Source organism: Bacillus sp. PSXD-155, assembly GCF_049310765.1.
GTDB lineage: Bacteria > Bacillota > Bacilli > Bacillales > Bacillaceae_G > Bacillus_A > Bacillus_A cereus.
In genome coordinates this window covers 57,672-288,357 of sequence record NZ_JBMOWC010000004.1, presented here as the reverse complement: position 1 = coordinate 288,357, position 230,686 = coordinate 57,672, and the positions used below count along the sequence as shown (strand labels likewise).

Sequence of the window (230,686 nt, the reverse complement as noted above, 5' to 3'; positions counted from 1 at the left end):
TATGGGTCAATCCACTGCAAGTCATAAGAGGCAGGAGGGGAGCTGGGCCATCTGATAGTGGATTGGCTACTTGAATATAGCATTGTGATAACGGTAATTGATATGAATCTTGTTCATCCCATACATGGAATATACCGGCTTCTTTAGAAGTTAATGAATCGAAAAATTGGAATACATCAGTTGAAGTATGTTGGTTAGACCGATGCTCAAGTTTTTCAGAAAGATTCTCTATCGTATCAATTGTAAAACTTTCATCAGTTGCAAGAGGGTGTTTTATAAAAGGATGCCACGTTCCTTCGAGTGTTTCATAGTTTAATAAAAAGAATTGTGATCCTTTTTCCCGATGTGAATCATCCGCGACATGCTTAAATAATTCAAAAACGATTACATTTGCTAACATTGCAGATGTAATGGGTGAGAAGGAATCAGATGAATTTTCATTTTGCAAAGTCGTTTCATGTAGACGATGCCATGCAGATTCCCAGCATTCATCACGATTTTCCGTTACGACAGGTCCAGCTATACCGAGTGTTGATAAACAAATAGCTGGTATGAAATTCTTTTTCGCTTCTCTACAAATAGTGTGAACTGTCTTTAAACCGTCAATGTCTCCATTTTGAGAAACATATAAAATCCAATCAAAAGGTTCGAATACTTCATGCAAAGGACGGTCAATTGTAGTATCGATTTCTTGAAGGAGTACAGTGTTATCAACTTCATATGCACGTTCTATTAGCTCATGTATTCTGTCATAGTTTGTTTCATCCCGATCTGTAACGAGGTAATGAAATGTAGGTAAACCAGATTCTAATAAAGAAGAAACTAAGGAAGTAAGCATATCCCCAGAACCAAGTACAAGGACATTTGCCCCACGGTACGTTTCGAATTTTAAAGCACCCGAATGAGAATCAGCTTCTAAAAATTCAATTTGTGAAGCATATCTGTCGAGTAATGTACTGTTTAATTCATGAGGTTCATCTTGATTTGTATCGCGAACGAAACCATTTTCATATAAAATCTCTCCAATTTCAAATACGCGATTTTGATAGGGGAGAGGGAGACCATCGGTTATTTCTGCTAAAGAATAATTCCCGTTAAACATTGGCATTAGTTTTTCAATCCAGTCATAAATTCCAGCACCGTCCATGCGAAATGAACTGGCGTTATTTCGAAAATAGACACCCCCGTTTGAGTCGGGGAGGAAGAAAGTATCCTTATTTACTTTAAGTTTTGCATGAATTGGAAGGTTATTCATTTTAATCCTCCTTACGTTTAGGCATACATTATTACTTTATGTCATGAAATTTGTCCCGTATGAACAAAATAAAAAAAGGCTGTAGAATGATTCATTCTACAGCCTTTAATAGGTTAAAAATCTATCAACCTTCTAATAATAATGATTTTGGATCTTCAAGCATATCTTTAACAGCAACAAGGAAGCTAACTGCTTCTTTACCATCAACAATACGGTGATCGTAAGATAGTGCAAGGTACATCATCGGACGGTTTTCCATACGTTCTGCATCAATTGCAACTGGGCGTACTTGAATTTTATGCATTCCTAAAATACCTACTTGTGGGCTATTTAGGATTGGTGTTGACATTAGAGAACCGAATACACCACCGTTTGTAATTGTAAATGTACCACCTTGTAGTTCTTTTAATGAAAGTTTGTTATCGCGTGCTTTCATACCTAAATTACGAATTTCACTTTCGATTTCAGCGAAGTTTAATTGGTTAGCATCGCGTACAACTGGAACAACTAATCCATCTGGAGCTGCTACTGCAATACCGATATCATAGAATTTTTTGATGATAAGCTCGTCACCTTGAATTTCAGCATTTAATAATGGGAATTGTTTTAATGCTGCAACAACTGCTTTTGTGAAGAATGACATGAAGCCAAGACGTACATCATGTTTTTTCTCGAAAGCATCTTTGCGTTCTTTACGTAATTCCATGATCGCACTCATATCAACTTCGTTAAATGTTGTTAACATTGCAGATGTTTGTTGAACTTCTACAAGACGTTTTGCAATTGTTTGACGGCGGCGGGACATTTTCACACGCTCAACTGGTTTTTCGAATTCAGTTTTTGCAACTGGAGCAGGAGCTGGACTCTTTGGAGCAGCTGGTGCTTCTTTTGGTGCTGCAGCATGAGCTTGTACATCATGTGGTCTCACGCGTCCAAGTGGATCTGTGCTACGTACGTCGTTTAAGTCGATTCCTAATTCACGAGCCATTTTTCTAGCAGCTGGTGATGCAATAGGACGGTTCGTATTTGGTAAGCCTTGTAGACCCGTAGTTTGTTCAGCATTTGGAGCTGCAGCTTTCGGTGCTTCAGCTGTTTCTTGTTTTGGTTGCTCAGCAGCTGGAGCAGGTGTACTTACTGCAACTGGTGCTCCATTAGCATCTAAAATTGCGATAGTTGCGCCAACTTCAACTGTATCCCCAGGTTCGCCTAGTAACTTCGATACAATACCTGAATCTTCTGCAATGATTTCTACATTGACTTTATCAGTTTCAAGCTCAACAACGCTGCCACCTTTCTCAACTTTGTCGCCTACGTTGATAAGCCATTGTGAAATAGTTCCTTCGGTAATAGATTCTGCAAGCTCAGGTACTTTAATTTCGATCATTTTAAATGTCCTCCCCTTATTTGCCTAACGGTGTGTTTTTTCTTCTTTTGTCTTCGGTAATCTCCATTTGTTAGCCTGACCCTGGGCAGAATATCTGCCCGGGATCAAGCTAGAAACCGTCATTGTTACTTTTTAATTGCTGAAAACTTCAATTTCTAGTTTATCTTGACGGAAGTTATACTTCACATCTAAAGCGTGTGCAACAATTAGTTCTTGCTCAGCTTTGTGAGCGAATGGATCGCCGCCAGATGGGCTAGAGCGATCTGGGCGTCCAATGTAACCCGTTTTCACTTTATCTCCAGCTAGTTCGAACAGAATTGGAGCCATGTAATGCCATGCGCCCATATTACGAGGTTCTTCTTGAACCCAAATAATTTCTTCTAAGTTTTTAAAGCGTTTAATAATAGATTGAACTTTCTCAGCAGGGAATGGGTACAACTGCTCAATGCGAACGACATGAACCTCATCTAAGTTGTACTCATGTTTACCAGACTCAATTTCTGCTGCTAAGTCAATCGCCATTTTACCTGTACTTAAAACAAGACGTTTTACTTTGTTTGGTTTTGTGCCAAGGTTTTCTTGTTCTAAAGCAGGTTGGAAACGTCCTTCGCTTAACTGACTAGCAGTTGAAAGCGTAAGTGGGTGACGTAATAAACTCTTTGGCGTCATCAGTACTAATGGTCGAACAGCTTCGGTTCCTAAGATAGATGCTTGACGACGTAAAATATGGAAGTATTGTGCCGCGCTCGTTAAGTTTGCAACTGTCCAGTTGTTCTCAGCAGCTAACTGTAAGAAACGTTCAGGACGTGCACTAGAGTGCTCTGGTCCTTGACCTTCATAACCGTGTGGTAATAGAAGAACTAAACCAGATTTTTGACCCCATTTTGCTCTTCCAGCTGAAACATATTGATCAAATAATGCTTGCGCAGTATTTGAGAAGTCACCATATTGCGCTTCCCACATAACAAGAGTTTCTGGAGCGAATACGTTATAACCATACTCGTAACCAACAACAGCAGCCTCTGATAACGGACTGTTATGAACAGAGAATGAAGCATTAATGTTTGGTAAACGGTGTAACGGTGAATATGTTTCATTTGTTTCTGTATCGTGCAGTACGATATGACGGTGTGCGAATGTACCACGCTGTGAATCTTGACCAGTTAAACGAATTGGCGTACCTTCTTGTAAAATAGAAGCGAATGCTAACGATTCAGCAAGTGCCCATTCAATTTTACCGTTCTCTTCAAGAGCATCTTTACGGCGCTCAAGAATTTTCTTCACTTTCGGATATACGTTAAAGCCTTCTGGCCAAGATAATAGACCTTCATTAATTGCACGAAGTGAGTCAAGCTCAACACCAGTATCAATTGGCTGAATACCTTTTGCAACAACATCTGGCACTTTAACGTGAATTGTTGCATCGCTCGTATCAGCTGGTGGTACTTGTGCATAGTCAGATTTTAATTGCTCTTGTGTAAACTGTGTAATTGTTTCAATTTCATCTGCATTTAGAACACCAGCAGCTTGTAATTGATCTGCATAAATTGCTCTTACAGTTGGGTGATTTTTAATCTTTTTGTACACTTGTGGTTGTGTAACTGCTGGGTCATCCATTTCGTTATGACCATAGCGACGGTAACCAATTAAATCGATTAAGAAATCTTTTTTGAACAATGTACGATATTGAATTGCAAGGTTTGCAGCAGCAAGACAAGCTTCTGGATCATCAGCGTTCACGTGAACAATCGGAATATCGAAACCTTTTGCAAGGTCACTTGAATATTTCGTAGAACGAGAATCATAGCTGTCAGTTGTAAAACCAACTGCATTGTTTGCGATAACATGAATCGTTCCGCCTGTTTGGTACGCATTCAATCTGCTTAAGTTCAACGTTTCAGATACAATACCTTGACCAGGGAATGCAGCATCACCATGAACTAAAATTACGAATGATTTTGAAGTATCTTGTTCTGGAAGACCAGATTTTTTACGATTCTCTTGAGCTGCACGTGCGAAACCTTCTACTACAGGATTCACGAACTCAAGATGACTCGGGTTATTTGCTAAAGTAACGCGAGTGCTAACTTCTTCATTACTAACGACTTGTTCTCTACCTAAGTGGTATTTCACGTCGCCAGTCCAGCCAGCATTGGCTACTGCGCCTTCTATTTTTGCATGTTTGAATTCAGCAAACATGTGAGTATATGGTTTTTCTAATACGTGAGCAAGTACGCTTAGGCGACCGCGGTGAGCCATACCAATCATGACATCCTCTACGCCGTTCTTAGCACCTTCTAGAACAATTTCATCTAAAACAGGTACAAGCATATCAACGCCCTCGATAGAGAAACGTTTTTGCCCAACGAATGTTTTATGCAAGAATTGCTCGAAACCTTCAACAGCTGTTAAACGTTTTAAAAGAGCAGTTCGTTTTTTATTTGATAGTGGTTGACGCAATGAATTTGATTCCACCATTTGATGCAACCACGCGCGTTCTTCACTATCTTGTATATGAGAAAATTCATAAGCTAAAGATTTTGTATAAACGTCTTTTAATCTATGAATTACATCAAGTGCAGTGTGAATACCTTCTGGTGCATCTTGCCATACTGTTTTCGCTGGAATCGCTTTCAAGTCAGCATCGCTCAGTCCACTCATTGCTTTCTCAAGAAGTGATTGTCCATTTGCAGCATCTTCCATCGGGTTAATGTGAGCCAACGTGTGCCCGAAAGAACGAATTTGCTCAACAAGTTGAACGACTTTAAGAATTTTTTCAATGTTACCTGTGTTTTGAGGAGAAAAATGTGTTGCTGTGTTGTCCCCTGTTACGACATCATCTTGAAACGAAGGAGCTCCAAAAATTTCAAAAAGCTCTTGTAATTCCGGATCAACAGAACCTGCTCCAGTTACGTAAAGATCATACTGCTCAATAACATAACCAAGGTTCGGACCGTGGAACTTGGCCCAAGGGTTTGTCGTTGTATTCTTCCTCGTCATTTGTTTAAACCTCCCAATGCATATAATCCTTTTCCATACAAAGGTGCATTTTGCTCTTTTTCAATAAGTAATGAATCAATAATCAATGTAAATGTTTTCTTTACTCTTATGTTATTACAATAATTTACATAATACCAAACACTATTACTTATCTGTTTTGTAAAAAAACATTCACAATAACTTATCACCCAAGTTAATCTTTCACTTTATAAAGTAATTTTACAGAAAAATGGGGTGGATATATTTGGTATGCCTATACTAATAGCTATAATTGTTGCATTTAAATATAGGTATAATAGTTAGAATGTTTTGATAAAATTTAGTTTGAATTATGTATATTGAAATAATAAGCGCTTTCATAGATATTATACAACAATATAACGGAATATAGTATAAAAAATAAAAAATTATGAATTTATCGTAAACTTTATTTCGATAGTGTTAAATATCGAAAGGAAAATGAAGGATTTCCACAAAAAAAGTGGCTAAACATAAAAATTGCTTCATAACCCGTTAGTTTCTATAAATATGCCAAAAAACACCGTAAAACCAATAACGCATTTCATCTAATAAAGAAGAGAATGAAATATTTTAAAAGGATAAAACAAATATGAAGATATTAAATTTTAAAAAAGGTGAGGAGGAAATATAGTAACGATTACATACAGTGTTCCAGGTTTTATTACAAAATAGACGTGTTGAAATCGAACAAGTTTCTTCTATATAAATAGAGTGAAAAATGATTAAAAGGAATGTAAAGGAACCTTGACGTAAAGTTTACTTTACATATATACTCGATATATGGGAGGAGGGAGAAATTTCCTTGGAAAATAAAATGGTCGAATACCGAAAAAAATTTGGACTATCTCAAGAAAAATTAGCTGAGAAACTTGGCGTTTCAAGACAAACCATTATCTCAATTGAAAAAGGAAAATACGATCCGTCACTTCCGTTAGCATTTGAAATAGCAAAAACATTTCAAACAACGATAGAACATGTATTTATTTATGAAGGAAAAGAAGAGGGGGAATAGGGATGAATTATTCACAAAAGTACTTTGTAATTATGGGTGTTATTTTTCTATTTATGAGTGGATTTATGATATTAACAGGTATAATGACGCATTCTGCACCACCAGCTATAACGTATCCATTGCTTGGGATGATGATTATGAGTTTCTGCCTAAGCTACTTGCATCCGCAATTTAAAGAAAAAGACGAGCGAATGAAACTTATTCGTTATAAAGGAATGTTTGTAACCTTTTTTGCATTAACAGCATATTATCTTCTTTTCTCTATCGGCTTAAACTTAAAAATACTTACACTATCTGCTACTGAATTATTGAATATACTTATGGCACTTACAATGAGTACCGTCTTTATCTCATTTGTTGTTTTGGCAAAAAGATATTAAGATGGAAGAGAGAAAGGAAGATTAATATATGCAAATGATGTATGCTTTTGGCATTGGGCTTGTATTATTTTTAGCTGTATTCTTATTTATTCGTAAAGACGTTCAAGGCGGGACGTTAACGAAACGAGGATTTTATAAAATGATCGGCTGTTTAGTTGTTATGTTTATTGCGATTATTGTAATGATTGTTTTAATAAGTCGGTCACTATAGAATGTAAAAAAGGAACCTTACTTCGGTAAGGTTTTTCTTTATTGTTCAACCTGAAAATTACCGCTAAATCCATTTATTATAAATAACTTATATTATATAATCCAATGAAATGATAGATAAGGAGTGTAGTATATGAATAAAAAACTATCTTCTATTTATTAACTTGTCTACTACTTGTAGCTAGTACTGCTTATTATAATATGTAACAAACGAGAACAAGTGCCACCTATATTAGTATGTGAGGATCAGGAGTACCACGTAACGAATGAACCTGCCAAAGTAGAAGAAGTTGGGCAAAAACTTGGTGAAGTAACAAAAAAAATTAAAACAAGTAAAAAACCTATTAAAAATAGAGAATCTAATACATTACAAGAGAAAACAGAAGTATTCACAATGATTGAGGAAGAAAAAGATCCTCAATCACCTTTAATCATAAAGGAAACTTATAGTGATGAATATAGGGTAGTGAGGCCGATGTTGAAGCAGGTATTGTGATGAAAAGGAGAATCTTTTGTAGACAGTAATTTCGTATCCGTGGGTGTTAAGAAAAACTTTTTTCCTTTGTTTTATTTTGTCCCCTATCGGTGCCGCTTGCATTTTGATGAATAGAGGAGCAATACAAAAGAGAGATTTCATTTTATATTTATTATTTGCTGCTATGAATATATCACTTTGGTTATTGCTTATGATTTTTGATTGGAGTATGTGGATGGTAGTAGGGCATTATTTGTTTGGAGCAGTTGTTATTGTTTTTTCGAATATGAATAAGAGCTAAGCCAGCAACCTTAAAGTTGCTGGTTTTTATTTTGCTATTTATAATGAAGAAACAAATAAATCAATATGTAAAGAAGGAATGGTATAGATAAAAGTAACGCCTGAACGGTTAGAACAGACTGCAAAGACAGTAAATAACATCAGGCACTTCTTAGAATACTTACATAATGACTTATACAATCAAATTAAGAATATCGCTATACAATGGAATGGAGCGAGTAGAGAACAATTTTAACAGAGATTTAACGAAGTAAAACCAAAAATGTTTAATGTTTTAATAGAAGTTAAAAACTACAATGTTTATTAATGAAATCTAGTGGTAGACTTTCATTAATAAACATTGTAGTAAAACAGTTGGAAGATAGATTGAAATATTTGCCCGAAGGTTCACATCAGACTGTCGTGATAGATGTGAGAGGACCAGATGGAACGAGAGAAACATTGAAGTAAATAAGAGAAGAAATAAATCAAAGAACATTTGGACAGGCAGAAATTATCATTAAAAAGATACAAAAAAGTAGGTTATATTACAGAGTTAGCACAAATGCATAAGTTATAATTTCAAGTGCCATAAGGATAACCCTGAGGAGAAAAAAGACTTCTGATTTTTAAGATTATATAAAATATTCATAGTTGCAAAAACTCTATTGTGGTAAAATATTCTATATAAATATTTAAAAGGGGAATGGCTATGGGGGATATAAAAGTTACTCCTGAACAGTTGCGAAAAGTGGCAGGGACTATTAGATCAACTATCACGAATGCAACTGCAACACAGGAGCGACTAAAACGAGATATTGATATGATTTCTAGTAATTGGTTGGGCTCAACCTATATGAAATTTAATACGGATTTCCGTGATTCATCCTTTAAGATGGCACAATTTATAATCATATTGGAGCCACTTGAGAAGTTTCTTCTTGATTCTGCTAATAAATTTGAACAAGTAGATAACATGGATGTTGCTATTGCGTTGGCTTCCAGTATTTTAACTGGGAAACCTTTTAAAGGGGATTACGAAACTTTAACAGGTGATTTTAAATTAGCAGAAGGAAATCGAGTGGGAATGAAAGCAGAAGGTTCATTGATAAAAGGTGAATATGAGATTTCGAAAGGAACAAAGCTTACTTTTAAAGGGGGAAATGGCTCCTTAGAGACCAGTGTTCCAATGGATGAAAAGACATTTATTAGTGATGTTGCAGGAGGGGGGTTAGTAGGCTTTAAAGTTGGTGCTTCTCTTTTTGAGGACTCAATAGAAAAAGAAATAAATAGCGGTTTTGCAGAAAAAGCAACAGTTACACAAAAGTTTGCAGATGCATCTGCTGTTGTTGGAATAGATGAGTATACTTTTCAGTTAGGAGCGGAAGTTACAGCACAGAAATATGAAGTTTTATTTGAAAAAATTGATATTCCAGACTTTATCCCATTTTTTAAGGATCATGATTTAACAGTTCGTTTAGAATATGGGTTTGGTACTGGAGGGGCTAAAATACACCTCGGTCAAGAGATGGGTGCATACTTTGGTAAAGCTCATGGCGGAGGTTTTTTTGCTAAATTTGAGAAGAATACAAAGGAGTAGTATGATGATAAAAATTGCGAGAATCGTAATGATGATAGCAATTGTAATTGTAATCATTGCAGGGCTAATAGCTCCATTTTCATTAAAAGAAAAGATGGTACATACATTCGGCATGCTTGTTTATGGTGCAATCGGGTTAGGTGGACTTACTTTAATAGACTACATTATTAAAAAGAAAAGAAAAGGAGAATAACTATGAAACTTTTACCAATCGGAACAGTAGTTAAGCTAGAAGATATAGAACAAATTGTAATGATTATTGGAAGAATGGTTGTATCAGCAGATAAACGTGATTTTGATTACGTAGGTGTTCCTTACCCAGTTGGCTATCTTGGGGATGAAAAAGTATTATGTTTTAATCACGATAAGATTGTAGAGGAAATGCATAGAGGGTATATGACTGAGAGTGAATTGATTCTACGTGAGAAATTAGTAGAATTATAGGTTAGTTGGAAAATACATATAGATTTTAAAAATACGATAGGGGAAACAAAATGGGAAAGATAATGAGAGCTATTGTAATCATTGGCATACTTGTTCCTCCAGTGCTGCTGTGGAGTGCACCTGATATTCCGCTAAATGATAAGTTGCTATTTACAAGCATACAACTAACTGTTGGATTCATCACAGTAGTAGCGTTAGAGATTATATTTAGAAATCGGAAAAAGAAGAGGGCGAAATAGATATAAATTGTATAGAATGGCAGATAAGAATATTGGTGGCTAATCTTCTCAATAAAAGCAATTAACAGAAGCAGGGAGAAATCCCTGCTTGATTTTTGTATAGAAGTACTAATTAGGGTATCATTAAATTAGGATGTTCGAGTCGGCCCGGCAGGTATTATCTATTAAACGTATCGTTGTTTACCTCCTCAGTTAATTCGTCTAGATTAAAACTAAGAGTTTCAGAGATTTTTCCAGCTCGTATGCTAACTACAATTGTACGAGGGGGACAGATTAGCGAACTCTTTTTCCTCCTTGAAATTCTTCATAGCAAACTTAAGTAGCATTTTCTTTTCAGTCCTTTCTCAGTTTTATGGAAACAAAAAGAGGACTACCCCTGAGTCAGCTGGTTTGCTGACTAGAAGTAGTCCTCTTTTAACTTGTGGTGTCTGATGGAGACCTCCACAGTTTTAGCTTTTGAGAATACTCTCTCAAGCCTTGATACTATTAGGTTTTATGACCCCGGAGAGGCTCGAACTCACGACCTCCACCCTGTCAAGGTGGCGCTCTCCCTGCTGAGCTACGGGATCCCAACTATAAATATTACGATCAGCAATGTGTTTTCATTTCATTCATGTAATCGAAGGATTTGTATAATTTATTGAATATTTTAACATTTAATGTATTCCTATAATAACAACAAACTTTAATGGTGTAAAGATGTAATTTTCTGAATATTATCATTCCAATTTTTATATAAAAAAATAAGCCCCGAAGAGCTTATTTTAATAATAATATCACCGCAATTATCAATGATATTATCAAAAATATAAGCATAAATAATGGAGTTTGTTTATGAACTATCTTCCTGTAACTGTCATTCCTGCTGTGTAAATTGTATCTACAGAACCGTCAGTACTTACAACTTCAACTTTATAGCGATATGTTCCATTGTCTGAAATGTTTTCGCCATATCCTGTGAAAGTAGAAATTTCATCATTACTTCCAGCTGGAACCCATTGATTTTGCCAATGGAAGAAAGTATCATATTCTCCCCAGTTATCGCCATATTTTTTCTCGATGCTGACATTGTAATGAATATCTTCAGCTCGTTCATTTGTAATTCTTGCAATTACGTTTTGACCAAAGCTATATTCTGTAGCGTGTACTTGAACTGTAACACCGTTCAACGTTTCGCTAGGACCACAAATATAACGACAGAACTCGCTTGCTCCGTCAGCATTTGCCTTTGGTGTATCAATGTTCATAGCTGTTAAACCGCCTAAAGCTAAAGCTCCTGTTAATAATACTTTACTAAATGCTTTCACTTAAAATTCCCCCTAAGTATATTCTCAATTCGTTCGATAGATATCACATCAAGTAGTTTTATAACATTAATCTAATCGACCGCTTTTTTCCTCGAGTGTATTCGCTATGAATCTTTCATCTTGTAGTAATCTAACCTCTACATAAAATTTCATAGTTTTGATTCCATATATGTATCATGATTTACATAGAACAAATCTGTTAATACGTTTTGGTTAATTGCTTATCCCACTATTTTTTATTACCTTTTATTGGTAAAACATTGATTTTATTATATACCATTATTATCTATTTACAAGAGAAAATAATACTGTATGCAAAAATGCATAATAAAAAACACTGCTTGTATTCTGAATTACAGAATACAAGCAGTGTTGAGTTTCAATTAATATTTGATTGGAACCTAATGCTTATTTTTTATGTTTAACAGTATACATATATCATCGTTTATTAAAGTCATAATTGATAAACCTTGTCCAGGGGACGCCCTTCCTGCTGAGCTACGGGATCTTCAAAAGGGAAAGTATAAGCGATTATGAGAGTAATGTATAAAGGGATAATGATGAGAAGCGAATTTAGTAGAAAGTAGTCTTTGGATGTAGAGGTTATATTATTTCCGATACCAATCCAAAGGACCTTCATCACTCAAATCAACAAGAAAAGGGAACAAGAAGTGTAAAGGTAAGCTTATAAGTTCTGGCATAGCATTCACTGTTTTCTTTGATAGATATTGCCTCCCAAAACAATACGGACAATCTTTTTCAAATGCCAAGAGTATCGACCATACGTCTTTTACTTTCCATTTCGTTTTACAATACGTACAACGCGCCATTGAGTTCCTCCTCAGTTTAAGGTTTTTTCTAATATATTCTACTTTATTGTACGAAAGTCATTTGAATTTGATGTGGTAAAATGCAAAACAAGCCTAACCCCATTCTACATTCAGGAAGGGGCTAGGCTTGTTTTAATTTCGATCAAAGTCCCTTTGTATCAGGCTGTTTATACATTGCCTAGATAACTTCGCGTTAAATTCGGGAGGATAATTTTTCTATTTTTACTGTGTTTTTCAAATAGCTCTGATAGGAGAAAAATAAAATTTTTATACTGTTCATCATTTTCTTTCGGAGCATAAGATGCTGATAAATTCCTTCCCAAAAACCCTTCATAATCAAAAAGTAAATCATTTTGATATTCTTTAAACTCATACTTTCCATCCTTAAAAAAGCTATTAAATATTTCTGGAGTTTCATCTATTCCACCGCTAAATCCTTTAAAGTTTGGACAGGTTTTCTGGCAAATTTCTGCGTTCTCTTTAATAAGTGGACTAGTTAAATCTCTACTATTCCAAACAAGAGCAACGTTTGCTTTTTGTTTTAAAATTCGTTGGCATTCGATTTTGAAAGCCTCTTTATCAAACCAATGAAATGCTTGAGCAACCGTTACTAAATCCACACTATTTTCTTTTAAAGTGGTATTTTCGGCAGTTGCTTTTATGGATTGAAAACGAGAATATAGTTTTAACGATTGCTCAGCGATCTTCCTCATATCATCATTTGGTTCAACTCCAACAACATGTAAACCACTTTCAAGCAGCTGGCGACTAAATATCCCCGTACCTGAACCAATATCAGCCACAATCCGATTCCCTTTCAGTTGGTTAGCTGAAAGCAAGTAATCAATATATTCATTAGGATAACTAGGGCGATATTTTGCATATATATCGGCCCTGTCAGTAAAATTTTCTGTTGTTTTCACAGTACTACCTTCTTTCTTACGATATGATGTACAGAAATAGAAATTAAATATGAATTCCGGCATCAGTCTCTAAGTCTACAATTTAAGAGTCCAGCTAGATAGAAAGCCTCAGTTTCTTTATTCAAATATCCTTTATCCGTTTAGTATACTATTTTAGATAATATCTTCCAAAAGACTAGAATGGCTTACTCAATTATGTTTTAAAGTGTATATTTTTATGGATTTATTTAATAATTTATGAGCGATTGTATGTCGTATTACGTTTACGTAGGTAAGAGATTTTCATTTTTGCTATTTAAATTGGCCAATATATCCTTTTTACAATTTACTGAAAATCATGTATAACAGAGATACATGATTATTTTATCTCGCTATTTGCGGGCAGTAAGATCCCTTACCTCGAAATTTAGCAAAAGTAAAGAAGTTAGGTTGGGGTCGGGATGGCCGTAAAAGTCCGATTGGTGAGGGTTGATTAAAGTTTCACTTTATAAATATTCAGAAGTAGAGGGAGAAAAGTTGTAATGGTAAGAAAAACGTTCAAGATGCGCGTGTCTAAAAATAGAACGATTTCGATTAATGGCTCGATTCTTGATGTGGATGTTACACATGATGAATTTTTACAAGAGTTTGTTGAGTGGGTCGATTCTAAAGGTTGGTCGTTTATGGGGATAACGGATGAGATTACGCCCGAGGAAGCTAGTCAAAAGTTAATAGATTCGTTGATTGATGAGAAGGATAAGAAAGAGTAATTCCTTCTTATTTTTATTGTATATTTATGTTCTTTATCGTAAAAATATGATATAGTAAAAAATAGTGAAAATTCTTCCAGTTTAATACAAATTACATATGATTGGTAGATTTATTATTTTGTTAGAGGAGTAAATGGAAAAGGGAGAGTCATATGGTAAATTTTAAGAAAATTTTGGTTTTTATTACAGTTATTTGTTTGTTTTTGTTGACACCTATGACATTGCGTGCTGAGACGAATATTGGAGTAAATCCAGAACAAGTTGCACCACCACCTGCAGAAGGACCGAATGTTTTTAGTCAGTTTGCAACGACAATTGATGCGAAAACAGGAGATGTTTTGTATGACAAAAATGCATATCACCGTGCATATCCTGCTAGTACGACGAAGGTGTTAACAGCGATTTTACTCATGGAGCATACAAAGCCAGAGGATCAATTTACATTTTCACAATTAGCATTAGATCAAGAGAAGAGTAATTATCAAATTGAGTTTCAACCTGGAGAGACAATTAATAGAAATACTGCGCTTATGATTTTAATGGTGCTGAGTGCGAATGATGTGTCGTATGCGATTGCGGAGCGGATTGGCGGGAGTGTTGAGAATTTCGCTAATATGATGAATGAGAAAGCGAAGCAATTAGGGGCGAAAGATAGCCACTTTGTAACACCGAATGGACTGCATGATCCGAACCATTATACGACGCCGTATGATATGGCTATGATTACGAAGGGTGTGCAAAAGTATCCTGAAATTTTACAAGCGATGAATACGAAAAGAACGACAGTTACGACGTCTAGGCAGACGGTGTCTATTTTTAATAAATCTAATTTTTTTGAAAATCCATATAGCATTGGCGGTAAGACAGGGTTTACGAATGAAGCGCGTAATACACTTGTTTTATTAAATGAGAAAGATGGAAATCGTATTATAAGTGTAGTAATGGCTTCTCAAAGACCTGAAATTTATGAAGATTTGAAGCAGATGGCGGACTATTCTTTCGGTCAATTTACGAAGCAAACAGTGCTCGATAAACATAATTGGCATCAAAAAACAACATATTTAAATAAAGATGTTAGTTCTGAGTTGGAAAAAAGTGCAGAACTGATGCTTAAGAAAGATGAAGGGAAAAATGTGAAAACTATTTTCCGGGCAGCTTCATTAGATAAAGAATCTTTGTATCATAAAGGAATACATCGTGGTGAGGTAGTTGGTGCAGTTGATATTACGAAAAATAATCAAACAATTGCGACGGTAAATGTTCTTTCAACAGAAGATGTCACTTTTGCGATGCCTAAGAAAGATACAGTTGCATCTGAGGAAAAAGAGTCAAATGTGAAAGTAATAAGTGTTGGGATAGGCGCAATTGTATTATTTGGAGCCATTTTATATGTAGTGTTACGCCGTAATACAAAAGGGATGAAAACAGAAGAAAAATAACGTAGTAGTAAAAAGACTGTGGAGAGATTTTGTCACAGTCTTTTTTATATGCTAAAAAGATATTTAACTAATAATTGTAAATTTTCTTATTGCAATAACTTAAAGTTCGTTATATCATTTACTTGTGTTCTTGTTAAAGAACGTAATGGATATTGCATACTTCAAATAATATAAAACAACGGAGAGGGAGAGAGACGATGAAATTAATTTGGAAGGTAATTAGCAACGCGATCTCATTTGTTTTATTTGCATTGATGGTTTTTTTAGCTTTTGTAGTTATTTCTTCAAAAGCGAGCGGTGGTGATCCGACAGTGATGGGATATCAATTTAAGAGCGTTCTTTCAGGATCAATGGAGCCGACGTTTTTAACAGGATCAATCATTGCAATAGAACCAAACAAAGATGGTTCTAAATATCAAAAAGGTGATGTTATTACCTTTAAAGAGAAAGATCAAAAAATTATCACTCACCGTATTATCGGTGTGAAAGATACAAATGGAAAAGTAATGTATGAAACAAAAGGGGATAACAACAACGGACCAGATTTAGAGCCAGTACTTGCAGAAAATGTAGTTGGAAAGTATGCAGATATTACAGTTCCGTACGTTGGTTATTTACTGAATTATGCGAATTCAAAAGCGGGAGCAGCATTACTTCTTATTATTCCAGGAGTCTTTTTACTTGGATATTCCGCGATTTCTATTTTTGGGGCTATTCGTAGCATTGACGGAGAAAAGAAAGATAAAAAAGTAGAACAATCCGTCTAGTTCGTTTGGTTATACTTTCCGTTTAGGAAGTTAACAAATATATATATTAAGGGGATATGGACATGACTTTAAAGAAAAAATTAGGAATGGGTATTACATCAGCAGTACTAGGAGCAGCGTTAGTTGGTGGAGGAACATTTGCATTTTTCAGTGATAAAGAAGTGTCAAACAATACATTTGCGGCTGGGACACTGGATTTAGCATTAAATCCATCAACAGTTGTTAACGTATCGAATTTAAAACCTGGGGATACAATTGAAAAAGAATTTAAACTAGAAAATAAAGGCTCTTTAGATATTAAAAAGGTTTTACTGAAAACAGATTATAATGTAGAAGATGTAAAGAAAGATAATAAAGATGATTTTGGTAAACATATTAAAGTAACATTCTTAAAAAATGTAGATAAGCATGAGACAATTGTGAAACAAACTACTTTAGATAAATTAAAAGGTGACACACTTACAGCTGTAGATAATGATTTATCGGCTTGGTTCTGGGATGAAAAAGGTATTTCAGCAGGTAAATCTGATAAATTCAAAGTGAAATTTGAGTTCGTTGATAATGGAAAAGATCAAAATCAATTCCAAGGCGATAAGTTACAATTAAATTGGACGTTTGATGCACAACAAACAGCAGGTGAAGAAAGATAATAACAAAAAGGGCTATCACATGGATAGCCCTTTTTCTATTTTTCTAGTATTTGTCTATCAATTTTAATAGTTCTTTACTATAATATAGATAATGTTCTGTATAAAGAACGTAATGTTCGATGGGAGAGATTAAGATGCTGAAAAGACCGCGTAATTTTAAAAAGATGCTTATATTGCCGTGTATGTGTTCTATTACGTTTTATTTAGGATCTCAAATTATGACTCATACAGAAGCGGCGTTCATTCATGAAACGAAAGTAGAAGCGACGCTTTCTACAGCAATTATATTTCCGAAAACAGTTAATACGTTAAAAGAGCAATCTGAGAAACATAAACAGTTTATTGAGCGTGAGTATGGAACGATGAAGGGAAAATCGAAAGCAACTTCTATTGAAGAAATAAAACAGGCGATTTCTGTATGGCAACAAGGGCGTGAGAAAATTGTTGCTGAGAAGGAAGCTCTGCAAAATGTATATACTGAAATAGAAGCTCCTTATAATCAAATACAAGAAGAATTAAAGGTAAATAAAGATGAGTCGATGCAGCAAGTGTCCGTATATGTAAATGAAGGCTTTCGCAGTATCAAAGAGAAACGTGACTATATTGAGAAAGAAATTAGCTTGAAAGCTATTGATGAGCAAATTCAGGCTCTTCAGCAACAATTAAACGTTGCAATTGAAGCGGAAGGACAAAAGAAAGTAGAAGAACAGAAGAAAGTAGAAGAACAGAAGAAAGCAGAAGAACAGAAGAAAGTAGAAGAACAGAAGAAAGCAGAAGAACAGAAGAAAGCAGAAGAACAAAAGAAAGTAGAAGAACAGAAGAAAGCAGAAGAACAGAAGAAAGCAGAAGAACAAAAGAAAGTAGAAGAGCAGAAGAAAGCGGAGTAACTGCTTTAGTGAAACAGCCGGAAAACAAGAATGTGGTGTAAGAGAGTGTGAACGAATAAGCAAGACTAGTAATATTTATACGAGTGTGAGGGAAAGTTAGCCCTCACCTCTTTGTTTTGCTTTTTCTTATAGTATTAAATGATTTGAGTGTGAAAAAAGATATAAATTATCATTCGTTTTTCTGAAAAGTCTAAATAATATTGAGAAATAAAAATAACTGAAAATATTAATAAATATGTGTTGTGTTTATATAGGTTTGTTCGTTATAATGAACATAAGGTTTTTAAAAAAGAACACATATTAGCTAAGCTAATATAGTTTTCTTTACATCTCTTATTGAAAAATAAGTGATAAAAATATAAAAAAAAGCTAGGGGGAATTGATTGTGAGTCTGAAAAAGAAATTAGGTATGGGAGTTGCATCAGCAGCATTGGGGTTAGCTTTAATTGGTGGAGGAACATTTGCATTCTTTAGCGATAAAGAAGTATCAAACAATACATTTGCAGCTGGGACGTTAGACCTTACATTAAACCCTAAGACGCTTGTAGATATTAAAGATTTAAAACCAGGGGATTCTGTTAAGAAAGAGTTCTTATTACAAAACAGCGGTTCGTTAACTATTAAAGACGTTAAATTAGCAACAAAGTATACTGTTAAAGATGCAAAAGGTGATAATGCTGGTGAAGACTTTGGTAAGCACGTTAAAGTAAAATTCCTTTGGAACTGGGATAAACAAAGTGAGCCTGTATACGAAACAACTTTAGCAGACTTACAAAATGTGGATCCAGATCTTTTAGCTAAAGACATCTTTGCTCCTGAGTGGGGAGAAAAGGGTGGATTAGCAGCTGGTACAGAGGATTATCTATGGGTGCAATTTGAATTTGTAGATGATGGAAAAGACCAAAATATCTTCCAAGGTGATACATTGAATTTAGAATGGACATTCAATGCTAACCAAGAAGCTGGGGAAGAAAAATAATAAAAAAGCGGGTATTCCCGCTTTTTTTTATAAAGAAAAAGAAGTGCTGGTTGTAAGCACTTCTTTCTATTATTATTTTTGATTTTGCTTCCACTTTGTAAATTCAAGAAATTCACGAAATTGTTCTTTGGAGACACCAGAGTTCATTGCATCTTTAACGAGTTGTGTCCATTCGGAGTCTAGGTTAGTTTCCTTTGTTGTTTCATCATGAAGTAAAGTATCAACTGGAATTTGTAGAACTGCTGCGATTTTTTCAAGAAACTGAATGGAAGGGTTTTTTTGTAAATTTCGTTCTATAGAACTAATGTAAGATTTAGCAACGCCAGCTTTTTCGGCAAGTTCAGTTAATGAAATCCCTTTTTGTAAACGAAGGCGTTTTATACGTTCTCCAATCATATTTGCGCACCTTTCTATCAATATGTAGTTGTCTTATGATGTCATTATTATAACATAAACTTCGTTAAAAAGAACAAACCTATTGAGCCTGACTGGATGGCTTCATACGTTGGAAAAATTGCTCAATGTCTTGCATGGCGATACCGGCATCTAGAGCTTCAAGTATTAAATCAATCCATTCTTGATCCAGTGCGTCTGTCTTATCTTTGTACAAATGTAATTCCTCCCTAATTATCGGTCATAATTGCTGCTACAGAATACATGATAATGCAATCGGATTTTGTGTTTTATATAGTGAATTATCAAATATTTTGTAGATGAAACAAAGATAAAATCCCCATTAAACTCCCTCTATGGAAATTATAAATTGTTCGATAAAAACTTTCAATATTTTCAGAAAACATTGTTGAATTGTGATATATTCGTATGCTAACTATGAAATTTTTACAAATATATTAAAAACATTACATAATATGACTAAATATTGAAAAAATATTGAATTTTTAATAAAATTCAATTTGTAATACATATTATTTATTAGGGGAGGAAATATGGGATGAACAAGAAACCGTTCAAAGTTTTGTCATCAATCGCTTTAACAGCTGTATTAGGCCTTTCATTCGGAGCTGGCACTCAATCTGCATATGCTGAAACACCTGTGAATAAGACAGCTACGAGCCCAGTCGATGATCATTTAATTCCAGAAGAACGTTTAGCAGATGCACTGAAAAAACGTGGGGTAATTGATTCTTCAGCTTCAGAGAAAGAAACAAAGAAAGCTGTTGAAAAGTATGTAGAGAACAAAAAGGGTGAAAATCCTGGGAAAGAAGCAACAAATGGGGATCAACTTACGAAAGAAGCATCTGACTTTTTAAAGAAAGTGAAAGATGCGAAAGCAGACACGAAAGAAAAACTAAATCAGCCAGCAACAGGGACACCTGCAGCGACAGGCCCAGTTAAGGGTGGTCTAAATGGTAAAGTACCAACTTCTCCAGCAAAGGGAAAAGAATATAACGGTGAAGTTCGTAAAGATAAAGTACTCGTTTTACTTGTAGAGTACGCTGACTTTAAACATAACAATATTGATAAAGAACCTGGTTATATGTATACTGACGATTTTAACAAAGAACATTATGAAAAAATGTTATTTGGTAATGAGCCATTCGCATTAGAGGATGGTAGCAAAATCGAAACGTTTAAACAATATTACGAAGAGCAATCCGGTGGTAGTTACACAGTGGATGGAACAGTTACAAAATGGTTAACAGTTCCTGGTAAAGCTGCTGATTACGGTGCAGATGCTGCTACAGGTCATGATAATAAAGGACCAAAAGGACCACGTGATCTAGTAAAAGATGCATTAAAGGCAGCTGTAGATAGCGGTCTTGATTTATCACAGTTTGATCAGTTCGATCAATACGATGTAAATGGTGATGGAAATCAAAATCAACCTGACGGTTTAATCGATCATTTAATGATTATTCATGCGGGTGTTGGACAAGAAGCTGGCGGTGGTAAATTAGGCGATGATGCAATTTGGTCACATCGCTGGACAGTTGGACCAAAACCATTCGCAATTGAAGGTACACAAGCGAAAGTTCCATATTGGGGCGGAAAGATGGCGGCATTCGACTACACAATTGAACCAGAAGATGGCGCAGTTGGTGTATTCGCGCATGAATATGGTCATGATTTAGGTCTTCCAGATGAGTATGATACAGACTATACGGGTCATGGTGAGCCAATTCAAGCTTGGTCTGTTATGAGTGGCGGCAGCTGGGCGGGTAAAATCGCTGGAACAACACCGACGAGTTTCTCACCACAAAATAAAGAGTTTTTCCAAAAAACAATCGGTGGTAACTGGGCAAATATCGTAGAAGTAGATTACGAGAAATTAAATAAAGGTATCGGTCTAGCAACATATTTAGACCAAAGTGTTACGAAATCTAACCGTCCAGGTATGATTCGTGTTAACTTACCAGATAAAGATGTAAAAACAATTGCACCAGCATTTGGTAAACAGTATTACTACAGTACAAAAGGTGACAATCTTCATACAACGTTAGAAACACCACTGTTCGATTTAACGAATGCAACGAATGCGAAATTTGATTTCAAATCGTTATATGAAATCGAAGCAGAGTATGATTTCCTTGAAGTACATGCTGTAACAGAAGATGGTCAAAAAACGTTAATTGAAAGACTTGGCGAGAAAGCAAATAATGGAAATGCAGATTCGACAAATGGAAAATGGATTGACAAATCATATGATTTAAGTCAATTCAAAGGTAAAAAAGTAAAATTAACGTTTGAGTACATTACGGATGGTGGTTTAGCATTAAATGGTTTCTTACTTGATAATGCTTCATTAACAGTGGATGGTAAAGTAGTATTCTCTGATGATGCAGAAGGTACACCACAATTAAAATTAGATGGTTTCGTTGTATCTAGCGGAACAGAGAAGAAAAAACATAATTACTACGTAGAGTGGAGAAACCATACTGGATCAGATAGCGCATTGAAATTTGCTCGCGGTCCAGAATATAACTCAGGTATGGTTGTATGGTATGCAGACTCAGCTTACGCAGATAACTGGGTTGGTTTACATCCAGGACATGGTTTCCTTGGTGTAGTTGATTCTCATCCAGAAGCAATTGTAGGAACTTTAAATGGTAAACCGACAATTGATAGTAGTACACGATTCCAAATCGCTGATGCGGCATTCTCATTCGATAAAACGCCAGCTTGGAAAGTTGTATCTCCAACGCGTGGAACGTATACGTATGATGGCTTAGCTGGTGTACCAAAATTTGATGATTCGAAAACGTATATTAATCAACAGATTCCAGATGCAGGACGTATTTTACCGAAGCTTGGTCTGAAGTTTGAAGTAGTAGGACAAGCTGATGATAATTCTGCAGGTGCTGTTCGTTTATATCGTTAATACAGTAAAACTACCGAGAGATTTTCTTTCGGTAGTTTTTTTTGTGAGCAATGAATTTTATATAGCTGAAAAAGTCATATATAATGTAACTTTAAGAATAGAAATTTGTTATATATGAAGTCTATATAAATAATGAAAGAATTGGATAAAAATAGTGGGAGAAGGTGAGTGAATGAGTATTTCCTCTATTGTAAGTAGGCAAAAGGAATATTTTTTAAAAGGGCATACGAGAAGCATCGAAATGAGAAAGAATAATTTGAAGAAGCTTTATGAAGGCATTCAGCGTTTTGAAGAAGAAATATTTCAGGCATTGAAATTAGATTTAAATAAGTCAGTTCACGAGTCGTTTACAACGGAAGTTGGATATGTATTAAAAGAAATTTCCTTTCAATTGAAACATATGTCATCGTGGAGTAAACCGAAGCGAGTTCGAACAGCACTCACTCATTTTGGATCAAAAGGAAAAGTAGTGCCAGAGCCGTATGGTGTGACGCTTATTATTGCACCGTGGAACTATCCTTTTCAATTAGCAATTGCACCACTTGTAGGAGCACTTGCAGCTGGAAATACAATCGTTTTAAAGCCGTCAGAGTTAACGCCAAGCGTTTCAAAAGTGCTTAAGAGAATGTTAGGTGAATTATTCCCAGAAGAGCTTGTAGCGGTAGTAGAAGGCGGCGTTGAAGAGAGTACATCTTTGCTGAGGGAACCAATTGATTATATTTTCTTTACTGGTAGTGTTGGCGTTGGAAAAGTTGTAATGGAAGCAGCAGCGAAACAGTTGACGCCGCTTACGTTAGAACTTGGCGGAAAAAGTCCTTGTATTGTACATAAAGATGCAAAGATAGAGATGACAGCAAGAAGAATTGTTTGGGGTAAGTTTTTAAATGCAGGGCAGACATGTGTAGCGCCTGATTATATGTACGTGCATTCTTCCGTGAAAGAACAGCTAGTTGAGGCACTGCGACATGAAATCACAGAGCAGTATAGTAAAGAACCTTTGCAAAATGAAAATTACGTGCGTATTGTAAGTGAGCGTCATTTTGAACGATTATGTGGATTTTTACAAGATGGTCAAGTCGTAATTGGTGGAAACTATAAGAAAGATACATTACATATTGAACCGACAGTGCTAACGGATATTACATGGCAAGATGCTGTTATGGAAGATGAAATTTTTGGTCCGATTTTACCAATCATAGAGTACGACAATATAGAAGATGTAATTGGCACAATCCAGCAACATCCGAAGCCGTTAGCGTTATATGTATTTTCGGAAGATAAAGAAGTACAAAAGAAAGTGACGAGTAATATTTCATATGGTGGAGGCTGTATTAATGATGTTGTCTACCATCTTGCCACGCCATATTTACCTTTTGGGGGTGTTGGAAGTAGTGGATTAGGGGGTTATCATGGGGAAGAAAGTTTTCGGACTTTTTCACATTATAAAAGCATTTTAGCCCAATCTACAGCATTCGACATGAAAATTCGTTACTCTTCTACAAAAAGTGCTTTAAAATTCATACGAAAGTTGTTAAAATGATGATGGTGTTTATCAGTAGGCGTAGCCGTATGATAATAGCCCCTTCGCAATGGAAGGGGTTTTTCTGTTCGACGTTATGTATCATGCGAAAATGAATCAAACATACTACATAAAGGATAGAAACGAACGCTTGCTAAATAACCATTTTTGTTTGGATCGAAACAAAAAATAGTCTATAGAACATAAATATTTATTCATGAATATAAAAATTTAAAATTTAAGGTAGATAGGACGGGAAAATGAAAAAGATTATTAAAGTTGAAGCAGTTGAAAAACATTTTGGAAATCAAGTGATTATCCCACCTCTTTCTTTAGATATTAAAGAGGGAGAGTTTTTAACAATTTTAGGGCCGAGTGGCTGCGGGAAAACGACTTTACTTCGTATGATCGCAGGATTTGAAACTCCAACTAAAGGGAATCTTTTATTAGATGATGAAAGAATTAACGATTTGCCGCCATATAAGCGTCATATGAACCTAGTGTTCCAACATTACGCACTATTCCCACATATGACAGTAGAGAAGAATATTTGTTTTGGTATGAAAATGCAGAAAGTATCAGCAGCAGAGCAGAAAGAGCGTGCTGAAGAGGCAATGCGTTTAACGCAGTTACTTGAGTTCCGTAATCGTAAACCTGCTAAGCTTTCTGGTGGACAACAGCAGCGTGTTGCAATTGCAAGAGCGATTGTAAATAATCCGCGTGTATTACTATTAGATGAGCCACTTGGAGCGCTTGACTTTAAGTTACGAAAAGACTTGCAACGTGAATTGAAAAACTTACAACGTAATTTAGGAATTACGTTTATATACGTAACGCACGATCAAGAAGAAGCAATGAGCATGAGCGATCGTATCGTCGTTATGAATAAAGGACATATCGAACAAATTGGAACGCCGAAAGAAATTTATAATAAGCCGAAAACATTGTTCGTTGCGACATTCATCGGTGAAAATAATATTGTGAAAAATGGGGAAGGCTATGTAGCAATTCGCCCTGAAAATGTGAAAGTACGTTCGGTTGAAGAACCAATTTTAAAAGAATACCATCTTGGACATATTGAAGATATCGAGTTTGTCGGAAATATGGAGAAGCTTTATGTACGTGATGAGAAAACATCAGAATTACTAATGGCATATCAAACTGCTGAAGAGGCAGTGCAGTGGAGCATTGGAGATAATGTATATGTAGGCTGGGAGCAAGAGGACGAGGTGACCTTAAATTGAAAAAAGGGAAATTACTCGCACTACCTACAGTCGCGTGGCTGTTAATTTTCTTCCTAATCCCGCTCGTATTCGTATTAGGATTCGCCTTCATGCAGCGCGGAGCTTACGGGACAGTAGAAATGCAATTTACGCTGGAGAATATATCCCGTGTGTTTGATCCATTGTACTTAGGAACGTTATGGGAAACTGTTAAGATTGCAGTTATTACTACAGTAATATGTTTATTAATTGGTTATCCATTTGCGTATACAATTACAATTGTTGACCGCAAATATCGTTCTATTCTTTTATTATTGGCAACGATCCCGTTTTGGATTAACTTTCTTGTTCGTTCATACGCATGGATTGTTATTTTACGTTCACAAGGTCTTGTGAATACGTTGTTATTAAAACTCGGCATTATTAGTGAACCGTTAAATTTATTATATAATACGCCTTCTGTAATACTCGGAATGGTCTATTCTTTATTACCATTTATGATTTTACCAGTGTATGCAGCAATTGAGCAGCTGGATAAGCGTAAGCTAGAAGCGGCTTATGATTTAGGAGCAACACCAATAAAGGCATTTTGGAATATAACAGTGCCGATGACAATGTCAGGAATTGCGACTGGTTCTATTTTAGTATTCGTTTCTTCTATCGGAATGTTTGTTGTATCAGACGTGATGGGCGGATCGAAAGTAGCATTAATCGGAAACGTTATTCAAAACCAATTCTTAGGTGCACGTGACTGGCCGTTTGGATCTGCGTTATCGATTATCGTTGTTCTATTCTCTGTTCTGTTAATTTGCTTATATTATCGTGCAACGAAAGTATATAAATATAATGAGAACGGAGGGGAATAGGCAAAGATGAAGAAGTTTTTAGTTTCTTATTCTTGGTTAATTTTGTTATTCTTGTATTTTCCAATGATGGTTTTAATGGTCTATTCTTTCAACGACTCTCGCATTAATGCGGAGTGGGAAGGTTTTACATTCCATTGGTATACAGATTTATTTCAAAAACAAGATGTTATTGATGCATTTGTAAATAGTATTACGATTGCAGTTATAACAACGATTGTGACAACGGTACTTGGTGTATTCTTTGCGATTGCTTTACATCGTTATAAATATCGTTTCGAAGGGGCTATTAATGGCCTTGTATATTTACCAATTTTAATTCCTGATATTTTAATGGGATTATCTTTACTAATTCTTTTCAGTCAGCTAGGAATGGAACTTGGACAAACAACGATTATTATTGCACATATTACATTTAGTATTTCGTTTGTTGTTGTTATTTTAGCTGCGCGTCTTTCAAGTATGGGACGTGACTTAGAAGAAGCTGCAAATGATTTAGGAGCAACGCCTTGGCAAACGTTTCGTTTTGTAACGTTCCCAGCAATTGCACCGGGAGTTATTTCAGCAGCATTATTAACATTCACATTATCAATTGATGATTTTGTAATTAGTTTCTTCGTATCAGGACCAGGATCAACAACATTGCCATTATACATTTACAGTATGGTTAAGCGCGGAGTATCACCAGAAATTAATGCTCTTTCTACAATTTTAATTGTTGCTATCGTAGGATTAATGGTTCTATCTGAAATCTTCCGTAACAAAGGTGCAGATGGTGAAGAAAACTCTGGAGGACACCTTCCTTTATAATACGAACGATATAGAAAGTACGAGGGGGTAATAAACCGATGAAATTAATGAAAAGAATAGCTGGCGCAGCAATTAGCTTTAGCCTTGTTGCTGGTGTGCTTGCTGGTTGTGGTGAAAAGAAAGAAGAATTAAATATTTATAGCTGGGCTGACAATTTTGATGAGCAAGTGCTAAGAGATTTTGAAAAGAAGTATAATGTGAAAATTAACTATGATAAGTACGCAAGTAACGAAGAAATGCTTGCGAAATTACAAGCTGGTGGCGCAAAGTATGATTTAATTCAACCATCTGATTACATGGTTAAAACAATGGCAAAAATGGATTTATTAGCGCCGTTAGATAAAAAGAATATCCCAAATATCGAAAACATGGTTTCTAATTTCAAAACACCTGCGTTTGATCCAGAGAATAAATATTCTTTAGTGTACACTTGGGGTGTAACAGGGATTGCATACAATAAAAAGTATGTGAAAGAAGCACCTACAAGCTGGGCTGACTTATGGAATGAGAAATATAAAGGACATGTAACGTTATTAAACGATTCTCGTGAAGTATTAGGAGTGGGTCTTAAGAAGCACGGGTTCTCAAACAGTACAAAAGAAGATGCAGAGTTAAAGACAGCAGCAGATGATTTAAAGAAGCTGCTTCCAAACTTATTAGCATTTGATACAGATAACATTAAACAAAAATTCATTACAGAAGATGCTTGGATCGGAACAGTTTGGTCTGGAGATGCAGCATTTATCGCAAAAGATAATAAAGATGTAGAATACGTTGTACCAAAAGAAGGCGGCACAATTTGGGCTGATACGTTAGCAATTCCAAAGGGTGCAAAACATAAAGAGCTTGCTGAGAAGTTTATGAACTACTTACTTGATGAAAAAGTAAGTGTGAAAAACTACGAGTCAATTGGTTACAGTAATCCAAATGAAAAAGCTCATCCTCTTCATAGTAAAGAATACCGTGATAATCACATGATTTTCTTAACGAAAGAAGAGTTAGATCGTACAGAATGGCTTGTTGATGTAGACGATAAGTTAAAAGACTATGATCGTTACTGGACAGAGCTAAAAACAAAAGGTAAATAAGTAAGAAAATGCGGTTTCTAAAGTAGAAATCGCATTTTTTCATAGTAGGAGGAAATCGTTTGAAGAAGAAGTTACATCAGTATGAGGTAATATGTATCGGTTTATTATTTGCTGTATTTAGTATTGTTGCTTGGCGCGTACATGCAGGTGGCGTTACAGTAATGGATACATATGTCCGCGGATTAGTAAAAGGGCTACAAACGGAAAGTTCCCTTACATTTTTCTCGTACTTTACAAAATTGGGGTCAGCAATTGGGATAGCTGCTACGCTCGTTATAAGTTTGCTTGTTTTTTGGAAGAAGCGTTATTATGCTGCGATGATTGTGTATCCAATGGGAATTTTAATAACACATCTTGTGAATAAAGGGATAAAAGAGATTGTAAAGAGAGAACGTCCGTCATTAAATGAAGCGTTAGATGCACTTGGATATAGTTTTCCTAGTGGACATGCAATGCTATCGATTATGACATTTGGATTTCTTGCTTATATCATTGCTGCTAATTTGAAAAGCATAGCTGGGAAATGTGTCATAACGATTTTGATGGGGACAGTAATCCTATCGATTGGATTAAGTAGAGTCATTTTAGATGTACATTACCCAACTGATATTTTAGCTGGTTACTGCGTAGGTGGTATTTTGTTAGTTATCGCTATTTACTATCATCGTTTACTTACTGAGAGATTGGGGCTTAATAAAGAGAGATAGAAAAAACGCCTGGAAAAACTATCATTATAGTGTTCCTAGGCGTTTTTTGTTTGTATAAAGATATGATACAGTATAAGTGACAATTGAATTATTTAAAGTAGGTGAAAATGTGTGAAGACAAATGTTCATAAAGTTGATAAGTGGGGGAAGTTAGGAGCTTTTTTGTATCAATTTCGTTATACAGTAATTGTAGCGTTACTGTTGCTTGCAATCGCACTTGGGATTTTTGCTCCAAAGCTACCGGGAGTATTAGGTGGTGACGGTTTCCAAACGGAAGGCGACTATCAAAAAACAAAAGAAATTTTAGATAAAGATTTTAAGAAGTCTCAAGATACGCTTCTGCTCGTTTTTGAGAAAAATAAAGATGCTTCGCATGAGGATTTTAAAAAGCGAATAGATGAAATTGTAAAGAATGTTCAAGAGAAAGAGAACTATGAATCTTTCCATCACCCAATCCAAAATAAAGAAATGCTACAAGATGACATCGGTTATGCGACAATTTTATTTTCCGGGAAAACAAATAAAGAAAGAATGGAAAAGACATTACAATTTGCTAATGAGATTGAGAAAGAAAGTAATGTAGCATTAAAAGTAACACCTACAGGATTTCCGAAAATTAATCAAGAGATTAATGAAAGAACGCAAAATGATTTAAAAGTAGCAGAAATGATTGGATTACCAATTGCGTTTCTTGTATTACTATTTTCGTTTGGTAGCCTTTTGGCATCAATTTTACCGATTTTGAATGGAGCGCTTAGTGTTATTAGCACGATGGGTATATTGTATTTCATCGGTGTGGATAAAGAACTATCTATTTTCGTGTTAAACGTTGCACCGATGATTGGACTTGCACTATCTATTGATTTTGCGCTATTATTTGTGAACCGTTTTCGAGAGGAAGTTGCTAAACGAACGGTAAAAGAAGCGATAGCAATTACATATCAGACGGCAGGACGTGCAATTGTATTTTCAGGATTATGCGTATTTGTTGGGTTATCCGGTTTGTTTTTCTTTAAGATAGATTATATTCAATCTGTCGCAATTAGCGGAATGATTGTTGTGATTATGAGCATTTTATTCTCACTCACACTTCTTCCAGCGTTATTATCGTTAATCGGTAAAAAAATATTAAAAAAGAATCAAGTAGCACATACGCCGGCAAAAGCATGGCGTAAATTTGCGCAATTTGTGATGAAACATCCAATTGCAATGATTGTTGTTGTTACAACATTTATTGTTATTTGTTTATTACCGTTACGTACAGCTAATTTGCAGTTCCCTAGTGTTGAAGCTTTACCTGAAAAGAGTGATACAAGGATTGCATATGAAAAGTATGAAGAAGCATTTAATAAAACTGTCAAAACACACGCTGATGTTACGTTAGTTGTAGAGACGAAAAAAGATATGAAAGAAAAAGAAAGTCTACAAAAGATAGAAGAAGTCGTTCAAACGTTAAAAGATGATAAAAAAGTACATGAAGTAAGAAGTTTATACGACGGGTTAACTGGAATGAAAGCAGATCAAGTTGCTAGAATATTGCAGTCGCCAGAAGCAGCAAAACTAACTCCTGTATTTGAAGCATACACAAAAGGGAATAAGACGACGATAGAAGTTTTTTTGAAAACAAAACCACGTACAGAGACTGCAAAACAGTGGGTGCGTGACTTTAAAAAGAACTATAAAGAAACGAATGTTACGTATTATCTAGGCGGAATGACGACGTTTCAACAAGAATTAGAAGATGAAATTAAAGATAAAGTTGTAATTGGTATGTCTGTTATATTTGGATCGACCTTTGTTATATTATTATTTGCATTCCGATCTATACTCATTCCAATTAAGGCAATTATTATGAATATACTTAGTTTGAGTGCAACCATTGGAATTGTTGTTTGGTTATTTGAAGGTGGTCATTTCGGTTTAGAAGCGAGTCCGGTTCTGTTTGTCTTACCAATCTTCATTTTTGGCCTCGTATTTGGGCTTAGTATGGATTATGAAGTATTTCTTATTTCACGTATTCACGAGCTCTATGAAGAAACAGGAGATAACGATCAAGCAACGTTAGAAGGGCTCGTTTCAACAAGTAGAATCATTACATCAGCTGCATTAATTATGATTGTTGTAACGGGTGCATTCGCATTTACTGATATTTTACCAGTAAAGCAGATGGGGCTTGGCGTGGCATTAGCAATATTTCTTGATGCAACAATTATTCGTCTTATGCTCGTTCCAAGCTTAATGAAGTTATTTGGAGACTGGAATTGGTGGTTACCATTTCGAAAAAAACGAGAAAAATCATCGTAAAAAAATGCTCATCATATTGATGAGCATTTTTTTATGAATAGCAAGACCTACATTTTGCAAATAGTATGTGATAAGAACATTACATACAAGTAGGTGAAGGCAATGTTTCGTTATTTTAAGTTTAAGTTAAATGATACAGTACAGTTTGCAGAAAACGATGGGCATATGTATCGCATTGTCGGTTATCGGTTAGAAAAGGGATTTTATCCAAAAGATGAATGGACTCATATCATTTATGAACTACTTAGAGAATTTGACGGGTATACGATGGATGCAGAGGAGGAAGAACTTGTAAAGGTCGTTCAAGTAGAGGATGAGTATTACAAAATACAAGAAGTATCAGGTTATCGTTATCCAGTAAAAATGAAACAAAAACAACAAGTGATGAAAATAGAAAGGATGGACGATTTATTAGATGCTTACAATGACTATAAAAGGTTGGCGGATTTCTTTAAAGATTTATCGTATGAACAAAAAGCTGAAGAAGTATTGTTAGAAATGAAAAGACTTAGAGCTTGAGGGGCAGTCTATTATAAGACTGTCCTCTATTTTTGACGGTGCACCAAAGTGTGTTTTCCGTTACAATGAGAGAATCAATAGAAATAAGGTGATAAACAGTATGGAAACAAAGAAAAAGGGCGAATGGTGTGAAATTACCGTTCCAGCTAAATGGAATGGTATAAGTATTGAATCGGTATTAAAAGTAGAATGGGAAATACCGAAAAAGCTATTACATCAGCTTCGTATGGAAAAAGGTGTTACGGTTAACGGAGAACAAAGAAGATGGAATGAGCTTTTAAAAGAGAACGATAAGTTACAAGTTCATATGTTTGCGGAGGAAGAGTACGGTGTGGATCCAGAATATGGTGAATTGCATGTAGTATACGAAGATGATCACGTACTCATCGTAAATAAACCAGAGAAAATGGACACACATCCTGCTGAAAAAGGTGGAACCGGGACGCTTGCAAATCTTGTTGCTTTTCATTTTCAAATGCAAGGTTTAGAGGCGAAGGTGCGTCATATTCATCGTTTAGATAAAGATACGACAGGTGGTGTCGTATTTGCTAAGCATAGAATTGCTGGTGCAATTATGGATCGTTTATTAATGGAACGAAAAATTAAAAGGACGTACGCAGCGCTCGTTGAAGGGAAAGTAAAGGGGAAACAAGGAACGATTGATGCTGCTATTGGAAGGGATCGCCATCATGCTACAAGGCGTCGTATTTCTCCAAAAGGTGACCAAGCTATCACATATTATAAAGTAGAAAAGTATTTTGAGAAGCAAAACACGACTTTCGTAACGTTACAATTAGAAACGGGTAGAACGCATCAAATTCGTGTTCATATGAGCCATAATGGTAATCCACTAGTTGGGGATGTATTATATGGTGGACAAACAAAATATATGTCCAGTCAAGCATTGCATGCGATGAAGATAAATTTCTTGCATCCAATTACGAAAGAAGCGATTGAAGTTGATGTGCCGTTTCCTACAAAGTTAGATAATAAAATAAGAGAATTTCAAAAAGAAAATGCGTAAAGTATAAGTTTTAATTTGAAAAAAGTAGATTTTTGCAGGGATTTCTCTAAAAGGAGCGAAGCCGTTAAGAGAAAAGAGAGGTGAGAATCACTTGATCAAATATAAGTATGTACTTGGAATATTTTTCGCTTGTCTTTTAGTTACTCTATGTCTCTATCCCTATTTACCAACTCGTATGGCAGTACATTGGAATGTAAATGGTGAGCCAAACGAGTTTATGAGTAAACAAGTTGTTGTAGCATTTATTCCTTGTTTTATTATTTTTTCATATGGATTTTTGTATATTATTTCACATAATATATTTAAGTTTAATGAAAGAGAGCATGGTATTATAGACGGATTTATAAAGAAAATTACGTTATTTATGTTGTTTATTCATATGCGTATCCTCTTTATTAATTTTGAGGATTTGATATCCTTTCAAACAGGATTAACGATTGGGATTAGTATGTTTCTTTTTATGCTGAGTAAAGAATTTAAGAAAATAAAAGGCAAAGAAAAAGACCCAATTAAATTACAAAAAATTCGTTTAGTAAGTAGACGGATTTTTCAAGTGATGGCATGTGGCATATTGTTTTCATTGTTTTTGAACTTAGAGTGGGGATTTTATGTATTGCTTAGTGTAATAAGCTGTGGATCTATGCTATTTATGTTATATATTTTCTATTCATACATAATAGAAAGTTATGAAACTTAAAAAAGAGTCTTCTCATTATGAGAAGACTCTTTTAATCTATTTACTTTGTAATAAATTGTTGTGTCCAGTAGTTGCCGCTTTCTACATAACCAACACCGATGTGAGTGAAGCCGTTATTTAAGATGTTTGCACGGTGTCCAGCGCTGTTCATCCAAGCTTGTACCACTTCTTCAGGTGTACGTTGGCCTTGAGCGATGTTTTCACCTGCAGATGTATAAGAAATACCAAATTTCTTCATCATGTCAAACGGAGACCCGTATGTAGGGCTGTTATGATCAAAGTAGTTGTTTTTTTGCATGTCTTCAGACTTAATACGTGCTACTTTGCTTAATTCAGTATCGATTTTTAGTGCTGGTAAACCTTGTTTTGCACGCTCAGCGTTTGTTAATTCAACAACACGTTGTTCGAACTCGCTTAAAGATTTTGCTTCTTCAGCAGGCTTTTGCTCAGCTGGTTTTTGTTCAGCAGGTTTTTGCGTATTGTTGTTTTCAGCAGGCTTTTGAGCTTCTGGTTTTTGAACTTCTTCAGCAGGCTTTTGCTCGGCAGGTTTTTGCTCAGCAGGCTTTTGAGTTTCTGGCTTAGCTGTTGGTTGCTCAGTTACAACATTTTCAGTAGGTTGTTGACCAGGAATGAAGCAGTTTGGTTGGAAGTTTCCTTGTTGCCATTGTGCTAATGATTCAACTCCCATAGATTGTAAGAATGCTTGTAGTTCTTGTTGGCTCATTTGCTTCATCATCACTTTTGAATGCTGAATATTTTGAACCTTTATGTTAGATGGTTGTACTGTTGCAGCTTGTGCATCTAGAGAAGATACTCCTAAAGTAAGAGCTGTTGCAGCAGCTACAGATAATAAAACACGCTTTTTCATGATGTGTGTCCCCCTATATAAAGTTTTAATTTGTTTTCACACGATTTGTTTTTGACAGCCTGTCTGACTGACAAATTCATCGTAGCATACAATTTGCGAGAAAAAAGATGGAAAAAAATTCATAGACTTTAAAATTACCTAATTTATCCTAAGAGAAGAAGGGAGCAAAAATAAGAGAAATATAGAGTATAAAAGGAATTTATAGTGTTTTTATACTTGGTTTTAAGAGGGGGTTTTTGGATAAAGTTACCTAAATAGAAAATGAAGAATCCTATTGTATCAATGGTTTGAGCGATTTTTTGAGGAATATAATGGATTGATTTTTACAAAACTGTAATGTTTCTGTTGTTCTTTTTTATAATAAAGTAACATATTTTTAATGTTGTAGCAGACAAAAAAGCGGCTATCTCTTTACATAGACGAAGGAGATAGCCGTTTTCCTATTATTACGTATGTTACGAGTTATTACGAGTTAGTTTCAATTGCTTCTAATAATAAATCCACAATGTGAATTCCTCTCATTTTATGAGAAAGCCCTTCTCGCTCAATGCCCAATTTCATTTGTAATAAACAACCTGGATTTGCAGTAACAATGGTTGCTGCGTCTGTTTCATGCACACGGTCCATTTTGTAATCTAGAAATTCCATTGATAACTCTGAATGAACAATATTGTAAATACCAGCAGAGCCACAGCAGCGGTCCGCATCTTTCATTTCTCGATATGTTGCACCTTGGATAGCCTCTAGTAACATACGAGGTTCAGAAGATGTGCGCATAACATTGCGTAAATGACAAGAGTCTTGATACGTAATAACCTGCGGCGTGAGTCGTAAGTCAGTTCGCTTATGGAAGTCTAGTTCTACTAGTATAGCAGTAATATCTTTAATCTTAGAAACAAACTGCTTAGCACGTTCAGCCCAATCCGGATCATCCTTTAAAAGATAATCATAGTCTACGAGGTAAGCTCCGCAACCTCCTGCATTCGTAATAATATAGTCGATGTTTAAATCTTCGAATGCTTTTATATTTCGCTTTGCTAATTCTTTTGCTCCACTCTTTTCACCAGCATGTCCATGCAATGCACCGCAACAACTTTGTGTTTTCGGAATAACAATATCACAACCAGCTAATTGAAGAAGTTTCATCGTTGCGTTATTTGTTTCTAAAAACATCGTATCCATTAAACAGCCTGCGAAGAATGCAACTTGTTTTTTCTTTGTACTTTCTGCAGGTAAAAATGAAGGACGATCTTTCATTGCTTTCATTTTAGGGACTTTTGGTAAAACGAGATCCATCGTTGCAAGTGTTTCAGGGAATAACTTTATAATACCTGTTTTATGTGTTAGCGTTTGTAAACCAGAACGTTGATAAAATCCGATTAGTCCGGTTAATGTTCGCATTCGATTTTGATGGGGGAATAATCCTTCAAAAACGACTTTTCGAACAGCTTTCACTGGCATTGAGAATTTTTTATTTTGATTAATAATATCTCGAGCCTCTTCTAATAAATGTCCATAATTTACACCAGATGGACAAACGGGCTCACAAGCACGGCAACCAAGACAAACGTTTAATGTATTTTCAACATCTTCATCTGGTTCGATTAAACCATCAACGACTGCTTTCATTAATGCGATACGTCCGCGTGGTGAATGTGACTCTTTATATCCGGATTGAATGTAGGTAGGACAAGTAGGTAAACAAAAACCGCATCGCATACAGTTTAGTAATTCATCTTCATTTAATCGTTCTTTAAATTCTTTTTGAATATTTTCTTTATTTAATGTGGTCATCGCTCAACCACCACTCTTTTTCGAGTGTCTTTCGCGAACATTTTTCCAGGATTCATAATGTTATTTGGATCGAAAGCTTGCTTTATTCCTTGCATAGCTGCAATACCTTCTTTACCTAATTTCATTTCTAAATATGGAGCTTTCATTGCACCAACACCATGTTCACCAGTAATTGTGCCACCAAGTTCAATTGCTTTCGCAAATATTTCAGCAAAAGCTTGTTCAGCTCGGTGCATTTCTTCTGCATTACGAGCATCTGTCATACAAGTTGGATGTAAGTTACCATCACCAGCGTGTCCAAACGTACAAATAGGAATATTATATTTTTTTGCAATGGCATTAATAGCTTCAACCATTGGAGCGATTTGTGAACGTGGTACAGTCGCATCTTCTAATATTGTAGTAGGTTTTAATCGTGCGAGCGCTGATAGAGCACTACGGCGAGCAGTACGAAGCGCATCTGCTTCTGTTTCATCTTTTGCAATGCGAACATCAACTGCATTCATAGAGCGGCAAACGTTAGCCATGTTTTCAATATCTCGATTGACTACTTCGGGCGGGCCGTCTTGTTCGATTAATAAAATTGCTTTTACGTCAGTTGGTAAACCGATTTGTGCAAACTCTTCTACAACTTCAATTGTCGGTTGGTCTAAAAACTCAAGGGTTGCTGGAATAATTTTATTTGCAATAATAGAAGAAACAGCACGTGCAGCTTCATTAATATCTTCATATAATGCAAGCATTGTTTTCTTTGTTTCAGGCATAGGAACAAGTTTTAATATAGCTTCTGTTACCACGCCAAGTGTTCCTTCAGAACCGATAAATAAACGAGTTAAATCGTAACCAGCTACATCTTTTGCTAATTTACCACCAGTGCGAATAATATCGCCATTTGGTAAGACAAGTTCAAGCCCCATTACATAATCACGTGTTACGCCGTATTTCAAACCGCGTAATCCACCTGAGTTTTCATTAATATTACCGCCGATTGTAGAAATTTTCATCGAGCTTGGATCTGGTGGATAAAATAAACCTTTTTCTTCTACCGCTTTAATAATATCAAGTGTAATGACACCAGCTTGTACAGTAATTGTTAAGTTTTCTTCATCAATTTCTAAAATATTGTTCATATGGCGGAAAATAAGGACGATACCGCCTTCAAGTGGACATGTTCCTGCGCAAAGATTTGTTCCAGACCCGCGCACATACACAGGAATTTTGTGAGTGTTACATACTTTTAACACTTCAGCTACTTCATTTGTATTACGAGGAGCAATGACTGCATCAGGCATTGCTTGGAAGTTTGGAGTGGCATCATAACTATAAGTTAAACGCCCCATATTGGATGTATCTACATTATCTTCGCCAACAATAGATACGAATGAATGAATAATTTGTTTTTCTAACATTGGAAATCCCCCTCAAACTGTTAACGTGTTTAGTTATAATAAACAACGTGGTAACAGTGCTTTCATTATAATGATAAAAAAGTCGAGGGATTCTTTCTATGTGTAATCATCTGAAGATTAATCTGTTTTATCGTTCTTTTTTGTATGATCATCTAATAGGAGGAGTGCGAAGTATAAAACGTTTAAGTCTTTGAATTGTTTTGGATCAAGTCCTGTATGTTCTTCAATCTTTTTTAGCCTGTAATGTAATGTGTTAATGTGTATATGTAATTGTTTAGCCGTCTGTTTATAAGATTGGTTATAATCGATAAATAAGCGCAAAGTATGCATAAGCTCAGGAAATGATAATAAGTTTTCGATGGTACGCTCTAGAAATTGTTCACGCGTTTCGGCAGAAATATCTTGTAAACACATTTCTAAACGTAAATCTTCATTAAATACAATTTTTTTCGTTTCCAATGATACAGAAAGAGCGCGTAATGCTTGTTCGTAACATATGTTCATATTGTTTGAGGTAACTGTTTGTCCAATCCCGATATATAAAGGAATAGAAAATAAAGTTTCGCAGTCTTGTTTTAACCGTTTTAAAAATTGATAAGTTTGCTCTTTGGAGCTCGTTGCTGTAAATAAAATAAAACGATCATTTCCCCAACGAACAAATAGATGCTCTTTTGTTAAAATATTACGTATGTGTTGCCATATTTTACGCTGGAGCATCGTGTCATTTTTGCCAATAGAAAACAAAATAAGTTGTTTTTTCTTATATAAATCAATGCCAAGTGTTTTGGCGCGATCAAGAAAACTCGGGGACCACTCTGTATTTTGAAGCCAATCAAAGACAAAAGCTTCATAAGAACGGTGCTCAAGTTCTAGTTGCTCTAAAAAGTAGTTTTCATGAATTAATAATTCGGTCATCTTACGCAATATTTCGCCGTAGCGTGAAATATTTTCAGGTTCTCCTGTAATTCCAATGACACCAATTACTTCATCATGAAATAATAAAGGAAGATTCATCCCAGCCTTTACACCTTGCAATCGCCTTTCATCTTCTTTTGTAATGATGACGGTTTTCTTTTGTTTGGCGCAGCGGAGTGCACCTTCATGAAATTGACCAATTCTTTCTGTATCTGTACTTGCGATAATAACGCCTTCTATATTAATGATAATAATATTTTCTGTAATTAGTCTGCGTACTTCTCGTACAATTTTATTCGCTAAATCAGGAAATAGCATAATTGACACACCTCAAATTCTATTTGTTGTACATTATATATGTAAATTGAGTAAGAAAGGAAAATTTCACACTTTCCACACATTTATTTGTTATTTTACAATTATAACGAAATCATCCGAAGATGGAGGGAATCTTTTGAGAAAGTATGTTTTTCTTCTCTGTTTTTTATTTCTATTAGTAGGGTGTCAAGGAAGTTCGTATACACCAATTGCTAAAGATAAAAATGTTATTATAACAACGAATATAAAAGAAGGCAGTATTAGTTTTATTGATAAAAAAGATAAAAAGTTAATCACGACATGGGAACTAAATGAGCCAATGGCCGGAATCACACTGCTTCCAAATGGTGAGGAAATACTTGTATACGGTAAGCAATTAGAATATATGTATGTATATTCACTAACGGAAGGAAGGCAAGTGGGAAAATATAAAACTGGAAAGGGCATTGTAAATGTGGTCGTATCAGAAGATAAAAAACAATTATTTGCTGCCGATCAAAATGTTCAAAAGGTAAGGTTCTTTACGATAAATGGGAAAGAGACAGGAAATGTTTCAACAGGCAAAGGACCTATAACGATGGTAGAGTATCATAATCGGTTATCTGTATTAAACTTTTATGATACGAAACTAACGACAATTGATACGAAGAAAAAAGAAGTTGTTCAATCCTTTATGATTCCACCAGCATCAACAGGAGCAACGATTAGTCCTGATGGGAAAGAAATATGGATTGGCGGACATGGTGATGGAAATCAAGTAAATGAGAAAGTGTTAGTATATTCTTTGCAGGATGGAGAAATGGTACGTTCTTTACATGCTCCATTTATGCCTGTGAATATAACGAAGGATAGTAAGTACGTATATGCATTAAGTCATGGGTCGAATACACTTAGAAAGTTTGATATTAGCACATATAAAGAAATAGCTTCTGTAGAAGTAGGATCAAATCCATTTGCATTTTTGGAGAGCGGAGCAGAAGGATATGTAGCCAGTTATGATAGTGATGAAGTGTGCGTTATGGATATGAAGAATTTGAAAATAAAACAAACAATTAAAGTCGGAAAAGGACCGTTTCAACTCATAGAGAGGGAAGGGAAGGACAATGAATAAATATAGAGTACTAGTTGTAGATGATGAAAGTGATATGAGGCAGCTTGTTGGAATGTATTTGGATAACTTTGGATATGAGTGGGGAGAAGCTGAGAATGGAAAAGAGGCTCTTAAAAAACTAGAAACGGATCATTATGATTTCGTTGTATTAGATATTATGATGCCAGAAATGGATGGACTTTCAGTTTGTAAAGAAATTAGAAAAACGTCAGATGTACCGATTATATTTTTAACCGCAAAAGGTGAAGAGTGGAATAGGGTGAACGGTTTACGTATGGGAGCAGATGACTATATTGTAAAACCGTTTAGTCCTGGTGAATTAGTTGCCCGTATGGAAGCTGTGTTAAGAAGATATACAAAACAAGAACAGCAAGAAGAGATTCAATTTGGACCAATTCTTATCAATGAAAAAAGTAGAAGAATCGAGGCGGATGGTGAGTCGATTTCTCTTACTGTAAAAGAGTTTGATTTACTATATTTTCTTTGCCAGCATACAGGACAAGTATTTAGCCGGGAGCAATTACTTGAAAAGGTATGGGGATATGATTATGCCGGAAGTACAAGAACAGTAGATACGCACGTGAAAACGATGCGCTTGAAGCTTGGAGAAAGTGGAAACTACATTCAAACTGTTTGGGGTGTAGGCTATAAATTCGAGGTGTAACGTATGTTTACAATGGTACAAAAACTTTGGCTTACAGTAGTATGTGCAGTATGTGTAACAGTGTCCTTTCTTTATTTCGTATCTTTATACTCGTATGAAAAACTATACGTTGATAATTTAAAAGGTTCATTAGTAATGGAAGGAAAAAATCTTGCTGCCCAATATGATAAGCACGAAGGAATATCAACTTTTGAAGAGAAAGTAAGATCGTTTGATCAAATATCTAGTTCAGACGTTATTTTCGTGTCTAATCCGCGTGATTTAAGTGCATGTTTGCCTTTTGATGTGCATCATCATTCCCTTATAAGTGAAGGAGATAGGCAAACGCTATTAGATGGGAAAACTGTGACAAAAATAGGATATGAAGAACATTTTGACCGTAATATTATGGGGGTTGTCATCCCTGTATTGGAAAATAAAAAATTAGTCGGAATTGTCTATTCGTATATTCCTTTAAAAAGTATAAAAGATTTAATCTATGATATGGGTCTTATTTTAGCACCGTTAGCAATTGCTATGATTTTAATTACTATATGGGTTGGAAGAAAAATTATAATTGCAATTACGAAGCCACTTTCGCAAATGGAACGGGTTGCAAATCATTTGGCTACGGGAGATTTCTCGGAGCGGATTACAGTTTCTTCAGAGGATGAGATTGGACGACTAGGAAAAGCATTTAATAAAATGGCCAATTCATTAGAAACAGAAGATGTAAAGCGTAAGGAATTTTTAGCAAATGTTTCGCATGAACTTAGAACACCACTTAGTTATATAAAAGGGTATAGCGAGGCTATTTTAGATGGCGTTGCCAAGGGACCGCAGCAGGAAAAAGTAACGCAGCTAATTCATAAAGAAGCAGGTCGTATGCAGCGTCTCGTTCATGACTTGTTAGACTTAGCACAATTAGAAGGTGAGCACTTTCCGTTAAAGAAGCAACCTATCGTTTTTTCACAGCTGATTGAAGACGTATTAGATACGTATGAGATTAAGTTTATAGAAAAGGAACTTCATATTTCAACCAATTTAAATCCAGAGATCATTGTCATGATTGATGAGGATCGTATGCAACAAGTGCTTCATAATGTGTTAGATAATGCGATACGGTATACAAATCAAAACGGAAATATCGTTATAACTTTAGAGCAAATCGATGATTACTGTGAATTGAAAATAAAAGATACAGGAATTGGCATTGATATAGAGCATTTGGAGAATCTTGGGGAACGCTTTTACCGAGTTGATAAAGCGAGAAGTCGTCAACACGGTGGAACAGGTTTAGGCCTTGCTATTGTGAAACAAATTGTTCATATACATGGTGGACATTGGAAAATTGAAAGTGAAAAAGATAAGGGAACAACGGTTATTATTAAACTGAATGTACAGGATGAGGGGGGCATGTTCTAATTTTTAGGACATGTTCTTTATATTGAAGAAAATATTTATCCCGCTATTTGCCGGACAGTAAGACCCTCACCTCAAAATTCAACGGAAGCAAAGAAGTTAGGTGGAGGCCCTGCTGTCCGTAAAAGCCCGATTGGTGAGGGCTAATAATCAGTGGGGGATGAACAAAACCCCTACTGATTAAAGTTTCACTTTATACGTAAAAATATAAATTAATATGTAATAAATATCGAAAATTTGACTATTTTATGAACAAAACATTTGTACTTCTTATCAATTCGGTCTAAAATAGTTATGATGCAAAGTTCTTATAAATCGTTTCAATTGTTGTTTGGAAGATACTGAGGTGATTTAACTGGAGTACAAATCTATTAAACCGAAAAAAATTTACGAAGAAGTATCTGAAGCTATTTTAACAATGATTAAAAATGGTACGTTAAAACCTGGTGACAAACTACTCCCTGTGCATCAATTAGCTGAGCAGTTTCAAGTTGGTAGATCTGCTGTTCGTGAAGCGCTAAGTGCGCTAAGAGCGATGGGCTTAATTGAGATGAAACAAGGAGAAGGTACATATGTGAAGAACTTCGATTCTTCTTCATTAACGAAATCATTAAACAATAGATTATTAATGAAGAAAGAAGATATTTTGAATTTATTAGAAGTACGAAAGGTGCTTGAAGTGGGGGCAGTTCGAGTAGCGGCGGCAAAACGTACGGAAGATAATTTACAAAATATGAAACATTGGTTAGATGAAATGGCAAAGAGCATTGGAGATGAAAAGGCTGGCGAAAAAGCCGATTTTCAATTCCATATGGGAATTGCAGAGTCTTCGCATAATAACATTTTGCTTGAACTCATGAATCATGTTTCAGAGATGATTGCTGAAACGATTGGTGAATCAAGACGCATTATTTTATATGGTGAACAAACGACATCAGAACGACTTATAGAAGAGCATCAAGTTATATATGATGCGGTGTTAAAACAAGATGTAGAATTAGCGCAGCAAGCAATGCTAGATCATTTAACAAATGTAGAACATATTGTCACAGGTAAAAACGATATAAATTCGTAATTTAATCTTTTAAAAATTTAATTTTCTGATAAAATAGAGAAAGATTAAGTAAGCGTTTTCTTTAGAAGAGGGAGAGGATAGGCCATGGTTGAGCCTATTTCTTCTCTACTCAGTCATCTGATGACCATATGTTTGTTGGCGAAGTTGTAAAAAGGGGGAGTAATAGTTATGAAAGTTACTTTATTTGTTACTTGTTTAGTCGATATGTTCGAAACAAATGTCGGCAAAGCAACAGTTGAAGTGTTGGAGCGTTTAGGTTGTGAAATTGAATTTCCAGAAGCACAAGTTTGTTGTGGCCAGCCTGCTTATAATAGTGGCCATGTAGAAGCAGCAAAAGAAGCGATGAAACATATGATTGAAACTTTCGAAGATGCAGAATATATCGTTACGCCATCTGGTTCGTGTGCGACAATGTTTCATGAGTATCCGCATGTTTTCAAAGATGATCCAAAGTGGGCTAAACGTGCACAAAAAGTTGCTGATAAAACCTATGAATTTACACAGTTTATTGTAGATGTTTTAAAAGTTACAGATGTTGGTGCAAGTTTACCAGGGATAGCTACTATTCATAAATCATGTCATATGACACGTATGCTCGGAATAAAAGAAGCACCAGGAATTTTATTATCAAATGTAAAAGGATTAACTGTGAGAGATTTACCAAACGTGCAAAATTGTTGCGGGTTTGGGGGAACGTTTTCAGTTAAGATGACTCCAATTTCTGAGCAAATGGTAGACGAAAAAGTAGATAGTGTAATGGAAACAGGTGCAGATTATTTAATCGGTGCAGATTGTGGGTGTTTGTTAAACATTGGCGGACGTATTGAGCGTTTAGGAAAAGAAGTAAAAGTAATGCATATTGCTGAGGTACTGAATAGTCGCTCATGAAGGGGGAACATAAGCTATGTCTATGAAAATCAGTGAGAAAAAATTTAATGATCGCGTTGGTGATGGAATTCAAGATTCGTTTATGCGCGGAGCAGTTTCTTCTGCACAAACGCGTTTATATACGAATCGCTTAAAAGCCGCAGATGAATTAGGAAACTGGGAAGAGTGGCGAGAACTAGGTGAACAAATTCGTCAACATACGTTAGAAAATCTTGATTATTATTTAATGCAGTTAAGTGAAAATGTATCAAAAAGAGGCGGACACGTGTACTTTGCGAAGACGAAAGAGGAAGCAGCAAAGTATATTCAAGACGTTGCCAAAAAGAAACAAGCGAAAAAAGTAGTAAAATCAAAGTCGATGGTAACAGAAGAAATCAGTATGAATCATGCGCTTGAAGAGATTGGCTGTGAAGTGTTAGAGAGTGACTTAGGAGAGTATATCTTGCAAGTAGATAACGATCCACCTTCACATATTATTGCACCTGCACTTCATAAAAATAGAACGCAAATTCGCGATGTATTTAAAGAAAAGCTAGGCTATGAAAATTCTGATGACCCGTATGAAATGACAAAGTTTGTTCGTAAACAACTTCGTGAGAAATTTATGGATGCAGAAATTGGTGTAACTGGTTGTAATTTTGCTGTTGCAAATACTGGCTCTCTTTGTTTAGTAACGAATGAAGGTAATGCAGATCTTGTTATGTCAATTCCGAAAACACAAATTGCGGTAATGGGTATGGAACGTATGGTTCCGACAATGGAAGAATTAGATGTTTTAGTTGGTTTACTATGTCGTAGTGCAGTAGGTCAAAAATTAACAAGTTATGTAACAGTAGCAGGACCAATTCAAGAAGAGGAAGTTGATGGACCTGAAGAATTCCATTTAGTTGTTGTTGATAATGGTCGCTCTCAAATTCTGGGATCTGAATTCCGTTCAGTATTACAATGTATTCGTTGCGCTGCTTGTGTTAATGTATGTCCTGTATATCGTCACGTTGGTGGACATTCATATGGATCGATTTACTCAGGACCAATCGGTGCGGTATTAACACCGCTTCTAGGTGGATATGATGATTACAAAGAGCTTCCTTATGCATCTAGTTTATGCGGAGCATGTACAGAAGCTTGTCCAGTAAAAATTCCATTGCATGATTTATTATTAAAACATCGTCAAGTTATTGTTGAGCAAGAAGGTCGTGCACCACTTGCAGAAAAACTAGCGATGAAAATGTTTAGTATGGGTGCTTCTTCAGCTGCTTTATATAAAATGGGATCAAAAATGGCACCAGCGGCAATGAGTCCATTTACATCTGGTAATCGTGTATCAAAAGGTGTTGGACCACTTAAAAACTGGACGGATATTCGGGAATTCCCAGCTCCAAGTAAAGAGCGATTCCGTGATTGGTATAAAGATCATAAGAAAGGCGGGGATAAATAATGACAGGATTAATTCAAAACCGTGATGCCTTTCTAGATAACATTGCAAAAGAACTTGGGCGCGCGCGTAAAACAGAAGGTGTAGAGCGACCAGTATGGAAAAGTAATGTGAATATAGAAACGTTAAAAGATTGTTCACAAGAAGAATTACTAGAAGTGTTTAAAAAGCAATGTACAAACATTCATACAACTGTAGTAGAAACGACAAATGACCGATTAGGTGAAGACCTTCAAAAAGTAATCATGGAAAACGGCGGTGGACCTATTTTATTATCAGCAGATGAGCGTTTTGATGCATATGGTTTAACATCTTTATTTAAAGAAGAACTTCCAAAGCGAGACGTTGAAGTAAACGTATGGGATCCAGAGAGAAAAGACGAAAATATGCGTTTAGCTGAAAAAGCGAATATTGGTATTGCATTTAGTGATTATACATTAGCTGAATCTGGTACAATTGTTGTACAAAGTCATAAAGGGCAAGGACGTTCTTTACACTTTTTACCGACTGTATATTTTGCTATTATTCCACGTGAAACACTTGTGCCTCGTATTACACAAGCAGTTCAGGATATGAACTTACGCGTAGAAAATGGGGAGACAGCTGCATCTTGTATTAACTTTATTACAGGGCCAAGTAACTCGGCTGACATTGAGATGAATCTTGTTGTCGGAGTACATGGACCATTAAAAGCAGTATATTTTATCGTATAAAAGAGGGGAAAGCAGGCCAGAAAATGGCCTGCTTTTTAGTAGAATAAAGGATAATATGAAGTAGAAGTTCTCTCCTTTTTTTGCTATGTTTTTTGGGAAAGGAGAGGAAGGGATGTTCACTTATTTATATGCACTGTTAGCAGGGATGGTGTTTGGTTCTTTTTTTATGCTAGTTGCGATGAGGGTTCCATTAGGTGCGTCTATTATTACCCCGCGTTCACATTGTTATTATTGCAAATATGTGCTAAGGCCAAAAGAACTAATCCCCATCATTTCATTTTATATACAAAGAGGCTGTTGTACGAATTGTAAGAGGAAAATTCCAATTATGTATGTAGCATTTGAATGTATAACAGGAAGTATATTTCTTCTTACCGTGTATATGATTGGAATAGAACGAGAGCTTATTATCATTTTATCCCTTTTTTCGCTACTTCTTATTATTTCAGTTACAGATTACTTATATATGTTAATTCCTGATTGTATTTTAATTTCGTTTGCCGTTTTACTCATTCTTGAAAGTGTTTTTGTACAATTAGTTACTTGGACAGATAGTATAGTTGGTAGTGGTGTTATATTCATTTTGTTATATTGCATGCAAAAGATATATCCAGAAGGGCTTGGCGGAGGTGATATAAAACTACTTTCGTTACTTGGGTTTATAGTAGGAGTGAAAGGCGTTTTTATCATTTTATTTTTAGCATCTTGTTTCAGTCTTTGTTTCTTTGGGGTGGGTATCGTATTAAAACGTATAGAAGTACGAAAACCAATTCCATTTGGTCCTTTTATTAGTCTTGGGGCAATATGTTATGTATTGGCCGCATATTCAAATTAGAGAGGGAATAGAAAATGAACGTATATATGGATGATCAAAGAAGTTGCCCGTTCGGGTATGTGCCCGCAACTACAGTAGAATGTGCTTTGCAAATGGTTCGGGATTATGATGTGAATATTCTTTCCCTTGATTTTAATATGGGGTGGGGAGCAAAAAATGGACTGGATTTTGTAGAAGCTTTTTGTACAGAGGGGTTATATGTAAATGAAATTCACCTTTATACGAATGATGTCATCGGTATGCACAAGATGAAACAGAGAATGGATAAGGGAAAGGAAGAAGAAGAAATTAATCCTCACCTTGTTGTTAAATACGTGGGAAGCTAAAAACTCCAAAGTAAAACTTTGGAGTTTTTAATGTTTCATATGTGCTTGTAAAGGAATAATCTCTTCTTGTTGAGCTGCTGCGATTTCAGTTTCTTCCTGTTGAACTTCAGGTGTTTTTTTTGTTAAGTAGTGGTATACCATACCGACAAATACTGATCCGCCAATAATGTTACCGATTGTAACAGGAATTAAGTTATGAATAGCACCTGAAAAAGAAATTGTCTCAGGATGTGGTGAAACTAAAGATAAAGCAAAGAGTGACAAGTTTGCAATACTATGTTCGTAACCAGATAAGAAGAATGTGAAAACAAGTAGCATCATGACCATTATTTTTGCCGTGTCGCCTTTAACCTGAGATGGTAAGAAGCAAGCAAGACATACGAGCCAGTTACATAAAATGGCTTTAAAGAATAACTGCATTGTAGGTGTGTTCATCTTTCCTTCAACGACTTTATTCATTAGGTGACCGTGATCAATTGCTTCAAAAATTCCAGTTGCGTAAAATAGTAAGGCAAAGAATAACGCGCCGGCTAAGTTACCTGCATAACAAGCAACCCAGTTACGAAGTGTATCAGAAATCGTTGTTTCTTTTCTTAAAGTTGCTACAGTAAAGTACATTGTGTTTCCAGTAAACAATTCAGCACCGCCATATATAATAAGTACGAGAGCAATCCCGAAAAACATAGAAGCAGCTAAATAAGTTGCTGGTGAATCTGCAATGTGAAAAAAGTTACCTAATTTAAAACATAGTACAATAATAAAACCGATATAAATACCCGCAAGTGCAGCACGAATGAAATATTGCATTGGGTTTGTATCTAGCATTTTCTTTTTGCTTTTAGCCAGTTTGACAACATAATCTAGTCCTTGTTCTAGCATGAGTAATACGCTCCTTTAGTAAATCTTCTATAAATACTCCTTATATGAATAAAGTACATGGAATTGTTCTCACTTTCAATAAGTTTGTGCAATGTTTCACAAAAAGGACATACATACGTTAAGAAAACGTTTACAAAAGGTAGTATAATGGAATTTTTTCTGGACATTGAGAGGAAGAAAGGAAAAAGAAAAAGCGCTGTAATTACAGCGCTTTTTCGTCTAAATTCTTTTCTACTTTTACTTCTACTTCTTTTGAGAAGAACCAACCACCAACTGCGATTCCGACTAATACAATCCAGAATGTAAGCTTCCACGGAGTGGATTCTGGGAATGAATGTGGAATTACATTTAATGCAGGGTGTGCTAATGTATAAACTGCTAGCTTCACACCAACCCAACCTACAATTAAGAATGCTGCAGTTTCAAGTCCTGGTTTACGTTTTAAGATTTGCACGAATGCAGTTGCTGCAAATCGCATAATGATTAATCCGATAAGTCCACCTACAAAGATAACAACGAATTGCCCAGTATCTAGACTACCAATTGTACCTAATCCTGTTTTTGGTAAAGTCATTGCTAGTGCAACCGCAGCTAAAATTGAATCAACTGCGAAGGCGATATCAGCAACTTCAACTTTAAATACAGTCCACCAGAAGTTCTCTTGTTTTTTCTTTGCTTCTTTTTCTTCTGTTTCTTCATCTGTATTCTTTTTAACATATGTTTTAAATAAGTGATTACCAGCGATAAACATAAGGTAGATGGCACCGATTGCTTGCACTTGCCATACATCGACTAAGAACGAAATCATAAATAACGATCCAAATCGGAAAACAAATGCCCCCGCTAATCCGTAAAATAGTGCTTTCTTTCGTTTTTCTTCTGGTAAATGTTTTACCATAATTGCAAGAACAAGAGCGTTATCAGCCGCTAAAATCCCTTCAAGTGCAATTAGGATGAGTAATACCCAACCATACTCCAATAATAATGATACATCCATGTACATTCTCCTCTCATCTCTATAAGTTCTAAATAAGTGAAGAATTTCCCCACTATTTAGTTTCCCCATACTCCTGTCTATTAACTTTGGAAGAATTTGGAAATGAATACAAAAAAGACCTCTGCCGTTAATAGGCAAAGGTCTTGCTAGACATATGTAATAAAAATGCCAACAAAGCCGGAAGAACTAAGTTCTACGTAATGACGACTTTGTTTCCAAGAAATATTCTTGGACGCTACTCCCCTTTGGAGATATGTTATTGTATTCTCATTATATGGATAATTGATACGGTTGTCAACCTGTTAAAATATCTTCATTAGGATATTTTATTTTCCGGTTCTTTTTACGAGCAAATGAAAAAGCCAATGTTAAAGGCCCCATTTTCCCAAAAAACATCATAAAGATAATAATAGCTTTTCCGATTATAGTTAAGTGGGGTGTTAAGTTCATACTGAGGCCAACAGTCCCGAATGCTGAAAATACTTCGAAAGCACTCATCAATAGAGGAACTCGCTCAGTAATACTCAAAATTAAAATAGCAAAAAAGATAAATGAAATGGAAATAATAGTAATGGTTAATGATTTGACAATGAGAGTATCTTTAATGGATTTTTTAAATACGACAATATCCTCTTGTTCTTGTAAAAATTTAAATACGCCAAAAAATATGATTAAAAATGTTGTTAACTTAATCCCACCACCCGTTGAAGCACTACCAGCACCAATAAACATAAGGAGCATCATTAATAGGAGGGAAGGTTTTGACAATGTAGAAATATCAACAGTATTAAACCCGGCAGTTCGTGTTGAAATTGCTTGAAAATAAGAGGCCATTCCTTCTTCAAATGGGGTAAAACCTCTCATAGAAAGGGAGTTATGGAACTCGAATATAAAAATAAAAAGGGTAGCAATAATGTTGACGATTAGAGTAGAAGTGAGCATAAGTTTTGAATGTAGTGTAAGGTTTTTAAAGTTTTTCTTTCTTTTTATGTCTACAATTACTGTAAAACCAATTCCACCTAAAATGATGAGAGAGGAAATGACGAAATTGACAAGAATGCTATGAGAATGGGACATTAAATTATCGCTCCACACAGAAAAACCAGCATTGTTAAAGGCTGAGATTGAATGGAAAAAACTATAATAGATCCCTTTGGCAACCCCATATTTGGGTACCCATTCAAAAGAAAGAATTAAAGTAGCGATACATTCGACTGTAAAAGAGAATAAAAATAATGCTTTGGCAAGACGGATAACGCCGCCGATATTCGTTTGATTTAATGCTTGTTGTAATAAAATACGGTTTTGAAGACCGATTTTTCTTCCGAGCATAATAGCAATTAAGACCGCAAAGCTCATAATGCCAAGCCCGCCAACTTGTATAAGCGTTAAAATGACACATTGTCCAAATAAAGTAAACACTTTTCCAGTATCCACAACACCAAGCCCAGTAACAGTACAAGCGGAAACGGTTGTAAATAAGGCATCGAGCCATGAAATGGACGTTGTCGTAGCAATTGGCAGTTTTAATAAGCATGTGCCGACGACTGATAATACAATAAAAGATAAAGTAAGAACGCGGGGAGGGCTCATGCTAATATTAATCCGTTTCATGTCACATATTGCTCCTTTCGTTTTGCTTTGATTAGTATGTGAAAAAGCACTATTATGTATGTTGAAAATAGAAAGAGGCAGATAATATCTGCCTCTAAGCCATATGTTATATAATTATCCACGTAATTGTTGTTGAGCTAAAGCAACAAGACGTTTTGTTACTTCACCGCCAACTGAACCGTTAGAACGAGATGCTGTATTAGAACCTAAGCTTACACCAAATTCTTGTGCAATTTCATATTTAAATTGTTCAAGCGCTTGTTCTGCACCTGGAACTAATAATTTGTTTGTTTTTACCATGTTGATACACATCCTTATGAGTAGTCCAGTTCAGCTAAGTTCTTATCTAAACTGGTAACGTTATTTTATGTGGAAATGACATACTCATACGCGGAAGTAATCGGTGCGATTAGAAGTTCTTGGATAGAAAAAAAGAGTAGCAACTTTGCTACTCTTTTTTTAGTATTGTCGCTGTTCCTTCCACGACAATATCATCTGATTGATTATATATGTTTGTTTGCAACGTAATGATTTTTTTATCGTCACGCTTCTTAATAACCTCTGCCACAACGCGAAGTGTATCACCGATTTTGACAGGGGCACGGAATGAAACATTTTGGGATAAATAAATCGTATTTTTGCCTGGGAGTTTCGTTCCAAGGATGGTAGAAATAAAACTCGAAACGAGCATACCGTGAGCAATACGTTCTTTAAACATTGTCGTTTTTGCAAAAGAATCTAAAATGTGAATAGGATTCACATCTCCAGTCAATTTTGCAAAATTGATAACATCTTCATCTGTAATTGTTTTTGTAAGGGATGCTTGATCACCGACTTGAATCTCATCATAACGAAGCTCCGGAACAGTTTGTGCTTCTTGAAATGGATTCATTTTGTCCTCCTTCTTTTCCATATCGAAAAATGTTAGCCATCTTGATGTAGTAGGAGGAAGAAAGAGTTTTGTTTGTGCTGCAGTTAGCTCCCACATTTTTCTTACTTGATGGAAGTAAATAGATTTTTTGAGTTTTCCTCGAACTTTTTTGCGAGTTCCAACTGTTTTGACTTGAACTCTTCCAAAAAACCCTCTAACTGTTTTTGAGCCTCTTCACGTTGTAATTGTTGTTGCTCAATAAATTGTTTTGTTGTTTCTTCAAATTGACCGCTTGTTTGTGTAAGAATTGACAAAGATGTTTTTGTAGGAGAAACAGTAAGCTGCTGCATATGAGCAGAAAGTTCTTTCCACTTGTCTTGCCACTCGTTAATTTGATCATTTAAGGAGTTACCAGTTAATTGTTTCACGTAATCTGTATATTGGTTATTGAACTGAGCAGTGATTTGTTGTAGTTCTTTTTCTAGTTCATCTACTCCTGATGTTAATTTATGCAAAGCGTCTTGTTGTTGTTTTAATGTTTCTAAAGTAAGTTGCTCTAATTGTTTCCCAGCTGAAGAAAAAAGGGAAAGTGATTGAGACCAGTTTTTCCAAAATGCATCGACTAATTCGTATGGTTTAGTTTCCATTGTTTGACCCCCAAATGTTTTTTTACATATTGTGAACGCAGATTACTCTGCTGTACCACCAGGTGAAGATGAAGAATCCTTTTCATCCTTTTCTGGAGAAGTAGAAAATGGAAAGAATGCATTGGTGTATAACGTGAAAAACGTCCGCAACATATTTTGATAATGTTCAAAAGAAGTCGCACATGTTGTTAAATATTGCTCTCCATATTCAGTTAAAGAATAAATTCTTTTTGCCGGCCCTCCATCGCTTGTATCCCAAGTAGAAGAAATAAGGTTTTCTTTTTCTAATTTGCGTAGTGTTCTATAAACATTACCTTGGTCAACAGAAGAAAAGCCGATATCCATTAGCATTTGAATAAGTTTGTAACCATGAAGACTCCAGTCTTTTAGACAGAGAAGTAAGAAGGGAACTAAGAAGTTTTTTGGCATGGAGTTTGGTTGTTTCGCTTGGTTGTTCTCCAAACTTTCGCGTTGTTCTGGTTCATTTTGTAGCATGATTGTGCATCACCTCATGAATCAGTTAGATGGAATTTTTTGCTTATAAGTGCAATTTACACCTATCTGTTTTTAAAGTCAACACATTTGTTAGAAAATAGAAAAAAATAAAATATAGACTTGAAGTTTTATTCAGAATATTAGAAAATAGTGAATAGGTTGAATTGTTTCAAAAAAGAAAAAGGGAGTGTAGGTAAAGTGATTGATCAAAAATTCGATCCACTACAAGCATGGAAAAATGCTTATGAACAAACCGAAACATTTTGGGGAAAAGCGCTCAATGAAACAATTAAAACAGAAGAATATTCTGCTTGGATGGGCAGCGTTCTAGATTTGAATTTGTTTTATCAAAAAGCATTAAATGATACGACAAAAAACTATTTAGAACAAGTAAATGTGCCGACGAAAGAGGATATCGCAAGAGTGGCTACGCTTGTTATTAACTTAGAAAATAAAGTAGATAACATTGAGGAGTTTCTAGAGGAGAAAGTAGATTCTTTAGGACAAGCTCCTACATTAAAGCGTGATGTGACAAAAGTGAAACAAGATATTCGTACGCTTGAAACAAAAGTAGATCAAATTTTAGAATTGCTAGAAAAGCAAAATGCAGTACTAGCTAAACTACAAGTACCTGTAAAAGAAGAGATAAAGCCTGCGAATAAGCCGGAAAATAAAAAATGATAAAAGCGCTTGTTTATAACAGGTAAAAGAGAGAGGGAGAATCTCTTTTCACATGTAAACAGCGAAACATAATTATATAGGGACTCTACAGTATGAGTACCAAAATGATTCATAACAATCGTTCACAAATTCATTTAAGGGGGAAAAGAAATGGTTCAATTAAATGGCAAAGTAGCAATCGTAACAGGTGGAGCAAAAGGGATTGGAAAAGCAATTACAGTAGCATTAGCACAAGAGGGAGCGAAAGTAGTTATTAACTATAATAGCAGTAAAGAAGCAGCTGAAAACTTAGTAAATGAACTAGGAAAAGACGGACATGACGTTTATGCGGTGCAAGCGGATGTTTCTAAAGTAGAAGATGCAAACCGACTTGTAGAAGAAGCTGTGAATCATTTTGGTAAAGTTGATATTCTTGTTAATAATGCTGGTATTACAAGAGATCGTACATTCAAAAAGTTAAATCGTGAAGATTGGGAGCGCGTAATTGACGTGAATTTAAGTAGCGTATTTAATACGACAAGTGCGGTTCTTCCATACATAACGGAAGCGGAAGAAGGAAGAATTATTAGCATTTCTTCTATTATTGGTCAAGCAGGTGGATTTGGCCAAACAAACTACTCAGCAGCAAAAGCGGGTATGTTAGGATTTACAAAATCATTAGCGTTAGAACTTGCAAAAACAAATGTCACTGTAAATGCAATTTGCCCAGGATTTATTGATACTGAAATGGTAGCAGAAGTGCCAGAAGAAGTACGTCAAAAAATCGTTGCAAAAATCCCGAAAAAACGTTTTGGTCAAGCTGATGAAATTGCAAAAGGTGTAGTATACCTATGCCGTGACGGTGCGTATATCACAGGTCAGCAATTAAACATTAACGGCGGATTATATATGTAATGAAGTAAGAAAAAAGTGCATATCCATAGCAGGAATGCACTTCTTTTTTTAAGAAGGAAATCGACCAAAAAGGAGATAAAAAAATGACTACATTCGCAACAGAATGGGAAAAGCAATTAGAGCTATACCCAGAAGAGTACCGAAAAGCATACCGCCGAGTGAAAAGGGCGAGTGAAATTTTATTACGTGAACCAGAGCCGCAAGTAGGATTAACGCCGAAAGAGGTTATTTGGACGAAGAATAAGACGAAGCTTTATCGCTACATTCCAAAACAAGAAAAAACACAAAGAGTTCCAATTCTGTTAATATATGCTCTTATTAATAAACCATATATTATGGATTTAACTCCTGGAAATAGTTTAGTGGAATATCTAGTGGATCGTGGTTTTGATGTGTATATGCTTGATTGGGGCACATTTGGTTTGGAAGATAGTCATTTGAAATTTGATGATTTCGTGTTTGATTATATTGCAAAAGCAGTAAAAAAAGTAATGCGAACTGCAAAATCGGACGAGATTTCTTTACTTGGTTATTGCATGGGTGGAACGCTAACTTCTATTTATGCAGCACTTCATCCGCACATGCCAATTCGTAATTTAATTTTCATGACAAGTCCTTTTGATTTCTCTGAAACAGGATTGTATGGTCCTTTGTTAGATGAGAAATACTTCAATTTAGATAAAGCGGTTGATACATTTGGAAATATTCCGCCAGAAATGATTGATTTCGGAAACAAAATGTTAAAACCAATTACGAACTTTGTCGGTCCATATGTTGCTTTAGTAGATCGTTCAGAGAATGAGCGCTTCGTCGAAAGCTGGAGATTGGTTCAAAAGTGGGTTGGTGATGGTATTCCGTTCCCAGGTGAATCATACAGACAGTGGATTCGTGATTTTTATCAAAATAATAAACTGGTTAAGGGTGAACTCGTTATTCGCGGACAAAAGGTAGACCTTGCAAATATTAAGGCGAATGTCTTAAATATTTCCGGGAAACGTGATCATATCGCTTTGCCATGTCAAGTAGAAGCATTACTAGACCATATTTCTAGCACAGATAAACAATATGTATGTTTACCGACAGGGCATATGTCTATCGTTTACGGTGGAACAGCTGTAAAACAAACATATCCGACGATTGGAAATTGGCTTGAAGAACGTTCTAATTAAAAATAAAAAATCCAACTAGCCTATGTTAGTTGGATTTTTTTATGGAAAATAACAAAACATAGAAAGGAGAAACTTATATTTTAGGAGTATAATTATGAAACTTATGAACGGTAAGTTGTTTTGGAATACAGGAGTTTCTGTACCTTGTTATCCACTGTTAGAAAATGATATGATATGTGATGTGCTCGTAGTCGGAAGCGGCGAAGCTGGTGCTCATATAGCGCATTCGTTAGCGAAAATTGGCATGAGTGTTACGCTTATTGAAAAAAGAGCAATTGGGTGTGGTAGCACAGCTGCTAATACAGGTTTACTACAATTCCTTCATGATAAATCGTTAACCTCCCTTATCCATACATTTGGTAAAGAAAAAGGGGTACGAGCATATAAGCTTTGTTATGAAGCGCTAAGAACAATGGAAGAGGTTATACCGACTCTTGATATTGATCCCCATTTTATTCCGCGAAATAGTTTATATTATGCAAGTAAAAGTGAGGATGTCTCATTTTTACAAGAGGAATATAATACGTTACAGAATTATGGATTTCCAGTTGAATATTTTACAGAAGCTGATATTAAGAAACGTTATTCTTTTGCAAAACAAGCAGCGTTATATACGCAAGGTGATGCTGAGGTGAATCCGTATTTATTAGCGCATAGTTTTTTGCATAAAGCAAACCAAATAGGAGCTAATATATATGAACATACAGAGGCAATACATATAAAAAAACGCCAAAATGATTTAATTTGTTACACGAAAACAGGAAATCAAATTGTAGCAAAGAATATTATTATGGCGACAGGTTATGAAGCGCTTTTTGGAAAGAAAGAAAAAAATACAACAGTAGAAACTTCTTATGCAATTGTAACAAATGAAATAGATCAGTTTGAAGGCTGGCATGAGCGATCGTTAATTTGGGAAACGGAACGGCCTTACTTATATTTTCGAACGTATCGAAACCGCATTATTGTAGGCGGATTAGATGAAGCGATGCAAATTCAAACAATCGGTGATACGAAATTATTGCATAAGCGTGATATCCTTATTAATATTGTAAAAGAGATGTTCCCGCAGTATAAAAATATACAGGCAGACTACTATTGGGCAGCCGCATTTGGTGGTACTCATGATGGTCTCCCCATTTTAAAAGAAGACGAAAAGATACATAATTTATTTTACGCATTGCCGTATGGAGGTAATGGAACTGTATATGGAATGGTCTTTGCCAAATTATTTGAACAGTTATTTACAAATAAAGAAAGGGAAGATTTTTCTTTATTTAATCGATAGAAAAAAGGTAGCGAAGTGATGGAATGAGAGATATAAAAAAGTTTTTACAAAAATTACGTCCAGTACAACTCATTGTTTTATTTTATTTATTAGCAGTAGTTGTATCGGTAATCTTGCTTAGTTTACCGTTTGTTACGAAACCTGGTGTGAAATGGACATTTATAGATGCCCTTTTTACATCGGTTAGTGCGGTAAGTGTTACGGGGCTGTCTGTTATTACGATTTCAGATACGTTTACTACAGCAGGAATTATTGTTTTAGCCCTTATTTTACAATTAGGCGGCTTAGGAATTATGGCGCTTGGTACATTTGTTTGGATCATTACGGGGAAAAAGATTGGTTTGCAAAGAAGAAGATTAATTATGGCAGACCATAATCAAGGAAATTTATCGGGTCTTGTAGAATTGATGCGTTCTATTTTAATTGTAATTATTTCGATAGAACTTATTGGAGCAATCCTATTAGGTACAAGATTTTTACTTTACTTTCCGACTTGGCAAGAAGCTTATTTTCACGGTTTCTTTGCAGCAGTTAGTGCGACTACGAACGGTGGATTTGATTTAACAGGACAATCGTTAATTCCGTATAAAAAAGATTATATTGTTCAAATGATTCATATGTTACTAATTATTTTAGGAGCGATTGGTTTCCCTGTGCTAATGGAAGTGAAACAATTCCTTAGTAAAAGAGGACAACAATTATTTCGTTTTTCATTATTTACAAAATTGACGACAACAACATTTTTTGCACTCGTTGTTGTTGGTACAATTATGATTTTTTTACTGGAGAGAAATCACTTTTTAGTAGGAAAGTCATGGCATGAAACGGTATTTTATACATTATTCCAATCTGTGACGACGCGAAGTGGTGGACTTGCTACGATGGATATACGTGAATTGTCACAACCGACGCTTTTATTTATGAGTATATTAATGTTTATAGGGGCATCTCCCAGTTCGGTTGGGGGCGGAATACGTACAACTACATTTGCTGTTAGTATATTGTCACTATACACCTTTGCAAGGGGCGGTAGAACAGTTAGAGTCTTCAAACGTCAGCTACATGAAGAGGATGTACTAAAAGCATCTGTCGTTATGACGATGGGGATTTTGTTATGTGCTACTGCGCTATTCATTTTATCTATTACGGAAAATGTACCGCTTATGAGCTTAATTGTTGAAGTTTGTTCTGCTTTCGGAACGACGGGACTATCAACAGGTGTTACGCCTGATTTAACAACTGTTGGGAAACTTGTACTCATTGTGCTTATGTTTATCGGACGCGTTGGTATTTTAACATTTATTTTAGCTAGTGGTGGAAGGGAACAACCACCTCGCTATAAATACCCGAAAGAGCGGATTATTATTGGATAGTATGAAACCATTCTACCTACGTTAGGTAGAATGGTTTTTTAGTCGTTAATGCCAAATTGTGGATGCATAAAAGCTTCATTTTTATTATCCACTTCGTTTTTTAGTAACTCTTGATTTTCTTCTGAAATCCACCCAATATCATTTGTCGGATGGATCCACTCATCGCCAGCCATAATGGCAGGATCTACTTCATCACTCCAATTGTTAAGCGGACTGTTCTCGGAATTATATTTACTGTCTCCAATTACAACATTATATTGATTCACAAAAGGTTGTTGCATCGTTTTTCCTGTTCCTTTAAAAGATGGAAAATTCATTTGATGCGGGAGCGTTTCGTCTAAAATTGGTGATTGAATCTTTTCTTTTTTCTTCAAAATTATCGCTCCTTTTTATAATGATTTCTTCATATGTAGTATTTCCATCTAACGCCCCTTATGTACTTGTTAACACTTGCCAGTAATAATTATTTTAAGTTGTTTCAAACTAGAGTAGAAAGTGATTTCTTGAGAGCAGGTGAATGTATTGGTAAAAAGAAAAGTGAAACAAAATGCGGCAATCAATAATAATAAAACTCCGAAAGAAAGCTTACCAGATGCAGAATTTGCATTAGAGTATGAAGGAGAAAATAGCGCAAAGTATGCTAATCGTAATTCAAAAAAAGGGAAACAAAAATGAGGCGTTTTTTACAAACGCCTCATTTTTTTGTGGGATTATAAAGGTTTTTTTAATTATTTGTAAATTTAGTGTTTTCTATTAGCAGAAAAATGCGAAAAAACATAGAAGTAGCAACGTATTACACAAAAACAAACAACAAACAAAAGATTAATGTTGGTTTAATACTGCTTTTACACTAGTTGTTTATATTTGAGTTGTACATAAGATTTGTAAAAGGAGAGAGAAACAGTGAAAAAAACAATCTTTAAAGCTGTAGCGACTGGAATGGTATTTTCGTTATTAATGGGGTGTGGTGCAAAGAAGGAAGAAAGTGCTGGAGCGAAAGTGAAAGATGACAAATTATCTGGATCATTAACTGTTTACACAGCAATTGAAGAAGAGCTTGTACCAATTTATCTTGATTCCTTTAAAAAGAAATATCCTGATGTGAAATTGAACATTGTACGTGATTCAACAGGAGTTATTACTGCGAAATTGCTAGCTGAAGGGAAAAATACACAAGCAGATGTTGTATGGGGAACTGCGGCATCAAGTCTATTAGCTTTAGATAAAAAAGATATGTTAAAAGGATACTCTCCAAAAGGAGCAGATCGTGTTCTTCCACAATTTAAAGATGATAAGCAACCTGAAAAATGGGTAGGAAATACTGCATTTATGACGGGGATTGCTGTAAATAAAGAAGAGTTAAAGAAGAAAAATTTACCGATGCCAGAATCATATGAAGATTTAACGAAACCAGAGTATAAAGGAACACTTGTTATGCCACATCCAGCATCATCTGGAACAGGATTTTTAACAGTTTCTGCATGGCTACAAATCATGGGTGAAGATAAAGGCTGGGATTACATGAAGAAACTTCATGATAATATGGCAAGTTATACGCATTCAGGATCAAAACCAGCGAAATTAGCAGGAGCAGGTGAATATCCAGTCGGTGTATCAATGGTTTATAGTGCTTTAAAAGAGAAACAAAAAGGTGCACCAGTTGAAGTTGTACTGCCGAAAGAAGGATTAGGGTGGGAAGTAGAAGCGAACGCACTTATTAAGAAAGATAATGCGAAAAATGATAAATTAGCACAAGCATTTTTAGATTGGGCAATTACTGATGATGTAATGAAGTTATACTTTGAGAAAAATGGATTTGCGACAATTAAAAATGATTATAAACTTCCAGAGGGATTCCCGAAAGATGTTACTGAAAAATTATATAAAAAGAATGACTTTAAATGGGCAGCAGAAAATCGTGACAAAATTTTAGAAAAATGGGAAAAAGAGTTTGGCCAAAAAGCAGAACCGAAAAAGTAAGTGAGTGGGAGAGAGAAAAATGAGCGAATATTTATCAATTCAACACATTCAAAAACAGTTTGATGCATTTACAGCGTTAAAAGATATTTCTTTTACTGTGAACAAAAATGAGTTTGTTTGTTTATTAGGCCCGAGTGGCTGTGGGAAAACGACGTTGCTTCGCATTTTAGCGGGACTAGAGGAACCAACGACTGGCAGTATAGCTGTGAATGGAAAAGATATTACAGCATTGCCTCCTGGGAAGAGAAACTTCGGAATGGTTTTCCAATCGTATGCTTTATTTCCGAATTTAACAGCACTTGAAAATATTGAATACGGCTTAAAGACAAAAAAATATGGGAAAGCAGAAGTGAAAGAGAAAGCGCTAGATGCGTTAAAACTTGTAGATTTGCTGAATGTAAAAGATAAATATCCTGCTCAAATGTCTGGTGGACAACAGCAGCGAGTAGCACTTGCACGTGCGCTCGCTCTGTCTCCAGATATTTTGTTACTCGATGAGCCGTTATCAGCTTTAGATGCAAAAGTGCGTGAAAAATTACGTAGGGAAATGCGTGATTTGCAAGAGAAAATAGGAATAACGACGATTATGGTAACGCATGATCAAGAAGAGGCATTAACGATGGCTGATAAAATTGTTGTAATGAATCATGCGGAAATTATGCAGATTGGAACACCAGAGGAGATTTATCAAAGACCAGCCAATCCGTTTGTGGCAGATTTTATTGGTTCTATTAATTTCTTTTCGAAAAATAACGAAGAACATGCAATTCGTCCTGAACATGTAACAATTGTACAAAAGGACGGTATTAAAACAGTTGTGGAAAGTATGGAATTTCGCGGATCTGTATATCGGACGGAAGTGCGAGTCGTAGAAGAAAACACACACCTTTATAATGAGAAAATTGTAGTGGATATATTAGCATCAGAAGTAGAAGCAACGGCTATTAGAAAAGGAAAGCCGATTCAAATCTCTTTCTCAGAAAATCATATGTTGTCATATGGAAAGAAGGTCATTGTATAGATGGAGATGTTAGAAAACTATAAGGTAGAAAGTACGAAAAAAAAGATTAAGAGAAGTATAGGGAAAGAGGAATGGATCCAAAGGCTCGTAATTATCGGTATGATTCTTTCCTTCCTTATCATACTTGTATTACCGCTATTACAACTATTTACACAAGCTTTTTATAATAAAGATGGAGTTTTCATTGGTTTAGCGAATTTCAGTAAATATTTCACAACACCAACTTTAGTGCAGTCTTTACAAAATACAGTATGGATTTCGGGCGCAACAACAATTATTTCAGTTGCAATCGCATTCGTTTACGCATATGCAATTGCCCGTACGAATGTTTTTGGAAAGCGCGTATTTCAGTATGTAGCGTTATTACCATTGTTTGCACCAACGATGATGCACGGTATAGCACTTACATATTTATTTGGTAATCAAGGGCTAGTAACGAAAGGAATGTTTGGTTTATTTGAAGGTATACAAATCCCTTTATATGGACCAGTAGGAATTGTAATAGCTGAAGTTATGTATACATTTCCGCAAGCCTTTCTCATATTGCTAATTGCCTTTCAAGGATCTGATTATCGTTTATATGAAGCTTCTAATATGTTAGGAGCCAGTAAAACAAAGCAATTTTTCACGGTTACTTTACCTAGTGTAAAGTACGGATTAATTAGTGCAATGTTTGTTGTGTTTACACTTAGTTTTACTGATTTTGGGGCACCAAAAATTGTTGGTGGGCAATATAATGTGCTTGCTACTGACGTATACAAACAAGTAATTGGACAGCAAAATATGCCGATGGGTGCAACTGTCGGAATGATTTTATTAATCCCAGCTATATTCGCATTTGTAGTTGATCGTATTACGCAAAGAAAGCAGGCGAATTTCTTATCTTCAAAAGCAGTACCATACAGAATAATAGCTAATAAGAAAAGAGATGTAATCTCATTCATATATTGTAGTGTGATTACCCTTATGATCATTCTATTATTTGTTGCAGTTGGTATTGCTGCAAGTGTGAAAGTATGGCCATATAATATGAGTTTTACATTTGAGCATTTTAATTTTTCAAGTTTAACAGGAGATGGACTTGAAGCATTTAAAAATAGCGTAATTGTTTCAGCAGTTACAGCAGTTATTGGGGCGATCTTAACATTTGTATTCGCATATGCAATTGAGAAAATAGACCAGCTACAATTTTTTAGAAAAACAGGTTACTTTTTCTCTATAGTGCCGTTAGCGATACCAGGTTTAGTACTCGGATTAGGATATGTCTTTTTCTTTAGTCAACCAACGATTCAAATTCTTGGACTATCAGTAACGAATCCGTTTCATTCTTTATACGGAACAATCGCTGTATTAGTACTAGTAAATATCATTCATTTTTATTCTGTAACATTTGTCACGGCAACGACTGCCTTAAAGAAATTAGACCGAGAGTTTGAGCTTGTTTCGCAGTCGATGGGTATTCCGTTTTATAAAACATTCTTCCGAGTAACAGTACCAATGTGTTTACCAGCAATTTTAGAAATGGTAATGTACTACTTCGTAAATTCAATGGTAACTGTATCGGCAGTTGTGTTCCTATATGCAGCTGATTTTAAACTAGCTGCCGTATCAATCGTAAATATGGATGATGCAGGAAATGTAGCGCCAGCAGCTGCAATGAGTGTACTTATTGTTGTTACAAATATTGTAGTGAGAGTTGTATATGAATGGGGAACGAAAGCACTTCGTAACCGAACTTCACAATGGCAAAAAAGATAAGTAAGAAGGGTGATGGACAGAATGAAAATTGAAGCAGTTATTTTTGATTGGGCAGGCACGACGGTTGATTACGGATGTTTTGCACCACTAGAAGTATTCATGAAGATTTTTCATAAACGCGGCGTTGAAATTACAGCAGAAGAAGCACGTAAGCCAATGGGATTATTAAAAATAGATCATGTAAGGGCACTAACAGAAATGCCTCGTATTGCGGATGAGTGGAAGCGTGTCTTTGGTCACTTACCAACAGAAGCAGACATTCATGAGATGTATGAAGAGTTTGAAGAAATTCTCTTTTCTATTTTGCCAAGTTATGCTAAGCCGATTGATGGGGTAAAAGAAGTAATCGCTTCTTTACGTGAGAGAGGCATTAAAATCGGTTCAACAACTGGTTATACGAGAGAAATGATGGATATTGTAGCAAAGGAAGCAGCGTTACAAGGATATAAACCTGATTTTCTTGTTACGCCAGATGATGTTCCAGCAGGCCGCCCATACCCATGGATGTGCTATAAAAATGCTATGGAACTTGGTGTGTATCCGATGAACCATATGATAAAAGTAGGGGACACAGTATCAGATATGAAAGAAGGTAGAAATGCTGGAATGTGGACAGTTGGTGTAATTCTTGGAAGTAGTGAGCTCGGTTTAACGGAAGAGGAAGTGGAGAGTATGGATTCGGTAGAGCTTCGTGAAAAAATAGAAATAGTTCGTAATCGGTTTGTTGAAAATGGGGCTCATTTTACGATTGAAACGATGCAGGAGCTCGAAAACGTAATGGAACATATCGAGAAACAAGAACTTATTATTTCATAAAAGGGGTACGGGATCATGAATGAAAATCACTACTTATTATTAACACCAGGACCATTAACGACAACAAAATCAGTAAAAGAAGTTATGCTATACGATTGGTGTACGTGGGATGTTGAATATAATACGATGGTGCAAGAAGTAAGAGCTAAACTTGTATCGTTAGCGACGAAGGAAGAAGAGAAATATACAACAGTGTTAATGCAAGGAAGCGGTACGTTTTCAGTTGAAGCAGTAATTGGCTCTGTTATTCCGGGAAATGGGAAGCTTCTCGTTTGTACAAATGGTGCGTACGGTAAGCGCATTGTACAAATGGCAGAGATGTTACAGATTGATGTAGTGGTCAGCCAAACAGAAGAGTGGGAACCTACTAATATTGTAGAAGTAGAAAAGTTATTGGAAGAAGATAAAGAGATTACGCATATTGCAGTTGTTCATTGTGAAACAACGACAGGCATTATAAATCCAATTGTAGATGTATGTAGATTAGGAAAGCAGTATGGAAAGGTTACAATTGTTGATGCGATGAGTAGTTTCGGCGGGATTGAAATAGACATTGCTGATTTACAAATTGATTTTTTAATTAGTAGTGCGAATAAGTGTATTCAAGGGGTTCCTGGATTCGGATTTGTAATCGCAAAACGTGATGAATTATTGAAGTGTAAAGGGCAAGGACGCTCTTTATCTCTTGATTTATATGATCAATGGGAAACGATGGAAAAACAAAATGGGAAATGGCGTTTTACTTCACCTACACATGTTGTACATGCTTTTTATCAAGCACTACTTGAACTAGAAAAAGAGGGTGGAGTAAGAGCGCGTTACAATCGATATTACAACAATCAAAAACTACTAGTGAATAGAATGGGAGAAATCGGATTTAAGCCACTAGTAGATGAGAAATATCAATCTCCTATTATTACATCTTTCATTTATCCAAAAGGGGAGTTCGAGTTTCAACAGTTATATAACGAATTAAAATGCTATGGATTTGTTATTTACCCTGGGAAAATTTCGAAAGTAGATACGTTCCGGATTGGAAATATAGGTGATGTACATGAAGAAGATATTAATCGCTTAGTTGATAGTATTGCTAAAGGAGCTGTTATTGGGTGAAAGTATTTTGTTTAGGGGGAGCAGGTAAAATTTGTCGTGAAGCTATTTTGGATTTAGTTCAATTTTCATCTTTTGAGACGATTACTGTAGCCGATTTTAACGAGGAAGAAGGCCGTAAAGTAGTAGAATGGCTCAACGATTCTCGTGTTGATTTTGTAAAAGTAGATGTAACGAATCACGAGGATACGGTTGCAAAAATGAAAGGTTATGACATTGTATTGGACGGTACGACGATAAAGCTAAACGGATTGTCGACTCGCTGTATTGCAGAAGCAGGCTGCCACGGTGTGAACTTAAATGGATTTGGTGAAGAAAATGAATCGCATGCTATATTTGTTCAAAATGAAAAAACATGTTTGCCTGGGTTTGGCATGACGCCAGGTGTAACGCAAATGATGGCAATGCATGCAGCAAATCAACTGGATACTGTAGAGTCTGTCCGCGTAAGTCACGGTTCGTATCGTCCGATTGCTTTTTCTGCTTCAATTACAGAGACAACGACATATGAATATGATCCACATTTACCATCGCGTACAGTGTATGAAGATGGTGAATTTAAACAAGTACTTCCGTTTGCGCGTCCGAGAGAAATAGAATTGCCAGCGCCTTATGGTAAGGAAACGCAGTATATCATTCCGCATTCTGAAACGATTACGTTAGCAAAGGCACTAGAAAATAAAGGTGTCAAACTGATAGAGACGAGAGGAACTTGGCCAAAGCAAAATATGCAACTTGTACGTGCTTTATATGATTACGGCATATTGCGTAATGATCAGATTGAAATAAACGGGAAAGAAATAGGCATTATGGATTGTATTTCGCAGTATTTATTGCAATCGAAAGAAGGACAAGAAACAGAGCTTTATGGTTATGCACTTCATGTAGAAGTAATAGGTATGAAAAATAATGAGAAGCAAAGACATGTGTTATATCATACACATCCGTTATCTGATGGTTCTGTTGTAGGATGGGAAAAATTAAGAGCGTATACGAGAAACGTCGGTATTCCATTTGGGATTGCCGCAGAGTTAATTGCAAATGGAAATGTAAATAGGGTGGGTGTTGTTACGCCTGAAGAAGCTTTTGAAAATCCACAATTAATTTTTGATGAGCTAGCAAAGCGCGGTATTCATATTCATGAAGAAGTTTCTACTTACAAAGAAAATTATAACTTTGTATAAGTAAGAAAGTTTATGAGGGAGATATAAATGAGGTGAAGCTATGTCTGTAGTAGGAGAAGAAAGAAAGCGAACCATTCTTGAAAAGGTAGAATTTAAAGGGAAAGTAAAGGTTTCAGAATTAGCGAGAGAATTTGCTGTATCAACAGAAACGATTCGTCGTTATTTAGAAGAATTAGATCGTGAAAAGAAGCTGAAAAAAGTGTATGGTGGAGCTGTTCAACTTCCAGGCGCTGGGGTAGAGGCACCGATGTTAGAAAGAGAAATGTTACATATAGAAGAGAAGAAAAGAATTGGTTATAAAGCAGCGACATTTGTAGAAGATGGTGATGTCATTGCAATTGATGATGGAAGTACACCGCTTCAAATGGTTCCATACCTTGTTCATCGTAAAAACTTAACGATTGTAACAAGTTCATTTCCAGTCGCAACACAATTAATTTCTTCTATTAATAAAAAGATGTTTCACGGTGAAGTTTTATTTATAGGTGGAAAAGTATCTCCAAAGCATTCGCGTGTATCAGGGTCTATTTCTCAGCAAGTAATACAGCAATTCCATTTTCATAAAGCGTTCGTTTCGATTGATGGGTTATTACCTAGTTTTGGAGTTTCCAGCTTTGAATTAGAGAAAGCGAAATTGTCAGAGGCGATGATGAAATTAGCTGAGAAGACATATATTTTATGTGATCATACGAAGGTAGGCGTGAAAGGGAATTATCGTATAGCAGCATTTTCACGTATTCAACATGTAATTTGTGATAAAAAAATGCCATATAGTTTTGAAGAAGAACTTATGAAGCATAATATTCAGTGGACAGTTTGTTAAATAAAGTGAAAGTACCTAAACTCCCGCCTAATTTTTAGGAGGGAGTTTTATTGTCTGCAAATCGTAAAATAAAAGATTTGCATTTATGCAAAAAGTGGACACATTTTCTCATCTCTTTCATATAATTTACCAATACAAAAAAAGTTGGTCGAAGGAAAGAAGGGAGAACATGTCAGAACGAATATATAATAAACTTGTATTGTACGCGAATATTTTGCAAAAAATTGGTGTCATCAATGAGAAGGAAAAAAGTGAAATTCTTCATACGATAGGTAAAAAAGCCCTTTGAATAAAGGGCTTTTTATTTTTTATCTTTAAAAATATAAATTTAATGTAATATTCTCATTGACAATGATAATGAGATTCATTATCATTTATTTGTGGATAATTGATAAGGGTTATCAATTATAAAAATTATATATGATAGGGGATATTATTTTGAAAAAAAATTATATGAAGGCGCTAGTAGTAGCGACAACATTAGTAATTCCATTTGCTACGTATTCTACTCCAGCATTAGCGGCATTAAAAGTTGAAGCAAATCAATCGGTAGCAGCAGCGAGTGATCGCACGTATGATACTGAAATTAAAATATATAAGGACCAAAAAGACGAGCCATCTATGGTTTCTCAATATATAAAAGATCCTAAAGTAACGATTGCAGCTGGCAAAAAAATTGTCACTGTAACAATGCAAGATAGCGATTATTTTCAATATCTTAGAATAGAAGATAGAAACCAGCCTGGTGTATTTCATGATGTGAAGGTTTTATCAGAAGATAAGAGGAAGAACGGAACGAAAGTAGTCCAATTTGAAATTGGCGAGTTTGAGAAGAAGCACAATATGCAAATGCATATACTTATTCCAGCTATTGGATATGATCACAAATATCAAGTTCAATTTGAAATTAAAGATCCAACTGTAGGTAACAAAGAAACAGAGAAACCAGATGATAACTCTAATTCAGGCAATACGGAAACGGATACTCCAGTTGATAATCAAAATATGATAACAGATAACAAATTAAGAGAACTTGTGAATAAAAAAGTATTTAATAGAAAAGATTTAAATACACCAATTACGAAAGAAGAGTTATTACAAGTAAAGGATTTATTTTTAAATACAAATGAGATACTTGATTATAGTGCATTAAAATATATGCCAAATTTAAAATCTTTAACAGTTGCGAATGCGAAGATAAAAGACCCGTCGTTCTTTGCGAACTTAAAGCAATTAAATCATTTAGCTTTGCGTGGTAATGAATTTGCAGATGTAACGCCACTTGTTAAGATGGATAATTTAGAATCTCTTGATTTAAGTAATAATAAAATTACAAACGTTGCACCACTAACTGAAATGAAAAATGTAAAAAGTTTATATCTATCAGGCAACCAAATAGAAGATGTAACAGCATTAGCGAAAATGGAACAACTAGATTACTTGAATTTAGCAAATAATAAAATTACGAACGTTGCTCCATTAAGCGCTTTGAAAAATGTAACATACTTAACTTTAGCAGGTAATCAAATTGAAGATATTAAAGCGTTATATTCATTACCTTTAACAGATTTAGTATTAACACGTAATAAAGTTAAAGATTTATCCGGCATTGAGCAAATGAAGCAATTAGAAGAATTGTGGATCGGGAAAAATGAAATAAAAGATGTTACTCCTCTAAGTAAGATGACACAGTTAAAACAATTACACTTACCTAACAATGAGTTAAAGGATATTACGCCATTATCAAGTCTAGTAAACTTACAAAAGCTTGATTTAGAAGCGAATTATATTTCAGACTTATCACCAGTGAGCAATTTGAAAAAATTAGTATTTCTAAGTTTTGTTGCAAATGAAATCCGTGATGTCCGACCAGTTATAGAACTAAGTAAGACGGCTTATATTAATGTCCAAAATCAAAAAGTATTTTTAGAGGAAACAGAAGTAAATAAAGAAGTAAAAGTACCTATATATGAAAAAGATGGTGAGGTTTCTACGAAAATCCGTCTGAAGAGCGATAACGGTACGTATAGTAATGGTGTAGTGAAATGGAGTACATCAGGTGAGAAAGTATATGAATTTGGTGTGAAAGATCCATTCGCGGATACAGGAATCTTCTTTACAGGATCTGTTATTCAAAATGTAGTAGAAAGTAAAGACGGTAATACATCTAAAGAAGATGAGAAAACAGAAGTGGTAGAATTTAAAGATGTACCAAAAGGACATTGGTCAGAAGAAGCAATTAATTACTTAGCGAAAGAAAAGTTATTTATAGGCTATGGAAATGGTGAATTTGGATTTGGGGATAACATTACTCGTGGACAAGTAGCACTTCTAATACAAAGGTACTTAAAATTAGAAAATAATCTAAAACCAAAAACGACATTTACAGATACGAAAGGAAATATGTATGAAACGGCTATTGATGCAGTAGTTCAAGCTGGGATTATGACAGGGTATGGAAATGATACATTCCGTCCAGATGGAGTATTAACTCGATATGAAATGTCAGTAGTACTACAAAGAGTATTTCAGTTAAAAGAAAATGAAAATAGTGCAGAGAACTTTAAAGATATACCAAATGGCCATTGGGCGAAAGGATATGTGAAAGCTTTAGTAGATAATAAAATATCAAAAGGTGACGGGGAAGGGAACTTTTTAGGAGATAATTTCGTAACACGTGAACAATACGCACAGTTTTTATATAATGCAATAAAGAAATAAAGTGAAACTTTAATCAGTGGGGGTCTTACTGCCCGGTAAATAGCGGGATAAAAAATGAGGAAAATACGCTATTCTTTAATTAAAGAATAGCGTATTTTTTTATGTGCAAAATGAAATAGGAAATAGATAGGAGTATAGACATATGAATAGCCTATTTTAAAGAAGAACCACGAAACTATATTGACAAAAAAGCGTTCTCATGTGATAATTCAATTAAATTTTTAGAATAATCAAAAAATATTCCTTTTACATAGAAAGGATTCGAAACTTATATGAATATTATGCCGGGGGTGACGAAATGTTATTTTTTCTGAAGAAATGGAATGAATTGAAAGATGTGAAATCTGAATTGGCACTTCGTGATTGGTTTTATGGTACCAAAATTAGTTTATCGCTATGTACGTCAAAAGAGCCGTTAACATTCTTAGTAAATGTTGAGGGAAGAGATAAAGGGCTATTTTCGGAAGAAGATTTTATTGTCGTAAATTGCATGTGCGAGTCAGTATTTGAAAATGAAGAAAAACCAGCTGCAGAGTCATTTATGCATGCAGATATTTATAAAAAAAGTAGTGCAGGATGTATTTTACAAGTGCAGACTGTAGATAGTCATTTAATATCAGAGTTATATGGAGAAGAAGGAGAAGTAACGTTCGATAAACGCAGTGTGGAGCGTGTTTTCGGAAAAGAAGGTATAACAGAAATGACAATTCCAATTGTAGAAGATGAAAAAAAATTCGCTGATTTATTAGAAAGTAATGTTCCGAATTTCATTGAAGGTGGAGGAGTAGTTCTTGTTCATAATTACGGCATGATTGTGTGGGGGAAAACGCCAGAAGAATCGAAAAAATGGCTAGAGGGTATAGAATATTTAATGAACTATCATGTAAAGTTATTAATGATTAAGGGCGCAAGGAGCTCTGTTATATAAAAATGTATGTGATATGGATACAAGTTAATAAATAAATGAAAGCGTTTTAAAAATAATTTCACTCATAAAATATAGGTCTCCTTATTATATATAGATTACATGTTGACATGTAAGGAGGAACATATTTTGCGAGTTAAATATCATTTTCTGCCAAAGCAGCAAGTAACATTTTGCAAAATAAATGATTCTGGTGAAGAGGCACTGCAAATGATGAACGAAACGGGATTTCGAGCCATCCCGGTATTAGCAGAAGATGAGAAGAAATTCACGGGGATTATTTATAAAGTAGATTTATTAGAAAAAAAATGCAATAGCGGATTAGATCATGTAAGTGCAGGAGATATGCTTGACAATTCCAATGCATTTATTTTTGAAAAGGATTCCTTCTTCAGAGCCTTTTATGTAATTCGTCGGCTTCCGTTTTTAGCCGTGCTAAATGATTATAATGAATTTGTCGGTATGTTAACGCATTCGAATATATTTGATGTTATTGAAGATTCATTTGGTATGCGAACAGGTGGTTATATATTAACAATTGCAACACAAGATTGTAAGGGGACGATTAAAGAGCTTGGGACATTGTTAAAAGCATATAATATCGGTGGTTTGTTTACACTCGATAACGGTGATCAATATATCCGTCGGGTTATTGTAAATATATCAGATGAGTTAGATGAAACAAGATTAAAGCAATTAATCGGAAAAATAGAGAAAAAAGGATTCAGAGTGAGTCATGTAGATTATATTTAAGTTAAAAAGAAAAGTACCTATCTGTTATATACAGATAGGTACTTTTTTGTCCCGTTATTTTTGGGCGGTAAGATCCCCACCTCAAAATTCAGTGAAAGCAATGGGGGGCTTCCCGTAAAAGCCCGATTGGTTAGGGCTGGTTATATGTGAGTAATGAACTTTATTTTGAAACAGGAGGCGGGGATAATGCTAGATCAGATAAAAAAATAAAGTCTGCATGCTCACGAATTTTAGGGATAGAAGTTTCAATAACGCGTGATGTAATTTCACCTGGGGGGCCCACATGCCCGATAGCTACCATAATAGGCTTTTCTTGAATTTTTTTGATGAGTAATTGGGCTTGTTTTGAAATATGTCCTGCTGTATACACATCATCAAAAAATAGTTGGTTTTCAATAATAGGAACTCCTAATTCTTTTCCGATTTTTGGGACGACACTCTTAGGATTCGTTTTACTATCTAAGTAAAATAAACCGTGTTTTTTACAAGCAGCAAGTATAAGGCGAACAATTCTTTCATCCGCTGTTACTTTTGACCCCATATGATTGTTCATTCCAATTGCATGCGGAACTTCTTGAATAGCTTGTTCAAGTCGGTTGTTTATTTCTTCATCGCTTAAATCGGTTGTAATGGCTTTCGGCCCAAGCCATTCTTTTTTACCTTTAATAGGTTCCATTGGCATATGTATAATAACTTCATGGCCTTTCTTATGGGCAGCTATTGCATCTTCTTTTGTGGAAGGAAGAAAAGGCATAACAGCAACAGTTAGTGGAATTGGAAGTGACAACATTTGATTAGTCCCCTTCATATTATTGCCGAAATCATCAATGACAATAGCAACTTTATTCGTATGAGCAGTTGCTTGAATAGGAAATAAGAAGGACGGTAAAAACAAAACAATGATGAATAATGCAATCGTATATTTTCGCATATAAATATTTCCTTTCTCTTGTTATCCCGCTATTTGTGGGTAGTAAGACTCCCACCTCAACATTGGGCTGGATAGGTGGGAGATTCACTGCCAATAAACGCCCGATTGGTGAATGCTAATAATCAGTGGGGCTGAACAAAAAACACTGATGAAAGTTTCACTTTATCAATCATCATTATGTTTTGCTTTTTTATATAAATTAAACAAAAAATGTCGAAGAAAAGTAGGTGGAAAATTAAGAATCCCCGGTTTACGTAGAATTTGTAAAAAAAGAAGATGAAAAAAATGTCTATTATTGCGAATGTATTTACAAAGATAGAATAATTTGTAATAATTCTCAAAGTGAGGGTAAAGATTTGTAAATTACAGGGAGAAAATGTTAAATTTTCTGATTCTTCAAATTTGCATATGATTAAGTAGTTAAAAAAGTCAATGGAGAAGTGAACTTGAGAGCATGGAAGTATAATAAGGGGGATATGGATGTTTACTGTAAAAAGGAAGTACACATTAGAAAAGCTTTCACGTGATATTCATATGAAACGTGAAGAAATGATTCAACTAGGATTAACAAGTGGGCTAAATAGTAAGGAGACAATTCAAGTTAGTCAAGAATTGGACAAGCTTATTTTACAATATCAGCGTTATAAAGAAAAACAAACACCGAAATGGTTTTCAATTATAAAAATACCTATTTTCCAAATCGGGTATGAAGGAAAATCAAATAATTTTTGGCGAATGCTTGTCGCTGGTTTTATGAAATAAGTATAATTACCCTTATAGGATAAGGATAATTATACTATGTGTAACGGAATTTCGATATGAACTGTCGTTCCTTCGTTTTCTGTACTGTCAATAAAAATATGCCCATTATACATCTCTACAATTCGTTTACATATGACAAGTCCAAGACCTGTTCCAGTATCTTTATTAGTAAAGAACGGATGAAAGAGGTGTTTTTGAATATGTTGTGGAATCCCTTTCCCAGTATCTATAATCTGTAATTGTGCATGTGTTTCATTGTTTTTTACTACAATGGTTAGTGTATCACTAGAAGTCATAGCCTCAATTGCATTTTTTGTAATGTTTAAAACCACTTGTTTCATATGGTCTTTCGAACAACGGATATGAACGGGATGGTCTGGCAAATGTAAATGGAATACAATGTTATGTAAATTCGCCTCAGATTGAATAATTAATGCTACCTCATTTAGAATTGTTCTTACATCATATGTTTGTTCGATGATGGCGGTTGGCTTTCCGAGAATAAGAAATTCACTTACAATTTCATTGATTCGCTCTATTTCTTGTTCAATTACGGAAAAGTAGAACTGATCTTGTTCATCTTTATATTTCTCTTTTAATAGAGCGACGAGTCCTTTAATTCCAGTAAGAGGATTACGGATTTCGTGTGCTGTACTTGCTGCAAAAGTTCCAACTAATTCAATTTTCTGTAGTTCGTTTTGTTGTCTTTCAAGTTTTGTTTGACGTTTTAACAACATATATTGAGCAAGTAAAAATAAAATAGACATTAAAAATAAAGTAGCGATACACTCTATTGCAACCCACTGGTATAAGGTTTTCTGATGAATAGGTAATGGAGAAACAGAGACCTTCCAATTTAATCTTTGGAGTGGGGTAGTAAGCATATTAGAATGCGTATCACTTGTGTCGTTATTATCATCGGTTAGAAAAACTACATCATGTTTATCAGTTACCTCAAAATGGTATTGTGGTTTAATGGCATTTAAAGAAGATGAAATGTAATCAAAGCGTAAACTAGCTAATAATAATCCTGAGAGCTCTTTCTGTTTATTGAATATGGGGGTAGCAATCATAATAGCTTTATGTCCAAGAACGCGATCAGTAATGACTGATGATACAGTGGTTTTTTTAGTTTGTAGCACGTCTTGAATATATTTACGGTCTGAAACATCAATAGGCTTTGATTCATCTTCAGATGCGATTGTAATGACCCCTTCTGGTGTAGCGTAATATAAACCAGAAAAGCGTGCATCGTTCCCATCTGTATCATGTACAATTTGTTTAATGCCGTTTATATTACCAGTCTCGGTGCCTACAACTTTTGCAAGCATGTCTAAAGCAGAAATTGCTTCACCAAGATGATGATCTAAATAATCTCTATATAAAAAGAGAACTGTATGAGCGGATAATTTGTTTTCCTGTTTCATTTTATATGTATGATACGAATAAAATGTAGCACCAATCCCTATTGTCGGTAGGATAACAAGCAATATATATATAATTATGCTTTGGAATTTGACTTTCAAATGTGGTACTCCTTCTTTTTTATTATCATTATATATAAACTATGTTAAAATTGTCATGTTTTTATTCAAGAATGATTCTTAATATATTAGGGGGAGAGGAAATGGATGAGTGAATGCTCATTCGGAATTCACATGAAGTATGAAGTGGCATTTTCTTTTTATTGGTGAGAATTTAAGTGAAGGGTTGAAAGTTGTATGACATCAAATAATGAACGAGAAGATATTTCTCAATCTTTAAAAGTATTTATTGCATTATCTCGTGTACATCGTTCTGTTATGGATACTACAAATAAATCTATACAAAGTAACGGATTAAATCCAACTGAATTTGCTGTATTAGAACTGCTATATCATAAAGGCGGTCAACCACTCCAGCAAATTGGTGAGCGCATTTTAATAGCCAGTGGCAGCATTACATATGTTGTAGATAAGCTGGAGAAAAAGGGATTAGTAAAGAGAATCCCATGTCCGAATGACAGACGTGTTATTTACGCGCAATTAACTGAGTCTGGCGAGAACTTTATTGCTTCTATTTTTCCGGGGCATGAGAAAGTTATACATCAGTCTTTTGAAATGTTAACGAAAGATGAAAAAGATGAATTACTTGATCTATTAAAAAAAATTGGGAAGTATGAAAAATAATAATATGTTCCAAAGGAGCTTTGGATAAATAAATCCAGGGCTTTTTTATTTGCAATGAACTCAGAGTAGTCACTGCCGAATTTTGTTGAAAATTAAGAGGGAATTCGAGAATACGTATTGAATTATAATAAAGGTATGTAATGGAGAGGAGGCTCGTTCATGTCATTTAAAGACTATGAATATAAACGCCCAAATATTGAAGAGTTAAAAGAGAAATTTACTGTTGCTTTAGAGAAGTTTGATAACGCAAAAACTGTAGAAGAACAAAAACAAGTCATTCATTCAATTAATGAAATTCGCAACGATTTTGGTACAATGGGAAACCTTTGTTACATTCGCCATTCTGTTGATACGACGGATACTTTTTATAAGGAGGAGCAGGATTTCTTTGATGAATTCTCTCCAGTTGTACAAGGATATGGTACAAAATATTATAAGGCACTTATTAATTCTCCATCTCGTGAAGAATTAGAGGCGTATTATGGAAAACAATTATTTGCTCTAGCAGAATGTGATTTAAAAACATATTCAGATGAAGTCGTGAAAGATTTACAATTAGAAAATAAATTATCGTCGCAATATACACAGTTATTAGCATCCGCAAAAATTGACTTTGCTGGAGAAGAAAGAACGTTATCGCAATTGATTCCGTTTATGCAAGGAAAAGAAAGAAGCGAACGTAAAGCAGCAAGTGAAGCATACTACGGATTTTTAGCTGGAAATGAGGAAGAACTAGATCGTATTTATGATGAGCTTGTTAAAGTGAGAACGAAAATCGCAAAATCTTTAGGTTTCAAAACCTTTGTTGAACTTGGATATGCAAGAATGTACCGTACAGATTATAATGCGGAGATGGTGGCTAATTACCGTCAGCAAGTGCTGGATTATATCGTTCCCGTTACAACGGAATTAAGAAAGCGACAACAAGCACGTATCGGTGTAGAGAAGTTAGCTTATTACGACGAAAACTTTGAGTTTGCTACAGGTAACCCAACTCCAAAAGGAGATGCGGATTGGATTGTTGATCATGGAAAGACCATGTATAAAGAGTTATCGGCTGAAACAGATGAATTTTTCAATTTCATGCTAGATAACGATTTATTAGATTTAGTTGCGAAAAAAGGAAAAGCTGGTGGCGGATATTGTACATATATTGAGAATTATAAAGCGCCGTTTATTTTCTCAAACTTTAATGGAACATCTGGTGACATTGATGTATTAACACATGAAGCAGGTCATGCTTTCCAAGTATATGAAAGTCGTAAATTTGAAATTCCAGAATATAATTGGCCAACATATGAGGCATGTGAAATCCACTCTATGAGTATGGAATTCTTTACATGGCCATGGATGAAGCTATTCTTTGAAGAAGATGCAGATAAATATTACTTCTCTCACTTAAGTTCAGCACTTCTGTTTTTACCTTATGGTGTATCTGTTGATGAATATCAACATTATGTATATGAAAATCCTGAAGCATCACCTGAAGAGCGTAAGACAGCATGGCGTAACATAGAGAAGAAATATTTACCGCATCGTGATTATGAGGATAATGATTATTTAGAGCGCGGTGGTTTTTGGCAACGTCAAGGGCATATTTATAGCTCACCTTTCTATTATATTGATTACACGCTTGCTCAAATTTGTGCGCTACAATTTTGGAAACGTGCAAGAGATAATAGACAAGAGGCATGGGAAGATTATGTGAATCTGTGCCAACAAGGTGGAAGTAAATCGTTCTTAGAATTAGTAGAAGTTGCAAATTTAACATCACCATTTGCTGAAGGCTGTGTGAAAAGTGTTATTACAGAAATTGAAGCATGGTTACATGCGATTGACGACACAAAATTGTAAAAAACATGCGCTTTTTTTCACATGTTTAACATCGACATAATGGGAAAATGATGAGATAATAAAAGAAAATTCAGAATACTAAAGAGGTGTTTCTAATAAGGAGCACCTCTTTTCACCAACAAAAAGGGGGGAAAGAAGTATGCTTCAATCTAATATGGATGTGAGTTTAGAAAGTTTAGTAAGCTCATTACAGTCTACTCGAAGCACGCTATTATCAGAAATTGAAATGTTAAATGATACAGAAGTGAATGTAAAGCCACGCCGTGATAAATGGAGTATTATTCAAATTTTACACCACTTGCATTTAGTTGAACAATCTGTCACGTCTGCCCTTGTATATGCTTTACAAAAAAATGAAAGAAACATGACTCCATTTAAAGACCTCCAACTTACGCTTGATCGCACACATAAACGAGAAGCTCCTCAGCAAATGCAACCAACAGAAACTTTAATGAAAAAACAGCAAGGAATTCAATTACTAGAACATTCACGACAAGAACTATTACATGCGCTTCATAGTGTTATAGATGAAAAAGATCTATTTGAAAATGGATTAAAGCATCCTGTTTTTAATGATCTGAATTTGTATCAATGGGTTCAATTTCTTGATTTGCATGAACAAAGACATCTTACGCAATTAAAAGAGGCGAAACATGCAATTTTGCAGCGCTAAAGTGGAAGAAGTGGGAAACCACTTCTTTTTTTGATACGTGCATAGTTTTCTTTCTTATTTTGGAATACTACATGGAGAAAGAAAAGAAGGAGTTGAAAAAATATGTCTAAGAAGAAGCGAGAAGAAGAGCGCGCCTGGAAAGCGCGTAAAGAAAATCAACAACCGCACGGAAAAGTGAAAGCTTTTGCTGAATTAGTTGAAGGAACAGAAAAAACGTGATGATTATTTCATCACGTTTTTTGTATGAGTGGAAAAGTTAATAAAAAGGTTGTACCGATTCCTTTTTCACTTATAATATCAATTTTTCCATTCATAGCTTGAACAACACTGAATACGACCATCATTCCAAGTCCAGTGCCTTTTTCTTTCGTTGAATAGAAAGGCGAGCCAAGACGTTTTACTTGTTCTGAATCCATACCGACTCCTGTATCTTTTATATATAACTGAATATGCTTATGATCAGGAACTAATGTGAAATAAAGATCACCGCCTTTTGGCATAGCCTCAATGCAATTTTTTAAAATATTTAATAAACATTGATTTAGTTTTTGCTTTTCTCCAGCGATAAAAAAAGAAGTGCTTTGCTTTATATAATGAGTACGTACATTTGTTAAATTAGCAAGCGGTGTAATTAACGACAATGCATGTAGTAATTCTTCTTCTAACTGTAATGTTTGTTCTTTTTCAATGCTTGGTTTAGCAAAGGTTAAATAATCTGTAAGAACATGATTTGCTTGTTCAATGCCGTTAATGGCAATGTCGATATATAATTTTCGTTCCTGCTCAGTGCATGTATCTGATTGTAACAGTTGTAAAAACCCTTTTGTTGAAGTTAATGGATTGCGAATTTCATGAGAGATAGACGCTGCCATTTCACCAATTAAATGAAATTTTTCAGCATTTATAAGTTCGTTTTGGAGACGAACTTGAGTTTGTAATATGTGTAGTAAATATAAAATTAGAATCGTACCAAGCATTGAACATAACTCATACACAATAATATGCGGTATATAATCAGTCTTATTTGTAACCTTTGAAAGGAAGAAGGGTATCCAACTAAATCCGTATGTGAGACTGTAGATAATAGCAAGTGTTATTTTTATACGATTAGAAGTTCGATTGAAAAATTTATATGTTAATAGTAGAACAATAAATAGAAGAACAGAACCGATAAGAGATGGGAAAACACCGATCCCACCTAATAATAAGCGATATATGTTTAATACAACTAAGATAGAACCACCAGCAATAGGCCCTCCCGTTAATGTACCGACAATTAATACAATATGGCGCATATCAAATTGAAAACCATTATTTGTTTTTGCTGCAAATGTAATACAGAGTACGGTAGCGAGGCAACAGAGTACAATGAATATAGCTGAATTTAATTTAGGAGAGCGTTTCCCTTTTTGATTCCAAAATAAATGATATACGAGCATTGTAATCAGGATGAATAATATATTTAAAAAGAGATAAATAATAAAGGATTTCAGTGGGATGCCTCCTCTCTTCTTATATTAAATTAATCATACTATAAAATGAAAGAAATGAAATGATAAATAGCGGAAAAATCAGAAATTTTTACGCTAGTATACAATATGTTACAATAAGCTGTGTCAATGAAAGAAGAAATTCCGTGCACCGCGCGGGAGAGGTTCGCGAACTCCCTCTATAAAAAACTATGGAAACAACAATATCCTTAGGTATTGTTTTGTTTTTTTATTGTGACAGTTCAAGAACGTTCTTTCTTCTTATTTATAGTAGAGAAGGAGAATGAGTGAAATGAAAAAAGAAAAAGCAGTTGTTGTTTTTAGTGGAGGACAAGATAGTACGACATGTTTATTTTGGGCAATAGAGCAGTTTGCAGAGGTAGAAGCTGTAACATTTAATTACAATCAACGTCATAAGCTAGAAATTGATTGTGCAGCGGAAATTGCAAAAGAGCTAGGAATAAAGCATACGGTACTAGATATGAGTCTATTAAATCAACTTGCTCCAAATGCGTTAACGAGAACGGATATGGAGATTACACATGAAGAAGGTGAATTGCCATCGACATTTGTAGATGGACGAAATTTACTCTTCCTATCATTTGCTGCTGTATTAGCAAAACAAGTTGGAGCACGTCATATTGTAACAGGTGTATGTGAAACTGATTTCAGTGGTTATCCAGACTGCCGTGACGTGTTTGTGAAATCGTTAAACGTTACTTTAAATTTATCTATGGATTACCCGTTTGTCATTCACACGCCACTTATGTGGATTGATAAAGCTGAAACATGGAAATTATCAGATGAACTTGGAGCATTTGAGTTTGTTCGGGAAAAAACATTAACATGTTATAACGGAATCATTGGTGATGGTTGCGGTGAATGTCCAGCATGTCAACTTCGTAAAGCAGGATTAGATACGTACCTACAGGAACGCGAAGGAGCGAACAACTAATGGATAACTTTTTTGGATTTCGCATCGTAGAGAATTTGCAAAAAATGGACAAGGATATTCAGCGTAAACAACTCAAATACCATAATAAAAGAGTAATGGTCAGCAAGGAATTTACATTTGATGCAGCACACCATTTACACTGTTATGAAGGGAAATGTAAAAACTTACATGGTCACACATATAAAGTTGTATTTGGAATTAGTGGATATGTAAATGAAATAGGTCTTGCAATTGACTTTGGAGATATAAAAGAAATTTGGAAGAATGAAATCGAAATTTATTTAGATCATCGTTATTTAAACGAAACGTTACCTGCAATGAATACGACTGCTGAAAATATGGTCGTTTGGATTTATGAAAAGATGGCAGAAGCACTAACAAAAGAGAATCGAGTGAACGAATATAAAGGAGCTCGCGTTGAATTTGTTCGTCTATTTGAGACGCCGACTAGTTATGCGGAAGTAAGACGGGAGTGGATGCTTGATGAGTAAAATCCCTGTCTTAGAAATATTCGGTCCGACTATTCAAGGTGAAGGAATGGTTGTAGGGCAAAAGACAATGTTTATCCGTACAGCTGGTTGTGATTATAGCTGTGCTTGGTGTGATTCTGCTTTTACGTGGGATGGATCAGCTAAAGATCAAATTAGACAGATGACACCAGAAGATATTTGGGATGAGCTTGTTGCAATTGGAGGAGAAAATTTTTCTCATGTTACGATTTCAGGTGGAAATCCGGCATTACTGAAAAATATTGAGTTTCTTCTTTCAATATTAAAAGAAAATGGAATGCGAACGGCAATTGAAACGCAAGGGAGTAAATGGCAAGATTGGTTACTTCAAATTGATGAGGTAACAATTTCTCCAAAACCACCAAGTTCGACGATGAAAACAGATTTTCAGAAGTTAGATGCTATTATTCAGAAACTAGCAGGAAAAGATATTAGTTTAAAAGTAGTAGTATTCGATGATCATGATTTTGAATATGCAGTTAAGATGCACGAACGTTATCCAGGTGTACCATTTTTCCTGCAAGTAGGAAACGATGATACAAAAACAGTGGATGATGCGATGCTTATTAAAAAATTATTAGATAAGTATGAGTGGCTGATTGATAAAGCTGTAAATTGTAAAGAGATGAATGATGCAAAAGTATTGCCTCAGCTTCATGCGTTAGTATGGGGAAATAAACGCGGCGTATAACGAGAAGGGATGTTTAAAATGACTGGAAGATTAGATGAAGATTTAAAAGATGTAACATTATTAGGAAATCAAAATACAAAATATTTATTTGAATATAGCCCAGAAATATTAGAGGTATTTGATAATAATCATCCAAACCGTGATTATTTTGTAAAATTCAATTGTCCTGAATTTACAAGTTTATGTCCGAAAACAGGACAACCAGATTTTGCAACAATTTATATTAGCTATATTCCAGAGCAAAAAATGGTAGAGAGTAAATCTTTAAAGTTGTATTTATTTAGTTTCCGCAATCATGGTGATTTCCACGAAGATTGCATGAACGTTATTATGAACGATTTAATTAAATTAATGGATCCACGTTACATTGAGGTATGGGGGAAATTCACACCACGTGGTGGCATTTCAATTGATCCATACTGCAACTACGGTCGCCCAGGGACGAAGTATGAACAAATGGCTGACTACCGCATGATGAACCACGATCTATATCCGGAAACAATTGATAATCGTTAATAGAAAGAAAGGGCCTGTATACTATACAGGCCCTTTCTTTCTATTATATTATGCATTTTGATTAATGACAGTATAGTTTTTATGACTTACAACTGTAAGAGGTTCCATATCTAGTTCTCTAAAATTCTTCATAATTGTTATATCAACAATAACAGAGTTTTGATTTACTTTTTGAACACGGCCTTGCATTCCACCTTTAAATTCGATGATATCTCCAGTTTCTGCGATCTGCATAAGCAACTCTCCTTGTTACAGTTTTCCCAAAAAAAGAATAAATTTGGGTTTTTTTATTTCCTCCTATTTTGAACCATATTTCCTACTTTGTAAATGTTTCCAAAGTAAAAATTCGAAAAATATTCACTTTTTGTAAGAAAATATGTAGAAAATCCATGTTATTTGAAAAAAATAGCAAAAATGCGGGAATCTTTATATCGAGGTATAATGAAAAAGTAGAATAACCTGCTGAAGTGGGAGAAATTAGAGGCGGTAAAATGATGTTTGAATTTGTGGGGAGTGTTATAGCTTTAATTTTATTTTTATTTTCTTATATGCATTTAAAAAAGATTCGTCAATATGATACGAGTACATATTTTGATGGGATGGATGGTATCCATGCTTCGATAACGCATGATAGTGGTGGGGAGATGTAAAGGTATATGACTTTCTTTTCTTGCGTGGTATGATGTTTAGAACTAGTGCATAATAGAGTTCGTAAGTGATGAATGGAGAGTGAAAAGAATGAAGATTTCTTTTATTCGTCATGGTTGTTTAGGTCGTATAAGAGAACCGATGACAATTAATTCATTTCACGAATGGATGAAACAGTATGATTCCGAGTCAATGATACAAAAAGCTAAAATGCCGATAGAAACAATAGAGGCAATTGAAGCAGCGAAATTTGTCTTAACAAGTGATCAAAGGCGTGCTGTACAATCAGCAGCTGAATTAACGGATTCTTTATCTTTTATGCAAAACTCTCTTTTTAGAGAAGCTGAAGTTCCTTCATACTTTTTTGCTCCGAAGTGGTTGAAATGCACAATTAAGGTATGGATGTTCATTGGGCGCACATTATGGATACTTGGCTACCATAAAGATGTTGAGTCTTATAAGGAAGTAAGAGAGAGGGCAAGGCAAGCGGCTTACCTGTTACATCGTTATGCTCTCGTACATGGAAGTATTGCTCTTGTAGGTCATAATTATTTTAATTCGATGATTGGAACGGAGCTGAGGGCAATGGGATGGTCTGGTTCTCCTATTTTGCATAGAAAGCCATGGGGATGTACAACATATACGTTTCACGAGGCGATGGATGGAAATATATTAAATACGAATTTAACATAAAAGCACACGATTTATATAAATCGTGTGCTTTCTTTTTAAGATATAGAAATTTTGACGTTTAATGGTTTTACGAGATGAGCATAAGGTTCGCCTACTAGCATAACAATTTCATCTTTTTTATAACCTAACTTTTCGTATAGTGAATAGGCGCGTGTGTTTTCTAAATTAACAAGTAAAGCGATTTTTTCATGCCCTTTTTCAGTTGCATAGATTTCGGCAGCTTCAATTAATTTAGAACCAATACCTTTTCCACCGTGTGCACTTGAAACTGATAATGTATCAATGTAATACTCATCAAGCTCAGCTTCTTTTTCTAACGTAATCGATTCATCTTTATGTAATTCTCTTAAGTGATGTACAATTGGTGCGTCAAGCTGTGTTGCTTCACTACCGTGATAAGCGACAATAATTCCAACTGCACTCTCGTCTTGTTCATAAATAAAACAGTTTTCGTAGCTCAGACGGTTATTTTCTTTTGAGAACCATGTCTCAAGTCCTAGTAATACTTCTGCTTCAACTGTGCTACCTGTGATTTTTTCAGCAATTTCATGCAGAGCATTATACAATAAAGGAGCTATTGCCATTGCATCTGTCTTTTTTGCTTTCCGAATCATAGTATCCCTCCTAGTTCTATTTGTATATTGTAGCATAGTGGTATGGAACTTTGCATAATTGAATGCCGAAATGTTTGATATAGAGAAGTAGCTATGTTAGTATATGATATTTAGTGGACATATAGTAAAACGATATTGTTTGCGAAATAACGAAAATAAAATCATGGCATAACAACAAGATAAAGTGAAATGTTAATCAGTAAGATTTTTTGTTCATTCCACGACTGATTAGTAGTCAACACCAATCGGACTACCCGCAAATAGCGGGATAATTTTACAGTTGTTGACCTATAGAATATACGATAGAATAAAATATTGCAGAGAGGTGAAATACATGGATAAAGAATTAGCAAATACAATTTTAGATCAGCTGAAAAATGGTGAAATAACGGAGTATGTTGTTACGAAAGATGTATTTTATACGTTCAGAGAAGTTGTTGTAAATAGAGAAGACTTTAAGCATTTCATTGGTAACGCACAGCGAGGCGGGCAAGTGATTTATACATATTCAGAAACGCCACGTTCATAAAGGGGAATTTTGATCAGCAGGGCATCCCTCACTGATTAGTAACCTTCACCAACTGGACGTTTAATGTGGGATAAATAAAAGATAAAGGAGAGGGGAATTATGGGCGATTTTAAACAAGGCATTTTACCACATTGGGATTATATGTGGAAAGATAGAGCCGGCAATAGATTTATGGGAATGGTTATGTATCCAGAGAAACGAAAATGTTCAGCAAAAATGCTTCAGAAAATAAAAAGAGCATATGAAGAAGCGATAGAAATTAAAGTAACTGTACAAGTTCAACATACATATCAGTATGTAGAAGGAATGATTGTATACTTTGATGAAGAGGCTCCTGTATGTACAATGCTTGATAAAGATGAAAATCCACATCACATATTTGTAAAAGATATTTTGCGTATTGAGCACTCTGAATAAACTTTTCATAAATAAATTGAAGTTCCATAATAATAATCTTTTTCTATAATAGTTATCTTTTAGTATGTAACGAGAGACGAAAGTATATGTATAATATATTTAATAAGGTAAATTTGATAAATGTAATCGTTTTTTAGAGCAGATTATCGTTTTATATCTGTTCTTTTTTGCGTGATGCTGGAGAAATATATTTCTTCAGCATCTACCGTTTTATGACAAAATATATTGTTAACTTTTTTAAAAATAAGGTTAAATTCGTTGACAACTTTTTTGAAAAGCACTTTATTGACATGAGTTTTAGAATGTTGTTTCATAGTCATTGTATTGAAAAAAAACGGCTATCATGTCGAAAAGTAAAAGTTAAAAAAAGAAAGAATTTATACATATATCTTGTGTCTTATTTTGAAACGTAATACAATATATAGAGAAATCAAGAACAACATATAGAGAATATAGATTTGAGAGGGAGGGTCGGAAATGTTAGTTGCATATGATTCTATGACAGGAAACGTGAAGCGTTTCATTCACAAATTAAATATGCCGGCCGTTCAAATTGATGAAGATCTAGTAATAGATGAAGACTTTATTCTTATTACGTATACAACAGGTTTTGGCAATGTACCAGAACGTGTTTTAGACTTTTTAGAGCGCAATAATGAAAAATTAAAAGGCGTATCTGCAAGCGGCAATCGTAACTGGGGAGACATGTTCGGTGCAAGTGCTGACAAGATTTCTACTAAATATGAAGTGCCTATTGTATCAAAATTTGAGTTATCTGGAACAAATAACGATGTAGAATATTTTAAGGAAAGGGTGCGGGAGATTGCGACACATTGAACTGAATAATGAAATCACGCAAATGCAGGACGGTTTTTATCAGCTTCATAAAGATAAAGAGGCATTAGAAGTCTTTATGGAAGAAGCTAGAGAGAATACCGTTCCTTTTAATAGCGTGGCAGAGCGAATGGAGTATATGAAAGAACATGATTACTATTACAACGTTCTGGACGAGTATAGCTTGGAGGAAGTAGAGGAAGTATATAACATCGCTTATGGTGAAAACTTCGAGTTCCAATCTTATATGGCAGCATCTAAGTTCTACAAAGATTATGCGTTAAAAACGAATGATCAAAAACAATACTTAGAAAGCTATGAAGATCGTGTAGCAATTGTTTCATTATACTTAGGACGCGGTGATGTTTCGAAGGCAAGACAATTCGCAAGCATGATTGTAAAACAAAACTACCAACCAGCGACACCAACCTTTTTAAATGCGGGAAGAAGCAGAAGAGGAGAAATGGTGTCTTGTTTCTTGTTAGAGATGGACGATAGCTTAAATTCAATCGGCTTTAACATTAATACTGCGATGCAATTATCGAAAATCGGCGGGGGAGTAGCTTTAAACTTATCTAAGCTACGCGCACGCGGTGAGCAAATTAAAGGTATTGACAACGCTGCAAGTGGCGTAGTACCTGTTATGAAGTTGCTTGAAGATTCGTTTTCATATGCGAATCAGCTTGGTCAACGAAAAGGTGCCGGTGCAGTATATTTAAACATTTTCCATTGGGATATTATTGAATTCCTTGATACAAAAAAAATAAATGCCGATGAGAAGAGCCGTATTCAGTCTCTATCAATCGGAATTATCGTTCCAAGTAAGTTCTTTGAGCTTGCTGAGAAAAACGAACCTTTCCATGTTTTCGCGCCTTATACGGTTTATAAAGAATATGGCAAGCATTTAGATGATATTGACATTGATGAAATGTACGATGAATTAATGAGCAATCCGAAAGTGAAGAAGAAGCCACTAGATATTAGTGCACGTGATATGCTTATTAAAATCGCTATGATTCAGCTTGAGTCTGGTTACCCATACTTAATGTTTAAATCAAATGCAAATAATCAACATCCATTGAAGGATATTGGAACTGTGAAGATGTCGAACTTATGTACAGAAATCTTCCAGCTTCAAGAAACTTCAGAAATAAATGATTACGGTACAGATGACATTATCCGTCGTGATATTAACTGTAACTTAGGATCGTTAAATATCGTAAACGTAATGGAAAATAAAGAAATTCGTGAAGCAGTTCATGCGGGAATGGAAGCTTTAACAGCTGTTTCTGATATGACGATTATTCCGAATGCACCAACTGTGAAAAAAGCAAATGACGAGCTTCATTCAGTTGGACTTGGAGCAATGAACTTACACGGATATTTAGCAAAAAATAAAATCGCTTATGAAAGTGCAGAAGCGAAAGAATTCGCTCGTACATTCTTTATGATGTTAAATTACTATTCTATTGAGAAAAGTATGGAAATCGCTACAGAAAAAGGCGAGACATTTAAAGACTTCGATAAATCTGATTATGCGAATGGCACATACTTCGAAAAGTATGAAACAACAGATTACAGCCCAGTAACTGAAAAAGTTCAGCAACTATTTGAAGGAATTCATATTCCAACAAAAGAAGATTGGACAAGTTTAAAAGAGCAAGTGCAGAAGAATGGTTTATACAACTCATATCGTCTTGCTATCGCTCCAACACAATCAATCAGTTACGTTCAAAATGCAACTTCAAGCGTAATGCCGATCGTAAGTCAAATCGAATCAAGAACATATGCGAACGCGACAACATATTATCCAATGCCGTATTTATCAAAAGATACGTTCTGGTACTATAAATCTTCTTACGATATAAATCAGTTTAAATTAATTGATTTAATCGCAGAAATTCAAGAACATATTGACCAAGGAATTAGTACAATTCTTTACGTTAATAGTGATATTTCAACACGTGAATTAGCACGTTACTACATCTATGCACATAAAAAAGGCTTAAAGAGTCTGTATTATACGAGAACACGTAAATTAAGCGTAGAAGAGTGTGTGGCTTGTACCGTTTAATATAAAAAGTGAGACATGATGAGCAGGGTTTTCTGAACCCTGCTCATGCTTAGTTATCATATTTAGAGAAGGGGCGATTTAATGCGTGCGGTAAACTGGAACAAAAAAGAAGATGATTTTAGTTTAATGTTTTGGAAGCAAAATATCGCTCAGTTTTGGACAGAAGAAGAAATCGCGGTATCTTCTGACAAAAATACTTGGGCACAATTATCAAAAGAAGAGCAGGTTGCTTATAAGCGTGTATTAGGTGGTTTAACACTGTTAGATACGAAACAAGGCGGCGAAGGGATGCCACTTGTACTTGTTCATCTTGAAAATTTACAAGCAAAAAGTGTATTAGCTTTCATGGGAGCTATGGAAGAAGTACATGCGAAGAGTTACAGTCATATCTTTACGACGTTAGCTACTGAAGAAGAAATTGATGATATTTTTGAATGGGTAGATACTCATCCATTACTTGAGAAAAAGGCTGGTATTATTACTGGTTACTATCGTCGTTTGTTAAAGCCTGAAGTAACGAAAAAAGAGTTATACATGGCAATGGTAGCAAGTGTGTTCTTAGAAAGTTATTTATTCTATAGTGGATTCTTCTATCCGCTTTACTTAGCTGGTCAAGGAAAACTAACAGCAAGTGGTGAGATTATTAACTTGATAATTCGTGATGAGTCAATTCACGGCGTATTCGTCGGTATTTTAGCACAACAAATCTTCGCAGAACTTTCTGCAGAAGAGCAACAAGAAGTGCAAAAAGAAACACAAGAGTTATTAATGGAACTATATGAAATTGAAATGGCCTATACAGAAGAAATTTACACTTCTATCGGTCTTGTAGAAGATGTAAATCGTTTCGTTCGTTACAATGCGAATAAAGGGCTTATGAACTTAGGACTTGAGCCGAAGTTTGAAGAAGAAGAAATTAACCCAATCGTTTTAAATGGTTTACGTACAGATACGAAAAACCATGATTTCTTCTCTGTAAAAGGAAATGGTTACGTAAAAGCAACGAACGTTGAAAAGTTAGCTGACGATGACTTCGTGTTTAACTTTTAATATAGGATTATAAAGAAAAGCTGTCTTATTCATTGATAAGACAGCTTTTCTTTATAATTTTGTTTACATAACACTATTATTTCTATATAGCGATTTATGTTTGGAAAGTTCTATTCGGTTAACGGATAGAATTTTTTGTAATTAAATGGGTATTTACAAACTTTTTGTATCAGTGTATTATTTAACTAGTACACCGATACAAAAGGAGGGAAGAAATGAAAATAGAGTTTTCTCCAAATATACCAATTTACATTCAGGTAATGGAATACATAAAAAAAGAGATCGTAACAGGACATTTATTGCCTGGTGATAAAATTCCCTCTGTCCGTGAATTAGCGAGTGAATTACAAGTGAATCCAAATACGATTCAGCGTACATTTCAAGAGCTAGAACGGGATGGAGTTGTTGTAACACGTAGAGGAATGGGACGGTATGTAACGAATGAAGGGGAGAAAATTATGGAGCTGCGAAAAGAGATGGCGAAAGAATTACTTCATTCTTTTATAGATGGAATGGACAATTTAGGTTTTTCAGAAGAAGAAATTCTTACAATTCTTCGTTCTTCATTACATGATAAGAGGGAGGAGAGCCAATGACAGAGCTATTAAAAATAGAAAACTTATGGAAGAGATACGGATTAAAAGCAGTGATCCGTGAATTAAACATAGAGATTACGGAAGGGAAAATCGTTGGGCTTGTTGGAGATAACGGGAGCGGGAAAACGACGTTATTGAAAATGATTGCAGGCTTGCAACACCCTTCTGAAGGTAGTATCACAATAGACGGTAAAAAGGTAGGATTACAGACGAAAGAAATCGTTTCATTCATGTCCGATAAGCCAGTCTTTGATGATTGGATGACTGTAAAAGACGCTTTATTTTTCTACCGGGATTTTTATAAAGACTTCGATATTCAAAAAGCGGTAGATACGATTGCAGAATTTAAAATACCGTTAGAAGAAAAAATTACAGCATTGTCAAAAGGTATGATAGAGAAGCTGCAAATCATTTTAACATTTTCTCGAAAAGCGAAGCTATACGTACTGGATGAGCCATTGGGCGGGATAGATCCTCTTTCTAGAGAACATGTATTGGATCTAATTCTACAGTTCTATAGAGAAGATTGTACGATATTAATTTCCACTCACTTAATAAATGAAATTGAAAATATTTTTGATGAAGTGATCTTTTTAAAAGATGGAGAAATGGTTCTATATGAAAATGTAGAAGAAATTCGTTTTCAGAGAGGAAAAGCAGTTCATGAATTGTTTAAGGAGGTGTTTAGTAAGTGAAGTCAGTACTTTCCTATTTATGGAATGTAAATAAGAAAAGATATATTGTTACTTTTTTATTCTTTGTGCTAATTGAAGCTGTGTTATTTTCACAAATAATTGTAAGAAAAAGTGATGCAGCTATCAGTAGACAAGAGGGTATATTTGGAATCATTATGATTATATTTTTCTTTTATATTGTTTATATGTTTATACAAACAATGAAATCATATTCACGCTTACTAACTAATCCAATGTTACGACTTACAGCAATATCTGGGAAACAATATGTAATTTCTATGCTTATTTTCTCATTTATCGCAATGGCTATATGGTATGGGATATGTGGAATTCTTTTCTACGTAAGTTATATATTAGCTTTTCCTACGACTTCTGTATATGTAGAGGCAAAAGAGATTATGCAAGTAGGCATAATTAATAATTTAATATATACGATAAGCGATTTATTTGAGTTTTTGTTTAGTGTGTTACAAATCATATTAGTAATTACTCTAGTTAAGTTACTTACGAAAAAGAAAAAGGCGCAAAATATACTAATCGTTATTATTTTTCTAGTAATAAATATAGCGATTACTTTAGCGACAACCTTGCTAGGAAAATTAGCTCCAGCTTTCCAAGTATTGCGAAGAGTAGAATATCATAGTGAAAGCAAGAGTCTGTTTATTAATATGTTTCAAGAAAATGGATTTAACATTTTTAATATAAGTTTCATGGTAATGGTTAGTGCTCTAATAATATATGTAATTGCTTATATTATCGATAAAAAACTAGAAGTCTAAAGGAGGAATCAGCATTGGGAAACGTAGTAGTAAAGTTAGAGAATGTTCGAAAAAGGATTGGTGGAACGGAAATTATTCGTGGTTTATCATTTGAGGTTCGTGAAGGAGAAGTATACGGATTCCTTGGGCCGAACGGTAGCGGTAAGACGACGACGATCCGTATGATGACAGGTCTTATTTCAATGACAGAGGGCGATATTACAATTTGTGGACATAGTATTCGCTCGGAGCGTGAAAAGGCACTAGAGCAAATTGGAGCGATTGTAGAAAATCCTGAACTATATGATTATATGACAGGAATGCAAAACTTAAAGCATTTTGCGAACATGGCCATTACTCCAATTAGTAAAGAGCGCATTGCTGAGATTGTAAAGCTTGTTGAATTAGAGCATGCGATTCATAAAAAGGTGAAAACATATTCACTTGGTATGAAACAACGTTTAGGAATTGCACAAGCATTACTTCATCAGCCGAAAATCTTAATTTTAGATGAGCCGACAAATGGATTAGATCCAGCTGGTATTCGCCAAATTCGTGATTATTTACAACGTTTAGCGAAAGAAGAGAATATTGCTGTAATCGTATCAAGTCACTTATTGAGTGAAATTGAATTAATGTGTAATCGCGTTGTTATTATTAAACAAGGTGAGTTTGTACAAGAGTACAACTTACATAAAAAAGTGAAACATGATGAGGCAGTCGTTGTAGCGTTTGAAGTAGATGAAGTTCAGAAAGCAAATGAAATCATTAAAGGTAAAGCAAAAGGGAATGTAATTGTAGCATCTGTAACAAAAGACAACATTCCGCAACTTGTAAAAAAACTTGTTCATGCTGATGTGCTTGTATACGGAGTTACTGTTCAAAATAAAACGTTAGAGGATGAGTTCTTAGCGATTACTGGGGGAGTGAAAGCGTAATGTTTAAATTAATTCAAAATGAATTTTTAAAGTTGCATGCGAAAAAAGGTATGTATATTTTAATTGGTGTCATTGCGGCACTCGAAATTTTAGGTACTTTAGCAATGTTGAAGTGGGGAAAAGGTGATGAGTTTAAGGGATCATATTTAGATTATGCAAACTCAGAGATTGGCTTAATTGTTTTATTTACAACGATTTTTGGGATTACACTTGCTGCCCGTACTCTTACTGATGAGTTCCAAAAAGGTACAATTAAACAATTGTTAATCCGTCCAAGAAAAAGACTTGCAGTTTTATTTTCTAAATATATTACAGTGTTATTAGCAATGTTATTTATCGTATTAGCTGGTATGCTAATTGCAATGATTATTGGCGGTATTGTAATGGATGGTAGTAAAACAGAATTAACGTTAGGAATCGTAATGAAGTCCACTTTATATCAACTACTTTCACCATTCTTTTTTGCAACACTTGCATTTTTCCTAGCAAATGTCTTTAGAAAGTCTGTATTACCATTAATTATTACGATGTTCCTATTCTTCTTACAAGGTGCAATTAACATGGTATTAATAATGTTTGCAAAAGGTGTAGCGAAGTTTGTAGTATTCAACCATTTGGATTTAAGAGCTTACGATAGTAATAAATTAATCAATGGTGGAATGGAACCAACATTTACAGAATTTACGTTTACAACTTCATTATTACTTGTAGCTGCATACTATGTTGTGTTACTTGTAGCATCAAGTGCATTATTCCAAAAACGTGACGTATTATAATAAAAGAAATCCCCGCTTGTAAAAACGGGGATTTTTATTACATAAATTTCACTTGGATTGCAACTTGAAGAACAGCGATATGGTATTTTAAGAGCTATGCTGTTTGAAATGATTTGAGAAAAATAGGAAGGATTTCAACTATATTCATATTATAATTTAGTTATCCTGCTATTTATAGGGAAAGGATTGCCTATAAAGTACTGATTAAAGTTTTATTTTATTTTTACTATCTTTGGGGGTGTTCTATATGCACTATGCATTTTCACGTATAAGGCTACGTAGCTTTTTTGGATGGATGATTATAGGGGTGTTCCTTATAATGATACCATTAGGTCTAGCAAATGTTTCTGAGAATACGATGGAGGTTATTTCACAAATAACTGTATTTTTTGTATTTCCGTTACTTTGGCTATACGTAAAAACAAATAAAAATAATATTGTATTTAACAGTTTTTTTGATAAGCCAGGGCGTTTATCTTGGGGATTAATTGTATTAGCAACGATAATGGGGATGATTTTTTCAGTTGGCATATCTCAGATTCAATTTTACATATTAGCACATACGTTACCGAATTTCTTAGTTACTATGCTAGAAGACGGAAATGTTATTAATACGAGTAACGTATATATGACGATATTTACTTTCATTTCAGCATGTGTGTTAGCACCTATTATGGAAGAGGTTATTTTTAGGGGATTTTTCTTACAGCGGATGGCTCATAAATGGGGAATTAAAAAAGCTGTAATTATATCTTCAATTATTTTTGGCCTAGGACATTTTGATGTTATTGGTGCGTTCATGTTTGGTGTCGTTATGTGTCTTTTATACATAAAGACAAAAAATATATGGACGAATATAGCTGTGCACGCTCTAAATAATTTGATTGCAACAAGTATGCAATTTTTCGGTGGAGAAGAAAGTGGTACAATCTCAATTACTGAATTACAAGCGCAAAGTAATTTATGGATTGGTATCGGTCTTACAGTTGTTGGATTACTATGGTTAATTCCGTATGTTTGGAAACAATGGCGTACAGTAAAAGAAGTTGGCGTGCCACCAGTACGTTTTATAAATGAGCAAAAAGTAGTGAATTCATCACAAGAAAATGAAGTGTATAGTCAAGTGATTGTAACCGATAGATTGATGGCCATAGAGTTACCAGATGAGGCTGTAAATAAGCTTCGGTTAGAAGAAAATGATTATGTAACAGTAGCTGTAGAAGAAGATAAAATCGTTATAAAGAAAGCACATAATAGATAATTAAAAAGTAGCTCTTAGGAGCTACTTTTTAATTTGTAATAATTTCTACACGAAAATTATTACCATTCTTTACATATTTAATATCTGTAACAGTGCGGACTGTCTTTAAAATCTCCACTTTTTCACCAATTCGCGGGATGGTCGGAACATTGTCCCAAATACCAAGCAAGTCATCTAATTGTGCCGTTTTTTCATAAAACCAGATTTTCAATGTAAAGCCCCTTTCTCGAATTTTATGTATTTTAATACATAATATATTATTTTTATTCTTATTGTAAGGGGTTTTTTTATAATTTATGAATAAAAATAAATTAATCTTCTGGGAAGATATGTTCTATATCAGGAGTAAGAGATACTTCTGATAATACGATATGAGAAACTGTCGTTGCATATGAAGAAACATCATTGATAAATTCTTCAAGTTCAACGAGTGAAGGAACAGAAATTTTTACAATGTAGCATAAGCTTCCTGTCACTCGGTAACAAAAACTTGCAGATGGATAAGACTGAATAAACTGTTGCATACGTGTTGTATCACCATTTTTTAAAGTGATTTCTAAAATACAATCTAAAACTAGTCCTGCTTTTTTATAGTCGATATCGATTGTATATTTTTGAATAACGCCTTCACTTTCAAGTTTACGAACACGTTCTGCAGTAGACGGAGCAGATAAGTTTACTCGTTTCGCCAATTCACGCATAGAAAGGCGACTATCATTATATAATTCATTTAAAATTTTTCGATCAACACGGTCTAGTTGCATTTGTAAATATACCTCCAGTAAAATAATGATTTTTGTAAAGGAAAAATATAAATTAAGATTCATATGAAATGTAAAGTGAACGTTATTTATTTTACAATAAAACAGAAGGAAATAGGAGGGAAAATGATGGAGAGAATTTCATTATCAAATGTAGGAGATACAAAGTTTCAAAAGTTATTAGGGCATAATTCGGATATATTACACTCGTGGAGTAAGTTAGAAGATACACTGTACAATAAAGGAACTCTTTCAGCAGAGTTGAAGGAGCAAGTGAGAAGAACATTAGCGTATGGGAATGAATGTCCGTACTGTATGGCAAAGGGAAGACCTGATGATGTGCAAAAGGCAGAGGAGATTGGTGTAGCCGTTACTTTTGCGCATACATTTGTTCATAACCGAAAAGCAATAGATGATACTATGTTTCACGTATTAAAACAATATTGGACAGAAAAAGAAATTGTAGAGCTTTGCGCCTATGTTTGCTTTATTACTGCGTCACAACAACTTGGTTTTCTATTTCAATTACAGCCAAATTAAGGGGGAAATGATGACAAATCAAATAGCACTTATCATAATCGATGTACAAAAGGCATTTCAATTACCAGATTGGGGCGAGAGAAATAATATTTTTGCTGAAGAAAACATGAGAATTTTGTTAGAAGAATGGAGAAAAAGGGAACGACCAGTTTTTCATATTCAACATGTAAATAAAGAAAATGCTCAGTCAATGTTTTATGAGAGAGCGGAAATGGTAAACTTTAAAGAAGAAGTGCAACCACTACTTGGTGAAGTGGTTATTCAGAAATTCGTTAACAGCGCGTTCATTGGGACAAATTTAGAAGAGCAATTAAGAAAGAACAAATGTAATGCAGTAGTGGTTGTAGGATTAACGACAAATCATTGCGTGGAAACTACGACACGAATGGCAGGGAATTTAGGATTTACAACATATTTAGTGAGTGATGCAACGGCTACTTTTAACCGTATAGGTTTAGATGGTAAAGAGTATAGTGCAGAAGATATTCACAATATGACACTTGTAAATTTACATGAAGAGTTTGCTACGATTGTGACGACAAAAGAAGTGTTAAAATTATTTTAAGAAAATAATTGCGAATTATGTAGAAAAAAATAAGAATATTTCGTATAATCTAAGTACAATCATTTTGAAAATAGGGGTGGCATCATATGGAGCAAATTTCAGTAAAGAAATTAGAAGAGGTACTTGTTGTAGCAGGGGATGATAAACAGAAGCAAAAGGAATTTTATGAATTGCTCTTATCTACTGAGTTTTATGTTGCTGGTTCACTAGAAGCAGAGGACGGGGCAACAGAAGGAATACTTCGTTTGCGTCATTTCCAAGGAGAAGGTAGATGGATCGTTCCGTTCTTTACACAAATGGAATTTGTAAAAGATGTGTTGCCAGAAGGAACGCCCCTTATTACGATACGTGGGAAAGAGTTATTTGGTAGCATTGAGAAAGATGCTACAGCTGTATTAAATGTTGGCACTGATATAGGTAAAACATTTATTCCAGAAGAAATTGCAGATATCGCATCTGGACGAATTTTTAATTATTATAAGTAAAAGTAAAAGGAAAAGCGTAATCGCTTTTCCTTTTACTTTTTAATTTGAATATGAAGTGGCTATACCAGAAGAAATAGAGACTGTTTTATTATTCGTGTTTATTGTCGCTGTAGCTCCAAGTGGAATACCGATGTTTGGACTTATATGTCCAATTGGTAAATCGAATAGGACAGGTATATGATATGGCGCGAAATATTCATATAATATTGTTTGCAATGATTGAGATGGCTTTGAAGGAGTGCAGTCGTGACAACTTGTGAAAATAACGCCCCTGCATTCATTAAACTTTCCAGATAAAAGTAGCTGATTTAACATACGGTCAATGCGGTACGGTTCTTCACCAATGTCTTCAAGTAATAAAAGTGTATTGTCCGTATTTATCTCGTAGGGCGAGCCAATTATACTTGCTAACACAGCTAAATTTCCTCCAACTAACGTACTTGTAACTGTACTGTGGGAGCTAGGTACGATACATTCTGATGCAGATAAAATGGTTGAATACGGATGGAATAGCTGATTAAAAGAGGATAAAGATAGGGAATCAATACCTTTTCCTAGTTCTTCAATCATCGGACCATGAAATGTTATAAGCTTTGCATAACGTGAAACAGCAGTATGTAAAGCTGTAATATCGCTATATCCCCAAAAGATTTTTGGATTCTGCCTAATAACTTCATATTGAATGTGAGGAAGAAGACGAGCACTTCCATAACCACCTCGTGCACAAAAAATTGCCTTCACTTCATTATTTGTAAATGCTTCATGTATATCGTCAAGCCGAACTTGATCACTTCCGGCTAAAAATCCATATTTCTCGTAAACACTCTTCCCGATTATTACGGATAACCCCATCTCTTGTAATACATTCACACCTTTTAATACATTTTCGATTGTAGGTGGACCAGATGGTGCAATAATCATTACTGTATCACCTTGTTTTAATACATTTGGATAAATCATTAAGCTCAGCCTCCTTCTCTTTCAATATATTCGCTTCATATGAAGTTCAACCCTTGCAAAAGCAGGGGAAAGCTTATCAAATAAAGAAGATATAAGGGAAATAGGAGGGAAAATGATGTTTACAAGTCGAGTAACAGACATATTAAAAATTGAGTATCCTGTTGTTCAAGCCGGTATGGCAGGCGCGATTACGACGCCAGAACTCGTTGCAGCAGTAAGTAATAGCGGAGGATTAGGGACGCTTGGGGCGGGCTATATGAGCCCAGAACAAATTGGTGAAGCGATTTATAGAATAAGAGAACTAACAGATAAGCCTTTCGGTGTTAATTTACTTGTAACGAAAGAGATACAAATAGAAGAAGAGAAGGTAAATGAGGCGAAAATATTACTAAGCGGAGTGAATAGAGAATTAGGTATAGAAGTAGAAGGAACGTTAAAGCTTCCAAAAAGCTATAAGGAACAATTACAAGTGTTATTAGAAGAAAAAGTACCGGTCGTTAGCTTTGCATTTCAAACGTTAGAAAAAGAAGAAATAGATGACTTAAAAAGAAGTGGAATAAAGGTTATCGGAACAGCTACCCATGTGACAGAAGCAAAAGTACTTGCAGAATTAGGGGTAGATATAATTGTCGGTCAAGGCAGCGAGGCAGGGGGGCATAGAGGAACATTTGTCGGGAAAGAACAAGATGCTATGATTGGTACTTTTGCGTTAATACCTCAGTTAGTAGGGGCTGTTCCGCATATCCCAATTGTCGCAGCAGGTGGTGTAATGAACGGACAAGGGCTTGTTGCGGCATTGGCACTAGGAGCAGAAGGTGTTCAAATGGGATCGGCCTTTTTAACAAGTGAAGAGAGTATTACGCACGATGTGTATAAAGAAGCGGTTTTACATAGTACAGATACGAGCACAACGGTAACTCGTGCGTTTTCCGGGAAATATGCACGGGGTATCCGGAATGAATTTATAGAGAGACATGAAGGAAAAGAAGAAGGGCTTCCGATGTATCCAGTGCAAAACGTATTAACTTCTAAAATACGCCAAGAGGCAGCGAAGCAAAATAAGGAAGAATATATGTCACTTTGGGCAGGACAGGCAGCATCGTTGGCACGAATCGAATCAGCTCAGCATGTAGTGGAGCGAGTTATGAAAGAAGCGGAGAATGCAATCGAGCAATTACAAAATATATACAAAAAGACCACTTGAGTAATTCAAGCGGTCTTTTCATTAGTTTGCTTTATAAAATTGTTGGATGGCTTCGTCGATGTAAACCCAGCCTTTCCAACCTAAGTGCATATGATCTTTTAAGAAGTATTTATCGTATTCATGATTTGAGAAGTCGGCAATTGGATAACCAGCTTTTTCGATTTGCTCATGAACTTTCTTATAGTATGCTTCGCGGCGTTCTTTCGGGAATCCAGCGTAGTCGTACCAAGGACCTTTGACAGGAACAGAAATGAAGAGTGGTTTTGCACCAGATTGTTTTAATAAATCAAGTACAATTTGTAAATCTTCATATTCTGGCGATTGGTCATAAGCATCATTTTTTAAGTAACCTTCACGTTGCTTTAATTTTTTCTTAATTTTGCTATTGAAATAATCATCTTCAATACCGTATTCATTAGATCCAGATTCTACTGCACCTGTTTGATCCGCATGTTTACGAGCCTCTTCCCAGTTCATTTGTTTTAATGAAGGATCAAGCTTTTCTTTGTGCGGTTTAATATTAAACATAGCTGTAAATAAATCTTTACGATCTAAAATGTTACGATAAATATAAGCGAAAGGTTTAGCAGCAAGTGCTTTTACTTTATACTTCGTATCATCATAAGCAATGCCTTCAAGCGAAATTTTTAATAAAGTTTCTTTTTTTACAATCTCAAAGTTTAATAAACGCTTTGCAATTTGTTTTTTCATTTCAGGTTTTAAATCATTGTTGAAAATGAAATGGTAACCTTGTTGCTTTGAAAAGTTAGGTGCAAAGTGCGTTTCATCAATACCTTGTGGTACAAACCATTGCGGAGAAAGAACGAATACCATTTTCTTATCTTTCAATTGATCCATTGTAGATGCGAAGTTTAACACATGTACAAGGTCTTGTGTTCCGCCGCGTCCAAGAAGGAATGGCGTAAATCCTTCAGGCTTTACTTTAAAATAATTAGATGGATGGAAAGCATCCATACGTGCGAATTCCGATGAACCGTACATCGGAAGATATTTTGGATCTGCTAACATCTTTTGCTGTAAAATCATACTTTGAATTTTTTCTTCTTTTAAAGAAGTAGCAGCTTGTTCTACTTTTTCATCACTTAAAAGTGGAAGTAGGAAGCGCGTTGGAATAAGTAAGAATACAGCAAAAAGGGCCAATGCTAAAAGCATCGGACCAAATTTTGCTTTGTTCATCGGATTTCTTCCAACTTTTTAATAACCATGTTTGGTGTAGCCCACTCGTCACGGTCAAAATCAGAAATAGAAACTTCAATATCTAAACGCTCTTGGAATTCAACTAATAAAGATACTACAGCGAAAGAATCAAGGATACCTTCTTCAAATAATTGAACATCTAAGTTTTCTTTCACAATATCGTTTTCACATACTTCTTCTAAAATATCTAATACTTGCTCTTTGAATTCTGCCATTTTTAAAATCTCCTTTATATCCGAAATATATTATATGTGCAACTTCTTAATGGAATAAGAAGGGTGCATTAAAAGTATCTGTTAAGGTGTCCAGAGAAAATTAGGAAACCGAAACATACAACGTGGAACGTAATTACAATCGCAAGGATGCGTGTAAATTTAGTGTTTGGCCAAAACTTATGCTTCTTGTTTTTTCGTTCGAAAATATCGAATAAAATAAACAGTGCGGCATGATATAGACCATAAATAATATACTGCGCAACAGCGCTTCCTTGGATATGCCAAATTCCCATAATGAAAAAGTTTAAAAATGCACCGATATACGAAATTGTGTAACGGTTCTTAATTAACTTTTTCTTCGTTGCAAAAAAGACGAAACGCATGTAAATAAAATCACGGAACCAGAATGATAAACTCATGTGCCAGCGGTTCCAGAAGTCTTTAATATTACGACTAAGGAATGGCTTATTAAAGTTTTCTGGCGTTTTAATTCCCATCATATAACTTACACCAATTACAAAAGAGCTATAACCAGCAAAATCAAAGAATAGATATAAGCTATAGCTATACATGTAAATCATATTTGAAAAGATTGTATCGTGTTGAGCGAATGCTGGATCCATACAATATTGCTTTATTAAGTAAGCAATAATAAATTTATACAAGAAACCTTGGAAAATACGATTTAGTCCTGTATATAGTAAATTTTGATATTCTTCAGCGCTAGGTGGCTTTTGAATATCTTTTTGGAATCTTCGGTAACGATCGATAGGTCCTGTTGAAATCGCAGGGAAGAATAAAACGAATTCCCAGAAGTTAAAGAAAGAAAGCTCTTTAATTAAACCATCGCGAACTTCAAATACCATTTGAACTGCTCTGAATGTTACGTAAGATATACCTAGAAAAACAACAAGTTTTAACTCAGGTAATAACGATGCAAATGGTGCGATTTTTGCCAAAATAAGAGGCAAAATCGATAAAATAACAGCTATGCAAAATGTGAATGTACTATTATTTTGTTTTCTTAAAATTAAATAGCCTTTAATAAGGACATATTGCCAAATAATAAATGCAGCTAACATAATCGCTTGCTTCGGTTTATCCGAGAAGATAATAGCAATCATGACTAATGTTAAAACGGCATTATATTTACGCAACATTTTACCTTTTAATCCAGCTATGATAGTAGGTATTAATAAAATGCCCACTATAGCGAAAAAATAAAATGATCCATATGCGGTCATGCTGTAACCTCACTCAATAATTTTTTGCGATCTACCTTTCCATTTGGTGTCATTGGAATAGAAGATTGATACATGAATTTACGTGGAATCATGTAGTTTGGTAATCGCTCATTGAGTTCTTTTTTGATTGCAGATGTTAATTTGAATTCTTTTTCAAACGAATGCTCCCCAGGAACAACAACCGCTAATAAATAATCGTATTTCTCACCTTTTTTAATTGGAACGATAACTGCTCCTTCTACGTAAGAACACGCACGAAGGTGATGCTCAATTTCTTCTAATTCCATTCGATAACCATGCAGCTTAATTTGGAAATCAAGACGACCATTATAGAATAGAAGACCATTTTCAACATAGCCAGCATCGCCTGTTTTATAGGCACGCTCACCGTCAATCATAGTAAATGCTTTTTCTGTTAATTCAGGGCTTCCTAAATATCCAACGCTTACGCTTGGACCGACAATTACGATTTCACCTTTTTCACCATCAGGTGCAATCGTGCCATCTTCTTTCATAATAAGAAGGCGACAGTCTGATTTACAATAGCCAACTGGAAGTGATTTGTATTGATCAAGCACTTCTTCTGTCACGTGAATACCTGTTACAGCGACAGTAGCTTCTGTTGGACCATACGTATTCATAATTGTTGCTTTCGGGAAACGCTCAATTAATTTTCTAGCTACTTCATTTGGTAACACTTCACCGCAGAATAAGAATGTTTTCATGTTCGGTAGCATATTCTCAGAGAAAGATGCTTCCATTAAACACATTTCAGCGAAAGAAGGTGTGGAAGTCCATACTTGAATATCCGATTGCTCTAAAGAAGCAAACAAGTCTTTTGGACGCGCAATCATATCTTTATCGATTGCCCAAAGTGTACCACCTGTTACTAATGATGGGTAAATATCCATTACAGATAAATCGAATGAGAAAGGTGCTTGGTTTAAGAATACTTGCCCTGTTTGTAAGTTGAAATCTTCTACAGCCCATTTTGTAAAGCTAACAAGGCAGTTATAAGTAATCTGAACCCCTTTCGGATTACCTGTGCTTCCTGATGTGTAAATAATGTAGAAGTTCTCATCACCTTTTACCGCATGTTCAGGATTTGGAGTGTTCCCTTTATGAGTAAAGAAAATATCTTTTAAGTTGTCTTCACTTACGATGCGAACTGGTAAATCAGTTACAGTTACTGCTGTTGCCGATAAAAGTAATTTCGCACCAGAATTTTCAGCAATACGTTGTACACGATCAGCTGGGATAGATAAATCTACAGGAATGTAAGCATGTCCAGCTTTTACACATCCTAAAAAGTTAATAATCATTTCAGGTTGCATATGGCCATACACCATAATTGGTGAACGATCGTCTGGATACTCAGAAGAAATCCAATGTGCTAACGCATCAGAATCTTCCTTTAATTGTTTGTACGTAATTTTCGCATCTCGCCAAACAAAAGCGGTTTGATCAGGCGTTTCTGCAGCCCACTTTTCAATTTGTTCTAATAACTTCATAACGTTCCCACCCTAGAATTCATTGTAAATAAATGTACTTGTGTTTGTATCATGGAATCCATACAACCAAAGTAATGCAAATAAAATTGCAAGATAATAAACCGTCTTTGCAACCCATTGTGTGAGTGGTCGAGACCATATCTCTTTTAATCTTTCCATGTCTTTCCCTCTCTTAATGAAATAATAGCTCTTTGTAGGTATCATGTCCTACATTATTGTGAAAAAAACAAAATCCCACATTTTAGGTAAAAATAAGTCAAAAGGCTCTTTTCTGATATTAGCACTAAATACTAAAAAAGAAAATCCCTAACTTAGCAATTATATTACATTCAGCATGAATTTGTAATGGGTTTGACATGTAAATAGAAAGTGGATTGTGTGAATACATAAAAGTGGACTATAAGAATACGTAAAAATGCAGTATTTGTTTTTATTAATCATTTAAGACGGAGTAAAATTTTAAATTTCTAGTTCTTTTGAAAAGGAGGAAATTATCATGAATAGAGTGTGGAAGAGTCTAATTTCGGAAGAAAATATCGTGAAATGGAGAAGGCATTTTCATAAGTATCCGGAATTATCATTTCATGAAAAAGAAACTTCGCAATTTATATATGATACATTATGCTCATTTTCTTCTTTTGAAGTAACGAGACCGACGAAGTATAGTGTACTAGCAATCAAAAGGGGTGTGAAGCAAGGGAAAGTAATTGCGATTCGAGCTGATATAGATGCTTTGCCAATTCAAGAGGAGACAAGTAAATCTTATACATCTGTGAATAAAGGAATGATGCATGCATGTGGGCACGATGCTCACGCAGCTATATTATTAAGTACTGCAGAGGTGCTTAATAATATGAAGGAAGAGTTTGTAGGAGAAATTCGTCTATTCTTTCAGCATGCAGAAGAAGTATACCCTGGTGGTGGACAAGAAATGGTCGAGGCGGGTGTTATGGACGGTGTTGATTATGTAATAGGTTTACATGTTATGTCTGGCTTGGAAAGTGGGAATGTAGGAATTGTATATGGACCGATGATGGCAGCACCAGACGTATTTACAGTTGAGATCCAAGGCAAAGGAGGGCATGCGGCGCGGCCAGAAGAAACGATTGATCCTATCGCTATCGGAGCGCAGATTATTACAAATCTACAACATATCGTATCTAGAAATACAAGTGCTTTCATGCAAAGAGTCGTTTCAGTTACGCAGTTTCATGGGGGAGTGGCTGACAATATTATTCCTAGTACAGCAACTTTAATGGGAACTGTTCGTTCATTTAATCAAGCATTGAGGGTGGAAGCAGAAGGGAAAATCGAAAAAATTGTGAAAGGAATTACAGAAGCACATGGAGGATCGTATACATATACGTATCGATATGGATATGATCCGGTTATTAATGATGAATATATTACGAAAATAGTAGAAGAAAGTGCACTACATTTGTTTGGGAATGAGCGTGTTGTGAAGCTTGAACCTTCTATGGGTGGGGAAGATTTTTCAGCATATTTAAGAAAAGCACCCGGTTGTTTCATTAAATTAGGAACAGGTAATGAAAATATATATACTTGTTATCCACATCACCATCCGAAATTTGACGTGGATGAATCAGCATTAATTTGTGGAGTGGAGCTATTTTTAGAGACGACTATAAGATTACTAAAATCATAGAAAAACAAAAAAAGGCAACTGCGCTCTATCGCAGTTGCTTTTATTTCTTTCCGTCAGAGAGGGCTGAGAAAGAACTATGCTCATTTATAGTATATGAATAGCTAACGGACAAGCTTGTACATTTTAATCATTTTTTTAAAAATAGTTGTTGACATTGATAATCAATGTCAATTAATCTAAATATAGTTGAAATTGATAATTATTATCAATAGGATGGATGCGACATGTTAATGAGAAAAAAATTTCACCTTCTACGGAGGGGATTAAAAGATAAAAATAAAGATGTTGATCAGCATATGGAATGGCAACGAAATGTAATTCGGTCTGAATATGTAGATGAGAAGAAGAGCATTCAAACAGAAAAAGAGATACAAAGTAAAGGGAGAGGTTCAGTTGAGTAAGTTAGTAATGATTTTTGCAAGTATGAGTGGAAATACAGAGGAAATGGCTGACCATATTGCCGGCGTAATTCGTGAAACAGAAAATGAAATTGAAGTTATTGATATTATGGATTCACCAGAAGCTTCTATATTGGAACAGTATGATGGAATTATTTTAGGTGCATACACATGGGGAGATGGTGATCTTCCTGATGATTTCTTAGATTTTTATGATGCAATGGATTCTATTGATTTAACTGGGAAAAAAGCGGCAGTATTCGGATCATGTGATTCGGCTTATCCGAAATACGGAGTGGCGGTTGACATTTTAATAGAAAAGCTACAAGAGCGCGGGGCAGCAGTTGTGTTAGAAGGACTAAAAGTAGAATTAACGCCAGAAGATGAAGATGTAGAAAAATGTTTACAGTTTGGAGCTGAATTTGTAAAACACCTTTCTTAATGGCAGAAGGGAGCTGAAGAACAAGTGCATGAGAAAATCTCAATCAAAACGATGACAGATTATCATTTGTATGATTTTATGCGGTGTCCGCATAAATTTTATTTTCGTCATATAAAAAGAAGAGAACCTTCTTCATTTGAATGGCAACAAATAGTGCAAATGATTGTGAATCAAATTATTAACGAGTATTACACGCTACCTGCGGGTCAACAAACGAAAATTGTACTTTTAATATTAATAGAAAAGTATTGGAAAAAAGTAAGGATTAATATGTTTGCTTCGAAGACGGAGTACTATATTGTATTAGCGAAGCTAACGGATCACTTATTACAGTTTGTTGAAAGGGATGATAGTCAGACACCACCATTGTTTTTATACGAGAAGTTTCAAACATATATGGAAGAGTTAGGTGTCCACATGTCATTGACATTTGAAGTTGGTGAGTGGAATGCTGAGTCGTTTGTAATTAAAAAGTATGTTGTCGATGCGGATGAGGAAATGCTTGCTCTTTGTCAGAAGCTAATGACAGTATTCAGTTATAAAGCTTTCGGCGTTCTTCCAGGAAAAATTGAAGTTATTAATTTAATAGAAGGAACTAAGTATGAGTACATTCCGAAACAGGAAGATATTATAACTGGAATGGCTGAGTTATCTAGAATGAAAGAAATGTTACAGCAACCTGAGCATTATACAGAGCGTCATTTTCGTTCTGAGTGTATAAGTTGTGCGTTTCGTAGTGAATGCCAAGGGGAAGAAGTAAAGAAAGAAGCGAAACAGAAGAAAAATATAGTTCATTAAAGGATGCAACTTTGCATCCTTTTTTGTTATTGACATGAAAAGCTTTTCATCATTTACGGTATATTTGTAGCAGATTTTAATAAAGTGAAACTTTAATCAGTGGGGGTCAATCGGGCTACCCGCAAATAGCGGGATAAAGGGAGGAATAATCAATGAAAGATGAAACGAAAGTATTTCAATGGTTAAAAGAACAAAATGCTCCTTTTGAAATTCAACTGCAAATTTTACAGGCATTTCAATTGTATAAAGTTATTGTTGAAATGGATAAAAAGTTAATGATGTATGAGGAGAGAGTATATAGGGAGAGAATGTAATCTCATCCCTGTAATATCGTTTTTAGTTGTTCTGTACTTGTAATGAATTCGAGTTCATTCTCTGATTCAAAGTTATAAATAATATTATGTAGTAAAGGACTATATTGATAAAAGGTAGTAATGCGGTGAATGAGTAATGGATCATGATGAGAAATAAGTGTACTGTACTGTTCATATACAGATGTAGTAAACTCATGTCCGAAATCATAATATAGTCCTGCAAAATCAAAAGCAAGATCGCCAATTTGCGCATCACCAAAATCGATAACACCTGAAATGCGTTTGTTCTGCTTGTTAAATAAAATGTGATGATGTGTAAAATCAGCGTGAATGATTGTATTTTGAAATTTAGATGTAGCTAGACAGGCAAAGAAATTCTCGAATAAACGATTTAAGGCTGATTTCTGGAACGAAGTAAGATTGTTAGTAACATACTGATTTAATTTAGTTTGTAGCTCTTTCCAGTAGGTAAGTGTTTTTTCAATAGGGAATCCTAACGCTGTAACACTTTTTAGAGGAATACTATGTAGAGCAGCAAGGAAAGTAGCTAATTGTGTAATAATTGCTTGCAGCTCTGTATCCTCCAGCGTGGCAACTATTTCTGTTTTTAATGGTTCACCATGAATGAGAGTATAGTAACTACAAAGAGGAACCTCATCAGATTCATTTTTATAAATTAGGTGATATTGTGGAACTTCGATTTCTTGTAGTGATTGAGTGAGAATTGTGCATAGTTCTTTTTCTAACGGAATTCGCATTGCAAATTCCTGTTTTCGCGGGAAACGAAACAGTAGCTCATCATTTACTATAATTGCTACATTATCCCAACCTTCTTCATTTTGTTTATATGAATGTATAGAAAGATTAGGCAAAGCTTCTTTTATATAATGTTTGTAAGAGTCCATAATTGTTCCTCGTTTCTGAGTTAAGTTATTCTACTTTATAATATCAGAATTTTCTTTCTATATGTTAAAATATAGCTATCATTATGAAGAAGGGCGGGAGTATTACGAAAAAAAGACTGTTAATCATTTCTCTATGTATCGCTTTTGTATTGTTTTGGTCATATAAAGAGGAGGTTTTTGCTACCTTTAAACCGATTGATCAGTACGGATTAAATAAGGAGTTAAAGAATAAAAGTATAGAAAATTTAACTCATAATGAAATGAAAAAGGTAGGAGAGCATTTTGTGACTGAACAACTATCAGTGTTTGAGTTTAATAATAAAGAAGATGTGAAACGAAAAGGTGAAGAAATATTTTTGAATAGAGGGTATGAACAATTAATGGGAAATTATTATCCAAATCGTTTTCAAGAGTTAGAGTATAAATTTACAAACGAGGAGATACGTGAAGAGAAAGATGAGAGTTTTCTCTATCAAGCTGTAGCGTACGTTGCGGGTACTGAAAATGGTAAGAGAAGCGAAATGAAATTGAATTATGAAGTGAAAATTGTAAAGGTTAATAATATATTTATGGTGCTAGAACAAAAGCAGCGCGTACAATAAAGGAAATTCATTGCTCAATAGATCATTTTGGGGTGTACTACTTAATGCGGAATAAAAAGGCCCTTAAGGAATCAAGGACCTTTAAAGATTTTCATTTTGTTGACCAAGTTCTTTTTGAGCAATATATAAATTTCCTTGCTCCACTTGTTTAAGTGTATGAACAGAATCGCCTGCATATCCTTTTTGTGTTTTAACAGTTCTTTTGGAACGATTGGAATTTTGTTTCTTCATATAATAGGCCACCTTTCATCAAAAATAAACGAAAATGATAAGTATGAGTAATACAGCAGCGAAAATGGTAATGCCCATTAAAAACGAAGTGTTTTTATATTTAGGTGGCTTATGTACATCTTGCCGATATCCAGGTGAAATTTCAGGGGCAAATTCTTCATCGAATGATTGCTTTTTTTCTTTGTCGTCCATATGTACCCACCTTTCTTTTTCATTATATTATACGTTACAAGAAAAAATATGCATAAAGAAAACAGCCGCTTTATTATTAGCGGCTGTTTTGTGTTGTATATTTTCGTTGTACTTGAAAGAGACGGATAAGGAGGAAGGCAGCGCCAAATGCTAGACCGATAATAAGACCGATCCAATAACCTTTTGCGGCCCATTCTGTATATGTTGCTAATATGTAACCTAGTGGTAGACCTATTATCCAATAAGCAATTAAAGTCATAATTAGAGCAACATTTACATCTTTATAACCACGCAGAGCTCCTTGTACAGGGGTTGCAATTGCATCTGAAATTTGAAATAAAATCGCAAAAATAAGAAATTCTTTTGCTAAATGATGAACTTTTGCATCTGTCGTATAAATAGAAGCAATTTGATTATCAAAGAAGTAGAGAAGAATTGAATATAATAAAGCAAAGGCAAGGGCTAATCCAATTCCAATCAGTCCGTATTGTTTTGCATTATCGTAACGTTTTGCTCCAACTTCGAATCCGACTGCAATAGTCATTGCCATTGCTAAACTGAGCGGAGTCATATATAACAAGGAAGCAAAGTTCATAGCTGCTTGGTGAGCTGCAATAGTTGTCGTACTAAAATTACTCATCATGAGCGTTACCGCAGCGAAAATACTCGTTTCAAAAAAGATAGCAAATCCGATAGGAACGCCAAGCTTTAAGAATGCTGTCCAACTAGAAAGAGAAGGGCGATATAATTGTTTGAAAATGTTGAAAGAGGCAAAAGGCTCTTTCGTCTGAATAATAATGACTGTAATAATTAAAATGCACCAATATGTTGCAGTGGAAGCAATTGCTGCTCCGACACCACCAAGCTTTGGGAAACCGAAGTTACCAAAAATTAATAGGTAATTTAATATTACGTTAATTGGTAATGATAGTAATGTAATAATCATCGTTGTTCGAGTTTTTCCTAATGCATCAATAAATCCACGTAAAACAGTGTAAGTGAATAAAGGTATAATTCCTATTGCGATAATACTTAAAAATTGAGCTGCAATTCGTTCCACAGGTTCTTCTAAGCGCATGCCGTTTAAAATAGGTGAAACGACGAAGAAACCGATGAGGATAACAACGAAGCTAGCACAAATTGCTAAATAAACTGCTTGTATGACAACGTGGGGAACGTCCTTTTTTTTCTTGGATCCGACGAGTTGTGCAACAATGGGAGTAGTAGCCATTAAAATTCCTGTTAATCCCGTACTAACTGGAAGCCATATACTTGTTCCAATTGCAACACCTGCTAAATCAGTTGGACTTGCATGTCCTGACATTGTTGTATCAAAAAAACTCATCGCAAATAATGACATTTGCGTTACGAAAATCGGAAAAAATAGTAATACAAATTGCTTTAACTTTTGTGAAAATGAAGTAGTTTCTTTCATAAAATCCCCTTTCCATATAAAAAAACAAACTCTTACTATCATACAATTTAATCAAAGATTAGAAAAGAAATACGCGCCTACAACATATGAAACCAATAAAAAAAGGATGCACTTTGAAAAGGGATAAGGTATTATGATAAGGTGTGAAAAAATTACATATTATTTGTTATTAAGGAGGCACTACTTGTGGCTGATTGGTTAATTGGTTTAATCATGGGTGCTGTTGAAGGGTTAACAGAGTTTCTACCAGTATCATCAACAGGACATATGATTTTAACAGGACATTTAATTGGATTTGACGATGAGAGAGCGAAAGTTTTTGAAGTTGTTATCCAATTGGGATCGATTTTAGCAGTTGTTGTTATATTTTGGAAGCGTCTATGGTCGTTAGTTGGAATAGGTAAAGTAACAGACGGACCATCGTTAAATTTATTACATATTATTATCGGGATGATTCCTGCCGGGATACTTGGCGTATTATTCCATAGCACTATTAAAGAGGTTTTATTTGGTCCAGGACCAGTTGTTATTAGCTTAGTAGCCGGTGGTATTTTAATGATTGTTGCTGAGAAGTTTTCAAAACCAAGTACAGCAAGAACGTTAGATGAAATCACATATAAACAGGCATTTACAATTGGAATGTTTCAATGTTTAGCTCTTTGGCCAGGATTTTCTCGTTCTGGTTCTACAATCAGTGGTGGTTTATTAGCTCGCGTGTCGCATACAGCGGCAGCTGAATATACGTTCATTTTAGCGGTACCGATGATGGTAGCTGCAAGTGGATTAGATTTAATTAAAAGCTGGGATGTATTAAGCTCAGCAGATATAACGCTATTTGTAACAGGATTTGTAACTGCATTCGTTGTTGCGATGCTTGCAATTGTTTCATTCTTGAAATTATTATCTCGTGTAAAACTAACACCGTTCGCTTATTATCGTTTCATTTTAGCTGCGGTATTCTATTTCTTCATTATGTAATAAAAAAACCTGCCGAGCTCGGCAGGTTTTTTATTTTACTATTTTTTCCACCATATTTTCCATTACATGCTCCCAAAGAGAAGTATCATCAGCTAATGTAGCACGGAAATTAGCATACATTTCTTTTTGTTTTTCTTCGAATGTTGGATCTTCTTTTTCAGGTAATGTAGCGCGCATTGAAGTTACTAATTCTTGTACTTTTGGAGCGCGTGGTCCAAAGACGGCTTGTTCATTTCCATCTTTATCAATGAAAATAAAGATTGGAATCGCACGTGCTGTTCCATTTGTTAAATATTGATCCATTAATTCTAAGTTTTCGTCGCGAATTAATAAACTCATTTCAATATTTGCAACTTCAGAAATTCGTTTCATAACAGGTACGCATAAAAGAGCATCGCCACACCAATCAGCAGTTAATACGATAACACGCCAGCCGTCATTTTGACGTTCTTCTAATACAGGAAGTAATTCATTTGGAATTAAAAAGTTATTGTAAATGTGTAGTAGCTCGTATTGGTTTACTTGCATTTCATTCACATATGTATCAAAGGACATACCTTTATCAGCCCATTGTTGTAAGTTCATAATTAACACCTCTTTAGTAAGATTTGCTTTCATTGTACCAATTTTTATATAGAAAAGCTTGTATTCTTACTCTTTCTCGTCACTTAATAATTTATTTAAGAGGAAAAAGAATAGTACGACACATAATTCAGCTATGTTGGACATTTGTACGCTTTCTATCCAATCATCAGCAGTATGAATGACGAACCAATCTAGTGTAATTTCAATGAATGAGAAAAGAGTAATAGAAATCCAATTTGGCATGTTTTGTGTCAGTGGATATAGCAGCGCTTTGAAGAAACTGAAGATGAAAAATGTAATACTGTCTAAGAAAGTGATTAATAAAAAAAAGAGAAGTAACGCAGTACGTGAACTATACTCGATACCTGTAATTTGAAAGATTCCTACATATACAAAAAATATAAATGCAAAAATTATAATGAGAAAAAGAGCAATAATACTAATGATAATCGTTTTATCTTTTAGGCTGAGATTTGAGAATTTCTCCTCCTCATGCATTAAAATACCCCCTTTTTCTGGAGGTTAACTTCATTTTATCATGAAATACATATTAAAAAACTACGAATTATGGGAAAATAAGGTGACAAAAAGTAAGATTTCATGTAAAATTATTAATAAGGTTTTTATTTAACTAAATGAAATAAAAGGAGCTGTCAAAGTTGTCTCAAAATCGAGAGCAATTAATGGAAGAACTATCGACAAATGTGTTTGCTATGTTTCGCACATTGCGTAATGATATCGGAAAAATATTCGGTGGTTACATACCGTGGAATGAATTCATCGTCCTGAGAATATTAAATCGTACGAATAAAGAAATGGTATCGCGTGTAGCAAATGAATTAAATGTGTCGAATAGTCATATTACAGCTGTTACAGAAAAATTAATTAATAAAGGTTTTGTAACTCGTTCACGTTCTACATCAGATCGCCGAGTTGTGTATTTAGAGATTACAGAACAAGGGAAAGATTTAGTTGCGAAAATGGAAGATGCGAAAAAACAATATTTACAAGAAAGATTCTCTACACTTTCAGAAGATGAAATGAATGTAATGATTTCGATTTCCAAAAAACTTATTTAAGTGATTATAAACAAGAAAACGCTTACGTGATGAAAGAGAAGATCTTCCTTATATATGGAAGGTCTTCTTTCATGTGTAATAGATGTTAAAAAATAAAATGTGTATGAAAAAAGATAGAGCGCCATACTACTAATACAAGGAAGGGAGGGAGAAATATGACGAATCGTAACGGTAGTAAAGGGAGCGGTAATCAAGGATCACCAAAGTCCGGCCAGTTTAATCAGGAATTTAGCACTGAATTTGAAACTGGTAATGATAATAAAGGGAAAGAATATCGTTCTAAAAAAGGGAGTAAATCAAAAAAGGAGTGAATATATTCACTCCTTTTTTGATTTACGATGCTGCCGATTGATCAGTATTATATTTTTCTTCTGATTTTGCGACAATCATTGCGCAAATTGCATCCCCAGAAATGTTTACAGCTGTTCTAGACATATCTAGAATACGGTCAATACCGATAATTAAAGCGATACCTTCTACTGGTAGATTTACTTGATTTAAAACCATTGTAAGCATTACAAGTCCAACACCTGGTACACCAGCAGTACCGATACTAGCTAGTACAGCGGTTAATACGACCATAGCTAATTGCGGTAATGTAAGTTCAACTCCGTATACTTGAGCGATAAATACAGTTGCTACTCCTTGCATAATGGCAGTACCATCCATATTAATAGTTGCCCCTAGTGGTTGTACAAATGAGCTTATCGCTTTTGGAACGCCAAGCTTATCTTGTGCTGTTTTCATTGCAAATGGAAGCGATGCATTAGAGCTAGATGTACTAAATCCAATTGCCATTACTGGTCCGAAATGTTTAAAGAAACGAACAATACTTTCTTTTGCTAATACCTTTAATAAGCCACCATATACAAAGACCCCGTGAATAATGAGTACTAACATAACGACAATCATATACTTGAACATCGCAGCGACGCCTGCAAGCCCCATTTTACCAACGGATGAAGCGAGCAAACCGAATGTTCCAATTGGGGCTAATTTCATAACGAGATTAACGAGATACATCATTAATTCGTTGCCCTGTTCAAGTAATGAATGGATACCTTGAACTCGTTTTCCTAAAATAGCTATACCGAGTCCAATCAATACGGCAAAGGCAATGATTTGTAACATGTTTCCGTCAGCCATCGCTTTTGCTGGGTTATCTGGTACGATATTTAGCAATGTGTCGACGAAAGATGTTTCAGTTTTTGCACCTTCATACTTAAGACCTTCTGTTTTAAAATTACCGCCAGCTCCTGGTTTTATAATAAGTGCAAATGTAACCGCTATAGAGATGGCAACCGCAGTTGTTACGAGAAAGAATGAAATTGATTTTAAACCGATTCTTCCAAGTTGTTTCGGATCTCCAAGGCCGGCAGCACCAAGTACGATAGAAATGAACACAACAGGAACAACTAGCATTTTAATAAGTCGAATAAACAATTGACCAATTGGGTTGAACACATATTGATTTAGTGGATCAAAGATAGATGGAGCGGCTAAATTTAGAGTGAGTCCAACAACTAGACCTAGAAATAATGCGATTAAGATTGCTTTTGTTTGTCTCAATAAAATCCCCCTTTTGTTTTTGCGAAATTCCTTCCTAAAGTAATTATACCGAAAAAATACCTAATTTGACAATATTTTCTGAATTTTTAGGTTTTTATTTAAGTACAGATAGATTGATTTTGTGTTTGGAAAATAAAATAGACCATCACATAGGATGGTCAAGGGAAGGGGACAATTTATGTCAATTTAATTAGGGATGGAAGTTGCTATAAGACACTGGGGAATGTCTTATAAATTAGGGAGGAACAACTTCGATACATATACTATAAAAGATAGGTGTGACTCTCATGTGAACATAGGGTGAAAGAGAGAGGGAGTTTTAAATAAAAGATAGAAAGACAAAAAAATAAGACCATCATTTATAAGATGGTCAAGGAAGGGGACAATTTATGTCAATTTAATTAGGGATGGAAGCTGTTCAAAGACACTGGGGAATGTCTTATAAATTAGGGAGGAACAACTTCGATACATATACTATAAAAGGTAGATGTGACCTCTGTGTGAACATAGAGTGAAAGAGAGAGGAAGTTTTAAATAAAAGATAGAAAGACAAAAAAATAAGACCATCACATAAGATGGTCAAGGGAAGGGGACAATTTATGTCAATTTAATTAGGGATGGAAGCTATTCAAAGACACTGGGGAATGTCTTATAAATTAGGGAGGAACAGCTTCGATATATATACTATAAAAGGTGGATGTGACCTCTGTGTGAACATAGAGTGAAAGAGAGAGGAAGTTTTAAATAAAAGATAGAAAGACAAAAAAATAAGACCATCACATATAAGATGGTCAAGGAAAGGGGACAATTTATGTCAATTTAATTAGGGATGGAAGCTATTCAAAGACACTGGGGAATGTCTTATAAATTAGGGAGGAACAGCTTCGATACATATACTATAAAAGGTGAATGTGACCTCTATGTGAACATAGAGTGAAAGATATGGGGATTTGAAAAATAGTACATATGAAATTGTTATTGCTAGCAATATTGAGTTAGGATATATAGTTTTCCAGCATAAAAGAAAAAAGAAGTCTGAATATAAATAAAAGTTGTAATCTATGAAAAAAAGGATTATGCTCAACTATATTATAAGAATATAAGGTTTGTCCCAATTCTTTAAGGGCTTTTAAAAAGCTTTTTATTTATGAGGGGAAAGCTTCACTTTAATAAGGGAGTTAGTGATATGGAAGTAACAAAAAAACAAGGGCTGTATAATCGTCTTATACGATTAAACCCACCACAAATATTAGCGTTAGGTTTTTTCTGCTTAATTGTGGTTGGCGGTTTGTTATTAAAGTTACCATTCGCAACGAAAGCACATATTAGTTGGGTAGATGCTTTCTTTACAGCAACGTCAGCAGCGACCGTAACTGGTTTGGGAGTAGTGGATACAGCAAGTACATTTACGATGTTTGGCGAAATTGTTATTATGTTTTTAATTCAAACAGGTGGTCTAGGTCTTATGACAATTGCCATTTTAATTGTTTGGGTATTAGGCAAAAAAATAGGATTACGCCATCGTTTATTAATTGGAGAAGCGTTTAATCAAACAAATATAGGTGGTCTTGTAAAATTAGTAAAGCGTGTCTTTATATTTTCGATTTGTATTGAGCTTATTGGGGTCATCTTTTTATCGTTTCGCTTTATTCCAGAGTTTGGTTTTGGAAAAGGTTTATACTATAGTATTTTTCATGTAATTGCATCTTATAATAATGCAGGCTTTGCTTTATGGCCAGATAATTTAACAAGATATGTAGGAGATCCCATTATTAATATTGGGATTTGCTCTTTAATTGTAATAGGTGGACTCGGTTTTACCGTATTAATTGATATATGGTATAGTCGCAGTTTTCGAAAATTATCACTTCACTCAAAAATAATGATTATTGGAACAGTAGTGCTAAATGTTATAGCAATGATTGTAATTTTTGTATTGGAATATAATAATGTGAAGACGTTAGGGAATTTATCTTTAAATGAAAAACTATGGGCTTCCTTCTTTCAAGGTATTACCCCGCGGACAGCTGGATTTAATACGGTTGACTATGGAGGTATGGAAGAATCATCTATATTATTTACGATGATTTTAATGTTTATTGGTGCAGGAAGTGTATCAACAGGTGGAGGAATTAAATTAACAACGTTTGTTATCTTAATTACATCTGTCCTTTCTTTCTTTAGAAAAAAGGAGGAAATTGTTTTATTTCAGCGTACAATTAAAATGTCGACAGTAACGAGGGCCTTAGCGATTGCTGTTGCCAGTCAAATACTTATTTTAGCGGCGGTATTCATATTAATGCTTACAGAAAACTTCAGCTTTATTCAATTATTATTTGAGACAATATCAGCGTTTGGTACAGTCGGATTAACGATGGGAATTACTGCAAAGCTATCGGCATTCGGAAAATGTATTATTATGTTTGTTATGTTCTGCGGATTAATTGGACCATTAACACTTGTGTTCTCTTTAGCGCGACCAGCAAAACAAAAAATAAAATATCCATCGGAAGATGTGTTTACAGGATAAGGTATCCCGCGTTAAGCGAGATACCTTTTTCTTTTTTAGAAAAGGGAGAACAATAAACCAATAAGTGCTACTCGGAATAAAATTGCGATAAGTGCAGCAATCCCACCGACAACTGCAGCGATACCGCCAGTTACAGTAGCTCCGCGATTATAAGCGTAAATACCGAGTAAAACAGAAACAAGACCAAATAGTGTTGGGAATGTAAATAGCGATAAGATAGATAGCGCAAGAGCGATAAAACCAGCAGTTGATCCAGCAGCGGACGATTTTACAACATCTTTATCGTCTTTATCATCGTAATCATAATCAATGCGTTGTGGTGCAACCTCAGCGGCATACTCTTCTTTATAGTCACTATAATCACTATCTATTCTATCTCTTCTTTTATAATCATCAAATTTCTCAGTCAAAGTCATGGCTCCTTTCATAACAAGGTTCAATAGTAGTATGTATCTCTTTTTCTTTTTTATCCCGCATTAACGGGCAGTAATATCTATTAAAAGGAGGAAAATGTTTTCTTGAAATAGGAAAAGTTAGTATGACTTCCTCTATTTTGGAAAGTATAAAAAGGAATAATGAGGAAAGGGTGCAATACATAATGGAACATCCAATTGAAAATTTAATGAAAACGGCAATGACAAATTTAAAAGAGATGGTAGATGTAAATACAATTGTTGGGAGCCCGGTTTCAACAGCTGACGGAAATGTTGTATTAACAGTATCTCAAGTGGCTTTTGGTTTTGGAGCTGGTGGAAGTGATTTTAAAGGGGGTTTCATTACTGAAAAACATAACGGTGGGCAAAATCAGCATAAAGAGAACAAGCAAGGGCATCCATTTGGAGGAGGAAGCGGGGCTGGGGTTTCTATTAGTCCAGTAGCTTTTTTAGTAGTTGGTTCTAATGGGGTGCAAGTATTACATCTCAACAGCAGTACACATTTAATTGAAAAGGCTTTAAATACTGTACCAAACACTGTAGATAAATTTGTGAATGGTCGTCAAAAGTGAACTTGCATTTTTTAGGAATTATGATATATTAGAAAAAGTGCGCTTTAGGATGATCGGAATAATTGAAATGTAAATATATATGATGTGTGGAATAAGGGAGAGGAATTTATGATTAATATCAAAAACTTAGTAGTTGGCTTATTTATGTTAGTAAGTGGCTTTGTTGTATATGTAATAAAAGAAAAAGCTCCATTCTAAAACAGACAAACCGTTAATGTCTGTTTTTAATTTGCGGAAAAATATTGACAAGCTATTGTATTGGTGTTATAATTTTAATTCGTGTCTCGGTTACAGCTAGTGTAAAGTAAATATCTCTTATGAATGCAATACGAAAAGTTTGCGAAAGATCGGGTAATTTTATCAACAACTTTTGTGAACAAACCCTATAAATTGTATTTGTAAGCTATATATGTATACTAGTGAATCAAGGAGCGGTCAGTGGAACCGTAATGATGAGAGAGAGGTAGGGCTTTCATCCAGTATATGTTACTTTCCCGTTAGGTGAATATAAAAAAGAGGACTCCTTTTAAAAGGAGTCCTCTTTCATTTTTTAAGTGCGACTTTCAACTTGTTGACAAATTTCATCCGTTGTTAAACCGTGAGCTGTAATGACTGATCCTTTAATTGATGCATCTGCAATGCCCGTCACATTAGAATCTTGCCCAGTTACAACGCAACAATCACACCCTTGTGCATCCTGTTCTGAGTTAAGTGTAACAACTTCATGACCTTGTTGCTGAAGAGCTTGTTGAACGTCTGTTAATGAGTTTTCAACGCCAATTATAGCCATAATTCTCACCTCCTACCATCTAATTGCTAGTATGCTCAAGTTCACTGTATTTATGAAAAGACGGTAGGAAGTAAATCTTTGTTTAGTCGTTATATACGCCAGTAAGCATTTGACTAACGAATTGATCGTTTAATGTATCTTGGGCAGAAGAAGTATTTGAATGGATGTCGATTGAAGCAATAAAATGATTATGTTCTTGCGTATTTGGTTCTACCTCTACGTAATTATCGAATTTACAAAAACCTTTCGTATCCATTAGATCAAATAATTGCAGCATTTCTACTACCTCTTGTCTCGTTCCTTTAATTTGTACACACGCCATATTTATTTCCTCCTTCATTTTGACAAATTGTTTTTTAAAAATAGGATTATGATTACGAAATGAAAAATATGAATGTTATTTTTAGACAGCGCTATTTTTGTTATTTCCCCCCTTTTTCAGCAAAAGTCGTTATATATTCCCGGATTTATAAAATCGGACGTCCGTTTATTGAATACAATAGATTCGTATCAATTGATGAAAATCCTTCTTTTAAACAAATATTTTTTTAGTGGAAATTGGCGAAAAAAATTTTTGACTTTTTGTAAACGTTAACAATGTTGTTAAATCAATATAAGTAAAGAAGTACGTACGATTAAAAATTATAAATTTTCTAAAAATTCACTTGATTTATTTAGAAAGGAGAGTAAACTAGGAAACAATAAAAAATTCATAGAACATAGGAGGCGCTTCTAGTGAATGAGCAATGGATTTTCTTAAATGGAGAATTTGTTCCAAAAGATGAGGCAAAAGTTTCAGTATATGATCATGGCTATTTATATGGCGATGGAGTGTTTGAAGGAATTAGAGTTTATAGCGGTAATGTTTTCCGTTTGAGAGAGCATCTTGTCCGGTTGTATGAATCAGCAAAATCAATCCTTTTAGAAATTCCATATTCATTAGATGAAGTAACAAATATTGTTGTTGAGACGATTCGACAAAATAAATTATCTAATGGATACATTCGCCTTGTTGTATCAAGAGGAGCAGGAAATCTTGGATTGGATCCCGATTCATGTAAGAAGCCGAATGTAGTAGTAATTGCAGAACAATTATCTTTATTCCCACAAGAATATTATGAGAAAGGGATTCCAGTTGTAACAGTTGCAACGCGTCGAAATCGTCCCGATGTTTTATCCCCTCAAGTAAAATCTTTAAATTACTTAAACAATATTTTAGTTCGTATTGAAGCGAAATTAGCTGGAGTACAAGAAGCACTTATGTTAAATGATCAAGGATATGTAGCTGAAGGCTCAGGAGATAACGTGTTTATTGTTAAAGGAAATAAATTAATTACACCACCAAGTTCTGCTGGAGCGTTAGAAGGTATTACACGAAACGCCATTTTAGAAATCGGCGAAAAACTTGGATATGACGTAAGAGAAGAGTTATTTACAAGACATGATGTATATGTAGCTGATGAAGTGTTTTTAACAGGAACAGCTGCTGAAGTTATTGCTGTTACGACAGTAGATGGTAGAACGATTGGCTTAGGGCAAACAGGTCCACATACGAACCGTTTATTAGAAGAGTTTCGTAAGTTAGTTGTAGAAGATGGAGAGAAAATTTACGAAGAAAATAAAGTTGGATAACAACTTTTTTAACATAAGAAAGCGTTGATAGGGAGGAGTAGTTGATTGTGAAGCCTCACAGAGAGTCGGTGGTTGCTGAAAACCGATGGTTCACGTCGACGAACATCGCCCTTGAGTGCTAAGCTAAAGCATTTGTCTAGGCTTAGACGGTAGCTCCGTTATTAGCTAGATCCATTTATGGATCACTGAGGCAAGAGTATTCTTGCAAAGAAGGGTGGTACCGCGAAATCTTTCGTCCCTTCAGCACATAGCTGGAGTGTGGACGTAGGATTTTTTTATTGTATAAAAGTTTGAAAAAGGGGGCTTATAAGAACAATGTCTTCAAAAACGGAAGAGAAACTGGCAACTGGTGCACAGCTATTGTTAGAAGCGCTAGAAAAGGAAGGCGTAAAAGTGATTTTCGGTTATCCGGGTGGTGCCGTTTTACCTCTCTATGATGCACTGTATGATTGTGAAATTCCGCATATTTTAACAAGGCATGAGCAAGGGGCAATTCACGCTGCTGAAGGGTATGCCAGAATTACAGGGAACCCAGGGGTTGTAATTGCAACGAGTGGACCAGGTGCTACAAATGTAATTACGGGTCTAGCGGATGCGATGATTGATTCATTGCCACTTGTTGTATTTACAGGCCAAGTAGCAACAACGTTAATTGGGAGCGATGCTTTTCAAGAGGCGGATATTATGGGACTTACGATGCCAGTGACAAAACATAACTATCAAGTGCGAAAGGCCTCAGATTTACCTCGAATTATTAAAGAAGCATTTCATATTGCTAAAACAGGAAGACCAGGACCAGTCGTTATTGACCTTCCGAAAGATATGGTAGTCGAGAAAGGTGAGCGATGTAGCAATGTACAAATGGATTTACCAGGATATAACCCTAATTATGAACCGAATCTACTTCAAATAAACAAATTACTACAAGCAATTGAAACCGCAAAAAAACCGTTAATTTTAGCTGGAGCAGGTATACTGCATGCGAAAGCTTCGAAAGAATTGACAAGTTTTGCCCGTAAATATGAAATCCCTGTTGTGCATACGTTACTTGGACTTGGTGGTTTTCCGCCAGATGATGGGCTATTTCTAGGGATGGGGGGAATGCACGGTTCTTACACAGCCAATATGGCGTTATATGAATGCGACTTACTCATTAATATAGGTGCGAGATTTGACGATCGTCTTACTGGGAATTTAGCTTTTTTTGCTAAAGGGGCGACTGTTGCACATATCGATATTGATCCAGCAGAAATCGGGAAAAATGTGCCAACAGAGATTCCTATTGTTGCAAGTGCTAAGCGGGCGTTAGAAGTATTGCTTCAATCAGAAGGAAAGAAAGAAAATCATCATGAATGGCTCTCTTTATTAAAGAGTAGAAAAGAAAAGTATCCATTCTCTTATAAACGAAATTCTGAAAGTATTAAACCTCAATACGCGATTGATATGCTATATGAAATCACGAAAGGAGAAGCGATTGTAACAACAGACGTTGGGCAACATCAAATGTGGGCAGCACAATACTATCCGTTGAAAAATCCAGATAAATGGGTAACTTCTGGCGGATTAGGAACGATGGGGTTCGGATTTCCAGCAGCAATCGGTGCGCAAATTGCAAAGCCTGAAGAATTAGTTATTGCAATTGTTGGTGATGCTGGGTTTCAAATGACTCTGCAAGAATTAAGTGTATTAAAAGAACACGCTTTACCCGTTAAAGTATTTATTTTAAATAATGAAGCTTTAGGAATGGTAAGACAATGGCAAGATGAATTTTACAATCAAAGATATTCACATTCTTTATTGCCATGCCAACCAGATTTCGTCGCTCTTGCGAATGCGTATGGTATAAAAGGTGTTCGTATTGACGATCCACTTCTTGCAAAGAAGCAAATCCAGCATGCGATCGAATTACAAGAGCCAGTCGTAATCGATTGTCGTGTACTTCAATCAGAGAAGGTTATGCCGATGGTTGCACCAGGAAAAGGTGTTCACCAAATGGAGGGAGTGGAAAAAGGGTGAAGAGAATTGTTACAGCGACAGTTCGAAATCAAAGTGGTGTGTTAAACAGAATTACAGGGGTTATGACACGAAGACATTTTAATATTGAAAGTATTTCAGTAGGTCATACAGAATCATCAGATATATCGCGAATGACGATTGTTGTACACGTTGAAAGTGAACAGCAAGTTGAGCAGTTAATTAAACAACTTCATAAGCAAATCGATGTTCTGAAAGTATCAGATATTACAGAAGAAGCAATGATTGCTAGAGAGCTTGCTCTTATTAAAGTAGCAACTTCTGTAGCGAGGGCAGAATTATATAGTTTAATTGAACCATTTCGAGCCGCTGTAATAGATGTTGGGAAGGATTCCATAGTTGTGCAAGTAACAGGTACGCAAGATAAAGTAGAAGCGTTAATTGAATTACTTCGTCCATACGGTTTAAAAGAAATTGCTAGAACAGGTGTAACAGCATTTACACGTAGTATGAAAAAACAAGATAAGCAAGTTATGTTAATTCAATAATCATTTAAATATAGGGGGAAATGAAAATGGCAAAAGTTTATTATGAGAAAGATGTAACAGTAAATGTATTAAAGGAAAAGAAAGTAGCAATCATCGGATATGGCTCGCAAGGTCATGCGCATGCGCAAAATTTACGTGATAACGGATTTGATGTAGTAGTAGGTTTAAGAAAAGGTAAGTCTTGGGATAAAGCGAATGAAGATGGGTTTTCTGTATATACAGTAGCAGAAGCAGCGGAAAAAGCTGATGTAGTAATGATTCTATTACCTGATGAATTACAACCAGAAGTATATGAAGCTGAAATTGCACCAAATTTACAGGCTGGAAACTCTCTCGTGTTCGCACATGGATTTAATGTTCACTTTGATCAAGTAAAACCACCAGCTAATGTAGATGTATTTCTAGTAGCGCCAAAAGGACCGGGGCATCTCGTACGCCGTACGTTCACCGAGGGAGGGGCTGTTCCTGCATTATTTGCAGTATATCAAGATGCAACAGGAGTTGCGACTGAAAAAGCACTTTCTTATGCTGACGGAATTGGAGCAACGAGAGCTGGTGTATTAGAAACGACGTTTAAAGAAGAAACAGAAACAGATTTATTTGGAGAGCAAGCTGTACTCTGCGGCGGAGTGACTGCACTTGTAAAAGCAGGATTTGAAACGTTAGTTGATGCGGGATACCAGCCTGAACTTGCATATTTTGAATGTTTACATGAACTGAAGCTAATCGTTGACCTTATGTATGAAGGTGGACTTGAAAATATGAGATATTCAGTTTCAGATACAGCGCAGTGGGGAGACTTCGTATCAGGACCACGCGTTGTTACTGAAGATACGAAGAAAGCGATGGGGGCAGTATTAGCAGAAATTCAAGATGGTACATTTGCAAGAGGCTGGATTGCAGAGCATAAAGCAGGAAGACCAAATTTCCACGCGACAAATGAGAAAGAGAATGAACATGAAATCGAAGTGGTAGGACGTAAATTACGTGAAATGATGCCTTTCGTACAGCCGCGAGTAAAGGTAGGGATTAAATAATATGAAGCAGATTTTGTTCATGGATACAACGCTTCGTGATGGCGAACAATCACCAGGAGTAAATTTAAATGAACAAGAGAAGTTACAAATTGCTAGGCAATTAGAGAGGCTTGGTATTCATGTAATGGAAGCTGGATTCGCGGCAGCTTCCGAAGGTGACTTCCAATCGGTAAAACGCATCGCGAATACAATTCAAAATGCTACGGTTATGAGTTTAGCTAGAGCGAAAGAAAGTGACATTCGAAGAGCATATGAAGCTGTGAAAGGTGCTGTATCTCCTCGTCTACACGTATTTCTAGCTACGAGTGATATTCATATGAAATATAAACTTTGTATGTCAAAAGAAGATGTGTTAAATAGTATTCATCGTTCGGTTACGCTTGGAAAATCATTATTTCCGACAGTACAATTTTCTGCAGAAGATGCGACAAGAACATCGAGAGCATTTTTAGCTGAAGCAGTAGAAACTGCGATTCGCGCAGGAGCGAATGTAATTAATATTCCGGATACAGTTGGATATACGAATCCGGAAGAATATTATTCTCTTTTTAGATACTTACAAGAATCCGTTCCATCATATGAAAAAGCGATTTTTTCTTGTCATTGTCACGACGATCTTGGTATGGCAGTAGCAAATTCGTTAGCTGCGGTTGAAGGCGGAGCAGTGCAAGTAGAAGGAACGATTAATGGCATTGGAGAAAGAGCAGGGAATGCAGCGTTAGAAGAAGTTGCGGTTGCTCTTCATATTAGAAAAGATTTTTATAAAGCAGAACCTTCGATGACTTTAAAAGAGATTAAGGCAACGAGTACATTAGTAAGCAGGTTAACGGGTATGGTTGTACCGAAAAATAAAGCAATCGTTGGAGCGAATGCATTTGCTCATGAATCAGGCATCCACCAAGATGGGGTTCTAAAAGAAGTAACAACTTATGAAATTATCGAACCAGCGCTTATAGGAGAATCTCAAAATCTCTTTGTACTTGGGAAACATTCTGGCCGTCATGCGTTTACGGAAAAAATGAAAGAGCTTGGTTATGAATTTACAAATGAAGAGCGAGATGCGGCATTCGAAGCATTTAAAAAATTGGCGGATCGTAAAAAGGAAATTACTGAGGAAGATTTACGCGCAATTATGCTTGGTGAAGCAGCATTTGCAGCCCAGCAATATAACATTACGCAATTACAAGTGCATTTCGTATCAAATAGTACACAATGCGCAACAGTTGTGCTGAAGGATGAGGAAGGAAATGTATATGAAGATGCAGCCACTGGTTCTGGTAGTATTGAAGCGATATACAATGCGATTCAAAGAATTTTAGGATTAGAATGTGAATTGGCAGATTATCGCATACAATCTATTACACAAGGTCAAGATGCACTTGCTCACGTTCATGTTGAATTAAAAGAAGGTAGTCACCAAATATCAGGTTTTGGAGTTGCGCAAGACGTATTGGAAGCGTCGGCGAGAGCTTATGTCCATGCAGCAGGGAAATTAAAATCTCTTATAGCGCTTGTGAAATAAATATTTGATAGGTGAGAGAAGCTTTCCTCATCTATCAAATCAAAGTTCTGAAAATTCAGTTAAAAGGAGTGTTAAAAATGGAAAAACGTATCGTTTGTTTAGCTGGTGATGGTGTTGGTCCAGAAGTTATGGAAAGTGCGAAGGAAGTATTGCATATGGTAGAAAGGCTATATGGACATCATTTTCATTTGCAAGATGAGTACTTTGGTGGTGTTGCTATCGATTTAACTGGGCAACCATTACCACAGCGAACACTTGCCGCCTGTTTAGCGAGTGATGCGGTTTTACTTGGAGCAGTAGGTGGACCAAGGTGGGATAGTGCGAAAGAAAGGCCTGAGAAAGGATTATTAGCATTAAGAAAAGGACTCGGTGTATTTGCGAATGTTCGCCCTGTAACGGTAGAAAGTGCAACTGCACATTTATCACCATTAAAAAATGCTGATGAAATTGATTTCGTTGTCGTTCGTGAATTAACAGGCGGAATTTATTTTTCTTATCCGAAAGAGCGAACGGAAGAAGTGGCGACAGATACACTTACGTATCATCGACATGAAATTGAACGTATCGTTTCGTATGCCTTTCAATTAGCAAATAAGCGGAAGAAAAAAGTAACATCTATTGATAAAGCGAATGTTTTAGAGTCTAGTAAACTATGGAGAAATGTGACAGAAGAAGTAGCACTTCGCTACCCAAATGTGGAAGTAGAACACATTTTAGTAGATGCAGCGGCTATGGAATTAATTCGGAATCCAGGAAGATTTGACGTTATTGTAACGGAAAATTTATTTGGTGATATTTTAAGTGATGAGGCTTCAGTATTAGCTGGATCATTAGGAATGCTTCCATCAGCAAGTCACGCTGAAAAGGGGCCTTCATTATACGAGCCTATTCACGGATCAGCACCGGATATTGCGGGGAAAAATAAGGCAAATCCAATTGCGATGATGCGTTCTGTTGCAATGATGCTTGGGCAATCGTTCGGATTAACGAGAGAAGGATATGCAATTGAAGAAGCAGTTTCTGCAGTCCTTAAATCTGGAAAATGTACAGCAGATATCGGGGGGACTGAAACGACAACTTCGTTTACAAAGGCAGTTATTCAAGAAATGGAAGAGCAAGCGTTAGTAGGGAGAGGAAGATAATGGGGAAAAGGTTACTAGATAAGCTTTGGGAAAGACATGTAGTTGCGACAAATGAAAATGGATTGGATTTATTATATATCGATCTACATCTTGTTCATGAAGTAACGTCACCGCAAGCCTTTGAAGGCTTGCGGCTTACAAATCGAACAGTCCGCAGACCAGATTTAACATTTGCAACGATGGATCATAATATTCCAACGAAAGATGTTTGGAATATTACCGATCGCATTGCGAAGCAGCAACTAGATACACTTCGGGAAAACTGTAAACAATTTCAGGTGCCATTAGCGGATATCGGAGATGAAGAGCAAGGGATCGTTCATGTTATAGGACCAGAACTTGGACTCACACAGCCAGGGAAAACGATTGTTTGTGGTGATAGTCATACAGCAACACACGGTGCTTTTGGCGCACTAGCGTTTGGTATTGGTACGAGTGAAGTGGAACATGTATTGGCAACGCAAACGTTATGGCAACGAAAGCCGAAAGCGATGGGCATTGAGTTAAAAGGAAAGTTACCGCAAGGTGTTTATGCGAAAGATATTATTTTACATCTCCTTTCAAAGTACGGAGTAGCAGTTGGAACAGGTTACGTAATGGAGTTTTACGGAGAGGCCATTCATGCTATGGATATGGAAGAGAGGATGACGCTTTGCAATATGGCAATTGAAGGGGGAGCGAAGGCTGGCATTATTGCACCAGATGAAAAAACGGTTGCTTACGTAAAAGGACGTAAATATGCACCGAAAGACTATGAATCTATTAAGGAAAAATGGTCGGAACTTTATACAGATTTAGATGCAGTTTATGATTTACATATTATAGTAGATGTTACGGATTTAGCGCCGTACGTTACGTGGGGAACAAATCCTAGTATGGGTGTTCGGATTGATGAGAAATTGCCAGAAAAGCATGATGCAAATGACGAAAGAGCGTTTTCTTATATGGGATTGAGTCCCGGACAAAGTACGTATGACATTCCAGTTCAACATGTTTTCATTGGATCTTGTACAAATTCTAGGCTTTCTGATTTAGAAATTGCTGCATCTGTCGTGAAAGGTAAAAAAGTAAAAGAAGGTGTGCGAGCACTTGTTGTACCTGGATCCCAAAGGGTAAGAGAAGCAGCGATGCATAAAGGATTACATCGCATATTTGAAGAAGCTGGATTTGAATGGAGAGAGCCCGGATGCTCAATGTGTCTAGGTATGAATCCAGATCAAGTGCCTGAAGGAGAACATTGTGCCTCTACGTCAAATCGCAATTTTGAAGGAAGACAAGGAAAGGGAGCACGAACGCATTTAGTTAGCCCGGCAATGGCGGCAGCGGCTGCGTTACATGGTCATTTTGTTGATATTAGAAAGGAGAGTTATGATGGAGCCATTTCGTATTCATAAAGGTACTGCCGCAGTACTGATGAATGATAACATTGATACAGATCAAATTATTCCGAAGCAATATTTAAAGAGAATTGAAAGAACTGGGTTTGGGAAGTTTTTATTTGATGAGTGGCGATATGATAATAATCGCCAAGAAAACCCTAATTTCCCGCTTAATGCGCAAGAAAGAAAAGGAGCCAGCATATTAATTACAGGTGATAATTTTGGATGTGGCTCGTCTAGAGAACATGCTCCATGGGCGCTTGCTGATTATGGTTTCCGCGTTATTATCGCTGGAGGATTTGCCGATATCTTTTATATGAATTGTATGAAGAATGGCATGTTACCGATTGTAATGGACAAAGATATGCGTGAACAACTTGCAAAAACAGATGCGAGGGAACAAATCACAGTTGATTTAGAAAATGAAATAATTATAACGAATATGCACAGATTCCATTTTACAATCGAGAAAATGTGGAAAGAGAAGTTATTGAATGGTTTAGATGAAATTAGTATTACAATGCAATATGAACAAGAAATAAAAGAGTATGAAAGAAAAGTGGCTTTACATTAAAAAAAGTGACGGAATATTAAAAATGTATTTACATTCAAAATTAACTGTTATATACTATGTGAAAATCAGAGGAGAAAGGGAGTAAGTATTATGAATACAATAAAATCTATTACAATGCTTACACAACTACATCATCATACATGAAACCCTTGAACCTAGCGTGAAAACGTGTAGGTACAAGGGTTATTCCCGTTGTACCTACACTCTACTGAAGAGCCTTGTAGGTATTTTGTCTACAAGGCTCTTTTTATTTTCGGCTTAGGTGAATGGAATAGGCATACATTAGAAGGGGAAAGGTGTGAAAATTTAGATGACAAAATGGAAACGGGCGAACCCGAATGGAACGAGAGATTATTTATTCGAAGAATGTACGTTAATTGAAGAAGTGGAGCAAAAATTAAGGCTTACTTTTTTAGAGAGAGGTTATGAGGAAATAAGAACACCTACAATTGAATTTTATGATGTTTTTGCATTTCAAAATAGACCGATAGATGAAGAGAAAATGTATAAATTTTTTGATGAAAAGGGAAGGATTATCGTTTTACGTCCAGATATGACAATTCCTTTAGCAAGAGTGATTGGAACACAGAGATGGGATACGCCACTTAAAGTGACGTATAGCGGGAATGTATTTCGAGCCAATGAATCCCATTCTGGAAAATATAATGAAATCGTACAAAGTGGTATTGAAGTTATCGGGATTGATAATGTAAGAGCTGAAATTGAATGTGTAATAAGTGTCATTCAAGCACTTCAAAAGTTGAAGGTGCAATCTTTTACAATTGAGATTGGGCAAGTACAGTTATATAAATGTATTGTAAAAAAGCTCTCCATCCATGATGAAGAAGAAAGGGTACTTAGAACGTATATAGAAAGTAAAAATTATGCTGCCCTCTCAAATTTTATCGGAGAAAAGAAATTAGATCGATGCGATGAGACAGTAAGATTACTTGAGAAATTACCAAGGCTATTTGGAAATTTAGAAGTTATTGAGGAGGCAGAAAAGCTTGCTTCAAGTAATGAAATGAAAATGGCAATTGCAAGAGTAAAAGAAATGTATGAAACAATTGAAACGTTAGGATATGGTTCTTACATATCAATTGATTTGGGCATGATTCAACACTTAGATTACTATACGGGTGTTATTTTCAAAGGATATATATATGAAATTGGAGAAGAAATCGTTAGTGGCGGAAGATACGATGAGCTAATTGGGAATTTTGGAGAAATGCTGCCAGCTGTTGGACTCGCGGTACAAGTAAATCAAATTGTGAAGGCGCTGCAAGAGCAGCAAGAACCATATGAACGAAATCAAATTGATATTGTGATTCATTATGAGTTAAATAGATTAGCGGAAGCAGAAAGGTTACGAAATTTACTTCGAAAGGATGGGAAAAATGCTTGGTTATCTCTATTCTCTAATTTAAGCGATACCTTTCAATTTGCAAGAAAAAATAAAATAGGAACGGTCGTTGAGGCAAAGAATGAATATTTAGTGGAATATGTATGGAATGAGAAATGGGTAGTCCAGAAAGAAGGAGAGGCTTCATGCGTAACATTCAAATTGCGTTAACGAAAGGAAGGTTAGAAAAACATGTCATTCCACTTTTTGAGCAGATTGGAATTGATTGTTCCGATCTCAAAAATAAAGGTCGGAAGCTTGTATTTCAAAGTAAAAATACAAATGTTTCATTTATTTTAGTAAAAGCGGTTGATGTTGCTACTTATGTAGAACATGGGGTAGCTGATATTGGGATCGTTGGAAAAGATATTTTAATGGAAAACGAGAAAGATATTTATGAAATGCTGGATTTAGGAGTGGGGATTTGTAAGTTTTGTGTTGCTTCTATTCCTACGTATAATCCGAAGAGTTACCGGAAGAAAAGAATTGCTACGAAATACCCGCATATTACTTCTACTTATTTTCATGATAAGGGAGAGGATGTAGAAATTATTAAAATAGAAGGTTCTGTAGAAATCGCTCCTCTTCTTGGATTGGCAGATGCGATTGTAGATATTGTTGAAACAGGAAAAACATTACAAGAGAATGGACTTATTGTATTTGAGGAAATGCACTCTATATCGGCTCGGATGATTGTAAATAAGGCAGCCTTAAAAACTAAAAAAGACGAAATATTCAGTATCGTAAATATGATGGAGCAAGAAATCTTATCAGGGAAATAGGAGGACTTAAAATGAAAATCATTTATGAAGACTTTAAGGAGGCATTATCTAAAGTAAAAGTGCTAAGAGAAAACGCTAATATAATAGAAGAAACTGTTCAAAGAAGTGTAAGAGAAATCATTAGAAATGTAAGGGAAGGGAAAGGTGAAGCTTTATCTTTCTATACAAAAAAGTTTGATGGTGTAGAGATGAAAGATTTTCGTGTAAGTGAAGAAGAAATACAGCAAGCGAGTATGTTTGTAACGAATTCATTTTTAGAAGCTTTAAAAGAGGCGAAGAAAAACATTGTTTCGTATCACGAAAAGCAAAAGAAGCACTCAATATTCGATTGTGAAAGTAAAGGCGTAATTAGAGGGCAACTCATTCGGCCGTTAGAAAATGTAGGTGTATATGTACCGGGTGGGACAGCCTCATATCCTTCTTCAGTATTAATGAATGTATTGCCGGCGAAACTCGCAGGTGTGAAAAAGATTGTAATGGTAACACCGCCGAGGAAAGGAGGAATTGATCCGCATATATTAGCTGCTGCAAATCTTGCGGGAGTAGATGAAATTTATACGATAGGTGGCGCGCAAGCAATTGCTGCTTTAGCATACGGGACGGAATCGATTCCGAAAGTGGATAAAATAGTTGGACCGGGAAATTTGTATGTCGCTCTAGCGAAGCGAGAAGTATACGGAATAGTAAATATCGATATGATTGCTGGTCCATCAGAAATTGTAGTTGTCGCGGATGAAACAGGTAATGCAAAATATATCGCAGCGGATTTATTATCGCAAGCAGAGCATGATGAGAGAGCAACGGCGATTTGTATTACAACGAATATGGAACTAGCTAAAGAAGTAGAAAAAGAGATAGAAAGACAGTTAGAAATGTTACCAAGAAGTGAAATTGCACGTGAATCAATAAATAGAAATGGAGCCATCTTTATCGTTCCTTCTTTAGAGGAGGCACTAAAGTTATCAAATGAAATTGCTCCAGAACATTTAGAGTTACATATAAAAGAACCGATGAATGCTCTAGATTATGTGAAACATGCAGGTTCTATTTTCCTTGGGTCATATGCACCTGAACCGCTCGGGGATTATTTAGCGGGACCGAATCATGTATTACCAACGAGCGGAACGGCAAGATTTTTTTCTCCGTTATCAGTCGATGATTTCGTGAAAAAATCAAGTTTTATTTCTTATACGGAGGAAGCATTAAAAAATGTACAGCATCACATTGTAGAGCTTGCAAATAAAGAAGGGTTACATGCACATGCGAGAGCAATCCAAATAAGGTTTGAGGAGGAAAAATAATGCGTCAGTCCAGTCAAGTACGTGAGACGACAGAAACAAAAATTAAATTAAATTTGCAGCTTGATGAAAGTACAAATGTATCTATTCAAACAGGGGTTGGTTTTTTCGATCATATGCTTACTTTATTTGCTAGACATGGAAGATTTGGATTGCAAGTTGAAGCAGAAGGGGATGCATTTGTCGATGCACATCACACCGTTGAAGATGTTGGAATTGTACTCGGAAATTGCTTGAAAGAAGCATTGCAAAACAAAGAGGGAATTAATCGTTACGGTTCTGCGTATGTACCGATGGATGAATCTTTAGGATTTGTCGCAATTGATATAAGTGGACGCTCATATTGTGTATTTCAAGGGGAATTAACAAATCCGAAGCTTGGGGATTTTGATACAGAATTGACGGAAGAATTTTTTAGAGCAGTTGCACATGCTGCCAATATTACATTACATGCGCGCGTTCTATACGGAAGTAATACGCATCACAAAATTGAAGCATTATTTAAAGCTTTTGGTAGAGCGCTTAGAGAAGCGGTCGAAAAAAATGCCAACATTACTGGTGTAAATTCAACGAAAGGGATGTTGTAATTGATTGCCATTATAGATTATGGAATGGGGAATATTCGCAGTGTAGAGCAAGCATTAAAATATATTGGGGCAGAGTACATTGTAACGAGTGATAAAGAAGAGATATTGAGAAGCGATGGCGTGATTTTACCGGGAGTAGGTGTATTTCCGAAAGCGATGGACGTATTAGAAGAAAGAGATTTAGTGTGTGTACTAAAAGAGGTTTGTGATATAGGAAAACCTCTCCTCGGTATATGTTTGGGCATGCAGCTTTTATTTGAACGAAGTGAGGAACTAAAAGATTGTAGCGGGTTAGGTTTACTACCAGGGGAAATTCGTAAGTTAAAAGTTTCGTATAAAATTCCTCATATGGGATGGAATGAACTAAGGAAGGAAAGAGAATTTCCGCTTTGGAATGGATTAGTGGATGGTTCTTTCGTTTATTATGTTCACTCATATTACGCGGATTGTCCAGATGAAATTGTATGCGGAGTAAGTGATTATGGAATGCAAGTACCAGGGTTTGTAGCGAAAGGAAATGTATTTGGTGCACAGTTTCATCCAGAAAAAAGTGGTGAAATTGGTATGCAAATATTAAAAAATTTTCAAGGGGTGGTAGAAGCATGGAAATCTTCCCAGCTATCGATTTAAAAGAAGGACGATGCGTTAGACTTTATCAAGGAGAGTTTAGTAAAGAAACGGTGATGAATGAAGATCCGGTAGCGCAGGCAATCATATTTGAAAAGCTTGGAGCGGAAATACTACACATTGTTGATTTAGACGGTGCAATTGCTGGCGAGTCGTTAAATTTGCCCGTCATTGAAAAAATCTGTAAGGCGGTACGTATTCCTGTGCAAGTGGGAGGAGGAATTCGTTCACTTGTAGCGGTGGAGAAGTTATTGTCAGTAGGTGTAGAAAAAGTGATTTTAGGAACAGCAGCTCTTTATGATAAGTCATTTTTAGAGGAAGCAGTTCGTCTATATAAAGAGAAAATCATTGTTGGAATTGATGCGAAAAATGGTTTCGTAGCAACGAGAGGTTGGCTTGATCTGTCTGAAATTTCTTATATTAGTTTAGCGAAACAAATGGAAAGTTTAGATGTTCAAACGATTGTGTTTACAGACATTTCGAAAGACGGGACGCTTGCAGGGCCAAATTTTGAACAATTGGCGTTACTTCAAAAAAGTGTGGGCATTCGTCTCATTGCCTCTGGAGGAGTGGCATCTATTCAAGATGTGAAAAAGTTAAATGATATGAATATATATGGTGTCATAATTGGAAAGGCGCTTTACGAGAAAACGATTGATTTAGAAGAAGTGTTACAGGTAACGAAGTTATGTTAGCGAAACGAATTATTCCATGTCTAGATGTGAAAGAAGGGCGAGTCGTAAAGGGGGTAAATTTTATAGGATTACAAGATGTCGGTGATCCGGTTGAAATAGCTGAAGCATATAACGTGGCAGGGGCAGATGAAATCGTATTTTTAGATATTACAGCGACTCATGAAGGAAGAAAAACGATTATAGATGTTGTAGAAAAAACAGCAGCTAAAGTATTTATTCCTCTTACGGTTGGCGGGGGGATTTCAAGTGTGAAAGATATGTACAATTTACTAAGAGCTGGAGCAGACAAAGTTTCAATAAACTCAGCGGCAGTGCGAAATCCGAAGCTAATCGAAGAGGGCGCAGAACACTTTGGATCACAATGTATTGTCGTGGCAATTGACGCTAGAAAAGTAGCAGAAGATAAATGGAACGTATACGTCAACGGCGGAAGAGTTGACACAGGAATGGATGCCATAGAATGGGCGAAGCGTGTTGTTAAGCTCGGGGCGGGTGAAATTTTGTTAACGAGTATGGATGCAGATGGAACGAAAAGTGGATATGATCTTCGTTTAACAGAAGAAATTTCAAAAAGTGTTTCCATTCCAGTCATCGCATCAGGAGGCTGTGGTCATACGGATCACATTATAGAAGTTTTTCAAAAGACAACAGTTGATGCAGCATTAGCGGCATCCATCTTTCATTATGGTGAGGCGACAGTGCAGAGTGTAAAGCGAAAATTAAGAGATGCAAATGTTGAGGTGCGGTTATGAAACCTAATTTTTCAAAAGGATTAATACCGGCAATTGTCATCGAAGAAGGTACGAAAGAAGTTTTAATGCTAGCTTATATGAATGAAGAAGCATATGAAAAAACGTTAGAGACGAAAAGAACATGGTTTTACTCTCGTTCGAGGCAGTCGTTATGGAATAAGGGAGAAACATCAGGGAATGTTCAATATGTGCAATCTCTATACTTAGATTGTGATCAAGATTCAATTGTTGTGAATGTGAAACAAGTAGGACCTGCTTGTCATACGGGGGAGAAGACATGTTTTCACTATCAAATTATATAGGGGGATACATATGGAAAATGCCTTTAAGTTGCTGTATAAAACAATTGAAGAACGAAAGGAAAGCCCACTTCCTGAATCGTATACAAATTATTTATTTTCAAAAGGAGAAGATAAAATTTTAAAGAAAATTGGTGAAGAGTGTGCTGAAGTAATTATCGCATGTAAAAATAATGATAAAGAAGAAGTAGTGAAAGAAATGGTTGATGTATTTTATCACTGTTTCGTTTTATTAGCTGAAAAAAATATCGCATTGGAAGATGTCATGCGAGAGGTGAAAGAACGAAATGGAAAGCTTTCGAGAGTTGGGGATAGAAGGGAAATAGATACATTATAAGGGGGAATGTATATGAAAGTAGATTATCATCTTCACTTAGAAGAAGGACCGTATTCAATAGGATGGCTTGCTAAAATAAATGAAGCGTTGGAATGTTATGAACCGCTTCAAGAAAGGCATTCTATGGATTGGCTTATGAAAACACAAGAGCGTTTGCAAAAACGTGTGAAGGAAGGGCCATTTACAACAGAATGGATAGATCTATATTTAGAAGAAGCTGTGCGAAAAGGAATAAAAGAAGTGGGAATTGTTGATCATCTATATCGTTTTCATGAAGCGAAAGGATATTATGAAAAATATGTAGATATTAGTGATTCTAAGCTCGGTCGTATACAGAAAGAATGGTTAGATCAAGTAAGGGTAGTTTCACTGTATGATTTTACAAAGGCAATTGAAGAGGCGAAAGAACGATGGAGTAAAAGAGGTGTCACACTTAAACTTGGAATTGAAGCGGATTATTTTATTGGTTGTGAAGGAGAGTTAAAAGAATTATTAGCGCTAGGAGACTTTGATTATGTAATTGGCTCCGTTCATTTTCTAAATGGCTGGGGATTTGATAATCCAGATACGAAAGAATATTTTGAGGTGCATGACCTACGCGCATTATACGATACGTTTTTTAAAACAGTTGAGAGTGCGATTCGTACCGATTTATTTGATATTATCGCTCATCTAGATAATATAAAGGTATTTAATTATCGATTGGATGAGAATGAACAGCTTTCTTATTATGAGGAAATTGCCTGTGCGTTAGTAGAAACGAATACGGCAACAGAAATAAATGCAGGATTGTACTATCGTTATCCTGTTCGTGAAATGTGCCCAAGTCCACTATATTTACAAGTATTAGCTAAGTATGGTGTTCCAATTACGATTTCTTCGGATGCCCATTATCCAAATGATTTAGGGAACTATGTACAAGAGAATGTACAAACATTACGAGCGCACGGTGTTACTCAGGTTGCAACATTTACGAAGCGAGCAAGAGTAATGAGGTCGCTTGAAGAAGAAGTAACAAATTCAAAATGAAACGCAATTTTTTGATGAAAACCACCCTTTTTGTTCAAAATAAGAAAGAATGAAAAGGAGGGTAAGAAATGGCGAAACAACAAAATAAACAAAATGTACAAGTTGCACAGCAACAAGCTTATACTTCTGAAACGAATGCTGCATCTCAATCGGTTATTGAGGAGCAAATTAGCGATACGGTTGCAGAAGGAACTATTGATGTGAAGCTCGGAAAAGAATCGCAGGAAAAAGCGTAAGAAGAGGGGAGAGTTGCATCTCCTCTTTTTTCATGGAAAAGTGTCGATTTTCAAAACTATAATCAAATTCCTTGGTTTTTATATGTGGATTTCTTACAATGAAATATAAGAGATATCTTATTTTCTATAGAAGAGGTGTTAGTAGTGGCAAAAATATTAGTAGCGGGAAAAATTCCGGAAATTGGATTAGAACTATTAAAAGATCATGATGTAGAAATGTACGATAAAGAGGAATTAATTTCTATAGATGAATTAACAGAGCGTGTAAAAGATAAAGATGCATTGTTAAGTTTACTTTCGACAAAGGTGCCAAAAGAAGTTATTGATGCAGCGTCTCATTTAAAGATTGTTGCAAACTATGGTGCTGGTTACGACAATATTGATTACACGTATGCGGGTGAAAAAGGAATTGCAGTTACGAATACACCGAAAGTATCAACGGAAGCGACTGCAGAATTAACATTTGCACTTCTTTTAGCAGCGGCGCGTAGAATTCCTGAAGGGGATACGTTATGTCGTACGACTGGATTTAACGGATGGGCACCGTTATTTTTCTTAGGACGAGAAGTCCACGGTAAGACAATCGGAATTATTGGTCTTGGAGAAATCGGGAAGGCTGTTGCAAAACGTGCGAAAGCATTTGGAATGGATGTTTTATATACAGGGCCAAATCGTAAGTTTGAAGCTGAAAGTGAACTGGGAGCAACGTATGTGACGTTGGAAAAATTATTACAAACAGCAGATTTTATTACAATTAACTGTGCTTATAATCCGAAATTACATCATATGATTGATGAAGAGCAGTTTAAAATGATGAAGAAAACAGCGTATATTGTAAATGCTTCACGTGGACCAATTATGAATGAAGCAGCACTTGCTTATGCATTAAAAACGAATGAAATTGAAGGGGCAGCTCTTGATGTGTTTGAATTTGAACCGAAAATTACAGAAGAGCTAAAAGAGTTAAAGAATGTAGTACTTGCTCCACACGTAGGGAATGCAACGTTTGAAACTCGTGATGCGATGGCTGAAATGGCTGTCAGAAATATTTTAGCTGTATTAAACGGCGAAGAGCCAGTAACACCTGTAAATCAAAAGGTATTAGTCACAAAATAAAAAGAAACCTTCCGGACTCGGAAGGTTTTCTTATTTTTCTTTATTCGCTTTTTTAGACGGTCTTTGTCTAATGAATTGAGATAACATGTACAAAATATATAGTGGAATGGCAATGAATAAGAAAACAGAAAAATTGCCAAATCCTGTTTGATACATTGTAATAATGATTCCAACTAAAAATAGTGTAATAATGATGCTATATCGTGGAATTGGTACATCTTTTAAACTTGGGATACGAATGCGGCTCACCATTAAAAATGCGAACGTTACAAATACGGTAATAAGAACGATTTTTGGAATGGTATGTGAAAATAATGTTAAGAAAGCAACAAGCCCTCCCGCTGCTGTAATCGGTACTCCGGTGAAATATTTCATTGAAGTAGAAGATGGTGTTACATTAAATCGTGCTAAACGATATGCTCCGAAAAGAGGGAATAATCCCGCTATGTATAATCCGATGATTCCGTAGTTTGAGAAAGATGTGTAATACATTAAAACAGCAGGTGCTGCACCAAATGTTACGACATCTGCAAGCGAGTCGAGCTCTTTTCCCATTTGTGAATCAACACGTAATAAACGAGCAACACGACCATCAAGACTATCTAACATCATCCCGATAAGTACTAAAATAGCAGCTGATTTATAATATCCTAAAGATGCATAGCCGATTGATAAAAATCCGCTATATAAATTTCCGAGCGTAAATAAGTTTGGAATAGCTGCTCTATACAAAATCTGATCCCTTGCTTTCTGTAATAAATTCTTAATTAGTGTATGAAAGTTTACTTATTTTATCATACCATAAATTTATTCCTCATACGAAAGAAATTACCAATTTGTGAAAGATTTCATAGAAGGATGATTTAAAAATTAAGTGAAAATAAAAAGAGGAAGCAACTTGTATAAAGTTGCTTCCTTTACTATTCAAATTTCGTTGTCATCGTTCCAGTTTTATATTGATTATTAGGATCGAAACGTAATAAATCTCCATAAATTAATTTATCGGAGAGTTTTAATTCTGTTTTTGCTTTTTCAATATACGGCTGACATAGCGTCATATCAGCTTCTTCACCCGTACTTCTTTTGTAGCACATATTTTTTGTATAAACATACTCTTCAGAAACAAAGCTACCATCACGCATTACCATAAGCGGGTCTTTTTCTTTAATAAATAAGTCAGTTCCAAATTCAACGGATTTATTTGTTTTAATACCAAGTAAATGAAGGAGCGTTGGTTTAATATCAATTTGACCAGATACTTTAGAAACAACTTTTCCTTCTTGACCAGGCACATGAATAATAAGAGGAACTCGTTGTAATTGCATAGAATCGAATGGTGTAATAGTATCTTTTCCTAGGAACTGTGCCATAGCTGCGTTATGGTTTTCGGAAATACCATAATGATCACCATAAATGACAATAACAGAATTATCATACAGTCCTTCTTCTTTTAATTGTTTAATAAATAATTTAAGAGCTTCATCTGTGTAACGAACAGTTGGGAAGTAGCGGTTTACAACACCACTTTCTGAGTTGAATTCATCAACATATTGGTCTTCCGGATTTAGAAGAAACGGAAAATGATTTGTTAATGTAATAAATTTTGTATAGAACGGTTGCGGTAAAGATTTTAACTTTGGAATAGATTGTTCAAAGAACTGTTTATCTTTTAATCCCCAACCGACAGACATTTGTTCCGTTCCTGCGTAATCATTTAAATTAAAGTAACGATCATATCCAAGCGCAGGATACATTACATCCCGATTCCAAAACGTTTTATCATTTGAATGGAAGACGGCAGAAGAATATCCGTATTTCTTTAATTGTTCTGGTGTCGCTGTGTATTCGTTTGTTGCATGAGTAAAGAATACAGAACCACGATCTAGCGGATAAAGTGAGTTTTCAACGATAAATTCAGCATCAGAAGTTTTGCCTTGTCCAGTTTGATGATAGAAGTTATCGAAATAGAAACTATCCTTAATAAATTCATTTAAAAATGGGGTAATTTCTTTTCCATTTATTTTTTTATTAATAACAAAGCTTTGTGTAGATTCCATTGAAATTAAAATTACATTTTTACCTTTTGCAGCTCCAAATAAGTTTTTATGAACTTGTTTGTCTTTTGAGTCTGTATAGTTTTTGATTTCAGAAAATCCATCCCCACTTGCAAATACACGCTCAGCTGAAGACTTGGATTGAAGTGTAATATCAAATAGATGATATGTGTATAAACCTAAATTCTTTACGACAGTTTGACGGTCAAATGAGCGCGAGAACATTTGTGGTTTATAAATAACTGATACAACAATTTGTAGTGCTAATAAAGCTGTTACACCGCTAAAGAAAGTTCGCTTCTCTGAGCGGGAAAGTGGTGTTTTGTCGCCAAATGATGGGAATTTACGCGAAATAAACATTAAAATAATTGCATCTGCAAATAAAAGTAATGTTTTGTACGTAAAGAGTTCTTTTATACTTGTCCCTAAATCAGCCATATTGTTTGTTTGGAATAAAACCGGGAAAGTAACGAAATCGTTATAGAACCCATAAAACATTGCGTTTCCAAATAAAATAAATGACAGTATAAAACTGATTCCAATTATAATTCGGTTTCGGTGCTTAGATGCAAGTAAAGCTAAGCCGAAAAATAAAAGTAACGCAGCTAGTGGATTAATAAAAAGCATGAATTCTTCAAAGAAATTATCAATTTTAATATCAAATGCTAGCTTGTACACAATATATGTTTTAATCCATAGTAAAACGACTGCAACGAGTGCAAATCGCAGTTTTGGAAACAGATGTTGTAGCATAATATACTCCTCTCCTAAAAAGCATGACAGTTCTTGTGAGTCAGTTTGCTTAACGACTCATTTTATATATACGAACAGTCCTTTGTTATTATGATTATTATACTATGAGTATCATTATACGAAAATAAAAGAGAGTTGTGGGCTTTTTTATAATAATCGAGTAGAAAAAGAGTGGTGGGAGACAATAAAACAGAATTTCTATGTATGATAATTATCGTACGCAGAAAGAATCGCGTGATAATACGGAGGTTATAATGCGAAAATTATTATATTTTATAGCATGCAGTAGTGTTATACTTTTTACCTCACCGAGTGTGTCAATAGCTCAATATGATGCACCTCTTATGGAAGATGCACTTTATTCTGTTTTATTTCCAAAAATAAATAAAGCAATTGAAAAACAATATGGAAGTTTGAAACCGTATCAATGTCCTAAAATTATTAGTTTAAAAAAAGTGTATAGCGGTACATATTTATTTCAAGCAAGTATTGAAGTGACAAAGTATGAACGTGTTGCTGGGAAAATTGCTCCCCCATTTGAGAAGGTAACGATTACATTTAATAACGAAGAAGGCGAATGGGAAGTGACAAAGATTTCAGTAAAGCGCTTACCAAATGATACAAAATTAAACTGTAAAAAAACAATATAAAAAATTGTTTGACAAATAAAATGGTCCTTTGGTATTGTTAATAGCAACAATTAGATGTTTGAAAATTAAATAGACTTACCTCATCTACTCTCAAAGGTAGAGGCCGCGATAGGAAAGAGTAAGCTATGGGAGATTTCATGGAATCTGTGATCATAGGCTGAAAGGGACTATTGCCGAAATATAAGAATAACCATCTTATTCATATATTGGGACTACATTGAATAAATGTAGTACTGTCATAAGATTTATTTTATGGAGAGCTATTTGGAGATGTTGATGCGGTTTCTTATTTTGAGGAGATAACAACTCGTTTATTTTTTCAATATATATTTTTCCTAATAAGAAACGCGTGTGAACATTGTTCCGCGCGTTTTTTGTCTATCTAAAAGCGTGCTGCAATGAATAGAAGATTGGGGTTATGAGTTTTAGAGGAAATAAGGGAGGAATTTAAATGTATTTACACGGCACAAGCCGAATTAATGGGCAAGGACACTTAGAAATTGGAGGGTGCGATACGACGCAGCTAGCAAAGCAATACGGAACACCACTTTATGTATACGATGAAGAGTCTATTCGAGGAAAATGCCGAGCATTTCATCGTGCTTTTAAAGAAAGTGGTTTCTCTTATCAAGTAGCATATGCAAGCAAGGCGTTCTTGTGCATGGAGATGTGCCGAGTAGCTCGTGAAGAGAATATGTCATTAGACGTTGTTTCTGGAGGAGAATTATATACTGCGCTCCAAGCAGGATTTCCAGCATCACGTATTCATTTTCATGGAAATAATAAAACAGAAGAAGAGATAGTGATGGCTCTTCAGGCGAATATCGGTTGTTTTGTCGTAGATAATTTCTTTGAATTAGAAGTTTTACACGATTTAGCGATGCAACATGGAAAGTTTGTGAACATATTAATTCGTGTAACGCCTGGAGTAGAGGCGCACACACATGAATATATTACAACAGGCCAAGATGATTCGAAATTTGGATTTGGCGTTTCAAACGGTCAAGCGATGCAGGCAATTGGATTTGCTTTACAAAAATCCAATTATAATGTGCTAGGGATTCATTCACATATCGGATCGCAAATATTTGAAACAGCTGGCTTTGTTCGAGCGATTGAAGTTCTTCGCCAATTTTTAGAAGAAGTGAGAGAGCAAACAAACTATGTAGTAAAAGTGTTAAATGTAGGCGGGGGATTTGGAATACGCTACACAGAGTCGGATACTCCGTTAACTCTTGAGACATATGTGCGAGCTGTAACAAGTGCAGTGAGAGAACAATTTACTGTATGTGAATATCCATTGCCAGAAATATGGATTGAACCAGGCCGTAGCATTGTAGGTGATGCTGGGACAACAATTTATACAGTTGGATCTGTGAAAGATATTCCTGGTATTCGGAAATATGTATCAGTCGATGGTGGAATGACAGATAATTTAAGACCTGCTTTATATAGTGCGCGTTATGAAGCAATGTTAGCGAATCGAGGGAATGATGAGAATGAGGAACTCGTTTCGATTGCGGGGAAATGTTGTGAGAGCGGAGATATGTTGATTTGGGATATTCATTTACCGAAAGTCGCTTCTGCTGATTTACTTGCAGTTTCCTGTACAGGAGCCTACGGGTACTCGATGGCGAATAATTACAATCGGATTCGAAGACCAGCCGTTGTCTTTGCAAAAGGCGGAACATCGCAAGTAGTTGTGGAACGCGAAACATATGAAAATATTATTGGGAACGATCGCATACGTATTAAAGAGCTTGTTTAAATAGAAAAAGGAGTTGTTCGGATGGGCAATTCCTTTTTTGTAAAATAAAATAATTAAAATATATCGGAAAACTAGGATTGAAAAAAATCAGAATTGTGATAAAATACAAATACAAAGCTTATCAAGAGAAGCGGAGGGAACTGGCCCGAAGAAGCTCGGCAACCTGCTTATAGAAAGCAAGGTGCTAAATCCAGCAAAATGGAATCCATTTTGAAAGATAAGGTAAAATATATTACCGAACAGTCTTTTCGAAATGGGAAAGATTTTTTTTATGAATAAAAAGGGGGGCTGTTCGCGTGGGTGTACGGGAACATTTTGATGAAGTATCCGAGAAGATTGAAGCGATGCTTGCTGATATGAAATATGGCTCAATTACAATTGTTGTGCAAGATGGAAAAGTAATTCAGTTAGAGAAAAGTGAAAAAGTACGCTTAAAGTGAAAAGCGCTGACTAGAAAAACTAGAGGCGGTTTTAACCTATTTTCATTAGGTTAAAACCGTCTTTTTGCTTTTACAGGGGGAAAAAACATGTTGACGTATGAAACGTGGGAAGAAAATGTTGTTTCGTTTTCGGAAGAAGATGAAACAAAAGGCGCGTTATCAGTATTAAATTGGGCTTATGAAGAGTATAAAGATGAAATCGTCTACGCATGTAGCTTTGGGGTGGAAGGTATGGTATTACTGCACCTTATAAACCAAGTAAATCCATCTGCTAAAGTTGTATTTTTGGATACAAATGTTCATTTTCAAGAAACATATGAATTAATTCAAAGAGTGAGGGAACGATTTCCTTCATTGAATATTATAGAAAAGCAGCCAGAACTTACACTTGATGAACAGGCGAAGTTGCATGGTGAAAAACTGTGGGAGAGCAATCCGAATCTTTGTTGTAAGATTAGAAAAATTTTACCTTTAGAAAAATCATTAGTCGTGGAAAAAGCATGGATATCGGGCTTAAGAAGGGAACAATCAGAAACACGTAAGCATACAAAGTTTATAAATCAAGATCATCGTTTTCAATCTATTAAAGTTTGTCCACTCATTCATTGGACGTGGAAAGAAGTTTGGCGATATGTATACAAACATAGCTTGCCGTATAACCCGTTGCATGATGTTGGCTATCCAAGTATTGGGTGTGAGAAATGTACTTTACCTGTAGGGGATGGTGGCGATTCAAGAGATGGTAGATGGGCTGGGAAAGTGAAAACCGAATGTGGTCTTCATTATCAATAAGATGAATCTTGAAATAAAGCTAAGAGGGGATATAGAAAATGAGCACAGTAAACGAATTAGTAAACCGTATAGATGAGACATATGATATATCACAAATTGAAAAAGAAATTAAATTAGACAACATTGCTTTAAGTGATTTAGAACTATTGGCGACAGGTGGATATAGCCCGCTTACTGGTTTTTTGGGGAAGGAAGATTATGATTCAGTCGTAGAAACGCTTCGTTTAGCAAATGGTAGTGTGTGGAGTATACCAATTACATTACCGGTAACAGAAGAAGTCGCAGAAAGCTTGAAGACCGGAGAGGAAGTGAAGCTTGTCAACAATGGAAATATATATGGTGCTATTCAAATAGAAGATATTTTCGTACCAGATAAAGAAAAAGAAGCGTTACTTGTATATAAAACAACGGATGAGGCTCATCCAGGAGTGAAAAAATTATATGAACGACCAAACGTTTACGTTGGAGGAACTATTATTCTAACAAAACGCTTTGAAAATAATCAATTTCCTTCTTATCATTTAGACCCAATTGAAACGAGAGAAGAATTTAAAAAACGTGGGTGGAAAACAGTAGTCGGATTTCAAACGAGAAACCCGGTACATCGTGCCCATGAGTATATTCAAAAATCTGCTCTTGAAATTGTAGATGGTCTCTTTTTAAATCCACTCGTTGGAGAAACGAAATCGGACGATATTCCTGCTGATGTAAGAATGGAAAGCTATGAAGTACTCCTTCAAAACTATTATCCGAAAAATCGTGTCTTTTTAAGTGTATTTCCTGCTGCAATGCGTTACGCAGGACCAAGAGAAGCGATATTTCATGCGTTAGTAAGAAAGAATTTTGGATGTACCCACTTTATTGTAGGACGTGATCATGCCGGAGTAGGAGATTATTACGGAACATACGAAGCGCAAGAAATCTTCACGAATTTTACGATAGAAGAGTTAGGCATTACACCACTATTCTTTGAACATAGTTTTTACTGCACGAAATGTGAAGCGATGGCTTCAACGAAAACATGCCCGCACGGAAAAGAAAATCATGTTATTTTATCAGGTACGAAAGTAAGAGAATTATTAAGAAACGGTGAGATTCCGCCAAGTACATTTAGTCGTAAAGAAGTAGTAGAAGTGCTAATTAAAGGTTTAAAAAAAGAAGTAGTAACAGAATAGGGAGAGAACGAGATGGATACGAATATTACTTGGCATACAGCTTCGGTTTCAAAAGATGAGAGAAGAGTGAAGAATGGACATCACAGTTTTGTAATTTGGTTTACTGGTTTATCAGCTTCGGGTAAATCTACAGTAGCGAATGCGGTCGCTCGTAAATTGTTTGAAAAGAATATTGGAAATTATGTGCTGGATGGGGATAACATTCGCCACGGTTTAAATAAAGACTTAGGATTTTCTGAAAGTGATCGCATGGAAAATATAAGACGTATTGGCGAAGTGGCAAAGTTATTTGTAGATCAAGGAACAGTTGTCCTTACAGCATTTATTTCACCATTTCGAGTAGACCGCAAACAAGTAAGAGATTTATTAGCGGCAGATGAATTTATTGAAATTTTTGTGAAGTGTCCGATTGAAGAGTGTGAGAAACGTGATCCGAAAGGGCTTTATAAAAAGGCAAGAAAAGGTGATATTAAGGATTTCACAGGTATTGATTCGCCTTATGAAGAGCCAGAGCAAGCAGAATTAATTGTAGAAACGCACAAATATTCTATTGAAGAATGTGCAGAACAAATCGTGAAGTACTTACAAGAGCGTAGTTTTATCCCGCTATTTGCCGGGAAGTAAAATTCCTACCTCAAAGTTCGATTGGGGCAAGGAAGTTAGGTGGGGGTCGGGCTGCCCGTAAATACCCGATTGGTTAAGGCTAATAATCAGCGTGGGATGAACAAAACTCTACTGATTAAAGTTTCACTTTATATAGGGGGATTTAAAAATGAGTTATGAAAAAGTATGGGCTAACAATGAAAAACTAAATCAAACGGAGAAAAATAAATTAGAAAAAGATGGCTTAGAAATTTTTAATGATATTCCTTACTATGCGGAAAATGGATTTGAATCTATTCCGAAAGAAGAGTGGGATGCCTTTAAATGGGCAGGATTGTATTTACAACGTCCAAAAGAAGCTGGTTATTTTATGATGCGGGTAAATATTCCGTCAGGGATTATTACAAATGCGCAGGCAGAAGTACTTGCTTCTATCGCTGAGGATTATGGACGTGATGTAATAGATATTACTACGAGACAGGCGATTCAGTTTCACTGGTTAGAAATTCAGCAAATTCCAGATATTTTTAAAAGATTAGCAAGAGTTGGATTATCTTCAGCGGGGGCTTGTGGTGATATAACGCGGAATATTACAGGTAATCCGCTTGCTGGAATTGATGCAAATGAACTATTTGATACGACACATATTGTGAAAGAGGTATATGACTATTTCCAACATAATGAAGAGTTTTCTAATTTGCCACGTAAATTTAAAATGTCTATTAGTTCTAATATTTATAACTCAGCAAACGCAGAGATTAACTGTGTTGCATTTACACCTGCTACGAAAGAAATAGATGGTGAGAAAAAAGTTGGTTTTCATATAAAAGTAGGCGGAGGATTATCAGCCCGTCCATATTTAGCTGATGAATTAGATGTGTTCGTTTTACCAGAAGAAGTGAAGGCAGTGGCAATTGCGATTGCTACTATATTCCGTGATTTTGGATATCGTGAGAAACGTCATTTAGCCCGTTTGAAATTTCTTGTTGCGGACTGGGGAGCAGAGAAATTTAAAGAGAAACTAATAGAGTATACAGGGCCTTTACAAAGTAAAGGGGAAAGTGCACTCAAAGGATGGAATGCAGGCTATTTTTATGGTGTTCAAGACCAAAAACAAGAGGGATTAAAATATGTAGGTTTTAATGTACCGGTAGGTCGTTTACATGCAGAAGAAATGTTTGAGATTGCAAGAATCGCAAAGCAATATGGAAATGGACAAATTCGTACATGTAATTCACAAAATTTCATTATTCCGAACGTTCCTCCGGAAAATGTAAAAGGATTACTTAGTGAACCGTTGTTTGAAGCGATATCTGCAAGCCCAAAATCATTTATTGGTCATGCGGTTTCATGTACCGGTATTGAATATTGTAATCTTGCACTAGTAGAAACGAAAGAAAGATTACGAAAAATTGCAGAATACTTAGATACACAAATTGCACTCGATGTTCCAGTTCGAATTCATATGGTAGGCTGCCCGAATTCATGTGGTCAACGTCAAATTGCTGACATTGGGTTACAAGGGGTGAAAATGAAAACGAAGGAAAAGGGAATTGTTGAAGCATTTGAGATATATGTAGGTGGAACGTTGTTAGATGGCGGTGCCTACAATCAAAAGTTAAAAGGAAAAATAGATGGCGAGGATTTACCTGATGTACTCGCATCATTTATAAGTTATTTCAAAGAGAATAAATTACCAGCCGAAACATTTTATGATTTTGTAGGGCGTGTTGGTGTAGACACATTACAAATAGCGTTAAATAACGTGTTAGAAGAAGTCATAGCGTCTTAGGGGGGACAATATGGATTTATATCGATTTGAAGCTGTATTAGTGAGTGATATTGTTCCGATTGTTGTTGTTGCTCAAAGTGAAGAACAGGCATTTAAGCTTGCGGAGATTGAGCTTGAAAAACATTTCTTACCGTTGCCAGAGGTAAAAGAGATTTCTTTGTTTGAAAAAAAGAAGATTCGAAAAGGTGCAGCATTTGTTATTCATGAGTAGAGATTAGTAATACGAAAAAATAAAAACTTCCATTCTTATATACGAATGGAAGTTTCATTTTAATAGTAGAAATGAGGAGAGATGATGGGGAAGGTTTATATTGTTGGAGCGGGTCCTGGCGATCCAGATTTAATTACTGTTAAAGGGTTGAAATGTATTGAGAAGGCAGATGTTATTTTATACGATCGCCTTGTGAATAAAGAGCTGCTTTCACACGCAAAGCCTGACGCGGATTTAATTTATTGCGGGAAACTCCCGAATTATCACACGATGAAGCAAGAAACAATTAATACATTTCTTATTAAGTATGCGAAAAAAGGGAAAGTTGTAACGAGGCTTAAGGGCGGCGATCCATTTGTATTTGGTAGAGGGGGAGAAGAAGCGGAAGCATTAGCAAAGCAAGGTGTACCATTTGAAATCGTCCCAGGTATTTCGTCTGGAATAGCTGCACCTGCTTATGCTGGTATTCCAGTGACGCACCGTGATGCAAGTGCAAGTTTTGCTATTGTGACTGGGCATAGGAAAGAAGGTGCTGAAGAAGAAGTGAAATGGGAAAGTTTAGCGAAAGGTGTAGAGACTTTAGCGATATATATGGGGGTTAGTAATTTGCCCTACATATGTGAGCAACTTATGAAGCATGGAAAAGATAAAAGTACGCCAGCTGCTATTATTGAGCAGGGGACGACGTCTATGCAACGTACAGTTGTTGGGACATTAGGAACAATTGTAGATGTTGCGAAAAAAGAGCAAATTCAAAATCCGAGCATGATTGTAATTGGAGAAGTTGTCCGTTTTAGAGAAAAAATCCATTGGTTTGAGAAGCAAACGGAAAATGCTTATCAAGTAAGTGGAGTGTTGTAAAATGAAAGCCGTCTTATATATATGTCATGGAAGTCGTTTGAAGACAGCGAAAGAAGAGGCGATTCAATTTATTACATCGTGTATGAGTCGTATAGAAGCGAATATTCAAGAAGTTTGTTTTTTAGAGTTAGCGAATCCTTCTATTGAAGATGGTTTTCGTACATGTGTGAAGCGTGGGGCCACGGAGATTATTGCCATCCCTGTTTTTTTATTAGCGGCAGGTCATGTGAAGAAAGATATTCCATTTGAATTGGTAAAGCTCAAGAATCAATATCCGAATGTTAAAGTGACTTATGGTAATCCGTTTGGTGTATCAGAAACACTTATCAAATCAGTATATAACGGAAGTGGTATTGAAAAGGAAGGGAAGGCTGAAGTGACCCTTCTGCTCGTTGCAAGAGGAAGTAGTGATCCTGAAGTATTACAAGATATAAAATGGATCGCCTCTTTATTTCAAGCTGAGGAGAAAATTAAAAAAGTTGAGGTTTGTTATTTAGCGGCTGCGGAGCCGAAATTTGAGAGGAAATTGAAGGAAGTTGTAGAACGGGAAGTGGAGAACATCGTTGTGCTACCTTATTTGTTATTTACAGGTTTACTTATGAAACATATTGAGAAAGAAGTGCGCCAATATGCATTGGAAGAGATAAAAATCAGTCCATATTTAGGGAAGAATGAAGCGTTACAAGATATGTTAATTCAGAAAACGACGGAGTTATTGAAAGGAGATCAGTATGTATCCACTTACAGTGCGAGTTAATGAGAAACGCGTTGTTGTTATTGGTGGGGGAAAAGTTGCAGGATTTAAAATTATTCCTTTACTCAAACAAGGTGCGGATATAGTTGTGATCAGTCCAGAATTAGATGCGAATTTAGTAAAACTTGTGGAAGAAAAGAAAATTCGTTGGTATCAAAGAGAATATGAAAAAAGTGATATTAAAAATGCTTTTTTAGTTGTTGCAGCGAGTAGTGATTCAATATTAAATGAACAAGTTGCTGAAGATGCCGCAGAGAATCAATTAGTAAATGTTATTACAAATCCGGAAAGTGGTAATGTTCACTTTCCAGCAGCGATTCATCGTGGTTTGCTTAATATAGCAGTTTCTACTGGGGGAGCGAGCCCAAAGCTCGCAAAAAAAATTCGAGATGAGATTGCAAATAAATATGATGAGACATATGAATCGTATTTAGATTTTTTATATGAAGTAAGGGTGAAGTTAAAAGATTTACAGTTAGAAAAGAGAGAACGAAATATATTACTCCAAGAAGTGTTGAAATCAGTATATGTGCAAAACGAGAGAGAAAGAGAAAGTTTTTTGCGAGAATTAGAGGGAAAGGTTTTAAAATAATAAAAGATAAAGTGCGCTTTACAAATATAAAAATATAATTTATAATCACAAGTAACTTCAATAGATGAAATCGATGAGCAAGAAGAGTACGTATATTTGATGCGTTCAGAGAGTTGGGGTTAGGTGGGAGCCCGGTACGATAAATTATACAGAATGGGCTTGCGAGAGGTATGTTGAACATTGTAGTAGGCAACCCGGGTTCCGCCGTTAAAAGGATAGAGTATCGGAATTATTCCTGTACTTGAACAAGTGGGATTTATCAATCCAATTGAGGTGGTACCACGGTATTTACATTACATATATCGTCCTCTACATGCATATTTGCGTGTAGGGGACTTTTTTATTTTCTAAAGGAGGTGTGCGAGTATGAAATGAAAGTGTATAATTAACAAAATTTTAAATATTCAGAAAAGGGGAATTTATGATGAAAGAAACACAGCAATGGACGTCGAAAATAGGCTTTGTACTCGCAGCAGCCGGAGCCGCAGTAGGTCTTGGTGCGATATGGAAATTTCCATATGTTGCAGGTAATGGCGGGGGAGGCGCATTCTTCCTTGTATTTTTACTATTAACTTTATTTATAGGTATGCCTCTTCTAATAGCGGAGTTTGTTATTGGACGTAGCACGCAAAAAGAGGCGGTTACAGCTTATAAAGTACTAGTGCCAAATAGCAAATTATATCCTTGGATTGGTCGTATGGGAGTTGCTACTTGTTTTAGTGTACTATCTTTTTATAGTGTTGTAGGTGGATGGATTTTACTTTATTTATATTATAGTGTGACAGGAAGTTTCTGGAATGGAGTAGCTGATTATGGACAATTGTTCGGTGAAACGATTTCAAATCCGTTAAGTGCGATTGGAGCGCAATTTATCTTTATGCTTTGTACGATTTTTGTTGTAAGTAAAGGTGTAGAGAAAGGTATAGAAAAGGCAAGTAAGTACATGATGCCGCTATTATTTATTTTATTTATTGCGATTATTGTTCGTGCGTTAACACTCGATGGTGCTTTTGCTGGAGTAGAGTTCTTCTTAAAACCAGATTTTTCAAAGCTGACAGCAGATACAATTTTATATGCGATGGGACAATCTTTCTTCTCGCTAACTGTAGGTGCCTCGGTAATGGTAACGTATAGTTCGTATTTAAAGAAAGAGGAACATTTAGCGAAATCGGCAACATCTATTGTAAGTTTAACTGTTTTTGTTACAGTACTTGCAGGATTAGCAATTTTCCCAGCGATTTTCGCATTAGGAGTTAAACCGACTGAAGGACCGGGATTACTGTTTATCGTCCTTCCAGCAGTATTTGCAAAAATACCATTTGGTCAATTTTTCTTTATTATGTTTTTAATTTTATTCTTCTTTGCGACTTTAACATCAGCAATTTCAATGCTTGAAATTGTAGTAGCATCTGTTGCGAAAGGTAATGAGAAGAAGCGTCCGTCAGCATCATTATTAATTGGTATTCTTATTTTTGCAGTCGGTATTCCATCAGCGTTATCATTTGGGATTATGAGTGACGTGAAAATATTTGGGAAAACATTCTTTGATTTAGTCGACTTTTCGGTAAGTAACGTATTGCTGCCGTTAGGAGTACTAGCTATTTCATTATTTGTACCAAATAAAATGAGTAAAGAGTTGTTGATGAAAGAATTAGAAGTGACGGAAACGAAGGGGAAAACGTTATTTAACATTTGGTTCTTCTTACTTCGTTATGTCATTCCGGTAACTGTAATAATTGTATTTTTAAATGTGATAGGTGTATTTAAAATGTTTGCATAAAAAAAGGCGGGGATCTCCCGTCTTTTTTTATGTTGTTGAATGTAATAGACGATTATACGCTTTATAGGCTGTGGTGACTGCGAGGAATGAACCGATTAAAAATAAAACTGATCCGCCAAATGTAAATATCCGGCCGATAAATGTCGCTCTAGCTTCTTCTATTTTTTGTTGTAATTGCGTATTCATATTGATCACCTCGTAAACTATAGGCATTTAGTTATAGTCTATGTAGAATGCCTATATTGTGTGAAGTGTAAATAAAAAACCTCGGTAGGTACCGAGGTTTTTTATAATCCGATATAAGGAGATGGGTCGACTGCGTTTGTCTTGCCGACATTCCATTCTCCAAGATGAAGTTCGAAGTGTAAATGTTGTCCGTATGATTGGCCAGTGTTCCCCATAAATCCAAGCTGATCGCCTTGTTTTACAGTTTGTCCATTCGATACAGAACGGCTATTCATATGAGCATATACTGTCGTATATGTTTTTCCGTTTATACGGTGAGATAAATACACTACGTTTCCGTAACTAGATGATAATTCTGAGCGAATAACAACGCCATCTGCAGCAGCGATAATTGGAACCGTTCCCGAAGCGGCGATGTCAATTCCTTTATGGTTATCTAAAGAACGTACACCAAATCCGGAAGTTTTTGATCCAGCTGCTGGTTTGATAAAGCCACCGATGTTTGTATCATGTGGTGTTGGAGCTGCTTGAGTTGCTTGAGCAGATTTAGTAGCTTGTTGTTTGCGAGCCTCTTCTGCCTGGCGAGCTTCTTCCGCTTTACGAGCTTCTTCGGCCCGTTTTTCTTCTTCAATTGCTTTTTGCACAGCTTGACGTTGATTTTCTAAAATGCCTTTGGATTCTTCTAATCCTTCAATCTCTGAATCTACTTTTGCTACTTTCGTATGTAGATCGTTAATAAGAGTCTGTTGCTGCTGTTGGTTATTTTGTAATTCTTGTTGTTTTTGTTCTAGTTTTTGCTCAGATTCTTTCAGTTGTTGTTCTTTTTTCTCAACAGCTTCTTTTTCTGTAGTTACAGCATTTTGATCAGATGTTTGTTTTTTTACAATATCTGTATCGTTGTTTAATATTAAACTTACGGAGTACATATTATCAACAAGATCAGCAATGTTTGTAGAGTTTGTTAATACTTCTGTAATGATATTTGTACGCGGTTTTTCTTGCATAGATTGTAATCGTTGTTTAATAACTTCCTGACGTGTATCTATGTTTGTTTGTAATTGTTCTATATGTTTCTTTTTGTCAGTAATTACTTGTTGTGTTTTGCTAATTTCTTTTTTTGTATCGTTTAATTCAGCCTCGTTTTTATTAATAGAAGTAGTTAATTCATCGATTTTCTTCTGTAATTCTTGAATTTCTTTTTCTATTTGTTCTTTCTCGACTGATTTATTTTGTAAGTCACTTTGTTTGCCTTCTAATTCAGATTGAATGTTAGATAATTTATCTTGATTTGTTTCAGCGTATACGGGTGAAAGTAACGGGGAAGCAAAAATCGTTCCTGCTGCTAAAACACTAAACGCTGCAAATTTCTTTTTCATAGTTGTCTGACTCCTTTCCCTATGAATGTTATATATCATAAGAAGAAGAGTGTCTATCGTTGTAATCATAATGTAAAGAAAACTTTATAAAATTGCTAAGTTTTGTCGGAATTTATCATTTTTCAACTTTAATTGTCATAGTACTTACATTTTATTTATGGCTGTAATAAAGGTATATTTTGGGATTTATCTGTAAAATACAGGAGGAAAGTAATAGTTTTTATGGGGTGAAATAGTACTTAGAAAGCTAATAAAACACTAGTGAGGAATCGTTCTCATGTGAGGTTTTCTAACATGGGTTTATTTTTTGTCAAGAAAATTATTTACATTCGGGCAAAGTTATTTTGTTGTCAGATTTTAAATTTTGATTTATGATTTTTAACAGGGACAAAATGTAGTGAATTGTCGAATAATATGTAATACTCTTAATTTCTTAGTTTTATAGAGATAGAATGAGAGATAGAGTGACACATCGAAGAGGGGGTTACAACAAATATGAAAAGAATAGGACTTGCATGGCAAATATTAATAGGGCTTGCGCTTGGTATTGCGGTTGGGGCGATTTTCTTTGATAATCCAGCTGTTGTGAAGTACTTACAACCAATTGGTGATATTTTCATCCGATTAATTAAAATGATCGTTGTACCGATTGTTGTAGCAAGTATTGTTGTTGGGGTTGCTGGTGTTGGCGATGTTAAAAAACTAGGTCGACTAGGCGGAAAAACAATTCTTTACTTTGAAATTATTACAACAATTGCAATTATTGTTGGTCTATTAATAGCGAATATTTTCCAACCAGGAAAAGGCGTAAATATGGAGCAGTTAACAAAGACAGATATTTCGAAATATACACATACGACAGAGCAAGTACAAAGTCATTCATTTGCAGATACGTTTGTAAATATTGTTCCAACAAACATTATGAAGTCATTGGCTGACGGAGATATGCTTGCTATTATCTTCTTCTCTGTACTATTTGGTTTAGGTGTAGCAGCAATTGGTGAAAGAGGAAGACCAGTTCTTCAATTTTTCCAAGGTGTAGCTGACGCAATGTTTTATGTAACAAACCAAGTTATGAAATTTGCACCATTTGGTGTGTTTGCACTAATTGGTGTTACAGTTTCTACATTTGGTCTTGCTTCATTAATTCCATTAGGGAAATTGCTAATTGTCGTATATGGGGCAATGATCTTCTTCGTTGTAGTTGTCTTAGGACTTACAGCGAAAATATTTGGAATTAACATTTTCCAATTCTTTAAGATTTTAAAAGACGAGCTGATCTTAGCGTATTCTACAGCAAGCTCAGAAACAGTTTTACCAAAAATCATGGAGAAAATGGAGAAATTCGGTTGTCCGAAAGCAATTACATCTTTCGTTATTCCGACAGGTTATTCATTTAACTTAGATGGATCAACTTTATATCAAGCAATTGCGGCTATTTTCTTGGCGCAAATGTACGGTATTGATTTATCTATTACACAACAAATTACATTATTACTTGTATTAATGGTTACATCAAAAGGTATCGCAGGTGTACCGGGCGTATCATTCGTTGTATTATTAGCGACACTTGGTACAGTAGGTATTCCACCTGAAGGTTTAGCGTTCATTGCTGGTATTGACCGTATTTTAGATATGGCTCGTACAGCAGTTAACGTTGTAGGAAACTCTTTAGCAGCTGTAGTTATGTCTAAGTGGGAAGGTCAATATGACGCTGAAAAAGGACAAGCTTATTTAAAAGAGATTTCTGAAAAGGGTCAAGCTGCTTAATTATAATATGAACAAGCTCTCACATAATATGTGGGAGCTTTTCTGTATATAGAAGAGGAGTATACATAATGAAACGTAAATATGGTGACGGTTCTTCGTGGAAAAGACTAATAGAAAAGAGTTATAGGCTTAAGCAAGTGGAAGAGGGAATGCTCGGAATACTGGATATAAAAAAGGTGAGAGAGCCTAGTTGTAAAGAATATGATGGTAAAGAAATTTGTATTGCAAGTGATGGGTATACGTGGGTTCAATATTTCATTAATGGAAAGAACTTTGCGATTACAGCTATGTTAGATGATAGGCACAATTTAGTGCAATATTATATTGATGTGACGAAAGAATATGAAATAGACGATCGTGGTTTACCGTATTTTGATGATTTATATTTAGATGTAGTATTATTACCTAGCGGTAAGGTGTATGTATTAGATGAAGAGGAGCTAGAGGATGCTTATAAAAGTGGCGATGTCACGAAGGAAGAGTATGAGTTAGCTTGGTACACTACGAAATGGATATTAGCAGCAATAAAAAATAGTGAATTTTATTGGATTTCAATATTGGAAGAAGAAATCGAAAAGTTAAAATGATTATTGTATTCAAATTTTTGTATAATTACCAAAAAAATCTATACAAAAAATAATTGACTTTTGTTTTGTAAGCGAGTAAAGTTAGAGAAGAAATTATTATTAAAAAATAAATATGAAACCTTCTTATAAAGAGAGGCGGAGGGACTGGCCCTACGATGCCTCGGCAGCGGACTCGATTTCAGAGTGCTGTGCCAAATCCAGCAAGCATGTGCTTGAAAGATGAGAAGAGCGTTTCTTATAGATGTATAAGACCTCTTCTCACCGGAAGAGGTCTTTTGTTATTCATTAGAAAAAGGTTGAAACTAGGGAGAGATGGTACTTTGAAAGAAACGAGAGGAAATGGTTTAGCTTTATTACCACTTGGGATATTTTTGGCGCTATTTATTGGTTCTGGAATTATTACAGGTGATTTCTATAAATTGCCGATACTTGTAGCGATTTCAATTGCTGTAGGAGTCGCTTTAGTGATGAATCGTAAAGAAAGTTTTAATGTGAAAGTAGAGCGGTTCGCTAAAGGTGCAGGAAATCCGGATATTATGATTATGGTATTAATTTTTGTGCTTGCAGGTGCATTTTCTGAAACTGCTAAAGGAATGGGTGGAGTAGACTCAACTGTTAATTTAGCGTTAACTATTTTACCGCCAGGATTTATCGTAGCTGGAATCTTTGTTATTGGTGCATTTATTTCATTAGCAATGGGAACTTCAATGGGAACAATTGCAGCATTAGCGCCGATTGCTGTGGGTATTAGTGGTCAAACTGATATCTCAATTGCGCTTGCAATGGCTACTGTTGTTGGGGGAGCGATGTTTGGTGATAATTTATCATTTATTTCAGATACAACAATCGCAGCTGTTCGTTCACAAGGAACAGAAATGAAAGATAAGTTTAAAACGAATTTTTTAATTGTGTTACCAGCGGCTATTATTACAATTGTACTATTAGTAATAGTTACTTCAGGAAGTGACACGCAAATTAAAGCACATAGCTTTGATTGGATAAAGATTTTACCGTACGCAGGAGTACTTATTACAGCGCTACTTGGCTGGAATGTACTTATTGTATTAACTGGTGGAACTGTATTATCTGGTGTTATCGGTCTTATAGATGGAAGTTACACGTTAGAAAGTTTCTTTAAAAGTGTAACGACTGGAATGGGCGGTATGATGGAGTTAGTATTACTTGCTATATTAATTGGCGGTATGGTTGAATTAATCCAATATAATGGTGGTATTCAATATTTAATGAATGTATTAACACGTAATATTCGTTCGAAAAAAGGTGCAGAATTTGGTATTGCTGGTTTAGTAAGTATGACTAATATGTGTACAGCGAATAATACGATTTCGATTATCTTTACAGGCCCGCTTGCAAAAAATATTGCAGATCAATATGAAATAGACCCTCGTAAATCAGCGAGTGTATTAGATCTTTTCTCATGTTGTGTACAAGGATTAATTCCGTACGGTGCCCAAATGTTAACGGCAGCAGGATTTGCAGCGTTATCTCCGGTTGAATTGTTGCCATATGCATTTTATCCAATCTTAGTTGGAGTATGTGGGATTCTTTCTATTTTAATTGGATTTCCAAGATTTTCGAAAGTAGCTGAGAAAAAAGAGTATCATAAAACAGCTTAATTTAATATGAATGTTAGTAATTAAAAAAACGTGCAGAGAATAAACTCTGCACGTTTTTTTGCGTAAAGGGCTGAATATGACTCGGTCTTAAGTCTGAGTTAAAAACGGTTCTTAAGCTCGTTATGGAAAGATGAAAAAATAGTTAAGATAAGAGTATCAAATCGAAGGGAGGCAAGCACAAGATGAAACAATTTCTAGCGTTTATCGCAGCCGGTATTTTGGCTTTAATTGCTCTTGGTAGTCTTGCTGGTATTGTAGGATTCGCAATCGGAGCAGGAGTTGTATATTGGAGCTATAAATCATTTGTGCGAGCTAAGTCATTTTTTGGAAAGTTAGCTTGGGGTATTGTTGGTTTAATCGGTTTATCCATTGCGCTTTCTCATTCACCAGCATTAATCGGTATCGCTGCTTTAGTGGTTTTATACTACGGATACCGTGAGTGGAAAAAAGAAAAAGATGTAGTTGTTGAATCTGCTCCAGAAAGTTCTAAACCATATAGCAACTTTGAAGATGAGTGGAACAAATTAATGAAAAACTAAAACAATAAATCAAATTATAAATAAAGTAGAAGAGAGGAAGATTTATAATGAAACAATCTTTATTCGGACGTGTACGCGATGCAATTTTAGCTGATTTTCATAACGTGTTAGATGAGAAGGAAAGAAAAAATCCAATTGCGATGTTAAACCAATATTTACGTGATAGTGAGCGTGAAATAACAAAAATTGAGAAGTTAATTGAACGTCATAAAACATTAAAATCTAACTTTGCTCGTGAGCTTGAGCAAGCACGTTATTTCGTTAACAAAAGATCAAAGCAAGCTATCATTGCTCAAGAAGCAGGCGAATTACAATTGCACGAACGTGCGTTAGAAGAGGTAGCTTATTATGAAGGGCAAGTAACTCGATTAGAAGAAATGTATGCAGGTGTTGTAGAGCAAATTGATGAGTTAGAGCGTCGTCTTTCTGAAATGAAAAATAAATTAAAAGAAATGCACGCAAAGCGTATGGAACTAATGGCACGTGAAAATATGGCACATGCAAATCGTCGTATGAATACTGCGATGCATAAAATGGATGAAAATAATCCGTTCTTACGATTTGAAGAAATTGAAGATCACATTCGTGACTTAGAAACTCGTATGAATGAAGAACATGAGCGTGACACATTTGATATGAAAATTGCAAAACTTGAGCGTGAAATGAAAGAAAAGAATGATGTATCGTTAACGAAAGAGTTAACAAAATAATAGTAGTATATTATAAAACAGGCTTATGATATAGTGATAGGAGAAAAGGTGTTGGAAAGCAATGCCTTTTCTTCTATGTATATGTGACAAGAAGGGGGGAGCTGAAATGAAGAAACATTTTTCAAAGACACAATTAATGGGGATGCTCCTCATCATATTTGGATTCGGTCTTTTTCTTGATATGATACTTGGACATTTTGAACCAGGTGGTCTCATTTTTGCATTTATTATGCTTATGTTTGGAAGGCATTATCGTAAAAAGAATCGTTATGTACGGGGAAATGTATTTTTATTTGTTGGTGGTATCGTATTTTTATTTTTCTTATTTTCATCAGCAGCATTTGTTCTTGTCGTATTTGCTTGTTTAGCTTTAATTGGTTATCAATTGATTCAACAAGGGCATCAGCAAAAAGCAATGAAGGTTGAAATTAAAGAAAAAGGGATTATAGACGAAGAGAAGCAAATATATCGTACAGAACCATATTTGAAAAATATGTTTGTAGGCAATGTACGAATGATGGATCATATTTATGAACTTGAGGATATTAATGTTCAATACGGTGCTTGTGATGTGGAAATAGATTTAACTACTGCTATGATTCCAGAAGGGGAAACGGTAATTGTTATTCGGGGTGTCGTTGGTAATATTCGTTTATATGTGCCATATGATATTGAACTTTCTTTAAATCATTCTGTTATTGTCGGACGTGTGCTCTTGCCAGGTCATGAAGAGACAGGGTTTAACCGCAATGTTACATTTAGAACAGAGCAGTATAAAGAGGCTCCTCGTCGTATTAAAATTATTTCTTCGCTTGTCGTAGGCGACACGGAAGTGAGGAAAGTATAATGAAGAAACAAAAAAATATTTCGTGGATGTATATTCGTTATTCTATGTTGTCCTCAGTTAGTATCGCACTCATTTGTACAATTGTATATGTATGGAAAAGCGAGCAACAAGTGTATGATTTATTATGGAAGGAATCCATCGCTTCTGTTCCAATTGGCTTGTTTATTATGACTACAAGTTTACTTATCGGGGGAATTGTAGGATATGCAATCGGTTACTATATAGAGCAGCGTATACAAGGATTAAATACGTTTCTATTTGAAGTAGAGCGAGGGAATTTTCCGAGCGATGTTTCGTTTACTGCAGATGATGAATTTCATGAAGTGGAACGAAAAGTGATCGTTCTGGCTCGTCGATTAGAGGAGCAAGCTGGACTCTTTCAAAAAGTAACGAATGAACGAGCTCATTGGAATGAAGAGATGAGACAAGAAGCAATTTCTCAAGAAAGGCATCGTTTAGCAAGGGAGTTGCATGATTCAGTAAGTCAGCAGCTTTTCGCAATGTCGATGATGATGTCAGCGATTAATGAACAAATAACTGAATTTCCAGATGTGACAAAAAAACAATTACAACTTGTTGAAAATATGGTTGTAAATGCTCAATCAGAAATGAGAGCATTGCTCCTTCATTTACGTCCTGTACAATTGGAAGGTAAGAAACTGACAGAAGGTATAGAGGAATTATTAACGGAATTATCGCGAAAACAACATATGAAAATTGAATGGCTTATTGAGCCAATAGAATTAAAAAAAGGTGTAGAAGATCATTTATTCCGTATTGTGCAAGAAGCGTTATCAAACACGTTGCGACACGCGAAGGCAAAGAAAACAGAAGTGCGCCTTCGAAAAATTGATCAATATGCGATTTTAAAAATTATTGATGACGGCGTTGGGTTTGAAGTAGGCGTTAATAAGGCAGGTTCATATGGCCTAAGATCGATGCAAGAGCGTGTTCATGAAATTGGTGGGACACTCAAGGTGCTTAGTTTCCCGGCCAAAGGTACACAAATAGAAGTAAAAGTACCGATTATGATTGAGAGAGGGGGAGAAGTATGATAAAAGTATTGCTTGTCGATGATCATGAAATGGTTCGTATGGGTGTATCGGCATATTTATCTACACAGCCAGATATTGAAGTAGTAGGGGAAGCTGAGAATGGACGAAAAGGATCAGAATTAGCATTGCAATTAAGACCGGATATTATTTTAATGGACCTTGTTATGGATGAGATGGATGGTGTCGAAGCAACACGTGCTATTATTCAAGAATGGCCAGAAGCAAAAATTGTAGTTGTAACAAGCTTTTTAGATGACGAAAAATTGTACCCTGTTATTGAGGCTGGTGCGACCAGTTACTTATTAAAAACATCAAGAGCAAGTGATATTGCTGATGCTGTACGAGCTACTTATGATGGAGAAACAGTATTAGAGCCGAAAGTTACCGGGAAAATGATGTCCCGTATGCGTCAAAAGAAAGAGCAACCTTTGCATGATGACTTAACGGAAAGAGAGTTTGAGATTTTGTTATTAATTGCAGAGGGAAAAAGTAATCAAGAGATTGCAGATGAATTGTTTATTGCCCTCAAAACAGTAAAGACACATGTGAGTAATATATTAAATAAACTAAATGTAAGTGATCGTACTCAGGCAGTTATTTATGCATTTAGGCATCAATTAACGAAGTGATAAAGTGAAGCTTTAATTGGCGGGGAATTCCTCGCTGATTATTGGCTCGCTACAATATAGATTTGGCGTTAAAACCATCAAATGTTTTTATTGACGATAAATAATGTAAGCGTTATCATTAAGGTGTTAACAGTACATATAAAGGGGAGAATGTATATGTTAGTTCAAACTATATTCGGAATGGATAAGTCTAAAAAATTAGGGGAGTATGTGAACGCATTACAAGCACTTTGTGAACAATATAATGTTGAAACAGATAAAATTGCGATTATTGAGGCAACAGAGGAATACTATTTATTTTTAGTAAAGCAAGAAGAGCACTATGATGTTGTCAAGGTAGAAACAGTTGATACGAATATTGAATATTATACGAAAGCTTATAAAATAAGCAGTTTTAATCATACTGCTTATCAAATGTAAAAAAACTCCCTTTTGGGAGTTTTTTAGGAGGCTTTTACTTCGTTAGATTCGGTTAGTAATGGAACTTTTTTCGTACCGCTTAACTTAGCGATTGTAAGGCCAAGAAGAGCTCCTGCTAATGCTGGTATTAGCCAACCGATTCCTTCATTATATAAAGGGATAAATTCAAAATATGGTGTGATGAATGAAACTGAAATACCACCTTGTTTTAATCCATCAAATACGCTCACTACAGCTGCTCCGATTAAAGAACCTACATAAACAGAGCGATATCCACCGAAGTATTTATGAAGTAATGATAGTAGTACGAGTACAATCGCAATTGGATACACAACAAGTAGAATTGGAACAGAGATTGCGATAATTTTTGTTAAACCTAAGTTGGCAACTAATAATCCTAATGCGCAAATGATACTCGCGAATGTTTTGTATGAAAATGTAGTCAATAATGTTGAAAAATATTGGCTGCACGCAGATACGAGTCCAACGCATGTCGTTAAACAAGCGAGTGTAACGATAAGAGATAATAGGAGCAAACCGTACGGACCGAATAATTGTTGTACGATAACAGTAAGTAGCTGTCCGCCATTTTTTGCATATCCGAGAGAGACACTAGTTGCCCCAAGCCAGCCTAGTGCACCATATACAAGTACGAGTCCTGTAGCGGCAATAAGCCCTGCTTTTGCTGTGGCGATGGCAATGGACTTACGATCATTCACACCTTTAGAGCGAATTGCATTTACAACGATAATTCCAAATGCAAGTGCTGAAATGGTGTCCATTGTTAAGTACCCTTCCATAAAGCCTTTGAAGATTGGAGAAGTTTGATACTCTTGCATAGCTGGTCCTGATTGCCCAAGTGGTGTAAAGACACTTTTAACAAACAATAAGAAAATTGAGAGTAATAAAATAGGTGTTAATATATTTCCAATACGATCGACAAGTTTAGATGGATTTAAACTCAGCCAAAATACGAAAGTAAAGAATATGATTGTATATACAAATAGCACTAGGCTGCTAGAGCGGATTGTTTCTGGTAAGAAAGAACTAACACCCATTTCATAAGCAACATTTGCAACACGTGGGATGCCCATGGATGGACCGATGGCAATGTATACAACTACTGTAAAGAAAATTCCGAATAATGGATGGACATGACTTGCAAGTTGCTGCATCCCATTTCCTGATAGAGAAATTGCGATAACAGTTAGTAGTGGTAAGCCAACTCCTGTTAGTAAAAATCCAATCATTGCTGGCCAAAAATTTTCACCTGCGTTTTGTCCAAGCATGGGAGGGAAAATTAAATTACCTGCCCCAAAAAATAAAGAAAATAGCATAAGACCCGTGAAAAAAATATGTTTTTTTGATACAGTGTTCATTGTTTTTCCTCCTTTTTTAAATTCATTTGTAAGAACACAAAAAACTCGTCCCTAAAGAAAGGGACGAGTTATATTTACCCGCGATACCACCCTAATTTACACATGTAGAAATAAATCTATATGTATACGGCTTTGCAACGTACAACATGATACGTGTTCCTTGTAACGGGGGACGGCCGGTAAGAACTTACTGTAACATTCGGTTCTACTTCTCGGAGATGATTTTCGGTTACGCACTGAACGTTGGCTTTCAGCAAATCGCCAACTCTCTGGGGAACAGTTCTATAACGTACTCGTTCTCGTCAATGAATTTTTATTCAAGTATTCTGACAGTATTGTTGCATGTTTTTTTTAGAAAGTCAATATGTTTTTTGAAAGATATATTTATATACGGAAATATCGAAAGCGATATTCGTTGTTGCAAAAGGAATAATGAATTGTAAAATGGGAGTGAAAATTTGCGGAGAATTGTAAAATTTATAGAGAAAGTTGATATTTATAGGAGTAAAGAAGGGATTATTTGAATTTACAGAGAATATTACAACAATCCACTTGCTGGAAAGAACAAACCAAAAGAGGTGACTGAAATGCTTGCGATGGGAGTATTATTTGGCATTATTGCTATAATTGGTTTTATGTGGTTATATTATTCGCGTTCGTTTAAACAAGCAGAAGTTTTACTCTTTCAAAAAGGTAGTTTGTTGACAAATCAGTCTAGATATTTAGTATGTCCGAAGTGTGGAAGTGCACAGGCCAGAAGTGGAGGATATCAAGAGTGTTGCAAAATTAGATTATGAAAGAAAGGAAGCCTCACATTATTTTGTGAGGCTTCCTTCCTTACAATTTCATGGCGCTCCAAATTGTCCATCGATCTCTTTCAATAATAGGAGAGACGTTTTGTAATGCGGTCTGTATATGTTGTAGAAGTTGAGAAAGTTCATCATCTGTTAACTCATATAGAATGGATCGACCTGTTCGAGGAGATAAATCTTGTAGCAATGCTTCTACAGAATCATGTATTTTTCGTACTTCCCATTGTGTTTGTGTGGGAAGTACGTGAAGAGAATGTTTTTGTAATTCTTTCTGTATCGTGTTAGTTTTTGGACGTCTTTTTGACTCTATTTCAATGAGTTTTGGAAATATAGAGAAAAAATATCCACGAATGTGTTCGGGACTTCCTGGAACTGTACAATCTTCAATCGTTCGATCTTGTAAAATAAGTACACCGTTTTTATTTAATATACGAGAAGCTTCACATAAAAATGTAGGAATGTCTTGTAAATGATGAATAACTGCACGAGAAATAACTATGTCGAATGTTTCATTAGGGTATGGGATATTATGTGCATCACCCTGGATGAAAGAAATATTTGGAAAGTTGCTGCAATTTTCTTTTGCAGCTTGTAATATTTCTTTTGAAAAATCAAGTCCCACAACATTTTTGGCTCCCATAAGAGCAAGTTCTTTCGTATAAATCCCGCCACCGCAGCCAATATCAATTATTTGCTTGTTTTGTATGTCTGTAATGTTTTTTACCATTTCAGCCCAAGAAATATGAGCGTTTCTTGTTGCGTATGTGTATTTATTATTTGGATCATGAAAATTAATGGACATGATAAAGACCTCCTTTCAATGATTAGTATAACTTATTTAATAGGATGTCACGTTTTTGTTTTATGTATGAAGATTATAAGAATTTCTTATCGTAAAAGGAGGATTAATTTGAAAGGGAAATATGTATTGTTGTTATTTGTTATGTTACTAGCAGCTTGTGGTCAAGCTGAGCAAAAAAAAGAAACAAAAAAAGTAGAAGAGACGGTGAATGAAGTGAAAGAAACAATAGAGGTAACCGTTATACAAAAAAAACATAAAGAGAAAAAGTTGCAGGAATCAGAAGCGAAGTTAGTAATAGACATTTTGGATAAAGCTGAGAAACAAGAAATAACCGGAAGCTTCGGTGAACCTGAATATGAAATACAAATTAGTAGAGATGGGAAAAAAGAAACTTATTATGCATGGTTAAGGGGAGAAGATAGACGAGGATGGGTGCAATATAAGAAAGCTATGTATATGTTGAATGAAAAAGATACGGAAAAGCTTTTGGCTATATTTCCAAATGTTTCAGAACAAAAAGAAGATGAGATGCAGGTAGGTCCTTTAACGGAAGTAACAAAAAAAGATTTGCAGATTACTACGTTTCATATTAAAGCGGGCGATCAAAACGTGAATTATATGGTACGGTATACGATTTCACAATCACTATACAACAAGTTAGTGAAGGAACGAGAGTATTATTTGCAACTCACTTTCCCAGAAAAAGTTCAAAAATTAATTGGAGCAAAAGAGAGTGAAATGATTTTAGGTGAAAAAGTAAAGGAAGGGTATAAGCAATATGAATTGCATGCTACTGTTCCGATAAAAGGTGCTTCAGAATCACAATTAAAATCATTAGAAACATATTACGAAAAGTATGATTTGAAAATATTAAACAGTGAAAAAGAAAAAATAGGCGTGTTTCAAAATATAATTCAAATCGTTAAAGAGTATGGTGAAAAAATGAATTTTCAAAGATAAAGTGAGACTTTAATCGGCAGAGGATGCTCATTTTTCGTTGATTAATAGTCTTTGCCAATTCGGCGTTGATTCCCGCTTAACTTCTTTGTTCCAACTGAATTTTGAGATAAGATCCTTATTGGCTGTAACTGAATTGAAATTCTATATAGCCTTTCCTAGGAAATGATAATAGAGAGGGGAGAAGAACACCCTCTCTATTATTTTGCTTTTGCAGATGGCTCATTCATTGATTTTCGTGTAATAAGAAATGAAATCATAAGAGCGGAAAGAATGATAAGAGTGATAAGTAAGTGATTTGGCAACCAATCTAATAATAATACATAGCTCACTGTATAAAAAATAAGAGTTGAAGCTAAAAATGATAAAACACTTATTATGAGAGATTGTAAATTCATTCGTATATACCTCCTTTATTTATATTTTTGGCTAAAAATGGATTAAATAAACATTATTTCTAACAATAGAAAAAAATATGTCATAATAGAGAAAAGAACAAGCTTTGATGAATGAATATGATTCATTAATGAGAGATAAAGGAGAGGAATATGAAAAATAATAAAAAAGGATTATGGGGAATTATTGTTGCGATAGGTCTATTTTTACTGTCTAAGTTAAAGTGGGTATTTGCAATTTTTAAATTAGCAAAGTTTTCAACGGTATTTAGTATGTTTCTATCGCTTGGCGCATACGCAGTTCTATATGGTTGGAAATTTGGAGTGGCGCTCATTTATTTGTTGTTTGTTCATGAAATGGGCCATTTATGGGCTGCGAAAAGAAAGGGGATCCCAACATCGCCAGCAATCTTTATTCCGTTTATGGGGGCCCTTATTGGAATGAAAGAGATGCCGAAAAATGCGAAAGATGAAGCTTACATCGCCTATATGGGGCCGCTTTTCGGACTTCTTTCATTTTTACCAGCGATCCCACTTTATATAATGACGCAAGAGCCGTTTTGGGCGCTTGTTATTTTGCTTGGAAGTATGATTAATTTCTTTAATTTAATTCCTGTTTCGCCGCTAGATGGTGGGCGAATTATTTCAGTTGTCAGTACTAAAATTTGGGGAGCAGGCCTTATTTTATTACTTGGCTATTCAATTTACTTTAAAAGTATTTTGGGAGGATTTATTGTTATTATCGGTTGTATGGAATTATACAGAGTGATAAAGAGAGATGAGCCGATTAAGGAATTAGGGCATAAAATTGATGGAATGAAAGAATATGTTGCTAGGCTTGAAAAGGAATTAAAAGAAACTGGAGCTGTACATCGGACTATATACATGATGCATCATGAGATGAATGCATTAAGACAAAGTGAACGGGAAAAAGAGTTACAAATAGGTGAACTTCAAAAAATGGAAGTGTTAGAGTATCTTTTACCGAAGTTTGAACCGTTAGATTATGTTCCATATGAAGATGAAATAGATGAGTATACTATTCACATAAGAGAAGCATTTGAAGCGTCAGAAAGAAAATTAAATGAATGGAAAACAGAAAAGGAACAACAAGAAAACTATTATAAAGTGGATACGAAAACGAAATGGACAGTATTTGCTTGTTATATCGGATTAATAGCTATACTTGGTTATACAGCTTATGAAGGTTATATTGTTTTACAGGAGCATTTGCCAAGACGAAATGTGTAGAAAAATATTGTCGAAATGATAGGAAGAATTAATACAGGAATTATATTTCTACGAGAGAATGTTACAAGTATAGTCATACATTGTAATATCTTTAGTAGAGAAGGAGTTCTGTATATGAAGAAATTGTTAAGTGTATTCGGGATTATTATCGTAATGATCATTGCGAGTTATAGTCTTATGAAAGTGCTGTTACATTATGCGAATAAGCCTGCTGAGGTAAATACAATAGCTCGAGTAGAAGATGTGCAAGAAGAGACAAAAGTGCTAGATTTTATTCGAATGACACATGAAAGCTATAATAATTTCTTAAATTACGGTAAAGCAGAGAATTATACAGACGGGGATTGGAAGCAATTTAAGCAATGGTTTCAACAACAAGAACCATCTTTAAAAAATATACATACGGAAATAAAGAATGAAAAAATAAAACGCGATGTAAATAGAAGCTATGAAATTGTAAAAAAAGGTGTGGAACTTCAAAATATTGAGTATGTAGTGTATGCCCACCGTGTATATCATGACTTGGATATTATCGTAAATAAATATAGAGGTGAAACGAATATCTGGGGGTATACGGAGTTTGGCGATGGGAAAGATAGAAAGGTAATTGAACAAGCTATACAAACAAAATAATAAGCTAGCTAGAATTCTAGTTAGCTTATTTTCTTTTGTAAATGCAATGTTCATATATTATTCACAAAAACAACGTGTTAATAGTGATTAAAATCACAATCTGCATTATAAGATTCAGTTAAACTAAAAACAGTTAAGGAAATAGAGGAGTGGGATACAATGTTAAGTGCAAAAACAATTGAAATCGTAAAGTCAACAGTACCATTATTACAAGAAAAAGGCGTTGAAATTACAACGAGATTTTATCAAATTTTATTTTCGGAACATCCGGAGTTATTGAATATTTTTAACCATACGAATCAGAAAAAGGGAAGACAACAACAAGCGTTAGCGAATGCTGTTTATGCAGCTGCAACGTACATTGATAATTTAGAAGCAATTATTCCAGTTGTAAAACAAATTGGTCATAAGCATAGAAGTTTAGGTATTAAAGCTGAGCATTATCCGATTGTAGGTACATGTTTACTACGTGCCATTAAAGAAGTCGCAGGTGCACCTGATGAAGTTTTAAATGCATGGGGAGAAGCATATGGTGTCATTGCTGATGCATTTATTAGCATTGAAGCAGAGATGTATGAAGAAGCTGCACATAAAGAAGGTGGATGGAAAGACTTCCGCAACTTTGTGATTGTTAAAAAAGTGAAGGAAAGCGATGTTATTACGTCATTTTATTTGAAACCTGAAGATGGAGGGAAAGTTTCTTCATTCATCCCAGGTCAATATGTAACGGTTCAAATCAATATTGAAGGTGAGACATATACACATAATCGTCAATACAGTTTATCTGATGCACCTGGGAAAGAATATTATCGTATTAGTGTAAAGAAAGAAAAAGGTGTAGATACACCAGACGGTAAAGTGTCTAATTACTTACATGAACATGTAAAAGAAGGAGATGTTTTACCAGTAAGTGCACCAGCGGGAGATTTCGTGTTAAATATGGATTCAACATTACCAGTTGTACTAATTAGTGGTGGAGTAGGGATTACACCGATGATGAGTATGTTAAATACGTTAATTGAACAAGATTCAAAACGTAATGTATATTTTGTTCATGCAGCAATAAATAGTAATACACATGCAATGAAAGAACACGTTAAGGCAGTAGAAAATGAATATGAACAAGTTAAAGCATATACTTGTTATTCTGCACCGACTGAAAAAGATTTAGAAATGAAGAACTTTGATAAAGAAGGTTTCGTTGAAAGCGAATGGTTAAAAACTATTATTCCGACAACTGAAGCAGAATTTTATTTCTGTGGTCCAGTAGCATTTATGAAGCATATAAATGCTGCACTAACTGATTTAGGTGTGAAACAAGAGCATATTCATTATGAATTTTTTGGCCCAGCAACAAGCTTACAATAAGACGGATGAGAATAAATAAAAAAACGAGGTATTTATTTTACCTCGTTTTTTATTTGTTCTCGTAATAAACGGTTAACTGTTTCACGGCGTATGCCTATCAGTTGACCAATTTCAGTTTGTGTTAATATTTCATATATAGGAATGTCACCTAAATATAATGTGAACCATTCTTGTAAACGATGAAGACGTTCTTTTGGTGAGACGGTTGTCAATTGATCAATTCGTTGTTGCATCATTCTTAATTTCGATTGCAATTGCATAGCGATGTTGGCATATGATTCAGGATTTGCTTGAAGTCTCTCATACCATTCACTACTAGTAATTGGTTCCACTTCTGTTTTTATTAAAGCGATAGCTGTACCGTGATATTCTTTCGGTGAAATTAAAGAATGATGAGGTATCGTTTCGCCTGGAACGATAATGTTGAATAAAAATGGTGTTCCGTCTTCTTCTAACCGAACTACTTTTAATAAGCCTGTTTTTATAAAGTATAAAGGACCGTCCTCACCTTGACGGAATAGTACATCTCCTTTGTGTAGAATCAATGTTAGCCCCCCATTAATATGTTTCTATTTCTTCTATTTTAGCGTATATGTATATAGACAATATGCTATTTCAACAGCAATTTCATTGACGAAATGTATGCTATTACAGTAGTATACTATTTAGTGTGTAATAGTACTAGCAATGAATACGCTGTAGGGGGTTTAGTATATTGTTAGATGCGATGAGAATGACGGATATGAGAATTCCGGCGAATGCTATCATTCATGTAGAAGAGATGAAAGGTGGAGTCGTTTTATCCGTTGAAGTAGACGGCCAAATTATTTATACGATGGCTTATGATGAAGAAACAGATAGTTATGCTGAATTATATGATCGAAATGATAAGAGGGCGTGCCAAGTACATGAAGACTTTATGGGATGGTCACTTCTTCACTAAAAAAGATGTCAATATGACATCTTTTTTTATTAAATCGATAGAATATACAAAGAAATGAAATATAAGGATAAAATTTGTAATAATTGATTTTGCATTGTTAGCACTCTGTAACTGCAAGTGAACTATTTTTTCGCTATCATAAAGATAACAGTCGCAGTTATAGGAGTGGTCAACTTGAAGAAAGTACATATTTCAAATTATATGTTATTATGTGTTTGTTTAATTTTATTTGTTCTCCTCGGAGGATTTTTATATTCATGTGTATAAGAAAAACGCATTCTAAAAAGAATACGTTATAAAAGGGAAATAATGATTAATCTAGTTCCAAGAATAATTAACGTAATACGTAATAAATTAATTACGGCGTTACCACTTAGTTTTGTATTAATGTAAGCCCCGATTTTTCCGCCGATCCATGCACCAGGAATAAGGATTAATGCATAAATCCAGCTGACATTTCCAAGTGAGATGTGAGTTGCAGAACTTACAATTGCTGATAGAAATACGATGAACATTGAAGTTGCTACTGCAATATGTGCTGGGAATGCAAAAAGAAGCATCATTGCTGGAACAAGTAAGGCACCGCCACCAATTCCAAATAACCCAGATATAAACCCAACTATAAAGGCAATAAAGATAGCAAGAAACGGTGGGAATTGGTAGTGTACAGTATTTCCATCATTATCTGTAAAAGAACGCTTAATTACAGACGTATTTGAGAGGGAAAGAGGTTTTAGTTTGTCTCGAAGCATAAGTAGAATTGAGACGAATATAAGGAAAACCCCAAAGTATAAAGAAAATGTGTCTTGGTTTAAAAATTTATTTGCCCATGATCCGATAATACCACCAGGGCCGCTTCCGATAAATAAAATAAGTCCACTTTTATAATCTACTCGTTTATGCTTCATATAAGTAAGGGTGGAAGATAGCCCTGTAAAAACGACTGTTACCATAGAAGTCCCTACTGCAAGTTGTGGTGATAAACTGTGTAATCCAATTAATAACGGAACAATAATAATTCCGCCTCCAAGCCCAACTAGGCTGCCGACTGTCCCGGCGATTAGTCCGATGAAAAGTAACATGATGTATTCCAAAATTGCCAACTCCTCTAAATAACTTATCCACCAATTATTATACACGCTTTTTAATGAGAAATAGGCTTGTTCACAAAAAAGTCGTCTTCCTAGAAAAATAAGGAAGACGACTTTTGATTAGAAAACAAAATGTAATAGGTAGTAAAATAGAGCAGCTAAAGAAGCTGAAATAGGAAGTGTAATAACCCATGTAATTAACATACGTTTTGCAGTTCCCCATTTTACCCCTTTCACACGGTGAGAAGCACCAACCCCTAAAATAGAAGAAGAGATAACGTGCGTCGTACTAACCGGTAAGTGAATGAATGTTGCACCGAAAATAACAAGTGATGATGATAAATCGGCAGCTACACCATTTACAGGACGAATTTTCATAATTTGTCCACCGACAGTTTTAATAATTTTCCATCCACCGACAGAAGTACCAAGCCCCATTGCGATAGCACAAGATAATTGTACCCAGAACGGAATATCGCTAGAAGTATGATAGTTATTAGCCATAAGAGCCATCGTGATGATTCCCATTGCTTTTTGTGCATCATTCGTACCGTGTGTATAGGCTTGTAATGCTGCAGTGAAAATCTGGAATATACGGAAGTTTTTGTTCGTTTTCGTTAAGTTAAAGTTTTTAAAGACCACTTTAAAAATACTGTATACGATATAACCAATAACGAAAGCGATAATTGGTGAAATGATTAAAGCTTCAAGAATTTTAATGAATCCTTTAAGGTTTAATGAGCTAATACCAGCAGCAGCAATGGCTGCACCTGCGATTGAGCCAATAATTGCATGCGAAGAACTACTTGGGATACCGTAGTACCAAGTAATTAAGTTCCATGCTATCGCCGCAAGTAAAGCAGCTAAAATTACAAGAGAACCATTTTGTAAAGCAAATGGGTCAACGATATCTTTTGTAATCGTTTTTGCTACACCTGTAAATGTCATTGCACCTAAAAAGTTCATAATAGCTGCCATAATAATTGCATGTCTAGGCTTTAGAGCTTTCGTTGAAACAGCCGTTGCAATAGCGTTTGCTGTATCGTGAAATCCATTGATAAAGTCAAAAGCTAAAGCGCAAATGACTACTAAAACGGTCAGTATCAAGAGTGTATCCATGATCAAACTCCTTACGCGTTCTTCATAATAATTGTTTCTAATACGTTTGCAACGCTTTGACAGCTATCAGCTACTTCTTCAAGCTCTTCGTAAATCTCTTTAAATTGAATAATCTTAATCGGATCTTTCTCACGAGAGAATAAGTGCTTAATCGCATGACGACGAATATCATCGCATTGTGATTCGTAATCCTTAATCTTGATTGCGTTCGTACGAATGTCGACTAACTTCTTTTTAGACAGCAGTTCAACAGAATTTGCAATTTCAATTGCACATTGATTAATTGCTTCTACGAATTTAATCATGTATTCATCAGCTTCTGTAATAGAATACATTTCGAACAGACCAGCACTGTGATCTAATCCGTCTAATACATCATCCATACTCATTGCAAGTTGTAGGATGTCCTCACGTTCAATCGGAGTAATAAACGCTTTGTTTAGCTCCATAATGATTTCGTGAATAAATGAGTCACCTTTTGACTCATACTCTTTCATGCGCATAGAAAACTCTTTTAAATCGCTAGCATTTTTAATTTTATACTCCACGAAAAATTGCGCGCCTTCTTTTAAATTTTCGGAAACATTCATTAACATTTCAGAAAATTTATCTTTTTTTGATTTAAAGACCATTATTGTTACCCCCACAAAAGTAATATATGTAAAATATATTGGCTAATCAATTCTAACAAAAAACTGTCGTTTTTTAAAACATTTTATCGAAAAGTTTACAAAAACTTAACATAACTCTCGTTGTTCTATTAATAATATTAATATCCAATAGTGAATATCTTACTTGTAGAATGTCCTTTTCTTGCAAAAAGTATGAATGTAAAAGAAAAGCTTTACACTATAGGAATGACTACGTTATTATAATAAATTTAAAAGGCGGTATATTCTTCCTTTTAAAAAGAAGAGTGTAAATAAATGAAGGAAGTGAACGAATGAAATTGAAGAACACTCATTTTAAAAAAATGCTTGAGTGGTTCAATAAGAGGAAGAAACTTCGTAATTCATTAATTGTATTGGGAAGTGTACTCGTTACTATATTTATTGCTGTAAATATAATAATTTCCATTCAAGACATATCTGAATTAAAACAAGCTGTTCCACAACCGACTTTAATTTATGATGCAAATAATGAGGTCGCAACTAAATTAGCTTCTTCGAAAACAGAAGGCGTTAAAAGAAAAGATATTCCTGATATTATGGTTCAGGCAATTGTTGCAGTAGAAGATAAGGAATTTTTTAACCATCATGGTATTTATTATAGTGGAATTATAAGTGCAGTTTTTAAAAATATTACAGCAGGAGAAGTTGTAGCAGGGGGAAGTACAATTACACAGCAGCTTGCGAAGAATGTATTTCTGACACAAGATCGTACATTTTCTCGTAAAATAAAGGAATACTTTTTAACGAAAAAAATAGAACGTACTTATACAAAAGATGAAATTATTGAAATGTATATGAATCAAATTTATTTTGGGGAAGGTGCTTGGGGGATAAAGAGGGCAGCTAAATCTTATTTTGATAAAGAGGTAAAAGATTTATCAATTTCAGAAGCTGCAACGATCGCGGGCTTAATTAAAGCGCCGTCTGCGTATTCGCCTTATAAAAACTTTAATAAATCAATTGAACGACGTAATGTCGTATTAAGTTTAATGAAGGAACAAGGATATATTTCTGAAGAGCAATACAATAAAGAAAAAGAGTCAGGACTTGTATTAAAACGTGGGGTTGATGATAAATATAAAGGTAAATACTCCCAATATGTAGACTATATAGTTAGGGAAGCGATGGATAAGTATGAATTAACACAAAATGAAATTTTAGCAGGTGGTTATCGTATTTATACAGAGTTGGATCCGAAAAAACAACAAGCTGTAGAAGATGTTGTGAATAATGATAGTTATTTTAAAGATAGTGGCTCAGATCAACTTATGCAAACGGGTGTAGTCCTTATAAATCCCAAAACAGGCGGTGTTCCAGCTTTAGTTGGGGGGAGAGGACCATATCAGTTTTTACAATTTAATCATGCTACGCAATTAAAAAGACAGCCAGGTTCAACATTAAAGCCTCTAGCTGTATATGTACCCGCTTTAGAACAAGGGTATGAGGTATACGATATATTAAAGGATGAACCATTTCATATTAAAGAATATGAACCGAAAAATAGTGATCAGGCTTTTCATGGTAATGTGACAATGTATGAAGCGGTAGCAAAGTCGTATAATGTTTCTGCTGTGTGGTTATTAGAGCAAATAGGATTAGATAAAGGATTGAAATCTTTAGAGCGATTTGGTATTCCATTAGTACCAGAAGACCGTACGTATCCAATTGCTTTAGGTGGGATGCATGTAGGGACATCTCCATTTGTAATGGCCCAAGCATATAGTACATTCGCTAATGATGGGGTTCAAGTAGAGGCTCATGCAATTAGAGAAGTTCAAAATGCTGAAGGGGAAATAATAGGAAAATGGTATAAAAAAGAGACACGAGTGACGAGTGAAAAAATTGCTCAAAAGATGACGTATTTATTAAAAGGTGTAGTCGAAAAGGGAACAGGTGAAAAAGCGAAAGTTAATAATGTTGATACAGCAGGAAAGACAGGGACGACTCAACTTGTAAATGGCCCGAGCGTAGGGGCAAAGGACTCGTGGTTTGTAGGATACACACCAGATTTAGTAGGTGCGATTTGGGTAGGATATGACAAAACAGATAGCGAGCATTATGTTCCGGGTGGTAGCCAAATTACAACGACGATGTTCCGGGATATCATGAAAAAAGCAAATGCAAACCCAGCCCAAAAAGCGTTCCAATTGTCGTTAATATCTGAGGCGGACTATAAAAAACAATTGCAAACAATTGAAGAAGAAAAGCGAAGAAAAGAAGAAGAAAAGAAAAGGCAAGAAGAAGAGCAACAAAGGAAAAAAGAACAGCAAGAGTGGTTTGATAAAGTGAAAGAGTGGATTCCATCATTATGGTAAAAAAAGAGGCGAATTTCATTATTCGCCTCTTTCTCGTGTGAAAAATAAAGTGAGCTCATAATGAGTGAGATAAATGCTACTATTCATTAAGAGTAATGTTCGTACTGCCAAAGGATTGAGAATCGTATGTGACGATTATTGTTCCTTTACTAATCGGTTCGTAAGGTAATTCTTCTTCATAACTACCATTATTTTCATTATGGATAGACAGCGTGATTTCATCAATTCCTTTATTTGTATACTGATCTTTAATCGTTTCAGCAATTTGAAGTAGAGTTTCGTAATTAGAAGCTTTCGTAATAAGCATTCCTTTTATAACTTTTTTTTCATTATTTGTGGAATTGGAATAAGGGATGTCGTTTTGTTTCGTATACAAAAGTTTGTATGGAACTGTTTTTCTCTCTGCTTTTGAAATAGTGGAGTATTTTAGAGTTAAAAAAAATCCTACACATAAAATAATGCATATCATAAGAGCAATCCAAATGCGTATCAGTGACATAACTCTCATTTTTCATCCCTCTTTCATATCTTTGACTTCATTATTTATCATACAAAATGAGGATTAAGATAGAGTAAATTTGAGGTAAAGAAACGTAAAGAAGGAGCACTTATCCTCCCAAATAAGTGCTCCTTTTTATTAAAAGAGAGATTTAATAGACAATCAAAAGCAAACCTATTACTTATAAATGTGCTTAGTCCTCCCAAAATATTATCGGAAATTGTGGTTAGTAAATTCGGAAGACAGATAGTGTCGCAGTTGTATCGCCCGCAGGTCCTTGAGCGCCTTGAGGCCCTTGAGCACCAGTAGTCCCCGTAGTTCCTCCACCTAGGCAACCAGATCCATATTGAACTAGAATAGCTTGACCAAGAGCTTGAAGAAGTCTAACAAATTCTGTAAGTTCTGACTTAGGGATGTTAATATGGCTACATGCTCTTACTTCGCAACAATCATTACCATAAAATACTTTTCCTTTATTTTTATTGTTCATCTTTTCATTCTTTTCTTTCATAGAATCATTAGTCATTACTATATATTAAAATGAAATTTATACTAAATTCGTGATGGACAAACTACCATTTCTAAAAAAATAAGAAATTGGCCCACCTAGAAAGAAATAAGTAAGATATAGAGAAAGGTTTATATAATGTAAAGAAGAAAAGTGCAACATAAAAAACTACATGCTAATTGTTGGGAGTGTTTAACAATTGGCATGTAGTTCGTGGATTAGTCCTTTATTTACATTGATTTAATTTTTCAAGGGTTGTTTTAGGTAAGATTGGAATTGAAATAGTGAAAGTTGTACCATCTTCATTACTAGTCATTTTTAATGTGCCGTTATGATTTTGGATGATTTTTTTTGTTACTGACAAGCCTAGTCCTGTTCCCGAATCCTTCGTTGAGAAGAATGGATCAAAGATATATTCTTGAATAGCTGGAGGAATACCAATTCCATTATCTGTGAAAGTAATCCGAACGAAGTTATCAAGGCGATAACTAGTAATTTGAATAGAAAGAGGTTTGTCGCCTTGAGCATCGACGGCATTTTGAAATAGATTTAAAAACACTTGAACAAGTTCATGTCGATCAATATTGACTAAAATATCATCTAATTCATTAGAGAAGTTATAATCAATTGAAATGTTATGCAAGGAGACTTCACTAGCTAGTAACTGTTGAATATAGTCACGTAAAAATGTATTGATCGGAAACGGTTCTCTTGTAAATTCCCGTGTTTTTGAAACAGCTAAAAATTTTGTAATAATATTATTTGCACGATCTAATTCAGGGATAAGCAAGTTTTTAAATAACTCTTGATTTGATGTAGAAACGCTTTCTTGTAAAAATTGTAAGTATCCTCGTACTGTTGTAAGAGGATTTCGTACTTCGTGTGCAATTCCAGCTGCGATTCGTCCTGCTAACGAAAACTTCTCTGCATCACGTTCTGTATTTAAATAATGAAAGACACTAATAACTCTAAAAATCTCACCGTTATAATCACGAATAATTCGGTTATTTATAATACCGTAATTTTTGTCTAAAACTTCTTCATTATATATTTCTGTTCCCGTTCTTAATGTTTCAATTGCTTTAATTTTTTCTTCCGGCAAGTTTAGTAATTGTTGAATTGGTTTTCCAATAATATCATTACGTATTACACCGAAATCATCTGCGGCAACTTGATTACATAAAGTAATATTCCCTTTACTATCGACAAAGGTTACATGATGTGAAAAGGCATCAAAAATATGAACAAAGTGTTTTTCAAGTTGTTCAAATAAAAATAATGAATCACAAGTAAGTTGAAAATTAGCTTCTTTATTTTCTTTTGGTATTTCTTGAATGGAATGAGTTGTTCTGGTTTTCTTTATTCGTAAACCAATATGTGGATTTTTGTATGTGAAATGATGTGGTAATTGATTCACAAGTTCTTCATAAAAACGTACTTTATTTTCTAGTTCTTCAATTCGTTTTTCATGAGATACAGTAGCATCGTTTGGAAGCATAAATAAATAACCCCTCATTTTAAAAATTCTTCCATATAGTATATCATATTTTTATAAGGATACTCTTAAAGAAAAGGCTACATGATGCAAAGTGTTTGGAAAGTGAATAGAAGATGAAGTTAAAAAGGGAGGGATATATGTGCTGTTCATTGGAGTGACAGGATGGGGAGATCATAATTCTTTATACATAGATTCCTATGAAAATAGAAATAAATTACGAACATATAGCGAGTATTTTCCTATTGTGGAAGTGGATAGTTCATTTTACGCGATGCAACCTGCACGAAATTATATAAAATGGGCAATGGAAACGCCGAAAGATTTTTCTTTTGTCGTAAAAGCGTATCAAGGAATGACAGGACATATGAAAGGTGAAATTCCTTTTTCTACGTTCGATGAGATGTTTGATGTGTATAAACAGTCTATTCTTCCTTTATTAGAAGCTGATAAATTAAAAACAATTTTATTTCAATATCCACCATGGTTTGATTGCAAAAAGAAAAATGTAGATTTTCTTCGATATACGAAAGAAAAAATGGAAGGTTTACCATGTGCAATAGAATTTCGAAATCAAACATGGTTTTATCCAGAAATGAGAGATAAGACGTTACAGTTTCTAGAACAGGAGAAATGGGTTCATACAATTTGTGATGAACCACAGGCTGGGATAGGTTCTGTGCCACTCGTGTTAGAGGTTACGAATTCAGACATGGCATTAATACGTTTTCACGGTCGAAATGTTCATGGTTGGCTTGATAAAGGGGAGAATTGGAGAGCGGTTCGCTGTTTATATCGCTACAACAATAAAGAACTGGAAGAATGGGTTGAACGACTAGAGCAATTAAAAAAGAAAACAAAGGATATATACGTACTGTTTAACAACAATTCAGGTGGGGATGCAGCAGATAATGCGAAACAGCTTATGAAAATGATGAACATTACATATGGTGAGCCAAAGCCGGAGCAATTAAATTTTTTTGAATGATAATAAACAAGAAAGGCACTGTACAAACAGGGGGAATGTACAGTGCCTTTCTATATGAAAAAGAGGGGTAACAATGTTACTGAGCGTTTGGTTGATTCATCAATTGTTGGCTTCATAATAAATGATAATGGTTATCATTATCATTGTCAATGGTTTTTCTAAAAATATATAAAAAACTTTGTATATTTTAAATAGAGATAAAAAAAGAACAGCATTAATGCTGTTCTTTTCCGTTGACGAATTGTTGTAAATCAAAAGGAGTTATCGCCTGGATAAATTCTTTTGAGATAAGTGTTTGAACGAGAGTGCTCTCAGAGATAGAAGCACCTGTTTTCTTTTCATAAGCTTGTTTTAATAAATCAAGTTTTTCAGCCGTTTCTTTTGGTAATTCAATTGTAAGTGTGTTCATAATTTCTCCCCCTTATTATTAGAGTACCACTACAGTATAGGAGAGACAAGAAAAGAGAATATGAAATATAAAAAAGGTTACCAAATTTTCAAATGGTAACCTTTTTTATGTATAAGAGTTATTAAGCAATACCGATATACTTTAAAGTTTTTGATGGAGTACTGTGATCAAAGAAGTGTTGTAAAAATGCAATATCAACACCTGATTTGTATGCACAATAACCCCAAGTTTTTCGAAGTGTATGTGAGCTAATCCCTTCTAATCCAACTTCTTTTGCAGCTTTGTTTAAAATGTACCATGCATGTTGTCTCGTAATAGATTTTGTTCCTTTTTGAGATTTTAACAATGGTTCATTACGTTTCCAAGTTTTACGTTCTTTCATGTAGTCTTCGATTGCGTGCTGTAAGTCTTCATTTACAGCAAACCATTTATGTTTCTTCACTTTTTCATTGTAAAATAAAATGGAATGGCGAACATTTTCATTTTCATCGATTACATCACTAACTTTTAATTGTAAGATTTCACTTACTTTTAAGCCAGAATTTACAGCTAATACGAATAATAAGCCATCACGTTTCGAAGATTGTAAAAGTATATTTTTGATAGTTTCTAATTGTTTTTCATTTTGAATAGGTTGTCCTGCTTGTTTCATTTCACGCACTCTCCTCTTTTATATGTGTAAAGGAAAGGATTAACTTGTTTCTTACTATAAAGGGAGAGTGTGAATTTCATGTGAACTCCTAGTGAAATTAAGACAAATTATTTGACTTCTTTTACTTTTTGTAAATTGAAATAGAATACAACACTGTTAGTCGTATTATACACACCGTATTCGGCATGATGGAGGTCTAAAATGTTTTTTACAATAGATAATCCAAGACCGGTACCTCCAGTGTGACGGCTACGTGATGCATCTAGACGATAGAAGCGATCCCAAATTTTTTCAAGACTTTCTTCAGGGATAGGGTTTCCTGTATTTTCGATTTCGACTTTTACGGTATCTTCTGCTTCTATAATAGAGACTTGTATTTTTTCTCCATCTGGCGTATAACGGATTGCATTACTTAGTAAGTTCACAACTACTTGCTCAATACGGCTACGATTTGCTTTAACAAGTATAGAAGGGTCTGCATCGACATTCACTTGTAAATGTTTTTCTTCCATGCTAAATAATAATTTTGTGTAGACTTGTTGCGTTAATTCACCGATCGAGAACGTCGTCATATCTAGTTTGTAAGTACCAGATTCCAACTTTGCTAATTCTAACATTTCAACAATCAGCCTGTTCATATTTTCTGTTTCTTCTAAAATAACATCAGTATAATACGAAGTATCCTTACTAACACCATCTTTAATTCCTTCTGCAAAACTTCTAATTACACTCAGTGGTGTTTTTAATTCGTGTGACACGCCAGAAATGAATTCTTTTCTTGTTTTTTCTAATTGACGTTCACGTTCAATATCTTGTTGTAACTTTGTATTAGCGACATTTAATCGATCGATTCGATCTTTTAAATTTACAGATAATGTATTGATACTGCCAGAAAGCCCGCCAATTTCATCGTCAGCTGTAACAGGTAATTTCTCGCTGAAATCAAAATTGGCCATTTTTTTTGTAACACGATTTATTTTAATTAATGGCTTAACAATGATTTTTGAGTAGTAGAAGGATAACAAAATAATAACGAGAAACACGATGATTAAGGCATAAACATAATAGTCTTTTAAAACGAGCATCGCTTCATTAACGGGCTGCAAAGATGCTATCGCAAAAGCATATTCTGTAATCTTTCCGTTTTCTATAATCGGTTTTACAAAGATACTATTTTTTATATTTTCGCCACCATCTAATATGAACGTGTTTAATTGGTTCGAGTTAGAAGTGCCATCTCTAATAATATCTGCAAAATATTGAACGGCTTGTAATGTTTCAATATCATTTGCAAGACGAACCTCAGCTTTTGATGGGAGCTGTAACTTAGTTATAACACCTGTAAAGACGATGCGAGTTGTAGATTTGTATCGGCTTGCAAGTCTATTCTTGGAAGGATTACCATTAATCGACTGAAAATCCGAATAGAAATGTTCGTTTTGCCATTGATTATAATTCGTTCCTAATTTTTGTGGTGTGATTATATTATTCTCTTGTACGACTCCATCAACATTAATTATTACATCTTTTTTTAAACCTAAATTTTCGAATTTATTATATTCTTCTGGTGTTAAAAGATTATTGAGTGGAATGGAATACTGTTTATTATTGTTGGGATTAAATACATCGATATAGTAATTGTTATCACTTTTAATAATACCGTTAGAATCCAAAAACTGCATATCGGCATTTGTTTTATCATGAAATTCTTGTTTTAGTTTTCTAATTTTCTCATAACTTTTATCACTTTTGTCATAATTATCTACGAATTTTTCAAAAGCAGTTTGAACTGTTTTTACTTTTTTATTAATATAAAATTTCTCTAAAAATAGAGATTGTCCTAGGAAAAAAAGTAGGAATATGATTGTAAATAAAGTTGATGTTAATAAAAATAGTTTAAAGACGATACTTCTGTTTTTCACTGCGTCACCTCTTATGAGAAATACTGTAAATGATTTCTTTATCCCGCTTTAACGGGTAATAAGACTCCTACTTCAAAATTCGGCAAATACAAGGGAGTTAGGCGGGAGATCAACTGCCCGTAAAATCCTGATTGGTTCAACTAATAATCAGTGGGGAATGGGAAAAATCCCCACTGATTAAAGTTTCACTTTATTATAACAAACGTTACAAGAAAGTAGAGGGGAGAAATCTGTCTCTTTATGAAATAGTTATTTATAAAAAGTCACATAAAAAGAACTCGCCAGACGTATGACAAGTTCTTTAGTGTATTATTGTTGAATTGCTGCATCTAAAGCGATTTCAATCATTTCGTTAAATGTAGTTTGACGCTCTTCAGATGTTGTTTCTTCGCCAGTGAAGATGTGATCGCTAACTGTTAATACAGATAATGCATTTACACCGTATTTCGCTGCTAATGTGTAAAGAGCAGTTGTTTCCATTTCTACTGCTAATACACCGTAATCTCCAAGTTTTTTAACCATGTCCATGCTTTCACGATAAAACACATCTGCTGTTAAAACGTTACCGACACGAACGTGTAATCCTTTTTCAGTTCCAGCATCGTAAGCTTTCTTTAAAAGATCAAAGTTTGCAGCTGGTGCAAAATCAAATCCTGGGAATGTTAAACGGTTCATATTAGAATCAGTACAAGCCGTCATTGCGATAATAACATCACGAACTTTTACATCTTTTTGAATTGCACCGCAAGTTCCAACGCGAATTAAATTTTTAACTCCGTAGCTTTGGATTAATTCGTTTGCATAAATAGAAATAGAAGGAACACCCATACCTGTACCTTGAACAGATACACGTTTTCCTTTATAAGTTCCAGTGAAACCTAACATACCACGTACGTTATTATAGCAAGTAACATCCTCTAGAAATGTTTCAGCGATATATTTTGCACGTAATGGATCACCAGGTAATAGAATAGATTCAGCGATTTCGCCTTGTTTTGCTTCGATATGTACACTCATGAAAAGTCCTCCTTATAATGTATTGATAGAAATCAATATCATTTGCATTATACACTACGAATCCTTTCAATTAAAATCTTTTTATTATTTGTAATATGTGCAAAATAGGAGGATTTCATAAATCATAATCTAGAATATATACCTTAAGAAGTTTTGTATGAACAGAGACAATAAAAATGGTAGGTGATGTTTTGAAAAATCTTGTCATTGGGCTTATTGCGTTAGTACTTATTGTGGCAGGAGGATTTTACATAAAAAAATATCAAGAAAACGAAGAGACTGTAGGAGATGTTCAGGAAGTAAAGTGGGATGTGTCAAATGGAAAGGGAAATGAGAAAGTAGATATTGTATTTCAGTTGTTAAACAAAAAGAATAATGAAATTCGTGGTTTAAATGATCAAATTCGGGCAGTGATTGTAGATGGACAGTTAAAACACATACAACAAATTAAACCTACATTTGCAGGGAACGGGTCATATAAGTTATCTTCCAAAATAGCGAAAGACGAAGAATATACAATATTTTTATACGAAGATAAAAATAAGTCCGTAGAGTCATTCGCTAGGAAAGATTTTGGTAGAACGAAAGAGGAGAACAATAAGAAAAAAGTGAAATTTCCAATCGACAGTGTACTTACAAAAAAAATAGGAGAGTATGAAGTTTCTCTTTTATTTGGCGCATTACATCCGAATGAACCAGTTACGTTAACATTTCAGTTTCAAGCGAAAAAGGGTGAAAAATTGAAATTACATTCAGAGAGAGGAGAAGTAGAGTCACTCTATATCGTGGATGAAACGAAGGAGAACTTTTTATACGCTATGCCTGTAGATACGGATGAGCAATTACAATACCGGATTACATTTCCTGCCGAGGGCACGTATAAAATGTGGGGGAATTTCTATATAAATGGTAAGAAGTATGAAAAAGAATTTATTGTACAAGTTCAAAAAAGAAAAAACAGCTAAGAATTTAGCTGTTTTTTCTTTTTCCTATTAATTTTGTTACAGAGAGCATTGTAATTGGTAAAGAATGATTCTTCCTAAATGCTAAATATTTACCGCTCCATGCTGGTTTATATTTTTCTTTAAAATGTCGTAATCCGCTGAAACTATACGTATAACGAACGTTATTAAAGATTGCAGCAGCCACTCGTTCAGACCAGAAAGACTGTGTGGATAAACCAACATTTGAAAGTGGTGCCATACCAATATTAAAGGAGTGGTATTCATTTTCTTTTGCCCATTGGAATAAGTGGATGAAAATTGCGTCCATAATGCCGCTAGGCGCATCGGGATAATATCGCATTAAATCGACAGATAATGATCCGTTTTGATATACGGGCATGAATGTTGTGAATGCAATAATTTTTCCATCTGCATCAGATAATGTTGCGATAGGGGCACGACTAATATATTCACGATCGAAGTATCCGAGTGAAAAACCTTTCTCTTTTTTTCCACCAAGCCATGCATCTGAAACTTTTCTTAACTCTTCATATAATTCGTCTGAGAAAGGTGGCTCGTGAATAGAGAATGTATAGCCTTCTCTTTCAAAACGGTTGAAAGTAGCTCGCATGCCAGCGCGTTTCTTTCCTGTTATTGTAAATGTATTTAAATCAACAACAGCTTCTTCACCGAGCTTAAAGAAGTTATAACCAAAATCGTGATATAAACTCATCCATTTACTTTCAATTTGGTAGAATACACAAATGTATCCAAATCGATCAGCCTCAGCTAAAAACTCTTGCAGTACAGTACGATAGGAGGAAGGGTCCCCAATTGGATCACCTAGTACAATAAGTCGTTTTCCAGTTATTGAGAAGAGAATGAGTGCTTTTCCATCACTACTGAAAAAGAACTGCTTATCTCCTAAAAAACCTAAATGACTAAGTACGTTTCCACCATGTTCATCTAAGAAGTTTTGTAATCTTTTATCATTAGCTGGTTGCCCGGGAAATTCATTTCGATAACGATTTGCAATGAGTGAACCAATTAGTAAAAAAGTAGGAACAAAAAAGGCAGCTGCTAATGCACTTCGTTTCACTTGTGTAATATTACGAACGACAAAATCAGGTTTGAAAGCTTCCTTTGCACCTGCAAATAAAATACCTAAGTTTTTATATAAATATAACGTTACAAGTAGGAATATAAAAACTTTTACGATATCGGAAAGTGAGACTTCCATTTTCTCACGTACAAACCTTTTACGAAGCATATACAATACAGCGAGTACGATTAATAAAATAAACGTTTCTTCAACATCAATTCCTTTTAGTGTATTAAAAATAGCCGCTCCAATTAAAGAAACAATCGTCATATAATAAGAACGTTTTGTTCCGTAATATATCCCCCGTGAAAGAATGAGTAGGAGAATACCGAATGTTAGCGATAAGCTAAAAGAAAATTGAATAAGGTGTTTTGGAGCTAGAATATGTAAGGCGTGTGCCCGATTTATACTTGTCGGTAGAATGGTTGATAAAATAACCATTAAGCCAGCAAATACTGTTAAAGCAGCAGATGCCCAAGAACCTAACTTTCCTAGAAAGTCACGCTGCAAAGTCCATATAACACCAGTTGTCTCTAATGCAGGCGCAATAAAAGGTTTATCTTCAAACTTTTTAATGGCTACTCCTGTCATTTCAAAAGCTGCAAAAATGAGACCAAGGCAGAATGGTAAGATGTAATAGACGAGACGATATAATAACATAGCAGGGAGTAAAACACCTGTATCGATGCCATATTGCCCAAGCCCAGTTAAGAAGACAAGATCAAATGATCCAAGGCCACCAGGAACAAGACTAACGACACCAGCTAAAGCAGCAATGACATATACGCCTAAAAACTTTTGGAATTCGATTTCAATGCCAAATAATAATAATATGACGTACATAACAATACCAGCAGATACCCATTCGACTAATGAAACTAATGAGTATAAAACGGTTGGGTTTTTCTCCTCTTCTTCTTGTCCCTCTGTTTGCGTCGCTTTTCTATTTTTTAATTTAGAAAACCCGATATATATAGGAACGAAAAGAGCAAAGAAGATAAGAACAGGCCATAGCCATGGTTTTTCATGCAAAATAAATCTCGTGTCTAATATTCCGATAAGACCAAGAAATGAAAGAATGGCTAATCCATTAATAAAGGCAGTTGTCATCCAAGCGATACTTTTAATAAGTTTTCCATTTTCTTTTATGTATGGACGATAAAGCATTGTGCGTACGCCGGCTCCAACGAGACCACCAAACCCGATAAATCCATTTAAAGTATTAGCAATCCACGAGATACGGAAAATCTTTTGGACAGGAATATCAGCTTTTAAGTAACGAAGCATAACATAGTCATAAAAGAACATTGTTGATACAGCGAATGCACCAAGTGTAATTGCTAAAAAGACTCCTCCAGTTGGAATGTTTTTAATTGTATCAATCGCTTCTAAAAAAGAAATGCCCGCTAATTCTTTTTTTGCTTGAAAGAATACAATTGTTAATACAACAAATGGGAAGATAATTTTCCCGATTTGTAAGAAACGTTTCCATGAAAACGACATAAATACAACTCTCCTTGTGTAAGAAAACTGAGACAATAATATTATTATGACAAACTTCAAGAAAAATAAAAAGGTAAATTCCTGTATAGGGGAGCTATTTTTTATATAGGTATATTTAAAAGAATATTTTGTTTATCAGAAAATTAAGTTAGAATAAGATAAAAGAAGGAGGAGGGGGGAGTATATGATTATAAAAGGTTATGTAGGATATGAGTTAGAAAAAGCGAAACCTAATACATCAGAGGATTTTTTTAACAGATCTGAAGTGACATATATATTAAATGATAAAGAGAAAACTTTTTCGGTTTTATACGTTCGATATTTTGAAGAAGTTTTACAAGAAATTACTCCTTTTGAAGGAAATCCAGTGTATAAAGTAGAAGAACAACACATATATTTGCGCGATATTGTAGCGATATGTTGTTTAGTGAAAGATAGGGAGCTTCGTGCGCAAAAACGTTTGTATTTAAATAATATGGAAGAATTTCAACAATATTTTGATGAGGGAACGGTGTTGAAAGTACAAGAAATATTGGCTGAATTACATAAAAATAAAAGAGTAGAAATAGCGTAAAATGGCAAAGGAGAGAGAAAAATGTCTAATTTGATGGTTGAAAATCAAACAGAGCAAGTTTCTATATTTTTAGAAGATGCTATTCATTTAATAACCAATTATGTAAATTATCATACGTTGCCTTCTTTATTAGAGGAGACACCGGCAGGGAACGAGCAATATTATAAAGGGTTATTAGCATCAATGAGACGACTTCTCGTTTTTTGCGAAGAAGGACATGATGCATGTTTTGTTTTGTTGAATAGTCAGCCATTTCGAAAAACAGCAGCTGAAAAAATTTTATATAAGATTTACCATCAAGTAATTGCAGAGTTTTTTTCACCGAAGAGTGATTATTGGTATGAAAATAGTCGGTCTGCATATACAGGAAAAAATTCTATCGTTTTTCAACAAACACCACCTGCATCTTTGGGGCAAGTGATGAAGAGTTTAGAAGGTAAATTTCAATTGATGCGTGAAGAACTAGAATATTATGAGACGGATTATCAGACAAAGATGTTACACAAATATTGATTGCGGAAAAGAAGCTAAGGTGACTTAGCTTCTTTTCCTTTTGTACAGTTATATAAGGGATTTTCATTGAATATAGTTAAGTGGATAGCATTAGGGAGGTGCAACATGAATCAGCAAGGTGTATTTACAGATTACTTTCATGAAGTAGAAAATTGGTGTGAAAGTGTTCTTCACGTATTAGATAGCCGTGCAATGGAAGTGTATGATGTCCATATGCTTGCTTATAAAATTCAGACGTTGTTAGAGCGTATGAAAGAGCATGAGTATGAAACAGATGCAGAGTTTATGTATGAAATAAGTGATGATGTAGAACATATTCAGCATCACTTGCAGGAAGTATTTATGCAAGAAGAAGAGGAATATGAATTATATGAAAGAGGGGATAGCGAACGAGCTGTTCCAATTGGAGGACATACACTCCCGCCATTACCTTATCCGTATAATGCGTTAGAACCGTATATTTCTAAAGAAATTATGATGTTACACCATGATAAACATCATCGGAGTTACGTGGAAGGGTTAAATAAAGCAGAGAAGATGATGGAAGAAGCGAGAAAAACAAATCAATTTGATTTAATTAAGCATTGGGAAAGAGAAGCGGCTTTTCATGGGTCAGGTCATTACTTACACACGATATTTTGGAATAACATGAAAAAAGACGGTGGTGGAAGTCCAAGAGGTGCTTTTTCACAACAAATCGAACAAGATTTTGGGAGCTTTTTACGTTTCCAAAAACATTTTACAGAAGCGGCCTCTAAAGTAGAAGGTTCAGGCTGGGCAATTCTCGTTTGGGTGCCCCGGTCTGGAAGGTTAGAAATTTTGCAAAGTACACTTCATCAATTATTTACACAATGGGATACGATACCACTCCTTGTACTAGATGTCTGGGAACATGCGTATTATTTACAATACCAAAATCGAAAAGATGAATATATTAAAAACTGGTGGAATGTTGTAAATTGGCCTGATGTAGAAAAAAGGTTTGAAACTGCGAAACAAATTGAATGGACACCATATTAGACGCAAATTCTCTGCGTCTTTTTTAATGGAAGCAGAAGGAAGATTTCGTTCATATTTTAAAAGGCCAAGCATACACTTGTACAAAAAGTGCCAAAAGGACGTGGGGGGAAATATGAGACGAATTTGTGTAATCATTACGCTTCTTATTATGTACGCAAGCGTTATGCCAATTCCTACATATGCAAAGATGAACAGCAATGTCAGTGCTCGAAATGCTGTATTAATGGAGCAACAGTCTGGTCGTGTATTATACGGAAAAGCAGAACATGAACCTCAAAAAATTGCTAGTATAACAAAAATTATGACTGCCTTGTTAGCTGCTGAATCAGGGAAGATGAAAGAAATGGTGTCAGTTAGCAATGAAGCGGTGAGGGTGGAAGGATCAGCAATCTATTTAAAGCCTGGACAAAAAGTGAAGTTAGAAGATTTAGTATACGGACTCATGCTTAGATCTGGTAATGACGCAGCGCAAGTAATTGCTGAAAGTGTGGGTGGGAGTATAGATGGATTCGTATATTTAATGAATGAAAAGGCGAAAGAAATTGGAATGAAAGATACTCACTTTTCAAACCCTCATGGTTTAGATGGAGATGGATCACATTATTCGTCGGCTTACGATATGGCGTTATTAACGAAGTATGCAATGGGAAACGAGTCATTTAAAAAAATCTTTGGAACAAAAACGTATAAATCCGATTCTTGGGATTACCCGTGGAAAAATAAACATAAGTTGGTAACGTCTTATTATGAATTTGCAACAGGAGGAAAAACAGGCTTTACGAAGAAAGCAGGAAGAACGCTTGTTACAACGGCATCAAAAGATGGACTAGATTTAATTGTCGTAACTTTGAGTGCTTCTAGTGATTGGGATGATCATATGAATCTATTTGACAAAGGATTCGAACGTTTCAAGCAAACGAAAGTTTTAGGACAAGGAGCAATTGCTGAAATAAATGAAAAGAAGTATGCCAACCATGTTTATACGAAAAATAGTTTTTCCGTGCCGTTAACTGAAGAGGAAAGAAAGAACGTGTTATTAAAAGTTGAACTGGATAAAAGTATAACGCTTGAGGATGGAGTAAAGGTTGGAAAGACAGATGTTTATGTTGGCAATGAGAAAGTTGGAGAACGGAATTTATTTTATAGTAAACGGAAGTTAGTAGCTACAACGGGACTTTACTGGAATAATGTGAAAGAAATTTTTTCTTACATGATAGGTGTTGGGAACGATGGTTAATCTCGTATGGGTAGCGATGGCTGTCATTGGGATTGTATACGCCATGATAAATGGAACGATGGAAGAAGTGAATAAGGCTGTATTTGACGGAGCAAAAGATGCAGTAACGATTTGTATAGGACTTATTAGTGTTTTAGTATTTTGGCTTGGTTTAATGAAAATTGCAGAGGAAGCCGGATTGTTAAAAAAATTAGTTTCACTTTTTATGCCGATAGTAAAAAGGTTGTTTCCAGAAATACCAAAGGACCATCCGTCCATGGGATTTATTCTATCAAATATGATGGCAAACTTTTTTGGTCTAGGTAATGCAGCAACCCCTCTTGGTATTAAAGCGATGGAACAACTAAAAGAGTTAAATGGAGGAAAGGATTCGGCGAGCCGTTCTATGGTGACGTTTCTAGCATTAAATACATCAGCTATTACATTAATTCCTACGACAGTCATTTCAATTCGAATGACGTATGAATCAGCCAATCCTACTGAAATTGTTGGGGTAACATTTATTGCACAAGTACTTTCTATGATTGGAGCGATTTGGATTGACCGCTATTTTTACCGAAGAAGGAGTAGAAAGGGGCGGAAAAAATGAGTATTGTAAATACAATTTCTTTATGGGTAATCCCTTGTGTAATTGGTTTTATCCTTTTATATGGCACGATAAAGAAAGTGCCGACGTATGAATCGTTCGTTGAGGGAGGAAAAGAAGGGATTCAAATTGCAATTTCCATTTTACCGTTTATGGTTGGAATGCTTGTTTCTATTTCTATATTCCGATCTTCAGGTGCGCTAGATGCAATGATATCAGTAATGAAGCCAATGCTAGATTTAATTCATGTTCCAGCAGAAATCGTTCCATTAGCACTAATACGCCCTATTTCAGGTTCTGCTGGTCTAAGTATTACGACTGATTTAATTGCCACATATGGGCCAGACTCATTCATTGGGAGATTAGCTTCTACGATGCAAGGGAGTACAGATACGACTTTTTATATTTTAACAGTATACTTCGGAGCTGTTGGTATTAGAAAAATGGGAGATGCATTAAAAGTAGGTCTTTTTGCAGATTTAATCGGAATTATTTGCTCGATTGTCTTTGTTTCCCTATTGTTTCAGTAAAGCTATTCATTTTTTATGCTATTTCGCGTATAATACGTATACGACCACTATTAAGGTGTAGCTTAATAGTGGTTTTTTTATGTGGTATTTTTGACAAAATGATGAACTTTTATTGTGAGAAATATGAAAAATATGGACAATAATAAAGGATAAAAACATGATTTGACCTTTATATGTTTAATATCATCGCTATGTTGTTTAAGTGAGATGGAGCGAATAACCGTAAAGCGTATGCGGTTGCCAAGTCTTTCTAATGTAAGGTAAGATAAATTCGAGGTGAAAAAAAGAAATGGAACGATTACAAAAAGTGATTGCGCAAGCAGGTATTGCATCGAGAAGAAAGGCTGAGGAATTAATTCAGCAAGGAAAAGTGAAAGTTAACGGAAAAATAGTGAAAGAGTTAGGAACAAAAGTAACTCCTCAAGATAAAGTAGAAGTAAATAACATCCCTCTTGAAAAAGAAGAACCTGTTTATTTTTTACTATATAAACCAACTGGTGTAATTTCAAGTGTATCAGATGATAAAGGTAGAAGTGTTGTAACAGACTTTTTCCCTGAAATTACACAACGTTTATTCCCAATCGGACGTCTAGATTATGATACGTCAGGAGTATTATTAATGACAAACGACGGGGACTTCGCAAATATATTAATGCATCCTAAATATAAAGTTGAAAAAACGTATGTTGCAAAAATAAAAGGCCCATTAACAGGTGAGAAAATTCGCATGTTAGAACGCGGTGTTGCACTAGAAGACGGTAAAACAGCACCAGCACATGTGAAAATTATTTCTTGGGACAAGCGTAAAGAAATGGCTATTGTACAATTAACAATTCATGAAGGACGTAACCGTCAAGTACGTCGTATGTTTGAAGCGTTAGACTGTAAAGTAGTGAAATTAAAACGTGAACGTTATGCTTTCTTAGAAGTAGGAAGCCTGCGACCTGGTGATGCGAGAGAATTGACACCACATGAGGTGAAACAATTACGCGCGCTTGCTTCTACAAAGCCAAGATAAGCTATAGAGTTAAAAATTCACCAGTGGAGTGCTCTGCTGGTGATTTATTCAATACAACATTTACAGAAGATAATACATAACATTTACCGAGGAGAGGAGAGGTAATATGAAGAAAAATCGCTTATTATTTCGCGTTATTATTCTACTCATTTTATGTGGTGCTGTAGGATTTACCCTTTATCAAGGATTCTTTGCTAATAAAGAGAAAATGCAAATCGGAAAAGAAGCACCTAACTTTGTTGTGACGGATTTAGAAGGGAAGAAAATTGAACTAAAAGATTTAAAGGGAAAAGGTGTATTTTTAAACTTTTGGGGTACGTGGTGTAAACCTTGTGAAAAAGAAATGCCTTATATGAATGAATTATATCCAAAGTATAAAGAAAAAGGCGTTGAAATCATAGCGTTAGATGCGGATGAAACGGATATTGCAGTAAAGAACTTTGTGAACCAATATGGTTTGAAATTCCCAGTTGCTATTGATAAAGGACAAAAGATTATAGGAACATATGGAGTAGGTCCATTACCGACAAGCTTTTTGATTGATAAAGATGGAAAAGTAGTGGAGCAAATTATAGGTGAACAAACGAAAGAACAGTTAGAAGGGTATTTAAAGAAAATTACTCCGTAATAAAGAAAGCCTTTACATAAGAGGTGCGTGTCTATAGTGCCTCTGGTTTAAAAATTCTGAGTATTGCGGTAACTCAAGGTTAGAATATACAATAGTACATATAGAGACAGGGGCGGTGAGAGTGTTGAAAGAAATTAAATGTGAATGTGGACATGTTAATCCGATAGGAACCGTTTTTTGTGAAGCTTGCGGGAAACCATTTGAAAGCAATGAAAATGCAAAACTATTGGATATGCGCTATGAGGGGAGTGCACGGAGATCTCTCACGCAAACAAAAACGATAGTCGATAAAATTTGGAGCTTTTTCTCTTCTGTAAAAGTGGGTGTATGGCTAATCGTAATAACTTTAGCTGCATCAGCGATAGGAACTATTTTTCCGCAAGAAATGTACATAACTCCAGGGATTGCACCAGCTGAATATTATAAACAAGAATACGGATTTTTAGGGCAATTATACTATCAATTAGGATTTAATAATTTATACGGTTCATGGTGGTATATGATTTTGATTGCTTCTATCGGTATTTCACTTGTGATATGTAGTTTAGACCGCGTTATTCCACTTTATAAAGCTTTAAAAAAGCAAGGCGTAAAAAGACATCCTAGCTTTTTAAAGAGACAGAGATTATATGGGACTGGTACACCGAAAGATGGTGACCTGGAAAGAGTGCAAAAGAATTTAAAGAAAAGAAACTATAACGTGAAAGTGGAAGACGGAAACGTTTTAGCAGAAAAGGGACGCTTCTCGCGTTGGGGTCCATATGTAAATCATATCGGTCTTATTATCTTTTTATTCGGTGCGATGCTTCGTTTTTTACCGAGTATGTACGTAGACGAAGCACTTTGGTTACGTGATGGTGAAACGAAAGAAATACCAGGGACGGATGGACAATACTACTTAAAAAACGAGAAATTTATAAAAGAAGTTTATGATAAAAGTAAGGACAAGGAAGTTTTTGAGGAAGCGATTGATCGTGTAGGCGATAAAATGATTGCGAAAAACTTCCAAACGAATGCTGTATTATATAAAGCTGTGGGCGAAAATATAGCAGGGCAAAAACCAAAGTTGGAAAAAGTAAAAGAAGCGGAAATTCGAGTAAATGAACCACTGAAATTTGATCAATTTGCAGTGTATCAAGTGGATTATAAAGAAAGTGAATTTAAAAGTATGTCCTTCAACTTGCAAAATAAAGAAAATAATCAAAAATGGGGACCGATTAAAGTAGATTTAACGAATCCTAAGGAAAAATATGATTTAGGAAATGGTTATTCTCTAGAACTATTAAGCTATTTTCCTGATTTTTATTTTGATGAGAATGGAAAACTAAATACAAAAACGAAATTACCGAACAATCCTGCATTTGTATTTAAAATGTTTACACCTGAAACACCAGATGGTGAAGTGAGTTTTGTTGGTATTCAGCAAAATATAGAACCTGATGGAAACAACAAATATAAAATGTCGTTTGTAGGTGTTGAAATGCAAAATGCAACAGCACTTACTGTAAGAAAAGATTTAACGCTTTGGATTCTCGGTATTGGAGGGTTTATATTTATGGTTGGTGTCATTCAAGGTATGTATTGGAATCATCGCCGTATTTGGATACAACGTGTTAATGATGAATGGTGGATTGCAGGGCATACGAATAAAAATTGGTTCGGTTTAAAGAAAGATATTGAAAGAGTAATAGAAGGTACAGCAATTCCACAGCCAAATGATAAAGTAATCGATAAAAAAATTAGTTAAGGTGGGGAAACGATATGGTGCAAATAAGTAGTAACTTTCTCTTTACCGCATTTATTTTATATTTAATTGCGACTCTATTTTTTGGTGGAGCCATTAAAGAAAAGGGTCATAAATGGGCAAATGTAGGAATAACAATTACAATTTTAGGGTTTATAGCACAAACAGTATATTTTGTTACAAGGTGGATCGCATCAGGGCATGCACCAGTTAGTAACTTTTTTGAATTCGGTACATTTTTCGGCATGATGCTTGTAGGAGCATTTATTGTAATGTATTTTATGTACCGTGTAAGTATAATTGGACTATTTGCATTACCAGTTGCGCTTTTATTAATTGCCTATGCAAGTATGTTTCCGAGGGAAATATCTCCGCTTATTCCATCTTTAAAAAGTAATTGGTTACATATTCACGTGACGACTGCAGCAGCAGGACAAGCAATTTTAGCGATTAGTTTTATTACGGGCGTTATGTATTTATTAAAAAATGTAGATCAATCAACGAGAAGTAAACGGACATTTTGGCTAGAGACGGTAGTATTTACACTTGTTTGTACAGTTGGATTTATTGGAGTAACAACGGTATTTTCTAGTATGAAATATGAAGCGAAGTTTCAATGGGTTGATAAAAATGAACAGCAACTGGAAATGAAGTACAATCTTCCGGCTTTAGTTGGACCGCATGAAGGGAAGTTACTGACAGAAAATAAATTAGAACCGGCAGTTGAAGTTCCAGCGATTGTAAATGCGAAGAAATTAAATACTGTTATTTGGTCAGTATTAGTTGGAACATTACTTTATATTGTATTAAGACTTGTTTTACGGAAGCGAGTATCGGCAGCACTTCAGCCGTTAGTAAAGAATACGAATAGTGATTTACTAGATGAAATCGGATATCGATCTATTGCAATTGGATTCCCAGTTTTCACATTAGGAGCGTTAATTTTTGCAATGATTTGGGCTCAAATAGCGTGGACGCGTTTTTGGGGCTGGGATCCGAAAGAGGTTTGGGCACTTATAACGTGGCTTTTTTATGCTGCAGTACTACATTTACGATTATCTAAAGGGTGGCATGGAGAGAAATCAGCTTGGCTTGCAGTAATTGGTTTTGCAATTATTATGTTTAACTTTATTGTAGTAAACTTAATTATTGCCGGTTTACATTCATATGCATAGAGAAATAAAATAGGAGAGTGCATGTCACTTTCCTATTTTATTTTTGTCAACTTTTCTTCTTTTTTGAGAAAAACATGACAAAGTAGCGGTTGATTTTGTAAAATGATGTCGAGGACATTATATACTGTTCAAAAAAAATACATAGTTTTGGAAAAAAATTGAACAAAATTTATTATTCTTGTGAAGCATAATATGGGAAGTGAAACATTTAGAAGATTGCTTAAATAAACGAGAATAGCGCAACATAATAGTAAAGAAGGGTAGGTGTGAACCGCTGAAGTGAGAGTACGCAGCGGGTAGAGATGGAAAATGAATCAAGAATTTTAATTGTAGATGATGAGGATCGTATTCGTCGTTTATTGAAAATGTACTTAGAAAGAGAACAATACACAATTGAAGAAGCAGATAATGGTGATACAGCTTTAGAAATGGCGTTACAAAATGATTACGATTTAATCTTATTAGATCTTATGATGCCTGGTAAAGATGGCATTGAAGTATGTAAAGGGGTTCGTGAGAAGAAAGCGACACCAATTATTATGCTGACAGCAAAAGGTGAAGAAGTAAATAGAGTACAAGGATTTGAAGTTGGAACAGATGATTATATTGTAAAGCCATTTAGTCCACGTGAGGTCGTGCTACGTGTGAAAGCGGTATTACGTCGTGCTGTACCAACAACATTCTTTACACAAGATACAACGACAAAAGATGTTACTGTATTCCCGCACTTAACAATTGACAACGATGCACACCGTGTTACTGCAGATGGCAATGAAGTAAACTTAACGCCGAAAGAATATGAGTTACTATTATTTTTAGCGAAAGCTCCTGATAAAGTATTCGATCGTGAGCAACTGTTAAAAGAAGTATGGCAATATGAATTCTTCGGAGATTTACGTACAGTTGATACACATGTAAAGCGTTTACGTGAGAAGTTAAGCAAAAAATCACCAGATGCAGCGAAAATGATTGTTACTGTTTGGGGTGTAGGTTACAAATTTGAGGTTGTGAACGACTGATGCTTTGGAGAAGTGTAGTAGGGAAGTTATGGATGACCATATTACTTCTCGTTTCGTTTGTTCTTGGATTTGTTGCGATTTTACTTTCACAGTTTTTTAGAACGTATTATGTTGATATGAGTGAAGCTAGGCTTCAAAAAGTCGCAACAAGTGTTTCAGAGTTAATTGAAGAAGGTGCCGATGTAAAAACGATTGAGAATATCGCTTACAAATTCTCTGATCCACTTTCAAGGATTATTATTGTAGAAGATGGTAAAGAAATCTCTTCTTCACCGAAACAAGAAGGCTTAGTCACTCTTACAATGGATGACTTAAAAGAAGATAAAGAATTAGCGGCTGTGTTTACAGACAAAAAAGAAATTAAGAATAACATTAGAAAAGCCTCTAATAGTAGAAAGAATAAAAATACTGAAAATGATATTATGATTGTCGGAAAACCAGTGCAATCAAAAAATCAAAGTGCAGTGTTTGTGTACGAATCTTTACAAGTGCCGATACAAGGTATGGAAAGAACGACTGATTTTATATTCTTATCAGCAGGGATTGCGATTATATTAACAACTTTCTTTGCATTCTTCTTATCTACTCGAATTACAGCACCACTTCGTAAAATGCGTGAGGTTGCTTTTGAAGTGTCGCGTGGGAAGTTTGATGCGAAAGCCCCTATGGTATCTCAGGACGAGATTGGTGAGCTTGCAACGGCCTTAAATCAAATGGGGAAACAGTTGAAGTTTAATATGAATGCCCTGCAGCAAGAGAAAGAACAGTTAGCAAGTATTTTGAGTAGTATGGCAGATGGGGTTATTACATTAAATCAAGAAGGTGAAGTTGTAGTAATCAATCCGCCGGCTGAACATTTCTTACAAGTTTGGCAAGAAGAAAAAGAGATAGAGCTCAGTAAAAAACTGCCTTCTGAACTTGTTGAACTATTCCATCTCGTTGTAGAAAGCGAACAACAACAAGTTGTTGAAATTAATTTACAAAAAGGGAACTATGTAGTTCTTATGACGCCGCTCTACAATCAAACGAAAATTCGCGGGGCTGTAGCAGTACTGCGAGATATGACGGAAGAACGTCGTCTTGAAAAGATGCGTCAAGACTTTATTGCGAATGTATCGCATGAACTTCGTACACCGATGGTCATGCTGCAAGGGTATAGTGAAGCAATTTTAGATGATATTGTGCAAACGAAAGAAGAAATTAATGAGTTTGTTCAAATCATTTATGATGAATCCGTTCGTTTAGGTAAACTTGTAAATGAATTATTAGATTTAGCACGCATGGAAAGTGGTAATGTAGAGTTACATATAGGTGAAGTGGACATACATCCGTTTGTTGAAAAAATTGGTCGTAAATTCCAAGGGATCGCAAAGGATAAAGAAGTTGAACTAACAGTTGATTTCAAAAATCCAATTGAACAATACCCGTTTGATGCAGATCGTATGGAACAAGTATTGACGAATTTAATTGATAACGCAATACGTCATACGAACGCAGGCGGACATGTAACACTTGTAATTGATACGAAAAATAATGGTCTCATTTTTGAAGTACAAGATTCGGGCGTTGGTATTCCAGAAGAAGATATTCCATTTTTATTTGATCGTTTCTATAAAGCTGATAAAGCAAGAACACGTGGGAAAAAAGGTGGAACAGGACTCGGGCTTGCGATTGCGAAAAATATTGTTCAAGGCCATGATGGTAAAATTTCTGTATCAAGTGTTGTTGGAGAAGGAACTACATTCTCTGTCTATTTACCGAATCGTATAATTTAGATATACGTTTTTAAAGTTGATAATGAATAAAGTTCTGCTGTTTTTTATTTTTTTGTAAACTCAATTAAATAAAGAATGGTAGAACTTTTTTCTATGTTGCTCGAATAAAGAATAACAAGAGAGGTGCTGTGAAGAAATGAAATTATATACAAAAACAGGAGATAAAGGAACGACAAGTGTAATAGGTGGTAGGGTTGATAAAGATGATATCCGTGTGGAAGCGTATGGAACAATAGACGAGGCGAATTCTCATATCGGATATGCAATGACTAAACTACAAGGCGGGCCTTTCGGAGATATTTACAATGAACTTGAAACGATTCAACATGAACTATTTGATTGCGGGGGAGACTTGGCGATAGTAGGCGAGAAGATACCTTATAAAGTAAAAATTGAAATGGTCGAAAACTTAGAAAGTAGGATTGATTCGTATATAGAAGAAGCACCGCCGCTAGAGCGCTTTATTTTACCAGGTGGAAGCGAGTCGGCAGCTGCTATTCATATTGCACGTACAGTTGTAAGGCGAGCAGAACGATGTATCGTGTCCTTACAAAAAGAAGGGAAAATAAATGAAGTTGTTTTAAAGTATGTAAATAGATTATCTGACTATTTATTTGCAGTAGCTAGAGTAATAAACGCTCGATTACAAGTAAAAGATGTAGAGTATAATCGCAGTGCAATCGTTTTTCGTGATAAGAAAGAGAAGGAAGTGGAGTGATTCACTTTCTTTTTTGTATACTTTTTTCTGTAATATACCAAAATAGAGAAGGTATGGTGGTAATTAGAAAACGGAGGATGTATATGAAAGTTTTAAAATACGGCGTTATGTTATTGACAGTACTGTTTTTATCTCAATTACATGTGTACGCAGAGGGAAATCAATGGGCATGGCCTGTTGAAGGACAGATAAGTGATTATTTTGGGACAAGACACGGAAAACACTACGGTATAGATATAGCGGCACCAATCGGCACGCCTGTGTCAGCTATTCAAGAAGGGAAGGTAACAAAGTCTTATTATTCAAGTAGTTATGGAAACGTTATATTTATTAAACATGGAGAATATGAGGCTGTGTATGCACATTTAAATAAGAGATATGTAGTTCAAGGGGATTATATTTCAAAAGGAGAAAAAATTGGAGAAGTAGGGAACACGGGAGAATCGCGAGGTGCACACTTACATCTAGAACTTCATCAAGGAAGATGGACGATGGCGAAAAAGAATGCGATGAACCCATTGCTTGTTTTAAGTGAACAAAGAAATGAAGTTGTTTCTTCATCATTATATGTCGTACAAAAAGGGGATACTTTAGTTAGTATTGCACGGAAATTTAGTATGACACTTAAGGAAATTAAAGAAAAAAATGGATTGCAGCAAGAGCTAATTTATCCTAATCAACAATTATATGTTAAGTAAAGGCAACGTCTCAAAAATTAAACTTTGAATATTCTTAAATAAGGTTCAATGTAAATGAAATTATATGGGCGCTTCTCCTAGAAGTATTGAGTGAATTAGAGTATCTATATTTAAAAGAAAACCGTCCCAAAATTTATTTTGGGACGGTTTCTTTTACCAAAAAATAAAGACACATATAAATCCAGAAATAGCTAAATAGCTATATAAGTAAAAAACTTTTGTTCTTGTTTTCTCTTTTGTTCGAAACAGTACGATAGTCGGTTCAATTAAACCGATTGTCAAACAAAGTAGGCCAAGAAGCATACAACCAATCGAAATAGAATACAGGGCGATTTGTGGTGCTTGAAATGGAATCATCCATTTTAATAAAAATGCAATAAGTGCAGTGTAACAAATGCTACCGATGTATTTATTCAGTGGTGTATTAGAACGAAAGCCAGGAAGTTTTTTTAAGAAAGAGCGGGAAACAACTTCTGTTTGTAAAGATGTATGCTCTTCAATAATTTTTTGAGCTTCTTTTCCTTTTTGAAAAAGAGATAAGATCCAATTTCGCTCACCCTGAAAAATAAATTGAGAAGTTGTCAAATAGTGATCAATCTTCACTTTACTCCAACTCTTCCACGGATGACGCTCACACAATTTTAATTTACTTTCTGTTTTCTTATCATACTGATAAATACTGATGCCATCTTCATCGAAAGTAGCATAGTATGTCTCGTTTGAGAATGTGCCTAAATCAATTGGGCAGTAGAAAAGTAATTCTTTTTTTAAGTAAAAGTATTCTTTTCTTAAGTTTTTTTTCATTGCTTCTCGAATAGAATGTCTCTTTTCTTTTTTCATGACATTTCCTCCATAACTCAGAAAATGTTCTTATCTTAACAATTCAATATCTTATCACTTTTAATTATATATGACTAGGTAATTCAAAAGAGAAATGCCGAATAATAAAAAATATGGATTGTATTGTAAAATATTTCGCAATTCATTTGTTGTTACGAAAAATAAATAACTAATTTTAAATAAGTTACAATTTTTTAGTTCACAATGTTATGAGGTTGTTGTATAATGAAGGGGAAAATAGAATATCGGTCTATCTTCGGGGCAGGGTGAAAATCCCGACCGGCGGTGATGAACTATTTATGATTTTGTTCTAAGCCCGCGAGCCGTTAAGGCAGGATTTGGTGTGATTCCAAAGCCGACAGTATAGTCTGGATGGGAGAAGATGGAGGTTCAAGCGTTCAAAAAAGATATGGATTTGAACGTCTGTTTGATGTGCCTTAAATTCTCCCTTTGTGTAAAACACAAAGGGTTTTTTCGTTCTATGAAAAAATAGGCATAGCAGAACCTTTCCACTTTCCATGAGATGATCGATGGAAAAGGAGAGAGAAAGATGAAACAAAAAAACAGTGTAGTGCAGATGGTGAGTGTAGCGATGCTAAGTAGTATTGCATATTTACTAATGATGTTGGATTTCCCGTTCCCAGGGCTTCCGCCATTTTTGAAAATTGATTTTAGTGATGTACCAGCTCTAATTGCAGCAATTATCTTTGGACCAGTAGCAGGAGTGATTGTAGAGGCGATAAAGAACATTTTACATTACGGGATTCAAGGAAGTTTAACAGGAGTACCAGTTGGAGAAATTGCAAACTTTATTGCAGGATGTTTATTTATTGGACCAGCAGCTTTCTTATTTAGAAAGTATCGTACTGTGAAGAGTTTAACGACAGGATTAATGCTAGGGACAATTACAATGGCACTTATTATGAGTGTATTAAACTACATCATCATATTCCCGGCTTACACTTGGTTTTTAAATTCACCGGCTATGTCTAGCGAAGCTATCAGAACAACGGTTGTAACGGCAATCTTACCATTTAATTTAATTAAAGGAATTGTTGTAACAATTGTATTTGTAGCATTATTCTCACGCCTGAAAGTATGGGTGTTTGCAAAAATGAAAAATGCATAATATATATTAAAACCATTAGTAGTGTGGAACTACTAATGGTTTTTTATTAAGGAAAATAAAATTTAGATACAAAAAACGCCCCTCATCAATATGAGGGGCGTTTTTTGAAGTTAATAAAAGACTATTCGAATTTTAAAGCGTCTCCGTCGAATGATTCGTCAGCAACTTTAATTGAGTCAGTTGGACAGCCTTCGAATGCATCCATCATATCTTCAATTAATACATCTGGAATTTCAACGATACCTTGGTTATCGTCTAATGTTACAAATGCAATACCTTCATCATCATAGTCATAAATGTCTGGTGCAGCAGCGCCACAAGCACCACATGCAATACAAGTATCTTTATCAACGATTGTATATTTTGCCATCTTTTTTCCCTCCTGATAATATGTATGTGAAAAGCTCGCCATAAAAATTATAACCTTATTGTAAAACGGTTTGTGAAACTTTTCAACATAAAATTATAATGATAATGCTTATCAATTAGAGTGTCAACTTATTTTTGAATTATGTCATAAGATTTTCAAAATACGTAAATGTGATTTCGTTTGATACAATAGAATATATACAAGTATATAGTTCTTATATGATAAGTTTAATGAGCGACAGTAGATAGTGTAATTGTACTGAAAAGAATGAAGTTAAGATTGGAAGGTGGAAGCGGTCATGCAAATACAATATACTTTGTTGCATTGTTTAAAACAATTGAATGGTGAAAGAACCGTTTCTTCTATTTATTATTTACTAAAGGGCAAACGTTCTTCGCAAACTTTACAAGATGGAAATATGTTCCGGATTTCTTTTTTATTCGGAATATATAAATCATTAAATAGAAATGACTATGATGGTGAAGTTGTAAAGTTGTTGCAAGCGGATTTTATTCAAGAAATACATGAAAATACATATGTGTTAACACCTACGGGTAAAATGCAGTTACATAAATGGGAGGAAGTTTATGCTTTTCCAGCACATTTGCATGGTTTACATTATGGTGAATTAGGTGAAACATTTTGGAAAAGATTATCATTGATTATTCAAACCATATCAAATTTACAACAGAATAATACGAAGTTTATCCCAATTCAACAAGATACAGAAATAATGATGTGGGTAAAACGTTTTCTAACAGGAAGGCCATATAAAAGAAGTGAGTTGGCGAGGAAACTATGGACGGAAGTACATAATCTTTTGGAAAAGAGTAATGCGATAGAAGCGACGATTGTAACATATCGACTAACGGGCTATGAACGTATTGGTTGTACATTGCAACAATTAGCAGAAATTACGAAACAAGATATATTCAGGGTGTATTTTTTATTTTGGGGTACAATGCATTTCTTTATACAAGAAGTTCGTGATAAAGAAAATGAATTTCCACTATTAGCTGAAATTATATCTTATCCAAATGAGAGAGCTGAATTATTTAGTTTATCCACGAAAAAAACATATAATTTTTGGAGACAAGGGCGTTCTTTAGAAGAAATAGCGACGATTCGGAATTTAAAGGTTGCAACGATAGAAGATCATTTTGTTGAAATTGCTTTGCGAGAAAAAGATTTTTCTATTGAAATGTTTATGGAAAAAGAAAAGATAGACAAAGTAATAAAAGTAATTGAAGCATTACAAACGCGGAAGTTACGTGTTTTGAAACAAGCGGTTGGAGAAGATATCTCTTATTTTGAAGTTCGTCTTGTATTAGCGCGGATGGAGGGTGTAAATGAAACTTGAAGAATATTTATATAAGTGGTTTGGATATTCTGAATTTCGTCCAGGTCAAAAAGGAGTTATTACAGATTTATTAGAAGGAAAAGATGTGATAGCAATGCTTCCGACTGGAAGAGGGAAATCTATGTGCTATCAGTTTCCGGGGCTTATGCGAGAAGGAACAGTGCTTGTTGTATCACCGTTATTATCTTTAATGGAAGATCAAGTGACACAATTAAAGTATGTTGTGAAAAACCGAGTGATAGCATTTAATAGTTTTCGGACATTAAATGAAAAAAGAGAAGCGATGAAAAAATTATCTTCATATAAATTTATTTTTGTTTCACCAGAGATGTTACAGTCGGAGTTATTAATTAGGGAATTGAAGAAAATTCATATTTCATTATTTGTTGTTGATGAGGCTCATTGTATTTCTCAATGGGGTTATGATTTTAGACCGGACTATAAGAAACTAAATGTAGTTATTGAAAATATTGGTTCTCCTACAGTATTAGCATTGACAGCCACAGCGACAAAAGGGGTACTACAAGATATCGCAGACAGTTTAAATTTAAAGGGTGCCGCGGAACATGTATACTCTATTGACCGTCCTAATATTGCAATGGAGGTGCAATTTGTAGAGACGATAGAAGAAAAGAAAGAGGCGCTTTTGGAGCAGGTGATGTATTTACAAGGGCCGGGAATTGTATATTGTTCAAGTAGAGCGTGGACAGAAAGGTTAACGGAATACTTGAGAGGAAAAGGTGTTACTGGTGTAGCTTTTTATCATGGTGGTATGGAACATGAAGAGCGTATGTTAATTCAACAACAGTTTATGAACGATCAATTGCAGCTTGTAATATGTACAAGTGCATTTGGTATGGGGGTAAATAAGGCGAATACGCAATATATTATTCATTTTCATTATCCAACTAATATAGCTTCTTACTTACAAGAAATCGGAAGAGCTGGAAGAGATGGCGAACCGAGTATAGCTATTTTATTGTGTAGTCCGTTGGATCATGATTTACCAATTTCAATCATTGAGGATGAATTGCCAAGTAAGTCGCAAATACAATTTTTATTTTCTTTACTACAAGAAAGAATGTTTCAAACGAAAGAATTACCAATAGAAGATGTAGAAGAAATTTGTTATAATGCAGCAAGATTTAATGAGCAATATTGGCGTTTCGTTCGTTATCATCTCGAACAGGTTGGAATTATACAACAACGAAGATTATTATTAGAGGGTTTGTCAGATGAAATTATGAACCGATTAATAGCTGAAGTAGAAATAAGGTTGCGTAATAAATATAGTGAGCTAGAAAATATGAAGTCATGGATACGAGTTAAAGGATGTAGACGTGAATATGTGCTGCAACAGTTCGGTTATAGGAAAGAGAAAGAGTTAAATAATTGCTGTGATTATTGTGGTATTACAAAAGAAGATTATAAAAAAAGACGAGCGCAACAATCGGATTTCGACTATAATTGGGAAACAGAGTTACAAAAGCTTTTCGGCCTAGAAAAGATGGGGGAATGATGAACATTCAAAGGCATAATGTTGAAGATATGAGTCCGCAGGAAATAAGGCTGAATCTATATATAACACAGTTAATTATTATCGGTATTGGCTGTTTACTAGCATATATATTATTTCAAGATGTAAAAGAAGTGTTTAATTTATGGAGATGGGAACCAGTATCTATACTTATTATAGGTGGTTTGTTAGCGATTGGTATTGTGTTATTAGATTATGTTGCAATGCGAGTGTTTCCAGAGTCTTGGTTTGATGATGGTGGTATTAACGATAAGATGTTTCGAGGAATGTCGGTTCTGCATTTACTCATTATTACGTTCGTAATCGGTTTTGCAGAAGAATTTTTATTTAGAGGTGTAGTGCAGACTCATTTTGGAATTGTAATTGCGAGTTTTGTATTTGCAGTGTTACATATTCGTTATATAGCAAAGCCATTTTTGTTTTGTTTCGTCTGTTTCATTAGTTTTGTCTTTGGTTATGTATTTGAATGGACAGGGAATTTGTTTATAACAATCTTTGCACACTTTCTTGTTGATTTTATAATGGGACTCCAATTAAGAAAATAAATGGAAGGTGGTGGTGAACAACATGAGGAAACGAATTCCTGATTTTGAAGAGGAATTAGAAGTTGAGCGAGTAGAAGAAAAAGAAAGTTTACCGCCGCGTAGTGAAATTCATAGAAATAAAGAGAAAAAACAAAAGTTTAAAATAAATCATATTTTCGTCCGGGTTTTAACATTTCTATTCATTCTGCTGCCGATTAGTATTTTGTGGTATACGGATAAATATATTCAGGTGAAGGGCGATAGTAATAATGCCGGGAAAAGTGCGTTTGAAGTAATCTTCTTTGATTCAGCTAAATCTGAGTCGCAGAAACAGTCTGAAAAAGCGATAACGCATACTGTGAAAGAGGGAGAAACTTTAGAAAGTATAGCGAAGCAATATTTTTCAGATGAAAATGGGGTTGAAGTAATTAAAAAGTATAATAACTTGCAAGAAGATGAAGTGAGTGCAGGTCAAGAATTAAAAATTCCGATAAAAGATAAGTCCACAAAGCAAGAGAGCTAGTGAATTAGGCGAACGCAGTTTGTTATAAAAGCCTAGGGTTATCTTTATGATGAGGGGAGTAAAAAATATGATATGGATTATATTATTCAGTACTCTCATAGGAATGGGGATTTTATTACTTCTTGTGATGTATAAAGAAGCGATGCGTAATACAGTGTTGGAACATACTTTAGTATTTAAAGAATTTCCGAAAAGTTTTCAAAAAGTAAATGTGTTTTTTATTTCTGATATTCATAGAAGAGTCATTTCGAATTTGTTAATTGAACAAGTAAAAGGAAAAGTAGATCTCGTAATTATCGGAGGAGATTTAGCAGAGAAAGGAGTCTCTTTATCAAAAATCTCTGCCAATATTCAAAAGTTAAGAGAGATAGCTCCTGTATATTTTGTGTGGGGAAACAATGATTATGAGATAGAATATCATGAATTAGATGCTTTATTATTAGAAAATAACGTAAAAGTTTTAGATAATACAAGAGTGGTATTTGAGTCTGAATTAGGCGAGAAAATTTGTTTGCTCGGTATAGATGATGTTGGATTGCACCGTGATCGTTTAGATTTGGCATTGGCGGATTGTAAAGAAGATGGTTTTCGTATCTTAGTTAGTCACAACCCTGATATAATAAAAAAGATGTCTGGAAATGAACAGATCTCACTTGTATTAAGTGGACATACGCATGGAGGACAAATCCGATTATTCCCATCTAAAAAATATTTAAAAGGTGGCGTATATAACCATTTGAATACGATTCTCTTTGTTAGTAATGGGTACGGAACAACATTGATACCACTTCGTTTCCGAGCGCCTGCTCAAACACATATTATTACATTGTGCGGAGGGAAATGATGCCAACTCTTAGTGGAAAATATAATATAAAAGCTGTTTCAAATATAATTGGAGTTCAGCCGAGTACGCTTCGCGCATGGGAAAGACGATATCAAATTATTGCCCCAAAGCGGAATCAAGCTGGACATCGTTTATATACAGAAGAGCATATTCAAATTTTAAAATGGTTAATGGAAAAAGTTTCTTCCGGTATGATGATTGGACAAGCAGTTCAGTTATTAGAAGAGAATCGTTTGCAGAGTACAGTTCAAAAAGAGATACATTGCGATAAAGAAGTTGTTTTAGTGGACGATTTGCTACAAGCTTTGTTAAAATTTGATGAAATTACAATTGCTGCATTATTAAACGAAGCTTTTAGTATATATTCAACAGAAAAGGTTGTTGCCAGTATCGTTCTTCGAGTGACAGACAAATTATTAACGTCAAAAAATAATAATGAGATTTCAATGGTGCAATTTCAATATGCACTATCATTTTTACAAACGCGTCTAGGGATGGTGTATCACAATGCCTCAATGTTTTCTTCTTTACACAAAGTTATTGTGTTAGAAAAGAATGCATTGAAAGGATTTATTTTTTCAACTTATTTACGCTTAAAAGGATATGAGGCGATATATATTAGGACAAGCTTAGCTGAAGATGGTATGTTGTCAGCGGTAGAGGAAATACAGCCGAAATATGTGTTTGTATCTTTTGCTGACGAACTAGAAATGAAAAAGACGATGAACTTTATAAATGTATTACAAGAAAAAAGGGAATCTCTTTCTGTTGGATTTATCGGAAAGCTAGGCGTTCTAAACCAGTTGGACATTGAAACAATCTTAATTGGTGATACGAAAGAAGAATGGGATGAATGGTTAAAAATGTCGGAATAGTTGTTCGAAAAGAACCATCTATTTTCTATTTCATATAATAAAAATTAGATGCATTGGTTACGTAGGGAGGGTATGAGATGAGGCTGGAACGATTAAATTACAATAAGATAAAAATTTTTCTAACATTTGATGATTTATCTGAACGAGGATTAACGAAAGAAGATTTATGGAGAAATGCGCCGAAAGTACAGCAATTATTTCGTGATATGATGCAAGAAGCAAATAAGGAATTAGGATTTGAAGCAGATGGTCCGATTGCAGTTGAAGTGTTTTCTCTACAAGCACAAGGGATGGTTGTAATTGTAACGAAAGAAAATCAAGAAATGGATACGGATGATGAGTTCCGTGACGAGTTTATTGAAATGCAAGTGACTCTAGATGAAAGTGAACATATATTATATGAGTTTGCTACGCTAGATGACATAATTAACCTGTCGAATCGCTTATATAACCTTGGTGTAACTGGCGGAAAGCTATATACGTGGGATGAGCGCTTCTATCTTTGGGTGGAAGAAGAGGAACAAATTCAATTGTTAAAAGCGGATTTTATAGCTATTTTAGCGGAATACGGCAATCCGTCTACAGCAACTATTTATCGCATCATGGAGTACGGTAAAGAATTAATGGATTTTAACGCGATAGAACAAATACACAATTACTTTGTGAAAAAACAAAACCTCAGCTAATACAACATAGCTGAGGTTTTGTTTTTATTTGGATAAGGGAAGGGATGATAGTAAATACGCGAACATACTTTTTGAAAATAAAATATGCAGTTTTATGGGAGCGTCGCTGAGGAAAATAAAAAATATTTAAATATTTAAGTATTTTACTTTTCTAAAAGTAATAAAAGGACTATAATAATAGTGAAAACGCTTGCAACAGAAAATAGTTTGTATATATTTGTTAGCGTTTTCTATTGCATTCCAAATTTAAGGGTGTATACTAGGCAATGAAGGTTTACTAAACAAGTGAAATTACAGGGGGTTTACTTACTATGGTAGCCGAAAAGGGAACTCAAACAAAAACACAACAACAAAGGGAACAACATTTTGAACTATTGAATTCAACACAAATTGTTATTAGTGAAGCGTTAGAAAAATTGGGTTATCCAAACGAAGTATATGAATTATTAAAAGAACCAATTCGTATGATGACAGTGAAAATACCAGTTCGTATGGATGACGGGACTGTTAAAATATTTACAGGATATCGTGCACAACATAATGATGCTGTTGGTCCAACGAAAGGTGGAATTCGCTTCCATCCGAATGTAACAGAAAATGAAGTGAAAGCACTTTCAATCTGGATGAGTTTAAAATGTGGTATTGTTGATTTACCATATGGTGGAGGTAAGGGTGGAATTATCTGTGATCCACGTGAAATGTCATTCCGTGAGTTAGAAAGATTAAGCCGCGGTTATGTACGAGCAATTAGCCAAATCGTAGGTCCGACGAAAGATATTCCAGCTCCAGATGTATTCACAAACTCTCAAATTATGGCATGGATGATGGATGAGTATAGCCGTATTGATGAATTTAATTCACCAGGATTTATTACAGGTAAACCGCTTGTATTAGGTGGATCACATGGACGTGAAACAGCAACTGCGAAAGGTGTAACAATTTGTATTCGCGAAGCTGCGAAAAAACGTGGCATTGATATTAAGGGTGCACGCGTTGTTGTTCAAGGGTTCGGTAATGCTGGTAGCTTCTTAGCTAAATTTATGCATGATGCAGGTGCGAAAGTTATTGCAATCTCAGATGCTTACGGCGCTTTACATGATCCAAACGGATTAGATATTGATTATTTATTAGACCGTCGTGATAGCTTCGGTACAGTAACGAAGCTATTTAACAATACAATTTCAAACAAAGAATTGTTAGAGCTTGATTGCGATATTTTAGTTCCAGCTGCAATTGAGAACCAAATTACAGAAGAAAATGCTAATGATATTAAAGCGAAAATCGTTGTTGAAGCTGCAAATGGTCCAACAACATTAGAAGCGACTAAAATTTTAACAGATCGCGGAATTTTACTTGTTCCAGACGTATTAGCAAGTGCTGGTGGTGTAACGGTATCTTACTTTGAGTGGGTACAAAATAACCAAGGTTACTACTGGACTGAAGAAGAAGTAGAACAACGTTTAGAAAAAGTAATGGTAAAATCATTTGATTCTATTTATGAAACAGCACAAGTTCGTAAAGTGAACATGCGCTTAGCGGCGTACATGATTGGTGTTCGTAAAATGGCTGAAGCAAGCCGCTTCAGAGGTTGGGTATAAAATATTATATATTGAGAAAACGTGATTTCCTTTCGAGGGAATCACGTTTTTTTGTTGAAGTATTAAATGAGGTGTTGTATATGGAGAATGAAATGCTGGAACGAGTAGAACAATTAGAAGAAAAGGTTAAGAGGTTAGAGGGAGAACTTGCAAGCACGGTGAAAGCTCGAAAAATAAGTACTGTTCGGATATTCGGGGAAGGGCTACTGTTTTTGATATTTGGTATGGTTGTAGTAGGGCCGATTATTGCCGTTGTAATCTCAATTTTTACTTGGCTTGCTGAAAAATAAAATAAAATAAAAATAAAAAGAACGCTTGTTCTATGCGAACAAACGTGCTATACTCTCCTTAGATAAACAAAACGGAAATGATTTTAAGGAGAGATAAATGATGAAAATGACAGTAGACCAAAGATTTATGATGCCAGCAGATGTTGTAGAGCGAGTGGAAGTATTACGAAACAAACAAAGCAAGCGTGGCACATTATTACAATCGGTAAACAAATTTTTCGGTTTAGATACGAAAGAAGATTGTGTTTGGTTTTACGGTTTTTATGGAGTGGCGGTAAGTATCTTGTTGTTTATGGTGTTCACTTCAAATATTTTCGATTTTCTCTTCGCGTAAGAAATATGCGATAAGGACATTGCTACCGAATACATATATAAGGAAGTAAGGTAATCTTCTAGAGCGGGAGTTGGTAGCAATGGCGATGTTTCCTATAGAGCGCAACTATATAGGATATGGAAGTTCACGACCGGGGATTCCTCTAACTAAAGTGAGATTTATTGTAAGCCATGATACGGGGAATCCTGGAAGCAATGCGATAGGAAATCGAGATTACTTTAATGAATTACAACCGAAAGCTTCGGCGCATACATTTATAGATGATAAAACAATATTGGAGATTATTCCTATAAATGAAGTTGCATATCATGTTCGATATGGTGTGCCGACGGATAATGACTTATACGGCTATGACGCGAATAAGGCGGCCATTGGAGTGGAACTTTGTTATGGCGGTGATGTTAACTTTTGGGAAGCATATAATCGTTTTACATGGTATCATGCGTATTTATGCCAAAATTTTGGTTTAAATCCGAAAAAAGATATCGTGTCACATAAAACGCTTGATCCAGCTAGAAAGATTGATCCTGAGAATGTATTAGGGAAACAAGGTATTAAATTTCAGCAGTTTTTAGCAGATGTCTATCGGATGTACGTTTCGTTTAGATGACAAATATATGAAAAATGAATACAATAAAGATAGGTGCCTACTGCTGTAAGTAGGTTTTTTCTTGTTTTTATAAATAGTGTATTGGTAGAAGACTAGGAGTGGACGAGTATGCAGAAAGAAACAGTTATTATAATCGGAGGCGGTCCGTGCGGATTAGCGGCAGCGATTTCGTTGCAAAAGGTAGGGATAAATCCGTTAGTAATTGAAAAAGGAAACATTGTAAATGCCATTTATAATTATCCAACTCATCAAACATTTTTCTCTTCTAGTGAAAAATTAGAAATTGGTGATGTAGCTTTTATTACAGAAAATCGTAAGCCAGTTCGAAATCAAGCGCTTGCGTATTATCGTGAAGTAGTAAAACGTAAATCTGTACGTGTAAATGCTTTTGAGCGAGTGGAGAAAGTTCAAAACGATGGAGAAGTTTTTCAGGTTGAGACGACAAAGCGTGACGGAAGTAAAGAAATATATATAGCGAAATATATTGTTGTAGCAACTGGATATTATGATAATCCAAATTATATGAATGTTCCAGGTGAGGAATTGAAGAAAGTAGCTCACTATTTTAAAGAGGGGCATCCTTATTTTGATCGAGATGTAGTAGTTATAGGTGGGAAAAACTCGAGTGTAGATGCCGCGTTAGAACTTGTTAAAGCTGGTGCGCGTGTAACGGTACTGTATCGTGGAAGTGAGTATTCACCAAGCATAAAGCCTTGGATTTTGCCGGAATTTGAGGCGTTAGTACGAAACGACACAATTCAAATGCATTTCGGGGCTCATGTGAAAGAAATTACTGAGCATACATTAACGTTTACAGTTGATGGTGAAGATTTTACAATCCAAAATGATTTTGTATTTGCGATGACTGGTTATCATCCTGATCATAGCTTCTTAACAAAGATGGGTGTTAAGATTGATGAAGAAACAGGACGTCCAATTTATACAGAGGATAGAATGGAAACGAATGCTGAAAATATTTTCATTGCAGGTGTCATAGCTGCTGGAAATAATGCAAATGAAATATTTATCGAGAACGGTAGATTTCATGGAGATGCGATTGCACAAACTATTGCATCAAGAGAAAAATAAAAAGGAGCTGTCGGGAAAACCTCGACAGCTCCTTTTTATTCGTGCATAAACATATTTTGAATGGATTCATGAGAATTTGTATTCTCTAATGCGACAAGTAATTTAATGCGTGCTTTTTGTGCATTTAAGCCGTATGTGAATACAATGCCCATATCTTTTAAGTGTTTACCGCCACCTTCATACGAATATACGTCTTGAACGATACCGTTGAAACAGCGAGAAACTAATACGACAGGAATACCTTTATTTAATAATCGTTCTAGACTAGGAAGTGTTCTTGGAGGTAGATTACCTTGTCCAAGCGCTTCGATAACAATACCGTCTACAGGAAGATTTTCGATTGCTGCTAATAATGTATCATCCATGCCGGCATATGCTTTTAGAACAACTACATTTTTAGATACTTTGTTTATCGTATATGTTTCGTGATGTACTAAAGCGTGATGGAAGACAACACCGCGTTTTGTTACCATTCCAATTGGTCCATATTGTGGGCTTTGGAATGTTGCGACATTACTTGTATGTGTTTTCGTTACATTTGTAGCGCAATGAATTTCGTCGTTTAATACGACTAAAACACCTTTTTCTGCAGCTTCATCACAACTAGCAACTTTTACAGCTGATAAGAAGTTATATAGACCATCAGCACCTAACTCATTGCTAGAGCGCATTGCACCTGTCACAACAATCGGAATGGTTGCTTGTACTGTTAAATCTAAGAAATAAGCTGTTTCTTCTAATGTATCCGTACCATGCGTAATGACTACGCCATGAATGTTGTCTTGTTTTACTCTTTCATCAATGATGACTTGTAATTGTAACATTTCGCTCGGTGTCATATGAGGAGATGGTAGATGGAACACATCTTCAACGATTAAATCAACATCACCTTCTAAATCAGGAATGAATTTTAAAAGAGGATTTTTTTCACCTGGTTGTACGACCCCAGTTTCTTTATCTTCCTCCATTGCAATTGTTCCACCTGTGTGTAAAACTAGGATTCTTTTCAATGCTTATACCCCTTTCAAGTAAAAAAATACATTTAGAACATAACATGTTTTGAGTAAATTCGACAATGGAAATGTATAAAAGTATGCCTCGAAAATGACAATAAAATTAACTGCTATATGTACGATGTATAAAATCACGAAACGAAATGTGCAAATATAGTATAGGAGGGGGCAATTATGTTGAAAAAGATGGAGAGAATTTTTATTCGTATATTAATAATACAATTCATTTGTCTTTCTGTTGTACAATTGTTATTTATACATAAGTCATCAGTGAAATATTTATCTAAAATTGTTTATTACGAAGGTGTCATGGTAAAAAATAAAGCAGAAATCTTGCAGGTGAATAGGTAGTTTTCATTTTCTTCTATGAAGGATTATGCTACAATAATTGAGGATTTAATGACGTGAAGCAAATGAAAAGAAGCAGGGTGAACACCTGCTTTTCGTTTTGTTTTATAAGTGAAAAAATGAGGTGTTACAATGGATAAACGAATTTCAATTGCTATAGATGGTCCAGCAGCTGCTGGGAAAAGTACAGTGGCAAAAGTTGTTGCGAAGGAACTTTCTTACGTTTATATTGATACAGGCGCGATGTACCGTACGCTTACATATGCAGCCCTTGAACAAAAAGTAGATATTGAAAATGAAGAACAGTTAATGGAAGTTGTAAAGAATGTAAATATTGAATTTCAACAAGGAGAAAATACGCAGCTTGTATTTTTGAATGGACAAGATGTTTCTGAAGTAATCCGTACACCTGATGTGACGAATCGAGTATCTATTGTAGCGAAGCATCGCCTTGTTCGTGAAGAAATGGTACGTCGTCAGCAAGAGTTAGCGAAAAAAGGCGGCGTTGTAATGGACGGCCGTGATATTGGTACACATGTATTACCGGATGCTGAAGTGAAAATCTTTATGCTTGCTTCTGTTGAAGAAAGAGCGGAAAGAAGGCATTTAGAAAATTTAAATAAAGGTTTCGATTCTAATTTAGAGCAGCTAAAAGAAGAAATTGCTCAGCGTGATAAATTAGATTCAGAACGCGAAGTTTCTCCACTAAAAAAGGCTGATGATGCATTGGAATTAGATACGACTTCTTTATCAATTGAAGAAGTTGTCCAAAAAATTATGAGTATTGTTTCAGGAGTGTTTGCGAAATAAAGAAAGGGGATAATCCTCTTTCTTTTTTTGTTGAAATAGAAATGTAAAGGATACGTGAATTGTGAGTCTCTTTCCTTGACAAATGAGGTAATTTGTAAGAAGTTAGTTAAAGAGGAATAAAACTGTCAGAATATATTCGCTATTATATTTCAAAACATACTTTTTTCAAGCTGGTTTTGCTGTATACTATTTATATAGGTTTAATATATTTTCTTGTGAATGGTATTGAAAAAGAGTATGTGATGAGAGATTCTTAAACATGCAAATGAAAACTTTGTTTTCATTTCGTATATACATAAAAAAATGCTTTGTCAATTCTGTAGGGAGGTATTTCCATGGTAGAGAAAATGAATGAAGAAGTTATGGATTCAAAAGAATTACAAGTTGGTGACGTTGTTACAGGTTCTGTAACGAAAGTTGAAGAGAAACAAGTGCTTGTAAATGTTGGATACAAAACAGATGGCGTAATTCCAATTAGTGAATTAGCTAACGTTCATATTGAAAAAGCAAGCGATGTTGTAGAATTAGATCAAACACTAGAGTTGAAAATTATTAAATTAGAAGAAGATGATCTTGTCTTATCTAAACGTGCTGTTGATGCAGAAAAAGCATGGGTAGAATTACAAGAGAAATTTACTTCTGGTCATGTATTTGATGTTACTGTAAAAGATATTGTGAATGGCGGATTAGTTGTGGACCTTGGTGTTCGCGGTTTTATTCCAGCTTCACTTGTAGAAGTACATTATGTAGAAGACTTTACTGACTATAAAGGTAAAACATTAGCGGTGAAAATTGTTGAATTAGACCGTGAAAAAAATCGTGTAATCCTTTCGCATAAAGCGGTAGTAGAATTAGAACTAGATTCTAAGAAAAAAGAAGCAATTTCTTCATTAAAAGAAGGTGACGTTGTTGAAGGAACAGTGCAACGATTAACTGACTTTGGTGCTTTCGTTAACGTTGGTGGCGTGGACGGTTTAGTTCACATTTCACAAATTTCACACGAACGTGTAGAGCAACCTTCTGAAGTATTAGAGCAAGGTCAAAAGGTTAAGGTGAAGGTGTTATCTGTTGATGCTGATACACAACGTATTTCTTTATCAATTAAAGCGGCTCAACCAGGACCTTGGGAAAACGTTGCTGGCGAAATAAAAGCTGGAGATATTCGTGAGGGAGTAGTAAAACGCCTTGTTACATTTGGTGCATTCGTTGAGATTTTACCTGGCGTTGAAGGACTAGTACACGTATCTCAAATTGCAAATCGTCACGTGAAAAACCCGAATGAAGTATTGGAAATGGGACAAGAAGTAAAAGTGAAAGTACTTGAAGTTCACGTAGCAGAGAAACGTATTTCTTTAAGTATAAAAGAAGCGCTTGAGGAAAATAATGTAATTGAAGATTATAGTCAGTATGAGCCAAATGCTGATTCTGCTACTTTCCAATTAAGTGATATTATTGGTGAACAACTGAAAAAATTAAAGAAATAATGAGGGGTACAAGTGGTAAGGGCAAAACGTAAATTAGATCATATTGAATACGCTCTTTCTACTGGTCAGTCTCGTACGCATGGCTTTCATGATATTGATTTTGTGCATCAAAGCTTGCCAAATTCAAATTATGACACAATAACATGTGAAACAAAAATCGGCGAACTTTCACTAAGTTCGCCGATTTTTATCAATGCGATGACTGGTGGTGGAGGAGAGAAAACGTTACATATTAATGAGCAATTAGCATATGTAGCGAAACAGCATAACCTTGCTATGGCTGTAGGGTCGCAAATGGCGGCGTTAAAAGATGAAAGTGAGGCTGCTTCTTATAAGGTGATTAGAAAGGTAAACCCGAATGGTATTTTCTTTGCTAATTTAGGTAGTGAGGCAACTATCGAGCAGGCAGAGCGTGCCGTTGATATGATTGAAGCGAATGCATTGCAAATTCATTTAAATGTCATACAAGAGTTAACGATGCCAGAAGGAGACCGTGACTTTACTGGTGTACTTCAGCGCATAGAGAAAATTGTTTTAAATAGTAAAGTTCCTGTCATTGTAAAAGAAGTTGGATTTGGGATGAGCAAGGAAACAATGCAACAGTTAGCGAACGTAGGTGTAACGGCAATTGATATTGGTGGGCAAGGTGGTACGAATTTTGCTGCTGTTGAAAATGAAAGAAGACAGCGAATGCTTTCTTATTTTAATAACTGGGGCATACAAACAGCAACCTCGATTATTGAAGCAACCTCTACAAATAATAACCTCTCTTTTATTGCATCAGGGGGTATACAGACAGCGCTTGACGTAGCGAAAGCAATCGCATTAGGGGCGAATACAACTGCGTTTGCTGGTTACTTTTTACGTATTTTAATGCAAGATGGTATCGAGAAATTAGTGGATGAAATTGAACTTCTACATACAGATTTGAAATTTATTATGACAGCTCTTGGTGCGAAGACGATAGAAGAGTTGCAGTCTGTACCTCTTGTTGTAAAAGGTGAAACATATCATTGGTTAATGCAGCGTGGTATTGATACTGCGCATTATAGTAGGAGATAAAAAATCAACCGTTCGGTTGATTTTTTTGTTTTGTTTTCTTTCTCGTAATATAAAATGGAATTGGTATTTTCTAAAGGAAATAGGTGGAGGTAAAAAGAAGTGATAGGAGGATATAGTACACAAAATATTATTTCGATATAAATAAAAATCATTAAAATGATTATGTAAAAGACGGTTTCGTACAATATCGAAACCGTCTTTTTGTATTCATTAGTGCTGGTTTTGTTTTCGAGCCTGCTCTGGTGTATCAAGTCCAGTTGCACCTGGATATTGTAGTGATTGATCACGATCAGATTCAACGCGGCGTGATTCTCGTAGTTTTCGTTCTTGGCGATCTTTACCCATAATGAATAACACCTCCTTGTTAAAAGTGTTGCTGTTATAAGAAAAAACTATGCGTAAATAAAGTGGATTAACTTTCATAAAAAATTCCCATAATGGAAAACATAGGAGGTGAAGTAGATGGATGGAAGTACTTTTTATTTTATAGCTTGGATAGGGTGGGTTGTCGTAACCTTTTTTATGAAAAAGGACCATATTCGGTGGAAGTTAGGCGCTTGTATATTGATTTTTATAATTTGCTCTCCGTTACATGTAACGATCGCCTCATTCATGGTATCAGTAAATGCTCTTTTACTTTGTATTATTTCTTTTATAGGGATTGCGCTGTATTCTGTTTGGAAAAAATTATATAGCTTACTTTCGGCACTTATTATTGCGATGTTATATACAAGTTTTCATCTGTTAGAGATATATGATCCGATTTGGATTGTGGTGGATAGAGTGTTTCTGCTAAGTAGTGCTCTTGTGTATGCATCGGTGTTATTGCATGGGGATCGCATATTACGATTATGTTCCCTATATGTAGGGATGTTACAAGGAGAGTTGCTAGTGACATTTATTTTTCGGAAATTGAATTTTCCATATGATTACGGTAGTTTAGCATTTTTTGATATCGTCGCCGTTTCTACATTATTCATGGCAGTATTGTTTTGGATTGCAAAAGCATCAGTATACATGGAACAGTTTAAGAGAAAAACACGTAAAAGAAAGGCGAGGGTAATACATGACTGAATATACACCAGCCATTTTATGCGGCGTAATAGCGGGGACAGTTACAAGGGTGTTAATGCTCCGGACGGATACACGGCAATATCCGACGAGGCTACATGGAAAGATTATTCATATTGCAATGGGGTTAATTGCAGCAGCTTTAGGAGCGATTGCAATCCCATCTATTTTGAAAAAAGATTTTTCTGCCATTACATTTCTTACGTTAGCAGCGACACAATTTCGTGATGTACGTAATATGGAAAGAAATACACTTCAACAATTAGATGGGTATGAGCTCGTACCGCGTGGAAATACGTACATTGAAGGGATTGCATTGGTTTTTGAAAGTCGCAACTATTTGGCGATGTTAACGTCGTTTGCAACGACGTTTGCGTATATAGGGTTCCGTTCATGGATTGCTGGAGTAATTATGGCTATAATCGCATTTTTTATTGCGAAAAAATTAATGTCTGGTAGAAGACTCCATGACCTTGTAGATATTGAGCATGTTCCGCTGCGTTTTGAAGGAGCAGGGCTTTATATCGATAATATTTATATTATGAATATTGGATTGCCAGTGAGGCAAGAAGAGATTATGAAATATGGCATGGGGTTTATATTAAAACCGAAATCAATTGATGCGATGGTGACAATCTCAAATTTAGGGCAACGGCAAGCTATTTTACACGATGTTTCGGTGGCGTTAGGGATTTATAGAGATTCTGGTACACCAGCGCTTGTACCGTTAGCAAAGCGTGATTTAGAGGATGGCAGGGTTGGGATTTTTGTCTTACCGCAAGATCAAGATGCAGAGAAAGCAATAAGTGTCATAGGAAATGTACCAACGTTAGAAAGTGCTGTCCATATGTCATCGGAAGCCCCGAAAGGAAGGGGAGATAAGAGATGATGTTAGAAAGCGTTATCCTGGCAGTTATTACAACAGCGCCAGAAAAATTTGCAGGTGGTGCTCCTTTATTTGTTTGTGAGTCGATGGAGGAACTAGAATTTGTTGCAAATAATTTAGAGGCAATTTTAGATGGTATTGCGCATCGCTTACAAGAGAATGTATATATTATTGTGAAACATTAGGAACGTGTGTTATAATGTGAGGTGTTTTGATACGTTGAGAAATATTCTGGAATGCAAATCCCTTCTTGCACAAAGAAGGGTTTTTTACATAATAAACAGAAGCAAGTTGAAAGGATGAAAGTATATGCCGAAACCAGTAATAGCAATAGTAGGCCGCCCGAACGTAGGAAAATCTACTATTTTCAATAGAATAGTTGGAGAAAGAGTTTCAATCGTAGAAGATATCCCAGGTATAACTCGAGACCGTATTTATAGTGCGGGAGAATGGTTAAATCATGAGTTTAACATTATTGATACAGGTGGAATTGATATTGGAGACGAGCCGTTCTTGACACAAATTCGTCAACAGGCGGAAGTTGCGATTGATGAAGCAGATGTTATCATTTTTATGACGAATGGTCGCGATGGTGTAACTGCAGCGGATGAAGAAGTTGCTAAAATTTTGTATCGTTCTAAAAAACCAATTGTACTTGCGGTAAATAAAGTTGATAATCCAGAAATGCGTAGTGATATTTATGATTTTTATTCATTAGGATTTGGCGAGCCATTCCCGATTTCAGGTACACACGGTTTAGGACTTGGTGATTTGTTAGATGAAGCTGCAAATCATTTTCCAAAGATTGAAGAAGAAGCGTATGACGATGAAACAATCCGTTTCTCTTTAATTGGACGTCCAAACGTAGGGAAATCATCGCTTGTAAATGCACTTCTTGGTCAAGAACGTGTAATTGTAAGTAATATCGCAGGAACGACGCGTGATGCTGTCGATACACCATATAGTAAAGATGATCAAGATTATGTAATCATCGATACAGCTGGTATGCGTAAAAAAGGAAAAGTATATGAAAGTACAGAAAAGTATAGTGTACTTCGTGCACTTAGAGCGATTGAACGTTCTGACGTTGTTTTAGTTGTTTTAGACGGAGAAGAAGGAATTATTGAGCAAGATAAAAAAATCGCTGGATATGCTCATGATTCAGGACGAGCTGTTATTATCGTTGTAAACAAATGGGATGCAGTGAAAAAAGATGAAAAAACAATGAAAGCATTTGAAGAAAACATTCGTGCTCATTTCCAATTCTTGGATTATGCACCGATTGTATTCTTATCTGCAAAAACGAAAAAACGTACACAAACGTTATTACCGGTTATCAATGAGGTAAATGAAAGCCATAGTATCCGTGTACAAACAAACGTATTAAACGATGTAATTATGGATGCGGTAGCGATGAATCCAACACCGACTCATAATGGTAGCCGTCTGAAAATCTTCTATGCGACACAGGTTGCGGTAAAACCACCGACATTTGTTGTGTTTGTAAACGATACAGAATTAATGCACTTTTCATATGAGCGCTTCTTAAAGAATCGTTTACGTGAAGCGTTCGGTTTTGTAGGAACGCCGATTCACATTATTGCTCGAGCAAGAGACTAATGGAGAGGATGTGATTTTATGACAAAAATCACAGTAGTAGGAGCAGGTAGCTGGGGAACAGCGTTAGCGATGGTATTAGCTGACAATGGACATGATGTACGTATTTGGGGAAATCGCTCAGAACTTATGGATGAAATGAATACGAAACATGAGAATAGTCGATATCTCCCAGGCATTACATTGCCAAGCACAATCGTAGCCTACTCTTCTTTAGAAGAAGCATTAGTAGATGTAAATACAGTACTGCTAGTAGTACCGACGAAAGCGTACAGAGATGTATTACAAGAGATGAAAGAAATTGTTACAGAACCGATTACTTGGATTCATGCGAGTAAAGGGATTGAACCTGGTACGTCAAAACGTATTTCGGAAGTAATCGAGGAAGAAATTCCAGAGAACTTAATTAAAGATGTTGTTGTATTGTCTGGACCGAGTCATGCTGAAGAAGTTGGTTTACGACAAGCGACAACAGTTACGTCTGCAGCAAAGCGTATGGAAGCGGCTGAGGAAGTACAAGATTTATTTATGAATAGTTATTTCCGTGTATACACAAATCCAGATATCGTTGGAGTTGAACTTGGTGGTGCGTTAAAAAATATTATCGCATTAGCTGCTGGTATAACTGATGGTCTTGGATTAGGTGATAATGCAAAAGCGGCATTGATGACACGTGGTTTAACAGAGATTGCTCGTTTAGGAAGAAAAATGGGCGGGAATCCGTTAACGTTTGCTGGTCTAACTGGTATGGGAGACTTAATTGTAACTTGTACAAGTGTTCATAGCCGAAATTGGCGTGCTGGAAATATGCTTGGAAAAGGACATTCTTTAGAAGAAGTGTTAGAAAGCATGGGTATGGTTGTGGAAGGTGTAAGAACAACGAAAGCTGCTCATGAATTGGCAGAGAAAATGGAAGTTGAAATGCCGATTACAGCTGCTTTATATGACGTGCTGTTCAATGGGAATAACGTAAAAGATGCGGTAGGCTCATTAATGGGACGTGTTCGAAAACATGAAGTGGAAGCTATACCTGACTTACTGTAAAGAAAAGCGACAGAAGTACATTTGTACTTCTGTCGCTTTTTTATTTTATGGGTCTTTTCACCATTTATTTATTTTTGCATAGGATGAAGAGTAACTTGAGGAGAGGGTGAAAAGAATGGATAATAACATTTTTAATAATATTGAGAAGGAAGCGAAAGTAAATAAAGAAGATATTTTTAAATTAGCATCATCCGTGCAAAATGCGAATTTACGTGATGAAACTGTACTTCGTCAATTGATTCATCAAGTGGCTCTTATGGCGGGACGTGAAGTGCCGAAAGAGCAAGAGGATCAAATTGTAAAAGCGATTATTAATAATAATATGCCAGCAGATTTTGGCTCGTTAAGCAAAATGTTTAAAAAATAAATTATGAGAAACAAAGAGTTTGTAGATTGCATATGATAGCCATGAAAGAATGGGAATAGAGCTGTTTTTGGGCATATTTGGTCAACCGAAGCGAGAGATACAATAGCTTCGGTTTTATTTTTATCTAGATTGGTGGAAGATGCTGAAAAACCTATTGATTAAAGTTACATATTCGCGATTTGTAGTAAAATGTTCTTTTTGTATTTGTTTAAAGATTTTAATTTGTTAAAATAGTATAAAAATAGATTAATAAAAAGGGGTGTGTATATGTCAGAAGGGCTTATGAAAATGTGGTTGGCTTTAGGGGCAATTGGATTTATGTTTTTTGCAGTAAGTTTTATTTTATTAAGTAGACATAAAATAAAGAATAAATTTTTGAAAGGGATTACAGCGTTAGTAGCGTACACCCTTATGGTTGTGTCAGGAATTGTTATTTTTCTTGTTGTATTTAGTGGACCTGTACAGCAGTAAATGGAATGGTCTCGAAAATACTACATACGGAGCAAGTTATATTAGTATGAAAAGGTGATGCTAGTGAAAAAAGTCCATATTATTTTAATATTTTGTTGTATGAGCCTTTTAACGGGGTGTCTGTATCCGAAAGAAAATATGAAGCAAAATGCGGTTCCTTATGAAGATCAGCTACAGGTTGTTCAAAAAGCTGTTGTGACATTTAAGGAGCAAAATGATGGGATATTGCCAATTAAGACGAGGGATATGAGTACACCTATTTATCAAAAGTATCCAATCGATTTTCAACAGATTGCTCCGCGTTACATACAAGAAGCGCCAGGGAATGCATATGAAAGTGGAGGAGTATATCAATACGTATTAATAGACGTTGAAACAAATCCAACAGTAAAGTTAATTGATGTTAGGATGGCTGAACAAATTCAGGAATTATCTTTAAAACTTAGGATGTATCGTGATGAACATCAATATCCACCTTTTAAAAAAGTAATTTCAGATGGTGTATATGAATTGGATTTCAAAAAACTAGGATATAAAGATGTGCCACAAGTGACAAGTCCATATTCTGGTAAAGGGCTTCCTTTTGTAATTAATGAAAAAGGAGAAGTTTTTGTTGATTATAGAATCGACTTATATGACGCTTTGAAAAAAAATGAAGGGCAGTTTACGGAGGGAGAAGATATTCGAAATATACTTTCGAAAGGTTCCCCGTTTGTACCAGCCTATTCTTTACCGTACACAGTAAAGAACGGAGAACCAATTTTTTTAAAATCATAAGTCATGAACCTTTCTTTTAGTGAATAAGTTCTAGAAGAAAGGTTTTTTATGTTATACAACTTACGATGCAAACAAAAGATATTTTTTAATAGTCATATGAAATTGGACAAAATTATATGATATATTGTCCGAACTTCTAGAATACCATTATATTATATCAGATATTATAGGCAACGTTAGAGAAGGTATTAGTTGACTATAAACGCGGAATTATTCCCAAAAATTTTGAGGGAGGGAATCACTTGGAAAAGGTAGATATTTTTAAAGATATTGCAGAACGAACAGGCGGTGATATTTATTTTGGAGTTGTAGGAGCTGTTCGAACAGGGAAATCAACATTCATTAAAAAATTTATGGAACTTGTAGTTATTCCAAATATTGAGAATGAGTCTGACCGTCAAAGAGCGCAGGATGAATTGCCTCAAAGTGCTGCTGGTCGTACAATTATGACGACGGAACCGAAGTTTGTTCCAAACCAAGCGGTTTCTATCGAAGTAGATGAAGGACTTGAAGTGAACATTCGATTAGTAGATTGTGTTGGATATACGGTTCCAGGAGCGAAGGGCTATGAAGATGAGAATGGCCCGCGCATGATTAATACCCCTTGGTATGAAGAACCTATTCCATTCCATGAAGCTGCAGAAATCGGCACGCGTAAAGTAATTCAAGAACATTCAACAATTGGTGTTGTAATTACAACAGATGGAACAATTGGTGAAATTCCAAGAAGAGATTATATAGAGGCAGAAGAACGCGTTGTAAATGAGTTGAAAGAAGTAGGAAAACCTTTCATTATGATAATTAATACGGTACAGCCGTATCATCCAGATACAGAGCAATTACGCCAAAGTTTATCAGAAGAATATGATATCCCGGTTATTGCAATGAGTGTGGAGAGTTTAAGAGAAACAGATGTATATAATGTACTTCGTGAAGCGCTATTTGAATTCCCTGTATTAGAAGTGAATGTGAACCTTCCGAGCTGGGTAATGGTGCTAAATGAAGGGCATTGGTTGCGTCAAAGTTATCAAGAAGCAGTTCAAGAAACTGTGAAGGATATAAAACGTCTTCGTGATGTGGATCGCGTTGTTTGGCAGTTTAGTCAATATGAATTTATTGATCGAGCGAGCCTAGCTGGCATTGATATGGGGCAAGGTGTGGCGGAGATTGATTTATATGCGCCAGATGAATTATATGATCAGATTTTAAAAGAAGTAGTAGGAGTAGAAATTCGAGGGAAAGATCATTTATTGAAGCTTATGCTCGATTTATCTCATGCGAAAATAGAATATGACCAAGTGGCAGATGCATTGCGTATGGTTAAGCAAACAGGATATGGTGTAGCAGCCCCTGCGCTAGCGGATATGAGCTTAGATGAGCCAGAAATTATTCGTCATGGTTCAAGGTTTGGTGTGAAGTTAAAAGCGGTAGCGCCATCTATTCATATGATTAAAGTAGATGTAGAGTCAACGTTTGAGCCGATCATTGGTACTGAAAAGCAAAGTGAAGAATTAGTTCGTTATTTAATGCAAGATTTTGAAGATGACCCGTTATCAATTTGGAATTCTGATATATTTGGACGTTCGCTTAGCTCGATTGTTCGAGAAGGAATTCAGGCGAAATTATCTTTAATGCCAGAAAATGCTAGATATAAATTAAAAGAAACGCTAGAAAGAATTATTAATGAAGGATCTGGCGGATTAATTGCGATTATACTATAAGAAAAATCCCTCTCACTGTAGAGGGATTTTTTGTTTTTTCGATTATAAAATAGAAAAATAAACAGTCATTATCTAATACATTGTTGTAAATTGTCAAGTTTCATCAGATTTTCACATTTTCAGAGTAACAATTTCCTTAAAAATATTGAATTATAAAGGAGAATCGTATAATATAGGCGTTGATAATGATTTATCTACATCTTTGTAGTATAGAATTTGTAAAAATTGCCTACAAATGAAAGTAAGACTCATTTTATGATCATTATACAGTCTTATCTTTGGGAGGAGGTGAATGGCATGAACAAGACAGATTTAATCAATGCTGTTGCAGAAGCAAGTTCCCTTTCTAAAAAGGACGCAACAAAAGCAGTAGACGCTGTTTTTGATTCTATCTTAGAAGCTTTAAAACAAGGTGATAAAGTACAACTGATCGGATTCGGTAACTTCGAAGTTCGTGAGCGTGCGGCTCGTAAAGGTCGTAACCCACAAACAGGTGAGGAGATTGAAATCGCTGCAAGTAAAGTACCTGCATTCAAACCTGGTAAAGCGTTAAAAGATGCGGTTAAATAATCCTTACATATTAACAGGGAAGAAGAGTTTCCTTTTTGGGAACTCTTCTTTTTGCTTTTAAAAACATAAATATGCTAGAATGTGTTCGTATCACTTTTAGGTTTTCGGGAGGGCTAGCGGATGGCAAAAGTTAATTTAGAACAAATTGAACATGCAGTACGCCTTATTTTAGAGGCGATTGGGGATGATCCAAATCGTGAGGGAGTACTTGATACGCCAAAGCGTGTTGCAAAAATGTACGCAGAAGTGTTCTCAGGTATGCATGAAGATCCGAAAGAGCATTTGCATAAAGTATTCGGAGAAGATCACGAAGAGCTTGTACTAGTAAAAGATATACCATTTTATTCGATGTGTGAGCATCATTTAGTTCCATTCTATGGAGTTGCTCACGTTGCATATATTCCGCAAGGTGGAAAGGTGACAGGGTTAAGTAAATTAGCTCGTACTGTAGATACAATTGCACGTCGTCCACAACTGCAAGAACGTATTACATCAACAGTAGCCAACTCTATTATGGAAGTACTAGAGCCTCATGGTGTAATGGTAGTAGTAGAAGCAGAACATATGTGTATGACGATGCGTGGTGTGAAAAAACCAGGTGCGAAAACAGTAACGACAGCAGTGCGTGGTGTGCTTGAAAATGATGCTGCAGCGCGCAGTGAAATTTTATCGTTTATTAAAGCGAAGTAAAGAAAAGCGGGAAACTGCTTTTCTTTTTTTTTTTAGTAAATAAATGATATAGTTTTAGCTAGACAGAGTGAGATTAGAAAGATTGCTTACATGAATGGTAGGTGTAGCCAAGTTTTGGTTATAGAAAATAGAGTGTATGTGTTATAATAAGTTTTATGAATTAGAAAACAAGGGTGATTTTTTGTGTGTGACATCTACGGAGGGTATGCGGGTATAAAAGAGAAATTGATGGAGAAATTACGCCATCCTTATTTTATAAACTATATTGAAGAACCATTTATTGATGAAGAAAAGATAGCATTGTTATATGGTGCTTTAAAGAGTGCAAACTTACATATAGAACAAATTGAGCATTACGTAGTAACAATTATGCTTGTACAAATTGCGCTTGATACGCATGAAAGGGTATCAAATAAAGCAGGCGAGGAAGAGATTGAATTCCATAAATGTCGTCAATTAACAGTACTTGCAGGCGATTACTATAGTGGACTATATTATTATTTATTGTCTATGAATCGTGATATTGTTTTAATTCGTGCACTTGCTGAAGGAATTAAAGAGATAAATGAACACAAAATTATGTTATACCAAAAAGCGCATGAAACGACGGATGACATAATGAAAAGCGTAGTAACGATTGAGTCTGCGCTCCTTCAAAAAACATGTGATCATTTTCATTTATCACATTGGAAGCCATTTATCACATACGTATTAGGTGGAAATCGCCTTCAAAAAGAAATTCAATTGTATGCTGATAAACAACATTCACCTGTTTTTCAAGCGGTGCAAGATGCTTTAGGGGATAAAGCAGAAGTAGTGATTAATGGTTGGATGATGGAATTGAGAAAGAAAGAAAAACAATTTTTAGAAAATCACACAGACGTAAGTGAAATAAATTCTGTGTTAAGGGATAAATAGAAGACATAAGCAATTTTACATTGGAAGAAGGTACGAGCATGCAACAATCAAAAGAAGAAAGAGTACATGACGTATTTGAAAAGATTTCTGATAAATACGATGTGATGAATTCTGTAATTAGTTTTCAAAGACATAAAGCGTGGCGTAAAGAAACGATGCGAATTATGGATGTACAACCTGGCAGTAAAGCGCTTGATGTATGCTGCGGAACCGCAGATTGGACAATTGCGCTAGCTGGAGCGGTAGGTGAGCAAGGAAAGGTTGTTGGCTTAGACTTCAGTGAAAATATGTTATCTGTCGGTAAGCAAAAGGTAGAGGCGTTACAATTAAAACAAGTAGAACTTCTACATGGGAATGCAATGGAGCTTCCATTTGAAGATAATACGTTTGATTATGTAACAATTGGGTTTGGTTTACGTAACGTACCGGATTATATGCACGTATTAAAAGAAATGACGCGTGTAGTAAAACCAGGTGGAAAAGTAATCTGTTTAGAAACATCTCAACCAACAATGATTGGTTTTCGACAAGGGTATATTTTATACTTTAAATATATCATGCCGTTATTTGGAAAGATGTTTGCGAAAAGTTATAAAGAATATTCATGGCTTCAAGAATCTGCTAGTGCATTCCCAGGGATGAAAGAATTGGCCCAAATGTTTGAGCAAGCTGGACTTGAACGTGTGCAAGTGAAACCATTTACTTTTGGGGTAGCAGCGATGCATTTAGGTATTAAACCAGAATCAAAATAGAAAAAAGAAAAAAGAAGTTTTAGGTTAAGGTGAACAATATGAAGTTACAACTTATGTACTCTTTTTTACGATCGGATATTAATGTGATAGAAAAAGAATTAAAAAAGACAGTTGCTTCTGAACAGCCATTAGTAGAAGAGGCAGCATTACAACTTATTGAAGCTGGTGGGAAGCGAATTCGTCCTGTATTTGTGTTGCTTGCAGGGAAATTTGGAGATTATAAGTTAGATGCGATTAAGCATGTTGCTGTTGCGTTAGAGCTTATTCATATGGCTTCTCTTGTTCACGATGATGTTATTGATGCTGCATTTTTACGACGCGGCAGTGCGACTGTGAATGCGAAATGGGGAGATCGTATTGCGATGTATACAGGGGACTATTTGTTCGCTAAGTCTCTTGAATGTATAACAAATATCGAAATCCCAGAGGCGCATCAAGCGTTATCACATACTATTTTAGAAGTCTGTAAAGGTGAAATTGAACAAATTAAAGATAAATACAATTATGACCAAAATTTAAGAACGTATTTAAGAAGAATAAAGCGAAAAACAGCATTATTAATTGCCGCGAGTTGTCAATTGGGAGCGATTGCTGCTGGTGCTAATCGTGATACAGTAAATCGTCTATTTTGGTATGGGTATTTTGTAGGAATGTCTTATCAAATTATTGATGACATTTTAGACTTCGTTTCCACAGAAGAGAAACTTGGAAAACCTGCTGGTGGAGATTTATTACAAGGAAACATAACGCTCCCTGCTTTATATGCGATGGAAGATCCAGTACTTCGTCAAAAAATCACATCTGTACATGAAAATACAACAGCAAGTGAAATGCAAGAAATTATTGATGCTGTAAAAAATAGTCCAGCAATTGATCAAGCATTTGCGTTTAGTGAACGTTATTTACATAAAGCTTTAGAAATAATAAAACCACTCCCACGTGGAAAAGCAAAGTATGCATTACAAAATGTTGCAAAGTATATTGGAAAACGAAAATTTTAATGTTTATTCTAAAAAATAAAATAATCTCTCTATTTCAAAACTATTGCACAATTGTGATAAGGGTGATAATATGTGTGTGGGGATATACAATTACATACATAATTCAGAAGTGGAGAGATTTTTTATGGAAAAAACATTTCTAATGGTAAAACCAGACGGTGTACAACGTGCCTTCATTGGGGAAATTGTAGCTCGTTTTGAGAAAAAAGGCTTTCAATTAGTTGGTGCAAAATTAATGCAAGTCACTCCGGAAATTGCTGGACAACACTACGCTGAGCATAAGGAAAAACCTTTCTTTGGTGAGTTAGTAGACTTTATTACATCTGGACCTGTATTCGCAATGGTATGGCAAGGTGAAGGTGTAGTAGATACAGCGCGTAACATGATGGGGAAAACAAGACCACATGAAGCAGCTCCTGGAACAATTCGTGGAGATTTCGGTGTAACTGTTGCGAAAAATATTATTCATGGTTCTGATTCTTTAGAAAGCGCAGAGCGCGAGATTGCTATTTTCTTTAAAGAAGAAGAATTAGTTGACTACTCAAAATTAATGAATGAATGGATTTACTAATTATTTTGAAATAATTTGTAAACGCTTTAATCACTGTGATAATAGTAAAAAGTGCAAGGAGAATAGGGGTATTCTTCTTGCACTTTTTTTATTTTCAATTAGTTACGAAGTTTGAGCTGTTATGATATATTGATATTTAAATTAGGCCTATCGGAAATATAGAATAAGAAAATGGTCGATTTATGATATAATTTCTTTAATATTTTTAGAATGATAAAAGTTAATATAGTGAGATAAATACATATACGAAAAGAGGAATAACGTATGCGATATATTACAGCTGGTGAATCTCATGGTCCGCAACTTACAACGATTATAGAAGGTGTTCCAGCAGGATTGTCTTTAGTAGCGGATGATATAAACGAAGAGTTAGCTAGAAGGCAAAAGGGATATGGGCGTGGTAGACGCATGCAAATTGAAACGGATCAAGTGCAAATTTTAAGTGGTGTTAGACATGGAGAAACATTAGGTTCCCCTATTGCACTCGTTGTTGAAAATCGTGATTTTGCCCATTGGACAAAAATTATGGGGGCAGAGCCTTTAACTGAGCAGGAAGAAAAAGAGATAAAAAGGAAAGTGACAAAACCAAGGCCTGGGCATGCTGATTTAAATGGTGCAATTAAATATGGTCATAGAGATATGAGGAATGTACTGGAACGTTCGTCAGCGCGCGAAACGACGGTGCGTGTTGCTGCTGGTGCGGTTGCTAAAAAGGTGTTAGCAGAACTTGGTATTAAAGTGGCGGGCCATGTAATTGAAATTGGCGGTGTACAAGCTAAGGAGGTTACGTATAGTTCAATTGAAGAATTAAAGAGTATTACAGAAGCATCTCCTGTACGTTGCTTAGATGACGAAGCTGGTAACCAAATGATGAAAGCGATTGATGATGCGAAAGCAAATGGTGATTCAATTGGTGGAATCGTTGAAGTAATTGTGGAAGGAATGCCAATTGGAGTAGGTAGCTACGTGCATTATGATCGAAAACTGGATGCGAAATTAGCAGCTGCAATTATGAGTATTAATGCTTTTAAAGGTGTCGAGATTGGAATTGGTTTTGAAGCAGCGCATAGACCGGGAAGTGAAGTTCATGATGAAATTCTATGGAATGAGGAGCATGGATATACAAGAAGAACAAATAATGCAGGTGGATTAGAAGGCGGTATGACGACTGGAATGCCAATTGTTGTGCGCGGTGTGATGAAACCGATACCTACACTTTATAAACCTCTTCAAAGTGTAGATATTGATACGAAAGAGCCTTTTACAGCGAGCATTGAACGTTCAGATAGTTGTGCAGTGCCAGCAGCTAGTGTCGTTGCAGAAGCGGTTGTGGCTTGGGAATTAGCAACAGCTTTAATAGAACAATTCGGATTAGATCGTATGGAACTAATTCGTGAAAATATTGAGAAACATAATGAATATGCGAGGGGATTTTAATGGGAAACATACATATTCAAACGAAATCAAAAGAATATGATGTACATGTTGGTAAAGAAGCGTTGTCAAACTTAACAATGATCGTTCAAAATATGCAGCCAGCTGTATCTAACGTAATGATCATTTCAGATGAAGCTGTTGCATCACTACATTTACAGACAGTTATCGATGCATTACAAGTGGAGCAGGACGTGTTTTCGTTTGTTGTACCAAGTGGCGAAAAAGAGAAGTCTTTCGAAAATTTCTATGCGGCTCATACGTCAGCTCTTGAAAATAAATTAGATAGAAATTCTTTAATTCTTGCACTTGGAGGCGGAATGATTGGAGATTTAGCTGGTTTTGTTGCTGCATCTTTTATGCGGGGTATTCGCTTTGTGCAGGTTCCGACGACTTTATTAGCGCACGATAGCGCAGTAGGTGGGAAAGTAGCGATTAATCATCCGTTAGGTAAAAATATGATTGGTGCATTCCATCAGCCAGAAGCGGTTGTATATCATACACCGTTTTTACAGTCTCTTCCTGAAAAAGAGTGGCGTTCAGGTTATGCAGAGGTGATAAAGCATGCTCTTATTGGTGATGTGGAGCTATATCATTGGTTAAAAGAAGAAGTGCAAACATTAGCGGATCTTCGTGATGAGAAGTTAATCCATATATTAACGAAGGCGATTCCTGTAAAGGCAAATGTTGTGTCACAAGATGAAACAGAGAAGGGTGTACGTGCCCATTTGAACTTTGGACATACGTTAGGACATGCTCTTGAAAAAGAGCTAGGGTATGGGAATATTACTCACGGTGACGGCGTAGCGGTTGGAATGTTATTCGCCATATTTTTAAGTGAGCAAGTGTACAAGGTTGATCTTGCTTATGAAGATATGAAGCAGTGGTTCTTGAAATACGGCTATCCAAAAATGCCAAGAGATTTGAATGTAGAGCGCCTCGTTCAATTGATGAAACAAGATAAGAAAGCAAATGCAGGAGCAATTCATATGGTGCTTATGCAGGAATATGGGGTAGTGAATGTCGTATCTATTTCAGATGAGACTGTTCATATTGCGTTAGAGGCATTTCAAAAAGATATGGTTTAAAATGATAGCGAAGTGTTGTGAAGTGCTCATTTAGAGGTATTCTCGTAATAGTGACGGTTATGATAAAAGATTACAGTAAGGGGCTATAACTGT

The 230,686-nt window shown here is 35.3% G+C and carries 253 protein-coding genes, 1 tRNA gene, 1 pseudogene, 6 riboswitches and 3 other annotated features (1 of these 264 running past the window's edge); of the genes and pseudogenes, 188 read left to right on the top strand and 67 right to left on the bottom strand.

Features of this window, described 5'->3' with window-relative positions; translation table 11 throughout:
* From ACO6VI_RS06215 to odhA, 3 genes are all read right to left on the bottom strand, one after another.
* A protein-coding gene (locus tag ACO6VI_RS06215; protein ID WP_001061546.1) for a putative thiazole-containing bacteriocin maturation protein crosses the window boundary here: on the bottom strand, window positions 1-1,255 show its 5' portion. It extends 665 nt beyond the left edge of the window; only the first 1,255 of its 1,920 coding nucleotides appear in the window; its start codon is at window positions 1,253-1,255; its stop codon lies beyond the left edge, outside the window.
* A gap of 124 nt (window positions 1,256-1,379) precedes the next feature.
* Entirely contained in the window at window positions 1,380-2,639 is a 1,260-nt protein-coding gene (odhB, locus tag ACO6VI_RS06210; protein WP_000569892.1) for a 2-oxoglutarate dehydrogenase complex dihydrolipoyllysine-residue succinyltransferase, read from the bottom strand.
* Window positions 2,640-2,771: 132 nt separating this feature from the next.
* Window positions 2,772-5,639 (bottom strand): 2-oxoglutarate dehydrogenase E1 component, encoded by a 2,868-nt coding sequence (odhA, locus tag ACO6VI_RS06205; protein WP_161519991.1) that lies wholly within the window; start codon window positions 5,637-5,639, stop codon window positions 2,772-2,774.
* 823 nt (window positions 5,640-6,462) lie between these two features.
* Between odhA and ACO6VI_RS06200 the strand changes: the two genes are divergently transcribed.
* The 10 genes and pseudogenes from ACO6VI_RS06200 to ACO6VI_RS06155 all read left to right on the top strand — a co-directional run bounded on the left by ACO6VI_RS06200 (window position 6,463) and on the right by ACO6VI_RS06155 (window position 10,299).
* Window positions 6,463-6,672, top strand: coding sequence for a helix-turn-helix transcriptional regulator (locus ACO6VI_RS06200; RefSeq protein ID WP_000428506.1), 210 nt, complete (start codon window positions 6,463-6,465; stop codon window positions 6,670-6,672).
* A gap of 2 nt (window positions 6,673-6,674) precedes the next feature.
* Window positions 6,675-7,052, top strand: coding sequence for a hypothetical protein (locus ACO6VI_RS06195; protein WP_048564894.1), 378 nt, complete (start codon window positions 6,675-6,677; stop codon window positions 7,050-7,052).
* A gap of 28 nt (window positions 7,053-7,080) precedes the next feature.
* Window positions 7,081-7,263 (top strand): DUF3976 domain-containing protein, encoded by a 183-nt coding sequence (locus ACO6VI_RS06190; RefSeq protein ID WP_001178303.1) that lies wholly within the window; start codon window positions 7,081-7,083, stop codon window positions 7,261-7,263.
* A gap of 146 nt (window positions 7,264-7,409) precedes the next feature.
* Window positions 7,410-7,758: pseudogene (locus ACO6VI_RS06185) on the top strand (hypothetical protein).
* A 103-nt stretch (window positions 7,759-7,861) separates the two neighbouring features.
* Window positions 7,862-8,038 (top strand): hypothetical protein, encoded by a 177-nt coding sequence (locus tag ACO6VI_RS06180; RefSeq protein WP_153596402.1) that lies wholly within the window; start codon window positions 7,862-7,864, stop codon window positions 8,036-8,038.
* An 87-nt stretch (window positions 8,039-8,125) separates the two neighbouring features.
* Window positions 8,126-8,272 (top strand): WXG100 family type VII secretion target, encoded by a 147-nt coding sequence (locus ACO6VI_RS06175; RefSeq protein ID WP_080546092.1) that lies wholly within the window; start codon window positions 8,126-8,128, stop codon window positions 8,270-8,272.
* Window positions 8,273-8,728: 456 nt separating this feature from the next.
* The gene (locus ACO6VI_RS06170; RefSeq protein ID WP_000502309.1) at window positions 8,729-9,616 is read left to right on the top strand and encodes a WXG100 family type VII secretion target; all 888 of its coding nucleotides are present in this window, start codon (window positions 8,729-8,731) and stop codon (window positions 9,614-9,616) included.
* 4 nt (window positions 9,617-9,620) lie between these two features.
* A complete protein-coding gene (locus ACO6VI_RS06165) occupies window positions 9,621-9,809 on the top strand; it encodes a hypothetical protein (protein ID WP_000589990.1) in 189 nt (62 codons plus the stop codon).
* A gap of 2 nt (window positions 9,810-9,811) precedes the next feature.
* A complete protein-coding gene (locus tag ACO6VI_RS06160; protein WP_000771619.1) occupies window positions 9,812-10,060 on the top strand; it encodes a DUF4176 domain-containing protein in 249 nt (82 codons plus the stop codon).
* A 50-nt stretch (window positions 10,061-10,110) separates the two neighbouring features.
* Entirely contained in the window at window positions 10,111-10,299 is a 189-nt protein-coding gene (locus tag ACO6VI_RS06155; protein WP_000516409.1) for a hypothetical protein, read from the top strand.
* Window positions 10,300-10,795: 496 nt separating this feature from the next.
* On the opposite strand, the gene ACO6VI_RS06150 is transcribed toward ACO6VI_RS06155, so the two are convergent.
* The 4 genes from ACO6VI_RS06150 to ACO6VI_RS06135 form a co-directional block, all read right to left on the bottom strand.
* Window positions 10,796-10,868: transfer RNA gene (locus ACO6VI_RS06150), tRNA-Val, on the bottom strand.
* A 270-nt stretch (window positions 10,869-11,138) separates the two neighbouring features.
* Entirely contained in the window at window positions 11,139-11,606 is a 468-nt protein-coding gene (locus tag ACO6VI_RS06145; RefSeq protein WP_023521451.1) for a hypothetical protein, read from the bottom strand.
* Between the two features lie 608 nt (window positions 11,607-12,214).
* On the bottom strand, window positions 12,215-12,436 hold the full coding sequence (locus ACO6VI_RS06140) for a hypothetical protein (RefSeq protein WP_000090211.1): 222 nt from the start codon (window positions 12,434-12,436) through the stop codon (window positions 12,215-12,217).
* A gap of 167 nt (window positions 12,437-12,603) precedes the next feature.
* Entirely contained in the window at window positions 12,604-13,359 is a 756-nt protein-coding gene (locus tag ACO6VI_RS06135; protein WP_063546887.1) for a class I SAM-dependent methyltransferase, read from the bottom strand.
* A 521-nt stretch (window positions 13,360-13,880) separates the two neighbouring features.
* Between ACO6VI_RS06135 and ACO6VI_RS06130 the strand changes: the two genes are divergently transcribed.
* The 6 genes from ACO6VI_RS06130 (at window position 13,881) to calY (ending at window position 18,830) form a co-directional block, all read left to right on the top strand.
* Window positions 13,881-14,108, top strand: coding sequence for a hypothetical protein (locus tag ACO6VI_RS06130; protein ID WP_000251856.1), 228 nt, complete (start codon window positions 13,881-13,883; stop codon window positions 14,106-14,108).
* A 152-nt stretch (window positions 14,109-14,260) separates the two neighbouring features.
* Window positions 14,261-15,547: a D-alanyl-D-alanine carboxypeptidase family protein gene (locus tag ACO6VI_RS06125; protein ID WP_063546889.1), complete on the top strand. Its 1,287-nt coding sequence runs from the start codon at window positions 14,261-14,263 to the stop codon at window positions 15,545-15,547.
* A 197-nt stretch (window positions 15,548-15,744) separates the two neighbouring features.
* On the top strand, window positions 15,745-16,314 hold the full coding sequence (sipW, locus tag ACO6VI_RS06120) for a signal peptidase I SipW (protein WP_000767802.1): 570 nt from the start codon (window positions 15,745-15,747) through the stop codon (window positions 16,312-16,314).
* Window positions 16,315-16,376: 62 nt separating this feature from the next.
* A complete protein-coding gene (locus tag ACO6VI_RS06115) occupies window positions 16,377-16,964 on the top strand; it encodes a CalY family protein (protein WP_000172852.1) in 588 nt (195 codons plus the stop codon).
* A gap of 119 nt (window positions 16,965-17,083) precedes the next feature.
* Complete coding sequence (locus ACO6VI_RS06110; RefSeq protein WP_088020519.1) at window positions 17,084-17,851, top strand: DUF4047 domain-containing protein; 768 nt, start codon at window positions 17,084-17,086, stop codon at window positions 17,849-17,851.
* Between the two features lie 385 nt (window positions 17,852-18,236).
* A complete protein-coding gene (gene calY / locus ACO6VI_RS06105; RefSeq protein WP_000053715.1) occupies window positions 18,237-18,830 on the top strand; it encodes a biofilm matrix protein CalY in 594 nt (197 codons plus the stop codon).
* 72 nt (window positions 18,831-18,902) lie between these two features.
* Here the strand turns inward: calY and ACO6VI_RS06100 are convergent, their stop codons facing one another.
* The gene (locus ACO6VI_RS06100) at window positions 18,903-19,226 is read right to left on the bottom strand and encodes a helix-turn-helix domain-containing protein (RefSeq protein ID WP_000578885.1); all 324 of its coding nucleotides are present in this window, start codon (window positions 19,224-19,226) and stop codon (window positions 18,903-18,905) included.
* 79 nt (window positions 19,227-19,305) lie between these two features.
* The gene (locus ACO6VI_RS06095) at window positions 19,306-19,440 is read right to left on the bottom strand and encodes an anti-repressor SinI family protein (RefSeq protein ID WP_000276219.1); all 135 of its coding nucleotides are present in this window, start codon (window positions 19,438-19,440) and stop codon (window positions 19,306-19,308) included.
* Window positions 19,441-19,782: 342 nt separating this feature from the next.
* Between ACO6VI_RS06095 and inhA1 the strand changes: the two genes are divergently transcribed.
* From inhA1 to ACO6VI_RS06040, 11 genes are all read left to right on the top strand, one after another.
* Window positions 19,783-22,170 carry a M6 family metalloprotease immune inhibitor InhA1 gene (inhA1, locus tag ACO6VI_RS06090; protein ID WP_063546895.1) on the top strand — a complete coding sequence of 796 codons (2,388 nt, stop codon included), beginning with the start codon at window positions 19,783-19,785 and terminating at the stop codon, window positions 22,168-22,170.
* Window positions 22,171-22,342: 172 nt separating this feature from the next.
* Window positions 22,343-23,710 carry an aldehyde dehydrogenase gene (locus ACO6VI_RS06085; RefSeq protein ID WP_063546897.1) on the top strand — a complete coding sequence of 456 codons (1,368 nt, stop codon included), beginning with the start codon at window positions 22,343-22,345 and terminating at the stop codon, window positions 23,708-23,710.
* 239 nt (window positions 23,711-23,949) lie between these two features.
* Entirely contained in the window at window positions 23,950-24,933 is a 984-nt protein-coding gene (gene potA / locus ACO6VI_RS06080; RefSeq protein WP_000720334.1) for a spermidine/putrescine ABC transporter ATP-binding protein PotA, read from the top strand.
* Window positions 24,930-25,778: a spermidine/putrescine ABC transporter permease PotB gene (gene potB, locus ACO6VI_RS06075; protein WP_161519992.1), complete on the top strand. Its 849-nt coding sequence runs from the start codon at window positions 24,930-24,932 to the stop codon at window positions 25,776-25,778. Before potA ends, potB begins: the two co-directional genes overlap by 4 nt.
* Before the next feature lie 6 nt (window positions 25,779-25,784).
* Entirely contained in the window at window positions 25,785-26,585 is an 801-nt protein-coding gene (gene potC / locus ACO6VI_RS06070) for a spermidine/putrescine ABC transporter permease PotC (RefSeq protein ID WP_000714190.1), read from the top strand.
* 38 nt (window positions 26,586-26,623) lie between these two features.
* Window positions 26,624-27,673: a spermidine/putrescine ABC transporter substrate-binding protein PotD gene (potD, locus tag ACO6VI_RS06065; protein WP_000772490.1), complete on the top strand. Its 1,050-nt coding sequence runs from the start codon at window positions 26,624-26,626 to the stop codon at window positions 27,671-27,673.
* A 59-nt stretch (window positions 27,674-27,732) separates the two neighbouring features.
* Window positions 27,733-28,380 carry a phosphatase PAP2 family protein gene (locus ACO6VI_RS06060; RefSeq protein WP_063546903.1) on the top strand — a complete coding sequence of 216 codons (648 nt, stop codon included), beginning with the start codon at window positions 27,733-27,735 and terminating at the stop codon, window positions 28,378-28,380.
* Window positions 28,381-28,491: 111 nt separating this feature from the next.
* Complete coding sequence (locus ACO6VI_RS06055) at window positions 28,492-30,684, top strand: MMPL family transporter (RefSeq protein ID WP_161519993.1); 2,193 nt, start codon at window positions 28,492-28,494, stop codon at window positions 30,682-30,684.
* Window positions 30,685-30,786: 102 nt separating this feature from the next.
* The gene (locus ACO6VI_RS06050) at window positions 30,787-31,203 is read left to right on the top strand and encodes a hypothetical protein (RefSeq protein ID WP_000490302.1); all 417 of its coding nucleotides are present in this window, start codon (window positions 30,787-30,789) and stop codon (window positions 31,201-31,203) included.
* 100 nt (window positions 31,204-31,303) lie between these two features.
* The gene (locus tag ACO6VI_RS06045) at window positions 31,304-32,227 is read left to right on the top strand and encodes an RluA family pseudouridine synthase (RefSeq protein ID WP_063546906.1); all 924 of its coding nucleotides are present in this window, start codon (window positions 31,304-31,306) and stop codon (window positions 32,225-32,227) included.
* 91 nt (window positions 32,228-32,318) lie between these two features.
* Entirely contained in the window at window positions 32,319-32,924 is a 606-nt protein-coding gene (locus ACO6VI_RS06040) for a DUF1648 domain-containing protein (RefSeq protein WP_161519994.1), read from the top strand.
* 40 nt (window positions 32,925-32,964) lie between these two features.
* Here the strand turns inward: ACO6VI_RS06040 and ACO6VI_RS06035 are convergent, their stop codons facing one another.
* The 4 genes from ACO6VI_RS06035 to ACO6VI_RS06020 form a co-directional block, all read right to left on the bottom strand.
* Window positions 32,965-33,792: a CAP domain-containing protein gene (locus ACO6VI_RS06035; RefSeq protein WP_016513122.1), complete on the bottom strand. Its 828-nt coding sequence runs from the start codon at window positions 33,790-33,792 to the stop codon at window positions 32,965-32,967.
* Window positions 33,793-34,257: 465 nt separating this feature from the next.
* Window positions 34,258-35,586: a (Fe-S)-binding protein gene (locus tag ACO6VI_RS06030; RefSeq protein WP_063546907.1), complete on the bottom strand. Its 1,329-nt coding sequence runs from the start codon at window positions 35,584-35,586 to the stop codon at window positions 34,258-34,260.
* Window positions 35,583-36,995 (bottom strand): glycolate oxidase subunit GlcD, encoded by a 1,413-nt coding sequence (gene glcD / locus ACO6VI_RS06025; protein ID WP_000890756.1) that lies wholly within the window; start codon window positions 36,993-36,995, stop codon window positions 35,583-35,585. Before glcD ends, ACO6VI_RS06030 begins: the two co-directional genes overlap by 4 nt.
* 117 nt (window positions 36,996-37,112) lie before the next feature.
* A complete protein-coding gene (locus ACO6VI_RS06020; RefSeq protein ID WP_000898640.1) occupies window positions 37,113-38,228 on the bottom strand; it encodes a CdaR family transcriptional regulator in 1,116 nt (371 codons plus the stop codon).
* A gap of 136 nt (window positions 38,229-38,364) precedes the next feature.
* On the opposite strand from ACO6VI_RS06020, the gene ACO6VI_RS06015 reads away from it, so the two are divergent.
* From ACO6VI_RS06015 to ACO6VI_RS05975, 9 genes are all read left to right on the top strand, one after another.
* Window positions 38,365-39,339 carry a YncE family protein gene (locus ACO6VI_RS06015; RefSeq protein WP_001234156.1) on the top strand — a complete coding sequence of 325 codons (975 nt, stop codon included), beginning with the start codon at window positions 38,365-38,367 and terminating at the stop codon, window positions 39,337-39,339.
* Window positions 39,332-40,003, top strand: a complete 672-nt coding sequence (locus ACO6VI_RS06010) for a response regulator transcription factor (RefSeq protein ID WP_001046397.1) — start codon at window positions 39,332-39,334, stop codon at window positions 40,001-40,003. Before ACO6VI_RS06015 ends, ACO6VI_RS06010 begins: the two co-directional genes overlap by 8 nt.
* A 3-nt stretch (window positions 40,004-40,006) precedes the next feature.
* Entirely contained in the window at window positions 40,007-41,407 is a 1,401-nt protein-coding gene (locus ACO6VI_RS06005; protein ID WP_000494810.1) for a sensor histidine kinase, read from the top strand.
* A gap of 382 nt (window positions 41,408-41,789) precedes the next feature.
* Entirely contained in the window at window positions 41,790-42,479 is a 690-nt protein-coding gene (locus tag ACO6VI_RS06000) for a FadR/GntR family transcriptional regulator (RefSeq protein ID WP_254904515.1), read from the top strand.
* A gap of 168 nt (window positions 42,480-42,647) precedes the next feature.
* Complete coding sequence (locus ACO6VI_RS05995) at window positions 42,648-43,367, top strand: (Fe-S)-binding protein (protein ID WP_000869147.1); 720 nt, start codon at window positions 42,648-42,650, stop codon at window positions 43,365-43,367.
* A 16-nt stretch (window positions 43,368-43,383) separates the two neighbouring features.
* Window positions 43,384-44,805, top strand: coding sequence for a LutB/LldF family L-lactate oxidation iron-sulfur protein (locus ACO6VI_RS05990; RefSeq protein ID WP_000061930.1), 1,422 nt, complete (start codon window positions 43,384-43,386; stop codon window positions 44,803-44,805).
* Window positions 44,805-45,515 carry a LutC/YkgG family protein gene (locus ACO6VI_RS05985; RefSeq protein WP_000147182.1) on the top strand — a complete coding sequence of 237 codons (711 nt, stop codon included), beginning with the start codon at window positions 44,805-44,807 and terminating at the stop codon, window positions 45,513-45,515. The genes ACO6VI_RS05990 and ACO6VI_RS05985 overlap by 1 nt, the downstream gene beginning before the upstream one ends.
* A gap of 112 nt (window positions 45,516-45,627) precedes the next feature.
* Complete coding sequence (locus ACO6VI_RS05980; protein WP_000495719.1) at window positions 45,628-46,350, top strand: prepilin peptidase; 723 nt, start codon at window positions 45,628-45,630, stop codon at window positions 46,348-46,350.
* A 14-nt stretch (window positions 46,351-46,364) separates the two neighbouring features.
* Window positions 46,365-46,676 (top strand): cyclic-phosphate processing receiver domain-containing protein, encoded by a 312-nt coding sequence (locus ACO6VI_RS05975; RefSeq protein ID WP_098818200.1) that lies wholly within the window; start codon window positions 46,365-46,367, stop codon window positions 46,674-46,676.
* A gap of 27 nt (window positions 46,677-46,703) precedes the next feature.
* Here ACO6VI_RS05975 and ACO6VI_RS05970 read toward each other — a convergent pair whose 3' ends face one another.
* The 7 genes from ACO6VI_RS05970 to phaQ all read right to left on the bottom strand — a co-directional run bounded on the left by ACO6VI_RS05970 (window position 46,704) and on the right by phaQ (window position 52,179).
* Complete coding sequence (locus ACO6VI_RS05970; protein WP_000893034.1) at window positions 46,704-47,555, bottom strand: formate/nitrite transporter family protein; 852 nt, start codon at window positions 47,553-47,555, stop codon at window positions 46,704-46,706.
* Between the two features lie 202 nt (window positions 47,556-47,757).
* Window positions 47,758-48,552, bottom strand: coding sequence for a TerC family protein (locus tag ACO6VI_RS05965; protein ID WP_000383326.1), 795 nt, complete (start codon window positions 48,550-48,552; stop codon window positions 47,758-47,760).
* 90 nt (window positions 48,553-48,642) lie between these two features.
* Window positions 48,643-48,808: riboswitch (yybP-ykoY riboswitch) on the bottom strand.
* Window positions 48,809-48,846: 38 nt separating this feature from the next.
* The gene (locus tag ACO6VI_RS05960) at window positions 48,847-50,166 is read right to left on the bottom strand and encodes a TrkH family potassium uptake protein (RefSeq protein ID WP_000822356.1); all 1,320 of its coding nucleotides are present in this window, start codon (window positions 50,164-50,166) and stop codon (window positions 48,847-48,849) included.
* Between the two features lie 114 nt (window positions 50,167-50,280).
* Window positions 50,281-50,466: an alpha/beta-type small acid-soluble spore protein gene (locus ACO6VI_RS05955; protein WP_000241212.1), complete on the bottom strand. Its 186-nt coding sequence runs from the start codon at window positions 50,464-50,466 to the stop codon at window positions 50,281-50,283.
* Between the two features lie 148 nt (window positions 50,467-50,614).
* Complete coding sequence (locus ACO6VI_RS05950; RefSeq protein ID WP_001067916.1) at window positions 50,615-51,058, bottom strand: MaoC family dehydratase; 444 nt, start codon at window positions 51,056-51,058, stop codon at window positions 50,615-50,617.
* 101 nt (window positions 51,059-51,159) lie between these two features.
* Window positions 51,160-51,684, bottom strand: a complete 525-nt coding sequence (gene phaP / locus ACO6VI_RS05945; RefSeq protein ID WP_000448592.1) for a polyhydroxyalkanoic acid inclusion protein PhaP — start codon at window positions 51,682-51,684, stop codon at window positions 51,160-51,162.
* Window positions 51,685-51,726: 42 nt separating this feature from the next.
* The gene (phaQ, locus tag ACO6VI_RS05940; protein WP_000939954.1) at window positions 51,727-52,179 is read right to left on the bottom strand and encodes a poly-beta-hydroxybutyrate-responsive repressor; all 453 of its coding nucleotides are present in this window, start codon (window positions 52,177-52,179) and stop codon (window positions 51,727-51,729) included.
* 198 nt (window positions 52,180-52,377) lie between these two features.
* Here phaQ and phaR point away from each other — a divergent pair, with 198 nt between their 5' ends.
* The 5 genes from phaR (at window position 52,378) to ACO6VI_RS05915 (ending at window position 57,584) form a co-directional block, all read left to right on the top strand.
* Window positions 52,378-52,860, top strand: coding sequence for a polyhydroxyalkanoic acid synthase subunit PhaR (gene phaR, locus ACO6VI_RS05935; protein ID WP_000566941.1), 483 nt, complete (start codon window positions 52,378-52,380; stop codon window positions 52,858-52,860).
* Between the two features lie 150 nt (window positions 52,861-53,010).
* Complete coding sequence (locus ACO6VI_RS05930) at window positions 53,011-53,754, top strand: acetoacetyl-CoA reductase (RefSeq protein WP_000250407.1); 744 nt, start codon at window positions 53,011-53,013, stop codon at window positions 53,752-53,754.
* 83 nt (window positions 53,755-53,837) lie between these two features.
* Entirely contained in the window at window positions 53,838-54,923 is a 1,086-nt protein-coding gene (gene phaC / locus ACO6VI_RS05925) for a class III poly(R)-hydroxyalkanoic acid synthase subunit PhaC (RefSeq protein WP_000206336.1), read from the top strand.
* Between the two features lie 94 nt (window positions 54,924-55,017).
* Window positions 55,018-56,211 carry an NAD(P)/FAD-dependent oxidoreductase gene (locus ACO6VI_RS05920; RefSeq protein ID WP_000772526.1) on the top strand — a complete coding sequence of 398 codons (1,194 nt, stop codon included), beginning with the start codon at window positions 55,018-55,020 and terminating at the stop codon, window positions 56,209-56,211.
* A 23-nt stretch (window positions 56,212-56,234) separates the two neighbouring features.
* Window positions 56,235-57,584, top strand: a complete 1,350-nt coding sequence (locus tag ACO6VI_RS05915) for a TrkH family potassium uptake protein (RefSeq protein WP_001204706.1) — start codon at window positions 56,235-56,237, stop codon at window positions 57,582-57,584.
* 38 nt (window positions 57,585-57,622) lie between these two features.
* Here the strand turns inward: ACO6VI_RS05915 and ACO6VI_RS05910 are convergent, their stop codons facing one another.
* A complete protein-coding gene (locus ACO6VI_RS05910) occupies window positions 57,623-57,958 on the bottom strand; it encodes a DUF3905 domain-containing protein (protein WP_000726028.1) in 336 nt (111 codons plus the stop codon).
* Between the two features lie 148 nt (window positions 57,959-58,106).
* Here ACO6VI_RS05910 and ACO6VI_RS05905 point away from each other — a divergent pair, with 148 nt between their 5' ends.
* The 11 genes from ACO6VI_RS05905 to cbpA all read left to right on the top strand — a co-directional run bounded on the left by ACO6VI_RS05905 (window position 58,107) and on the right by cbpA (window position 70,675).
* Window positions 58,107-58,259: a hypothetical protein gene (locus ACO6VI_RS05905; protein WP_000240799.1), complete on the top strand. Its 153-nt coding sequence runs from the start codon at window positions 58,107-58,109 to the stop codon at window positions 58,257-58,259.
* Window positions 58,260-58,487: 228 nt separating this feature from the next.
* A complete protein-coding gene (locus ACO6VI_RS05900; RefSeq protein WP_000750893.1) occupies window positions 58,488-59,564 on the top strand; it encodes a putative 2-aminoethylphosphonate ABC transporter substrate-binding protein in 1,077 nt (358 codons plus the stop codon).
* Window positions 59,565-59,583: 19 nt separating this feature from the next.
* Window positions 59,584-60,585, top strand: a complete 1,002-nt coding sequence (locus ACO6VI_RS05895; protein ID WP_000006196.1) for a putative 2-aminoethylphosphonate ABC transporter ATP-binding protein — start codon at window positions 59,584-59,586, stop codon at window positions 60,583-60,585.
* On the top strand, window positions 60,586-62,343 hold the full coding sequence (locus tag ACO6VI_RS05890) for a putative 2-aminoethylphosphonate ABC transporter permease subunit (protein WP_000425530.1): 1,758 nt from the start codon (window positions 60,586-60,588) through the stop codon (window positions 62,341-62,343).
* Between the two features lie 21 nt (window positions 62,344-62,364).
* Entirely contained in the window at window positions 62,365-63,159 is a 795-nt protein-coding gene (phnX, locus tag ACO6VI_RS05885) for a phosphonoacetaldehyde hydrolase (RefSeq protein ID WP_063546908.1), read from the top strand.
* A 15-nt stretch (window positions 63,160-63,174) separates the two neighbouring features.
* Complete coding sequence (gene phnW, locus ACO6VI_RS05880; RefSeq protein WP_063546909.1) at window positions 63,175-64,272, top strand: 2-aminoethylphosphonate--pyruvate transaminase; 1,098 nt, start codon at window positions 63,175-63,177, stop codon at window positions 64,270-64,272.
* Window positions 64,269-65,453: a saccharopine dehydrogenase family protein gene (locus ACO6VI_RS05875; protein WP_000862169.1), complete on the top strand. Its 1,185-nt coding sequence runs from the start codon at window positions 64,269-64,271 to the stop codon at window positions 65,451-65,453. The genes phnW and ACO6VI_RS05875 overlap by 4 nt, the downstream gene beginning before the upstream one ends.
* A 40-nt stretch (window positions 65,454-65,493) precedes the next feature.
* The gene (locus tag ACO6VI_RS05870; RefSeq protein ID WP_000117666.1) at window positions 65,494-66,276 is read left to right on the top strand and encodes a DeoR/GlpR family DNA-binding transcription regulator; all 783 of its coding nucleotides are present in this window, start codon (window positions 65,494-65,496) and stop codon (window positions 66,274-66,276) included.
* 420 nt (window positions 66,277-66,696) lie between these two features.
* Complete coding sequence (locus tag ACO6VI_RS05865) at window positions 66,697-68,997, top strand: NEAT domain-containing leucine-rich repeat protein (RefSeq protein WP_088020523.1); 2,301 nt, start codon at window positions 66,697-66,699, stop codon at window positions 68,995-68,997.
* 298 nt (window positions 68,998-69,295) lie between these two features.
* A complete protein-coding gene (locus ACO6VI_RS05860) occupies window positions 69,296-69,925 on the top strand; it encodes a class II aldolase/adducin family protein (RefSeq protein WP_053564937.1) in 630 nt (209 codons plus the stop codon).
* Window positions 69,926-70,051: 126 nt separating this feature from the next.
* Window positions 70,052-70,675: a cyclic di-AMP binding protein CbpA gene (cbpA, locus tag ACO6VI_RS05855; protein ID WP_053564936.1), complete on the top strand. Its 624-nt coding sequence runs from the start codon at window positions 70,052-70,054 to the stop codon at window positions 70,673-70,675.
* A 160-nt stretch (window positions 70,676-70,835) separates the two neighbouring features.
* Here cbpA and ACO6VI_RS05850 read toward each other — a convergent pair whose 3' ends face one another.
* A complete protein-coding gene (locus ACO6VI_RS05850; RefSeq protein WP_001234111.1) occupies window positions 70,836-71,606 on the bottom strand; it encodes a divergent polysaccharide deacetylase family protein in 771 nt (256 codons plus the stop codon).
* 480 nt (window positions 71,607-72,086) lie between these two features.
* Here ACO6VI_RS05850 and ACO6VI_RS05845 point away from each other — a divergent pair, with 480 nt between their 5' ends.
* On the top strand, window positions 72,087-72,368 hold the full coding sequence (locus tag ACO6VI_RS05845) for an aspartyl-phosphate phosphatase Spo0E family protein (RefSeq protein WP_063546911.1): 282 nt from the start codon (window positions 72,087-72,089) through the stop codon (window positions 72,366-72,368).
* A gap of 29 nt (window positions 72,369-72,397) precedes the next feature.
* Here ACO6VI_RS05845 and ACO6VI_RS05840 read toward each other — a convergent pair whose 3' ends face one another.
* On the bottom strand, window positions 72,398-73,894 hold the full coding sequence (locus ACO6VI_RS05840) for a DUF3149 domain-containing protein (RefSeq protein ID WP_053564935.1): 1,497 nt from the start codon (window positions 73,892-73,894) through the stop codon (window positions 72,398-72,400).
* A gap of 195 nt (window positions 73,895-74,089) precedes the next feature.
* Between ACO6VI_RS05840 and ACO6VI_RS05835 the strand changes: the two genes are divergently transcribed.
* From ACO6VI_RS05835 to ACO6VI_RS05820, 4 genes are all read left to right on the top strand, one after another.
* On the top strand, window positions 74,090-74,536 hold the full coding sequence (locus ACO6VI_RS05835; RefSeq protein ID WP_000203336.1) for a MarR family winged helix-turn-helix transcriptional regulator: 447 nt from the start codon (window positions 74,090-74,092) through the stop codon (window positions 74,534-74,536).
* 159 nt (window positions 74,537-74,695) lie between these two features.
* Window positions 74,696-76,390, top strand: a complete 1,695-nt coding sequence (locus ACO6VI_RS05830) for a M3 family oligoendopeptidase (RefSeq protein WP_422423011.1) — start codon at window positions 74,696-74,698, stop codon at window positions 76,388-76,390.
* A gap of 139 nt (window positions 76,391-76,529) precedes the next feature.
* The gene (locus ACO6VI_RS05825) at window positions 76,530-77,063 is read left to right on the top strand and encodes a DinB family protein (RefSeq protein WP_000941977.1); all 534 of its coding nucleotides are present in this window, start codon (window positions 76,530-76,532) and stop codon (window positions 77,061-77,063) included.
* Between the two features lie 102 nt (window positions 77,064-77,165).
* Window positions 77,166-77,282 carry a DUF6254 family protein gene (locus tag ACO6VI_RS05820; protein ID WP_000038355.1) on the top strand — a complete coding sequence of 39 codons (117 nt, stop codon included), beginning with the start codon at window positions 77,166-77,168 and terminating at the stop codon, window positions 77,280-77,282.
* A gap of 11 nt (window positions 77,283-77,293) precedes the next feature.
* Here the strand turns inward: ACO6VI_RS05820 and kinB are convergent, their stop codons facing one another.
* The gene (kinB, locus tag ACO6VI_RS05815; protein WP_000964151.1) at window positions 77,294-78,502 is read right to left on the bottom strand and encodes a sporulation sensor histidine kinase KinB; all 1,209 of its coding nucleotides are present in this window, start codon (window positions 78,500-78,502) and stop codon (window positions 77,294-77,296) included.
* 206 nt (window positions 78,503-78,708) lie between these two features.
* A riboswitch (PreQ1 riboswitch) is annotated at window positions 78,709-78,752 on the top strand.
* 93 nt (window positions 78,753-78,845) lie between these two features.
* Between kinB and queC the strand changes: the two genes are divergently transcribed.
* The 4 genes from queC to queF are packed head-to-tail and all read left to right on the top strand — an operon-like array spanning window position 78,846 to window position 81,224.
* On the top strand, window positions 78,846-79,508 hold the full coding sequence (queC, locus tag ACO6VI_RS05810) for a 7-cyano-7-deazaguanine synthase QueC (protein ID WP_000711595.1): 663 nt from the start codon (window positions 78,846-78,848) through the stop codon (window positions 79,506-79,508).
* Window positions 79,508-79,999, top strand: a complete 492-nt coding sequence (gene queD / locus ACO6VI_RS05805) for a 6-carboxytetrahydropterin synthase QueD (protein ID WP_000368414.1) — start codon at window positions 79,508-79,510, stop codon at window positions 79,997-79,999. The genes queC and queD overlap by 1 nt, the downstream gene beginning before the upstream one ends.
* Window positions 79,992-80,708 (top strand): 7-carboxy-7-deazaguanine synthase QueE, encoded by a 717-nt coding sequence (queE, locus tag ACO6VI_RS05800; RefSeq protein ID WP_000036299.1) that lies wholly within the window; start codon window positions 79,992-79,994, stop codon window positions 80,706-80,708. Before queD ends, queE begins: the two co-directional genes overlap by 8 nt.
* Before the next feature lie 18 nt (window positions 80,709-80,726).
* Entirely contained in the window at window positions 80,727-81,224 is a 498-nt protein-coding gene (gene queF / locus ACO6VI_RS05795) for a preQ(1) synthase (RefSeq protein WP_001986050.1), read from the top strand.
* A 48-nt stretch (window positions 81,225-81,272) separates the two neighbouring features.
* Here queF and ACO6VI_RS05790 read toward each other — a convergent pair whose 3' ends face one another.
* Window positions 81,273-81,458 (bottom strand): YkvS family protein, encoded by a 186-nt coding sequence (locus ACO6VI_RS05790; RefSeq protein ID WP_001165082.1) that lies wholly within the window; start codon window positions 81,456-81,458, stop codon window positions 81,273-81,275.
* Between the two features lie 260 nt (window positions 81,459-81,718).
* Between ACO6VI_RS05790 and ACO6VI_RS05785 the strand changes: the two genes are divergently transcribed.
* Window positions 81,719-81,874: a hypothetical protein gene (locus tag ACO6VI_RS05785; protein ID WP_000461432.1), complete on the top strand. Its 156-nt coding sequence runs from the start codon at window positions 81,719-81,721 to the stop codon at window positions 81,872-81,874.
* A gap of 88 nt (window positions 81,875-81,962) precedes the next feature.
* Window positions 81,963-82,565 carry a hypothetical protein gene (locus tag ACO6VI_RS05780; protein WP_000703093.1) on the top strand — a complete coding sequence of 201 codons (603 nt, stop codon included), beginning with the start codon at window positions 81,963-81,965 and terminating at the stop codon, window positions 82,563-82,565.
* 35 nt (window positions 82,566-82,600) lie between these two features.
* Here ACO6VI_RS05780 and ACO6VI_RS05775 read toward each other — a convergent pair whose 3' ends face one another.
* Entirely contained in the window at window positions 82,601-83,179 is a 579-nt protein-coding gene (locus ACO6VI_RS05775; protein ID WP_000619547.1) for a GNAT family N-acetyltransferase, read from the bottom strand.
* A gap of 334 nt (window positions 83,180-83,513) precedes the next feature.
* Between ACO6VI_RS05775 and ACO6VI_RS05770 the strand changes: the two genes are divergently transcribed.
* The 11 genes from ACO6VI_RS05770 (at window position 83,514) to ACO6VI_RS05720 (ending at window position 93,107) form a co-directional block, all read left to right on the top strand.
* Window positions 83,514-83,708, top strand: a complete 195-nt coding sequence (locus tag ACO6VI_RS05770; RefSeq protein WP_000356686.1) for a hypothetical protein — start codon at window positions 83,514-83,516, stop codon at window positions 83,706-83,708.
* Between the two features lie 99 nt (window positions 83,709-83,807).
* Window positions 83,808-84,125, top strand: a complete 318-nt coding sequence (locus ACO6VI_RS05765) for a hypothetical protein (protein WP_000502199.1) — start codon at window positions 83,808-83,810, stop codon at window positions 84,123-84,125.
* A gap of 477 nt (window positions 84,126-84,602) precedes the next feature.
* The gene (nrdI, locus tag ACO6VI_RS05760) at window positions 84,603-84,962 is read left to right on the top strand and encodes a class Ib ribonucleoside-diphosphate reductase assembly flavoprotein NrdI (protein WP_000959447.1); all 360 of its coding nucleotides are present in this window, start codon (window positions 84,603-84,605) and stop codon (window positions 84,960-84,962) included.
* Window positions 84,949-87,033 (top strand): class 1b ribonucleoside-diphosphate reductase subunit alpha, encoded by a 2,085-nt coding sequence (gene nrdE / locus ACO6VI_RS05755; protein WP_001215838.1) that lies wholly within the window; start codon window positions 84,949-84,951, stop codon window positions 87,031-87,033. The genes nrdI and nrdE overlap by 14 nt, the downstream gene beginning before the upstream one ends.
* An 81-nt stretch (window positions 87,034-87,114) precedes the next feature.
* Complete coding sequence (gene nrdF / locus ACO6VI_RS05750) at window positions 87,115-88,083, top strand: class 1b ribonucleoside-diphosphate reductase subunit beta (RefSeq protein ID WP_001203020.1); 969 nt, start codon at window positions 87,115-87,117, stop codon at window positions 88,081-88,083.
* A 215-nt stretch (window positions 88,084-88,298) separates the two neighbouring features.
* Entirely contained in the window at window positions 88,299-88,679 is a 381-nt protein-coding gene (locus ACO6VI_RS05745; protein WP_000687503.1) for a GntR family transcriptional regulator, read from the top strand.
* The gene (locus tag ACO6VI_RS05740; RefSeq protein WP_000137747.1) at window positions 88,676-89,374 is read left to right on the top strand and encodes an ABC transporter ATP-binding protein; all 699 of its coding nucleotides are present in this window, start codon (window positions 88,676-88,678) and stop codon (window positions 89,372-89,374) included. Before ACO6VI_RS05745 ends, ACO6VI_RS05740 begins: the two co-directional genes overlap by 4 nt.
* Window positions 89,371-90,153, top strand: coding sequence for an ABC transporter permease (locus ACO6VI_RS05735; RefSeq protein ID WP_422423010.1), 783 nt, complete (start codon window positions 89,371-89,373; stop codon window positions 90,151-90,153). The genes ACO6VI_RS05740 and ACO6VI_RS05735 overlap by 4 nt, the downstream gene beginning before the upstream one ends.
* A 14-nt stretch (window positions 90,154-90,167) precedes the next feature.
* Entirely contained in the window at window positions 90,168-91,070 is a 903-nt protein-coding gene (locus ACO6VI_RS05730; protein WP_422423009.1) for an ABC transporter ATP-binding protein, read from the top strand.
* Window positions 91,070-91,846, top strand: coding sequence for an ABC transporter permease (locus tag ACO6VI_RS05725; protein ID WP_422423008.1), 777 nt, complete (start codon window positions 91,070-91,072; stop codon window positions 91,844-91,846). The genes ACO6VI_RS05730 and ACO6VI_RS05725 overlap by 1 nt, the downstream gene beginning before the upstream one ends.
* Before the next feature lie 247 nt (window positions 91,847-92,093).
* A complete protein-coding gene (locus ACO6VI_RS05720; RefSeq protein WP_000558808.1) occupies window positions 92,094-93,107 on the top strand; it encodes a CPBP family intramembrane glutamic endopeptidase in 1,014 nt (337 codons plus the stop codon).
* Window positions 93,108-93,135: 28 nt separating this feature from the next.
* Here the strand turns inward: ACO6VI_RS05720 and ACO6VI_RS05715 are convergent, their stop codons facing one another.
* Together ACO6VI_RS05715 and ACO6VI_RS05710 are read right to left on the bottom strand one after the other, a co-directional pair.
* On the bottom strand, window positions 93,136-93,318 hold the full coding sequence (locus ACO6VI_RS05715) for a DUF3913 family protein (RefSeq protein WP_000707107.1): 183 nt from the start codon (window positions 93,316-93,318) through the stop codon (window positions 93,136-93,138).
* Between the two features lie 100 nt (window positions 93,319-93,418).
* Window positions 93,419-93,871, bottom strand: a complete 453-nt coding sequence (locus ACO6VI_RS05710; RefSeq protein ID WP_001175498.1) for an Lrp/AsnC family transcriptional regulator — start codon at window positions 93,869-93,871, stop codon at window positions 93,419-93,421.
* A 123-nt stretch (window positions 93,872-93,994) separates the two neighbouring features.
* Between ACO6VI_RS05710 and ACO6VI_RS05705 the strand changes: the two genes are divergently transcribed.
* From ACO6VI_RS05705 to ACO6VI_RS05695, 3 genes are all read left to right on the top strand, one after another.
* The gene (locus tag ACO6VI_RS05705) at window positions 93,995-94,408 is read left to right on the top strand and encodes a carboxymuconolactone decarboxylase family protein (protein ID WP_012593181.1); all 414 of its coding nucleotides are present in this window, start codon (window positions 93,995-93,997) and stop codon (window positions 94,406-94,408) included.
* Between the two features lie 10 nt (window positions 94,409-94,418).
* Window positions 94,419-94,973, top strand: coding sequence for a cysteine hydrolase family protein (locus ACO6VI_RS05700; protein ID WP_063546913.1), 555 nt, complete (start codon window positions 94,419-94,421; stop codon window positions 94,971-94,973).
* 86 nt (window positions 94,974-95,059) lie between these two features.
* Window positions 95,060-95,458: an SseB family protein gene (locus tag ACO6VI_RS05695; protein ID WP_063546914.1), complete on the top strand. Its 399-nt coding sequence runs from the start codon at window positions 95,060-95,062 to the stop codon at window positions 95,456-95,458.
* A 39-nt stretch (window positions 95,459-95,497) separates the two neighbouring features.
* Here ACO6VI_RS05695 and ACO6VI_RS05690 read toward each other — a convergent pair whose 3' ends face one another.
* Window positions 95,498-96,418: a S66 peptidase family protein gene (locus tag ACO6VI_RS05690; RefSeq protein WP_063546915.1), complete on the bottom strand. Its 921-nt coding sequence runs from the start codon at window positions 96,416-96,418 to the stop codon at window positions 95,498-95,500.
* A gap of 115 nt (window positions 96,419-96,533) precedes the next feature.
* On the opposite strand from ACO6VI_RS05690, the gene ACO6VI_RS05685 reads away from it, so the two are divergent.
* Entirely contained in the window at window positions 96,534-97,622 is a 1,089-nt protein-coding gene (locus ACO6VI_RS05685) for an NAD(P)H-dependent flavin oxidoreductase (protein ID WP_000495274.1), read from the top strand.
* A gap of 21 nt (window positions 97,623-97,643) precedes the next feature.
* Here the strand turns inward: ACO6VI_RS05685 and dltD are convergent, their stop codons facing one another.
* From dltD to ACO6VI_RS05660, 5 genes are all read right to left on the bottom strand, one after another.
* Window positions 97,644-98,819, bottom strand: a complete 1,176-nt coding sequence (gene dltD, locus ACO6VI_RS05680; protein ID WP_001030272.1) for a D-alanyl-lipoteichoic acid biosynthesis protein DltD — start codon at window positions 98,817-98,819, stop codon at window positions 97,644-97,646.
* Window positions 98,816-99,055 carry a D-alanine--poly(phosphoribitol) ligase subunit DltC gene (gene dltC, locus ACO6VI_RS05675; RefSeq protein WP_000807310.1) on the bottom strand — a complete coding sequence of 80 codons (240 nt, stop codon included), beginning with the start codon at window positions 99,053-99,055 and terminating at the stop codon, window positions 98,816-98,818. Before dltC ends, dltD begins: the two co-directional genes overlap by 4 nt.
* A 68-nt stretch (window positions 99,056-99,123) precedes the next feature.
* Window positions 99,124-100,299, bottom strand: coding sequence for a D-alanyl-lipoteichoic acid biosynthesis protein DltB (gene dltB / locus ACO6VI_RS05670; protein WP_063546916.1), 1,176 nt, complete (start codon window positions 100,297-100,299; stop codon window positions 99,124-99,126).
* Entirely contained in the window at window positions 100,296-101,810 is a 1,515-nt protein-coding gene (gene dltA / locus ACO6VI_RS05665; protein ID WP_000770502.1) for a D-alanine--poly(phosphoribitol) ligase subunit DltA, read from the bottom strand. The genes dltB and dltA overlap by 4 nt, the downstream gene beginning before the upstream one ends.
* Before the next feature lie 12 nt (window positions 101,811-101,822).
* A complete protein-coding gene (locus ACO6VI_RS05660) occupies window positions 101,823-101,969 on the bottom strand; it encodes a teichoic acid D-Ala incorporation-associated protein DltX (protein WP_000440293.1) in 147 nt (48 codons plus the stop codon).
* 337 nt (window positions 101,970-102,306) lie between these two features.
* On the opposite strand from ACO6VI_RS05660, the gene ACO6VI_RS05655 reads away from it, so the two are divergent.
* From ACO6VI_RS05655 to ACO6VI_RS05635, 5 genes are all read left to right on the top strand, one after another.
* Window positions 102,307-103,476 carry an amidohydrolase gene (locus ACO6VI_RS05655; protein ID WP_001082811.1) on the top strand — a complete coding sequence of 390 codons (1,170 nt, stop codon included), beginning with the start codon at window positions 102,307-102,309 and terminating at the stop codon, window positions 103,474-103,476.
* Window positions 103,477-103,700: 224 nt separating this feature from the next.
* Window positions 103,701-103,877: a hypothetical protein gene (locus ACO6VI_RS05650; protein ID WP_000929009.1), complete on the top strand. Its 177-nt coding sequence runs from the start codon at window positions 103,701-103,703 to the stop codon at window positions 103,875-103,877.
* The gene (locus ACO6VI_RS05645) at window positions 103,870-104,316 is read left to right on the top strand and encodes a flavodoxin (protein ID WP_000041153.1); all 447 of its coding nucleotides are present in this window, start codon (window positions 103,870-103,872) and stop codon (window positions 104,314-104,316) included. The genes ACO6VI_RS05650 and ACO6VI_RS05645 overlap by 8 nt, the downstream gene beginning before the upstream one ends.
* Before the next feature lie 24 nt (window positions 104,317-104,340).
* Complete coding sequence (locus ACO6VI_RS05640; protein WP_000544586.1) at window positions 104,341-105,114, top strand: hypothetical protein; 774 nt, start codon at window positions 104,341-104,343, stop codon at window positions 105,112-105,114.
* Window positions 105,115-105,266: 152 nt separating this feature from the next.
* Window positions 105,267-105,428: a hypothetical protein gene (locus ACO6VI_RS05635; protein WP_000651086.1), complete on the top strand. Its 162-nt coding sequence runs from the start codon at window positions 105,267-105,269 to the stop codon at window positions 105,426-105,428.
* Between the two features lie 2 nt (window positions 105,429-105,430).
* Here the strand turns inward: ACO6VI_RS05635 and ACO6VI_RS05630 are convergent, their stop codons facing one another.
* Window positions 105,431-106,333: an aminoglycoside phosphotransferase family protein gene (locus ACO6VI_RS05630; RefSeq protein WP_088020524.1), complete on the bottom strand. Its 903-nt coding sequence runs from the start codon at window positions 106,331-106,333 to the stop codon at window positions 105,431-105,433.
* Between the two features lie 83 nt (window positions 106,334-106,416).
* Between ACO6VI_RS05630 and ACO6VI_RS05625 the strand changes: the two genes are divergently transcribed.
* Window positions 106,417-106,935, top strand: a complete 519-nt coding sequence (locus ACO6VI_RS05625; RefSeq protein ID WP_000715258.1) for a hypothetical protein — start codon at window positions 106,417-106,419, stop codon at window positions 106,933-106,935.
* An 81-nt stretch (window positions 106,936-107,016) separates the two neighbouring features.
* On the opposite strand, the gene ACO6VI_RS05620 is transcribed toward ACO6VI_RS05625, so the two are convergent.
* The 3 genes from ACO6VI_RS05620 to ACO6VI_RS05610 form a co-directional block, all read right to left on the bottom strand.
* Window positions 107,017-107,166 (bottom strand): hypothetical protein, encoded by a 150-nt coding sequence (locus ACO6VI_RS05620; RefSeq protein WP_000744623.1) that lies wholly within the window; start codon window positions 107,164-107,166, stop codon window positions 107,017-107,019.
* A gap of 18 nt (window positions 107,167-107,184) precedes the next feature.
* Window positions 107,185-107,358 carry a hypothetical protein gene (locus ACO6VI_RS05615; protein WP_000341062.1) on the bottom strand — a complete coding sequence of 58 codons (174 nt, stop codon included), beginning with the start codon at window positions 107,356-107,358 and terminating at the stop codon, window positions 107,185-107,187.
* Between the two features lie 76 nt (window positions 107,359-107,434).
* Window positions 107,435-108,793: an MATE family efflux transporter gene (locus tag ACO6VI_RS05610; RefSeq protein ID WP_000665559.1), complete on the bottom strand. Its 1,359-nt coding sequence runs from the start codon at window positions 108,791-108,793 to the stop codon at window positions 107,435-107,437.
* Window positions 108,794-108,979: 186 nt separating this feature from the next.
* Here ACO6VI_RS05610 and uppP point away from each other — a divergent pair, with 186 nt between their 5' ends.
* Window positions 108,980-109,771: a bacitracin resistance undecaprenyl-diphosphatase gene (uppP, locus tag ACO6VI_RS05605; protein WP_000796253.1), complete on the top strand. Its 792-nt coding sequence runs from the start codon at window positions 108,980-108,982 to the stop codon at window positions 109,769-109,771.
* 30 nt (window positions 109,772-109,801) lie between these two features.
* Here the strand turns inward: uppP and ACO6VI_RS05600 are convergent, their stop codons facing one another.
* Entirely contained in the window at window positions 109,802-110,389 is a 588-nt protein-coding gene (locus ACO6VI_RS05600; RefSeq protein WP_002040836.1) for a thioredoxin family protein, read from the bottom strand.
* A gap of 33 nt (window positions 110,390-110,422) precedes the next feature.
* Window positions 110,423-110,854 (bottom strand): YrvL family regulatory protein, encoded by a 432-nt coding sequence (locus ACO6VI_RS05595; RefSeq protein ID WP_000544072.1) that lies wholly within the window; start codon window positions 110,852-110,854, stop codon window positions 110,423-110,425.
* A 161-nt stretch (window positions 110,855-111,015) separates the two neighbouring features.
* Here ACO6VI_RS05595 and ACO6VI_RS05590 point away from each other — a divergent pair, with 161 nt between their 5' ends.
* Both ACO6VI_RS05590 and ACO6VI_RS05585 read left to right on the top strand, forming a co-directional pair.
* The gene (locus ACO6VI_RS05590; protein WP_000081434.1) at window positions 111,016-111,435 is read left to right on the top strand and encodes a MarR family winged helix-turn-helix transcriptional regulator; all 420 of its coding nucleotides are present in this window, start codon (window positions 111,016-111,018) and stop codon (window positions 111,433-111,435) included.
* A 155-nt stretch (window positions 111,436-111,590) separates the two neighbouring features.
* On the top strand, window positions 111,591-111,746 hold the full coding sequence (locus ACO6VI_RS05585; protein WP_000184928.1) for a hypothetical protein: 156 nt from the start codon (window positions 111,591-111,593) through the stop codon (window positions 111,744-111,746).
* A gap of 22 nt (window positions 111,747-111,768) precedes the next feature.
* Here the strand turns inward: ACO6VI_RS05585 and ACO6VI_RS05580 are convergent, their stop codons facing one another.
* Window positions 111,769-113,004, bottom strand: coding sequence for a dicarboxylate/amino acid:cation symporter (locus ACO6VI_RS05580; protein ID WP_063546918.1), 1,236 nt, complete (start codon window positions 113,002-113,004; stop codon window positions 111,769-111,771).
* A 1,186-nt stretch (window positions 113,005-114,190) separates the two neighbouring features.
* Here ACO6VI_RS05580 and ACO6VI_RS05575 point away from each other — a divergent pair.
* Window positions 114,191-115,534 carry a TrkH family potassium uptake protein gene (locus ACO6VI_RS05575; RefSeq protein WP_064531905.1) on the top strand — a complete coding sequence of 448 codons (1,344 nt, stop codon included), beginning with the start codon at window positions 114,191-114,193 and terminating at the stop codon, window positions 115,532-115,534.
* Between the two features lie 35 nt (window positions 115,535-115,569).
* Here ACO6VI_RS05575 and ACO6VI_RS05570 read toward each other — a convergent pair whose 3' ends face one another.
* Window positions 115,570-115,944, bottom strand: coding sequence for a hypothetical protein (locus tag ACO6VI_RS05570; protein WP_000136546.1), 375 nt, complete (start codon window positions 115,942-115,944; stop codon window positions 115,570-115,572).
* Between the two features lie 128 nt (window positions 115,945-116,072).
* On the opposite strand from ACO6VI_RS05570, the gene ytfJ reads away from it, so the two are divergent.
* Together ytfJ and ACO6VI_RS05560 are read left to right on the top strand one after the other, a co-directional pair.
* The gene (gene ytfJ, locus ACO6VI_RS05565; protein WP_088020526.1) at window positions 116,073-116,540 is read left to right on the top strand and encodes a GerW family sporulation protein; all 468 of its coding nucleotides are present in this window, start codon (window positions 116,073-116,075) and stop codon (window positions 116,538-116,540) included.
* A gap of 108 nt (window positions 116,541-116,648) precedes the next feature.
* Window positions 116,649-116,738: a hypothetical protein gene (locus ACO6VI_RS05560; RefSeq protein ID WP_000608227.1), complete on the top strand. Its 90-nt coding sequence runs from the start codon at window positions 116,649-116,651 to the stop codon at window positions 116,736-116,738.
* Window positions 116,739-117,090: 352 nt separating this feature from the next.
* Here ACO6VI_RS05560 and ACO6VI_RS05555 read toward each other — a convergent pair whose 3' ends face one another.
* Both ACO6VI_RS05555 and ACO6VI_RS05550 read right to left on the bottom strand, forming a co-directional pair.
* The gene (locus ACO6VI_RS05555; protein WP_140157266.1) at window positions 117,091-117,330 is read right to left on the bottom strand and encodes a YkuS family protein; all 240 of its coding nucleotides are present in this window, start codon (window positions 117,328-117,330) and stop codon (window positions 117,091-117,093) included.
* Between the two features lie 82 nt (window positions 117,331-117,412).
* Window positions 117,413-117,652, bottom strand: coding sequence for a DUF3911 family protein (locus tag ACO6VI_RS05550; protein ID WP_000752514.1), 240 nt, complete (start codon window positions 117,650-117,652; stop codon window positions 117,413-117,415).
* A 413-nt stretch (window positions 117,653-118,065) separates the two neighbouring features.
* On the opposite strand from ACO6VI_RS05550, the gene ilvE reads away from it, so the two are divergent.
* From ilvE to ACO6VI_RS05450, 20 genes are all read left to right on the top strand, one after another.
* The gene (gene ilvE, locus ACO6VI_RS05545; RefSeq protein ID WP_001005486.1) at window positions 118,066-118,962 is read left to right on the top strand and encodes a branched-chain-amino-acid transaminase; all 897 of its coding nucleotides are present in this window, start codon (window positions 118,066-118,068) and stop codon (window positions 118,960-118,962) included.
* 15 nt (window positions 118,963-118,977) lie between these two features.
* Window positions 118,978-119,205: a binding site (T-box leader), on the top strand.
* Between the two features lie 72 nt (window positions 119,206-119,277).
* Window positions 119,278-120,978: an acetolactate synthase large subunit gene (gene ilvB, locus ACO6VI_RS05540; protein WP_064531909.1), complete on the top strand. Its 1,701-nt coding sequence runs from the start codon at window positions 119,278-119,280 to the stop codon at window positions 120,976-120,978.
* Window positions 120,975-121,484, top strand: a complete 510-nt coding sequence (gene ilvN / locus ACO6VI_RS05535) for an acetolactate synthase small subunit (RefSeq protein WP_000822952.1) — start codon at window positions 120,975-120,977, stop codon at window positions 121,482-121,484. The genes ilvB and ilvN overlap by 4 nt, the downstream gene beginning before the upstream one ends.
* 26 nt (window positions 121,485-121,510) lie before the next feature.
* Window positions 121,511-122,521, top strand: coding sequence for a ketol-acid reductoisomerase (ilvC, locus tag ACO6VI_RS05530; protein WP_001151744.1), 1,011 nt, complete (start codon window positions 121,511-121,513; stop codon window positions 122,519-122,521).
* Between the two features lies 1 nt (window position 122,522).
* Window positions 122,523-124,043, top strand: a complete 1,521-nt coding sequence (gene leuA / locus ACO6VI_RS05525; RefSeq protein ID WP_000809597.1) for a 2-isopropylmalate synthase — start codon at window positions 122,523-122,525, stop codon at window positions 124,041-124,043.
* A gap of 77 nt (window positions 124,044-124,120) precedes the next feature.
* Window positions 124,121-125,185 carry a 3-isopropylmalate dehydrogenase gene (gene leuB, locus ACO6VI_RS05520; RefSeq protein WP_000415378.1) on the top strand — a complete coding sequence of 355 codons (1,065 nt, stop codon included), beginning with the start codon at window positions 124,121-124,123 and terminating at the stop codon, window positions 125,183-125,185.
* Window positions 125,185-126,579 (top strand): 3-isopropylmalate dehydratase large subunit, encoded by a 1,395-nt coding sequence (gene leuC, locus ACO6VI_RS05515; protein ID WP_000518098.1) that lies wholly within the window; start codon window positions 125,185-125,187, stop codon window positions 126,577-126,579. Before leuB ends, leuC begins: the two co-directional genes overlap by 1 nt.
* Window positions 126,557-127,138 (top strand): 3-isopropylmalate dehydratase small subunit, encoded by a 582-nt coding sequence (gene leuD / locus ACO6VI_RS05510; RefSeq protein ID WP_000433187.1) that lies wholly within the window; start codon window positions 126,557-126,559, stop codon window positions 127,136-127,138. The genes leuC and leuD overlap by 23 nt, the downstream gene beginning before the upstream one ends.
* Before the next feature lie 310 nt (window positions 127,139-127,448).
* On the top strand, window positions 127,449-128,711 hold the full coding sequence (locus ACO6VI_RS05505; protein ID WP_000170292.1) for an ATP phosphoribosyltransferase regulatory subunit: 1,263 nt from the start codon (window positions 127,449-127,451) through the stop codon (window positions 128,709-128,711).
* A complete protein-coding gene (gene hisG, locus ACO6VI_RS05500) occupies window positions 128,687-129,322 on the top strand; it encodes an ATP phosphoribosyltransferase (protein WP_001244467.1) in 636 nt (211 codons plus the stop codon). The genes ACO6VI_RS05505 and hisG overlap by 25 nt, the downstream gene beginning before the upstream one ends.
* Before the next feature lie 11 nt (window positions 129,323-129,333).
* Window positions 129,334-130,623 carry a histidinol dehydrogenase gene (hisD, locus tag ACO6VI_RS05495; RefSeq protein WP_000692519.1) on the top strand — a complete coding sequence of 430 codons (1,290 nt, stop codon included), beginning with the start codon at window positions 129,334-129,336 and terminating at the stop codon, window positions 130,621-130,623.
* Window positions 130,623-131,207, top strand: coding sequence for an imidazoleglycerol-phosphate dehydratase HisB (gene hisB / locus ACO6VI_RS05490; protein WP_001249954.1), 585 nt, complete (start codon window positions 130,623-130,625; stop codon window positions 131,205-131,207). The genes hisD and hisB overlap by 1 nt, the downstream gene beginning before the upstream one ends.
* Window positions 131,208-131,837 carry an imidazole glycerol phosphate synthase subunit HisH gene (hisH, locus tag ACO6VI_RS05485; RefSeq protein WP_000560357.1) on the top strand — a complete coding sequence of 210 codons (630 nt, stop codon included), beginning with the start codon at window positions 131,208-131,210 and terminating at the stop codon, window positions 131,835-131,837.
* Window positions 131,810-132,529: a 1-(5-phosphoribosyl)-5-[(5-phosphoribosylamino)methylideneamino]imidazole-4-carboxamide isomerase gene (hisA, locus tag ACO6VI_RS05480; protein ID WP_000402295.1), complete on the top strand. Its 720-nt coding sequence runs from the start codon at window positions 131,810-131,812 to the stop codon at window positions 132,527-132,529. Before hisH ends, hisA begins: the two co-directional genes overlap by 28 nt.
* Complete coding sequence (gene hisF, locus ACO6VI_RS05475; RefSeq protein ID WP_023521478.1) at window positions 132,523-133,281, top strand: imidazoleglycerol phosphate synthase cyclase subunit; 759 nt, start codon at window positions 132,523-132,525, stop codon at window positions 133,279-133,281. The genes hisA and hisF overlap by 7 nt, the downstream gene beginning before the upstream one ends.
* The gene (gene hisI, locus ACO6VI_RS05470; RefSeq protein ID WP_000803964.1) at window positions 133,278-133,583 is read left to right on the top strand and encodes a phosphoribosyl-AMP cyclohydrolase; all 306 of its coding nucleotides are present in this window, start codon (window positions 133,278-133,280) and stop codon (window positions 133,581-133,583) included. Before hisF ends, hisI begins: the two co-directional genes overlap by 4 nt.
* A gap of 10 nt (window positions 133,584-133,593) precedes the next feature.
* Window positions 133,594-133,917 (top strand): phosphoribosyl-ATP diphosphatase, encoded by a 324-nt coding sequence (gene hisE / locus ACO6VI_RS05465; RefSeq protein WP_000426355.1) that lies wholly within the window; start codon window positions 133,594-133,596, stop codon window positions 133,915-133,917.
* Between the two features lie 12 nt (window positions 133,918-133,929).
* The gene (locus ACO6VI_RS05460; protein ID WP_078993556.1) at window positions 133,930-134,946 is read left to right on the top strand and encodes a histidinol phosphate phosphatase domain-containing protein; all 1,017 of its coding nucleotides are present in this window, start codon (window positions 133,930-133,932) and stop codon (window positions 134,944-134,946) included.
* Window positions 134,947-135,014: 68 nt separating this feature from the next.
* On the top strand, window positions 135,015-135,182 hold the full coding sequence (locus tag ACO6VI_RS05455; RefSeq protein ID WP_001118893.1) for a DUF4025 domain-containing protein: 168 nt from the start codon (window positions 135,015-135,017) through the stop codon (window positions 135,180-135,182).
* A 144-nt stretch (window positions 135,183-135,326) separates the two neighbouring features.
* The gene (locus ACO6VI_RS05450) at window positions 135,327-136,298 is read left to right on the top strand and encodes an NAD(P)-dependent oxidoreductase (RefSeq protein ID WP_053564912.1); all 972 of its coding nucleotides are present in this window, start codon (window positions 135,327-135,329) and stop codon (window positions 136,296-136,298) included.
* Between the two features lie 30 nt (window positions 136,299-136,328).
* Here ACO6VI_RS05450 and pssA read toward each other — a convergent pair whose 3' ends face one another.
* Complete coding sequence (pssA, locus tag ACO6VI_RS05445) at window positions 136,329-137,030, bottom strand: CDP-diacylglycerol--serine O-phosphatidyltransferase (RefSeq protein WP_000285417.1); 702 nt, start codon at window positions 137,028-137,030, stop codon at window positions 136,329-136,331.
* 188 nt (window positions 137,031-137,218) lie between these two features.
* Window positions 137,219-139,105 carry an LTA synthase family protein gene (locus tag ACO6VI_RS05440; RefSeq protein WP_161519995.1) on the bottom strand — a complete coding sequence of 629 codons (1,887 nt, stop codon included), beginning with the start codon at window positions 139,103-139,105 and terminating at the stop codon, window positions 137,219-137,221.
* A gap of 254 nt (window positions 139,106-139,359) precedes the next feature.
* On the opposite strand from ACO6VI_RS05440, the gene ACO6VI_RS05435 reads away from it, so the two are divergent.
* From ACO6VI_RS05435 to ACO6VI_RS05380, 12 genes are all read left to right on the top strand, one after another.
* Window positions 139,360-139,755, top strand: a complete 396-nt coding sequence (locus ACO6VI_RS05435; protein ID WP_001228820.1) for a DUF3888 domain-containing protein — start codon at window positions 139,360-139,362, stop codon at window positions 139,753-139,755.
* 89 nt (window positions 139,756-139,844) lie between these two features.
* A riboswitch (Lysine riboswitch) is annotated at window positions 139,845-140,026 on the top strand.
* A 180-nt stretch (window positions 140,027-140,206) separates the two neighbouring features.
* On the top strand, window positions 140,207-141,523 hold the full coding sequence (gene lysA, locus ACO6VI_RS05430) for a diaminopimelate decarboxylase (protein WP_000280643.1): 1,317 nt from the start codon (window positions 140,207-140,209) through the stop codon (window positions 141,521-141,523).
* Window positions 141,524-141,638: 115 nt separating this feature from the next.
* A riboswitch (SAM riboswitch) is annotated at window positions 141,639-141,747 on the top strand.
* Window positions 141,748-141,819: 72 nt separating this feature from the next.
* Window positions 141,820-141,963: a YezD family protein gene (locus ACO6VI_RS05425; protein ID WP_000538896.1), complete on the top strand. Its 144-nt coding sequence runs from the start codon at window positions 141,820-141,822 to the stop codon at window positions 141,961-141,963.
* Between the two features lie 87 nt (window positions 141,964-142,050).
* Window positions 142,051-142,755, top strand: a complete 705-nt coding sequence (locus tag ACO6VI_RS05420) for a phosphoadenylyl-sulfate reductase (RefSeq protein WP_000959018.1) — start codon at window positions 142,051-142,053, stop codon at window positions 142,753-142,755.
* A gap of 38 nt (window positions 142,756-142,793) precedes the next feature.
* Window positions 142,794-143,930, top strand: a complete 1,137-nt coding sequence (gene sat / locus ACO6VI_RS05415) for a sulfate adenylyltransferase (RefSeq protein WP_000108780.1) — start codon at window positions 142,794-142,796, stop codon at window positions 143,928-143,930.
* A 12-nt stretch (window positions 143,931-143,942) separates the two neighbouring features.
* Entirely contained in the window at window positions 143,943-144,554 is a 612-nt protein-coding gene (cysC, locus tag ACO6VI_RS05410) for an adenylyl-sulfate kinase (RefSeq protein ID WP_029441817.1), read from the top strand.
* Window positions 144,555-144,702: 148 nt separating this feature from the next.
* Window positions 144,703-146,325, top strand: coding sequence for a nitrite/sulfite reductase (locus tag ACO6VI_RS05405; protein ID WP_000119611.1), 1,623 nt, complete (start codon window positions 144,703-144,705; stop codon window positions 146,323-146,325).
* A 10-nt stretch (window positions 146,326-146,335) separates the two neighbouring features.
* Window positions 146,336-146,536, top strand: coding sequence for a DUF3906 family protein (locus ACO6VI_RS05400; RefSeq protein ID WP_000366918.1), 201 nt, complete (start codon window positions 146,336-146,338; stop codon window positions 146,534-146,536).
* An 84-nt stretch (window positions 146,537-146,620) separates the two neighbouring features.
* Window positions 146,621-147,397: a uroporphyrinogen-III C-methyltransferase gene (cobA, locus tag ACO6VI_RS05395; protein ID WP_000521256.1), complete on the top strand. Its 777-nt coding sequence runs from the start codon at window positions 146,621-146,623 to the stop codon at window positions 147,395-147,397.
* Window position 147,398: 1 nt separating this feature from the next.
* Entirely contained in the window at window positions 147,399-148,154 is a 756-nt protein-coding gene (locus ACO6VI_RS05390; RefSeq protein ID WP_000648881.1) for a sirohydrochlorin chelatase, read from the top strand.
* Window positions 148,129-148,743 carry an NAD(P)-binding protein gene (locus tag ACO6VI_RS05385; protein WP_000283352.1) on the top strand — a complete coding sequence of 205 codons (615 nt, stop codon included), beginning with the start codon at window positions 148,129-148,131 and terminating at the stop codon, window positions 148,741-148,743. The genes ACO6VI_RS05390 and ACO6VI_RS05385 overlap by 26 nt, the downstream gene beginning before the upstream one ends.
* Window positions 148,744-148,807: 64 nt before the next feature.
* Window positions 148,808-149,056: a binding site (T-box leader), on the top strand.
* Between the two features lie 111 nt (window positions 149,057-149,167).
* On the top strand, window positions 149,168-150,523 hold the full coding sequence (locus ACO6VI_RS05380; protein ID WP_043924636.1) for a sodium-dependent transporter: 1,356 nt from the start codon (window positions 149,168-149,170) through the stop codon (window positions 150,521-150,523).
* Between the two features lie 27 nt (window positions 150,524-150,550).
* Here ACO6VI_RS05380 and ACO6VI_RS05375 read toward each other — a convergent pair whose 3' ends face one another.
* Window positions 150,551-150,709, bottom strand: coding sequence for a hypothetical protein (locus ACO6VI_RS05375; RefSeq protein ID WP_001095997.1), 159 nt, complete (start codon window positions 150,707-150,709; stop codon window positions 150,551-150,553).
* A 101-nt stretch (window positions 150,710-150,810) separates the two neighbouring features.
* Window positions 150,811-152,085 carry a murein hydrolase activator EnvC family protein gene (locus ACO6VI_RS05370; RefSeq protein WP_000726083.1) on the bottom strand — a complete coding sequence of 425 codons (1,275 nt, stop codon included), beginning with the start codon at window positions 152,083-152,085 and terminating at the stop codon, window positions 150,811-150,813.
* A 495-nt stretch (window positions 152,086-152,580) separates the two neighbouring features.
* On the opposite strand from ACO6VI_RS05370, the gene gltP reads away from it, so the two are divergent.
* From gltP to ACO6VI_RS05325, 9 genes are all read left to right on the top strand, one after another.
* The gene (gltP, locus tag ACO6VI_RS05365; RefSeq protein ID WP_000821130.1) at window positions 152,581-153,855 is read left to right on the top strand and encodes a glutamate/aspartate:proton symporter GltP; all 1,275 of its coding nucleotides are present in this window, start codon (window positions 152,581-152,583) and stop codon (window positions 153,853-153,855) included.
* A gap of 68 nt (window positions 153,856-153,923) precedes the next feature.
* Window positions 153,924-154,442 carry a DUF402 domain-containing protein gene (locus ACO6VI_RS05360; protein WP_000824654.1) on the top strand — a complete coding sequence of 173 codons (519 nt, stop codon included), beginning with the start codon at window positions 153,924-153,926 and terminating at the stop codon, window positions 154,440-154,442.
* A gap of 120 nt (window positions 154,443-154,562) precedes the next feature.
* Window positions 154,563-154,668: riboswitch (SAM riboswitch) on the top strand.
* Window positions 154,669-154,762: 94 nt separating this feature from the next.
* Window positions 154,763-156,079 carry a Na+/H+ antiporter NhaC family protein gene (locus ACO6VI_RS05355; protein ID WP_000665495.1) on the top strand — a complete coding sequence of 439 codons (1,317 nt, stop codon included), beginning with the start codon at window positions 154,763-154,765 and terminating at the stop codon, window positions 156,077-156,079.
* A gap of 182 nt (window positions 156,080-156,261) precedes the next feature.
* Window positions 156,262-156,618 carry a hypothetical protein gene (locus tag ACO6VI_RS05350; RefSeq protein ID WP_000808640.1) on the top strand — a complete coding sequence of 119 codons (357 nt, stop codon included), beginning with the start codon at window positions 156,262-156,264 and terminating at the stop codon, window positions 156,616-156,618.
* Between the two features lie 47 nt (window positions 156,619-156,665).
* Window positions 156,666-157,328: a PspA/IM30 family protein gene (locus tag ACO6VI_RS05345; protein WP_000814127.1), complete on the top strand. Its 663-nt coding sequence runs from the start codon at window positions 156,666-156,668 to the stop codon at window positions 157,326-157,328.
* A 106-nt stretch (window positions 157,329-157,434) separates the two neighbouring features.
* A complete protein-coding gene (liaF, locus tag ACO6VI_RS05340) occupies window positions 157,435-158,175 on the top strand; it encodes a cell wall-active antibiotics response protein LiaF (RefSeq protein WP_000716094.1) in 741 nt (246 codons plus the stop codon).
* The gene (locus ACO6VI_RS05335; protein WP_000744326.1) at window positions 158,175-159,230 is read left to right on the top strand and encodes a sensor histidine kinase; all 1,056 of its coding nucleotides are present in this window, start codon (window positions 158,175-158,177) and stop codon (window positions 159,228-159,230) included. The genes liaF and ACO6VI_RS05335 overlap by 1 nt, the downstream gene beginning before the upstream one ends.
* Window positions 159,227-159,859: a response regulator gene (locus ACO6VI_RS05330; protein ID WP_000598707.1), complete on the top strand. Its 633-nt coding sequence runs from the start codon at window positions 159,227-159,229 to the stop codon at window positions 159,857-159,859. Before ACO6VI_RS05335 ends, ACO6VI_RS05330 begins: the two co-directional genes overlap by 4 nt.
* A gap of 81 nt (window positions 159,860-159,940) precedes the next feature.
* Entirely contained in the window at window positions 159,941-160,279 is a 339-nt protein-coding gene (locus ACO6VI_RS05325) for a DUF3922 domain-containing protein (RefSeq protein WP_140337705.1), read from the top strand.
* Between the two features lie 23 nt (window positions 160,280-160,302).
* On the opposite strand, the gene brnQ3 is transcribed toward ACO6VI_RS05325, so the two are convergent.
* Window positions 160,303-161,658, bottom strand: coding sequence for a branched-chain amino acid transport system II carrier protein BrnQ3 (gene brnQ3, locus ACO6VI_RS05320; protein WP_161519997.1), 1,356 nt, complete (start codon window positions 161,656-161,658; stop codon window positions 160,303-160,305).
* Between the two features lie 56 nt (window positions 161,659-161,714).
* Window positions 161,715-161,973 (bottom strand) — a binding site (T-box leader).
* A 272-nt stretch (window positions 161,974-162,245) separates the two neighbouring features.
* Between brnQ3 and ACO6VI_RS05315 the strand changes: the two genes are divergently transcribed.
* A complete protein-coding gene (locus tag ACO6VI_RS05315) occupies window positions 162,246-162,455 on the top strand; it encodes a hypothetical protein (RefSeq protein ID WP_000880630.1) in 210 nt (69 codons plus the stop codon).
* A gap of 40 nt (window positions 162,456-162,495) precedes the next feature.
* Here ACO6VI_RS05315 and ACO6VI_RS05310 read toward each other — a convergent pair whose 3' ends face one another.
* Window positions 162,496-163,272 carry a class I SAM-dependent methyltransferase gene (locus ACO6VI_RS05310; RefSeq protein WP_063546926.1) on the bottom strand — a complete coding sequence of 259 codons (777 nt, stop codon included), beginning with the start codon at window positions 163,270-163,272 and terminating at the stop codon, window positions 162,496-162,498.
* 108 nt (window positions 163,273-163,380) lie between these two features.
* Here ACO6VI_RS05310 and ACO6VI_RS05305 point away from each other — a divergent pair, with 108 nt between their 5' ends.
* Window positions 163,381-164,232 carry a hypothetical protein gene (locus tag ACO6VI_RS05305; protein WP_000677051.1) on the top strand — a complete coding sequence of 284 codons (852 nt, stop codon included), beginning with the start codon at window positions 163,381-163,383 and terminating at the stop codon, window positions 164,230-164,232.
* Between the two features lie 197 nt (window positions 164,233-164,429).
* Here ACO6VI_RS05305 and ACO6VI_RS05300 read toward each other — a convergent pair whose 3' ends face one another.
* Window positions 164,430-164,627 carry a hypothetical protein gene (locus tag ACO6VI_RS05300; RefSeq protein WP_001053359.1) on the bottom strand — a complete coding sequence of 66 codons (198 nt, stop codon included), beginning with the start codon at window positions 164,625-164,627 and terminating at the stop codon, window positions 164,430-164,432.
* A 150-nt stretch (window positions 164,628-164,777) separates the two neighbouring features.
* On the opposite strand from ACO6VI_RS05300, the gene ACO6VI_RS05295 reads away from it, so the two are divergent.
* The 3 genes from ACO6VI_RS05295 to hmpA all read left to right on the top strand — a co-directional run bounded on the left by ACO6VI_RS05295 (window position 164,778) and on the right by hmpA (window position 167,876).
* The gene (locus ACO6VI_RS05295; protein WP_000794494.1) at window positions 164,778-165,875 is read left to right on the top strand and encodes a site-2 protease family protein; all 1,098 of its coding nucleotides are present in this window, start codon (window positions 164,778-164,780) and stop codon (window positions 165,873-165,875) included.
* 114 nt (window positions 165,876-165,989) lie between these two features.
* On the top strand, window positions 165,990-166,508 hold the full coding sequence (locus tag ACO6VI_RS05290; protein WP_000735529.1) for a hypothetical protein: 519 nt from the start codon (window positions 165,990-165,992) through the stop codon (window positions 166,506-166,508).
* Window positions 166,509-166,667: 159 nt separating this feature from the next.
* Window positions 166,668-167,876 carry an NO-inducible flavohemoprotein gene (gene hmpA / locus ACO6VI_RS05285; RefSeq protein ID WP_000947339.1) on the top strand — a complete coding sequence of 403 codons (1,209 nt, stop codon included), beginning with the start codon at window positions 166,668-166,670 and terminating at the stop codon, window positions 167,874-167,876.
* Between the two features lie 32 nt (window positions 167,877-167,908).
* Here hmpA and ACO6VI_RS05280 read toward each other — a convergent pair whose 3' ends face one another.
* Window positions 167,909-168,421, bottom strand: a complete 513-nt coding sequence (locus ACO6VI_RS05280; RefSeq protein ID WP_000600585.1) for a Crp/Fnr family transcriptional regulator — start codon at window positions 168,419-168,421, stop codon at window positions 167,909-167,911.
* A 170-nt stretch (window positions 168,422-168,591) separates the two neighbouring features.
* Here ACO6VI_RS05280 and ACO6VI_RS05275 point away from each other — a divergent pair, with 170 nt between their 5' ends.
* A complete protein-coding gene (locus ACO6VI_RS05275) occupies window positions 168,592-168,819 on the top strand; it encodes a hypothetical protein (RefSeq protein ID WP_000883009.1) in 228 nt (75 codons plus the stop codon).
* A 293-nt stretch (window positions 168,820-169,112) separates the two neighbouring features.
* On the opposite strand, the gene ACO6VI_RS05270 is transcribed toward ACO6VI_RS05275, so the two are convergent.
* From ACO6VI_RS05270 to ACO6VI_RS05260, 3 genes are all read right to left on the bottom strand, one after another.
* Entirely contained in the window at window positions 169,113-169,913 is an 801-nt protein-coding gene (locus tag ACO6VI_RS05270) for a sulfite exporter TauE/SafE family protein (RefSeq protein WP_053564902.1), read from the bottom strand.
* Between the two features lie 117 nt (window positions 169,914-170,030).
* Complete coding sequence (locus ACO6VI_RS05265) at window positions 170,031-171,029, bottom strand: inorganic phosphate transporter (RefSeq protein WP_000380276.1); 999 nt, start codon at window positions 171,027-171,029, stop codon at window positions 170,031-170,033.
* An 11-nt stretch (window positions 171,030-171,040) separates the two neighbouring features.
* Window positions 171,041-171,661, bottom strand: coding sequence for a DUF47 domain-containing protein (locus tag ACO6VI_RS05260; protein ID WP_000231445.1), 621 nt, complete (start codon window positions 171,659-171,661; stop codon window positions 171,041-171,043).
* Between the two features lie 311 nt (window positions 171,662-171,972).
* Between ACO6VI_RS05260 and ACO6VI_RS05255 the strand changes: the two genes are divergently transcribed.
* The gene (locus ACO6VI_RS05255) at window positions 171,973-174,015 is read left to right on the top strand and encodes a transglycosylase domain-containing protein (RefSeq protein ID WP_053564901.1); all 2,043 of its coding nucleotides are present in this window, start codon (window positions 171,973-171,975) and stop codon (window positions 174,013-174,015) included.
* A 79-nt stretch (window positions 174,016-174,094) separates the two neighbouring features.
* Here the strand turns inward: ACO6VI_RS05255 and ACO6VI_RS05250 are convergent, their stop codons facing one another.
* From ACO6VI_RS05250 to ACO6VI_RS05240, 3 genes are all read right to left on the bottom strand, one after another.
* On the bottom strand, window positions 174,095-174,523 hold the full coding sequence (locus tag ACO6VI_RS05250) for a hypothetical protein (protein ID WP_001265576.1): 429 nt from the start codon (window positions 174,521-174,523) through the stop codon (window positions 174,095-174,097).
* Window positions 174,524-174,740: 217 nt separating this feature from the next.
* Window positions 174,741-175,025 carry a hypothetical protein gene (locus tag ACO6VI_RS05245; RefSeq protein WP_063546928.1) on the bottom strand — a complete coding sequence of 95 codons (285 nt, stop codon included), beginning with the start codon at window positions 175,023-175,025 and terminating at the stop codon, window positions 174,741-174,743.
* 223 nt (window positions 175,026-175,248) lie between these two features.
* Window positions 175,249-176,520, bottom strand: coding sequence for an ATP-binding protein (locus ACO6VI_RS05240; protein WP_000937248.1), 1,272 nt, complete (start codon window positions 176,518-176,520; stop codon window positions 175,249-175,251).
* Between the two features lie 139 nt (window positions 176,521-176,659).
* Between ACO6VI_RS05240 and ACO6VI_RS05235 the strand changes: the two genes are divergently transcribed.
* Window positions 176,660-177,505, top strand: a complete 846-nt coding sequence (locus tag ACO6VI_RS05235) for a DUF72 domain-containing protein (RefSeq protein ID WP_000897364.1) — start codon at window positions 176,660-176,662, stop codon at window positions 177,503-177,505.
* Between the two features lie 214 nt (window positions 177,506-177,719).
* On the opposite strand, the gene ACO6VI_RS05230 is transcribed toward ACO6VI_RS05235, so the two are convergent.
* The 4 genes from ACO6VI_RS05230 to deoD form a co-directional block, all read right to left on the bottom strand.
* Window positions 177,720-177,914, bottom strand: a complete 195-nt coding sequence (locus tag ACO6VI_RS05230) for a DUF3924 domain-containing protein (RefSeq protein WP_001094860.1) — start codon at window positions 177,912-177,914, stop codon at window positions 177,720-177,722.
* A gap of 121 nt (window positions 177,915-178,035) precedes the next feature.
* Window positions 178,036-178,566: a tyrosine-type recombinase/integrase gene (locus tag ACO6VI_RS05225; protein WP_000806236.1), complete on the bottom strand. Its 531-nt coding sequence runs from the start codon at window positions 178,564-178,566 to the stop codon at window positions 178,036-178,038.
* Window positions 178,567-178,673: 107 nt separating this feature from the next.
* Entirely contained in the window at window positions 178,674-180,488 is a 1,815-nt protein-coding gene (locus tag ACO6VI_RS05220; RefSeq protein ID WP_023521492.1) for a sensor histidine kinase, read from the bottom strand.
* Window positions 180,489-180,797: 309 nt separating this feature from the next.
* The gene (gene deoD / locus ACO6VI_RS05215; protein ID WP_000110700.1) at window positions 180,798-181,505 is read right to left on the bottom strand and encodes a purine-nucleoside phosphorylase; all 708 of its coding nucleotides are present in this window, start codon (window positions 181,503-181,505) and stop codon (window positions 180,798-180,800) included.
* A 176-nt stretch (window positions 181,506-181,681) separates the two neighbouring features.
* On the opposite strand from deoD, the gene ACO6VI_RS05210 reads away from it, so the two are divergent.
* Window positions 181,682-182,470, top strand: coding sequence for a hypothetical protein (locus ACO6VI_RS05210; RefSeq protein WP_000232601.1), 789 nt, complete (start codon window positions 181,682-181,684; stop codon window positions 182,468-182,470).
* A gap of 4 nt (window positions 182,471-182,474) precedes the next feature.
* Here the strand turns inward: ACO6VI_RS05210 and mprF are convergent, their stop codons facing one another.
* On the bottom strand, window positions 182,475-185,054 hold the full coding sequence (mprF, locus tag ACO6VI_RS05205; RefSeq protein WP_000010853.1) for a bifunctional lysylphosphatidylglycerol flippase/synthetase MprF: 2,580 nt from the start codon (window positions 185,052-185,054) through the stop codon (window positions 182,475-182,477).
* A gap of 184 nt (window positions 185,055-185,238) precedes the next feature.
* On the opposite strand from mprF, the gene ACO6VI_RS05200 reads away from it, so the two are divergent.
* The 14 genes from ACO6VI_RS05200 (at window position 185,239) to ACO6VI_RS05135 (ending at window position 198,289) form a co-directional block, all read left to right on the top strand.
* A complete protein-coding gene (locus ACO6VI_RS05200; protein ID WP_000584358.1) occupies window positions 185,239-185,628 on the top strand; it encodes a hypothetical protein in 390 nt (129 codons plus the stop codon).
* Window positions 185,629-185,649: 21 nt separating this feature from the next.
* Window positions 185,650-186,141: a YpuI family protein gene (locus ACO6VI_RS05195; RefSeq protein WP_000067551.1), complete on the top strand. Its 492-nt coding sequence runs from the start codon at window positions 185,650-185,652 to the stop codon at window positions 186,139-186,141.
* 105 nt (window positions 186,142-186,246) lie between these two features.
* A complete protein-coding gene (locus tag ACO6VI_RS05190) occupies window positions 186,247-187,161 on the top strand; it encodes a superoxide dismutase (protein ID WP_001075742.1) in 915 nt (304 codons plus the stop codon).
* Between the two features lie 112 nt (window positions 187,162-187,273).
* Window positions 187,274-188,398 (top strand): D-alanyl-D-alanine carboxypeptidase family protein, encoded by a 1,125-nt coding sequence (locus ACO6VI_RS05185; protein ID WP_001252626.1) that lies wholly within the window; start codon window positions 187,274-187,276, stop codon window positions 188,396-188,398.
* Window positions 188,391-188,987, top strand: a complete 597-nt coding sequence (spmA, locus tag ACO6VI_RS05180) for a spore maturation protein SpmA (protein ID WP_000247810.1) — start codon at window positions 188,391-188,393, stop codon at window positions 188,985-188,987. Before ACO6VI_RS05185 ends, spmA begins: the two co-directional genes overlap by 8 nt.
* Window positions 188,984-189,514: a spore maturation protein SpmB gene (gene spmB, locus ACO6VI_RS05175; RefSeq protein WP_000029514.1), complete on the top strand. Its 531-nt coding sequence runs from the start codon at window positions 188,984-188,986 to the stop codon at window positions 189,512-189,514. Before spmA ends, spmB begins: the two co-directional genes overlap by 4 nt.
* Window positions 189,515-189,803: 289 nt before the next feature.
* Window positions 189,804-190,532 carry a 23S rRNA pseudouridine(2605) synthase RluB gene (gene rluB / locus ACO6VI_RS05170; RefSeq protein ID WP_000440553.1) on the top strand — a complete coding sequence of 243 codons (729 nt, stop codon included), beginning with the start codon at window positions 189,804-189,806 and terminating at the stop codon, window positions 190,530-190,532.
* A 106-nt stretch (window positions 190,533-190,638) separates the two neighbouring features.
* Window positions 190,639-191,160, top strand: a complete 522-nt coding sequence (gene resA / locus ACO6VI_RS05165) for a thiol-disulfide oxidoreductase ResA (protein ID WP_000742194.1) — start codon at window positions 190,639-190,641, stop codon at window positions 191,158-191,160.
* A 121-nt stretch (window positions 191,161-191,281) separates the two neighbouring features.
* A complete protein-coding gene (resB, locus tag ACO6VI_RS05160) occupies window positions 191,282-192,907 on the top strand; it encodes a cytochrome c biogenesis protein ResB (protein ID WP_422423007.1) in 1,626 nt (541 codons plus the stop codon).
* A 14-nt stretch (window positions 192,908-192,921) separates the two neighbouring features.
* Window positions 192,922-194,079, top strand: a complete 1,158-nt coding sequence (gene resC / locus ACO6VI_RS05155) for a cytochrome c biogenesis protein ResC (protein WP_000250087.1) — start codon at window positions 192,922-192,924, stop codon at window positions 194,077-194,079.
* A 302-nt stretch (window positions 194,080-194,381) separates the two neighbouring features.
* The gene (gene resD, locus ACO6VI_RS05150; RefSeq protein WP_000426861.1) at window positions 194,382-195,098 is read left to right on the top strand and encodes a DNA-binding response regulator ResD; all 717 of its coding nucleotides are present in this window, start codon (window positions 194,382-194,384) and stop codon (window positions 195,096-195,098) included.
* Entirely contained in the window at window positions 195,098-196,873 is a 1,776-nt protein-coding gene (gene resE / locus ACO6VI_RS05145; RefSeq protein WP_000964683.1) for a sensor histidine kinase ResE, read from the top strand. The genes resD and resE overlap by 1 nt, the downstream gene beginning before the upstream one ends.
* A gap of 136 nt (window positions 196,874-197,009) precedes the next feature.
* Entirely contained in the window at window positions 197,010-197,591 is a 582-nt protein-coding gene (locus ACO6VI_RS05140) for a cob(I)yrinic acid a,c-diamide adenosyltransferase (RefSeq protein ID WP_000781271.1), read from the top strand.
* 83 nt (window positions 197,592-197,674) lie between these two features.
* Complete coding sequence (locus ACO6VI_RS05135) at window positions 197,675-198,289, top strand: peptidoglycan DD-metalloendopeptidase family protein (RefSeq protein WP_000866228.1); 615 nt, start codon at window positions 197,675-197,677, stop codon at window positions 198,287-198,289.
* Window positions 198,290-198,442: 153 nt separating this feature from the next.
* Here the strand turns inward: ACO6VI_RS05135 and ACO6VI_RS05130 are convergent, their stop codons facing one another.
* Complete coding sequence (locus ACO6VI_RS05130) at window positions 198,443-199,129, bottom strand: hypothetical protein (protein WP_000711798.1); 687 nt, start codon at window positions 199,127-199,129, stop codon at window positions 198,443-198,445.
* A 248-nt stretch (window positions 199,130-199,377) separates the two neighbouring features.
* Window positions 199,378-199,517: riboswitch (FMN riboswitch) on the top strand.
* Window positions 199,518-199,679: 162 nt separating this feature from the next.
* Between ACO6VI_RS05130 and ACO6VI_RS05125 the strand changes: the two genes are divergently transcribed.
* Window positions 199,680-200,258 carry an ECF transporter S component gene (locus ACO6VI_RS05125; protein WP_000810856.1) on the top strand — a complete coding sequence of 193 codons (579 nt, stop codon included), beginning with the start codon at window positions 199,680-199,682 and terminating at the stop codon, window positions 200,256-200,258.
* Between the two features lie 121 nt (window positions 200,259-200,379).
* Here the strand turns inward: ACO6VI_RS05125 and ACO6VI_RS05120 are convergent, their stop codons facing one another.
* A complete protein-coding gene (locus ACO6VI_RS05120; protein ID WP_001151993.1) occupies window positions 200,380-200,628 on the bottom strand; it encodes a ferredoxin in 249 nt (82 codons plus the stop codon).
* 298 nt (window positions 200,629-200,926) lie between these two features.
* On the opposite strand from ACO6VI_RS05120, the gene ACO6VI_RS05115 reads away from it, so the two are divergent.
* The 12 genes from ACO6VI_RS05115 (at window position 200,927) to ACO6VI_RS05060 (ending at window position 210,898) form a co-directional block, all read left to right on the top strand.
* Window positions 200,927-201,988, top strand: a complete 1,062-nt coding sequence (locus tag ACO6VI_RS05115; RefSeq protein ID WP_001167017.1) for a helix-turn-helix domain-containing protein — start codon at window positions 200,927-200,929, stop codon at window positions 201,986-201,988.
* Window positions 201,978-203,507, top strand: coding sequence for an ATP-dependent DNA helicase RecQ (recQ, locus tag ACO6VI_RS05110; RefSeq protein WP_016082279.1), 1,530 nt, complete (start codon window positions 201,978-201,980; stop codon window positions 203,505-203,507). The genes ACO6VI_RS05115 and recQ overlap by 11 nt, the downstream gene beginning before the upstream one ends.
* Window positions 203,507-204,070 (top strand): CPBP family intramembrane glutamic endopeptidase, encoded by a 564-nt coding sequence (locus ACO6VI_RS05105; protein ID WP_063546930.1) that lies wholly within the window; start codon window positions 203,507-203,509, stop codon window positions 204,068-204,070. The genes recQ and ACO6VI_RS05105 overlap by 1 nt, the downstream gene beginning before the upstream one ends.
* 22 nt (window positions 204,071-204,092) lie before the next feature.
* A complete protein-coding gene (locus ACO6VI_RS05100) occupies window positions 204,093-204,572 on the top strand; it encodes a LysM peptidoglycan-binding domain-containing protein (protein ID WP_001231555.1) in 480 nt (159 codons plus the stop codon).
* A 67-nt stretch (window positions 204,573-204,639) separates the two neighbouring features.
* Window positions 204,640-205,416, top strand: a complete 777-nt coding sequence (locus tag ACO6VI_RS05095) for a metallophosphoesterase (RefSeq protein WP_000637796.1) — start codon at window positions 204,640-204,642, stop codon at window positions 205,414-205,416.
* The gene (locus tag ACO6VI_RS05090) at window positions 205,416-206,291 is read left to right on the top strand and encodes a MerR family transcriptional regulator (protein ID WP_001142715.1); all 876 of its coding nucleotides are present in this window, start codon (window positions 205,416-205,418) and stop codon (window positions 206,289-206,291) included. Before ACO6VI_RS05095 ends, ACO6VI_RS05090 begins: the two co-directional genes overlap by 1 nt.
* A gap of 77 nt (window positions 206,292-206,368) precedes the next feature.
* Window positions 206,369-206,977: a genetic competence negative regulator gene (locus ACO6VI_RS05085; protein WP_001235398.1), complete on the top strand. Its 609-nt coding sequence runs from the start codon at window positions 206,369-206,371 to the stop codon at window positions 206,975-206,977.
* Between the two features lie 311 nt (window positions 206,978-207,288).
* Window positions 207,289-208,575, top strand: a complete 1,287-nt coding sequence (gudB, locus tag ACO6VI_RS05080; protein WP_000225172.1) for an NAD-specific glutamate dehydrogenase — start codon at window positions 207,289-207,291, stop codon at window positions 208,573-208,575.
* 80 nt (window positions 208,576-208,655) lie between these two features.
* A complete protein-coding gene (locus tag ACO6VI_RS05075) occupies window positions 208,656-208,865 on the top strand; it encodes a hypothetical protein (protein WP_120459952.1) in 210 nt (69 codons plus the stop codon).
* A 97-nt stretch (window positions 208,866-208,962) separates the two neighbouring features.
* Window positions 208,963-209,199: a DUF3961 domain-containing protein gene (locus ACO6VI_RS05070; RefSeq protein ID WP_001983018.1), complete on the top strand. Its 237-nt coding sequence runs from the start codon at window positions 208,963-208,965 to the stop codon at window positions 209,197-209,199.
* Between the two features lie 79 nt (window positions 209,200-209,278).
* Window positions 209,279-209,809, top strand: a complete 531-nt coding sequence (locus tag ACO6VI_RS05065) for a peptidoglycan recognition protein family protein (RefSeq protein ID WP_001240655.1) — start codon at window positions 209,279-209,281, stop codon at window positions 209,807-209,809.
* Window positions 209,810-209,917: 108 nt separating this feature from the next.
* The gene (locus ACO6VI_RS05060) at window positions 209,918-210,898 is read left to right on the top strand and encodes a YpdA family putative bacillithiol disulfide reductase (RefSeq protein WP_001168518.1); all 981 of its coding nucleotides are present in this window, start codon (window positions 209,918-209,920) and stop codon (window positions 210,896-210,898) included.
* Window positions 210,899-210,933: 35 nt separating this feature from the next.
* On the opposite strand, the gene ansA is transcribed toward ACO6VI_RS05060, so the two are convergent.
* Window positions 210,934-211,908, bottom strand: a complete 975-nt coding sequence (gene ansA, locus ACO6VI_RS05055) for an asparaginase (RefSeq protein ID WP_000822009.1) — start codon at window positions 211,906-211,908, stop codon at window positions 210,934-210,936.
* A 180-nt stretch (window positions 211,909-212,088) separates the two neighbouring features.
* Between ansA and ACO6VI_RS05050 the strand changes: the two genes are divergently transcribed.
* The 4 genes from ACO6VI_RS05050 (at window position 212,089) to ACO6VI_RS05035 (ending at window position 215,615) form a co-directional block, all read left to right on the top strand.
* Entirely contained in the window at window positions 212,089-212,262 is a 174-nt protein-coding gene (locus tag ACO6VI_RS05050) for a YpfB family protein (RefSeq protein ID WP_023521499.1), read from the top strand.
* A gap of 129 nt (window positions 212,263-212,391) precedes the next feature.
* A complete protein-coding gene (cmk, locus tag ACO6VI_RS05045; protein ID WP_000361252.1) occupies window positions 212,392-213,069 on the top strand; it encodes a (d)CMP kinase in 678 nt (225 codons plus the stop codon).
* 335 nt (window positions 213,070-213,404) lie between these two features.
* Window positions 213,405-214,553, top strand: a complete 1,149-nt coding sequence (gene rpsA, locus ACO6VI_RS05040; RefSeq protein ID WP_000229558.1) for a 30S ribosomal protein S1 — start codon at window positions 213,405-213,407, stop codon at window positions 214,551-214,553.
* Window positions 214,554-214,565: 12 nt separating this feature from the next.
* On the top strand, window positions 214,566-215,615 hold the full coding sequence (locus ACO6VI_RS05035; protein WP_000251041.1) for a type 2 isopentenyl-diphosphate Delta-isomerase: 1,050 nt from the start codon (window positions 214,566-214,568) through the stop codon (window positions 215,613-215,615).
* 210 nt (window positions 215,616-215,825) lie between these two features.
* Here the strand turns inward: ACO6VI_RS05035 and ACO6VI_RS05030 are convergent, their stop codons facing one another.
* Window positions 215,826-215,960 (bottom strand): YpzI family protein, encoded by a 135-nt coding sequence (locus tag ACO6VI_RS05030; protein WP_000513900.1) that lies wholly within the window; start codon window positions 215,958-215,960, stop codon window positions 215,826-215,828.
* Between the two features lie 117 nt (window positions 215,961-216,077).
* Here ACO6VI_RS05030 and ACO6VI_RS05025 point away from each other — a divergent pair, with 117 nt between their 5' ends.
* The 17 genes from ACO6VI_RS05025 (at window position 216,078) to aroB (ending at window position 230,593) form a co-directional block, all read left to right on the top strand.
* Window positions 216,078-216,689 (top strand): YphA family membrane protein, encoded by a 612-nt coding sequence (locus ACO6VI_RS05025; RefSeq protein ID WP_002093921.1) that lies wholly within the window; start codon window positions 216,078-216,080, stop codon window positions 216,687-216,689.
* Complete coding sequence (locus ACO6VI_RS05020) at window positions 216,682-217,575, top strand: YIEGIA family protein (protein WP_000141599.1); 894 nt, start codon at window positions 216,682-216,684, stop codon at window positions 217,573-217,575. The genes ACO6VI_RS05025 and ACO6VI_RS05020 overlap by 8 nt, the downstream gene beginning before the upstream one ends.
* On the top strand, window positions 217,572-217,757 hold the full coding sequence (locus ACO6VI_RS05015; RefSeq protein ID WP_000979048.1) for a capping complex subunit for YIEGIA: 186 nt from the start codon (window positions 217,572-217,574) through the stop codon (window positions 217,755-217,757). Before ACO6VI_RS05020 ends, ACO6VI_RS05015 begins: the two co-directional genes overlap by 4 nt.
* Before the next feature lie 124 nt (window positions 217,758-217,881).
* Window positions 217,882-219,192 (top strand): ribosome biogenesis GTPase Der, encoded by a 1,311-nt coding sequence (gene der / locus ACO6VI_RS05010; protein ID WP_001125890.1) that lies wholly within the window; start codon window positions 217,882-217,884, stop codon window positions 219,190-219,192.
* A gap of 18 nt (window positions 219,193-219,210) precedes the next feature.
* Window positions 219,211-220,233, top strand: coding sequence for an NAD(P)H-dependent glycerol-3-phosphate dehydrogenase (locus tag ACO6VI_RS05005; protein ID WP_000161783.1), 1,023 nt, complete (start codon window positions 219,211-219,213; stop codon window positions 220,231-220,233).
* A gap of 115 nt (window positions 220,234-220,348) precedes the next feature.
* Window positions 220,349-220,600: a stage VI sporulation protein F gene (locus tag ACO6VI_RS05000; protein WP_000369753.1), complete on the top strand. Its 252-nt coding sequence runs from the start codon at window positions 220,349-220,351 to the stop codon at window positions 220,598-220,600.
* A gap of 267 nt (window positions 220,601-220,867) precedes the next feature.
* Window positions 220,868-221,071 (top strand): DUF2768 domain-containing protein, encoded by a 204-nt coding sequence (locus tag ACO6VI_RS04995; protein WP_001289005.1) that lies wholly within the window; start codon window positions 220,868-220,870, stop codon window positions 221,069-221,071.
* A gap of 63 nt (window positions 221,072-221,134) precedes the next feature.
* Window positions 221,135-221,848, top strand: a complete 714-nt coding sequence (locus ACO6VI_RS04990) for a hypothetical protein (RefSeq protein WP_000755480.1) — start codon at window positions 221,135-221,137, stop codon at window positions 221,846-221,848.
* Window positions 221,849-222,090: 242 nt separating this feature from the next.
* Window positions 222,091-223,569: a stage IV sporulation protein A gene (gene spoIVA, locus ACO6VI_RS04985; protein ID WP_000416519.1), complete on the top strand. Its 1,479-nt coding sequence runs from the start codon at window positions 222,091-222,093 to the stop codon at window positions 223,567-223,569.
* 297 nt (window positions 223,570-223,866) lie between these two features.
* On the top strand, window positions 223,867-224,139 hold the full coding sequence (locus ACO6VI_RS04980; RefSeq protein ID WP_001043860.1) for an HU family DNA-binding protein: 273 nt from the start codon (window positions 223,867-223,869) through the stop codon (window positions 224,137-224,139).
* 120 nt (window positions 224,140-224,259) lie between these two features.
* Complete coding sequence (gene folE / locus ACO6VI_RS04975; protein ID WP_001151481.1) at window positions 224,260-224,829, top strand: GTP cyclohydrolase I FolE; 570 nt, start codon at window positions 224,260-224,262, stop codon at window positions 224,827-224,829.
* Between the two features lie 183 nt (window positions 224,830-225,012).
* Window positions 225,013-225,747: a heptaprenyl diphosphate synthase component 1 gene (locus ACO6VI_RS04970; RefSeq protein WP_000332853.1), complete on the top strand. Its 735-nt coding sequence runs from the start codon at window positions 225,013-225,015 to the stop codon at window positions 225,745-225,747.
* Between the two features lie 38 nt (window positions 225,748-225,785).
* Entirely contained in the window at window positions 225,786-226,499 is a 714-nt protein-coding gene (gene menG / locus ACO6VI_RS04965) for a 2-heptaprenyl-1,4-naphthoquinone methyltransferase (protein ID WP_001187668.1), read from the top strand.
* Window positions 226,500-226,537: 38 nt separating this feature from the next.
* Window positions 226,538-227,500 (top strand): heptaprenyl diphosphate synthase component II, encoded by a 963-nt coding sequence (gene hepT / locus ACO6VI_RS04960; RefSeq protein WP_000776079.1) that lies wholly within the window; start codon window positions 226,538-226,540, stop codon window positions 227,498-227,500.
* A gap of 124 nt (window positions 227,501-227,624) precedes the next feature.
* Window positions 227,625-228,071: a nucleoside-diphosphate kinase gene (gene ndk / locus ACO6VI_RS04955; RefSeq protein ID WP_000415883.1), complete on the top strand. Its 447-nt coding sequence runs from the start codon at window positions 227,625-227,627 to the stop codon at window positions 228,069-228,071.
* 264 nt (window positions 228,072-228,335) lie between these two features.
* A complete protein-coding gene (gene aroC / locus ACO6VI_RS04950) occupies window positions 228,336-229,508 on the top strand; it encodes a chorismate synthase (protein ID WP_001269379.1) in 1,173 nt (390 codons plus the stop codon).
* The gene (gene aroB / locus ACO6VI_RS04945; protein ID WP_000526809.1) at window positions 229,508-230,593 is read left to right on the top strand and encodes a 3-dehydroquinate synthase; all 1,086 of its coding nucleotides are present in this window, start codon (window positions 229,508-229,510) and stop codon (window positions 230,591-230,593) included. The genes aroC and aroB overlap by 1 nt, the downstream gene beginning before the upstream one ends.
* Window positions 230,594-230,686 lie beyond the last annotated feature (93 nt).

Excerpts from the sequence above, each read along its gene's own strand:
- ACO6VI_RS05820 (WP_000038355.1), top strand. The coding sequence starts at position 77,166 with ATGTCTAAGAAGAAGCGAGAAGAAGAGCGCGCCTGGAAAGCGCGTAAA.
- ACO6VI_RS05400 (WP_000366918.1), top strand. The coding sequence starts at position 146,336 with ATGGATTTATATCGATTTGAAGCTGTATTAGTGAGTGATATTGTTCCG.
- ACO6VI_RS05260 (WP_000231445.1), bottom strand. The coding sequence starts at position 171,661 with ATGGTCTTTAAATCAAAAAAAGATAAATTTTCTGAAATGTTAATGAAT.
- ACO6VI_RS06140 (WP_000090211.1), bottom strand. The coding sequence starts at position 12,436 with ATGGCGCGTTGTACGTATTGTAAAACGAAATGGAAAGTAAAAGACGTA.
- sipW (WP_000767802.1), top strand. The coding sequence starts at position 15,745 with ATGAAATTAATTTGGAAGGTAATTAGCAACGCGATCTCATTTGTTTTA.
- spmB (WP_000029514.1), top strand. The coding sequence starts at position 188,984 with ATGAGTATTGTAAATACAATTTCTTTATGGGTAATCCCTTGTGTAATT.
- queE (WP_000036299.1), top strand. The coding sequence starts at position 79,992 with ATGAGTAAAATCCCTGTCTTAGAAATATTCGGTCCGACTATTCAAGGT.
- ACO6VI_RS06110 (WP_088020519.1), top strand. The coding sequence starts at position 17,084 with ATGGGAGAGATTAAGATGCTGAAAAGACCGCGTAATTTTAAAAAGATG.
- phaP (WP_000448592.1), bottom strand. The coding sequence starts at position 51,684 with ATGGAAACTAAACCATACGAATTAGTCGATGCATTTTGGAAAAACTGG.
- kinB (WP_000964151.1), bottom strand. The coding sequence starts at position 78,502 with ATGCTCGTATATCATTTATTTTGGAATCAAAAAGGGAAACGCTCTCCT.
- ACO6VI_RS05620 (WP_000744623.1), bottom strand. The coding sequence starts at position 107,166 with ATGAAGAAACAAAATTCCAATCGTTCCAAAAGAACTGTTAAAACACAA.
- ilvB (WP_064531909.1), top strand. The coding sequence starts at position 119,278 with ATGTCTTCAAAAACGGAAGAGAAACTGGCAACTGGTGCACAGCTATTG.
- ACO6VI_RS05315 (WP_000880630.1), top strand. The coding sequence starts at position 162,246 with ATGCTTGCGATGGGAGTATTATTTGGCATTATTGCTATAATTGGTTTT.
- ACO6VI_RS05915 (WP_001204706.1), top strand. The coding sequence starts at position 56,235 with ATGAGAGATATAAAAAAGTTTTTACAAAAATTACGTCCAGTACAACTC.
- ACO6VI_RS05825 (WP_000941977.1), top strand. The coding sequence starts at position 76,530 with ATGCTTCAATCTAATATGGATGTGAGTTTAGAAAGTTTAGTAAGCTCA.
- ACO6VI_RS05015 (WP_000979048.1), top strand. The coding sequence starts at position 217,572 with ATGATGTTAGAAAGCGTTATCCTGGCAGTTATTACAACAGCGCCAGAA.
- ACO6VI_RS05995 (WP_000869147.1), top strand. The coding sequence starts at position 42,648 with ATGAAAGTTACTTTATTTGTTACTTGTTTAGTCGATATGTTCGAAACA.
- ACO6VI_RS06125 (WP_063546889.1), top strand. The coding sequence starts at position 14,261 with ATGGTAAATTTTAAGAAAATTTTGGTTTTTATTACAGTTATTTGTTTG.
- ACO6VI_RS05650 (WP_000929009.1), top strand. The coding sequence starts at position 103,701 with ATGTTAATGAGAAAAAAATTTCACCTTCTACGGAGGGGATTAAAAGAT.
- ACO6VI_RS05090 (WP_001142715.1), top strand. The coding sequence starts at position 205,416 with ATGCCAACTCTTAGTGGAAAATATAATATAAAAGCTGTTTCAAATATA.
- leuB (WP_000415378.1), top strand. The coding sequence starts at position 124,121 with ATGGAAAAACGTATCGTTTGTTTAGCTGGTGATGGTGTTGGTCCAGAA.
- leuA (WP_000809597.1), top strand. The coding sequence starts at position 122,523 with ATGAAGCAGATTTTGTTCATGGATACAACGCTTCGTGATGGCGAACAA.
- ACO6VI_RS06050 (WP_000490302.1), top strand. The coding sequence starts at position 30,787 with ATGTTTCGTTATTTTAAGTTTAAGTTAAATGATACAGTACAGTTTGCA.
- potA (WP_000720334.1), top strand. The coding sequence starts at position 23,950 with ATGAAAAAGATTATTAAAGTTGAAGCAGTTGAAAAACATTTTGGAAAT.
- ACO6VI_RS05020 (WP_000141599.1), top strand. The coding sequence starts at position 216,682 with ATGACTGAATATACACCAGCCATTTTATGCGGCGTAATAGCGGGGACA.
- ACO6VI_RS05595 (WP_000544072.1), bottom strand. The coding sequence starts at position 110,854 with ATGCATGAGGAGGAGAAATTCTCAAATCTCAGCCTAAAAGATAAAACG.
- ACO6VI_RS05965 (WP_000383326.1), bottom strand. The coding sequence starts at position 48,552 with ATGGATGTATCATTATTATTGGAGTATGGTTGGGTATTACTCATCCTA.
- ACO6VI_RS05720 (WP_000558808.1), top strand. The coding sequence starts at position 92,094 with ATGCACTATGCATTTTCACGTATAAGGCTACGTAGCTTTTTTGGATGG.
- ACO6VI_RS05230 (WP_001094860.1), bottom strand. The coding sequence starts at position 177,914 with ATGAACACACTTACAATTGAATTACCAAAAGAAACGGCTGAAAAACTT.
- ACO6VI_RS05300 (WP_001053359.1), bottom strand. The coding sequence starts at position 164,627 with ATGAATTTACAATCTCTCATAATAAGTGTTTTATCATTTTTAGCTTCA.
- ACO6VI_RS05850 (WP_001234111.1), bottom strand. The coding sequence starts at position 71,606 with ATGCGAAAATATACGATTGCATTATTCATCATTGTTTTGTTTTTACCG.
- hisD (WP_000692519.1), top strand. The coding sequence starts at position 129,334 with ATGAAAATCATTTATGAAGACTTTAAGGAGGCATTATCTAAAGTAAAA.
- ACO6VI_RS05440 (WP_161519995.1), bottom strand. The coding sequence starts at position 139,105 with ATGCTACAACATCTGTTTCCAAAACTGCGATTTGCACTCGTTGCAGTC.
- ACO6VI_RS05980 (WP_000495719.1), top strand. The coding sequence starts at position 45,628 with ATGTTCACTTATTTATATGCACTGTTAGCAGGGATGGTGTTTGGTTCT.
- dltC (WP_000807310.1), bottom strand. The coding sequence starts at position 99,055 with ATGGCAGAATTCAAAGAGCAAGTATTAGATATTTTAGAAGAAGTATGT.
- ACO6VI_RS05870 (WP_000117666.1), top strand. The coding sequence starts at position 65,494 with ATGTCTGTAGTAGGAGAAGAAAGAAAGCGAACCATTCTTGAAAAGGTA.
- hisE (WP_000426355.1), top strand. The coding sequence starts at position 133,594 with ATGGAAAATGCCTTTAAGTTGCTGTATAAAACAATTGAAGAACGAAAG.
- nrdI (WP_000959447.1), top strand. The coding sequence starts at position 84,603 with ATGTTAGTTGCATATGATTCTATGACAGGAAACGTGAAGCGTTTCATT.
- ACO6VI_RS05955 (WP_000241212.1), bottom strand. The coding sequence starts at position 50,466 with ATGGTAAAAACAAACAAATTATTAGTTCCAGGTGCAGAACAAGCGCTT.
- ACO6VI_RS06170 (WP_000502309.1), top strand. The coding sequence starts at position 8,729 with ATGGGGGATATAAAAGTTACTCCTGAACAGTTGCGAAAAGTGGCAGGG.
- queD (WP_000368414.1), top strand. The coding sequence starts at position 79,508 with ATGGATAACTTTTTTGGATTTCGCATCGTAGAGAATTTGCAAAAAATG.
- ACO6VI_RS05555 (WP_140157266.1), bottom strand. The coding sequence starts at position 117,330 with ATGGCTATAATTGGCGTTGAAAACTCATTAACAGACGTTCAACAAGCT.
- ACO6VI_RS05745 (WP_000687503.1), top strand. The coding sequence starts at position 88,299 with ATGAAAATAGAGTTTTCTCCAAATATACCAATTTACATTCAGGTAATG.
- ACO6VI_RS05130 (WP_000711798.1), bottom strand. The coding sequence starts at position 199,129 with ATGAAAAAAGAAAAGAGACATTCTATTCGAGAAGCAATGAAAAAAAAC.
- ACO6VI_RS05255 (WP_053564901.1), top strand. The coding sequence starts at position 171,973 with ATGAAATTGAAGAACACTCATTTTAAAAAAATGCTTGAGTGGTTCAAT.
- ACO6VI_RS06165 (WP_000589990.1), top strand. The coding sequence starts at position 9,621 with ATGATAAAAATTGCGAGAATCGTAATGATGATAGCAATTGTAATTGTA.
- ACO6VI_RS05655 (WP_001082811.1), top strand. The coding sequence starts at position 102,307 with ATGAATAGAGTGTGGAAGAGTCTAATTTCGGAAGAAAATATCGTGAAA.
- ndk (WP_000415883.1), top strand. The coding sequence starts at position 227,625 with ATGGAAAAAACATTTCTAATGGTAAAACCAGACGGTGTACAACGTGCC.
- queC (WP_000711595.1), top strand. The coding sequence starts at position 78,846 with ATGAAAAAAGAAAAAGCAGTTGTTGTTTTTAGTGGAGGACAAGATAGT.
- resE (WP_000964683.1), top strand. The coding sequence starts at position 195,098 with ATGCTTTGGAGAAGTGTAGTAGGGAAGTTATGGATGACCATATTACTT.
- ACO6VI_RS05770 (WP_000356686.1), top strand. The coding sequence starts at position 83,514 with ATGGATAAAGAATTAGCAAATACAATTTTAGATCAGCTGAAAAATGGT.
- dltD (WP_001030272.1), bottom strand. The coding sequence starts at position 98,819 with ATGAACAAAGCAAAATTTGGTCCGATGCTTTTAGCATTGGCCCTTTTT.
- ACO6VI_RS06160 (WP_000771619.1), top strand. The coding sequence starts at position 9,812 with ATGAAACTTTTACCAATCGGAACAGTAGTTAAGCTAGAAGATATAGAA.
- ACO6VI_RS05140 (WP_000781271.1), top strand. The coding sequence starts at position 197,010 with ATGAAATTATATACAAAAACAGGAGATAAAGGAACGACAAGTGTAATA.
- ACO6VI_RS06085 (WP_063546897.1), top strand. The coding sequence starts at position 22,343 with ATGAGTATTTCCTCTATTGTAAGTAGGCAAAAGGAATATTTTTTAAAA.
- ACO6VI_RS05860 (WP_053564937.1), top strand. The coding sequence starts at position 69,296 with ATGTTATTTTTTCTGAAGAAATGGAATGAATTGAAAGATGTGAAATCT.
- ACO6VI_RS06035 (WP_016513122.1), bottom strand. The coding sequence starts at position 33,792 with ATGAAAAAGCGTGTTTTATTATCTGTAGCTGCTGCAACAGCTCTTACT.
- ACO6VI_RS06195 (WP_048564894.1), top strand. The coding sequence starts at position 6,675 with ATGAATTATTCACAAAAGTACTTTGTAATTATGGGTGTTATTTTTCTA.
- ACO6VI_RS05830 (WP_422423011.1), top strand. The coding sequence starts at position 74,696 with ATGTCATTTAAAGACTATGAATATAAACGCCCAAATATTGAAGAGTTA.
- ACO6VI_RS05005 (WP_000161783.1), top strand. The coding sequence starts at position 219,211 with ATGACAAAAATCACAGTAGTAGGAGCAGGTAGCTGGGGAACAGCGTTA.
- ACO6VI_RS05970 (WP_000893034.1), bottom strand. The coding sequence starts at position 47,555 with ATGCTAGAACAAGGACTAGATTATGTTGTCAAACTGGCTAAAAGCAAA.
- queF (WP_001986050.1), top strand. The coding sequence starts at position 80,727 with ATGACTGGAAGATTAGATGAAGATTTAAAAGATGTAACATTATTAGGA.
- potD (WP_000772490.1), top strand. The coding sequence starts at position 26,624 with ATGAAATTAATGAAAAGAATAGCTGGCGCAGCAATTAGCTTTAGCCTT.
- resA (WP_000742194.1), top strand. The coding sequence starts at position 190,639 with ATGAAGAAAAATCGCTTATTATTTCGCGTTATTATTCTACTCATTTTA.
- ACO6VI_RS05065 (WP_001240655.1), top strand. The coding sequence starts at position 209,279 with ATGGCGATGTTTCCTATAGAGCGCAACTATATAGGATATGGAAGTTCA.
- ACO6VI_RS05990 (WP_000061930.1), top strand. The coding sequence starts at position 43,384 with ATGTCTATGAAAATCAGTGAGAAAAAATTTAATGATCGCGTTGGTGAT.
- spmA (WP_000247810.1), top strand. The coding sequence starts at position 188,391 with ATGGTTAATCTCGTATGGGTAGCGATGGCTGTCATTGGGATTGTATAC.
- ACO6VI_RS05420 (WP_000959018.1), top strand. The coding sequence starts at position 142,051 with ATGTTGACGTATGAAACGTGGGAAGAAAATGTTGTTTCGTTTTCGGAA.
- ACO6VI_RS04995 (WP_001289005.1), top strand. The coding sequence starts at position 220,868 with ATGTCAGAAGGGCTTATGAAAATGTGGTTGGCTTTAGGGGCAATTGGA.
- rluB (WP_000440553.1), top strand. The coding sequence starts at position 189,804 with ATGGAACGATTACAAAAAGTGATTGCGCAAGCAGGTATTGCATCGAGA.
- ACO6VI_RS05000 (WP_000369753.1), top strand. The coding sequence starts at position 220,349 with ATGGATAATAACATTTTTAATAATATTGAGAAGGAAGCGAAAGTAAAT.
- ACO6VI_RS05985 (WP_000147182.1), top strand. The coding sequence starts at position 44,805 with ATGACAGGATTAATTCAAAACCGTGATGCCTTTCTAGATAACATTGCA.
- ACO6VI_RS05190 (WP_001075742.1), top strand. The coding sequence starts at position 186,247 with ATGAATCAGCAAGGTGTATTTACAGATTACTTTCATGAAGTAGAAAAT.
- ACO6VI_RS05690 (WP_063546915.1), bottom strand. The coding sequence starts at position 96,418 with ATGATTTATCCAAATGTATTAAAACAAGGTGATACAGTAATGATTATT.
- ACO6VI_RS05075 (WP_120459952.1), top strand. The coding sequence starts at position 208,656 with ATGGAGAATGAAATGCTGGAACGAGTAGAACAATTAGAAGAAAAGGTT.
- ACO6VI_RS05505 (WP_000170292.1), top strand. The coding sequence starts at position 127,449 with ATGACAAAATGGAAACGGGCGAACCCGAATGGAACGAGAGATTATTTA.
- ACO6VI_RS05765 (WP_000502199.1), top strand. The coding sequence starts at position 83,808 with ATGGGCGATTTTAAACAAGGCATTTTACCACATTGGGATTATATGTGG.
- ACO6VI_RS05585 (WP_000184928.1), top strand. The coding sequence starts at position 111,591 with ATGACGAATCGTAACGGTAGTAAAGGGAGCGGTAATCAAGGATCACCA.
- ACO6VI_RS05835 (WP_000203336.1), top strand. The coding sequence starts at position 74,090 with ATGACATCAAATAATGAACGAGAAGATATTTCTCAATCTTTAAAAGTA.
- ACO6VI_RS05775 (WP_000619547.1), bottom strand. The coding sequence starts at position 83,179 with ATGATTCGGAAAGCAAAAAAGACAGATGCAATGGCAATAGCTCCTTTA.
- ACO6VI_RS05330 (WP_000598707.1), top strand. The coding sequence starts at position 159,227 with ATGATAAAAGTATTGCTTGTCGATGATCATGAAATGGTTCGTATGGGT.
- ACO6VI_RS05930 (WP_000250407.1), top strand. The coding sequence starts at position 53,011 with ATGGTTCAATTAAATGGCAAAGTAGCAATCGTAACAGGTGGAGCAAAA.
- glcD (WP_000890756.1), bottom strand. The coding sequence starts at position 36,995 with ATGTTAGAAAAACAAATTATTCATTCATTCGTATCTATTGTTGGCGAA.
- ACO6VI_RS05975 (WP_098818200.1), top strand. The coding sequence starts at position 46,365 with ATGAACGTATATATGGATGATCAAAGAAGTTGCCCGTTCGGGTATGTG.
- ACO6VI_RS05630 (WP_088020524.1), bottom strand. The coding sequence starts at position 106,333 with ATGGACTCTTACAAACATTATATAAAAGAAGCTTTGCCTAATCTTTCT.
- ACO6VI_RS05185 (WP_001252626.1), top strand. The coding sequence starts at position 187,274 with ATGAGACGAATTTGTGTAATCATTACGCTTCTTATTATGTACGCAAGC.
- ACO6VI_RS05615 (WP_000341062.1), bottom strand. The coding sequence starts at position 107,358 with ATGGACGACAAAGAAAAAAAGCAATCATTCGATGAAGAATTTGCCCCT.
- ACO6VI_RS05210 (WP_000232601.1), top strand. The coding sequence starts at position 181,682 with ATGGTAGGTGATGTTTTGAAAAATCTTGTCATTGGGCTTATTGCGTTA.
- cobA (WP_000521256.1), top strand. The coding sequence starts at position 146,621 with ATGGGGAAGGTTTATATTGTTGGAGCGGGTCCTGGCGATCCAGATTTA.
- hisG (WP_001244467.1), top strand. The coding sequence starts at position 128,687 with ATGCGTAACATTCAAATTGCGTTAACGAAAGGAAGGTTAGAAAAACAT.
- ACO6VI_RS06100 (WP_000578885.1), bottom strand. The coding sequence starts at position 19,226 with ATGATTGGAGAACGTATAAAACGCCTTCGTTTACAAAAAGGGATTTCA.
- ACO6VI_RS06045 (WP_063546906.1), top strand. The coding sequence starts at position 31,304 with ATGGAAACAAAGAAAAAGGGCGAATGGTGTGAAATTACCGTTCCAGCT.
- ACO6VI_RS05550 (WP_000752514.1), bottom strand. The coding sequence starts at position 117,652 with ATGGCGTGTGTACAAATTAAAGGAACGAGACAAGAGGTAGTAGAAATG.
- ACO6VI_RS05455 (WP_001118893.1), top strand. The coding sequence starts at position 135,015 with ATGGCGAAACAACAAAATAAACAAAATGTACAAGTTGCACAGCAACAA.
- ACO6VI_RS05195 (WP_000067551.1), top strand. The coding sequence starts at position 185,650 with ATGTCTAATTTGATGGTTGAAAATCAAACAGAGCAAGTTTCTATATTT.
- ACO6VI_RS05920 (WP_000772526.1), top strand. The coding sequence starts at position 55,018 with ATGAAACTTATGAACGGTAAGTTGTTTTGGAATACAGGAGTTTCTGTA.
- recQ (WP_016082279.1), top strand. The coding sequence starts at position 201,978 with ATGAAACTTGAAGAATATTTATATAAGTGGTTTGGATATTCTGAATTT.
- ACO6VI_RS05780 (WP_000703093.1), top strand. The coding sequence starts at position 81,963 with ATGAAGATTTCTTTTATTCGTCATGGTTGTTTAGGTCGTATAAGAGAA.
- odhA (WP_161519991.1), bottom strand. The coding sequence starts at position 5,639 with ATGACGAGGAAGAATACAACGACAAACCCTTGGGCCAAGTTCCACGGT.
- phaC (WP_000206336.1), top strand. The coding sequence starts at position 53,838 with ATGACTACATTCGCAACAGAATGGGAAAAGCAATTAGAGCTATACCCA.
- ACO6VI_RS06155 (WP_000516409.1), top strand. The coding sequence starts at position 10,111 with ATGGGAAAGATAATGAGAGCTATTGTAATCATTGGCATACTTGTTCCT.
- ACO6VI_RS05685 (WP_000495274.1), top strand. The coding sequence starts at position 96,534 with ATGTTTACAAGTCGAGTAACAGACATATTAAAAATTGAGTATCCTGTT.
- phaQ (WP_000939954.1), bottom strand. The coding sequence starts at position 52,179 with ATGCTACAAAATGAACCAGAACAACGCGAAAGTTTGGAGAACAACCAA.
- ACO6VI_RS05635 (WP_000651086.1), top strand. The coding sequence starts at position 105,267 with ATGAAAGATGAAACGAAAGTATTTCAATGGTTAAAAGAACAAAATGCT.
- ACO6VI_RS05245 (WP_063546928.1), bottom strand. The coding sequence starts at position 175,025 with ATGAAAGAAAAGAATGAAAAGATGAACAATAAAAATAAAGGAAAAGTA.
- ACO6VI_RS05060 (WP_001168518.1), top strand. The coding sequence starts at position 209,918 with ATGCAGAAAGAAACAGTTATTATAATCGGAGGCGGTCCGTGCGGATTA.
- ACO6VI_RS05095 (WP_000637796.1), top strand. The coding sequence starts at position 204,640 with ATGATATGGATTATATTATTCAGTACTCTCATAGGAATGGGGATTTTA.
- ACO6VI_RS06005 (WP_000494810.1), top strand. The coding sequence starts at position 40,007 with ATGTTTACAATGGTACAAAAACTTTGGCTTACAGTAGTATGTGCAGTA.
- ACO6VI_RS05385 (WP_000283352.1), top strand. The coding sequence starts at position 148,129 with ATGTATCCACTTACAGTGCGAGTTAATGAGAAACGCGTTGTTGTTATT.
- ACO6VI_RS05710 (WP_001175498.1), bottom strand. The coding sequence starts at position 93,871 with ATGCAACTAGACCGTGTTGATCGAAAAATTTTAAATGAATTATATAAT.
- hepT (WP_000776079.1), top strand. The coding sequence starts at position 226,538 with ATGAAGTTACAACTTATGTACTCTTTTTTACGATCGGATATTAATGTG.
- ACO6VI_RS05225 (WP_000806236.1), bottom strand. The coding sequence starts at position 178,566 with ATGAAACAAGCAGGACAACCTATTCAAAATGAAAAACAATTAGAAACT.
- ACO6VI_RS05625 (WP_000715258.1), top strand. The coding sequence starts at position 106,417 with ATGAAGAAGGGCGGGAGTATTACGAAAAAAAGACTGTTAATCATTTCT.
- ilvC (WP_001151744.1), top strand. The coding sequence starts at position 121,511 with ATGGCAAAAGTTTATTATGAGAAAGATGTAACAGTAAATGTATTAAAG.
- ACO6VI_RS05380 (WP_043924636.1), top strand. The coding sequence starts at position 149,168 with ATGAAAGAAACACAGCAATGGACGTCGAAAATAGGCTTTGTACTCGCA.
- cysC (WP_029441817.1), top strand. The coding sequence starts at position 143,943 with ATGGATACGAATATTACTTGGCATACAGCTTCGGTTTCAAAAGATGAG.
- ACO6VI_RS05085 (WP_001235398.1), top strand. The coding sequence starts at position 206,369 with ATGAGGCTGGAACGATTAAATTACAATAAGATAAAAATTTTTCTAACA.
- odhB (WP_000569892.1), bottom strand. The coding sequence starts at position 2,639 with ATGATCGAAATTAAAGTACCTGAGCTTGCAGAATCTATTACCGAAGGA.
- hmpA (WP_000947339.1), top strand. The coding sequence starts at position 166,668 with ATGTTAAGTGCAAAAACAATTGAAATCGTAAAGTCAACAGTACCATTA.
- ACO6VI_RS05790 (WP_001165082.1), bottom strand. The coding sequence starts at position 81,458 with ATGCAGATCGCAGAAACTGGAGATATCATCGAATTTAAAGGTGGAATG.
- ACO6VI_RS05295 (WP_000794494.1), top strand. The coding sequence starts at position 164,778 with ATGAAAAATAATAAAAAAGGATTATGGGGAATTATTGTTGCGATAGGT.
- deoD (WP_000110700.1), bottom strand. The coding sequence starts at position 181,505 with ATGAGTGTACATATCGAAGCAAAACAAGGCGAAATCGCTGAATCTATT.
- ACO6VI_RS05705 (WP_012593181.1), top strand. The coding sequence starts at position 93,995 with ATGATGGAGAGAATTTCATTATCAAATGTAGGAGATACAAAGTTTCAA.
- ACO6VI_RS05135 (WP_000866228.1), top strand. The coding sequence starts at position 197,675 with ATGAAAGTTTTAAAATACGGCGTTATGTTATTGACAGTACTGTTTTTA.
- potC (WP_000714190.1), top strand. The coding sequence starts at position 25,785 with ATGAAGAAGTTTTTAGTTTCTTATTCTTGGTTAATTTTGTTATTCTTG.
- ACO6VI_RS05660 (WP_000440293.1), bottom strand. The coding sequence starts at position 101,969 with ATGGAAAGATTAAAAGAGATATGGTCTCGACCACTCACACAATGGGTT.
- ACO6VI_RS05950 (WP_001067916.1), bottom strand. The coding sequence starts at position 51,058 with ATGAATCCATTTCAAGAAGCACAAACTGTTCCGGAGCTTCGTTATGAT.
- ACO6VI_RS05250 (WP_001265576.1), bottom strand. The coding sequence starts at position 174,523 with ATGAGAGTTATGTCACTGATACGCATTTGGATTGCTCTTATGATATGC.
- ACO6VI_RS05845 (WP_063546911.1), top strand. The coding sequence starts at position 72,087 with ATGTTTACTGTAAAAAGGAAGTACACATTAGAAAAGCTTTCACGTGAT.
- ACO6VI_RS06115 (WP_000172852.1), top strand. The coding sequence starts at position 16,377 with ATGACTTTAAAGAAAAAATTAGGAATGGGTATTACATCAGCAGTACTA.
- ACO6VI_RS05785 (WP_000461432.1), top strand. The coding sequence starts at position 81,719 with ATGTTTGAATTTGTGGGGAGTGTTATAGCTTTAATTTTATTTTTATTT.
- cmk (WP_000361252.1), top strand. The coding sequence starts at position 212,392 with ATGGATAAACGAATTTCAATTGCTATAGATGGTCCAGCAGCTGCTGGG.
- ACO6VI_RS05240 (WP_000937248.1), bottom strand. The coding sequence starts at position 176,520 with ATGCTTCCAAACGATGCTACTGTATCTCATGAAAAACGAATTGAAGAA.
- ACO6VI_RS05325 (WP_140337705.1), top strand. The coding sequence starts at position 159,941 with ATGTTTTTATTGACGATAAATAATGTAAGCGTTATCATTAAGGTGTTA.
- ACO6VI_RS05115 (WP_001167017.1), top strand. The coding sequence starts at position 200,927 with ATGCAAATACAATATACTTTGTTGCATTGTTTAAAACAATTGAATGGT.
- ACO6VI_RS05360 (WP_000824654.1), top strand. The coding sequence starts at position 153,924 with ATGAAACGTAAATATGGTGACGGTTCTTCGTGGAAAAGACTAATAGAA.
- ACO6VI_RS05025 (WP_002093921.1), top strand. The coding sequence starts at position 216,078 with ATGGATGGAAGTACTTTTTATTTTATAGCTTGGATAGGGTGGGTTGTC.
- leuC (WP_000518098.1), top strand. The coding sequence starts at position 125,185 with ATGGGGAAAAGGTTACTAGATAAGCTTTGGGAAAGACATGTAGTTGCG.
- nrdF (WP_001203020.1), top strand. The coding sequence starts at position 87,115 with ATGCGTGCGGTAAACTGGAACAAAAAAGAAGATGATTTTAGTTTAATG.
- ACO6VI_RS05345 (WP_000814127.1), top strand. The coding sequence starts at position 156,666 with ATGAAACAATCTTTATTCGGACGTGTACGCGATGCAATTTTAGCTGAT.
- ACO6VI_RS05030 (WP_000513900.1), bottom strand. The coding sequence starts at position 215,960 with ATGGGTAAAGATCGCCAAGAACGAAAACTACGAGAATCACGCCGCGTT.
- ACO6VI_RS05405 (WP_000119611.1), top strand. The coding sequence starts at position 144,703 with ATGAGTTATGAAAAAGTATGGGCTAACAATGAAAAACTAAATCAAACG.
- liaF (WP_000716094.1), top strand. The coding sequence starts at position 157,435 with ATGAAGAAACATTTTTCAAAGACACAATTAATGGGGATGCTCCTCATC.
- sat (WP_000108780.1), top strand. The coding sequence starts at position 142,794 with ATGAGCACAGTAAACGAATTAGTAAACCGTATAGATGAGACATATGAT.
- ACO6VI_RS05725 (WP_422423008.1), top strand. The coding sequence starts at position 91,070 with ATGTTTAAATTAATTCAAAATGAATTTTTAAAGTTGCATGCGAAAAAA.
- ACO6VI_RS05310 (WP_063546926.1), bottom strand. The coding sequence starts at position 163,272 with ATGTCCATTAATTTTCATGATCCAAATAATAAATACACATACGCAACA.
- ACO6VI_RS05200 (WP_000584358.1), top strand. The coding sequence starts at position 185,239 with ATGATTATAAAAGGTTATGTAGGATATGAGTTAGAAAAAGCGAAACCT.
- inhA1 (WP_063546895.1), top strand. The coding sequence starts at position 19,783 with ATGAACAAGAAACCGTTCAAAGTTTTGTCATCAATCGCTTTAACAGCT.
- ACO6VI_RS05600 (WP_002040836.1), bottom strand. The coding sequence starts at position 110,389 with ATGAAAGCAAATCTTACTAAAGAGGTGTTAATTATGAACTTACAACAA.
- ACO6VI_RS05100 (WP_001231555.1), top strand. The coding sequence starts at position 204,093 with ATGAGGAAACGAATTCCTGATTTTGAAGAGGAATTAGAAGTTGAGCGA.
- ACO6VI_RS05105 (WP_063546930.1), top strand. The coding sequence starts at position 203,507 with ATGAACATTCAAAGGCATAATGTTGAAGATATGAGTCCGCAGGAAATA.
- ACO6VI_RS05960 (WP_000822356.1), bottom strand. The coding sequence starts at position 50,166 with ATGAAACGGATTAATATTAGCATGAGCCCTCCCCGCGTTCTTACTTTA.
- ACO6VI_RS05390 (WP_000648881.1), top strand. The coding sequence starts at position 147,399 with ATGAAAGCCGTCTTATATATATGTCATGGAAGTCGTTTGAAGACAGCG.
- ACO6VI_RS05120 (WP_001151993.1), bottom strand. The coding sequence starts at position 200,628 with ATGGCAAAATATACAATCGTTGATAAAGATACTTGTATTGCATGTGGT.
- ACO6VI_RS05700 (WP_063546913.1), top strand. The coding sequence starts at position 94,419 with ATGACAAATCAAATAGCACTTATCATAATCGATGTACAAAAGGCATTT.
- lysA (WP_000280643.1), top strand. The coding sequence starts at position 140,207 with ATGTATTTACACGGCACAAGCCGAATTAATGGGCAAGGACACTTAGAA.
- hisA (WP_000402295.1), top strand. The coding sequence starts at position 131,810 with ATGGAAATCTTCCCAGCTATCGATTTAAAAGAAGGACGATGCGTTAGA.
- hisF (WP_023521478.1), top strand. The coding sequence starts at position 132,523 with ATGTTAGCGAAACGAATTATTCCATGTCTAGATGTGAAAGAAGGGCGA.
- ACO6VI_RS06020 (WP_000898640.1), bottom strand. The coding sequence starts at position 38,228 with ATGCTATTTCCTGATTTAGCGAATAAAATTGTACGAGAAGTACGCAGA.
- ACO6VI_RS05460 (WP_078993556.1), top strand. The coding sequence starts at position 133,930 with ATGAAAGTAGATTATCATCTTCACTTAGAAGAAGGACCGTATTCAATA.
- ACO6VI_RS06130 (WP_000251856.1), top strand. The coding sequence starts at position 13,881 with ATGGTAAGAAAAACGTTCAAGATGCGCGTGTCTAAAAATAGAACGATT.
- ACO6VI_RS05695 (WP_063546914.1), top strand. The coding sequence starts at position 95,060 with ATGGAGCAAATTTCAGTAAAGAAATTAGAAGAGGTACTTGTTGTAGCA.
- resC (WP_000250087.1), top strand. The coding sequence starts at position 192,922 with ATGGTGCAAATAAGTAGTAACTTTCTCTTTACCGCATTTATTTTATAT.
- dltA (WP_000770502.1), bottom strand. The coding sequence starts at position 101,810 with ATGAAGTTATTAGAACAAATTGAAAAGTGGGCTGCAGAAACGCCTGAT.
- phnW (WP_063546909.1), top strand. The coding sequence starts at position 63,175 with ATGAATGAAAATCACTACTTATTATTAACACCAGGACCATTAACGACA.
- mprF (WP_000010853.1), bottom strand. The coding sequence starts at position 185,054 with ATGTCGTTTTCATGGAAACGTTTCTTACAAATCGGGAAAATTATCTTC.
- resD (WP_000426861.1), top strand. The coding sequence starts at position 194,382 with ATGGAAAATGAATCAAGAATTTTAATTGTAGATGATGAGGATCGTATT.
- phnX (WP_063546908.1), top strand. The coding sequence starts at position 62,365 with ATGAAAATTGAAGCAGTTATTTTTGATTGGGCAGGCACGACGGTTGAT.
- aroB (WP_000526809.1), top strand. The coding sequence starts at position 229,508 with ATGGGAAACATACATATTCAAACGAAATCAAAAGAATATGATGTACAT.
- ACO6VI_RS06030 (WP_063546907.1), bottom strand. The coding sequence starts at position 35,586 with ATGACCACATTAAATAAAGAAAATATTCAAAAAGAATTTAAAGAACGA.
- ACO6VI_RS05370 (WP_000726083.1), bottom strand. The coding sequence starts at position 152,085 with ATGAAAAAGAAATTTGCAGCGTTTAGTGTTTTAGCAGCAGGAACGATT.
- ACO6VI_RS05610 (WP_000665559.1), bottom strand. The coding sequence starts at position 108,793 with ATGAAAGAAACTACTTCATTTTCACAAAAGTTAAAGCAATTTGTATTA.
- ACO6VI_RS05575 (WP_064531905.1), top strand. The coding sequence starts at position 114,191 with ATGGAAGTAACAAAAAAACAAGGGCTGTATAATCGTCTTATACGATTA.
- ACO6VI_RS06190 (WP_001178303.1), top strand. The coding sequence starts at position 7,081 with ATGCAAATGATGTATGCTTTTGGCATTGGGCTTGTATTATTTTTAGCT.
- gudB (WP_000225172.1), top strand. The coding sequence starts at position 207,289 with ATGGTAGCCGAAAAGGGAACTCAAACAAAAACACAACAACAAAGGGAA.
- leuD (WP_000433187.1), top strand. The coding sequence starts at position 126,557 with ATGGAGCCATTTCGTATTCATAAAGGTACTGCCGCAGTACTGATGAAT.
- ytfJ (WP_088020526.1), top strand. The coding sequence starts at position 116,073 with ATGACTTCCTCTATTTTGGAAAGTATAAAAAGGAATAATGAGGAAAGG.
- menG (WP_001187668.1), top strand. The coding sequence starts at position 225,786 with ATGCAACAATCAAAAGAAGAAAGAGTACATGACGTATTTGAAAAGATT.
- ACO6VI_RS05560 (WP_000608227.1), top strand. The coding sequence starts at position 116,649 with ATGATTAATATCAAAAACTTAGTAGTTGGCTTATTTATGTTAGTAAGT.
- rpsA (WP_000229558.1), top strand. The coding sequence starts at position 213,405 with ATGGTAGAGAAAATGAATGAAGAAGTTATGGATTCAAAAGAATTACAA.
- brnQ3 (WP_161519997.1), bottom strand. The coding sequence starts at position 161,658 with ATGAACACTGTATCAAAAAAACATATTTTTTTCACGGGTCTTATGCTA.
- ACO6VI_RS05895 (WP_000006196.1), top strand. The coding sequence starts at position 59,584 with ATGAGCGAATATTTATCAATTCAACACATTCAAAAACAGTTTGATGCA.
- dltB (WP_063546916.1), bottom strand. The coding sequence starts at position 100,299 with ATGACCGCATATGGATCATTTTATTTTTTCGCTATAGTGGGCATTTTA.
- hisB (WP_001249954.1), top strand. The coding sequence starts at position 130,623 with ATGCGTCAGTCCAGTCAAGTACGTGAGACGACAGAAACAAAAATTAAA.
- ACO6VI_RS05350 (WP_000808640.1), top strand. The coding sequence starts at position 156,262 with ATGAAACAATTTCTAGCGTTTATCGCAGCCGGTATTTTGGCTTTAATT.
- ACO6VI_RS05865 (WP_088020523.1), top strand. The coding sequence starts at position 66,697 with ATGATAGGGGATATTATTTTGAAAAAAAATTATATGAAGGCGCTAGTA.
- ACO6VI_RS05740 (WP_000137747.1), top strand. The coding sequence starts at position 88,676 with ATGACAGAGCTATTAAAAATAGAAAACTTATGGAAGAGATACGGATTA.
- ACO6VI_RS05335 (WP_000744326.1), top strand. The coding sequence starts at position 158,175 with ATGAAGAAACAAAAAAATATTTCGTGGATGTATATTCGTTATTCTATG.
- folE (WP_001151481.1), top strand. The coding sequence starts at position 224,260 with ATGGCAAAAGTTAATTTAGAACAAATTGAACATGCAGTACGCCTTATT.
- ACO6VI_RS05070 (WP_001983018.1), top strand. The coding sequence starts at position 208,963 with ATGATGAAAATGACAGTAGACCAAAGATTTATGATGCCAGCAGATGTT.
- ACO6VI_RS05435 (WP_001228820.1), top strand. The coding sequence starts at position 139,360 with ATGCGAAAATTATTATATTTTATAGCATGCAGTAGTGTTATACTTTTT.
- ACO6VI_RS05890 (WP_000425530.1), top strand. The coding sequence starts at position 60,586 with ATGGAGATGTTAGAAAACTATAAGGTAGAAAGTACGAAAAAAAAGATT.
- ACO6VI_RS05290 (WP_000735529.1), top strand. The coding sequence starts at position 165,990 with ATGAAGAAATTGTTAAGTGTATTCGGGATTATTATCGTAATGATCATT.
- aroC (WP_001269379.1), top strand. The coding sequence starts at position 228,336 with ATGCGATATATTACAGCTGGTGAATCTCATGGTCCGCAACTTACAACG.
- ACO6VI_RS05375 (WP_001095997.1), bottom strand. The coding sequence starts at position 150,709 with ATGAATACGCAATTACAACAAAAAATAGAAGAAGCTAGAGCGACATTT.
- ACO6VI_RS04980 (WP_001043860.1), top strand. The coding sequence starts at position 223,867 with ATGAACAAGACAGATTTAATCAATGCTGTTGCAGAAGCAAGTTCCCTT.
- der (WP_001125890.1), top strand. The coding sequence starts at position 217,882 with ATGCCGAAACCAGTAATAGCAATAGTAGGCCGCCCGAACGTAGGAAAA.
- gltP (WP_000821130.1), top strand. The coding sequence starts at position 152,581 with ATGAAAAGAATAGGACTTGCATGGCAAATATTAATAGGGCTTGCGCTT.
- ACO6VI_RS05265 (WP_000380276.1), bottom strand. The coding sequence starts at position 171,029 with ATGGATACACTCTTGATACTGACCGTTTTAGTAGTCATTTGCGCTTTA.
- hisI (WP_000803964.1), top strand. The coding sequence starts at position 133,278 with ATGAAACCTAATTTTTCAAAAGGATTAATACCGGCAATTGTCATCGAA.
- ACO6VI_RS05125 (WP_000810856.1), top strand. The coding sequence starts at position 199,680 with ATGAAACAAAAAAACAGTGTAGTGCAGATGGTGAGTGTAGCGATGCTA.
- ACO6VI_RS06010 (WP_001046397.1), top strand. The coding sequence starts at position 39,332 with ATGAATAAATATAGAGTACTAGTTGTAGATGATGAAAGTGATATGAGG.